The organism is Siminovitchia sp. FSL W7-1587 (assembly GCF_037963795.1).
Classification (GTDB): domain Bacteria; phylum Bacillota; class Bacilli; order Bacillales; family Bacillaceae_C; genus Siminovitchia; species Siminovitchia thermophila.
On the sequence record NZ_CP150169.1, the window covers coordinates 807,401 to 1,038,086 of the forward strand.

199 protein-coding genes, 3 tRNA genes, 4 pseudogenes and 1 riboswitch (1 of these 207 only partly in view) are annotated in these 230,686 nt (G+C 42.6%); of the genes and pseudogenes, 55 read left to right on the plus strand and 151 right to left on the minus strand.

Translation table 11 applies throughout. The features are described from left to right. The first annotated feature begins 327 nt into the window (after window positions 1–327). Window positions 328–1,335: a rod-share determining protein MreBH gene (gene mreBH, locus NST31_RS03945; RefSeq protein ID WP_077109519.1), complete on the plus strand. Its 1,008-nt coding sequence runs from the start codon at window positions 328–330 to the stop codon at window positions 1,333–1,335. Window positions 1,336–1,430: 95 nt separating this feature from the next. Here the strand turns inward: mreBH and NST31_RS03950 are convergent, their stop codons facing one another. The 4 genes from NST31_RS03950 to queF form a co-directional block, all read right to left on the minus strand. Beyond that, on the minus strand, window positions 1,431–2,969 hold the full coding sequence (locus NST31_RS03950) for a flotillin family protein (protein WP_077109518.1): 1,539 nt from the start codon (window positions 2,967–2,969) through the stop codon (window positions 1,431–1,433). A 15-nt stretch (window positions 2,970–2,984) separates the two neighbouring features. Next, the gene (locus NST31_RS03955; protein ID WP_339163989.1) at window positions 2,985–3,518 is read right to left on the minus strand and encodes an NfeD family protein; all 534 of its coding nucleotides are present in this window, start codon (window positions 3,516–3,518) and stop codon (window positions 2,985–2,987) included. 125 nt (window positions 3,519–3,643) lie between these two features. Then, window positions 3,644–4,279, minus strand: coding sequence for a queuosine precursor transporter (locus NST31_RS03960; protein ID WP_077109516.1), 636 nt, complete (start codon window positions 4,277–4,279; stop codon window positions 3,644–3,646). A gap of 1 nt (window position 4,280) precedes the next feature. Further along, window positions 4,281–4,778 carry a preQ(1) synthase gene (gene queF, locus NST31_RS03965; RefSeq protein ID WP_077109515.1) on the minus strand — a complete coding sequence of 166 codons (498 nt, stop codon included), beginning with the start codon at window positions 4,776–4,778 and terminating at the stop codon, window positions 4,281–4,283. 253 nt (window positions 4,779–5,031) lie between these two features. Between queF and NST31_RS03970 the strand changes: the two genes are divergently transcribed. Beyond that, entirely contained in the window at window positions 5,032–5,616 is a 585-nt protein-coding gene (locus tag NST31_RS03970) for a carbonic anhydrase (protein ID WP_077109514.1), read from the plus strand. 4 nt (window positions 5,617–5,620) lie between these two features. Here the strand turns inward: NST31_RS03970 and NST31_RS03975 are convergent, their stop codons facing one another. The 4 genes from NST31_RS03975 to NST31_RS03990 all read right to left on the minus strand — a co-directional run bounded on the left by NST31_RS03975 (window position 5,621) and on the right by NST31_RS03990 (window position 8,624). Further along, window positions 5,621–6,826 (minus strand): iron-containing alcohol dehydrogenase, encoded by a 1,206-nt coding sequence (locus NST31_RS03975; protein WP_077109513.1) that lies wholly within the window; start codon window positions 6,824–6,826, stop codon window positions 5,621–5,623. A gap of 205 nt (window positions 6,827–7,031) precedes the next feature. Beyond that, window positions 7,032–7,322 carry a hypothetical protein gene (locus NST31_RS03980; RefSeq protein ID WP_139345525.1) on the minus strand — a complete coding sequence of 97 codons (291 nt, stop codon included), beginning with the start codon at window positions 7,320–7,322 and terminating at the stop codon, window positions 7,032–7,034. Beyond that, window positions 7,306–7,746 (minus strand): Hsp20/alpha crystallin family protein, encoded by a 441-nt coding sequence (locus tag NST31_RS03985; RefSeq protein WP_077109512.1) that lies wholly within the window; start codon window positions 7,744–7,746, stop codon window positions 7,306–7,308. The genes NST31_RS03980 and NST31_RS03985 overlap by 17 nt, the downstream gene beginning before the upstream one ends. 107 nt (window positions 7,747–7,853) lie before the next feature. Next, window positions 7,854–8,624: a VOC family protein gene (locus tag NST31_RS03990; RefSeq protein WP_077109511.1), complete on the minus strand. Its 771-nt coding sequence runs from the start codon at window positions 8,622–8,624 to the stop codon at window positions 7,854–7,856. Window positions 8,625–10,445: 1,821 nt separating this feature from the next. Between NST31_RS03990 and NST31_RS03995 the strand changes: the two genes are divergently transcribed. Beyond that, window positions 10,446–11,207 (plus strand): N-acetyltransferase, encoded by a 762-nt coding sequence (locus NST31_RS03995; RefSeq protein ID WP_077109508.1) that lies wholly within the window; start codon window positions 10,446–10,448, stop codon window positions 11,205–11,207. Window positions 11,208–11,289: 82 nt separating this feature from the next. Here the strand turns inward: NST31_RS03995 and NST31_RS04000 are convergent, their stop codons facing one another. Next, on the minus strand, window positions 11,290–11,433 hold the full coding sequence (locus NST31_RS04000; protein WP_171973774.1) for a hypothetical protein: 144 nt from the start codon (window positions 11,431–11,433) through the stop codon (window positions 11,290–11,292). Window positions 11,434–11,600: 167 nt separating this feature from the next. Between NST31_RS04000 and NST31_RS04005 the strand changes: the two genes are divergently transcribed. Further along, window positions 11,601–11,673, plus strand: a tRNA-Arg gene (locus NST31_RS04005). A 323-nt stretch (window positions 11,674–11,996) separates the two neighbouring features. Here NST31_RS04005 and NST31_RS04010 read toward each other — a convergent pair. Then, on the minus strand, window positions 11,997–14,093 hold the full coding sequence (locus tag NST31_RS04010) for a CocE/NonD family hydrolase (RefSeq protein WP_339163995.1): 2,097 nt from the start codon (window positions 14,091–14,093) through the stop codon (window positions 11,997–11,999). 532 nt (window positions 14,094–14,625) lie between these two features. Here NST31_RS04010 and NST31_RS04015 point away from each other — a divergent pair. Beyond that, window positions 14,626–14,949 (plus strand): DUF3784 domain-containing protein, encoded by a 324-nt coding sequence (locus NST31_RS04015; RefSeq protein ID WP_339163996.1) that lies wholly within the window; start codon window positions 14,626–14,628, stop codon window positions 14,947–14,949. Window positions 14,950–15,068: 119 nt separating this feature from the next. Here the strand turns inward: NST31_RS04015 and NST31_RS04020 are convergent, their stop codons facing one another. The 4 genes from NST31_RS04020 to NST31_RS04035 form a co-directional block, all read right to left on the minus strand. Beyond that, on the minus strand, window positions 15,069–15,830 hold the full coding sequence (locus NST31_RS04020) for a hypothetical protein (protein WP_339163997.1): 762 nt from the start codon (window positions 15,828–15,830) through the stop codon (window positions 15,069–15,071). Window positions 15,831–15,907: 77 nt separating this feature from the next. Beyond that, entirely contained in the window at window positions 15,908–18,871 is a 2,964-nt protein-coding gene (locus tag NST31_RS04025) for a DEAD/DEAH box helicase family protein (protein WP_339164000.1), read from the minus strand. 16 nt (window positions 18,872–18,887) lie between these two features. Beyond that, a complete protein-coding gene (locus NST31_RS04030; RefSeq protein WP_339164002.1) occupies window positions 18,888–20,897 on the minus strand; it encodes a site-specific DNA-methyltransferase in 2,010 nt (669 codons plus the stop codon). Between the two features lie 207 nt (window positions 20,898–21,104). Further along, window positions 21,105–21,623, minus strand: coding sequence for a hypothetical protein (locus tag NST31_RS04035; protein ID WP_339164005.1), 519 nt, complete (start codon window positions 21,621–21,623; stop codon window positions 21,105–21,107). A 373-nt stretch (window positions 21,624–21,996) separates the two neighbouring features. Between NST31_RS04035 and NST31_RS04040 the strand changes: the two genes are divergently transcribed. Then, window positions 21,997–22,143: a hypothetical protein gene (locus NST31_RS04040; RefSeq protein WP_171973773.1), complete on the plus strand. Its 147-nt coding sequence runs from the start codon at window positions 21,997–21,999 to the stop codon at window positions 22,141–22,143. Window positions 22,144–22,268: 125 nt separating this feature from the next. Next, entirely contained in the window at window positions 22,269–22,415 is a 147-nt protein-coding gene (locus NST31_RS04045) for a hypothetical protein (protein WP_171973772.1), read from the plus strand. Window positions 22,416–22,456: 41 nt separating this feature from the next. On the opposite strand, the gene pabC is transcribed toward NST31_RS04045, so the two are convergent. From pabC to NST31_RS04065, 4 genes are all read right to left on the minus strand, one after another. After that, window positions 22,457–23,302: an aminodeoxychorismate lyase gene (pabC, locus tag NST31_RS04050; RefSeq protein WP_339164008.1), complete on the minus strand. Its 846-nt coding sequence runs from the start codon at window positions 23,300–23,302 to the stop codon at window positions 22,457–22,459. 1 nt (window position 23,303) lies between these two features. Beyond that, window positions 23,304–23,882, minus strand: coding sequence for an aminodeoxychorismate/anthranilate synthase component II (locus NST31_RS04055; protein WP_339164011.1), 579 nt, complete (start codon window positions 23,880–23,882; stop codon window positions 23,304–23,306). Continuing rightward, complete coding sequence (locus tag NST31_RS04060) at window positions 23,866–25,287, minus strand: anthranilate synthase component I family protein (RefSeq protein ID WP_339164014.1); 1,422 nt, start codon at window positions 25,285–25,287, stop codon at window positions 23,866–23,868. Before NST31_RS04060 ends, NST31_RS04055 begins: the two co-directional genes overlap by 17 nt. A 283-nt stretch (window positions 25,288–25,570) precedes the next feature. Then, a complete protein-coding gene (locus NST31_RS04065; RefSeq protein ID WP_339164017.1) occupies window positions 25,571–26,818 on the minus strand; it encodes a GTPase in 1,248 nt (415 codons plus the stop codon). A gap of 267 nt (window positions 26,819–27,085) precedes the next feature. Between NST31_RS04065 and NST31_RS04070 the strand changes: the two genes are divergently transcribed. Then, on the plus strand, window positions 27,086–27,331 hold the full coding sequence (locus NST31_RS04070; RefSeq protein WP_236016915.1) for a hypothetical protein: 246 nt from the start codon (window positions 27,086–27,088) through the stop codon (window positions 27,329–27,331). 21 nt (window positions 27,332–27,352) lie between these two features. Beyond that, entirely contained in the window at window positions 27,353–28,207 is an 855-nt protein-coding gene (locus NST31_RS04075) for an endonuclease (RefSeq protein ID WP_236016916.1), read from the plus strand. Here NST31_RS04075 and NST31_RS04080 read toward each other — a convergent pair. Then, window positions 28,186–29,328: a DEAD/DEAH box helicase gene (locus NST31_RS04080; protein WP_339164022.1), complete on the minus strand. Its 1,143-nt coding sequence runs from the start codon at window positions 29,326–29,328 to the stop codon at window positions 28,186–28,188. The two genes, NST31_RS04075 and NST31_RS04080, sit on opposite strands and share 22 nt — an antisense overlap. 224 nt (window positions 29,329–29,552) lie before the next feature. Here NST31_RS04080 and NST31_RS04085 point away from each other — a divergent pair, with 224 nt between their 5' ends. The 4 genes from NST31_RS04085 (at window position 29,553) to NST31_RS04100 (ending at window position 34,428) form a co-directional block, all read left to right on the plus strand. After that, the gene (locus tag NST31_RS04085; protein ID WP_339164024.1) at window positions 29,553–30,320 is read left to right on the plus strand and encodes a 3-hydroxyacyl-CoA dehydrogenase; all 768 of its coding nucleotides are present in this window, start codon (window positions 29,553–29,555) and stop codon (window positions 30,318–30,320) included. A gap of 33 nt (window positions 30,321–30,353) precedes the next feature. Beyond that, entirely contained in the window at window positions 30,354–31,499 is a 1,146-nt protein-coding gene (locus tag NST31_RS04090) for an acyl-CoA dehydrogenase family protein (protein ID WP_077109957.1), read from the plus strand. 21 nt (window positions 31,500–31,520) lie between these two features. Beyond that, window positions 31,521–32,648, plus strand: coding sequence for a CaiB/BaiF CoA-transferase family protein (locus tag NST31_RS04095; RefSeq protein WP_339164025.1), 1,128 nt, complete (start codon window positions 31,521–31,523; stop codon window positions 32,646–32,648). 169 nt (window positions 32,649–32,817) lie between these two features. Further along, window positions 32,818–34,428, plus strand: a complete 1,611-nt coding sequence (locus NST31_RS04100; protein ID WP_339164028.1) for a long-chain fatty acid--CoA ligase — start codon at window positions 32,818–32,820, stop codon at window positions 34,426–34,428. A 586-nt stretch (window positions 34,429–35,014) separates the two neighbouring features. On the opposite strand, the gene NST31_RS04105 is transcribed toward NST31_RS04100, so the two are convergent. Beyond that, complete coding sequence (locus NST31_RS04105; protein WP_077109876.1) at window positions 35,015–36,403, minus strand: sodium:alanine symporter family protein; 1,389 nt, start codon at window positions 36,401–36,403, stop codon at window positions 35,015–35,017. A 210-nt stretch (window positions 36,404–36,613) separates the two neighbouring features. Between NST31_RS04105 and NST31_RS04110 the strand changes: the two genes are divergently transcribed. Both NST31_RS04110 and NST31_RS04115 read left to right on the plus strand, forming a co-directional pair. Further along, window positions 36,614–37,507, plus strand: a complete 894-nt coding sequence (locus NST31_RS04110; protein WP_171973799.1) for a YitT family protein — start codon at window positions 36,614–36,616, stop codon at window positions 37,505–37,507. Between the two features lie 77 nt (window positions 37,508–37,584). Continuing rightward, window positions 37,585–38,718: a zinc-dependent alcohol dehydrogenase gene (locus tag NST31_RS04115; RefSeq protein WP_077109874.1), complete on the plus strand. Its 1,134-nt coding sequence runs from the start codon at window positions 37,585–37,587 to the stop codon at window positions 38,716–38,718. Between the two features lie 654 nt (window positions 38,719–39,372). Here the strand turns inward: NST31_RS04115 and hisIE are convergent. From hisIE to NST31_RS04240, 25 genes and pseudogenes are all read right to left on the minus strand, one after another. Then, the gene (hisIE, locus tag NST31_RS04120) at window positions 39,373–40,017 is read right to left on the minus strand and encodes a bifunctional phosphoribosyl-AMP cyclohydrolase/phosphoribosyl-ATP diphosphatase HisIE (protein ID WP_077109873.1); all 645 of its coding nucleotides are present in this window, start codon (window positions 40,015–40,017) and stop codon (window positions 39,373–39,375) included. Continuing rightward, window positions 40,007–40,762: an imidazole glycerol phosphate synthase subunit HisF gene (gene hisF, locus NST31_RS04125; RefSeq protein WP_339164033.1), complete on the minus strand. Its 756-nt coding sequence runs from the start codon at window positions 40,760–40,762 to the stop codon at window positions 40,007–40,009. Before hisF ends, hisIE begins: the two co-directional genes overlap by 11 nt. Before the next feature lie 3 nt (window positions 40,763–40,765). Further along, on the minus strand, window positions 40,766–41,464 hold the full coding sequence (gene hisA, locus NST31_RS04130) for a 1-(5-phosphoribosyl)-5-[(5-phosphoribosylamino)methylideneamino]imidazole-4-carboxamide isomerase (protein WP_077109871.1): 699 nt from the start codon (window positions 41,462–41,464) through the stop codon (window positions 40,766–40,768). A 44-nt stretch (window positions 41,465–41,508) separates the two neighbouring features. Further along, complete coding sequence (hisB, locus tag NST31_RS04135) at window positions 41,509–42,096, minus strand: imidazoleglycerol-phosphate dehydratase HisB (RefSeq protein ID WP_077109870.1); 588 nt, start codon at window positions 42,094–42,096, stop codon at window positions 41,509–41,511. Continuing rightward, entirely contained in the window at window positions 42,077–43,153 is a 1,077-nt protein-coding gene (locus NST31_RS04140) for a histidinol-phosphate transaminase (protein ID WP_077109869.1), read from the minus strand. Before NST31_RS04140 ends, hisB begins: the two co-directional genes overlap by 20 nt. Beyond that, window positions 43,150–44,433 carry a histidinol dehydrogenase gene (hisD, locus tag NST31_RS04145; RefSeq protein WP_077109868.1) on the minus strand — a complete coding sequence of 428 codons (1,284 nt, stop codon included), beginning with the start codon at window positions 44,431–44,433 and terminating at the stop codon, window positions 43,150–43,152. The genes NST31_RS04140 and hisD overlap by 4 nt, the downstream gene beginning before the upstream one ends. Beyond that, complete coding sequence (gene hisG / locus NST31_RS04150; RefSeq protein WP_077109867.1) at window positions 44,430–45,050, minus strand: ATP phosphoribosyltransferase; 621 nt, start codon at window positions 45,048–45,050, stop codon at window positions 44,430–44,432. Before hisG ends, hisD begins: the two co-directional genes overlap by 4 nt. After that, a complete protein-coding gene (locus NST31_RS04155; RefSeq protein WP_077109866.1) occupies window positions 45,047–46,171 on the minus strand; it encodes an ATP phosphoribosyltransferase regulatory subunit in 1,125 nt (374 codons plus the stop codon). The genes hisG and NST31_RS04155 overlap by 4 nt, the downstream gene beginning before the upstream one ends. Before the next feature lie 305 nt (window positions 46,172–46,476). Then, entirely contained in the window at window positions 46,477–47,469 is a 993-nt protein-coding gene (locus tag NST31_RS04160) for an oligopeptide/dipeptide ABC transporter ATP-binding protein (protein WP_077109865.1), read from the minus strand. A 15-nt stretch (window positions 47,470–47,484) separates the two neighbouring features. Further along, complete coding sequence (locus NST31_RS04165; RefSeq protein WP_077109864.1) at window positions 47,485–48,480, minus strand: ABC transporter ATP-binding protein; 996 nt, start codon at window positions 48,478–48,480, stop codon at window positions 47,485–47,487. Between the two features lie 17 nt (window positions 48,481–48,497). Continuing rightward, window positions 48,498–49,430 carry an ABC transporter permease gene (locus NST31_RS04170; protein WP_083717264.1) on the minus strand — a complete coding sequence of 311 codons (933 nt, stop codon included), beginning with the start codon at window positions 49,428–49,430 and terminating at the stop codon, window positions 48,498–48,500. Next, window positions 49,430–50,359 carry an ABC transporter permease gene (locus NST31_RS04175; protein WP_077109862.1) on the minus strand — a complete coding sequence of 310 codons (930 nt, stop codon included), beginning with the start codon at window positions 50,357–50,359 and terminating at the stop codon, window positions 49,430–49,432. The genes NST31_RS04170 and NST31_RS04175 overlap by 1 nt, the downstream gene beginning before the upstream one ends. A 253-nt stretch (window positions 50,360–50,612) precedes the next feature. Then, window positions 50,613–52,280: a peptide ABC transporter substrate-binding protein gene (locus NST31_RS04180; RefSeq protein ID WP_077109886.1), complete on the minus strand. Its 1,668-nt coding sequence runs from the start codon at window positions 52,278–52,280 to the stop codon at window positions 50,613–50,615. Window positions 52,281–52,506: 226 nt separating this feature from the next. Continuing rightward, on the minus strand, window positions 52,507–53,457 hold the full coding sequence (locus NST31_RS04185; protein ID WP_077109861.1) for an ABC transporter permease: 951 nt from the start codon (window positions 53,455–53,457) through the stop codon (window positions 52,507–52,509). Beyond that, entirely contained in the window at window positions 53,450–54,373 is a 924-nt protein-coding gene (locus NST31_RS04190) for an ABC transporter ATP-binding protein (protein ID WP_077109860.1), read from the minus strand. Before NST31_RS04190 ends, NST31_RS04185 begins: the two co-directional genes overlap by 8 nt. Window positions 54,374–54,376: 3 nt before the next feature. Beyond that, window positions 54,377–55,087, minus strand: a complete 711-nt coding sequence (locus tag NST31_RS04195; RefSeq protein WP_339164040.1) for an ABC transporter ATP-binding protein — start codon at window positions 55,085–55,087, stop codon at window positions 54,377–54,379. After that, complete coding sequence (locus NST31_RS04200) at window positions 55,077–55,457, minus strand: GntR family transcriptional regulator (RefSeq protein ID WP_077109858.1); 381 nt, start codon at window positions 55,455–55,457, stop codon at window positions 55,077–55,079. Before NST31_RS04200 ends, NST31_RS04195 begins: the two co-directional genes overlap by 11 nt. A gap of 2 nt (window positions 55,458–55,459) precedes the next feature. Continuing rightward, a complete protein-coding gene (locus NST31_RS04205) occupies window positions 55,460–56,128 on the minus strand; it encodes a hypothetical protein (RefSeq protein ID WP_077109857.1) in 669 nt (222 codons plus the stop codon). Window positions 56,129–57,157: 1,029 nt separating this feature from the next. Continuing rightward, window positions 57,158–57,787: an NDxxF motif lipoprotein gene (locus NST31_RS04210; RefSeq protein ID WP_339164043.1), complete on the minus strand. Its 630-nt coding sequence runs from the start codon at window positions 57,785–57,787 to the stop codon at window positions 57,158–57,160. 372 nt (window positions 57,788–58,159) lie between these two features. After that, window positions 58,160–58,357, minus strand: a pseudogene (locus NST31_RS04215) (ATP-binding cassette domain-containing protein); the annotation flags it as partial. Further along, window positions 58,315–59,025, minus strand: a complete 711-nt coding sequence (locus NST31_RS04220; protein WP_077109854.1) for an ABC transporter ATP-binding protein — start codon at window positions 59,023–59,025, stop codon at window positions 58,315–58,317. The pseudogene NST31_RS04215 and the gene NST31_RS04220, both read right to left, overlap by 43 nt. Next, the gene (locus NST31_RS04225) at window positions 59,015–59,395 is read right to left on the minus strand and encodes a GntR family transcriptional regulator (RefSeq protein WP_077109853.1); all 381 of its coding nucleotides are present in this window, start codon (window positions 59,393–59,395) and stop codon (window positions 59,015–59,017) included. Before NST31_RS04225 ends, NST31_RS04220 begins: the two co-directional genes overlap by 11 nt. A gap of 2 nt (window positions 59,396–59,397) precedes the next feature. Beyond that, window positions 59,398–60,177, minus strand: a complete 780-nt coding sequence (locus tag NST31_RS04230) for a hypothetical protein (protein WP_077109852.1) — start codon at window positions 60,175–60,177, stop codon at window positions 59,398–59,400. A 592-nt stretch (window positions 60,178–60,769) separates the two neighbouring features. Next, window positions 60,770–61,366 (minus strand): DNA-3-methyladenine glycosylase, encoded by a 597-nt coding sequence (locus NST31_RS04235; protein ID WP_077109885.1) that lies wholly within the window; start codon window positions 61,364–61,366, stop codon window positions 60,770–60,772. A 187-nt stretch (window positions 61,367–61,553) separates the two neighbouring features. Further along, the gene (locus NST31_RS04240) at window positions 61,554–62,525 is read right to left on the minus strand and encodes an alpha/beta hydrolase (protein ID WP_077109851.1); all 972 of its coding nucleotides are present in this window, start codon (window positions 62,523–62,525) and stop codon (window positions 61,554–61,556) included. 196 nt (window positions 62,526–62,721) lie between these two features. Between NST31_RS04240 and NST31_RS04245 the strand changes: the two genes are divergently transcribed. Genes NST31_RS04245 through thrB form a run of 3 tightly spaced genes read left to right on the plus strand, consistent with a single transcriptional unit; the run spans window position 62,722 to window position 65,995 of the window. Next, window positions 62,722–64,023 carry a homoserine dehydrogenase gene (locus NST31_RS04245; RefSeq protein ID WP_077109850.1) on the plus strand — a complete coding sequence of 434 codons (1,302 nt, stop codon included), beginning with the start codon at window positions 62,722–62,724 and terminating at the stop codon, window positions 64,021–64,023. Then, window positions 64,020–65,081, plus strand: a complete 1,062-nt coding sequence (gene thrC / locus NST31_RS04250; RefSeq protein ID WP_077109849.1) for a threonine synthase — start codon at window positions 64,020–64,022, stop codon at window positions 65,079–65,081. Before NST31_RS04245 ends, thrC begins: the two co-directional genes overlap by 4 nt. Beyond that, window positions 65,078–65,995, plus strand: coding sequence for a homoserine kinase (thrB, locus tag NST31_RS04255; RefSeq protein WP_077109848.1), 918 nt, complete (start codon window positions 65,078–65,080; stop codon window positions 65,993–65,995). Before thrC ends, thrB begins: the two co-directional genes overlap by 4 nt. A gap of 192 nt (window positions 65,996–66,187) precedes the next feature. Here thrB and NST31_RS04260 read toward each other — a convergent pair whose 3' ends face one another. From NST31_RS04260 to NST31_RS04330, 15 genes are all read right to left on the minus strand, one after another. Then, entirely contained in the window at window positions 66,188–66,655 is a 468-nt protein-coding gene (locus NST31_RS04260; RefSeq protein WP_236016918.1) for a FixH family protein, read from the minus strand. A 99-nt stretch (window positions 66,656–66,754) separates the two neighbouring features. Continuing rightward, on the minus strand, window positions 66,755–68,137 hold the full coding sequence (locus NST31_RS04265; protein WP_339164047.1) for a HAMP domain-containing sensor histidine kinase: 1,383 nt from the start codon (window positions 68,135–68,137) through the stop codon (window positions 66,755–66,757). Next, complete coding sequence (locus NST31_RS04270) at window positions 68,134–68,811, minus strand: response regulator transcription factor (RefSeq protein ID WP_077109845.1); 678 nt, start codon at window positions 68,809–68,811, stop codon at window positions 68,134–68,136. Before NST31_RS04270 ends, NST31_RS04265 begins: the two co-directional genes overlap by 4 nt. Beyond that, window positions 68,811–69,779, minus strand: a complete 969-nt coding sequence (locus tag NST31_RS04275; protein WP_339164049.1) for a WD40 repeat domain-containing protein — start codon at window positions 69,777–69,779, stop codon at window positions 68,811–68,813. The genes NST31_RS04270 and NST31_RS04275 overlap by 1 nt, the downstream gene beginning before the upstream one ends. Window positions 69,780–70,039: 260 nt before the next feature. Beyond that, window positions 70,040–71,491, minus strand: coding sequence for an alanine/glycine:cation symporter family protein (locus NST31_RS04280; RefSeq protein WP_077109844.1), 1,452 nt, complete (start codon window positions 71,489–71,491; stop codon window positions 70,040–70,042). A gap of 284 nt (window positions 71,492–71,775) precedes the next feature. After that, window positions 71,776–73,959: a malate synthase G gene (locus NST31_RS04285; protein WP_077109843.1), complete on the minus strand. Its 2,184-nt coding sequence runs from the start codon at window positions 73,957–73,959 to the stop codon at window positions 71,776–71,778. Between the two features lie 76 nt (window positions 73,960–74,035). Next, window positions 74,036–75,208, minus strand: a complete 1,173-nt coding sequence (locus tag NST31_RS04290) for an alanine--glyoxylate aminotransferase family protein (protein ID WP_077109842.1) — start codon at window positions 75,206–75,208, stop codon at window positions 74,036–74,038. Between the two features lie 616 nt (window positions 75,209–75,824). Further along, a complete protein-coding gene (locus tag NST31_RS04295) occupies window positions 75,825–77,222 on the minus strand; it encodes an NCS1 family transporter (protein ID WP_077109841.1) in 1,398 nt (465 codons plus the stop codon). Window positions 77,223–77,324: 102 nt separating this feature from the next. After that, the gene (locus NST31_RS04300; protein WP_339164052.1) at window positions 77,325–77,756 is read right to left on the minus strand and encodes a purine/pyrimidine permease; all 432 of its coding nucleotides are present in this window, start codon (window positions 77,754–77,756) and stop codon (window positions 77,325–77,327) included. Then, entirely contained in the window at window positions 77,699–78,625 is a 927-nt protein-coding gene (locus tag NST31_RS04305) for a purine/pyrimidine permease (protein ID WP_339164054.1), read from the minus strand. Before NST31_RS04305 ends, NST31_RS04300 begins: the two co-directional genes overlap by 58 nt. 51 nt (window positions 78,626–78,676) lie before the next feature. Further along, window positions 78,677–79,060, minus strand: a complete 384-nt coding sequence (locus NST31_RS04310) for a cupin domain-containing protein (RefSeq protein ID WP_205177860.1) — start codon at window positions 79,058–79,060, stop codon at window positions 78,677–78,679. 18 nt (window positions 79,061–79,078) lie between these two features. Further along, window positions 79,079–79,870, minus strand: coding sequence for a (S)-ureidoglycine aminohydrolase (gene allE, locus NST31_RS04315; RefSeq protein WP_077109839.1), 792 nt, complete (start codon window positions 79,868–79,870; stop codon window positions 79,079–79,081). A gap of 34 nt (window positions 79,871–79,904) precedes the next feature. After that, window positions 79,905–81,164 (minus strand): allantoate deiminase, encoded by a 1,260-nt coding sequence (allC, locus tag NST31_RS04320; protein ID WP_077109838.1) that lies wholly within the window; start codon window positions 81,162–81,164, stop codon window positions 79,905–79,907. Between the two features lie 298 nt (window positions 81,165–81,462). Then, a complete protein-coding gene (gene allB / locus NST31_RS04325) occupies window positions 81,463–82,848 on the minus strand; it encodes an allantoinase AllB (protein WP_205177867.1) in 1,386 nt (461 codons plus the stop codon). A 182-nt stretch (window positions 82,849–83,030) separates the two neighbouring features. After that, the gene (locus tag NST31_RS04330) at window positions 83,031–84,263 is read right to left on the minus strand and encodes an alanine--glyoxylate aminotransferase family protein (protein ID WP_339165473.1); all 1,233 of its coding nucleotides are present in this window, start codon (window positions 84,261–84,263) and stop codon (window positions 83,031–83,033) included. Between the two features lie 171 nt (window positions 84,264–84,434). Between NST31_RS04330 and NST31_RS04335 the strand changes: the two genes are divergently transcribed. Next, the gene (locus NST31_RS04335; RefSeq protein ID WP_077109837.1) at window positions 84,435–86,093 is read left to right on the plus strand and encodes a PucR family transcriptional regulator; all 1,659 of its coding nucleotides are present in this window, start codon (window positions 84,435–84,437) and stop codon (window positions 86,091–86,093) included. Window positions 86,094–87,239: 1,146 nt separating this feature from the next. Here the strand turns inward: NST31_RS04335 and NST31_RS04340 are convergent. The 3 genes from NST31_RS04340 to NST31_RS04350 form a co-directional block, all read right to left on the minus strand. Next, entirely contained in the window at window positions 87,240–88,976 is a 1,737-nt protein-coding gene (locus tag NST31_RS04340) for an AAA family ATPase (RefSeq protein ID WP_077109835.1), read from the minus strand. Window positions 88,977–89,061: 85 nt separating this feature from the next. Beyond that, window positions 89,062–89,469 (minus strand): methylglyoxal synthase, encoded by a 408-nt coding sequence (gene mgsA, locus NST31_RS04345; protein WP_077109834.1) that lies wholly within the window; start codon window positions 89,467–89,469, stop codon window positions 89,062–89,064. Window positions 89,470–89,503: 34 nt separating this feature from the next. After that, window positions 89,504–92,248 (minus strand): GTP-binding protein, encoded by a 2,745-nt coding sequence (locus NST31_RS04350; protein WP_339164061.1) that lies wholly within the window; start codon window positions 92,246–92,248, stop codon window positions 89,504–89,506. Between the two features lie 461 nt (window positions 92,249–92,709). On the opposite strand from NST31_RS04350, the gene NST31_RS04355 reads away from it, so the two are divergent. Continuing rightward, window positions 92,710–93,867: an alanine--glyoxylate aminotransferase family protein gene (locus NST31_RS04355; RefSeq protein WP_339164064.1), complete on the plus strand. Its 1,158-nt coding sequence runs from the start codon at window positions 92,710–92,712 to the stop codon at window positions 93,865–93,867. Next, entirely contained in the window at window positions 93,860–95,470 is a 1,611-nt protein-coding gene (serA, locus tag NST31_RS04360) for a phosphoglycerate dehydrogenase (RefSeq protein ID WP_339164067.1), read from the plus strand. The genes NST31_RS04355 and serA overlap by 8 nt, the downstream gene beginning before the upstream one ends. A gap of 294 nt (window positions 95,471–95,764) precedes the next feature. On the opposite strand, the pseudogene NST31_RS04365 reads toward serA, so the two are convergent. From NST31_RS04365 to NST31_RS04375, 3 genes and pseudogenes are all read right to left on the minus strand, one after another. Further along, window positions 95,765–95,935, minus strand: a pseudogene (locus tag NST31_RS04365) (IS110 family transposase); the annotation flags it as partial. Window positions 95,936–95,946: 11 nt separating this feature from the next. Continuing rightward, window positions 95,947–96,240, minus strand: coding sequence for a hypothetical protein (locus tag NST31_RS04370; RefSeq protein ID WP_339164069.1), 294 nt, complete (start codon window positions 96,238–96,240; stop codon window positions 95,947–95,949). 250 nt (window positions 96,241–96,490) lie between these two features. Next, complete coding sequence (locus NST31_RS04375; RefSeq protein ID WP_339164072.1) at window positions 96,491–97,633, minus strand: HAD family hydrolase; 1,143 nt, start codon at window positions 97,631–97,633, stop codon at window positions 96,491–96,493. A 139-nt stretch (window positions 97,634–97,772) separates the two neighbouring features. On the opposite strand from NST31_RS04375, the gene NST31_RS04380 reads away from it, so the two are divergent. Both NST31_RS04380 and NST31_RS04385 read left to right on the plus strand, forming a co-directional pair. Then, complete coding sequence (locus tag NST31_RS04380) at window positions 97,773–97,988, plus strand: hypothetical protein (protein ID WP_077109827.1); 216 nt, start codon at window positions 97,773–97,775, stop codon at window positions 97,986–97,988. Between the two features lie 145 nt (window positions 97,989–98,133). Next, complete coding sequence (locus tag NST31_RS04385) at window positions 98,134–98,622, plus strand: QueT transporter family protein (RefSeq protein WP_339164075.1); 489 nt, start codon at window positions 98,134–98,136, stop codon at window positions 98,620–98,622. On the opposite strand, the gene NST31_RS04390 is transcribed toward NST31_RS04385, so the two are convergent. From NST31_RS04390 to NST31_RS04400, 3 genes are read right to left on the minus strand one after another with little or no spacing between them, the layout of a single operon-like run. Further along, the gene (locus NST31_RS04390; protein WP_339164078.1) at window positions 98,617–98,898 is read right to left on the minus strand and encodes a hypothetical protein; all 282 of its coding nucleotides are present in this window, start codon (window positions 98,896–98,898) and stop codon (window positions 98,617–98,619) included. The two genes, NST31_RS04385 and NST31_RS04390, sit on opposite strands and share 6 nt — an antisense overlap. A 10-nt stretch (window positions 98,899–98,908) precedes the next feature. After that, on the minus strand, window positions 98,909–100,195 hold the full coding sequence (locus NST31_RS04395) for an MFS transporter (protein ID WP_339164080.1): 1,287 nt from the start codon (window positions 100,193–100,195) through the stop codon (window positions 98,909–98,911). Window positions 100,196–100,235: 40 nt separating this feature from the next. Further along, entirely contained in the window at window positions 100,236–101,063 is an 828-nt protein-coding gene (locus NST31_RS04400) for an STAS domain-containing protein (RefSeq protein ID WP_339164082.1), read from the minus strand. A gap of 196 nt (window positions 101,064–101,259) precedes the next feature. Between NST31_RS04400 and dpaL the strand changes: the two genes are divergently transcribed. The 6 genes from dpaL (at window position 101,260) to NST31_RS04430 (ending at window position 107,253) form a co-directional block, all read left to right on the plus strand. Then, entirely contained in the window at window positions 101,260–102,480 is a 1,221-nt protein-coding gene (gene dpaL, locus NST31_RS04405; protein ID WP_339164084.1) for a diaminopropionate ammonia-lyase, read from the plus strand. A gap of 206 nt (window positions 102,481–102,686) precedes the next feature. Next, window positions 102,687–103,400 (plus strand): 5-oxoprolinase subunit PxpB, encoded by a 714-nt coding sequence (gene pxpB, locus NST31_RS04410; protein WP_339164087.1) that lies wholly within the window; start codon window positions 102,687–102,689, stop codon window positions 103,398–103,400. Then, window positions 103,397–104,410 carry a biotin-dependent carboxyltransferase family protein gene (locus tag NST31_RS04415; protein WP_339164089.1) on the plus strand — a complete coding sequence of 338 codons (1,014 nt, stop codon included), beginning with the start codon at window positions 103,397–103,399 and terminating at the stop codon, window positions 104,408–104,410. The genes pxpB and NST31_RS04415 overlap by 4 nt, the downstream gene beginning before the upstream one ends. Then, complete coding sequence (locus tag NST31_RS04420) at window positions 104,411–105,184, plus strand: 5-oxoprolinase subunit PxpA (RefSeq protein ID WP_077109820.1); 774 nt, start codon at window positions 104,411–104,413, stop codon at window positions 105,182–105,184. It abuts the gene before it with no gap. Between the two features lie 63 nt (window positions 105,185–105,247). Beyond that, the gene (locus NST31_RS04425; RefSeq protein WP_339165475.1) at window positions 105,248–106,390 is read left to right on the plus strand and encodes an NRAMP family divalent metal transporter; all 1,143 of its coding nucleotides are present in this window, start codon (window positions 105,248–105,250) and stop codon (window positions 106,388–106,390) included. 71 nt (window positions 106,391–106,461) lie between these two features. Further along, a complete protein-coding gene (locus NST31_RS04430) occupies window positions 106,462–107,253 on the plus strand; it encodes a putative hydro-lyase (RefSeq protein ID WP_077109818.1) in 792 nt (263 codons plus the stop codon). Between the two features lie 567 nt (window positions 107,254–107,820). Here the strand turns inward: NST31_RS04430 and NST31_RS04435 are convergent. The 13 genes from NST31_RS04435 to NST31_RS04495 form a co-directional block, all read right to left on the minus strand. Further along, a complete protein-coding gene (locus NST31_RS04435; protein WP_236016920.1) occupies window positions 107,821–108,786 on the minus strand; it encodes a D-glycerate dehydrogenase in 966 nt (321 codons plus the stop codon). Between the two features lie 301 nt (window positions 108,787–109,087). Continuing rightward, entirely contained in the window at window positions 109,088–110,008 is a 921-nt protein-coding gene (locus NST31_RS04440; RefSeq protein WP_339164094.1) for a DMT family transporter, read from the minus strand. A 112-nt stretch (window positions 110,009–110,120) separates the two neighbouring features. Next, window positions 110,121–110,546 (minus strand): DUF2935 domain-containing protein, encoded by a 426-nt coding sequence (locus NST31_RS04445; RefSeq protein WP_339164097.1) that lies wholly within the window; start codon window positions 110,544–110,546, stop codon window positions 110,121–110,123. Window positions 110,547–110,775: 229 nt separating this feature from the next. After that, window positions 110,776–111,147 carry a DsrE family protein gene (locus NST31_RS04450; RefSeq protein WP_339164099.1) on the minus strand — a complete coding sequence of 124 codons (372 nt, stop codon included), beginning with the start codon at window positions 111,145–111,147 and terminating at the stop codon, window positions 110,776–110,778. Between the two features lie 552 nt (window positions 111,148–111,699). Beyond that, window positions 111,700–112,152, minus strand: coding sequence for an OsmC family protein (locus tag NST31_RS04455; protein ID WP_339164103.1), 453 nt, complete (start codon window positions 112,150–112,152; stop codon window positions 111,700–111,702). A 136-nt stretch (window positions 112,153–112,288) separates the two neighbouring features. Beyond that, the gene (locus NST31_RS04460; RefSeq protein WP_077109813.1) at window positions 112,289–113,020 is read right to left on the minus strand and encodes a CoA-transferase; all 732 of its coding nucleotides are present in this window, start codon (window positions 113,018–113,020) and stop codon (window positions 112,289–112,291) included. Next, entirely contained in the window at window positions 113,013–113,798 is a 786-nt protein-coding gene (locus NST31_RS04465; RefSeq protein WP_077109812.1) for a CoA-transferase, read from the minus strand. The genes NST31_RS04460 and NST31_RS04465 overlap by 8 nt, the downstream gene beginning before the upstream one ends. 17 nt (window positions 113,799–113,815) lie before the next feature. Further along, on the minus strand, window positions 113,816–114,574 hold the full coding sequence (locus NST31_RS04470) for a CoA-transferase (RefSeq protein ID WP_077109811.1): 759 nt from the start codon (window positions 114,572–114,574) through the stop codon (window positions 113,816–113,818). A gap of 2 nt (window positions 114,575–114,576) precedes the next feature. After that, window positions 114,577–115,602 (minus strand): CoA-transferase, encoded by a 1,026-nt coding sequence (locus tag NST31_RS04475; protein ID WP_077109810.1) that lies wholly within the window; start codon window positions 115,600–115,602, stop codon window positions 114,577–114,579. A gap of 24 nt (window positions 115,603–115,626) precedes the next feature. Next, window positions 115,627–116,280 carry a methionine ABC transporter permease gene (locus NST31_RS04480; protein WP_077109809.1) on the minus strand — a complete coding sequence of 218 codons (654 nt, stop codon included), beginning with the start codon at window positions 116,278–116,280 and terminating at the stop codon, window positions 115,627–115,629. Further along, window positions 116,270–117,271 carry a methionine ABC transporter ATP-binding protein gene (locus tag NST31_RS04485; RefSeq protein ID WP_077109808.1) on the minus strand — a complete coding sequence of 334 codons (1,002 nt, stop codon included), beginning with the start codon at window positions 117,269–117,271 and terminating at the stop codon, window positions 116,270–116,272. Before NST31_RS04485 ends, NST31_RS04480 begins: the two co-directional genes overlap by 11 nt. After that, on the minus strand, window positions 117,268–118,098 hold the full coding sequence (locus tag NST31_RS04490; RefSeq protein WP_077109807.1) for a MetQ/NlpA family ABC transporter substrate-binding protein: 831 nt from the start codon (window positions 118,096–118,098) through the stop codon (window positions 117,268–117,270). The genes NST31_RS04485 and NST31_RS04490 overlap by 4 nt, the downstream gene beginning before the upstream one ends. A gap of 487 nt (window positions 118,099–118,585) precedes the next feature. Beyond that, a riboswitch (SAM riboswitch) is annotated at window positions 118,586–118,704 on the minus strand. 84 nt (window positions 118,705–118,788) lie between these two features. Beyond that, window positions 118,789–119,175 carry a DUF4870 domain-containing protein gene (locus NST31_RS04495; protein ID WP_339164106.1) on the minus strand — a complete coding sequence of 129 codons (387 nt, stop codon included), beginning with the start codon at window positions 119,173–119,175 and terminating at the stop codon, window positions 118,789–118,791. Window positions 119,176–119,513: 338 nt separating this feature from the next. Here NST31_RS04495 and NST31_RS04500 point away from each other — a divergent pair, with 338 nt between their 5' ends. Next, a complete protein-coding gene (locus NST31_RS04500; protein WP_236016921.1) occupies window positions 119,514–119,732 on the plus strand; it encodes a hypothetical protein in 219 nt (72 codons plus the stop codon). 120 nt (window positions 119,733–119,852) lie between these two features. Here NST31_RS04500 and NST31_RS04505 read toward each other — a convergent pair. From NST31_RS04505 to NST31_RS04520, 4 genes and pseudogenes are all read right to left on the minus strand, one after another. Continuing rightward, window positions 119,853–120,425, minus strand: a pseudogene (locus NST31_RS04505) (cation:dicarboxylase symporter family transporter); the annotation flags it as partial. Window positions 120,426–120,524: 99 nt separating this feature from the next. After that, window positions 120,525–120,782 (minus strand): transposase, encoded by a 258-nt coding sequence (locus tag NST31_RS04510; protein WP_077109805.1) that lies wholly within the window; start codon window positions 120,780–120,782, stop codon window positions 120,525–120,527. Window positions 120,783–121,270: 488 nt separating this feature from the next. Continuing rightward, the gene (locus NST31_RS04515; RefSeq protein WP_077109804.1) at window positions 121,271–122,602 is read right to left on the minus strand and encodes a hypothetical protein; all 1,332 of its coding nucleotides are present in this window, start codon (window positions 122,600–122,602) and stop codon (window positions 121,271–121,273) included. A 451-nt stretch (window positions 122,603–123,053) separates the two neighbouring features. Then, a complete protein-coding gene (locus tag NST31_RS04520; RefSeq protein ID WP_077109803.1) occupies window positions 123,054–123,482 on the minus strand; it encodes a hypothetical protein in 429 nt (142 codons plus the stop codon). Between the two features lie 1,033 nt (window positions 123,483–124,515). On the opposite strand from NST31_RS04520, the gene NST31_RS04525 reads away from it, so the two are divergent. After that, entirely contained in the window at window positions 124,516–126,570 is a 2,055-nt protein-coding gene (locus tag NST31_RS04525; protein WP_077109802.1) for a molybdopterin oxidoreductase family protein, read from the plus strand. A 173-nt stretch (window positions 126,571–126,743) separates the two neighbouring features. Here the strand turns inward: NST31_RS04525 and NST31_RS04530 are convergent, their stop codons facing one another. The 3 genes from NST31_RS04530 to NST31_RS04540 form a co-directional block, all read right to left on the minus strand. Then, window positions 126,744–127,223: a hypothetical protein gene (locus tag NST31_RS04530; RefSeq protein WP_077109801.1), complete on the minus strand. Its 480-nt coding sequence runs from the start codon at window positions 127,221–127,223 to the stop codon at window positions 126,744–126,746. Continuing rightward, entirely contained in the window at window positions 127,199–127,666 is a 468-nt protein-coding gene (locus NST31_RS04535; RefSeq protein WP_077109800.1) for a hypothetical protein, read from the minus strand. The genes NST31_RS04530 and NST31_RS04535 overlap by 25 nt, the downstream gene beginning before the upstream one ends. Window positions 127,667–128,194: 528 nt before the next feature. Continuing rightward, window positions 128,195–129,775 (minus strand): glycerol-3-phosphate dehydrogenase/oxidase, encoded by a 1,581-nt coding sequence (locus NST31_RS04540; protein WP_339164110.1) that lies wholly within the window; start codon window positions 129,773–129,775, stop codon window positions 128,195–128,197. 165 nt (window positions 129,776–129,940) lie between these two features. Between NST31_RS04540 and NST31_RS04545 the strand changes: the two genes are divergently transcribed. Next, the gene (locus tag NST31_RS04545) at window positions 129,941–130,504 is read left to right on the plus strand and encodes a glycerol-3-phosphate responsive antiterminator (protein ID WP_077109797.1); all 564 of its coding nucleotides are present in this window, start codon (window positions 129,941–129,943) and stop codon (window positions 130,502–130,504) included. A 27-nt stretch (window positions 130,505–130,531) separates the two neighbouring features. On the opposite strand, the gene NST31_RS04550 is transcribed toward NST31_RS04545, so the two are convergent. From NST31_RS04550 to NST31_RS04600, 11 genes are all read right to left on the minus strand, one after another. Beyond that, entirely contained in the window at window positions 130,532–131,308 is a 777-nt protein-coding gene (locus NST31_RS04550) for an HAD-IIA family hydrolase (RefSeq protein ID WP_077109796.1), read from the minus strand. Between the two features lie 21 nt (window positions 131,309–131,329). Continuing rightward, window positions 131,330–133,030 (minus strand): iron ABC transporter permease, encoded by a 1,701-nt coding sequence (locus tag NST31_RS04555; protein ID WP_077109795.1) that lies wholly within the window; start codon window positions 133,028–133,030, stop codon window positions 131,330–131,332. After that, entirely contained in the window at window positions 133,027–134,157 is a 1,131-nt protein-coding gene (locus NST31_RS04560) for an ABC transporter ATP-binding protein (protein ID WP_077109794.1), read from the minus strand. The genes NST31_RS04555 and NST31_RS04560 overlap by 4 nt, the downstream gene beginning before the upstream one ends. Window positions 134,158–134,173: 16 nt before the next feature. Next, on the minus strand, window positions 134,174–135,211 hold the full coding sequence (locus NST31_RS04565) for an extracellular solute-binding protein (protein WP_077109793.1): 1,038 nt from the start codon (window positions 135,209–135,211) through the stop codon (window positions 134,174–134,176). Window positions 135,212–136,313: 1,102 nt separating this feature from the next. Continuing rightward, entirely contained in the window at window positions 136,314–138,272 is a 1,959-nt protein-coding gene (locus tag NST31_RS04570; protein WP_339164113.1) for a hydantoinase B/oxoprolinase family protein, read from the minus strand. Window positions 138,273–138,308: 36 nt separating this feature from the next. Continuing rightward, a complete protein-coding gene (locus NST31_RS04575; RefSeq protein WP_077109791.1) occupies window positions 138,309–140,354 on the minus strand; it encodes a hydantoinase/oxoprolinase family protein in 2,046 nt (681 codons plus the stop codon). 560 nt (window positions 140,355–140,914) lie between these two features. Beyond that, window positions 140,915–141,892 carry a biotin-dependent carboxyltransferase family protein gene (locus tag NST31_RS04580; RefSeq protein WP_339164116.1) on the minus strand — a complete coding sequence of 326 codons (978 nt, stop codon included), beginning with the start codon at window positions 141,890–141,892 and terminating at the stop codon, window positions 140,915–140,917. After that, complete coding sequence (locus tag NST31_RS04585; protein WP_339164119.1) at window positions 141,889–142,779, minus strand: allophanate hydrolase subunit 1; 891 nt, start codon at window positions 142,777–142,779, stop codon at window positions 141,889–141,891. Before NST31_RS04585 ends, NST31_RS04580 begins: the two co-directional genes overlap by 4 nt. After that, the gene (locus NST31_RS04590) at window positions 142,757–144,814 is read right to left on the minus strand and encodes a sigma 54-interacting transcriptional regulator (RefSeq protein WP_339164121.1); all 2,058 of its coding nucleotides are present in this window, start codon (window positions 144,812–144,814) and stop codon (window positions 142,757–142,759) included. Before NST31_RS04590 ends, NST31_RS04585 begins: the two co-directional genes overlap by 23 nt. A 300-nt stretch (window positions 144,815–145,114) precedes the next feature. After that, window positions 145,115–145,339, minus strand: a complete 225-nt coding sequence (locus NST31_RS04595) for a sulfurtransferase TusA family protein (protein WP_077109786.1) — start codon at window positions 145,337–145,339, stop codon at window positions 145,115–145,117. Between the two features lie 12 nt (window positions 145,340–145,351). Continuing rightward, window positions 145,352–146,413 (minus strand): YeeE/YedE family protein, encoded by a 1,062-nt coding sequence (locus NST31_RS04600; protein ID WP_077109879.1) that lies wholly within the window; start codon window positions 146,411–146,413, stop codon window positions 145,352–145,354. A 363-nt stretch (window positions 146,414–146,776) separates the two neighbouring features. Here NST31_RS04600 and NST31_RS04605 point away from each other — a divergent pair, with 363 nt between their 5' ends. Continuing rightward, on the plus strand, window positions 146,777–148,168 hold the full coding sequence (locus tag NST31_RS04605) for an NAD-dependent succinate-semialdehyde dehydrogenase (RefSeq protein ID WP_339164123.1): 1,392 nt from the start codon (window positions 146,777–146,779) through the stop codon (window positions 148,166–148,168). Window positions 148,169–148,190: 22 nt separating this feature from the next. On the opposite strand, the gene NST31_RS04610 is transcribed toward NST31_RS04605, so the two are convergent. Continuing rightward, entirely contained in the window at window positions 148,191–150,188 is a 1,998-nt protein-coding gene (locus NST31_RS04610) for a glycosyltransferase (RefSeq protein ID WP_339164126.1), read from the minus strand. 167 nt (window positions 150,189–150,355) lie between these two features. Between NST31_RS04610 and NST31_RS04615 the strand changes: the two genes are divergently transcribed. After that, window positions 150,356–151,321 carry an MBL fold metallo-hydrolase gene (locus NST31_RS04615; protein WP_339164129.1) on the plus strand — a complete coding sequence of 322 codons (966 nt, stop codon included), beginning with the start codon at window positions 150,356–150,358 and terminating at the stop codon, window positions 151,319–151,321. Here the strand turns inward: NST31_RS04615 and NST31_RS04620 are convergent. The 11 genes from NST31_RS04620 to NST31_RS04670 all read right to left on the minus strand — a co-directional run bounded on the left by NST31_RS04620 (window position 151,306) and on the right by NST31_RS04670 (window position 163,230). Next, window positions 151,306–151,533, minus strand: coding sequence for a hypothetical protein (locus NST31_RS04620; protein WP_077109783.1), 228 nt, complete (start codon window positions 151,531–151,533; stop codon window positions 151,306–151,308). The two genes, NST31_RS04615 and NST31_RS04620, sit on opposite strands and share 16 nt — an antisense overlap. 83 nt (window positions 151,534–151,616) lie before the next feature. Beyond that, window positions 151,617–152,546, minus strand: coding sequence for a glutaminase A (gene glsA / locus NST31_RS04625; protein ID WP_077109782.1), 930 nt, complete (start codon window positions 152,544–152,546; stop codon window positions 151,617–151,619). 68 nt (window positions 152,547–152,614) lie between these two features. Next, window positions 152,615–153,805 (minus strand): cytochrome P450, encoded by a 1,191-nt coding sequence (locus tag NST31_RS04630; protein ID WP_339164132.1) that lies wholly within the window; start codon window positions 153,803–153,805, stop codon window positions 152,615–152,617. Further along, window positions 153,802–154,530: a dethiobiotin synthase gene (gene bioD / locus NST31_RS04635; RefSeq protein ID WP_339164135.1), complete on the minus strand. Its 729-nt coding sequence runs from the start codon at window positions 154,528–154,530 to the stop codon at window positions 153,802–153,804. Before bioD ends, NST31_RS04630 begins: the two co-directional genes overlap by 4 nt. Continuing rightward, a complete protein-coding gene (bioF, locus tag NST31_RS04640; RefSeq protein ID WP_339165476.1) occupies window positions 154,527–155,699 on the minus strand; it encodes an 8-amino-7-oxononanoate synthase in 1,173 nt (390 codons plus the stop codon). The genes bioD and bioF overlap by 4 nt, the downstream gene beginning before the upstream one ends. Next, the gene (bioA, locus tag NST31_RS04645) at window positions 155,689–157,035 is read right to left on the minus strand and encodes an adenosylmethionine--8-amino-7-oxononanoate transaminase (protein WP_339164138.1); all 1,347 of its coding nucleotides are present in this window, start codon (window positions 157,033–157,035) and stop codon (window positions 155,689–155,691) included. The genes bioF and bioA overlap by 11 nt, the downstream gene beginning before the upstream one ends. Continuing rightward, the gene (gene bioW, locus NST31_RS04650) at window positions 157,032–157,802 is read right to left on the minus strand and encodes a 6-carboxyhexanoate--CoA ligase (protein ID WP_339164141.1); all 771 of its coding nucleotides are present in this window, start codon (window positions 157,800–157,802) and stop codon (window positions 157,032–157,034) included. The genes bioA and bioW overlap by 4 nt, the downstream gene beginning before the upstream one ends. A gap of 1,489 nt (window positions 157,803–159,291) precedes the next feature. After that, entirely contained in the window at window positions 159,292–160,143 is an 852-nt protein-coding gene (locus NST31_RS04655) for an STAS domain-containing protein (protein WP_339164143.1), read from the minus strand. A gap of 193 nt (window positions 160,144–160,336) precedes the next feature. Further along, window positions 160,337–160,948, minus strand: coding sequence for a response regulator transcription factor (locus NST31_RS04660; protein WP_077109775.1), 612 nt, complete (start codon window positions 160,946–160,948; stop codon window positions 160,337–160,339). Window position 160,949: 1 nt separating this feature from the next. Next, window positions 160,950–162,086: a sensor histidine kinase gene (locus tag NST31_RS04665; RefSeq protein ID WP_339164146.1), complete on the minus strand. Its 1,137-nt coding sequence runs from the start codon at window positions 162,084–162,086 to the stop codon at window positions 160,950–160,952. 94 nt (window positions 162,087–162,180) lie between these two features. Then, on the minus strand, window positions 162,181–163,230 hold the full coding sequence (locus tag NST31_RS04670) for a fatty acid desaturase (RefSeq protein WP_339164149.1): 1,050 nt from the start codon (window positions 163,228–163,230) through the stop codon (window positions 162,181–162,183). A 207-nt stretch (window positions 163,231–163,437) separates the two neighbouring features. Between NST31_RS04670 and NST31_RS04675 the strand changes: the two genes are divergently transcribed. The 6 genes from NST31_RS04675 (at window position 163,438) to adhP (ending at window position 167,184) form a co-directional block, all read left to right on the plus strand. Beyond that, window positions 163,438–163,629 (plus strand): YbxH family protein, encoded by a 192-nt coding sequence (locus tag NST31_RS04675; RefSeq protein WP_077109772.1) that lies wholly within the window; start codon window positions 163,438–163,440, stop codon window positions 163,627–163,629. A 573-nt stretch (window positions 163,630–164,202) separates the two neighbouring features. Continuing rightward, window positions 164,203–164,526 carry a PadR family transcriptional regulator gene (locus NST31_RS04680; protein WP_077109771.1) on the plus strand — a complete coding sequence of 108 codons (324 nt, stop codon included), beginning with the start codon at window positions 164,203–164,205 and terminating at the stop codon, window positions 164,524–164,526. 5 nt (window positions 164,527–164,531) lie between these two features. Continuing rightward, on the plus strand, window positions 164,532–165,197 hold the full coding sequence (locus tag NST31_RS04685; protein WP_339164153.1) for a DUF1129 family protein: 666 nt from the start codon (window positions 164,532–164,534) through the stop codon (window positions 165,195–165,197). Between the two features lie 21 nt (window positions 165,198–165,218). Next, window positions 165,219–165,434, plus strand: coding sequence for a hypothetical protein (locus NST31_RS04690; RefSeq protein WP_339164155.1), 216 nt, complete (start codon window positions 165,219–165,221; stop codon window positions 165,432–165,434). After that, the gene (locus tag NST31_RS04695; protein WP_339164157.1) at window positions 165,418–165,969 is read left to right on the plus strand and encodes a hypothetical protein; all 552 of its coding nucleotides are present in this window, start codon (window positions 165,418–165,420) and stop codon (window positions 165,967–165,969) included. Before NST31_RS04690 ends, NST31_RS04695 begins: the two co-directional genes overlap by 17 nt. Before the next feature lie 204 nt (window positions 165,970–166,173). Continuing rightward, window positions 166,174–167,184, plus strand: a complete 1,011-nt coding sequence (adhP, locus tag NST31_RS04700) for an alcohol dehydrogenase AdhP (RefSeq protein ID WP_339164160.1) — start codon at window positions 166,174–166,176, stop codon at window positions 167,182–167,184. A 176-nt stretch (window positions 167,185–167,360) separates the two neighbouring features. Here adhP and NST31_RS04705 read toward each other — a convergent pair whose 3' ends face one another. From NST31_RS04705 to NST31_RS04725, 5 genes are all read right to left on the minus strand, one after another. Next, window positions 167,361–168,794, minus strand: coding sequence for a sigma-54 dependent transcriptional regulator (locus tag NST31_RS04705; RefSeq protein ID WP_339164164.1), 1,434 nt, complete (start codon window positions 168,792–168,794; stop codon window positions 167,361–167,363). 16 nt (window positions 168,795–168,810) lie between these two features. Next, complete coding sequence (locus NST31_RS04710; protein ID WP_077109767.1) at window positions 168,811–170,472, minus strand: ATP-binding protein; 1,662 nt, start codon at window positions 170,470–170,472, stop codon at window positions 168,811–168,813. Between the two features lie 11 nt (window positions 170,473–170,483). Further along, on the minus strand, window positions 170,484–171,617 hold the full coding sequence (locus tag NST31_RS04715) for an iron-containing alcohol dehydrogenase (protein WP_077109766.1): 1,134 nt from the start codon (window positions 171,615–171,617) through the stop codon (window positions 170,484–170,486). 555 nt (window positions 171,618–172,172) lie between these two features. Next, on the minus strand, window positions 172,173–173,054 hold the full coding sequence (locus tag NST31_RS04720; protein ID WP_077109765.1) for an AraC family transcriptional regulator: 882 nt from the start codon (window positions 173,052–173,054) through the stop codon (window positions 172,173–172,175). Between the two features lie 190 nt (window positions 173,055–173,244). Further along, on the minus strand, window positions 173,245–174,906 hold the full coding sequence (locus NST31_RS04725) for an AarF/ABC1/UbiB kinase family protein (RefSeq protein ID WP_339164169.1): 1,662 nt from the start codon (window positions 174,904–174,906) through the stop codon (window positions 173,245–173,247). A 327-nt stretch (window positions 174,907–175,233) separates the two neighbouring features. Between NST31_RS04725 and NST31_RS04730 the strand changes: the two genes are divergently transcribed. Continuing rightward, window positions 175,234–175,926, plus strand: a complete 693-nt coding sequence (locus NST31_RS04730) for a hypothetical protein (RefSeq protein ID WP_339164171.1) — start codon at window positions 175,234–175,236, stop codon at window positions 175,924–175,926. Between the two features lie 349 nt (window positions 175,927–176,275). On the opposite strand, the gene NST31_RS04735 is transcribed toward NST31_RS04730, so the two are convergent. Further along, window positions 176,276–177,085, minus strand: coding sequence for a serine protease (locus tag NST31_RS04735; RefSeq protein WP_339164172.1), 810 nt, complete (start codon window positions 177,083–177,085; stop codon window positions 176,276–176,278). Window positions 177,086–177,181: 96 nt separating this feature from the next. Then, entirely contained in the window at window positions 177,182–178,675 is a 1,494-nt protein-coding gene (locus NST31_RS04740; RefSeq protein WP_339164175.1) for an MDR family MFS transporter, read from the minus strand. A gap of 187 nt (window positions 178,676–178,862) precedes the next feature. Here NST31_RS04740 and NST31_RS04745 point away from each other — a divergent pair, with 187 nt between their 5' ends. The 3 genes from NST31_RS04745 to NST31_RS04755 all read left to right on the plus strand — a co-directional run bounded on the left by NST31_RS04745 (window position 178,863) and on the right by NST31_RS04755 (window position 181,972). Then, window positions 178,863–179,768, plus strand: coding sequence for a TetR/AcrR family transcriptional regulator (locus tag NST31_RS04745; RefSeq protein ID WP_339164179.1), 906 nt, complete (start codon window positions 178,863–178,865; stop codon window positions 179,766–179,768). A gap of 325 nt (window positions 179,769–180,093) precedes the next feature. Then, a complete protein-coding gene (locus tag NST31_RS04750) occupies window positions 180,094–180,885 on the plus strand; it encodes a polysaccharide deacetylase family protein (protein WP_339164181.1) in 792 nt (263 codons plus the stop codon). A 544-nt stretch (window positions 180,886–181,429) separates the two neighbouring features. Then, a complete protein-coding gene (locus tag NST31_RS04755; protein WP_339164182.1) occupies window positions 181,430–181,972 on the plus strand; it encodes an integrase in 543 nt (180 codons plus the stop codon). A gap of 857 nt (window positions 181,973–182,829) precedes the next feature. On the opposite strand, the gene NST31_RS04760 is transcribed toward NST31_RS04755, so the two are convergent. After that, window positions 182,830–184,047, minus strand: a complete 1,218-nt coding sequence (locus NST31_RS04760; RefSeq protein ID WP_077110328.1) for a dicarboxylate/amino acid:cation symporter — start codon at window positions 184,045–184,047, stop codon at window positions 182,830–182,832. 98 nt (window positions 184,048–184,145) lie between these two features. Then, window positions 184,146–185,549, minus strand: a complete 1,404-nt coding sequence (locus NST31_RS04765) for a M14 family zinc carboxypeptidase (RefSeq protein WP_077110329.1) — start codon at window positions 185,547–185,549, stop codon at window positions 184,146–184,148. 240 nt (window positions 185,550–185,789) lie between these two features. Here NST31_RS04765 and NST31_RS04770 point away from each other — a divergent pair, with 240 nt between their 5' ends. Continuing rightward, window positions 185,790–187,043 carry an ATP-binding protein gene (locus NST31_RS04770; protein ID WP_339164184.1) on the plus strand — a complete coding sequence of 418 codons (1,254 nt, stop codon included), beginning with the start codon at window positions 185,790–185,792 and terminating at the stop codon, window positions 187,041–187,043. Window positions 187,044–187,047: 4 nt separating this feature from the next. Further along, entirely contained in the window at window positions 187,048–187,980 is a 933-nt protein-coding gene (locus NST31_RS04775; RefSeq protein WP_339164186.1) for a response regulator, read from the plus strand. Window positions 187,981–188,072: 92 nt separating this feature from the next. Here NST31_RS04775 and NST31_RS04780 read toward each other — a convergent pair whose 3' ends face one another. After that, window positions 188,073–189,293: an MFS transporter gene (locus NST31_RS04780; RefSeq protein WP_339164188.1), complete on the minus strand. Its 1,221-nt coding sequence runs from the start codon at window positions 189,291–189,293 to the stop codon at window positions 188,073–188,075. A gap of 656 nt (window positions 189,294–189,949) precedes the next feature. Here NST31_RS04780 and NST31_RS04785 point away from each other — a divergent pair. The 4 genes from NST31_RS04785 to NST31_RS04800 all read left to right on the plus strand — a co-directional run bounded on the left by NST31_RS04785 (window position 189,950) and on the right by NST31_RS04800 (window position 195,300). Further along, window positions 189,950–191,545: a sigma 54-interacting transcriptional regulator gene (locus NST31_RS04785; protein WP_077113500.1), complete on the plus strand. Its 1,596-nt coding sequence runs from the start codon at window positions 189,950–189,952 to the stop codon at window positions 191,543–191,545. Between the two features lie 163 nt (window positions 191,546–191,708). Then, window positions 191,709–192,857, plus strand: coding sequence for an iron-containing alcohol dehydrogenase (locus NST31_RS04790; RefSeq protein ID WP_077113501.1), 1,149 nt, complete (start codon window positions 191,709–191,711; stop codon window positions 192,855–192,857). A gap of 20 nt (window positions 192,858–192,877) precedes the next feature. Beyond that, window positions 192,878–194,287, plus strand: a complete 1,410-nt coding sequence (locus tag NST31_RS04795) for a hypothetical protein (protein WP_339164190.1) — start codon at window positions 192,878–192,880, stop codon at window positions 194,285–194,287. A gap of 221 nt (window positions 194,288–194,508) precedes the next feature. Next, complete coding sequence (locus tag NST31_RS04800) at window positions 194,509–195,300, plus strand: arylamine N-acetyltransferase (protein ID WP_339164192.1); 792 nt, start codon at window positions 194,509–194,511, stop codon at window positions 195,298–195,300. Window positions 195,301–196,903: 1,603 nt separating this feature from the next. Here the strand turns inward: NST31_RS04800 and NST31_RS04805 are convergent. The 12 genes from NST31_RS04805 to NST31_RS04860 form a co-directional block, all read right to left on the minus strand. Then, window positions 196,904–197,695, minus strand: coding sequence for a fumarylacetoacetate hydrolase family protein (locus tag NST31_RS04805; RefSeq protein ID WP_205177925.1), 792 nt, complete (start codon window positions 197,693–197,695; stop codon window positions 196,904–196,906). After that, window positions 197,692–198,726 (minus strand): 4-hydroxy-2-oxovalerate aldolase, encoded by a 1,035-nt coding sequence (dmpG, locus tag NST31_RS04810; protein ID WP_339164194.1) that lies wholly within the window; start codon window positions 198,724–198,726, stop codon window positions 197,692–197,694. The genes NST31_RS04805 and dmpG overlap by 4 nt, the downstream gene beginning before the upstream one ends. Before the next feature lie 56 nt (window positions 198,727–198,782). Further along, complete coding sequence (locus NST31_RS04815; protein ID WP_339164196.1) at window positions 198,783–199,658, minus strand: acetaldehyde dehydrogenase (acetylating); 876 nt, start codon at window positions 199,656–199,658, stop codon at window positions 198,783–198,785. Window positions 199,659–199,671: 13 nt separating this feature from the next. Further along, window positions 199,672–200,460, minus strand: coding sequence for a fumarylacetoacetate hydrolase family protein (locus NST31_RS04820; RefSeq protein ID WP_339164199.1), 789 nt, complete (start codon window positions 200,458–200,460; stop codon window positions 199,672–199,674). A gap of 67 nt (window positions 200,461–200,527) precedes the next feature. After that, window positions 200,528–201,994: an aldehyde dehydrogenase gene (locus NST31_RS04825; RefSeq protein WP_339164202.1), complete on the minus strand. Its 1,467-nt coding sequence runs from the start codon at window positions 201,992–201,994 to the stop codon at window positions 200,528–200,530. Between the two features lie 3 nt (window positions 201,995–201,997). Further along, entirely contained in the window at window positions 201,998–202,495 is a 498-nt protein-coding gene (locus NST31_RS04830; RefSeq protein ID WP_339164203.1) for a RidA family protein, read from the minus strand. After that, window positions 202,492–203,502 (minus strand): amidohydrolase family protein, encoded by a 1,011-nt coding sequence (locus NST31_RS04835; RefSeq protein WP_339165477.1) that lies wholly within the window; start codon window positions 203,500–203,502, stop codon window positions 202,492–202,494. Before NST31_RS04835 ends, NST31_RS04830 begins: the two co-directional genes overlap by 4 nt. Continuing rightward, window positions 203,499–204,047: a 3-hydroxyanthranilate 3,4-dioxygenase gene (locus NST31_RS04840; RefSeq protein ID WP_205177944.1), complete on the minus strand. Its 549-nt coding sequence runs from the start codon at window positions 204,045–204,047 to the stop codon at window positions 203,499–203,501. The genes NST31_RS04835 and NST31_RS04840 overlap by 4 nt, the downstream gene beginning before the upstream one ends. A 524-nt stretch (window positions 204,048–204,571) precedes the next feature. Then, the gene (locus tag NST31_RS04845) at window positions 204,572–205,099 is read right to left on the minus strand and encodes an FAD synthetase family protein (protein ID WP_205177946.1); all 528 of its coding nucleotides are present in this window, start codon (window positions 205,097–205,099) and stop codon (window positions 204,572–204,574) included. A gap of 34 nt (window positions 205,100–205,133) precedes the next feature. Then, window positions 205,134–206,636, minus strand: a complete 1,503-nt coding sequence (locus NST31_RS04850) for a 4-hydroxyphenylacetate 3-hydroxylase N-terminal domain-containing protein (RefSeq protein ID WP_339164206.1) — start codon at window positions 206,634–206,636, stop codon at window positions 205,134–205,136. 15 nt (window positions 206,637–206,651) lie between these two features. Continuing rightward, window positions 206,652–207,140: a flavin reductase family protein gene (locus tag NST31_RS04855; protein ID WP_205177950.1), complete on the minus strand. Its 489-nt coding sequence runs from the start codon at window positions 207,138–207,140 to the stop codon at window positions 206,652–206,654. 316 nt (window positions 207,141–207,456) lie between these two features. Beyond that, window positions 207,457–208,851, minus strand: a complete 1,395-nt coding sequence (locus tag NST31_RS04860) for a cation:dicarboxylase symporter family transporter (RefSeq protein WP_339164208.1) — start codon at window positions 208,849–208,851, stop codon at window positions 207,457–207,459. Between the two features lie 1,007 nt (window positions 208,852–209,858). Here NST31_RS04860 and NST31_RS04865 point away from each other — a divergent pair. Further along, on the plus strand, window positions 209,859–211,763 hold the full coding sequence (locus tag NST31_RS04865) for an endonuclease MutS2 (protein ID WP_339164211.1): 1,905 nt from the start codon (window positions 209,859–209,861) through the stop codon (window positions 211,761–211,763). Between the two features lie 95 nt (window positions 211,764–211,858). Here NST31_RS04865 and NST31_RS04870 read toward each other — a convergent pair. The 7 genes and pseudogenes from NST31_RS04870 to NST31_RS04900 all read right to left on the minus strand — a co-directional run bounded on the left by NST31_RS04870 (window position 211,859) and on the right by NST31_RS04900 (window position 216,968). Further along, a pseudogene (locus NST31_RS04870) lies at window positions 211,859–213,144 on the minus strand (TRAP transporter large permease). Beyond that, window positions 213,141–213,626, minus strand: coding sequence for a TRAP transporter small permease (locus NST31_RS04875; protein WP_339164214.1), 486 nt, complete (start codon window positions 213,624–213,626; stop codon window positions 213,141–213,143). Before NST31_RS04875 ends, NST31_RS04870 begins: the two are co-directional and overlap by 4 nt. An 11-nt stretch (window positions 213,627–213,637) precedes the next feature. After that, window positions 213,638–214,657 (minus strand): TRAP transporter substrate-binding protein, encoded by a 1,020-nt coding sequence (locus NST31_RS04880; protein ID WP_339164217.1) that lies wholly within the window; start codon window positions 214,655–214,657, stop codon window positions 213,638–213,640. Window positions 214,658–214,774: 117 nt separating this feature from the next. Beyond that, complete coding sequence (locus NST31_RS04885; protein WP_339164218.1) at window positions 214,775–215,521, minus strand: IclR family transcriptional regulator; 747 nt, start codon at window positions 215,519–215,521, stop codon at window positions 214,775–214,777. A gap of 198 nt (window positions 215,522–215,719) precedes the next feature. Further along, the gene (locus NST31_RS04890; RefSeq protein WP_339164220.1) at window positions 215,720–215,956 is read right to left on the minus strand and encodes a hypothetical protein; all 237 of its coding nucleotides are present in this window, start codon (window positions 215,954–215,956) and stop codon (window positions 215,720–215,722) included. A 14-nt stretch (window positions 215,957–215,970) separates the two neighbouring features. Beyond that, a complete protein-coding gene (locus NST31_RS04895) occupies window positions 215,971–216,543 on the minus strand; it encodes an MFS transporter (RefSeq protein WP_339164223.1) in 573 nt (190 codons plus the stop codon). 278 nt (window positions 216,544–216,821) lie between these two features. Beyond that, window positions 216,822–216,968: a hypothetical protein gene (locus NST31_RS04900; RefSeq protein ID WP_339164225.1), complete on the minus strand. Its 147-nt coding sequence runs from the start codon at window positions 216,966–216,968 to the stop codon at window positions 216,822–216,824. A gap of 335 nt (window positions 216,969–217,303) precedes the next feature. Between NST31_RS04900 and NST31_RS04905 the strand changes: the two genes are divergently transcribed. After that, the gene (locus NST31_RS04905) at window positions 217,304–218,179 is read left to right on the plus strand and encodes a M23 family metallopeptidase (protein ID WP_339164226.1); all 876 of its coding nucleotides are present in this window, start codon (window positions 217,304–217,306) and stop codon (window positions 218,177–218,179) included. A gap of 435 nt (window positions 218,180–218,614) precedes the next feature. Here NST31_RS04905 and NST31_RS04910 read toward each other — a convergent pair whose 3' ends face one another. After that, window positions 218,615–220,195 (minus strand): alkaline phosphatase family protein, encoded by a 1,581-nt coding sequence (locus tag NST31_RS04910; protein ID WP_339164228.1) that lies wholly within the window; start codon window positions 220,193–220,195, stop codon window positions 218,615–218,617. 22 nt (window positions 220,196–220,217) lie between these two features. Beyond that, window positions 220,218–220,787: a hypothetical protein gene (locus NST31_RS04915; protein ID WP_339164230.1), complete on the minus strand. Its 570-nt coding sequence runs from the start codon at window positions 220,785–220,787 to the stop codon at window positions 220,218–220,220. A 159-nt stretch (window positions 220,788–220,946) separates the two neighbouring features. Here NST31_RS04915 and NST31_RS04920 point away from each other — a divergent pair, with 159 nt between their 5' ends. Further along, entirely contained in the window at window positions 220,947–221,660 is a 714-nt protein-coding gene (locus NST31_RS04920; protein WP_339164232.1) for an endonuclease/exonuclease/phosphatase family protein, read from the plus strand. A 259-nt stretch (window positions 221,661–221,919) separates the two neighbouring features. Here NST31_RS04920 and wrbA read toward each other — a convergent pair whose 3' ends face one another. From wrbA to NST31_RS04935, 3 genes are all read right to left on the minus strand, one after another. Continuing rightward, entirely contained in the window at window positions 221,920–222,531 is a 612-nt protein-coding gene (gene wrbA, locus NST31_RS04925; protein ID WP_077109435.1) for an NAD(P)H:quinone oxidoreductase type IV, read from the minus strand. Window positions 222,532–222,785: 254 nt separating this feature from the next. Then, window positions 222,786–225,188 (minus strand): PBP1A family penicillin-binding protein, encoded by a 2,403-nt coding sequence (locus NST31_RS04930; protein ID WP_339164233.1) that lies wholly within the window; start codon window positions 225,186–225,188, stop codon window positions 222,786–222,788. A gap of 687 nt (window positions 225,189–225,875) precedes the next feature. Then, on the minus strand, window positions 225,876–226,643 hold the full coding sequence (locus NST31_RS04935) for a MerR family transcriptional regulator (RefSeq protein ID WP_339164235.1): 768 nt from the start codon (window positions 226,641–226,643) through the stop codon (window positions 225,876–225,878). Window positions 226,644–226,795: 152 nt separating this feature from the next. Between NST31_RS04935 and NST31_RS04940 the strand changes: the two genes are divergently transcribed. Together NST31_RS04940 and NST31_RS04945 are read left to right on the plus strand one after the other, a co-directional pair. Continuing rightward, a tRNA-Leu gene (locus NST31_RS04940) sits at window positions 226,796–226,878 on the plus strand. A gap of 4 nt (window positions 226,879–226,882) precedes the next feature. Further along, a tRNA-Pro gene (locus NST31_RS04945) sits at window positions 226,883–226,956 on the plus strand. Window positions 226,957–227,513: 557 nt separating this feature from the next. Here the strand turns inward: NST31_RS04945 and NST31_RS04950 are convergent. The 5 genes from NST31_RS04950 to NST31_RS04970 form a co-directional block, all read right to left on the minus strand. Next, on the minus strand, window positions 227,514–228,026 hold the full coding sequence (locus tag NST31_RS04950; RefSeq protein WP_339165478.1) for a GNAT family protein: 513 nt from the start codon (window positions 228,024–228,026) through the stop codon (window positions 227,514–227,516). A 165-nt stretch (window positions 228,027–228,191) separates the two neighbouring features. After that, complete coding sequence (locus NST31_RS04955) at window positions 228,192–229,457, minus strand: erythromycin esterase family protein (protein WP_339164237.1); 1,266 nt, start codon at window positions 229,455–229,457, stop codon at window positions 228,192–228,194. 633 nt (window positions 229,458–230,090) lie between these two features. After that, on the minus strand, window positions 230,091–230,243 hold the full coding sequence (locus NST31_RS04960) for an ATP-binding cassette domain-containing protein (RefSeq protein WP_339164240.1): 153 nt from the start codon (window positions 230,241–230,243) through the stop codon (window positions 230,091–230,093). A gap of 47 nt (window positions 230,244–230,290) precedes the next feature. Continuing rightward, the gene (locus NST31_RS04965; protein WP_077109444.1) at window positions 230,291–230,641 is read right to left on the minus strand and encodes a DUF2178 domain-containing protein; all 351 of its coding nucleotides are present in this window, start codon (window positions 230,639–230,641) and stop codon (window positions 230,291–230,293) included. Beyond that, on the minus strand, window positions 230,631–230,686 hold the 3' portion of the coding sequence (locus NST31_RS04970) for a helix-turn-helix transcriptional regulator (RefSeq protein WP_077109445.1). 190 nt of this gene lie beyond the right edge of the window; only the last 56 of its 246 coding nucleotides appear in the window; the start codon falls outside the window, past its right edge — the gene reads right to left on this strand; it ends in the stop codon at window positions 230,631–230,633. Before NST31_RS04970 ends, NST31_RS04965 begins: the two co-directional genes overlap by 11 nt.

The window sequence follows — 230,686 nt, forward strand, 5'->3', positions numbered from 1 at the left end:
AACCTACGATAAAAACAACATTCTATTTACCTCATGCCGCTGCCATATACACACTGACAAACATCTGAAAACCTATGATCAAAACAACAATTCTACTTATCTTCTCTTTCCACCAGTGCTTATTACAAATTAGTTAAATTTGTATAACAAGCGCCGGGAAGATCTTCCATAAACCGCTACATTTCAATGCTTTTTAATCTGCATAAGCTGTTTTTCTGTAACAAAGCCGTTCTGCCATAATATGTAAGAAGAATTCTTGTACCAAATTGATTATACTTTTATATATGCAAAGCATGGACTTTATAATAAAAAGGCAAGGTGGTACATATGTTTTCAAATCTTGAAATCGGAATCGATCTTGGCACGGCGAACGTACTCGTGCATACAAAAAATAAGGGTATAGTTTTAAATGAACCTTCCGTCGTTGCAGTTAATGCGGATACGAAGCAAGTAATAGCGGTGGGGTCAGAAGCAAAGGATATGATCGGAAAAACACCTGCTAACATCATTGCTGTGCGGCCATTACGTGATGGCGTTATTGCAGACTTTGATATTACAAGTCAAATGCTGAAGCATGTGATGAAAAAAGCCGCAAAGACGGTGGGTGTTGCGATCAGGAAGCCCGATGTCGTCGTTTGTACTCCTTCAGGCGCCACCTCTGTTGAAAGACGGGCCATCCATGATGCGGTCAAATCTTGCGGAGCGAAAAATGTCCATTTGATCGAAGAGCCTGTTGCCGCTGCTATCGGAGCGGATCTTCCAGTTGAAGAACCTGTCGCAAACGTCATTGTCGATATCGGCGGGGGCACCACGGAAGTCGCCATTATTTCGTACGGCGGAGTCGTTAATTGCAACACGGTCCGCATAGGCGGAGACCTCTTGAATGAAAATATTATCCAGCATGTGCGGAAAGGATATAATTTACTGATTGGTGAAAGAACAGCGGAAAATATTAAAATAGAAATTGGTTACGCCTTGATTGAACATCCAGAACAAACAATGGCCGTTCGCGGTCGCGACCTCGTTACAGGTTTGCCAAAAACCATTACGCTTAGGTCAACCGAAATTCAGGAAGCCATAAAAGAATCATTGCTTCATATTTTAGAAGCAATCCGGGCCACACTGGAAAATTGTCCGGCTGAATTGAGCGGTGACATTGTTGACCATGGGGTCGTTTTATCCGGTGGCGGAGCCCTGTTAAACGGCATGAAAGAATGGCTTAGCGATGAAATCATCGTTCCCGTCCATATTGCCCCGAATCCGCTCGAATCAGTGGCTGTCGGGACTGGCCGGGCCTTGCGATTTATTAATAAATTGCAAACAACTGGAAAATAAGAGTAACACTACGAAAATAGGAAACAACCATGGACGGAAATCAACTTTCCGTACCATGGTTTCGTTCCATAGTTCCGTAACATGGTTTCTATGCGTTATACAGTCTCCCCTTGAGTGGTTTCTGTTTCTTCTTTCGCGCCTCTCAAATCATATGTCCCTCCGACCAGGCTGTCATACGTATTTTTGCCGGAAAGGTTTTCCAAAAGTTCCTTCACATCGATTCCCGAAGATGCTTTCAGTGTCTCCTGCATCGTGGCCATCAGATTTGTGGCGTACCCACTCACTTTGTTCGCTCCGCCATCACCGCCTGCGCCTGTATCAACAACGGTAATTTTATCAATATTTCCAAGAGGGGCGGCGACTTGTTTGGCATATTCAGGAAGCATTTTCAAAACCATATCGAGAACTGCCGCCTGTCCGTATTGTTCGAAAGCTTCCGCCACTTTGCGTTTTGCTTCCGCTTCGGAAATCCCTTTCAGGCGGATCACTTCGGCTTCGGTCTCCCCTTTCGCTCGCTCGGCATCCGCTTTGGCGATTCCATCTAGCCGAACGCGCTCAGCATCTGCTTTAGCGGTAGCTTCCACCCGATATTTATGGGCATCCGCTTCAGCAATTTGTCTCATTTTTTCGGCCGTCGCTCCTTGCTCAACCGCATAACGATCGGCATCTGCTTTTTTCTTCACTTCAGAATCATACTGACGTTCGCGTCTTAAAATTTCTTTTTCTTCCAATTCTATTTGCTTTTGACGTTCAATAATTTTGATTTGCATTTCTTGTTCGGTTACTTCCTGCTTGGAGCGGGCAGATTCAAGATCATACGCTTGGTCCGCGCTCGCCTTGGCAATCTCTTGCTCGCGCCGAAACTCGGCCATTTTCAATTGATTGATTTTTTCCGCTTCAGCAATCTCCGTCGCCCTTTCAAGCTCCGCTTTCTTTGCTTCTTTTGCCGCTTCCGCCCGCTTAATCCGCGTTTCTTTTTCCGCGTCGGCCGTTGCGATATCCGCGTCCCGTTTTACTTGGGCGATTCGGGGTTTTCCAAGTGAATCCAAGTATCCATTTTTATCGCGAACTTCTTTGATAGTGAATGAGACGATGATCAATCCCATTTTGGCCAAATCTTGTGAAGCTACCCGCTGTACTTCCTGGGAAAATTTGTCGCGGTTTTTATAAATTTCTTCGACTGTCATGGAACCGAGGATGGAGCGGAGATGTCCCTCCAATACTTCTTTCGCTTCATTTTCGCGCTCTTCTTTCGTTTTTCCCAAAAATTGTTCAGCGGCGGTTGCGATCTCGCTTATGGAGCCGCCGATTTTAATGATCGCCGTTCCATCTGCCATGACCGGCACGCCTTGCTCTGTATAAACTTCAGGTGTTGTTACTTCAAGTTTGCTCGATAAAAGGCTTAATGGTTGGGCCTGTTGAAAAACAGGAAGGATAAAAGCTCCTCCGCCACGAATGATTTTAATTTTATTACCCGCATCATCGACGTGAACATTTTTCCCTCCCAAATAGCTTCCTGTTACAATTAAAGCTTCATCCGGACCCGCCGTACGGTATTTCGTGATGATGATAGCAAGCAAGGCAACCAGTATGAAAATAACAATGCCGACAACAATCCAAACGCCAACTCCCATTACTTTATTCCCCCTTTATGTAAAATTTTTCTTGTAAGGAACAACATATAAAACACCATTCTTTACTTCAACGACAAGCACTTCAGTTCCTTCTGGAATTGCAGCAGCTTCCTCAAAGCTGGCTGCAGGCTTGGAAATACTTCCGCTGTAACTGTCGATAATGACTTCCCCGTATCCTTCTTTCGGTATAGGAATGATTGTTTTCCCGATTCTTCCCTCTAATGATTGTTCCGTATAACTTAACGATTGTTCAGCAGAAGATAGTGGAATCAGTACAAATACGTTAAGAAGGGTATCCAAAAGCAGAGCGGCAAAAGCGGCAATTCCCACAATCAGCATGCTGTTTAGAGGCGTGGTCGTTTCGAGAATATATCCTCCGGCTGAGAAAAAAGTGATAAAAGCAAAGATGAGAACAGGGTGGAGAAAAGGGGAAACTTCGCCAATTCCTTCCAGCACATCTCCAAATAATAAATATAAAATGCTTAGACTTCCTGAAACGATTAATAATATTAAATAAACCGTCTCGATCGGCATACCAAAAAGAGTCATCGACACTCATTCCTTTTATCATATTTTATTTTTTTGAACATCCCACCTTTTCTATCATTCCGATAATCTATATACGTAATTGATTAGTCATTCGTTTCATTTTTTGCAAAAGTTTTTATTTTTCCTCATGAAAATTTGTGGAGTGACGATTTTCTTTGAAACTCTCGTCTGCACAAGCGGACGAGCAAATAAACGAATGGCGTATCAAAAATGGCCATTACAAATTTAAAGGAATACTGGGTCAAAATAAGCCCGGCGAGTGCCCCGACAGGCATCGTTCCGTAAAAGGCAATTGTAATAAAAATAGTTGTGTCTACCAGCTGACTCGTCATCGTTGATGCATTGTTCCGAATCCAAAGACCTTTATCCCCGTGCCGTTCTTTCAACTTGTGAAACAATGCCACATCCAAATTTTGGCTGATGAGAAAGGAAACCAAGCTGGCAATCGTAACGCGGAATCCAGAAGTAAAAATGGCTTCAAACTCAGCTTGATTTTGATAAAAAGGTGCCGCGGGCAGCTTGATCGCGACATATATAAAAATAACCGCCAATATTTGCGTAATAAGACCCGCCATCACTGTTTGCTTTGCAGCTTCCTTTCCATATACTTCCGTAATCGTATCGGTAATCGGATAAGTAAAGATATAAATGATCACAGCGGCCGGCAGGACGACCCAATTTCCAATGCTAATCAGTTTTACCGCCAATATATTGGACAAAACCAACAGGCCGACAAACGCTCCGTTTAAATAAAAAAGCATTTTAGCGGTTATCCACTTTTTCAGGATACATATCGTGATTCATCAAGCGATATTCGGCCATTTGTTCGTATTTCGTGTCCGGCCTTCCATAATTGCAATAAGGGTCGATCGAAAGCCCGCCCCTTGGCGTAAACTTCCCCCACACCTCAATATATCGAGGATCAAGCAATTGAATCAAATCGTTCATGATAATGTTGACACAGTCCTCATGAAAATCTCCATGATTCCGGAAGCTGAACAGATACAATTTTAACGACTTGCTCTCCACAATTTTTGTATCCGGAATATAACTGATATACAACGTGGCAAAATCCGGCTGGTGTGTCTGAGGGCACAGTGATGTAAATTCCGGACAGTTAAATTTAATAAAATAGTCGCGGTTTACATGCAAATTATCAATCGCCTCCAACACTTCCGGTGAGTAATGAAATAAGTATTTCGTTTCCTTGTTTCCCAAGAGCTTCAAATCTTTTAAACGATCTTCCTGTCTTTCAGTCATAAAAAAAGCCTCCCTAAATAGTTTTTGGGAGGAGGTTCAACTTATGGGCAAAAAATAAAGCCATATCTAACTGATATGGCGATTCTTATTAGCCATAGTTTTTTATAGAGGGTTGACGCTATGAACCTCTCCCAACATATCTTCCAACATCATACAAAATGCAAAACAGAACGTCAAACTTTTTTTTCACCATCATTTTCTGTAAAATGAATTTATATTTCAATCCAATATTGCCTTAGGAGGGAAGATCATCATGTCCTTATTAAATGAAATCCTTAAATACAACCAAACATTTATTGAAGAAAAAATGTACGAAGCTTATGCAACAACAAAATTCCCAGATAAGAAACTTGTTATTTTAACATGCATGGACACGCGCCTCGTTGAATTGCTCCATAAGGCAATGAATATGAAAAACGGTGACGTAAAAGTGGTAAAAAATGCGGGAGCTATTCTCACCCATCCATTTGGAAGTATTATGCGGAGCCTGCTTATTGCCGTTTATGAATTAAAGGCGGATGAAGTTTATGTCATTGGTCATCACGATTGCGGCATGAGCGCTATCGAAAGTGATCAAGTTCTAGAGAAAATGAAACTTCGCGGCATTAAACAGGACACATTGGATATTATCCAAAACGCCGGCATCAACCTGGATGAATGGCTGACAGGGTTTGACAGCGTGGAACAAAGCGTTGAACACAGTGTCAATATGATTCGAAATCACCCATTAATGGCGGGTGAAATTCCGGTTCACGGGCTCGTGATTGATCCCGTTACAGGCAAGCTTGATTTGGTCGTCAATGGTTATGAGAATGTAAAAGCCAATGACCAAACATAATGGATTAATGAAGCGGTTTGCCACTGATTTCCTGCACTGCAAACGGATAATCGTAACAAACCATATAAAGCTCCATTAACTCTTCAACACTCGGCACCTTTGGATGATTGGCCGGACTGCCGCTGTCAATCGCATCCTTCGCCATCTTGGCCAAGGATTGTCTGAAGGTCCCCTCTTCTATTCCCCAACTTTTCAGGTTGGGAATGTCCAGCCGGGCACAAAGCTTTTTCACCGAGGCAATAGCCACTTCAGCCGCCTCTTCATTGGTGAAGGCTTTGTCCCTTTCAAAGATTCTTCCCAAATCTGCGAGCCTGTCAACGCAGGCATCTTTACTGTACTCCAATACGGCCGGGAGAAGCATGGCATTGGAAATGCCGTGCGGAACATGAAACAAGGCCCCAATCGGCCGGGACATGCCATGAACCAAACAAACCGAAGCATTGGAAAAAGCAATCCCAGCCTGCAAAGAACCCAAGGACACCTTTTCACGTGCAGCGATATTGTCCCCTTCGCGATAAGCGCTTTCAATATATTCCACTATCAGTTTCATCGCCGACAACGAATACATATCTGTCATGGGATGCGCTTTTTTTGATAAGTATGCTTCAATGGCGTGACTTAAAGCATCTATTCCTGTAGCGGCTGTCACATTTTTCGGTGATGACACCGTTAAAATAGGATCGACAATGGCACACGCAGGCATAAAAGCCGGCTGTTTTATCATCATTTTGACGTGGTTGGAAGTATTCGTAATCACTGTCGCATCTGTTGCTTCCGAGCCTGTACCGGCTGTCGTTGGAATGGCGATATGGGGCACGGGCGCATTTTTTGCAAGCTTCTTTCCACCCATGTAATCCCCAATATTGCCCCCGTTTGTTGCCAAAACGCCGACCGCTTTCGCTGTATCAATGCAGCTGCCTCCTCCAAGGGAGACAATAACGTCACAATCGTGAGCGATGTACAGTTTGAGCGCCTCGGTCACGTAGCGATCAGTCGGCTCAGAATCGATATCGAGATATAAAACACTGGATATTTCGGAGGATGTCAAATAATGCCGGCATTTTTCCACATTTCCGAGCTTTTCCATGATCCTATCACTTACAATAAGTGCTTTCTTTCCTCTCTCTGCTGTTAGTTCACCCACTTTTTCAAAAGCATGGCTTCCGTAAATAATAACAGGCGGCATGGAAAAGCTTGCGTATGTATACATCTACCTTCCTCCCTGAATTTGAATATATACTGAATATTTTAACCTTTCTCACAAGAAAAGCGCAAGTGGCCGTTTAGCGAAGTACCGGGAACATAGGCAATGACATCAAACGGGTGGGTTAGGCCCATAAGATTTGGAGCATGCCGACGGGGCATTCTTAGTTTGGGAGCCTTTAAACTTCACTGATAAGAAACGAAAACAGAGCTCAAGATCGAAAGCGGTCTGTTGGCAAGGCCCAGCAGCAACGTCCACAAACAGCTTGCGCTTTTTCTCGTACGATGATGATGTTGTTCCTAGCTTTCTTTGACAAGTCGAGTCGCTTGCACTCCTGCACTAGTACGTCAAAACGACTTTGTGATCGACACCCTTGAAAAATATGCTGAAGCTGGGAAACACCAGGCTGTTGTTGTACGAATAAAATCCAGACTTTCCCATTGTAAATAAAGAAAAAGCCGGAGGCTGCTCCTCCGGCTTCTATTTTAATGAAAATCAACATCGATTTTGTTTCTGTTTTGACCGTCATCTTGCATTTTCGGCATTCGAATTTCGAGTACCCCATTTTTATAGGTGGCTTTTGCATTGCCCTCCAACGATACCGGTGACGGCAAAGGGATCGTCCGCTGAAAGCGACCTGTAAAACGCTCCTGCTTGTGCATTCTGTCTTCCTTAATCTCATTGGAGCGTTGGATGATTCCGCTGATCGTCAGCGTGTTCTGATCATTGATATGAATCTGGACATCATCTTTCTTTTCCAGCCCGGGAAGATCACATGTGGCTACCACTTCGTTTTCCGTTTCATACACATCCACTTTCGGTATGCCGAACTCCCTGTCCATCCCAAAGTCCGTCGAAAATAACCGATTTAAATCTCTCCTCATATTGTCCAGTTGGCGAAAAGGGTCAAATGGTACTAAAGACATTTTTCCATCTCCTCCCATGTTAGTTATTCATGGAAAAAGGCAGAGAGCCTTTCAATTCTCTTTTACCCGATGTCAACACAAATGAAACATAAGAAATGATCGTTCAGTTAGTAAAATACATAAAGGCCGTTAAACAGTTCGATTGATTTTTTAATGTTAAAATGATTTACATGAATAGCGATCGGACGCTTTGCTTTGCCTTGTATAAACTTCAATTCCACGTTTCCTACCTGAAGCAAAATGGCCTCTTTCTTGTAAAACTCATCTAAAACAACAGATGGTTCCGGCGATTGCAGCAATTTTCCCCAATGAGCAGCGTACTCTTCAGGTGATGGGACAGCATAATCAATTTTGTTTACGTGTAAATGTTGCTGTTTTTCCGGGATCATTCCCCGCTCAGAAAATTCTTTGAACCTGTCCGAATCATCCTGTTCCCATTGGATGAAGAAGGGATAGCGGACCGTGAAAGATGGAGTTTCCACAAACATCATTTTCCACCGCAACATCGTTCCGTCTTCTCTTATCCGTTCCGCGTTTACTATTTCTCCGGGTGTAAAACCTGAAGCAACGAGCCGTTCACGAAGCGATAGTAAGTTATGCGTTCTAAAACAGATCGTTCCGAATCCTTCCCCTTTCTGTAAATCTTCGTTCATTTGTTGTATTAAAGGATTGCTGGAAGTTCGAGCAATCGCATCATGTTCTATCGCCAAGTATTCCACATATGAAAGCCCGAAGTAGAGCAAACTGTTCCAGCTTCCCCATTGAAGATGCGATCCCCCTTTCACAGCATGAAGACCGTGTTTCTTCCATTCAAAAATGGCCGCTGACGGATCGCGGTCAATAAAATGAACGATATGGTCAAAAACCAATGCAGCCATTGAATCACCATTCCTTTACTTTTTTATCATTGTATCAGAGTTTATAAGGACAGATTGACGACGAGAGAAAGCTTAAAAGAGATACAATTACGAATTGCTGGCTCCTCAAAATCCACAAATCCTTGATGTAGCGCCGTTTTTTGATGCGTCCCTTTCCCAATCTTGTACCGCCACCTGCTATCTATACCGGAACAATGTGCTTAGGCTCTGTATCATATCTCAAAACGGACTCATTACCGCAGGCCAGAGTATATTCGCAACCAAATAGGCCATTATACATAATCTCCTTAAATAGGCTTGATCATTTTATAGCAACCTCGCTGGCAATAAGCCTACCGTACACAATTTTTGAAATGGCCTATATATCCTCTTCAGTAATATCATTGGATTGTTAAGGGTATCGTTTCTGATTGATGATCCCATTTTATGGTTGCTTTAATATCCGAATTCTTGCTTACGTCAGTACACCCACTATACGGTAACGTAAAAACGCCATTTTTCTCTAATGGAACTGTTCCTGTTGAACGATAAATAGAGTACTCCAACACCTCTGGAATAGATCCGTTCCCAACATATTTAATGTATCCACTGCTTACTCGACAGCCATTTTTTTCATTCACTTCATAGTGTATACTCCAATTGTCACTTGCCCCCACAAAAGTAAGTGGTTTCTGTTTATAAGCAAACAAAAATATGTAAGCAAATAAAGTGAAACTTCATTCAGTAGGAGTTTTCTTCTATCTCCTACTGAATGTTAGTTGAACCAATCGGGCATTTAGGTGCCGTTTTCTCTTGTATTCACTTAAGATTTTGAAGTGGGAGGCTTACGGCACCTTACATGCGGGATAAAGTGAAACTTCATTCAGTAGGTGTTTTCTTCCATCTCCTACTGAATGTTAGTTGAACCAATCGGGCATTTAGGTGCCGTTTTCTCTTGTATTCACTCAAGATTTTGAAGTGGGAGGCTTACGGCACCTTACATGCGGGATAAAACGGAAACAACGAGAAAAATGATCAAAAATGTAACCTTGATTTTCATTTACAACATCCTTTTTTATTCGCGAAATAATTTGACTAATCCCTTAAGATTTATATTGCATTAATAGTACGATTATTTCCAATAATTAGTTTACAAGAATGTTTTTAAAGAAAGGAGTAGACAAAAATTATAGATAGTTGTCGATAAGTTACCCCTTTAAGTGATTCAACCAAAAGGAGTGTGATTCATTATGAAATTCCGCTGAATATAATCATCTTCTCATACATTTCTTAAACAATGGCCCGTTTGTTGGGTAATGCCGCCCTCTTCATTTTATCTAGTCTCTTTTTTCTTCGAGAAAACCACGCAAAGAATCTCCTGCTTTTTTCTCTCCGGCAGCCACGCTCGTTCCCTGACTTCCAACAACAATTTTTTGTTTCCAATCATTTTCTTTCAATGATGGTGCGAGCTTCAAATCATGTTGCTTTAGGTTGCTTTCAATCAGGGTTTCGTTGCTCTGGCATTTGTTGAAGCTGAAGAGCATGTTGTTTTTGCCTGCTCTTTCTGCCGGTTGTCACCACATTTTTATCAAAGTCTTAACGTCATTACTTTGTTTAGGGGCATGACTGGGATCCGTTATGGCATCATGAACCAGTGTCCCTTTTGCTCCGCTCTTCCGATCATCTTTGCGGCAAATTCAAGCTTCATGATCATTACAGTTGTCCATTTCACAGCGTGACTCCATATGATGTTTGCTTCCATTATCGGGCAAAGTTATAATAGGAGTAACATACGTCTTAGAGAAAATCACAATCTATAATAATGAATTTGGAGATGGAACAATGGGATTTGTTCAAATAACAAAAAGGAATATCGAATCCGAACATATATGCTGCGCATTAGGGGCAAAACAGTACGAACACGCAGTAAGTGAGAAAAAGAAGTGGCTGACAGAACGAATGGAAGAAGGATTAGTTTTTTACCGTTTAGATGAGCGTGCAAAAGTATTTATAGAATACTTGCCTGCTGAAATGGCATGGGTTCCTATTGGTGCACCAAATTATATGTATATCAACTGCTTGTGGGTTTCAGGCCGCCATAAAAATAACGGATATGCCAAGCAATTGCTAGCACATTGCAAAGAAGATGCGATTAATCGTGGCATGGATGGGATTGTGCACATTGTGGGAAAGAAAAAATATCCATATTTAAGCGATAAACGTTTCTTTGAACATATGGGTTTTGAGTTGGCGGACCAAACAGAACCTTATTTCCAGTTAGTGGCATTGAGATGGAATGAACAAGCTGTTTTACCTTCTTTTAAAAAACAACTAAAGACTTTCTTCGATGACGAAGGCATATCCATTTATTACACCGCTCAGTGTCCATTTGCTGTTGGCATATTGGACGAGCTGGGAAAAATAGCAGAAAACAAAGGAATCCCTTTTAAAACTGTTAGGATAACCACTAAAGAGGAAGCACAAAATGCACCGACAATCTGGACAACATTTGGTTTGTTCTATAATGGAAAATACATTACACACGAAATCATCAGTCCAAACAAATTTGACAAATTATTAACAAAACTATTAGCAGCCGGCTAGTCCATAACCGACCAATAGAAGATTTGAAGATCATATTATATAAAAAAACCGCCTGCAATATTATACCGCAGGCGGTTTTTGATCAGCCACTTTTTTGTTGATCAGAAGGTAGCTCATCTATTTTTTTGGAATCTTCCGAATCTAGCGCACCGCCAAGGAAGTATATTAAAAATACGGCGATAACACCAAGAAGGATAGACAAGCCAATGAGTACGCCCAGTTGCATAAACATCTCCTCCACCCATACATTGTCCGCTTTTCATCTGCGCACAACTGAAAAGCAAGGATGTACATCCTTTTCCGTTTGTCTATTTTATAGTATATATCATTTTGGACTTTTCAACAAAGATAATGTGTATTATAATAGAAAAGGTCATTTATGAATAACAACTTGGCTCCGTAGCTCAGAGGATAGAGCGTCGGTTTCCTAAACCGTGCGTCGCAGGTTCGATTCCTGCCGGGGCCGTACCTAAAAAGCCAGTAACAGCAAGGGGTTCAGCGTTTATGCTCCCTTGCTTTTTTTGTTACCATTGACAAAGTGGCACGTATTGGTCACCTTTCGTCTAAAAACGGTCAAAACCAACATTTGTGTTTTAAGCCAATAATGCTAGAAACAAAGTTGAACTCACTCACATTTTGATATTCATTCAGGATCGTGAACAAGTGGATCAAAAAATCGTCTCATCAGGCTAATTGATAACATACAGGAGATTTCATAAAAAACCTCTCTTTTATGAGGAATACTCGAAGCTGACGATTAAATCGCATTTAATGAAATCCTTGTCGTTTTTATTTAATGATAGGCAATTGCACATATGACAGATGGTTCCCTTGATGATAAACTCGTTGTTTGGCCTTTAGGAAATCAATATCTGTTGCAGGATCTTTTCCGGTATTGGAGTTTGGAAAAATATAGTTATCCGCACTGGAAGTTATCGTTAAACGAATCCGGTGTCCTTTCTTAAAGGTATTGGCTATTTTCGATGTGCGAATAACATATTCTTCCACTTTATTTGGTTCAAGCAAAATCTCTCGTTCAAAACCTTTTCTGAATCGGGCACAAAACACACCATCCACTAGTTGAATAGAATTGCCTTTCGGGTCAACATCTGTTAGGCGAACAATCCAATCCGTATCTTTGGCAGAGCTGGAGGCGAATATTTTCACATAAATGTCCCCGGCAATCGTTATTGGTTTATCCAAAGGTGCGGAAGTGTAAACTAGTACGTCCTCTCTTTCTTCCACTTCTTTATAATTGGCCGGGACGCCAATTTCATTTTCCGATAGATCAATCAAGTGCGGAGCCGGGTTTTCCGGATCATATACAAATTCATCATACCCCTCCTGGACAGATGAATCGAACAATAGAGTACCATCCCCATAGGAAGATTTGGCACTGCTTTTGCTGCTTATATACATATTAGTCCATTCAACATTTTCAGGAGGCCATTGTTTGGCTGTCACCCATCTGTTTTCACCGGTAACATAATATTCGACGATTGAGCCGCCATCAATTCCATTATTTATTCCTTTTAGTTTCCGATCAAACCATTGCAAATAGTAAAAATCGATATCATAACGAAGCGCATTATTACCGAAAGCAACGCCTTGGATATCACGAGTCGTATTTGCATCATGCATCCACGGCCCGAGAATAATCTTCTTATCATTGTCGGCATAGTCTTGTACTACTTCCAGCGCTTCCGTCGTTCCCATCCCGTTATCATCATACCATCCTGATACGATCATGGCTGGCACCTTAATATTTGCTTTATATTGATACCAATCCGACTTTGTCCAAAAATCATCTTTCGCAAGGTGTGCCATCCATTCGTTCCAAAAAGGGACTTCTTTTCCCAATGCCTTTTTCGGGATATCTCGTAATGGCCGAATGTTCAAAACTTTACCCCAATCTGTACGATGCATATTTTCCGGCTTAAATTCTTTTTCCACCATTGCAAAGACCCAAGCGAGCGTGCCGGATACGAAGGTGCCCCCTTTTCTGGGAATATCGATAAAAGGACTTCCGGCGGTAACAATACTGACTATGGCCTTTAAATGAGGATTGCCACTGGCTGCGGCAGCCCATTGAACATACCCGCCATAAGAAGCACCGATCATCCCGATGTTTCCGTTACACCAAGATTGCTCGGCAATCCAATTTAACGTATCATCGCCATCTTCTATCTCTGAATACATCGGTAGCCATTCACCTTCTGAATCTTGTCTTCCTCGCGTATCTTGGATAACGACGACATAACCACGTTGAATGAAATCCACATACGATCGTTTGTATATCATTCGTCCATAAGGCGTCCTCACTAAAATAACCGGCTTTGGTCCCTCAAGTTTACTTGGAACCCATACATCTGTAGCCAATCTAATTTCATCTCTCATAGCCACCATAAAGCTCCCGAGATGTTCAATACCGTATGTTGCTTTCGATACTTTTGGGTGATCCCAAAGTTTTATAGGTGTATTTGCTTCATATCCTTCCTTAACCAAAACACTGCAATTGATCCTCGAAGGGCATATAAAGGCAACTGGTTCTCCATCTGCCAGCACTATATCGAGCGGAAACTTTTTCTTTCTTTCAACCCATACGATTTTATCTTCCTCAAGTCTTTGATAAACAGCCCCCCAGGACGTGACTACCTGCTGTTTTTCTGTTTGAAAAATATTCCTGTATTCATCCAGACGCTCCCAAATCTCTCGCGGATTTATATGGTAGTAATCTTCCAGTGCCTTTGTTTGTGTGTCCGTTACGCTTACCTGATCATCCCATTCGTTTGTCATAACGTTTCTTTCTCGAAATAAGATCCCGTCACTATGAAATGTCAATGTCGCATCATGAATTCCTGACCGATATAACAGATAGGTCGCCATTTAATCTCCTCCTATTTTTAGGCATCGATGATACATTTAATGAAGTATGTACGCCAATCCATAAATAATTCCCAAGCACCGAACCGATGACCCTACAATGGCAAGGCTAACGAGCGATCGCCACTTAGCTGAAGCCATATTGTCAAAACAAAAAACCTTCTTCTTGAAAGAGGTCGTCCTTTTGTGGCATTAGAAAAAGGATTACCTTCAAGCTTCTGTATAAGTTGTTTGATGAAATATTTTAAAAAGATGATTTTCACACCTTTCCACAACTTGCTATTTTGCGTTATGATGAAATCAATGCATGGTTGTAGAGCTGTTAGATTGAAGAAATGGCCCAAAGACTTTGCTTCGTACCGAAACCAGCCAGGTTCTCGCTACTTCCACTTGTTGCGAAAAGCGAATGGTCGATTTCATGATCAAATTGCTAGTTGGAGGTTAAGGGATAGAACCCGTTTATAGCATTTCTGGTACTCTTATTCAAATCAATCATGAGTATTGCATTCAATATGAAGCAAAGGAAGGTGCCGTTATGTTTGAAGCTATCATTCTCATCATTATTTTCATTTCGTTTTTCATTTTCGCTATCATATTGTCAAGAGGAAAAGGAGCATTTTTGATTGCGGGTTATAATACAATGTCTGACAGTGAAAAAGCTCAATACGATGAAGTGGCTTTGTGCAAATTTATGGGGAAAATCATGTTTGGCGTTTGCTTAAGCATCTTATTGTTGACATTAAGTGAGGTGTTAGGGAAACAAGTGTTGTTGATTATAGGTCTTATTTTACTTCTTACTCTTATTATTTTTGCCTTGGTGTACTTAAATACAGGCAACAGATTCAAAAAGAAAGCTTAACCTTCGATTTATTTCATTTTTGAATCAGGTGGAATGAAATAAACTCGGAGTTATCGTGTATTTTCTACTCTCTTATTTAAAGCTTTTACATAATAAAAATCTCCATACATGAGATGTCTCTAATCATTCATGAAATCATGTATTGTCATGCATCTGCCATCTGATATGACAATGTCTTGATCATAATGAACATGAAACACTCTCACTTGACTGGGATCGTCAAAACAAGGGTTTTTTGTTTTTCTATTATATACAATATCGAATTGTATATCGCTCATTTGCGCAAGTTTACTTACTACCCTGAAATTATTGTAATCTGCTAAAAATGGCCGCCATTGATTTAGGGTAAAATAAGATCGTTTTAATTCGTAAAAGCGCTCAATAACGTCCTGACGCGAGATTTTAAACATGTCTATATCAACCGCAATCATTCGATTTCCGAGATTTCCTCTCTGCCAATTCATGTATGCGCTGGATGATTCGCTATTAATCGCTTTTTTTGTAGGATTACGATTCATTTCCAAATGAAACGATTGCAGTTTCTTGGCTAACTCAGGCAACGGTATGTTGGCAAAGTTGCCATCTCTTTTTGCCATAGCGACTTCTGTTATTTGTGTAACATCTGTTCTAAAAAGAATTGTGACAAACGGAACCCCTGATCGGTGGCTGATCTGGTTTAAAAGCGCATACATTTCGTAATAGCTGTTCGACAATGGTTCATCGGCTTTCACTCCAGCCGCCAAAATCAATACTTTGGGATGAAACGTATCCTTATCTCCATATATGAGCGCCCAAATATTGCCTTTTGGAAACTTGAATAAAGGATGAGGATTCTCGTCCAAATAACGATAAATCGCATTTGTATGATAATAATTTCCCATTGAATACCCCCCTTTAAAATAGAAACACCCTTAGACATGATTCGTCACTAAGGGTGAATTTTCCTGCTCTTCCTATTTTATTCTATACGTGATTTTTCCCACCAATCACGAACTGTTTGATCAACAACCCCATAATTGATACCCAGCTTGCCAAAATATTTTTGAGCACATTTGACTTGGGAAATATTCAGACCGCCTTTCAAATCTATAATGAATTCAAGCTTTACTTCTCCCTCTTTTTCTAATCTGACCATTCCCCAGCCGGGTTTATAATTGCCAATCACTTTTGGGAATTTTATTTTGAAATGGGGCGGGAATTTAAAATAAAGCTTCGTGTTGTCAGCATCAGGGATGACTCGTTTCAACATAAAGTCACGTTCAACATCTGAATCAACTTGCACTTTATCATATAAGCTGTTTATCCCGCCCGCGATCAACTGCTTCTGCGGACACTTGCCAGTGACAGGAAATATTGCATTTACATCATACAATGGCTCCGCCATTACCGTAAATTCAATGTTTTCGGCGATGTGATTACGGGAAACTTCCTGAATCCGGGATAGAAACTCACGAATCCAGCCCTCGGGGTTTATCCATATAAGCTTTCTTTTTTCAAGATCCATTTTTTTAAATATCGTTATGATCGTTTTTTTTGTTAAATTTGTTTCTTTTGCCGCCCTCTCTATAAAATTGGGTATGGGGTATTTTTCACTAAAAACACTTGTTTGGCTTTTTTCAATATGACTGGTTTTTTCAGTGTGAAATATGAATGGACTTTCTTTTGTGAGGATCTCCCCATTGGCAAATGTAAGAGATTGTTCCTCACTTTTGCTGCTATAATTGATTTTCTTAACGATGTAATGTTTCAATCGGATATCATTTACTAGTTTATAAAGACTGTCCCCTTCCTGAACTGCTTCATTTCTCTTATAACGATTGCCGGTGGAATCTTGAACCACAATGGTGATATGTGCTTTTTCACCCCGGGTTTCCCTTAACGCTATCTTATATTGATGCATGATAAACTTGGCGCGGGAAATTTCCATTTTAGGCTCAGGGAACTTGGTGGCATTTAACCTTTTCACACATTGATTGATGAGCTTTTCCGTATCAATGTTTATTTCGTACTTTACTTTCTGATTTAATTTCGCCCAAAAATGTTGAAACTCTGAAGAAAGAAATAGACTGTCATTGCGTTTAACAATGGCTTGCCGCGGCTTTTTTGGCTTCTGAGGAGGTTTATTTCCATCTTCTTCATATTCATGTTGCAAACTTGCCACGTAGTTCTCATAACTTTCATTGGCGATGACCGTGAGGATATTCATTTCATATTCCGCAGGCCTCTCCCCTTTTTGGTCTACAGCCAATCGTAATCCTCTTCCTATTTCCTGCCTTTTTTTGATGTTAGAAACAGTTTGATTTAATGTGCAGATTTGAAACACATTCGGATTATCCCAACCTTCTCTGAGTGCAGAGTGGGCAAAGATAAAAGAGACCGGTTCTTCAAAAGAAAGTAATTGTTCCTTTTTCTTCATAATTAATTCAAAAGCGGCTTTTTCCATTTTTCTTTCGGTTTGATTGCGGCCATTCGTGTCAACCGCTTCATCATCACTCGCCGTCTTGCCGGGCTTTGCAAAATAACCTTCTCTGACTTCACTCGGCTCCATATTGGAAAAAGAAGGAAATTTCGTCTTTAATCTGTTAAAACACTCATCAAACAACCTTCTAATAAGAGCCTCTTTACCGGTATAATTTTTCACTTTGTCGATAAAAAACAATGATAACACTTTAATTCCTTTTTCTTTCAATTCCTCTTGTTTAGCCATATGCACTTCAATCGTTTTTTCAATTTGTGCTCGAAAAATACTTTCTTTAGATGCAAGTGCATGATGAAAACTTAATTCAAACCCATTTTCAAACGAAACTTTTTTATGTTCGTCTTTTTTGCCATACTGGATTTCCGTCACTTTCAATCCGGCATAATCTTGTAATCCGGTGATCTTTTCTAGATCAGAACCTTGTCTTAACAAGATGTCTCTTTCCTTTTTTATTCCCTTATCCAATACATTCACTTTTACTTTTGCCGCTATTGGCTGGCGAACTATATCCATTAACCGGATTAAAGGAACATTGAAGTTTTCCAAATCAGATATGCCGATCACTTCAATTTGTTTCACAAGATTATTTCTAAAAGCATCTATTGGCGTAAGACGATAACATAAGTTGGGCGTCTCTTTATGGGTCGCCGAATATCTTAAGACAAATAAAGGTTTTAGTGTGCGGATGGCTTCCTTGGCTATTTTTGTATGAAAATTTTGCGGTTCATCCAATACAACGATAGGTCTCGTTTCTTGGACAAAATGAATGGGCTTTTTATCACCTTGTAATTGTTCGGTCATTTTATAAAAGTTATTGGAAGGTTTATTAAACGAATCCATTGTCATGATCATGACAGATAGATAGGGGGTTTCGGCATACTCGCGCAATCTGCCCAATTTAGCGCCATCATATTGAATCAAAGATATTTCTTCATTATCGTACAATGACGCAAAATGGGATTTTGTCATTTCAATTGTTTTTACCACACCTTCATAAATGGCTATGCTCGGCACAACGATCATGAACTTTTTATACCCATAGATTTTATGTAATTCATGGATGGTTCTTACATAAACATATGTTTTTCCGGTGCCGGTTTCCATTTCGATTGTAAAATGCGGAATAGCAATATGTTGGTCATGGTGAATGCCATTCAGAAGAGGTCCTTCATCGAGTTCTATTTTGGAAGAAAGCGAGATTTCGCTCCCTCTCTTTTCAAGATTGTTTTTCTGTTGGACTTGTTGCAGGTTGTGCAACAGAAGATGATGATCCAATTGTTCATCCAAGCCCGCATTACTAACGATTTTATCATCTATATGGGTTGGCCAAAAATCAACGTTATCAAGTGTCGGTACTCCCTCAAAAAGCTTTACAACACTATTGATCGCATCAAGTTGATATTGTTGTTCAGAATCAAACTTTATTTTCAAATGTTGTCCCAATGATACTCTTCCTTTTTTAGAGTGTTTTTACATTTAACGTTTCAGATAAGATCATTTTTAATGTGTCGGTTACGGCATCGTCCAATACAATCAAAACATCCCCCTTGAATGGGATAAGATCATTGGCTGTATGTTCTTCCAGCTTCTTGTCCAGGCATATATATAAACTGTAGTCGACGCGGTCATGTGTAATCTTCCACACTTTGTTGTACCGCACATTTTTTAAAACTTCCCTATTGCTATCAAGGGGAAAACCTTGAACTAACAAAAGTTCGGTTATGACATTTTCTTCATTCCAGCCTGGAACGAGCGGTGAATAATCAAACTGTTCTTCCAATTCTTCAATACGATCCCCGTCAAAATCAGACCATTGTCTAATATTTGTTTTCCCTAAACCAAAAACCTTAAATCCGCAATCAGAAACGGCTCCCCTTTGCTTTATACATGTCGCGGCTTCCATTAACCTTTTCTTTGTTATTTGGGAAATAGTGTTAAATCCGGATTTTCTAGCTGCCGAATTTTTGGCTGTTTCTTCGGGAACCTGAACCAAAATAAATCTTCTTCGGGTATGATATTTTTCATTTAATTCATAGACTGCATGACCCGTTGTGCCTGATCCCGCAAAAAAATCTAATATGATATCATCTTCCTCAGTAAAAAAGTGTATCATGTCCATAGCGAATCTATAAGGCTTTGGATTTTCAAAAGGCAGCCCCAGCTTGTTAAACAAATCAACGTCGCTTCCGCCATACCTGAGGATGGATGGGATATTTTCATATAAATATTCTTTTAAAAGATATTTTCTATTTGGTATTGTTTTTTCATCTTTCCCAAAGAGGATTTTATTTTCTTCCAATAATTTTCTCATTGTAGAGGGAGGATTTCTCCAGCCTCTTTGAGGAATCGCACAAGTTTTTTTAGTTTGGGGATGAATCAATGGAATAAAATAATGGTCAGGAGCCTGCTTTTTATTTGGCCAAGCCATTGAAACTGGACGATATACATCCCCATTTTCATCAATACATTTATAAGCGGCTTCTCCGCCCGATAGATCATCTTGGGTTTGTAACCATTTTTTATATTCTTCATTCACAGCGTCCAAATCATATTCTTTGATATGTTCTTCCAGAATCGATTTGGGTAATGTATATTTTTGGGCCACTTCTTGAAGGTCATCCGGCAAACTTGTCTTGCCAAGCTTGCTGAATAGCTCCTTCGCTTTTCGAATCATTTTTTCAGCGTTTCGTTTGGGTCTTTTTATTTCATGTTTTGCCAGCAAATAATCCTTATTTCTGGCGTAGACTAATATGGATTCATGTTGATAAGCGATGCCCGTAGCATCCCCCTTGGGATTTCGCTTATCCCAAATGATATGTCCAAGTCTATTTTCTTCTCCAAATATTTCATTCATCAGCAATTCCAGATTGCTCTGTTCGTGTTCATCTATATGTATGGCGATAACTCCTTCTTTTTTAAGCAAAAACTTTGCCAACCGTAAACGCGGATACATCATATTTAACCAATTAGTATGAAATCTGCCGCTCGACTTGGGATTGCTCGTTAACACTCCTTCTTCGTCCGCTTGTCCGGTTTTCAATAAATATGATTGTACAGACTCTTTGTATTCATCTTCGTAAATAAAATCATTCCCGGTATTATAGGGGGGGTCAATGTATATGAACTTCACTTGTTCTCTATAGCTTTTTTGCAGTATGCGGAGAACTTCCAAGTTTTCTCCTTCAATCAAGATATTTCTGGTATTTTCAACGTTTATCCCTTCATGTTTCATAGGATAAAGTGAACCTGTAAATGGTTTTGCAGCCAGTTTTTTAGCTTCCACTTTTCCGGGCCATTTTAACTCATAAAAGCCGTCTTTTTCCGAAGAAAGATCCAGGATATGTAATTCTTCTTTTAATATTTCCAGGTTAAAAGTTCCATCAGTAAAAGCTTCTGGAAATAATTCTTTTAATACATCTATTCTTTCTTGATCAGACCTTTCGGGTTTATTGAGTTTTTCTATAGACATTAGCGTATTCGCCCCTATTAATTGATGTTCTTATTGTAAAATATATCATCAGTGAGAATGTCCGTTCGCATTTCATTATAACAATAATTTGCTTTAAACAACAAATGCGTATTATTTTTATTATACAACCATAAACGGCTGTCAATATAAGTTTGCGGTAGCGGACCGAAGGGAGCGTACAAAAGAATGTAGCCAAGGTAACCAAATTTACCGGGCTTCGTAAATGGGTCCGTGCCTCTGAGACCAGCTTTCGGTTATGACTAAATGGAATTCGGAATTATCTTTCATCTTTCGGTCCAGAATAGGTTTTTTCACTGCGATTGCTAAACGATTGTCATCGTTTAACAAAACCACTAGACAAATACCCATTTTACGAAAAATAGGTTTCATGTTTTTTCCTGGGTCATATGGTGTATAAACACAAAGCAAGGAAGGTGATCTACATGCATCATTATGGCTACCATGGTTATCCAATGCATCATTACGGATATCCAATGCACCATCACGGGCATCATCATCATGGCCACCACCATGGGCACCACCATTGGCATCATCATGGATATGAATTGGATCAAATGCAATTTCAACATCAGGGGATACATCCCTATTCCATGCACCATGCCCACCCTCACCACCACCATCATATGTATTAAAGAGCATCATGAAATCAATAAAGAGAAGAACTATTTTTTGAGCGCTTTTACAAGGCGCTCTTTTATTTATCATGATCGCCAGGACTCCCGCTTTAACAAACATTGCGTTGCTTTTTAATCATGGCTCACTATCTATAAACGGTTATCGTCTCGAGGACGGTTAGGAGGTTGAGCAATTGAATGAACATTTCCGCCATTTTATTCAGCCCTGTCGTGTTCCTTTTCTTTATTTTCCCGCGAACGGCTTGTTGATGTTGCTAGCTTGACAGCCGAGTGTGTCGTTTTAGATGGAGCGGCAGATTGTGATAGAATCCCTCTGTCTTGTACCTTGGTCGATCATCATCATCGCAAAGGCCCACGGCAAACGATACAAAACTGAAACGCATTTTTTTATGATGAATGTAATTCGGCGGCAAGCATACATATTGTACCAAGGAGGAATGCTCATGGAATTATGGATTACAATTGGATTAACAGGTGTGTTGGCGGCTATAGCGGGATTTCTTATTTATTACATTCGTACTGTGTTGGATTTTGATGACACACGTACAATTGATTCCTCCCCTTCAGATGAACAGAAAGAGAATGAGTAATACCTCCCGCATAATTGTCCTAATATTTTTAAGAATAAGTTGACAATTAGGAATATGATGTTTATTCTATTAGCAAACGGGGTAATGATTGTACTAAACGATCACAAAACTGGGAGGGAACAACGTTGGACTTATCGGTTTTGATTGGACTGGTCGTTTTTTTAGCCGTAGTTGCCGGAGGACTCGTATTTTTTATCGGTTCTGCCCTTGATTTTGAAGATGCCAGGAAAGTCGATCGGCCCCCTTCTAAAGATTTACATCATGAAAATTAGAAATCAAAATCTCCTGCAGCCCGCAGGAGATTTTTTCTCTTCTATTTATCCATCTTTGATATAGCGTCCTTATATTTTTCATAAAGCCGCCCGACTATGACTCCCTTGTTCCCCGGCAGTTTGCATTTCATGAACTTGTGAACAGGGACGATTTCCTGGATGGAGTTGGTAAAAAATATTTCATCCGCCTCTTGCAGGACATTTTCTTTAAACAAGCCTTCTATAACGGGAATGTCTGCGGATCTAGCCAGCTTTAATATCAATTGCCGTGTAATTCCGTTTAAAATCCCTGTTTCCAGGGAGGGTGTGTACAACACACCCGCTTTTACCCAAAATAGATTGGAAGTAATGCCCTCTGCCAAATATCCTTCTCTTGTCAGAAAAATTCCTTCCCTATCGCGGTCAGGCCCCAGCTCCCTTTTCGCTGCAGCATTGTTGAAAAAGTGATGGGACTTCATCCGGATTTCCGTTTCCGGTGTATTGCGCCGCAGTTTTAAAATGACCGCTTCTTTTTCCTGAAGGGGAATGAGCGGGGGAAGCGATTTTTGAAAAATAATAACAGTTGGATCGATGTATGGCGCGGTTTGCAGCCCGATGTCACCTTCTCCCGCAGATACATTCATTCGGATGTAGGAATCGGGGAGGCCGTTTATCAGGCATAATTCCTGGATAATCGGCTTTACTTCTCCTGATGTAAATGATCTGTCTATCTCCAGCTCTTCTAATCCATGATTCAGCCTTTCTATATGCTCCTCCAATAAAAACGGCTTCCCGCCATAAGTACGAATCGTTTCAAAGACGCCCAATCCGTATAAATAACCGTGATCAAAGGGGGAAATAACGGCGTTTTCCCTTTTGATAAACTTCCCATTTAAAAATAAAACCATGTTATTTCACAACCAATTCTATTGATTTCAGAAAGTTTAAAATAATCCATTTTCCTTCCCGGGTCATGATCGATTCTGGATGAAACTGGACACTTTCGACTGGCCATTCTTTATGACGGATAGCCATGATTTCTTCATTTTCGCTTTGTGCACTCACTTCCAAACAAGCTGGGAAGTCTGTCTTCTGGATAAGAAGTGAGTGGTAGCATGTTGCTTGGAACGGATGATCCAGTCCGGCAAAAACGGATTTCCCGTCATGATGAATTTCTAATGTTTTCCCATGCAGCACATATTGTGAACCTCCAATTTCACCTCCAAAAGCTACGGCAACCGCCAAATGTCCAAATCCAATGCCAAGGATGGGAACTTTCCCTAAAAAATGGCGGATGATATTTACCGTTGTGCCCTCTTTGTCGGGAATACCCGCTCCTGATGAAAGAATGATAGAGTCAGGAGCCAGTTTGTCCATTTCTTCGATGGACGCATGAGCTGATATGACCGCCACTTCTCTTCCCGTAGCGCCAATCATCTGGACAATGTTATATGTGAATGAATCATCATGATCAATAATCAGTATCAACGCTAATCCCTCTTTTCTCTGCCGCTTCCTTTGCTTTCCAAAGGGCTTCCGCTTTTTTCAATGATTCCCTATACTCCGCCGCCGGATCTGAATCAATGACAATTCCCGCCCCGGCTTGTACATGGCACATTTGTTCTTTGATTACCATCGTGCGGATCGTAATATTGAGATGGAGATCGCCGTTAAAGCCAATCCAGCCAAGTGATCCTGTATAGACCCCGCGTTTTATTGGTTCTAATTCTTCGATGATTTTCATTGTGCGAATTTTAGGCGCGCCTGTAATCGATCCGCCGGGAAATATGGCCTCGATGACATCATTTACAGTTTTGTCTGCGGACAGCTCGCCGCCTACATGTGAAACAAGATGCATGACATGGGAATACTTTTCGATGGCCAACAGTTCATCTACTTGAACAGTTCCGTATTCGCATATTTTCCCAAGATCATTCCGTTCCACATCGACAAGCATAATATGTTCCGCCCGCTCCTTTTCATTGAAAAGCAGTTCCTCTTGCAGGGCTTGATCCTCCGTTTCATTTGCACCCCGGGGCCTCGTTCCCCCAATCGGTCTTGTTCCCACATGCTTGCCATGTTTTTTGATTAACAGTTCCGGCGAGCCTGACACAATTTGAAATCCGGGTGTGTGAAAATACCCCATATAGGGTGAGGGATTCAGCTTTCGCAATTCTTTGTATACCTGTATAGGAGGAACGGCTATTTTTTGGGATTGGCGCACCGTAAGGTTCACCTGCGAAACTTCGCCAGCTTGAATGTATTGTTGCACCTTTTGAACGGCCGCCTTAAACTCCTCTTCCGTGAAGGAAACTTGCATATCTTGCTCATCCGCTACGGGTTTGTCAAAGACGGATTCCTCAATGGCCGGCTTGGAAGCTTCCATCCACTCATGTTTCATTCGGGTAATCGTTTCCTCTGCCTGTCCGTGCTTCAATGCCATTAACCAGAGAGTCTGCTCCTCGTGGTCAAAAACAGCCCACTCGTCAAACACCAAAACATATAATAATGGAAGCCGCAAGTCGTCTTTGGCGATTTGCGGCATACTCGCCACATGTTCTATGTAATCATAGCTAATAAAACCAATGGCTCCGCCTTGAAAATCGGGGATTTCCGGCAAAGGGGCAAAAGAAAAGGGCTTCATCCACTTTTCAAGCTCCTCTAATGGCTTCCCTGCCATGATCTTTTTTTCACCATGATGAAAAATCTCCAAACCGTTTTCATTCGCTCTTGCCTCGGCAAATGGTCGAATGCCTGCAATACTGAACCGCCCGGTCCTGCCGCTTTCCAATAATACGTGCCGATCCTCGTTCCGGGTCAAATGAACATATGCGCGAAAAAAGCTTTCTTGATCAAAAGGGATTTTTTCAAACAACACATTTCTGTTTGCCATCTGTCAGTCATCACTTCCTGCCTTGTCAGTATAAATGTCTTCTTCAAATTTTATAGTACATCGTTAATAGAGTACAAGTATTATCCCGCATGTAAGGTGCCGTAAGACTCCCACTTCAAAATCTTGAGTGAATACAAAAGGGCTAAGTGGGAGAAAACGGCACCTAAATGCCCGATTGGTTCAACTAACATTCAGTAGGAATGGAAGAAAACGCCTACTGAATGAAGTTTCACTTTATGTAAAGCAAAATAAAACTCCGCAACATAAGCGGAGATTTGATAGTTTATGATTCTTTTTTTTGTTCTTTTCGAAATTGCTTTTTTCCCTTCTCAAATGCTTGCTTTGCTTTTTTCAAATCTTTTCCTTCAATGTAGTATGAAATGCCGGCCTGACCAATCCCATACGTTACCCCACCTGCCACTGCGCCGGAAATGACGTTGCCGGCAGCGGGAATTAGTTTGGCCGCTGAACGGGCTCCTTCTCTTACGAGAAAAGCCACTCCAAGATTGACTCCAAGCGCTCCGATAAACTCGCCGGCAGTGGCCTTGCTGATTTCCCTGCCCGAAATATAGGCAATCGCCATAATCATAAACGCCTGAAGTGCCGTCAACAGCGGCATATCCGCAAACGGTATCGGCTCAATTCCGATGATCGTCGCCATACCGGACATCGTGACGACGATCTTCTGTGCCGCTTTTTTTTTAGCCGGGATCGCCTTTGCCGCTTTTGCCGTTTTTAATTTGGCGTCGTTTGGAAGGACGTCGACTAAATATGCGGCCAGCTCATCTACGTTCCAGCGCATATCGTATACGATATTTCCATCTTTGTCAAAATCGGCATATGTGCAAATTGGAATCGTCGTGATCAGAGGAATTTTATGTTCCTTAAAGCGTTTTTCCATCAAATTGACGGCCGCTTTGATATTTTTTGCTTTTTCCGGATGCCCATCGAGCGGCAGTTCTTTATAGTAAGGCGGATCAAGCTCATCCACTTGGCTCACGATGCAAATGACTGGAACATCATAGGCGTGAACCTGGCGGATGAACTCCCTGATGTCGTTTAGCTCCCGCAAATCCTCCTCCACCCGTGCATCGATTTCCTTTGCCTTGATTAAAAACAGGAATACATCCGGCTGCTCCGCTTTTACTTCTTTTTTTAATTGATCTATCGCACGATCTTCGTCGGCTGCTTCAAGCGGCTTCTCGCTTTCACCAAGCCCCCTGGAATCAAGCAGCCTGATCTTCGGGTCTTCATCTGAAGGGTACCATAGCCATTTTCCCCTTCCAGTTCCCGCCTGGACCGGGCTGACTACTTGCCGCCTTTCTCCAAATAATGCATTGATGAGAGATGATTTCCCGGCTCCTCTTCTTCCCACAAGCGCAATTCTTGGTTCCCGCGCTTCGATTGTAAGCTCCTTTAATTCAAAGATCTTGGATTTCATTTTTTGTTTTGCGTTGCCGGAAATTGGCAGTCGATCTACTTGATCCTTTAAGTTTTTAAATACAGAAAAAAAATTTTTGTCATTGCCCATCTCGATCCCTCACGATCTGTAATATGTAAATTTATCCCGCATGTAAGGTGCCATTTACATCACTTCAAAACCTGGGTTGATACAAAAGGTCTGAGTGGGAGAAAACGGCACCTAAATGCCCGATTCGTTCATCTAACATTCAGTAGGAGATGGAAGAAAACGCCTACTGAATGAAGTTGCAATTTATATTTTCCCTCTTTTTCCGTAATTGAACCATTTCTATTTCTGTTTCTTCATCAAAAGATTATAATGAACAGGAAGGGAACGATGATTATGGAGCTTTTACATTGGTCATACTCAAAAAAATACAATATTGTGGCAAGGTTTCATCCATTTTCCCACTCAAAAGTCATTTTCAGACAGATCAAGGACTATTATTTCATTTATACCATTTATTGGTCTTCCGAAGATCCTGTCGTTGTCCGCAAGGATTTGGAAACAATGGAAATTCTGCTGAACCGCGAGCTTGGAACAGAACAAGCCTACTTTAATAGGCTTGCCTACAATCATTAATTCGGCAGAAACGGAGTGATCATGATGACCGTCCATCTTGTCCCAACGATCAAAACTTTGGAGAAGAATCTTTATAGATTAAGAGAGAATCAGCTAGTTTATTACGATGCGCAAGCAGACAGGAATGAAATCATCCAATATTATCGACGTGTCGACGTGTGGGAAACGAAATCCATATACCGGCAATTGCACGCCCTCGTCAAACAAACCCATAAAAACCGCGTTCCCTATGGGGTAAGCAAAGACCAATATTTATATACGTGGGTGGATCTGCAGCCCGACGGAGGAATTAAAAGCATATACTCCGGAAAGGATGAAGATCCGGCTATGTTGATTGCAAAAGATGATGAAGTTCGAAAAAAGCATGAACAGTTATTGGCGGAAAACGGCCTCCCAAAATATATGCCGATGGAGCTCAAGTTTAATGCCGAGCACATTGTCCCGCAATCATGGTTTTCCGGTCGCGAACCGATGAAGGGGGATTTACATCATCTTTTTGCCTGTGAACCAAGCTGTAATGCCATTCGGTCCAATTTTCCATACTACGACTTTCCGGAATACAACCCGGAATTGCCTACTGAAAAAATACGGAACCATTGCGGAGTCGCTTCGTCCGGTTTATTTGAACCAGAGTTTGGAAAAGGAACGGTCGCCCGTGCGCTGCTTTATTTTGTCCTCCGTTATCCGAAAGGGATTAAAAAAGCATTTCGCAAAAAAGTGGACTTCCCGCTCTTGCGGAAATGGAACAAGACCTTCCCACCCGAGCTTTACGAAAAGCACCGGAATCAAGCCATTTTTCATATTCAGGGAAACCGCAACCCATTTATCGATTTTCCCGAGCTTGCGGATAGCATTTATTTTCCTCTGCGTTGGTAATTTTTTGCCGGATGAAAGCCGCCTTTATAAAGGCGCTTTTTGCTGAGTGGAATCCCTAAAAGTTTGCCATATTTTTGCAGCTCGCGTTCATCCCTTGGAGAAACGAGCGAAACAACTGTTCCGAATTTCCCCATTCGCCCTGTTCTTCCTGAACGGTGGATATATTGTTCCACGTCCTTCGCCAGGTCAAAATGAATGACGTGGGATATCCCTTTTATATCCAACCCTCTGGCTGCTATATCTGTGGCGAGCAAGATGCTTACATCCCCGGAGTCAAGCCTTTGTAACGCCTTTTTCCGTTCATCTTTGCGCATATCACTGTGAAGGATTTCCAAATCAACACCTTCATAGGATAACTTGTCGGCAATGACATGCAAGTTGCCAATAGACCGAATGAAAGCGAGGCCTTTCATCCCGTCCATTTTCGCGATTTTTCCAAGCAGGTTGATTTTTTCACGCGGTTCACACAACAAATAAATATGTTCGATCTCAGATGGTACAGCTAGTTCCCCATCGACCACAATCCTTTCGGGCTCCCTTCCAAGCATGGCTGTTACTTGGTCGGGATCTTGCAATGCGGTTGCTGAAAACAGCAGCAACTGGCGGTCATTGAGCGCCGATTTCACGACACGCCGGACATCGTCAAGATGTTCCTTGCCGAGCAGTTCGTCCCCTTCGTCCAGCACAATGGTTTTCACTTCATGCATCTTCAGTTTTTTCATTTGAATCAGTTCCCAAATGCGCCCTGGTGTTCCCACAATCAGTTGTGGGCGCTTTTTCAACTTTTCCATTTGCCGCTTTATATTGGCCCCGCCAACAAGGGAAACGCTTGTCAGCCCGGTTCCTATAGACCATGCTTTTATCTCTTCAAAAATTTGCATGACAAGCTCTCGGGATGGAGCCAAAATGACTGCCTGTGTCGCTTCCTTTTCTTCATCCACCCTGTTTAAAATCGGCAGTAAATAGGCAACTGTTTTGCCAGTGCCCGTTGGAGATTGAGCGACCACATCTTTACCTTCCAAAATAGAAGGTATAGCTCGTTGTTGAACAGGCGTCGGCTCTGTAAACGACTTTTTCCAATTTTCCTGCAGGGCAGGTTTTAAGCTATGTAAAAAATTCATATTACTTCCTCATTTCAACTTGTTGATTGCTGGATTATCATAATGGACAAAATGCCCTCTTCCAGATTATATCCTAAGTTTAAATCGTGAATAAGAAGAAAAGCAAATGTTATCGCAAACCAAGGCTGTTTAGCACATATGCCTGATATTGCTTGACTTCATATATTTGAATTATTAGAATATATTTAATTAACTTCTCTATTTGTCGAGAAAGGATGATTGTCATGAACATAGATGAGGTTACCTCAATCGTTACGGGAGGAGCCTCCGGTCTTGGGGAAGCCACCGTAAGAGACATTGTTTCACATGGTGGCCGGGCTTTTATTCTCGACCTTGAGGAAGAAAAAGCAAGGAAGCTTGCGGATGAGCTCGGAAGCAATGCCGCTTTTTTTCATGCTGATGTTACAGATGAAGACAGTGTTCAAGACGCAGTGGGAAAGGCATGTGACACTTTTGGGCACATCAATGTGCTTGTAAACTGTGCCGGGATTGCTATCGCTAAGAAAACGCTCGGCAAGCAAGGGCCGCATGATTTGCCGTCCTTTTCAAAAGTCATCGCCGTCAATCTGACAGGCACTTTCAATGCGATCCGCTTGGTATCTGAAAAAATGGCGACCAACGAACCGAACCTGCACGGTGAACGGGGTGTCATTATTAATACAGCTTCTGTCGCTGCTTTTGACGGACAAATCGGACAGGCTGCCTACAGCGCATCAAAGGGCGGTATTGTAGGAATGACATTGCCACTCGCAAGGGATTTGGCTCACCTTGGCATTCGGGTCATGACCATTGCTCCCGGATTGTTTCATACCCCCCTATTTGCCCAACTGCCTGAAAAAGCCCGAAAAGCCTTGGGTGAAATGACTCCTTTTCCTTCCCGCCTCGGCCAGCCAAGCGAGTATGCGCATTTAGTGTTGTCAATTATAGAAAACGCGATGCTGAACGGAGAAACAATCCGTCTGGATGGTGCCATTAGAATGCAGCCAAAGTAATGGCAAAACCCTCAAAAGCACGAGGTGAACATAGTGAAAAGAACGTTTTTAAAAGAAGAACATGACATTTTCCGCCGGTCACTAAGAACCTTTCTTGAACAGGAAGCTGCCCCCTTTATTAAGCGATGGGAAGAAGAAAAAGAAGTTCCGCGTAGTTTTTGGAAAAAGATGGGGAAGCATGGATTTCTCTCCCCGCAAGTCAGTGAGAAATACGGAGGGTATGATGCCGACTTCGGTTTTGCCGTTGTCGTTTCCGAAGAGTTGGACCGTGTGAATGTTGGACTTGTTGGAATCAGTTTACATAATGACATTGTCATTCCCTATATTGAAACATACGGCACCGAAGAGCAGAAGAAGCGGTGGCTGCCGGGGACTATTAGCGGAGACTTGATCTCGGCGATTGCCATGACAGAGCCGGGAGCCGGTTCCGATTTGGCCGCGATTAAGACGAAGGCCATTAAAGATGGAAACCATTATGTTTTAAATGGAGAAAAAACATTTATTACAAATGGAAAAACCGCTGATATCGTTGTAGTGGTATGCAAAACGGATCCTCAGGCCAGTCCGCCGCACAAAGGAATCAGCCTGCTCGTCGTTGAAGCGGGAACACCCGGCTTTATAAAAGGGAAAAAATTAAACAAGCTTGGCCAACATCTCAATGACACTTGCGAGTTAATTTTTGAAGATGCGAGAATTCCTGCGCAAAACTTGTTGGGAGAAGAAGGAAAAGGATTCTATTATTTAATGGAAAAATTACAGCAGGAACGGCTTTTGGTTGCTATTCAGAGCATGGCCTCAGCAGAACTCATGCTGGAGAAGACCGTTGAATTTGTAGAACAGCGGGAAGCCTTTGGCAAACGCATCAGCCAGTTTCAAAATACGCAGTTTAAGCTGGCAGAAATGAAGTCGGAAATTGAAATTGGCAGGACATTTGTGGACAGGCTCATTGAAGCGCATATAAACAATACAAAAATCACGACAGAAGTAGCCATGGCCAAATGGTGGACAACAGATTTGGTGAAGAAAGTGTCTGCAAACTGTTTACAGCTTCACGGGGGGTACGGATATATGGAAGAATACGAGATTGCGAGAAGGTACCGCGATGTGGCCGTTTCATCCATATATGCAGGTTCCAATGAAATTATGAAAATGATCATTGCAAAAAATATGGGTCTATGACATTTGAAAGGAGGAGCCTTTTTGCCGTTAACATCTATTATGGTCTTGGATTTAACCCGCCTCCTGCCGGGACCTTATTGCACGATGATTCTGGCTGACTTTGGGGCGGAGGTCATAAAAGTAGAAGATCCCCAGCTTGGCGATTATGCAAGACATTTCGAACCGAAAACGAATGGAAGCAGTGCCCTGTTTCAATCACTGAATCGTAACAAAAAGAGTATTTGTCTGAATTTGAAAGATGAAAGCGATAAAAAAACCTTTACGCAACTGGTTAAACAAGCGGATGTCCTTGTTGAATCTTTTCGGCCAAATGTCATGAAACGGCTTGGACTTGACTATCAAACGTTAAAAGAGCTGAATCCCGGTTTAATCTTTTGCTCCATAACAGGGTATGGACAAACTGGTCCTTATGCAAACCGCCCCGGCCATGACATCAATTATCTTAGCTATGCCGGGCTTTTGGATATTATGGGAGCAAAGGATGGCATCCCGATCGTTCCCGCTGTCCAAATTGCCGATATTGGGGGCGGGGCTTTTCCGGCTGCTGTCGGTATTTTGCTCGCACTACTGGAAAGAAACCGGTCAGGAAAAGGACAATTGATTGATATATCCATGCTCGATGGAGTGATTTCCTGGCTGCAAACATCGCTTCCAAATTTTTTGGCAGGCGGCACTGTCCCAAAACGCGGTGAAGAAATGCTGACCGGCGGACGGGCATGCTACTCCGTTTATGAAACAAAGGACGGAAGGTTTTTATCAGTCGGGGCCATTGAGCCGAAGTTTTGGAAAGCTTTTTGCCATACAATTGAACAGCCTGATTTTATTCCTTTATTGGAAGCGTCTTTACATGAACAGCACCGGCTGAAATATGAGATTCAACAGATTATATTGCAAAAAACTCTTTCCGAATGGATAAAAGCGTTTTCTGAAGTGGAAGCATGCGTCTCTCCTGTTTTAACTTTTAAAGAAATGACAAGAGATCCGCAAGTTGTCGCAAGAGGCATCCTGCGAACCATTTTTCAGCAAATGGCAGGTGAAATAACATATATTGATAATCCGATCAAACTATCAGATACGCCCGCAACATTCAGATATCCGGCTCCCAAACACGGTGAACATAATAACCAAGTAGTTAGCCATATAAAGTGAAACTTCATTCAGTAGGCGTTTCTCCTACTGAATGTTAGTTGAACCAATCGGGCATTTAGGTGCCGTTCTCTCCCATTTAGACCTTTTGTATTCACTCAGGTCTTGATGTGGTGTATATATGGCACCTTACATGCGGGATAAAATAAAGCAGAGTAAAGGAGAGTTCCCTATGATGGACATCCCATTAACCCTCACTGCGCTGATAGAGCGTGCTGAAAAATATTTTTCCAAAAAAGAGGTCATTTCTAGGACCCATGGCGGATTGCATCGTCTCAATTACGGGAAAATCGGCCGCCGTACTCGGGCTTTAGCAAGCGCATTGGAAAAGTTGGGCGTAAAAAAAGGAGATCGTGTCGGGACATTCGCCTGGAACCACCACCGCCATTTGGAAGCGTATTTTGCCATCCCATGCATGGGCGCAGTGTTGCACACCATTAACATCCGTTTGTCAGTAGAGCATTTAATATATATTATCAATCATGCTGAGAACAAAATATTGCTGATCGACCCTGACCTTTTGCCCATTATTGAAAAAATTCGAGAACAGATCCCCACGGTGCAAGCTTTTATTGTCATGGCTGATGAAAATGCATCCATAGAGTCCAGTTTAGAATCATTATATTCTTATGAAAAGCTGGTCGGTGATGGCGATGAATCTTATGAGTTCACATCTGATATCGAGGAAAACGACCCTGCGGGCATGTGTTTTACTTCTGCAACAACAGGAAAACCGAAAGGCGTTGTTTATTCCCACAGAGGTATCGTTCTGCACAGCATGGCATTAAGTATGGCCGATACCGCGGGCATTTCCGAATCAGATATAGCAATGCCTGTTGTCCCAATGTTTCACGTAAATGCCTGGGGATTGCCGTTTGTGGCCACCTGGCTTGGAACTACGCAAGTCCTTCCCGGTCCCATGGTGACACCCAAGCTTCTTGCCGAACTCATTGAAACTCATAAGATAACGATTGCAGCCGGTGTGCCGACCATTTGGATCGGACTGTTACATGAACTTGAAAACGGAGAATACGACACGTCCAGCTTAAGGTATGTCCTTTGCGGAGGAGCTGCCGCGCCTAAAAGCGTGATTCATGCGTTTGAATCAAAGTTCGGCATACCTTTTATTCACGCATACGGCATGACGGAAACGACACCCCTGGCTACGCTGTCGCGCCTCAAAAGTTATCAGCGTGATCTTCCAGAAGAAGAGAAGCTGGCGATCAAGGCTAAACAAGGGATCGTTGCTCCCGGTCTTGAAATCAAAGTAATCAACGAAAATGGCGAAGTGAAGCCTGATGGAAAGGAAATGGGAGAGCTTCTCATTCGTGGCCCCTGGATCGCCAATGAGTATTACAAAGACGAGCGGACGGAAGACGCCTTCCAAGACGGCTGGCTTCATACCGGAGATGTGGTAACAATTGATGAGGAAGGCTTTATCCATATTATCGACCGGACAAAGGATCTAATCAAAAGTGGCGGTGAATGGATCTCTTCTGTCGAACTGGAAAATGCGCTCATGGCCCATGAAGCTGTTTTTGAAGCGGCAGTTGTTTCGGTTCCCCATCCAAAATGGCAGGAACGCCCTGTTGCGTGCGTCGTTCTTAAAGAAGGAAAAAGCTTGACAAAAGAGGAAATCATCGCCTTTTTGAAACCGCAATTTGTCAGCTGGTGGCTTCCTGATGATGTGATCTTTCTCAAGGAAATACCCAAAACATCCGTTGGAAAGTTTTTAAAACGCCAACTGCAGGAACAATTGAAAGAACATCTTACCACCCAGTAAATAAAGGAAATGGCGCTGACGCCTTATGGCTCTAATACTTCGTGCTCGGCTTCTGAACGCAAAAAATAATAAAAAACCTAATGAAATCATGTGGAAGAAGAACTTTTTCCTCCACATGATTTTCATTTGTTCGATCTCCACAAGCCAAAACAGCAGAAATAAGCGACAAACGGGCAGCTGGACGGACACGTCCGCACAATAATAGCGGACAGCTGGACGGTGGAATTTTGCCCGTAAGCACGAATGGCTCAAAACCCGTTCGATTGTCCTTGAAAAAGGAGAGAGATCACTCAGTCAAGTTTTCGGCCTTGGACGTCATGCAATATGATATTAATAATCGGTCCCTGAATCTGTGTAAATTGCACTTATCTTAATCATGAGTATGAGCAATATATTTTTCTCATGGAAGTTGCTTTTCCAATGGGCAGCTCACCGTTTTACTAAAAAGGTCCTTGCCGTGCGTCCCTCCCCCTGCCTCTTCCATCATCGCTTTTTCAATTTGCGGGAAAATGCGCAACTCGTCCGTCCATCAAGCGTCAGGCCAAATTTATTTTAGGAGTGGGAGCTTTACGACCACGACCGTCACCTAACTCACATTTGCTTTTTCCTCTTCCAAATCCTTTAAATAATATTTTTCCGAAGTGAAAAACTCATCTTTTAGCTCCTTCACTTGTTTACGGAGCAAAAGGATCGCTATGACATTTGGAATCAGTATTGCCGCAAGGGCGATATCAAGAAAGCTCCACAGCACTTCGGCGGCGCCAATAGCGCCAAGAATAATGCACGCGACATATACTACTTGCATTCCTCTTCCTGCCGTTAATCCAAATAAAAACTCAGCCTGCTTTACTCCGTAATAAATCAGAACAAGCATCGTAGAAAGCACAAAGAACACGAGGGAAATCGCCACGACGGCACTTCCAATCCCGCCAAAATACTCTCCAAATGCGACCGCTGTCAAGCCGGAGGGGTTTTCACTGGCTGCTTCTCGTGTCCAGGCATCTGAGGATAGGACAACAAACGCTGTTGCGGTACAAATGATGAGCGTGTCCACCACGATTCCGATGATAGACCAAAATCCCTGTCTTACCGGATGGTCAGTTGTCGCTGTGGCGTGCGCAATTGGTGTTGTTCCGAGTCCTGCTTCATTAGAATATAGACCGCGGGCAAATCCCCAGCGGATTGTTTCCGCAATGGCGGCCCCGGCAAATCCCCCGATTGCCGACATTGGCTGAAAAGCAGAAGTGACGATCAATTTAATTATGGAGGGAAACTCTCCGATATTCATGGCAACAATGATGAGAGCTGATGCCACATAAAATATAGCCATAAATGGCACTACAAATTCGGTGACGCGGCCGATTCTTTTAATACCGCCAAATACAATGATGGAAATCAAAGCGGCGGCGCCAATACCTGTATATAAAGGAGAGATTTGGGTTGTTTCATAAATGGTAGAGGCAATTGAATTTCCTTGCACCATCATGCTGGGGACAAGTTCAAGCATGAGGGCGAAAGAAAACCAGATGCCAAGCCATTTCATGTTAAGCCCTTTTGTCATGTAATACATTGGTCCGCCTACGTATTCTCCCGTTTCGTTTTTCTCCCGGTAACGTACAGCGAGAACACTTTCAGAAAACTTAATAGACATGCCGATTAACGCGATGACCCACATCCAAAAAATGGAACCAGGCCCTCCAAACATAATGGCAGCCGGTACCCCCACAATATTTGCGGCGCCAATCGTACAGGACAACTCGGAGGTCAGAGCCTGAAAAGGAGTAAGTGTCCCCTTCCCTTTCGGCCTTTTGAAAACGCTTCCTAATGTTTGTTTTATGATATAAATAGGATAGCGAAATTGAAAAAAACCGAGCAGAACAGTTAAATATATACCCGTGACAAGAAGCAACAAAATAATGGGCAAACCCCATAACCAATTGGAAAAAGCCTCTACTTTCGCAAGAAATTCATCCATCTTAATTCAAACAACCCCTTTCCCTATTAGGTACGAATTACCCCGTTCCAGAGGCTATAAACACACTTTTTAAAAAATAGGAAAAATGTCATAGTTCTGAAATTTTATTATCGGAACAATTCATTTTTTCGAGTTCATATTTTGGGACTTTTTCAATAGCGTCTGGAAAGTTTATAATATAAATAAGCCATTAAAGAGAGGAATTATCCAATGAGACAGAAAGACAAAACATTACCTTCCCAGGCGCAGCACAGAAAGTTGACGAAAAAGGCTCTTTTCTGGCGATTCGTTTTTGTCACTTTAGGGGCTGTTCTGATGGCTGTCGCTTTAGAGTTTTTCTTAATACCGAACAACATTTTGGACGGAGGCATTACCGGCATTTCCATCATTGTCGGATATCTCACCGGTTGGAGAGTTGGATTTATCATCTTTCTATTAAACCTGCCTTTTATTTATATTGGGTATAAACAGATGGGAAAAACCTTCGCGCTGACCACATTGTATGGTATTTTTATTTTATCCATCACCTCTATTCTCCTTCATAATGTCTATATCGTGACAGATGATTTATTGCTGGATACGGTTTTTGGCGGGATCATTTTGGGAGTCGGTGTCGGCATGGTGATCAGAGCCGGCGGTTCACTTGACGGGACAGAGGTTCTCTCCATCCTTTTAAGTAATAAACTGCCTTTTTCAGTTGGCGAAATCATTATGTTTTTTAACTTTTTTATTTTTACCGCCGCCGGATTTATCTTTAGCTGGGAACGGGCGATGTATTCGATCATCACTTATTTCATCGCCTATAAAGCGATTGATTTAGTCGTCGAAGGCTTAAATCAATCTAAATCGGTCTGGATTATTAGCGAGGAAGCGGAACATATCGGAGATGCCATCATTGCCAGGCTTGGCCGGGGTGTGACGTATTTGAAAGGCGAAGGCGCTTTTACAGGGGACAAAAAAAGAGTCATTTTTTGTGTCGTTACCCGCCTGGAAGAATCCAAGTTAAAGACGATCGTAAATGACTTTGACCCCAATGCTTTCATTGCTTTTGGAAATATATCCGAGGTCAAAGGCGGCAGGTTCAAGAAAAAGCATATTCACTAAAACCGGCGGAACTGCCGGTTTTTTTTATGGGAAAAGGACATCCTATCATTAGTAAATATGAAAAGGAGGACGAACAAATGAAAGCCGTGACATACCAAGGTCCCCAAAAGGTGGAAGTAAAAAATGTCCCTGACCCCGTGATCGAGAAGAAAGATGACATCATCATCCGTATTACCTCTACTGCGATTTGCGGATCGGATCTTCATTTATACCTCGGAAACATCAAACTTCGCGAAGGCTATATCATTGGGCATGAACCGATGGGAATCGTGGAAGAAACAGGCCCGGACGTTACGAAAGTCAAAAAGGGAGACCGGGTCGTCATCCCTTTTACCGTTGCGTGCGGAACTTGCTTTTATTGTAAAAATGACATGGAAAGTCAATGTGACCATGCCAATGAAGTTGAAGATACCGGGGGATATTTTGGATACTCCGAATGGTTTGGTGATTATCCGGGAGGCCAGGCCGAGCTTTTGAGAGTCCCTTTTGGAAATTTCCTTCCGTTTGCCATACCGGAGACGTGTGAACTGGAAGACGAGGCCTTATTGTTTTTATCCGATGTCCTGCCCACATCTTATTGGAGTGTGAAAAATGCGGGGGTAAAGCCGGGAGATACCGTTGTTGTTCTCGGCTGTGGCCCCATTGGCCTGATGACGCAAAAATTTGCATGGAAGGCCGGGGCCAAGCGGGTTATCGGTGTGGACTATATTCCATACCGTTTAGATCATGCTCAAAAAATAAACAATGTCGAAGTCTTTGATTTTACAAAGCATGATGATATGGGGTTGGAATTAAAAGAGTTAACGAGCGGAGGCGCGGACGTTGTCATTGACTGTGTCGGGATGGACGGAAAAAAATCCCCGCTAGAAAAAGTCGGACAAAAGCTGATGATCCAAGGCGGAACGTTAAGCGCCATTCAAATAGCAACAAAGGCCGTTCGAAAGTTCGGCACCATCCAGCTGACAGGTGTATATGGATTAAACTATAACATGTTTCCGCTCGGCGATCTTTTCGCCCGAAACATATCACTAAAAATGGGCCAGGCCCCTGCCCCTCATTTCATGCAGGAACTTTATGAACAAATCGTTTCCAACGAGATTGATCCGACTGATATTATCACCCACCGAATTCCATTAGAAGAAGCGGCCCGAGGCTATGAAATGTTTAACGAACGCGAGGAAGGCTGCATCAAGGTTGTCATGAAGCCGTAAGAAAAGTGCAGCGCCTGTTTAGTCACATACAAACTGAAGCACTCCACAATGAGATAAAACGAAATAGCGGCCAGCGGAAAGCTTTTGTCCGCCGCTTGTTCGTGACGGTCACTTCCGCAGTTGCCCCCAATGTTTTTGAAATGGGGGTAATGCCAGTTCATGCGAAAGAAAGCCAAATAACCACAATACGATAAAGGCAAAATGACAAGGAGGTTGGGACACAACTAAATCAGCTGATGAAAAAAAGAACAATAAAGTGAAACTTCATTCAGTAGGCGTTTTCTTCCATCTCCTACTGAATGTTCGTTGAACGAATGGGCATTTAGGTGCCGTTTTCCCCTACTTAGACCTTTTGTATTCACTCAAGGTTTTCAAATGGTGTATATGGCATCTTACATGCGGGAAAAATTTAGCTAGTGTATAATACGCAAGCTTTTAGCGTAGTCAACATATGTGGACTCCTGCGGGAATAGCTCGATCTGAAGATCCCCCGATCCCGCAGGAAAGCGACCTTTGCTTTCCGAGGAAGCTGAAGAGACCTGCGGAAAACGAAATATGTTGACGTAGCGATGATAGGGATTTTTTTAATACAAATAAACCGAACAATTTTAAATGAATTGTTCGGTTCGTATTTGCTTATGTCCAGTCTCTTTTTTACCAGTTTTCAATTTCCGGGCGTTCCGGCTTCGCATTTCCTTTTTTGGATGAACGTTTTTCCAATTCCGCGTATACTTCTTCAAGGGAAACCCCTTGCTCTGCCAATAACACGAGACTGTGGTAGAGCAGGTCTCCACATTCGCTGATAACCTCATTTTTATCTTTGTTTTTCGCAGCAATCACAATTTCTCCCGCTTCTTCAATCAGCTTTTTGGAAATTTTATCGATTCCCTTTTGAAATAAGTACGTTGTATAGGAACCTTCAACCGGGTTCGTCTGGCGTTCATTGATTTCCGCCATCAATGAAGCAAAAATCGATGAGTCGGCCTTTTTTTCACCAACAATAGTATTATAAAAACATGACTGTTCTCCCGTATGACACGCGGGACCAAGCGGCTCCACATAAATGAGCAAAGAGTCGTTGTCGCAGTCCAAATGTACCGATTTAACGATTTGCTTGTTTCCGGATGTGGCCCCTTTGTTCCAATATTCTTGGCGCGACCTTGAATAAAACCACGTTTCTTTTGTCTCCAAAGTTTTCCGGTAGGCTGTTTCATCCATATAACCGAGCATCAGCACCTCTTTGCTCACGTCATCCACAATCACCGCCGGAAGCAGTCCTTTTGAAAAATCAGGCTCCACTAACGTCAACTCCCCGCTCGCGGCATAACGTTTTCACTTCGGGAATGCCCACTTCGTTTTGATGGAAAATAGATGCCGCCAATGCTGCGGCCACATTCGTTTTTTCAAATACCTCTACGATATCCTCCGCACTGCCACATCCACCTGAAGCAATTACAGGTATATCAACAGCATCGACAATCGCTTTCGTTAATTCCAAGTCGTAACCGTCCTTAACACCATCACGGTCAACACTTGTCAGCAAAATTTCGCCGGCGCCAAGTTCTTCAAGCATTTTCGCCCATTGTACCGCGTCAAGGCCGGAATCTTTCATACCGCCATGTGTCATCACATGCCATGTCCCATCCGACATTTGCTTGGCATCAACTGCTGCGACAATAGTGGCCGAACCAAATTTTTCCGCCGCTTCTTTAATAAGTTCCGGCCGATCTACGGCAGCTGTATTGATCCCGACTTTGTCCGCCCCGGCTTCTAAAATCCTTCCGATATCGTCGGCTGTCTTGATTCCCCCGCCAACTGTAAAGGGGATCGATACTTTTTTCGCCACTTTTTTGACGACATCCACCATCGTTTTGCGCCCTTCGGTAGTAGCTGAAATGTCAAGAAAAACAAGTTCATCAGCGCCATTATTTGAATAGTCGGAGGCCATTTCTACTGGGTCGCCTATTTCACGCATTCCCTCAAAATGAATTCCTTTCACTACTTTTCCATCTTTTACATCCAAGCAAGGAATAATTTTTTTCAACTTTTATGACCTCCTTAATTTGACTGTTCCCTCATACATGGCTTTTCCCACGATGGCTTCTTCAATCCCCAGCGCGGCAACTGCATCTAAATCTTCTTGATTGCGAATACCGCCTGATGCGACAATTTTACAGCTCACCGCATCATTGATTTTCTTCAGTTGCTCCAGGTTGGGCCCTTGCATCGTGCCGTCTTTTGAAATGTCCGTAAAGACAATTGTTTGGACGCCCAGCTGCTCCATTTGCTTCGCAAATTCAATATAATCCATTTCGGTTTCCTGCTCCCAGCCCGAAACCGCCACTTTTTCATTTCGGGCATCAATGCCGATTACGATATGTTTTCTATGTTTTTCCAAAGCAGCTTGTAGAAATTCCCTATCTTGAATGGCAGCCGTTCCAATAACGATTCTGTCCACCCCTGAGTTGACATATGCCTCGACTGTTTCAAGGTTCCGAATACCACCACCAACCTGAATCGGCACAGTCGACTTGGCGCATAATTCTGAGATCAATTCAAATTGCTCAGGCTTTCCTGAACGGGCGCCGTCTAAATCAACAATATGAATGATTTCCGCCCCATCATTCATAAACGTTTGTAATTGTGAAGCGGGGTCGCTTCCTACTTGCGTTGTCTTATTAAAATCCCCCTGATACAGCCTGACACACTTTCCATCAATTAAATCCATTGCTGGTAAAATCTTCATTTGCCCCTCCCGCATTGTTTGCTCAATGATTTTAAAAAGGCTCCTTACTCAAGCAAGCCTTTTGTTGACAAAACACCTTCCAACGAAGGATCTATTTTCACCGCTTCCGCCAGCGCCCGTCCCAGCGCCTTAAAAAGAGCTTCAATTTTGTGATGTGTATTTTCTCCGTATAGTACCCTCGCATGGAGAGTAATCCCTGCGTTAAATGCAAATGCCTGGAAAAACTCCCGTACAAGCTCAGTATCAAAATTCCCGAGGGAGGTTAAATGGAATTCACCCTCAAAATGTAAGAATGGACGGCCGCTTATGTCCAGTGACACAAAGGCAAGCGCATCATCCATCGGTACGTACGATGTTCCAAAGCGAACGATGCCGCGTTTGTCCCCCAGCGCTTCCCGGACTGCTTTTCCAAGAACAATGCCTGTATCCTCAACAGTATGATGACTGTCGATATGCAGATCGCCTTCGACATTCAACGTTAGCCCAATCCGGCCATGACGTGCAAACGCATGAAGCATATGGTCAAAAAATCCGACTCCCGTCTTAATACTGATTTCCGACGCATCATCAAGCCGGACAGCCAAGTCGATTTTCGTTTCGGCCGTCTCCCGTTTACTGGATGCTTGGCGCATACGACTCACTCCATTCTTTCAAGGCTGACCGTAATTTCTCATGTTCTTCCTTCGTGCCGGCCGATATCCGGACTGCTTCCGGCTCACTACCGAAATAACGTATTTTTATCTTTTTTTCATATAAAAAGTCTGTCAGGCTTTTCGCCCCGCTTAATGTCATGAAAAAGAAATTGGTGTTTGAAGGATATAATTTGGCATCTTTCCTGCTTGCCGCAAATTCCTTCATAATGTCTTCCAATTCAGCAATTTGCGCCAGTTGCATGATCAAAAACTGATCAAGAAGCTCCGGTTTTTTTAACAGCTGCGTCCCGATTTGAGCGGAGACGGTATTCACATTATAAGGTGGCTTTATAGAGCCGATCCCTTCAATCAGACGATCATTTGCCGCCAAAAATCCGAGTCTGAGCGCCGCCATGCCAAGCGCTTTGGAAGCTGTTCGTAAAATAATAAGATTGTCATAATCAAGCAATTTTGACACGAAAGGAGATTCACCGGCAAAGTCTATGTAGGCTTCATCCAACACAAGAATGCCCCCGCCATTTGTCTCCAATGCCATCATGATTTGCTCTATTTCTGTCTGTTCATATAGTCTGCCAGTCGGATTGTTTGGATTTGATAACAAGAAGAGTTTTGGCTTTAAATGCTCAATCTTTTGCAAAACGATTTCAAGCGGCAGAGCAAAATCATCTTGTAAAGCAACTTTCTCAACGTTCGCCCCCATAATTCGGGCATTTTTTTCATACATTGAAAAGTCTGGTTCCAATACTATGACCGTATCTTTCGGATCAAGAGCATATTGGCATATAAGTGTAATGCATTCGTCCGATCCGTTCCCTGCCAATAAATTGTTTTGGGGAAAACCGGAAAATTTGCTGTACGCCTCGATGAGCGCTTCCGTACTTTCTGCCGGATAGCGGTGAATCAGCGTTTTTTCCAGCTCGGAAAAATCTACGTATGATAATAGACTCGTATATGCTTCATTGTTGTCCAGCCTGATCATGTCGCCAGGCTCTGGTTTCACTTTATAAGGGCTTATGCCCGAAAGCGTCTTTCTCACTGTTCCAGCCTCACTTTCACCGCGCGTGCATGGCCGTCAAGCTCCTCTTCCTGCGCAAGAGTTTCCACATAAGGAGCGGCCTGCCGCAATGCGTTTTCTGAATAATAAACATAAGTTGTTTTCTTGATAAAATCATCGACTGACAATCCCGAAGAAAAACGGGCTGTCCCAACCGTCGGCAATACATGGTTCGGCCCGGCAAAATAGTCGCCGACAGCTTCCGGTGTATGATGGCCGATAAAAACAGAACCGGCATTTTTCACTTTACTCAAATGATGAAGTGCATTCTTTGTCTGAATTTCCAAATGTTCAGGAGCAAGAGCGTTCACTAGGGAGAATGCTTCATCAATTGTGTCTACCAAAACGGCAGCACCTTCGTTGGCAAGCGAGATTTCCGCAATGTCTTTACGTGGAAGCTCTTCACATTGCCGTTTTACTTCTTCCAGCGTTTTGGCAAGGAGGGCTTTGGACGTGCAGAAAAGAAAAGAGCGCGCCTTTTCATCATGTTCGGCTTGCGCGATCAAATCTGCAGCCACATACGGGGGATGGGCCGATTCATCCACGATAATCGCCACTTCCGAAGGCCCCGCAATCATGTCGATTCCGACATCACCAAAAACGAGTGATTTTGCCGCGGCCACATATGCGTTCCCGGGGCCGACAATTTTATCAACGGCTTCAATTTGTTCTGTCCCGTATGCAAGTGCGCCGATCGCTTGGCTTCCGCCAATTTTATAAATAGTGTCCACACCGGCAATGTCTGCGGCAACTGACAGAACAGGCGGAATATTTTTGCCGTCTCTTGCCGGGGTTGTCATGACAATCTTCTTGACGCCGGCAAGCTTTGCTGGTATAGCATTCATGAGAACCGTTGAAGGGTAGGAAGCCTTCCCTCCCGGAACATAAATGCCAACTCGTTCGAGCGGCCGGAAAAGCTGGCCGGAAACAATGTCATCCGTCATTTCCATCACACGTGATGTTTGAAGTTGTTTTGAGTGAAAGCTTCGAATATTGTCCGCCGCTTTTTTAAGAGCGGTGATCACTTCCGGCGCTACGTCATTCCAGGCGTTCTCCCGCTCTTTCTTGGAAACTAGCAAAGAAGCGGCGGCCAAACCGTCAAATTTCTTCGTATATTCCTTTACAGCTTCATCACCGCGATTCCGAATATCATCCAATATGTGTTTCACCGTCTGTAATACGTCACTGTCAAATGGCTGCTTTTTTGTTTTCGCGGCAATAAAAGCTTCCTTAAATTCCTTTTGGGAATATTGGCGTATCATATGGCGACCTCCTCAATCCGGAAGGAATCAATAAGGGGGGCCAAGATGGCTTTTTTCAACTTCAAGGAGTTTCGGTTGGCGATACACCGGGCACTGATCGAAAGCATTTCTTCCTTTACAACAAGCCCGTTCTCCCTTAAAGTATTTCCCGTTTCGACAATATCAACAATATCGTCTGCCAACCCCAATAATGGAGCCAGTTCAACAGAGCCTTCCAATTTTACAATATCAACCGACTTTCCTCTTTCCCGAAAATATTTCGTCGTGATATTGGGAAATTTCGTCGCGATACGCTGTTTTGCAAACTTGTTTTCCGCCTTCTGTTCGCCCGCGACAGCCAAACGGCATTTTCCAAAAGGCAGCGGCAGCAAATCATACACATCAGGCTCAAACTCTAACAATATATCTTCACCGACAATCCCTATATCGGCTATCCCATGTTCAACATAAGTAGCCACATCAACTCCTTTGGCAAATACGGCATAAAAATGCTCAGTTTCCACTTGGAGTTTTCTGCCTTTCTCTTTTAAAGGCTGAATATCATAATTGAGCGATTCCAGAAAGGCAAGAAATTGCTTTTCCAACCTTCCCTTTGTTAAAGCGATCACCGGTTTCACTTTTCCAACACCTCATATTTTCCATCATTAAATTGTATTTCCACTACTTTATCATAATTTCCGGTATTTGCGGCGTCCAACTGCACATCAACAATGCAATTTTCATATGATTTTCTCAATTTTTCCGCATAAACGATCGTATCCATATTGGCAATGATGCAAATACGCTGTTTTGTATTTTCTTCTTCATATTGTTCGGCCAATAAATCCAGATCAAATGCCAAACCCGCCGCAGATACATTTCGTCCATATCTGTCATAAAGCTTGTCGTAGCGCCCTCCGGAAAAACAAACGCCACCATTTTTTTTCAAAAAGCCCCGATACATCATTCCGGAATAATAAGGGAGGTTTTTAACTCTTCCCAAATCGACGAGAATGTCCCCGCTTCCGGATGCTTTCAATATATGGGCTACTTTTTTCATTTGTTCAAGGATTTGAAGCAAGTGCTCCTGATCTTTCCAGCGCTTCTCATATTCGTCAATGACACCAATATCACCATATGCATCAACAAGCGCCGCGAGTTCTGCCGCTGCTTTTTTTCCTCCGATATTGAGTACGATGTGGTATACCTCATCCTTTTTCTTGTCATGCATGGCTTGGTGGAGTTTTTCCGCATCATCTTTGGCAAATGGCAGATTTGAAACGAGGCTTTCATATATATTTGCATGCCCCAGCTCAATTACATAATCCTCCATGCCCATTTCCTTCAAGAAAGAATGGGCCATGAGCAGACTCTCACTTTCCCCCATCAATAGCGGCATATGAAGTATTTCAATTCCGGCCTGGTTGCATTCCATGCCAGGACGGTCCGTCCTAAATATAGAACCTTGATAAGCCCATTTTTGCGGTGTGGCTTCCCGGGAAGATAAAGCTCTTGCAATGGCCGTCGTCCAATCGGGACGCAACACTTCAATTTCTCCTTCAGAGTTGAACCATTTTAACATGTTTTGTAATTTCATATTGACGTAATCATTCGTAAAAGTGGACGCATACTCCACAACTGGTGTTGAAATCATTTCATATCCGCGTAATGTCACGACCTTCCGGAACTTTTCCATTACCGAAAACCGATTGCTGACGGCGGGTCCCATTTCATCTCTGCTCCCTGCAGGCAAAAACATAATACTCACTTCCCGAATCAATTATTCTTTAACTCTCTATCGAACTAAAGGATTTTCATAAATTGGTATTACTTTACCATAAAACAAAGGATTGAGTCAATCTGATCGTAAACTATTAAAATAATGAAAAAAAAAACATTTTTCCATTGAAAGTCATGTAAACGAAGAATGGTTTGAGGATTAGACCATAAGAATCGAGGATTGCCCCGGAAAGAAGGACATGAATATGTTCGCTATTCCAGTAAAACTTCCAGCCACATGTATGCATTTTTCGCAACATGTAAAAAGGGGCTCGCGGCCCCCTGTTACTGATATAAATGACATGCGGTGAAATGTCCCGGTTTTACTTCTTTCCAGTCTGGATCAACTTTGGCACACACGTCCATAGCAACCGGACAGCGCGTTCGGAATACACATCCGCTCGGGGGATCTATGGGACTTGGCACATCGCCTTTTAAAATAATCCGTTCCCGCTTCACTTCGGGATCGGGGATCGGAACCGATGACAATAAAGCTTTTGTATATGGATGCAATGGGTCCTCATACAGCTTTTCACTATCCGCAAGCTCAAACATTTTCCCCAGATACATGACGAGAATTCGATCGGAAATATATTTGACCATTGATAAATCATGCGCAATAAATAAATAGGTCAAACCCATTTTTCGTTGCAAGTCTTTTAGAAGATTCACAACTTGAGCCTGTATCGATACGTCCAGGGCCGAAATCGGTTCATCACAAACAATGAATGTCGGATCAAGGGCAAGCGCCCGCGCAATGCCGATCCGCTGGCGTTGGCCGCCGCTGAACTCATGGGGAAAACGGCTAATATGATCGGCATCCAACCCGACAAGCCGCAGCAATTCTTTGACCCGCTCACGCCTCTTTTTTCCGCTCAACACACCGTGAATCGCAAATGGCTCTCCAATGACTTCCTCAACTGTCATTCGCGGATTCAACGATGCGTAGGGATCCTGAAAAATCATTTGCATTTCCCGCCGCATTTGGGACATTTCACGATCATTGCTTTGAAAAATATTTTTTCCGTTAAATAAAACTGCACCCGAAGTCGGCTCGTATAATCTGATGATCGTTCTGCCCGCGGTTGATTTCCCGCAGCCGCTTTCACCAACAAGGCCGACCGTTTCTCCCTGGTATATATCCAAATATAACCCGTCAACCGCCTTCAATTTTTTATTACCTACGGTAAAATATTTCTTTACATTCTTCACTTGGATTAATGGTATGGAAGAATATCCCTGTTCAAAAGATTTTTTTTCTTTCAATTCCGGTGTCATGTGCTTCCTCCTTTGTTACACACTTGCTCTCTTTTGAGCCATTGGGTGGTGAAGCCAGCAAGCGGTAAACTGGTTTGAACCTACTTCTTCAAACTCCGGGTTGTGACCTTTGCATATGCGCATGGCATATTTGCATCTGGCATAAAATGGACACCCTTCCGGAGGATCTATCAAGTCTGGCGGAGTACCGATGATGGGAGCAAGCGGCTGGTTTTTATCCATATCCAAGCGCGGAATGGAATTTAATAATCCCATTGTGTAGGGATGTTGAGGGTTGTTAAAGATCTCTTTCACTGTGCCGCTTTCGATCACCTGGCCGGCATACATGACGACTACGCGCTCGGCCATTTCTGCTACTACGCCCAAATCATGTGTAATTAAAATAATGGAAGTTCCGGTTTCTTGCTGGATTTTTTTCATCAATTCCAATATTTGAGCCTGTATCGTCACATCCAAAGCTGTCGTCGGTTCGTCGGCGATCAACAGCCGCGGATTGCATGCCAGCGCCATGGCAATCATGGCCCTTTGGCGCATCCCGCCCGAAAATTCATGCGGATATTGATTCACCCGGTGGCCTGGCTGCGGAATTCCAACAAGTTCCAGCATTTCAATGGCTTTTTCAACAGCTGCCTTTTTATTCATGTCATTATGTTTCAAAATAGCCTCTATAATCTGGTTGCCTATTTTGCTTGTTGGATTTAAAGATGTCATTGGGTCCTGGAAGATCATGCTGATTTTATTGCCTCTGATGCGCTGCATTTCTTTTTCAGTTATATCGAAAAGATTGTTCCCCTGAAATTGTATCGATCCCTGCTTATATTGCGCGGGAGGGGAAGGCAACAGCCGCATGATTGATTTGGCTGTTACACTTTTACCGCAGCCCGATTCTCCAACAATGGCGATCGTTTCTCCTTCTCTTACGTTAAAATTGACGCCTCTGACCGCCTTTACCTCTCCGGCATATGTTTGAAAAGATACGTGCAAGTTTTTGACTTCCAGTATATTATTCATATCGATCCCCACCTCTCTCATTCTCTTAATCTGGGATCGAGCGCATCCCTAAGTCCATCCCCGAATACGTTAAATGCCAACATCGTTAAAGAAATTAAAATAGCAGGTATAAACAATTGATAGAAATTCCCCACATGAATACTGCCCAAGGAATCACTTACGAGCGTCCCCCAGCTTGCTTGGGGCGCTTGAACACCCAATCCCAGGAAACTCAAGGTCGCTTCAGCAAAAATGGCCGTCGGAACAGTAAGGGTAATATTGACAAGGATAGGCCCTAATGTATTCGGTATCATATGTTTTCTTAAAACCCAGCCCATTTTGGCCCCAAGAGCGTTCGATGCGTGAACAAATTCCTGCTCCTTTAATTGCAGCACCTGGCCCCTGACGAGCCTTGCCATTTGAATCCAGCCCGTAATAGACAAAGCAATGATGATCGGCCAAATACCTCTTTCCATGACGATCATGACTAAAATCACAACAAGCAAATAAGGAATCGAGTATAGTATTTCAGCAATCCTCATCATGACGTTATCAGTGCGGCCGCCTTTGATGGCCGAAATACCGCCGTATACGACACCAATTAAAAAGTCGATCAACGCGGCCATCGATCCGATAAACAGTGAAATTCTCGCCCCATACCAACTGCGGGTAAATAAATCTCTTCCGGCCGAGTCGGTTCCAAACCAATGCTCAGCATTGGGGTGCAAATTCTTTTTGGTAAAATCCTGTTCATAATACGTATATCCGTTTAAATGTGGACCGATAACGGCCATGATTGTCAATAGAAAAATAACAGTTAATCCGAGCATCGCAAGCTTGTTTTCAACAAGTCTGCGCCATACATCACTCCAATAGGAAACAGAAGGCCTCGCAATTTTTTCAGCTTCCTGGTAATTGTCTTCCGCCGGCAAAAACATATCTTCCGTCATATTCAGTTCGTGCTTGCTCATCAGCCGCTCTCCTTTCCGATCTTGATTCTGGGGTCAATCCAAGTGTAGGCAACATCCACAATAAAGATCAATGCGATGAGAATGATGCTGTAAAAGATGGTCGCCCCTAAAATGACCGGATAGTCACGGTTGAAAATGCTATTTACAAACATTTCACCCATGCCGGGTATTCCAAATATATACTCGATAATGAAACTCCCGGTTACCAGATTGGCCGTCAGGATACCGAGTACTGTCACGACAGGCAGGATAGCATTCCGTACCGCATGCTTCATGATGATGGCACCGCCGGCCAGACCCTTGGCTTTGGCAGTTAATATATAATCCTGGCTCATCACTTCCAGCATGCTCGATCTCATTAATCGGGCAATATAAGCCATGGGCATCATCGCCAACGCAATCGAAGGGAGAATGGTATGAGACCAAGACTTCCACGTTGCAACGGGCAGAAGTTCCCACTTAACAGCAACATAATGGATCAAAAAGGTGGCAAGGACAAAACTTGGAACGGACAGGCCGATGATGGCAAGGACCATCGCTGAGTAGTCTGGCCACCGGTTTCTGTTCAAAGCAGCAATGACCCCAAGGAACAAACCGAATGTAATGGCTATCAACAATGCTTGAAGCCCTAAATGGAGAGAAACGGGAAATCCATTTTTAATATAATCATTGACTGTGATAGCTTTTGTTTTCATGGATGGCCCGAAATCCAGTTGGAGGACAGACTTTAAATATAGGGCATATTGGACCATTTCCGGTTTATCAAGATTATAGTGGCGCTGTAAGTTTTCATATACAGCCGGGGGCATCGGCCCTTCTTTGGCGAACGGATTCCCCGGAATGGTTTTCATAATGATAAAGGTGAGTGTAATGATGACCCACACAGTGATGATTGCCCAAAATAAACGATTTAGCGTATATTTCCACATCATTTACACCTCTTTCTAAGCAAAACTTCAATCTGCGAAAGCTTTATTTCGCATATGGTTAGTTGTACCAATCGGGCTTTTACTAGCAGTTGATTCCCGGTGAACCTATTTCCCCGCGAATTTTTGAAAATGGGAAGCTTGCTTGCTGCCTGTTAATCCGGGATATAGCCATGCCATACATACAGTAAGATGAAAAAATAAAGACTAAAACCAGGTATGCCAAAAGTGGCATACCCAATTTTGAAATGCATGATTATTTTTCAATGTCCGCATAAATGAACTGTGGATATCGGTTAATTGGTGTAAAAATCCCTTTCACATGCGGCTTCACAGTGAACGGTTTTGTGTAGAAATATAGCGGTATAATCGGCATTTCTTCGATTAAAATTTCTTCCGCTTTGTGCATGGCTTCCATCCGTTCTTTTTGATCCATGGACGTCTTGCCGATTTTAACGTTTTTATCATATTCCGGATTGCTCCAATTCGCATCATTGAACGAACCGTCTGTTACCCAAAGATCAACGAATGTCATCGGGTCAACATAGTCCCCTACCCAACCGCCACGGGAAATTTGATAGTCCCCAGCTTTTTCCCGGTCAAGCTTGACTTGGAATTCTACGTTTTCCAATGTGACGTTTACATCCAAGTTTTTGCGCCACATTTCCTGTATCGCCTCAGCAACCTTTTTATGCCCTTCATCCGTATTATACGTTAGGGTAAACTCTGGCATTTGATCCATGTCTTCTTCAGCAAGTCCTTCCTGCAGGAGCTTCTTCGCTTCTTCCGCATCTTCTTTAAACAGGTCGCCGGAGTTTTCCTGGAAATCTCCTTCCACATCGGGAATTCCTGGCGGGATGATGCCATACGCGGGCTGCTGGCCGCCCTGCGTCACATGTTCAACAAGAGACTTTCGGTCAATCGCCATCGATAAAGCCTTTCTAACCTTTACATTGTTAAATGGCTTTACCTCATTATTTAAATTATAGTAATATATTGCCAAATCCGGAGCAATCTCGAATTCTGGATCGTCTGTTCCACTCAGTTCGCCTGTCACATCCGGAGGCAGCGGGTAGACGAGGTCAAGCTCATTGGACTGATACATTTGCCACGCGGTATCAGCATTGTCAATAATGACAAATTGAACCTCATCCAGTTTGATTTTATCCTTATCGTAATAGTTTTCGTTTTTCTCCAATTTCATGCTTTCTTTATGTTTCCACTCCGTCAGTTTAAAAGCTCCGTTTGATACATATGTTTCAGCTTCCAGTGCCCAGTCGGGGTTTGCTTCCTGTACCTTTTTGTTCACAGGATAAAACGTATAAAAAGATGTCAAATCAAGGAAGTAAGGTGTTGGTTCCGCAAGTTTAACTTCAAGCGTAAGGTCGTCCAAAGCCTTTACACCGACTTTTTCTTCCAACGCGGCATATTCGTCCTTGTTTTGCGAGCTGTTGTACGCTTCTCCTCCTTCAAGATAATAGAGTTGATAAGCATACTCGGAAGCGCTTTCAGGATTGAGCGCGTATTTCCAGGCAAATTCAAAGTCGTGAGCTGTTACAGGGTCGCCATTGGACCATTTCGCGTCATCCCTTAAGTTGAAAGTCCACGTTAATCCGTCATCACTCACATTCCAATCTTTAGCGATTCCCTCGACTATTTCACCTTCAGGCGTTTTCTTCGTCAATCCTTCAAAGGCATGCTCCAGGATCCATGAATCATGGGTTCCCTGTGCTGTTCCAGGGTGTAGTGAACCCGGCTCTTCATTGTTATTGAGACGTAAAATTTTCTTCTCGCCCGACTTTTGCTCGCCACCAGATTTTTTCTCGTCAGCCGGTTCCGGCGAAGTCTCCGTTTGACCGCTAAAACAGCCGGAAAGTACCAGTAAGATTGATAGTACGAAAACCATGAAAGCAGACCGTGACATCTTCAAGCAAATTCCCCCTTCTTCATGATAATGGACGTGGCAACGATTACATAAACCAACAACTAAAACCCGTTAACAAACATTGGGTCCATATTAGTCTATGATTCGTTACACATTTACTATACCAAAAAAACAATCTGAATACCAAACTTTTATTTGCAAGATTCGGAATTGTGTTTTGGGGATGGACAAAAAAACCCCACAGAGAGAAAGAGATGTTACAGGCTTAAGCCGTAACATCCCTTTTCAAAAAGAATAGAAAAGCCAGTATTTGAAAGATTGTAAAATACAGTATCATCATCCATATGGAAAAAGAGAGCGTCATGCCATCCACCAATGGCATCCCATCAATATATTGCATTAAGTTAGTGTTGGCAAACAAACTATATTTGGCCCATTCAAATTTGCTGGCCAGCAATTTGGTGGCCGTTTCGCCTGTGAAAAGCAGAAATACCGACAGGCCGATCGCCAGCGCGCTGTTCTTGAAAACAGCCGAAATCATGAATGCCATAGCGGCAAGCAAAAAGACGCTTAAGGAATTGAGGGCATACGATTTGACCAAGTATAAAAACAGACTTTGTTCCTTCACCTGTCCATTCACATAAGCCAGATGGACATTGCTTGACGAATCTCCCGTCCCGAACAGAACCGCTCCAATGATACTGGCGCAAACGAATAGGATGGCAAGCATAAGCAGCAGGAACAAATTGACGGTAAAGTATTTTGCCAACAATATCTTCCAACGTTTATAGGGCTTCACCAACAATATTTTGATCGTTCCCCATGAAAATTCATTGGCGACAATACCAGCAGCAACAATGAGTACGAACAAGCCGGCAAATGGTATGAGAGAAATCGAGTCGTTGATAAATGTCCAAACCGTGCGCTCCTCAACAGGCGGCAAGTCATTTTTTATCCGATATTCATTAATAGCTATCTCCTGTTCAATAAGATCCTTAGGGCCTATAATTTGCATATCTTCATGCTGTTGTTTTAAATTCTCGTTTTCCGCCATCAACTCTTGCTTCCAATCTTGATTTTCCGCTTTTTCTTTGCTGTCAAGATATTTCATCATGCCAGCCGTTACGATCAGAATGAGAATGAGCAGTCCCATCATGATATATGTACTGATCTGCCTAAAAATCTTCTCCCATTCATTGCGTACCAAATTAAACATTGGCTGCCACCCCCGGGTCGTTTGTCATTTCAAGGAACCTTTCTTCCAAAGATTTTTTCACTGGGCTTATTTCAAACACGAGGAGATCGTGTTCAAGCAATAAGCGCAACACATCCGGTATTTGAGAAGGTTCCACTAAAATATGAATGCCATTTTCTCTCTTCATTCCTTGAATTCCACGACTTGCCAATAATTTTAAGGCTTCATTTCTATTATCCACATCGCAATAATACGTTTTGGTATCAGACTCCACCTCTTCACTGGCGATACTTTGGACATTGACGAGCGTCCCCTTTTGAATAATAGCGAACCGGTCACACATCATTTCCATTTCCGACAACAAATGACTGGAGACGATAATGGAAAGGTTTTTCTCTTTGGCCAATCGCCTTAAATAGCCCCTGATTTCCCTGATGCCCGCGGGATCAAGCCCATTTGTCGGTTCATCCAAAATAAGAACTTTTGGATCATGCAGGAGGCTTTGGGCAATTCCCAATCTCTGTCTCATCCCCAAAGAGTAAGTCTTGACTTTGTCGTGGATTCGCTCTGTCAATCCGACAAGACTTACGACCGCATCTATTTTTTCTTTCGTGATTCCCTTAAACAGGCGGGCAGACTGCTGTAAATTTTGATAACCAGTCAAGAATTTATACAACTCCGGGTTTTCGACGATGGCTCCTACATGGCTAATCGCGTCTTCATAATTTTTGCGGACGCTTTTTCCGCAAATTTTAATCTCCCCGGCCGTTATGCCAATCAAACCGACAATCATTCTGATCGTTGTCGTCTTCCCGGCTCCGTTCGGCCCCAAAAATCCAAACACTTCCCCGGCTTCGACTTCAAAGCTTAAGTCATCAATAATTTTTCTTCCGCGAATTATTTTCGTGACATTTTTCAACTCAACAACAGCTTTCATTTCTCACACTTCCTTCCCTTTGTTCCGCATGATTGATTTGAACCATTCTAAGACAGATAAGCCTTGTTCTTCGCGTATGGCTTCCACATTTTGGCGGCCGATAATGTCACCGTTATAAATGGCGATCACTTCATCCATTATCTGCTCAATCTCATCAATCTCGTGCGTGGCGATAATGACGGTCTGTTTTTCAAAATTAATATAGGTGAGCAAGCTTGTAACAATGGAATCCCGCACCATTGGATCGAGTCCGGAAAATGGTTCGTCCAGCAGGACCACCGGAACGTCCCTTGCCAAGGTTAATACGAGTTTCAATCTTCCCCGGTTCCCTTTGGAAAGCTGTTTGATTTTTTTATTTTCCGGCAACTCCATTTCTTTAAGAAGGTGAAACGCTTTGTCCCGGTCAAAATCGGGAAATTGAGAATCATAGAACTCGATCATTTTCCCGGTGGTAAAAGAATCATAAAACATATCAAGTTCCGTCAAGTATGCCACTTTTTTGCTGATCCTTCTTGTGACCTTCTCTTGTAAAACGGTCACTGTTCCGCTGTTCGGATAAACAAGGCCGGTGATCAATTTCAATGTGGTGGATTTTCCACTCCCATTGGGACCGAGCAGACCGTAAATTTTCCCCGGTTCAAAATATAGAGTGACATTGTCCAGAGCCTTTTCTGCTCCGTATTTTTTCACGACGCCCTTTAATTCAATGTTCATCCTGCCCACCATCCTCCAAATAATGTGTCAATCCACTCACCATTTGCTGGTTCGTATATCCCAATTCTTTCATGCTTTTGACAAACTGGCCGATGATTTCCGTCTGCATCGACTGCTTCAATTTATTCACAATGCTTTCCTTTTCAATCACGAACGTCCCCTGTCCACGTCTTGTCTCCACAATACCCATCCTTTCCATTTCCGCATATGACCTTTGTATCGTATTTGGGTTGACACCCGATTGGACAGCCATGCCCCTTACAGACGGAAGTTTTTCCCCGGGATTGATTTTTCCCCGGATGATCCTTTGAAAAATCTTTTCAGTAATTTGTATATAAATGGGCTTTGACGCTTCAAATTCTTTGGACATGTTTACACCTCGACTTTCCGGTCCAGCAGCCTACTGGCAAGGAGAAAGAAGATGATGGATAAAATAGCGTACATCAAGGTAAACAAGGATAGACTATTTTGGAAAATAGGTAGTTTCCAGAGTTGCCTTTCCACCAGTACGTGATAGGAAAGCCAAACGAGAACCACCGCCAGCCAGCGAAAATGTCTAATAGCGGGGTATTTTCCTAGTGAATGGTAAACCGTCCAAAGAAACATGAACAAAACTGATACATGCATCGCTGTGCCAAAGATATGTAACTGTAAAGAAATGATCCCTTGATCGATAGGCAGAGCACTGCTGAAAAAAGCGATCGCCCTTCGCATAAAAAACAAAGCATAAAAGGATATGAAAAGTTGCGCAATCAACTGAATAATAGCCGCGGCACCGAGCTTTGCTAACAGCAATTTCAAACTGCTTTGCGGATTATACAGCCATAACTGTGTTTTCCCCTCGACCCTTAAAGTATAAAGCAGTAAGAGCGGCGCCAATATCAGAACAGCAGCCATCATGAAGGGAAACATTAACTCCGGCTCCGATATATAACCTGAGAAGATATGCATACCTGCCATACCGAAAAATAGAAGCCCCATCCAAGACCAAAATTTCATTAAACCTAAATCCTTTTTAACCAACCCAATAAATGCCTTCATGACTTTACCTCCGCCACCTTGTATTAGTGTGTTAATTAGATAGTACACTAACACAAGTATACATGCAACCATTTTTACAAAAAAACATAAGATGTATTTTTTACCTGATAGAAAATTTCAAGAGATGGGCTATGGTCACCGGATGCAGCTACTTTCAGAGAATTATGCCATTCTCTTCCCCTCGATCAAAAGGCGGAACAAAGGCTAAAGAATGAAAGCGTCCTGTTGGCTTAACCGAGGAAATAGCGTCATCCAAGCTCGCGCTTTCCCTGCCTTGTTTGTTTCTTCTCTTACACTCGTACAAGCGTATACGTTGCGGCGCTTCCATGACCGATATCTTTGAAAACCATGAGTTGTGTATCACCGCCCCGGACGAATCGGACTTTTGGCGCGATTTTTTGAAATGGGGACCTTCCTGCAGTTCATACCGAAAAAACTACTAACATCAGTAGTGCGACCAAGGCCATGGTTTGTGCTAGTATTTTTTTGCCGAACAGCTTCAAGATCTAGAATCCATATAAAAGACCGGCCAACTTCACAAGTTTAGTATGTTGGGGGTCCAAAAAGATCATGTCAATAAGGCAGTGTGAAGGCTTCTATGATTGGCTAAGAGGGAGCAGAAATCATGAAACATAAACATGTTGTAGCTTTTGATGTGAGTATGGGGGAAAATGGGATGACAGTCTGACCGTTATAAACGATGTGAGTATGGAGATGAAGTGGAACATACACGTCCTAGCTTTTACGATGACAAATTAAAAATGCAACCTCGGCGAAATCCTTATGAGGTTGCAGTAATGGCATGTATAAATAAGCTTCCGAAATACATCTTCACCATTAAGGAACTGGAAACAAAATGGGATGGCGGGCATATCCAAAATTGGGCCATGGTCAGAAACCAACTGCTCTTTCACGACAAACTGAAAGATAGGGTTTTAAGATACCTTGAGTAAAGTGTACTTACACACTTAACTTGACAAACCCGATAGTTCCTTTTCATTGTCCACCTTTCCAATTCAATGGTTAACTTTATTTTTTAACATCCCTTCCAAAGGCCTTTGTGTCAATATTCTTCTCATCAAGGAAGTCTTCAATTTTTTTCTGTTCTCTTCCACTCACTTTAGGAGTTTTATTAATGATGGATCCAATGTCTTTTTCAGAAATTTTCCCTTCGCTTGCGTTGTCGAGCACTTCACTTAATTCACGAATATACTCATTTGAAGTTGTAATATAACGACTAATCCTTTCCGACTCTTCTTGATAACCTTTAGGTAAGGTATTATTGGAGATATAACGAGAGAAATTCTCATCATTTTCTTTTATAAGTTTGTTAATTTTTTTAAATTTCTCTAATTCACTTTTATTTAATGTCTGATCGTCCCATATGAACTCCTCAAATGATTCTAAAGCATTATTTAACTCTTCGTCACTGTCTAAATATATTTTGATACTTTGTTTCATTTCTTCTTCGTCAATGACACTATTGTTTTTTTCAGAGGTGAAGATAGTACTAGGGATTTTTATGTCCTTTAGAGAAATTTCCTCTTCTGTAGCACTTTCTTCCTGAGCATCCATATTTTCTTCCTCGGAACATCCGCTCAACACAAAGATGATGATCATGAAGCAACTATAAAATATTTTTCTCATAATTAGAACCATTCCTTTCGCTCTCGCTAAGGGCACAAAACTGTATAAAATGTACTTATTCCGAGCGCGTTTTTAGTATTACTGAAACGATAGGGATTTACAGAACTACAAATCAAGTGAAGGTGAGAGGCCGATGGATAAAAAGCAGAAATGACATTCACACCTTAACAAGTTGTTGAACGGATCCATTTTATCATTCGTTTCCAATGGATTTTACAGACATGCTGGCTTGGCTTTAGCCTCCTCATCGCTTTGCACCTGCGGGGTCTTCAGCTCAAGCTATTCCCGCAGGAGTCGTCGCCTTCCGTTCTGAATATATATTGTGAACTAAAAAAAGCAATGATGAAATTTCTAAACTCCTTCCATTCACATTTTAAAGCGTTAACCGACAATCATTCTGATCGTTGCCGTCTTCCCGGCTCCGTTCGGCCCCAAAAATCCAAACACTTCCCCGACTTCGACTTCAAAGCTTAAGTCATCAATCATTTTTCTTCCGCGAATCATTTTCGTGACATTTTTCAACTCAACGACAGCTTTTTTCACACTTCCTTCCCTTTGTTCCGCATGATTAATTTGAACCATTCTAAGACAGATAAGCCTTGTTCTTCGCGTATGGCTTCCACATTTTCACGGCCGATAATGTCACCGTTATAAATGGCGATCACTTCATCCATTATCTGCTCAATCTCATCAATCTCGTGCGTGGCGATAATGACGGTCTGTTTTTCAAAATTAATATAGGTGAGCAAGCTTGTAACAATGGAATCCCGCACCATTGGATCGAGTCCGGAAAATGGTTCGTCCAGCAGGACCACCGGAACGTCCCTTGCCAAGGTTAATACGAGTTTCAACCTTCCGCGGTTCCCTTTGGAAAGCTGTTTAATTTTTTTATTTTCCGGCAGTTCCATTTCTTTAAGAAGGTGAAACGCTTTGTCCCGGTCAAAATCGGGAAATTGAGAATCATAGAACTCGATCATTTTCCCGGTGGTAAAAGAATCATAAAACATATCGAGTTCCGTCAAGTATGCCACTTTTTTGCTGATCCTTCTTGTGACCTTCTCTTGTAAAACGGTCACTGTTCCGCTGTTCGGATAAACAAGGCCGGTGATCAATTTCAATGTGGTGGATTTTCCACTCCCATTGGGGCCGAGCAGACCGTAAATTTTCCCCGGTTCAAAATATAGAGTGACATTGTCCAGAGCCTTTTCTGCTCCGTATTTTTTCACGACGCCCTTTAATTCAATGTTCATCCTGCCCACCATCCTCCAAATAATGTGTCAATCCACTCACCATTTGCTGGTTCGTATATCCCAATTCTTTCATGCTTTTGACAAACTGGCCGATGATTTCCGTCTGCATCGACTGCTTCAATTCATCGACAATGCTTTCCTTTTCAATCACGAACGTCCCCTGTCCACGTCTTGTCTCCACAATACCCATCCTTTCCATTTCCGCATATGACCTTTGTATCGTATTTGGGTTGACACCCGATTGGACAGCCATGTCCCTTACTGACGGAAGCTTTTCCCCGGGATTGATTTCTCCCCGGATAATCCTTTGAAAAATCTTTTCAGTAATTTGTATATAAATGGGCTTTGACGCTTCAAATTCTTTGGACATGTTTACACCTCGACTTTCCGGTCCAGCAACCTACTGGCAAGGAGGAAAAGGATGATAGCCAAAGCGGCATACAACAGAATGGGTATGATAGGTAGCGATACATCCGTATAGATGATGTTCCAGCCATCTTCATATTTCAAGTTGGGCTCAATATGGACGTTTAGGTCCAAAGAGAACCACTCATTTGTTAAAATCTTCGTTTTTACAAGAAGCTCTTCCAGTAAGCTCCATGCAAACCAAACGAGAACCACCGCCAGCCAGCGAAAATGTCTAATGGCGGGGTATTTTCCTAGAGAATGGTAAACCGTCCAAAGGAAAATGAACCAGATCGATATATACATTGCTGTGCTGAAAATGCCCAACTGCATAAAAATCCCTTGTTTGATAGGCAGGAAGTTGCCGAAAGAAGCGATTTTCCCTGCTTTCACCAATGCTTGCATGATAAACAAGGCATACAAGGAAATGATGAGTTGCGCAATCAACTGAATAATGGCTGCCGTACTGAGCTTTGATAACAGCAATTTCAAACTGCTTTGCGGATTATACAGCCATAACTGTGTTTTCCCCTCGAGATTTAAAGTATAAAGTAGGGAGATCGGTGCCAAAAACATGTGAAACCCGGCAGCCATCATCAGAAAAGGAACGGGTATTAGCGGCTCTGATAAATAAACAGAGAGGATATACACACCCGCCATCCCGATAATAAAAACCGCAAGCCAAACGATGTACCAAAATTTCATTAAACTTAAATCCTTTTTAACTAATCCAATAAATGCTTTCATGAGTTTGACCTCCGTCATCAACTGTTATTGTACTAACCAAATAGTACACTAACACAAATATACATGCAACCATTTTTACAAAAAAATATGAGATGCATTTTTACCTGATAGCGAAATCTATTGGCGGCATGATCAGGGTGACAGGGTGCGGGTCCATGCAAGAAGCTCATGCCGCGCTCTCTTTCCCCTTATAAGAAACGGAGCGACAGCGTCCTGTTGGCAAGCTCTGGGGAGGAGCGCCTTACTTTATCTTCGTGCGATCATGATGCTGTCGCACTTTCCCTGTCTTGTGGCTTCGCTGCACCCGTACATCATGGTTATGACGCTTCCAGAAAACCATGAGATGTGTGTCGCCGCCCCGGACGAATCGGGCTTTAACTGACTGTTGCTCCCCCGCACTTACCGTGATTTTTTGAAGTGGGGATCTTCCTGCCAGTTCATACCGAAAAAAAGCTGTCCGGAAAGGAATATGACAGCTTGAAAAATAATAAAACAAAACCCAAGAATGCTATAAAATCAACATTCTTGGGTTTTAGATTGTAGTGTGTTGACTCTAAATCGGACTTTTTAAACAGCCCCCTCCATATATATTTTATCGTGATACATATGGATTTCCCTTAACCCAGAAACGCCACGGGTAATCTCGCGCCTCACCCGAATTTTGAATCCCGATCCTGGTTCCTTGCTCTATTTCTGTCGGGGAATAGCCATCACTGATATATAACGGCCGCTCATAAAATGTTCGGCCGTAGTCCTCCATGGTAATCCCCATTGCCTTTGTTAATTTTCCGGGGCCATTCGTCAAGTTTTTCATTTGATCGACTGGGCGCCTCTTTTTCATAAGGCCAATTCCTGTAACAGGCTCCAACGCTCGAATCAATACGGCTTCGGGCTCATCAATGCCTGCGCTGACGACATTGATCAGACAATGCGTGTGCATCGAGTATGTATACACGAGCCCTGCCTGGCCATACATGATTTCAGTCCGCTTCGTCCTTCTATTGCCGTAACTGTGGGCGGCGCGATCATGCGGGCCTATATAGGCTTCCGTTTCCACTATATATCCGGCGGAAAGCCCTTCTTCCGTTTCGTTGACAAGGAGGCAGCCTAAAAGCGACTTGGCTAGTTCAAGCGTTGGCTGTTGAAAAAATTGTTTGTTTAACGGTTTTTTCGGCATTTTGTCATTCATTTCCATTACATCTATTCACCATCATCCATTTTATGAATTTATTTTTTTGCTTGATCGAGTCATACTCATTTATATTCGCAGATGTCCGCCAAAGCGCCATTCGCAACCTCAGCATCGTTTTCTTGCGTTCCGGGCGGACATGGCTTATTCCCGCCAGCATCATGTACGTTTTTTCATGTTGAGCCTGTCACTCATCTTCCTTTATTCCTTGTAATACCCCGTCAAAAAAAGCAATCACCTTTTCAACATATTCCTCAGAGTTTTGCTCAAAAGATTTCACATGCCCGTCTCCCTCGGTAAGCCAAAACGAAAAAACATCGGGGTGCTTTTTGTACATTTTTTCACTTTCTGTGTAAGGGATGGAACGATCGCCTTTATTGTGGATAAATAACACTGGACGCGGAGCCACATCATCCAGCACAGTGATCGGGCTTGCGCCGGACAAATCGATGTCAGCCATTAGTGGAATGATATTGAGGATCAACGGTGTAAAAGGAAAATTCGGCAGATCGGTCCAGACCGGCATATTTTCTTCCAAATAATCATGCAAATCGCTGAACGGGCTGTCGGCTACGACTGCATGCACATTCTTTGATTCAGCCGCCGCTAAAATGGAAGTGGACGCCCCCATGGATATTCCCAGCAATCCAATCGGCTCCTCATATTGGTCGGCTGTCCAATCAATGGCCCCCAGGAGGTCCCATTTTTCTTTGACTCCAACAGTGGTCATGTCTCCTTCTGATTCCCCCGCATAACGAAAATCAAACGTAATGACCCGATATCCTTTTACAAGTAAATTGTTGGCCAGCGGCATAAACGGAATGTTTTCCTCGTAACGGTTCCCTTTATAACCGTGGGCAAAAATAATGTTCATTTTTGCCGGAACGGGAGGTTCAAGCACCCAGCCCGCCAACTTCGTTTTGGCATCATGGCTGAAAAAGTCGATATCTTGATAATTCATGTCATAATCGCCAGGGGTAATGACGATCGGTTTTTTCTCCGGTTTTGTCAAATTTGTTCCCACATATACAGAAATCGCGACGCAAGTTGCAGCAGCCAGGAAAAACAAGGCAGCCAGAGAACCGATCACAATGAATTTGGTGTTCCGTTTCTTTGGCCCTCTGTTGACCGTTGTTTCCCTGTTGATTTCCGGCCCCATAATGCCGTATTCCTCCTTTTGCTTTATTCTTTTATTCATATTTCTAGAAAAACGGTTGGATTCCTCTTTTCAAAATGTCACAATATGTTCATTTTACAGCAAAAACAGGTAAAAAAACCCCTTGACTTTTGAAGTTTAAATGTCTACTATATAAAAACAAATGTATTTTACAGACATACAGAAAGGTGAGGAAGAAATGAAAAGCTATGTATCTATCGGACTATTGGGTTTGGGAACGGTTGGCTCCGGAGTTGTCCAGCTCATTCAAAATCACCAAGAGGAGTTGCAACATCAAGTAGGATGCGAAGTGAGAGTCAAAAGCATTCTCGTCAGAAACACTGATAAGGAACGTGATATTCAAATCGGCCAAACATTCCTCACCTCTAATCCGGATGATATACTGCAAGACCCCGATATTGATCTTGTCGTGGAAGTAATCGGTGGTATCGAAGAGGCACGGGAACACATGATAAAAGCGATCCAGTCGGGGAAACATGTTGTTACCGCCAATAAGGATTTAATTGCCCTTCATGGTCCGGAATTGCTTGAAGCGGCTGCTCAAAATCAGGTGGATTTGTTTTATGAAGCGAGTGTCGGTGGCGGAATTCCGATTTTAAGAGGATTATCGGAAGGTCTTGTATCAGACCGGTTGAAAAAAGTGATGGGTATTGTCAATGGTACGACGAATTATATATTGACAAAAATGGATGAAGAAGGCCAGTCCTATGAAGCGGCTCTGAAAAAAGCGCAAGAACTCGGGTTTGCAGAAGCAGATCCAACAGCAGATGTGGAAGGGTTGGACGCGGCAAGGAAAATGGCCATTTTAGCCAGGCTGGCGTTCTCAACCAATGTATCGCTCGATGATGTGGAAGTGGAAGGCATAAGCAATCTTTCGCTGCAAGACTTGCATTACGGGCAAAAACTGGGATATACGATGAAGCTCATCGGTATAGCCCAATTGGATGACCAAAAAGTGGAAGTCAGTGTACAGCCTACTTTCCTTGCGACTAGTCATCCGCTTGCCTCTGTTAAAAATGAATATAATGCCATTTATGTTAAGGGAGAAGCCGTTGGAGAAACAATGTTCTACGGTCCTGGTGCAGGAAGCTTGCCTACGGCAACCGCGGTGATGGCGGATGTCGTAGCGGTGATCAGAAACATGCGGCTTGGCGTAAATGGAAAAACCGTTGTAGCGCCTAGGTTTAAAAGTGTGTTAAAATCACCTCAGGAGCGGTATGGACAGTTTTATTTCCGTCTCCACTTAGCAGATGAAGTCGGGGCATTTTCCAAAATCACAGGCTTATTCAACGAATTAGGCATTAGCTTTGAGAAAATTTTGCAAACCCCGCTCAATAAAGGAGAATTGGCAGAAATTATTATTGTTACCCATACCGTATCATTGGAAAACTTCCAAGAAGCACTGATGAAATTAAGGGATCTCCCCGTTGTAAAAGACGTCATCAGTTATTATCGAGTAGAGGGGAATGGAGCAAAATGAATTGGCCGGGCCTGATTAAACAATATCAATCCTACTTGCCTGTTACAGATCAAACACCAGCGCTTACGCTTCAAGAAGGGAATACACCTTTGGTGCATCTGGCCCATTTATCTGAGCAATTGGGAATCGAATTATATGCGAAAATGGAAGGTGCCAATCCGACTGGATCTTTTAAAGACCGCGGAATGGTGATGGCCGTCGCCAAAGCAGTGGAAGCTGGCAGCGAGTCCGTCATTTGTGCATCTACGGGGAATACGTCCGCTGCCGCTGCGGCTTATGCGGCAAAAGCCGGGATCAGGGCGATCATCGTCATCCCAAATGGAAAAGTGGCACTCGGTAAGCTTGCCCAAGCAATGATGTACGGTGCCGAAATTGTTGAAATTGAAGGCAATTTCGACGAAGCATTGCAAATTGTCCGCACTGTAAGTGATACAGCGCCGGTTACACTTGTCAACTCTGTCAATCCATACCGGATTGAAGGGCAAAAAACAGCGGCATTTGAAATTTGTGATCAACTTGGAGCCGCTCCAGATATTTTGGCCATCCCGGTGGGGAATGCCGGTAATATAAGCGCCTATTGGAAAGGATTTAAAGAGTACAACGACGCAAAACAAACAGGACTTCCAAAAATGTTCGGCTTTGAAGCGGAAGGTGCGGCGGCCATTGTAAAAGGAGAGCCGATCGCCCAGCCGGAAACGGTGGCAACGGCCATCCGCATTGGAAATCCGGCAAGTTGGAATCTTGCTGTCGCCGCTCGTGATGAGTCTGAAGGTAAAATTGAATCCGTTTCTGACCAAGAAATTTTAGAGGCATTCCAGCTACTTCCGAAATCGGAAGGTCTGTTTGCCGAACCGGGTTCATGCGCCTCGATTGCCGGAGTAATCCAACAAGTGAAAAATGGCCAAATTGAAAAAGGAAGCAAGGTAGTGGCCGTATTAACCGGAAACGGATTAAAAGATCCGCAAACGGCTGTTTCTCAAATCAAATATGATCCCGTAGTCTTGCCAAATGATGAAGAAGTCATTATTGACTATATTAAAGGCGTGGTTAAGGCATGAACTGTTTGACCATTACGGTTCCCGCCAGCTCAGCCAATATCGGACCCGGGTTTGATTCCGCCGGTATGGCTTTGAACCGCTATTTAACATTACATGTTACACCGAATGAAGAGTGGATATTTGAACACCGCTCTTTGCATCTTCCGCAGGCCCCTCCTGCGGAAGATCATTTTATTTTTAACATTGCCAAACAGATGGCGGAACAATTCAACGCCAACCTTCCTCCGTGCAACATTATGGTGGAAAGCGACATTCCTTTGGCACGCGGCATGGGAAGCAGCGCATCTGCGGTAGTGGCAGGCATCGAACTGGCCAACCAGGTTTGCCAACTTGAATTAAGCGCGTCAGAAAAGTTGCGGTGGGCCACCAAGTTTGAGGGGCATCCCGACAATGTGGCGCCTGCATTGCTGGGTGGGCTCGTCATTACAGCAATGCTTTCTGAAGACCGTATCGAATTTTTTCAAACTACAAATATTGATTTGGATCTCGTACTTTATATCCCGGATTTTGAATTAAAAACGGAAGCAGCAAGAAAAGTGCTCCCAGAACAGTTTTCCAGAAATAACGCGACTGCCGCAAGTAGTATTGGGAACATGATGGTAGCCGCTCTCGTCGCCGGGGATTATCAGCTGGCAGGACGCATGATGGAAGCAGACTTATTTCATGAGCCATACCGTGCTTCCCTCATTCCCAACTACGCTGAAATCCGCCGCGAAGCAAAAAACCTCGGAGCATACGGAACAGTCATCAGCGGTGCCGGACCAACCTTAATCTCCTTTGCTCCCAAAGGCGGCGGACAAACCATTGTGGATCATTTACAAACAATGTTTTCCGACCACTCCGTTCAATTGGTAAAATTGGATAACGAGGGACTTCGTGTCAATCATCAAAGTGAAAATGCGATTTGCCAATAAACCGCTGGATAGGCAAATTTGTATTTTGAAACGAACATGCGAAAACCCGGGCGCCAGTTAACAACGTCCGGGTTTTTTACAATATAACAGCACATAGGTGTAAAGCGCATCGAAGTCAACCTATTTTTTTTATTGAAAAAGCGCACACCTGCTTTTCTCTATAAGCAGGCGGTTCCTTTTCTCTTACGAAGCTTAATGGTGCATGCCATTATCAGTGGACTCGGCTTGTTCATCTTGTCCGCCTTTACCCTGAGTCCCCTCACCAATGGTGATCGACTTTTTCGGCATATTGTGCATGCCGCGTGCGGTCACGTGGACTTGAACAGTAAATGCTCCTTCGCGATCAAACGCTTTTTCCATCTCATAAGTGCCGTCTTCATTGTTTTTCGCTTCAATCTTTTCTCCCTCTTCTTTTTTTCCTTCTTCCCAAATTTCAAACTCCACCTCATCGGCGTCTTTCACTTTTTCATCGCCTTGTGTCACCAAGGCTGTAAAAACGACTTTTTCATTTACATCGGCAGTATCAGGACCTTCAAGCTCTACCTCAAGTACCTCGGGAACCTTATCGCTAACTCCGTTGTTTTGATCTTGGGTACTTCCACATGCTCCCAATAAACCAATGGCGAAAGCCAAAATTAAAAACGAACGTATCCTGTTCAATTTATTTACCCCCAACACTATGATTCTTGTCATCAACTCAGTGTAACATGATTATGTGTGAAAGATGTGAAATCCGCGTTACCAATTAACGAAACAACGTTACATAAGCGGCAGCTTGATCGAGACGGAAGTGCCCTTGCCAACTTGGCTCGAAATTGTCATCGTTCCTCCATGCAGCTTCGCCAGCCTGTCTACAATCGCGAGCCCAAGCCCTGTACCGCCTTGCTTGCGTGTCCTTGCTTTATCAACCCGGTAAAAGCGTTCCGTTATTTGGGCCAAATCCGCTTCGGGAATTCCCTGCCCGGTATCCGCGATCGTAATAACTCCAAAGCGTTCGTCCTCCAAAGTAAGGGAAACGAATATGCTCCCTCCCGGATTTGTATAGTTAATCGCATTATCCAATATATTCATCAACATTTGAATAAGCCGTTCCTCATCTGCTTCCGCAATTAATTCGTAATCAAAACAGCTTTCCAAATGGATCCCTTTTTCATCCATTCGGTGTTTTACCTTGTTGATGGATTCCTCAATCGTTTGTGCAAGCGGAATCGGCGCCATCTTTAACGAAAATTCCCTGGATTCAAACCTGGCAAGATCAAGTAAATCATCAACAAGCCGTTCCATCCGGTTCGCTTCCCGCAAAATAATGTGCTCATATTTTTCTTTGTCTTCCGTTTTGGCGACACCCGTTTGGATGGCTTCCATATAACCAATAATGTAGCTGAGCGGTGTTCGAAGTTCATGCGAGACATTGGCCAAAAATTCCTTTCTCCGATCATCTTCCTTTTGGACAGATTCCGCCATTTCATTGAACGTTTTGGCAAGCTGTCCAATCTCGTCATCATGATAATCGGCTACCCTTACAGACAAATTTCCCGATGAAAGCTCGCGAGCGGCATTTTTCATGTCGGTGATCGGTTTAAGTGTTCGCTTCAGCCACTTATTCCCGATCGTAAGCGCAACGAGTAAAAAAAGAAATGCCCCGGCAAGCCAATACACAGAATACCGAAAAATCATTTCACTTAAATTTTCGAGCGGATAGTATAAATAGATAATGCCCTCCAGCCTTTTGCCGTCAAGCAGCGGGACAACAACCGAAATGACATCCCGATCCAGCCGCTCCACATGCCCTTTTCGATAAACGGGAGCGCCTGTTAACAGCTTTTCCCGGTCCTCTCCGCTAATCAAAGCGTGATAATCTATTTCAAAAGGCAAACACATGCTCAATTCCCTGGGATTTTTCACAGCAAACACTTCAAACTGCGATTTTTCCCCGAACGCGTTAATGTCCTCTATCAAGGAGTTTTCCACAGCTCCCCCTTCATATGAAAGAGCCAGCCGCTTTCCGGTTTCAAGCATATCCTTTTCCAATTTTTTGACGTACAAACTTTCATATAGCATATACGAAAAAAAAGAAGCGTACACAATTGAGACAAGAAAAGCGACTAATAAGGCCAAAGACAATTTTCGAGACAGCCTCATTTTGGCACCTCAAATTTATATCCGCAGCCCCAAACAGTTTGAATATATCTCCCCGCGCTTTCTCCAACTTTCATCCGCAAGGTTTTAATATGGGTATCCACCGTCCTTGGCCCTCCCTGGTAAGACATATCCCACACCTGATCCAGCAGGGCCTCTCTGGAAAACACTTTTCCCGGCTCGCTCATCATGACTTTCAACAGTTCGAATTCCTTAAATGTCAGCTCCGTTTCGATACCGAATATCTCAAGCCTTCTCCTTTCCAAGTCCATGAAATAGCTCCCTATCTCAATCGTCGCCTTCGTATTTCGCTTATAAGCGGATCTTCTTAAAACAGCTTCTATTCTGGCAACAAGTTCACCGGGAGAAAATGGCTTTACGATATAATCATCTCCGCCAAGCTTCAACCCCTTAACCTTGTCCCATTCCTCTCCTTTTGCTGATAAAAAAATAATCGGAATTTCGCTTTTTTCCCGGATTTCTTGACAGATATCAAAGCCATCCTTGCCGGGAAGCATAATATCGAGCAAAACAAGATCTATTTTTTCCTTCGTTAAAAAATGATAAAGCTCTTCGTGTCCCTTTGCTTCCGAAGTTTTATAACCGGAATTTTGCAAGTACATCGAGATTAAATGCCTCATATCCTCTTCATCATCGACAATTAAAACATGTACCATTATTCCACCTTCTCGCGTGTAAAAATTCCGAATGGACCTTTGCCCACCTTGGTTTTCCCTTCAATTTCCAATGTCTCCGGATCAATCCAATACACTTCATTACTGTCAAACCCGGCTACAATCATTTTTCCCGAAAAAGAACTGACGGCAAAAGGATTCGCCCCTACTTCGACTTGCGCTTTCAGCTTTTTGTCAAAATCAAAACGATACAACATGTTCGTTCCGTGGCTTAGGGCATACAAACCGTAATTATTTTCATAAAAATCAACAGGCATCAGCGGCGCGGGAATCTGTTCCTTCAATGCTTGTGTTTTTAATGAATAGACTGCGATGAAGGACTGGGGCTTCGTCCCTTCTCCATGTCCCCCTATCCATAATTCGCTTTCTTTGCTGCGCAACAGCATGCCGGTGCTTGATGCCGGAATCGAAAGCTCGCTTTCAATTGAATAATCGTCTAAATTGATAAAAGCCAACGCTTTTCCTTTGAAAGAAGCAACATATATATACTGCCCGTCTGTTTCCATTTCAAGCGGATATGGCTTCGTCTTCACACTTTTGATTTCTTCTCCGTTTTTATTGAAAAATCGGACTGCATTGCTTTCCTTATCGGCAAAAGCAAATCCTGAATTGTTTTTAAGATAGACACCGTTGACAATGCCCTTCCCGGTCTTGAACGACCGCTTTAGCTTTCCCGTTTTCAATGAATAAAAGTCGACTTCTTCAAGCTCTGGCCCGAATAACAACAATGTATCCCCATCAGGAAGCAGCCTTGCGCCTGTATAGGCTTTGTGCAGTTCCCAGTGGCCAAATACTTCTCCTTTTTTGTTCAAAAAATCAATGCTGAACTCCCCCAAGTTTAACGTAGCGGCAAACTCTTGGCCTTCCTTTACAGGTTGATAGCTTTTATCTTGGCAGCCCGCCAGCAAAATGATGAACAATATAAAAAGAAGATGGGTTTTTTTCTTCACTTTCTCACCTTCCGCCAAAACAATTTCATCTTATTTTAGCATAACGGATATTTGTGATATTTAAATGAAATTCACATGAAAATTTCGGCGCCGGCCACCCTATTTCCAAATTTCTGTTGAGATGCTTCAGTCTGAAGATTTTACGTCTGAATCGATACGGAGCTATTTTGAGGTGGACGATGTATAGTGATATGCGGGGTTCCCATAAGCATTGTCGAGGCAAAAAAATGGCCGGACCGCTCAAGCAGTCCGGCAGTCTTTTAACTGACATCCCTTTTTTTAAAATCGTCACTTTCCCAAAAGTCGGCGTTTTTAATGCCCACTTTCTGAGGATCAAATACAGGATCCAGCCCTTGTTTCCTCTGTTCCTCGTAGTCTTTTAAGGCGATCATCGCTGGTTTAAACAGGATCAAAATGGCAATCAAATTAAGCCAGCACATGATCCCAAGCCCGACATCCCCGAGATCCCAAGCAGCCTTTGCCGTTCTGACACTTCCATAAAAAACGCCAGCCAACAAGACGATTTTTACAATGAACATGGGAATCTTTCCGTCTTTTCCCCGCGTCAAATAAGCGACATTCGTCTCGGCGATATAATAGTAAGCCATGATAGTCGTAAATGCGAAGAAAAAAAGCGCGATGGCCACAAAAGCCGAGCCAAATCCGGGTAAAGCGGATTCCACTGCCGCCTGGGTGTAAACTGGGCCCGGTTCCACATCGCCGAGGCGGTTGACGATAAAAGATTTGTCGGGACGAACCGTATTATACATGCCTGTAACGATGATCATGAAAGCGGTCGCCGAACATACGATCAAGGTATCCACATAAACCGAAAACGCCTGAACAATTCCTTGCTTTGCGGGATGCGACACTTCAGCTGCCCCCGCAGCATGCGCGCCTGACCCTTGGCCGGCTTCGTTTGAATAAATTCCCCGTTTAACCCCCCAGGAAATCGCCATTCCGAGAATTCCCCCGAAGGCAGAATCAAGCCCGAAAGCACTTTTAAAGATTAAAGCAATAACTGCCGGCAATTCCGTGATGTTAAACGCCATAACGATCAAGGCAACAAGAACATAGCCGATAGCCATGAACGGGACAACGAATTCAGCCGTTTTCGCAATTCTTTTAATACCACCGAAAATAATAAAGCCCAATAATAATACGATGACAATACCGGTAATAACAGTACTGATTCCAAAAGCATTTTCAAGTCCAGTCGCAATCGAGTTGGACTGCACCCCTGGCATCAGAAGAGCCATCGCAATACTCGTAGCCACTGCAAAAATGACCGCGTACCACTTTTTCCCCATCCCTTTTTCTATATAGTAGGCAGGACCGCCGCGGTATTGTCCGTCTTGCTTTACTTTATATATTTGGGCTAATGTCGATTCTACATACGCGGTGCTAGCACCCAAAAATGCAATCGCCCACATCCAAAAGACCGCGCCCGGACCCCCAAAGGCAATCGCTGTCGCTGTTCCTGCGATATTACCAGTTCCGACCCGTCCCGAAACCGCAACTGACAACGCTTGGAACGATGAAATTCCTGCACTTGAACTTTTTCCAGAGAATAATTGCTTAAGCATTTCCTTAATAAGACGAAGCTGCATAAAACGAGTCATGATCGAAAACAAGATGCCAATACCAAGCGACAAATAAATAAGGGGGGAACTCCATATTACGCCCGACAGCCATTCAATAAACGTTACCATCCGCATTCCTCCTAGCCATTATTATATTAATATATTTGTAAGCGCTTGCAAATAGAATTATATACCGCTTAAAAAAATAATACTACATCATAAATTCTTAACTATAAGAATGTTCAAATGGATAAAAAATCCCCCTTAACCTATACCTCGTCTAACACGGTATCCGGCTAAGGGGAGTTTATATAAAGAGGTTATTAGATTTTTGCGGCTTAAACATTTTCAAAATACGAGCAACTGTGTTTCACACCACATCATTTTCGAAGACTTCACTTAACCTGGTTCCCTTATGTGTGCTGAATAGATGTCTTTTCCTTGAATTCTAAACGGCGACGATGCAAAATGGGCTCGGTATAACCATTTGGCTGATCTCGTCCTTTAAATACAAGGTCACACGCAGCCTGAAATGCCACGGAACGATCAAAATCGCCTGACATCGGTCTATATGCCGGATCTCCCGCATTTTGCTGATCCACAACTTTTGCCATCCGTTTCATCGTTGTCATAACTTGCTCCTTCGTGCAAATGCCATGGCGGAGCCAATTGGCGATATGCTGGCTTGAAATTCGCAGGGTAGCCCGGTCTTCCATTAAACCGACATCGTGAATATCAGGCACCTTTGAACAGCCGACACCCTGTTCCACCCAGCGGACAACATATCCCAGTATCCCTTGAGCGTTATTATCAAGCTCTTTTTGAATTTCTTCTTTGCTGAAGTGGGGATTTTTTTCAAGCGGAATATCCAGCATGTCATTTTGCAAGTCTTTGATTGAACGGGATAGCTGTTGTTGTACATCCCAAACATTCACCTTGTGATAATGTAAGACATGCAATGTCGCAGCTGTCGGAGACGGTACCCAAGCTGTGCTGGCCCCCGCCTCGACATGGCCCATTTTTTGTTCGATCATGTCTTTCATTTTATCCGGCATTGCCCACATGCCTTTCCCTATCTGCGCCCGGCCGGGCAGCCCGGCCGCAAGGCCCGTGTACACATTGGATTGTTCATATGCACTGAGCCAATTGGCTTTTTTCATTTCATTTTTTCTTATTACGGGTCCAGCCTCCATAGAAGTATGGATTTCATCTCCTGTCCGATCAAGGAAACCCGTATTGATAAAGGCTATTCTTTCTTTTGCTTCGTAAATGCAATTTTTCAAATTTAACGACGTCCGCCGTTCCTCATCCATAATGCCCATTTTCAAAGTGTGCCGGGCAAGGCCGAGCAGATCTTCTACCCGATTAAACAGTTCATTGGCGAAAGCTACTTCTTCCGAACCATGCATTTTAGGTTTGACAATATATACAGAGCCTTTTTTAGAATTTTTCTTTGCGGTGTTGCCAAGCAGATCATGCTTAGCAATTAAACTGGTGACAACCGCATCCAAAATCCCTTCGGGAATCTCTTCCCCATTATGATCCAAAACCGCAGGCGTTGTCATTAAATGACCTACATTGCGGACGAGCTGCAGCGAGCGGCCGGGAAGCTGAAACGCTTCTCCATCCGGTGACATGTATTTCCGATCCTCATTCAGTACTCGATGAACGATTTTTCCATTTTTCTTAAATACAGCTGTTAATGTTCCTTTCATCAAACCAAGCCAGTTTCGGTACACATCGACTTTGTCTTCCGCGTCCACTGCTGTGACGGAATCTTCGCAATCCATGATCGTTGATAAAGCAGATTCTAGCAATATATCTTTTATCCCTGCCGGATCTGTTTTACCGACAGGATGTTGGGGGTCAAATTGAATTTCAACATGCAAACCATTGTTTTTCAACAGAACGGCAGTCGGATTTTCAACACTTCCACGGTAGCCAGCCAACTTTTTTTGATTGAGCAAACACACTCTATTTCCGTTATTTAATTGAACAGCAAGCTTTCTCCCGTCAATATAATAATTGACCGCTTCTTTATGAGATGCTCCGTGAAGGGGCGCGATTTGGTCCAGAAATTTTTTTCCGTACTGAATGACCTTTTGTCCGCGAACCGGGTTATATTCACTCATTCGGCGTGCTCCATTTTCCTCATCAATGGCATCTGTTCCGTACAGGGCATCATACAAACTTCCCCATCTGGCATTTGCCGCGTTAATAGCGTACCTGGCATTATTGACCGGAACAACCAATTGTGGTCCCGCCATATTTGCCATTTCTTGATCCACATTTTTGGTTGTGACTTTACAATGGTCTACAGGAGGCTCCAAGTACCCAATATCTTTTAAAAAAGATTTATACTCTGTCAAGTCAAAGTGATCTGTATGTTTGTGATGCCATTCATTTATTTTTCGTTGCAACATGTCACGCTTTTTTAAAAGTTTCCTGTTTTTGGGAGCAAGATCTTGAATAAGTCTGCTCAACCCCCTCCAAAACACCCCGCTCTCAACCCCGCTCCCGGGCAAGGCCTCTCTTTCAATAAATTTGTACAAAGCGGGAGCCACTTGAATTTCATTTACATTCAGATAGCTTTCCATCTCTTTCTCCTCCATTTCCGACGGCCAAATATATCATAAATTGATTTTTGCTTGCTTGATCATCACCCTGTTTTATTTACACCGGAACTTTGGAGAACTCCTCCTGAAATCTCGCTATCGCCCCATCAACATTTGCAGAATAACCCATTTCATTCAGCGTTTCACCAATGAAACGAACCGCCTTTTCAAGCATTTCTTTCGTTGTGTTGCCCATATGGCCAATGCGGAAGGCTTTGCCAGCCAAGTGAGCTAGCGCTCCTGCCACAATGAGCCCCTTCCCGGCTAATTGTTTACGGAAAGCAGCGTCATTGACTCCCTCTGGATAAAGAATGCAAGATAATGTCGGGGCCGCAACTTTTTCTTCTGCCAATGGTGTCATACCGTACGCTTTCAACGCTGCCCTGACGGCTCTTCCAAATTTTTCATGCCGTTCATATCTATTTTCCAAGCCCTCCTCCAACACGAGCCTCATCCCAAGTTCATACGCATAGACCAAATTGATGGCAGGCGTTGCAAAATATTTTTGCGGATCGTGCATAACAGGTAGCCAATTGTAAATATCGCAATAATAAGCAGGCACTTTTCCGAGTTTTTCACGGGCGGCCAATGCTGTTTGATTAAAGGCTACCACCGCTATGCCTGGTGGCACTCCAATAGCCTTTTGCGAACCTGTTAATACGACATCTATTTTATAAGCCGGGTTGCCCCCATACGCTTTTCCCATATTCTCTTCCATTGCGGCAGTAGCACAAACACCATCCAAAATGACAAGCGCATCATATTTTTTAATGACAGGAATGAGCGAATCCAAATCCGCTTTTACCCCTGTTGAAGTATCTGCATGCGTAATCGTAACTGCCTTGAAACCGCCTTTTTTCAACTTTTTTTCCACTTCGGCCGGTGAAACTTGTTTGCCCCATTCCGATTGGACTGTTTCAACCTCAATCCCAAATGCTGCTCCCAATTTGCTAAATCGATCTCCGAAAAATCCTTGGCTGATGACCAAAAGCTTCTCCCCCGGCGCAACTGTATTCACCAACGCCATTTCCATTGCAAGTGTTCCAGAACCGGAAATGACAAATGTCTCACCATCTGTTTGCAGCATTTCTTTTGTCTTGGAAATGGCACTTGTATACAGTTCGGCAAATCGGGGATCTGTATGACTCCGGGTTTCTTGGGCCAACGCCTTATAAATAGGATCAATGACCGGTGTTGGGCCGGGTATTAACAACATTTCTTTGTTTGGCATCATGCATCCTCCTCCAATATAGTTGTATTTTTTAAAAATATTCGGTGAAATTTGTCTTAATATATACATTAAGCGCTTTCAACTTCTGAATCATTATTGAAAATAACTAAAAAGGTTGGCCGGTTTTATTCATTTCAGATAAAACGAATACCAAAATGCTATTCTCGTTAAAGTATAAAGCCGCAGTAGAACCAGGCCTTCAAAATTGTGGGCCATGCAGACGCGTTGCCACACAACCTCTAAGCCCCCGTATCAGAAAGGGAACAAGATCGAAAGTGTCCTGTTGGCAAGCTCATGCAGCGATATCTTCGGAAAAAACTTATCCTTTTCCTCCGTGCGCTAACGATCATGTAGCTTATACTATAATAGCTTATACTATAACAACGAAGCTTTCCTTTGTCTGTCGCTTCGCTAGCGCTCATACACCCTGTACGTCGCGAAGCCTTTTGATCGACATTCTTGAAAAAACGATTGTTTCAAGTCGGCAGGACAAAGCAGCGGCATAGGCTTTTACAGGCTGTTGGTCCTCCACTCATCATTCTCGTTTTGCCCCGATTTCTTGAAGTCACGAGGCATACAGCCGGTTCATACCGGATAAATCCCTCATAGGGCCGGTTCATTGATCAAATATGGTTCCTTTTCTAAACTCAGACTGCTTATATGCATATTTCATTAACAGAATATAGACAATACCGGAAGTGATCGCTCCAACGACCCATGCCAGCTCCACCATGATAAAAGCCGCTGCCGCCCCGATAATCAGCGCCATGATGGCGGCCGGATTAAATCCGGCAAATGGGCCGTCTTCTTTATACAAATCCGGTATATGTACTTGTTGCGTTCTCAAAATATAATATTCTATCAGCAATATCGAAACAATCGGACCTAAAAATGCGGAATAGATCAGAATAAACATCCCAAGGCCTTTTGCGGATGAATCTTGCACAAGCACCCACGGGAATGAGCATAATGCCAGCAAACCCGTTATGATAACAGCTGGCTTGTAATGTAATTTTGTCAGTAACGTAATGACATAAGTTGGCGGAATAATATTTGCCATCATATTTACGCCAATGGCGCCAATCACTATAAAGGCGGATACAACGAATGTGATATATGAATTGTCAACTACGATGGCAAAAGCTTTTACGGGATTGGAAATCCCAGTGACAGAAGCAAGCATTGCGCCAATTGAAAGCGTCAGAACGAATGCCAGCATAATAGGGAAAAAATACAAAAATACGCGCGCTTTGTTGCTGATGCCTGTTTTCAATTCTCGTGAATAATCCGCCGCACTTAAAAAGAGTGCCGAATAATAACCGATCAACATCATAATAAACCCAAAAAACGGCAATCCCCAAGATCCCTTTGCAGCAACCCATTTTTCAACAATCAAAGCAGAGTGGTTCGTCAGAAGGACAAACAAGACATAGCCAAGGCCCAATGAAATCATAATGGATACAGCTGTTTCCACCCACTTCACAGCTTTAAATCCATGTAAGGAAAGCCCTATTTGCAAGACTTGAAGCAAGACAAAGCAAGCAGGGACACTGTCAAAAGCGCCTCCGGTCATGATCTTGGCGATTTCATTTAATGCCGTGCCGCCAATCCAACTCTGAAACCCAAACCAAATGATACCGGGAACCCCCCGAAGGAGCGCTGAAACAACAGATCCTTTTAAGCCGAATGACATTCTAAGCTGTATGACATAAGGAATCCCTGTTTGATATCCGACCCGATCATTTAAGGCAAATATGACCGATACGATACAGACCGCTATGATTGCTGCCATAAATGTTTGATAAACATTTAATGTCGCGATTCCGGCAACAATCAAACTTGCTCCCAGCGTCATATTTCCCAAATTGATACCTTCTCCGGTCCACATAAACATATAAGAAATTGGACCGACTGTTCTTCCCTCTTCTGTTTTTGGGCGTAATGATTCGTTTGATCCATATGGGTGTCCAGTATTATTTTTTTGCGTAGTAACATTTTTTATTTGTATCGGCATAGAGGTCAAACTCCTTATTTTCATCGCGTACCAAAAAAATTTGCCCATCGAAATGGCGGATAATTCCGCCGGCCAATACTTATGGTGGCAAGAGCAACATTATTATCCGGCTTTCAATTTGGAAGTCACTTTATTCCAATTCACAAATTTCTCCAAAAATATCGATATAAGAACTCCCATCATAAACCCATTTGATATAAGCGGCCGCATAAAAGGCGGTACGCTGCCAAATTGTTCTGGAGGTATATTCATTACACATACACCTATGATGACTGGAACCGCCAAACGATAGATTGTATGAGAATTAAAGAGCATGCCCTTTAAACTATTTAATGAAGTTCCAAATAATTGGAGGTAAGCAACAAATAAAACGGCGTTCCCCACGGTCAGCGGCATGGTTCCCAAAAAGGCGGCCAAGGGCGGTATAATTCCCAGCAACATAAACATCAGCCCGCCAATAAAGAAAGGATTCTTTTTTAATAGCTTTGTACTTTCCAAAAATCCGATCGTGGATGTAAAAGGCGTATAGGGCACCAGGCCGAAAACAGCCGATATGGACGTAAAAATACAATAATAAAAATCGACTTCCTATATTGGTGATGTTGGATCTTTTCCTTGTATATTTCAGCAGCAGCCCTAATTGAAACAAATGTATTCGTTAAGTTCATCAGGACTCCGAAAAAAGAGACAATGATGATGCCCAACTCCAAGTTTGGAACTCCAAAAGGAAAGATGATAAACTTCGCGGCCGCAACCCCTTCTTCAGGTGCATGAGAGGGAAAAAGAATCCGGTACAATAACCAGCCTCCGGTCATGCCGATCAAGATGGAAAAGTTGGCTATTCTTTTGCCGCCTTTTATCATCAGAAAGATAACGAAAATGACAACTCCGATTGAAAAAAAGCTGACAGGAAGGTCAAATGTTCCACTTTCGGTCATTTTAAACATGCCTTTAAAAAAAACAAAAGTAAGGTGAAAGGTAAGCAAAAATGTGTAGACGCTCATCACCATGGGTGTAATGATTTTTTGGATGATAGAAATAAGGTCAAACGCCGCCATAAAAATCAGTACAATGCCCGCCAACAGAACACCTGTTGCAATTCCCCCTCCGACTGTGGAGAAATCCATTCCAAGAGCGGAGGCAGAAATCCCCAAATTTAGGATAAGTCCCCACATTAAGCCTGAGTGGCTATCTAAAATGGGATAACGGTGCCCTGCCCAGGCCTGCAATATACAGGCGGCTCCTGTGATGATAAAAGAGTAGCGAATGGTCATTTCAACGACTTCTGATGGAAGCTGAAATGCAGCACCGACCGATATAGGAACCACGACTGTATTTACAAAGATAAATAAGAGCCATTGGAATGAGGAAAATAAAGTTATGACAGCTTCTTGCTTTGTCATTCAGACATCACTACTTCCAAATGGAGTTTACAGTTATAAACAGACGGCTGTTTAATATCTCGTAATATCCATCGGCAATGAGCCGGCTGCAAATCCAACAAACATAAAACGGCCTTTTCCAGTGTTTCGCATTCCGTGGATTTCGTTTGGTCTTGCCAATAAGACCATTCCCTCTCTGATTGGGATTTCATTTTCCAAGTCTGGAAAGTAGATGCCCTCTCCTTCTATGCAGACCCACATATCATCGACATTTGAATGAGAGTGGATGTATACTTCCTGCCCTGGTTCTAGACACCAAATAGCTCCAACTGTTTTGTCCGTTTCATAAAAATAGTTTTTCTGTGGTTCATCCGGGTCAAATTTGGCAATTTTATCAATCTCAAAGACTCTTTCTTTTAAAATCTGGGCAACGCTTAATGTTGTCTTATTTTCCACCTTTAGCTCCCCCTTTTTTTAAAGATCTTCATCACGATTGCAATCCTTGGAGTAAACATAAGTTAAATTTTCCTCTCCTACCGCGTACGCTGCTTGCTGTACATAGGGCCCCATGAAAATGTAATCGTCTTTTTGAACCGGAACCCACTGATTGTCCAAATTGTACATCCCTTGGCCGCTCAACAGATAGGCGCCATGTTCTTGAACATGTGTTTCTATAAAAGGATGGCTTGCGGCCGGATCAAAAGATAAAATATGAAAATTCATGTCAAAATCCAAATCCGCAGGAAGCAAATCCTTAATATGGACATTATGCAAGCCGTCATATATTTCATAATCGATATGGTCGGCATGATTGGAATAAACCCACGGCTTCCTGCCTTCAAGAGGCCGATATTTTTTCTTGTAAAGAAACAACTTTGATTGACCGTTCCGTAGATTTTCCAAATACATTTTTACTCCTGGAGGACAGTATAAATAGCCACTTTCCTCTAAAATGAATTCCTGTTCCCCCGCAGCGGCTTTTATATTTCCATCAATTACGTAAACAAACGTTTCTATATTAGCTTGGCCGCCAAAACCTTCCATGTTTTTCCCGCCGTCTTGCATCGTTACTATATAATCAACAAAGCTCGCCCCAAGCTTTGGAGAAGCCAAAATGGAAATGATACAATTCTCAAATCCCGGGATGATGTTGTTCACCAAACCTTCAGGTGTAATCAGTGCGTATTTTCCCGGTTCAATAATGGATCTGCTTGATAATAACTCTTTAACGGTACTGCTCGTTAATAGATCTTTCGGATAGCTCATCTTTATAAACTCCTTTTTATTCTTTTATTGAATCCTAATATGCCAATTCGTATAAAATACCAATCAAAGTCTTAACTCCTTTGCCCAAATCCCGGTAATCCGTGTATTCTGCGGGATTGTGGCTAATCCCCTTTCGGCTTGGAACAAATATCATTGCCGTCGGGATCGTTTCGGCCATCATTTGAGCATCATGCCCCGCCCCGCTATGCATCAATTTGTAGCTGAATTTATTTAACTTGCAACCGTTTTCAATCAGTTCTACTAATTGGGGAGCCATCGGGACCGGATCGGTATCGAGCTGCATGTTAATGGATATTTCTACTTCATGTTCTTTGGAGATCCCTCTTATTTTCTCCTTGAATAAATCGGAATACTGAACGATTGCCTGTTTATCCGGGTGGCGAACATCCAATGAAAAAACCACTTTTCCAGGCACAACATTTACATTATTGGGAATAAATGTGATTTTTCCGACGGTAGCTACCAACGGATCTCCATATTGCTCAGCCAGTTTAATCATTTCATAGATCATATGGCTGCTTGCATAGGCCGCATCTTTCCGGTATTTCATCGGCGTTGTTCCGGCATGGTTTGCTTCGCCAGTAACCTCTATAGAGAACCTTCTTTGGCCAACGATGCTGTATACAATACCGATACTCTTCTGTTCTGCTTCAAGCACCTGTCCCTGTTCCACATGCACTTCGATAAATGCCTTTAAGTCCTGCCGTGGAGGTTTTGATTCATCCCTGAAAGTAAATCCCGACGCTTTCATTGCTTCTATAAAAGAAATACCATCTGCATCTTGAATACGTTCTACTTCCTTCCGTGATGCTTTTCCAATGACATTTTTTGACCCCCAAAAAGTATAGGGAAACCGGCTCCCTTCTTCTTCCGCAAATGAGATGACTTCGATATTCCTTTTTGGCTTGCCGAAATGGTCTTTGAGATATTTAATAGCAATCATGCCTGCCACAATGCCATATTGGCCATCATAGAGCCCGCCATTTGTCACGGTGTCAATATGTGATCCGGTCAGAATGGTTTCATCTGCGTTGGCGCCCTCTAAAATGCCGCTTAAGTTCCCAACTTCATCGAAACGTGCTACAAACCCCTCGCTCTCCATCCATTGCTTTAAGGCCCTTTGAGCTTCCACCCATTCTCTTGAATAAAGCAGGCGGGTGACGCCCCCTGCCGGATCCTTTCCAAATCTTCCGAGCCAAACGAGCCTGTCAATAGCCTCTTTTCCCAACTTTTCTATGTCATGGTTTGTGGCATTTTGTAATTGGGCCGCCATACTCTTATCCCCCCTTTGTTTGCGAGTCATTTCCCAGTTTATGTTTCATTTTAAATATTTTTCTTTTATTTATCATTAACACTAACAGCTAAAAAACGTTCAGCAAATTAGCCATTATCAATAAAGAAATCTATTTTCCATACAAAAAGTGGGGATGTCCGCAAAGTATAATTCAAACTTGAAAACTAAAAAACAAAACCCAAGAATGCTGTAAATCAACATTCTCGGGTTTTAAATTTTAATGCGTTTACTCTGATTGGACTTTTTTAGACATCTCCACTATGCCTGCATGATTTTTTTAATTTGCCATGTGGGGCGTTTTTTTATGTGTGATAAATTGGCCGATCGGCTCTCCTATAAATCCACGATTAACATCATAAACGAGATTCCCCCGAACGATTGTCTTTGTGATGCGGCAATTTATTTTTCGGCCGATATAAGGACTGTGCTTATGTTTATAAAACAGATCGTCTTTCTGAACGATATAGGACTGTCCTGAATCAATCAATATGAAATCAGCATCCTTCGCTATGGCAATGGTTCCTTTATTCGGTATATTGAATCGTTTGGCAGGATTGGCGGCAATCATACGGGCAAATCTGGCAGGCGGAACCCCACGCTTTAAAACGGCCTCGTCAAACAGTAAGTCCACACTATTTTGACACCCCGAGATTCCCCCCCACGCTTCAAACATATTATTTGCAGGGTTTTGTTTTAGGTCTGTTGGACAAGGTGAATGATCCGAGGCCACTATATCAATCTTTCCTTCTATCAACTTTTTCCAAAGTTTTTTCTGCTCCTCTTCATTCCGCAATGGCGGCGAACATTTTGCCGCCGGCCCGATAGCCGCAAACTGGGCGGCGGTGATCGTAAAATAGTGGGGGCAAGATTCAATCGTTACGTCCTGCCCGCCGTTGCGGGCTTTGACAATTTCTTCTACCGCCTCTGCCGAGCTGATGTGCACAAAATGAAGCATACAGCCTGTTTCCTTGGCAAAGTACAAGGCTCTTTTGACCGCATCCACTTCTGTAAAAACGGGACGCGACGCGGTATAATCTTCAGCCGAAGTTCTTCCCTGCTTTTCCATTTCCTCACCGAGGCGGTCTGTAATGACCGCATTTTCAGCATGGATCGCTAATACTTGCCCCAGTTCAGCCAGCTTTTTCATTCCTTCGTATAAAGTGTGATCATCGACATTTTTAAAATCCCCTGGCAGATCAGATCCACAAGTGGCCATAAAACATTTAAAGGCAACGGCTCCTTCTTCAACGAGTTCCTCTAGTTGATCCAAATTCCCCGGAACAAGGCCGCCATAAAAAGCATAGTCAATATAGTTTTTTCCTTTTGCCGCTTCCCTTTTTAATCGGAAAGAAGCCCGGTCCACCGTTGCTGGAAGGACATTTAGCGGCATATCTATATAACAAGTTGTACCGCCCGCAGCCAAGGCTTGCGTCCCTGTCACAAACCCTTCCCATTCGGTTCGCCCGGGTTCGTTCATATGTACATGGGCATCCACCATGCCCGGCAGCACATATTGCCCGCCAGCATGTATTTCCCCATCTGCAGGATCGGTTATGGATTCGGCCATTGCCGCTATTTTTCCATTTCTGACCCCGATATCAACTTTCTTAACTTGGTCTGAAAACACAACATTGCCGCCCTTAATGATCAAGTCATATTTCATGTTCTTCCTCCCGCTTGATATGTCATTTCGATGAAGCAGTTGATTATAATGATATTGTAACCGTTACCACAACTGACTTCATTATATCTTTTATCCAAACAGAAATTCGACGTTTAGACAAAACATACAAAAAAAGGATGCCTCCAACTTTGTCAGCACCCCTTTCCAGAAATCTCTTGATATTACTGAATGACAGCAGATTGATTTTCATATACATCGAGGGCGGCTTGCGCTGCCGCGCCTAAATGAACTTTTCCCCCTTGGCGATAAACAGATGCTTCTAATGCTGTCAATACCTTTAAAATATTTTCTTTTCGGCAACTGTATCCCATTGAGCCAATACGCCAAATTTTTCCAGCCAGCGATCCGAAAGAACTCGCAATTTCGACACCAAACTCATAAAGCATCATATGACGAACTTGATCGCCGTCCACCCCTTCGGGAATGTTCACACAAGTGACCACGGGCAATTTATAGAACGGATCTCCAAACAGTGTGAGCCCCATCGCTTTCAATCCTTCCGTCAGTGCCTTCTCATGTAATTTATGTCTGGCAAAGCGCGGTTGCAGCCCTTCTTCATGAATAATGCGCAGCCCTTCCCGCAATGCATAAAGCATGGATGTGGCTTCAGTATGGTGATTCAGCCGCTGGGGGGCCCAATATTCCTGTATCTGGCTTAAGTCCAAATAATTACTTTGAATTCTTCGGTGGTTGACCGATGAAATATCCAGACCCTGTTCAATTTTCTGCCGTTCTAATAATATTTTCTCCACTTTTTCATTATAAGTGATCGGAGCCATCCCCGTTGGAACCCCTAAACATTTCTGTGTTCCGGATATAACGGCGTCAACATTCCATTCATCCGTTTTAAAATCGGTCCCGCCCAAGGTTGCGACCGCGTCCACAATCAATAAAATTTGATTGTCGCGGCAAAACTTCCCTACTTCTTCTATCGGCTGCATGATGCCAGTGGACGTTTCTCCATGAACTAAGGCGACCACTTTTGGCTTCACTTTTTTTATCTGAGTAATCATATCTTCTTGCTCAAAGGCTGTCCCCCATTCGCATTCAATCGTAGAAACTTCCGCTCCACTTCGATAAGCTATTTCCGCCAGCAAATGGCCAAACCTGCCGTAAATCGGAACTAACACTTGATCACCCGGTTCAATTACGGAACAAAGAACAGCTTCGATCCCGGAGCGCGCTGTGCCATCAATCGGATAGGCCCAGTGATTCTTCGTTTGAAACAGCTTTCTTAATAAAGCCATCGTCTCGTCCATTATTTGGAGGAACTCCGGATCAAATTGTCCAATGACCGGAATGGACATCGCGCGCAAAACCCGCGGCTCCGCCTCCACGGGTCCCGGAGTCATTAACGTACGTATTGAAGGATTCAATTCTTTTAACATGTTTATCCTTCCTTTCTATCATAAGAGATAAAAATTTTAAACTTTTAGTTGAAATATGGTGATTTCCGTTTAAAATTGATTTTATAGCAATAAAATTCAAAATTCATTATCCACTCTGAACAATTTGGCTTCCCAAGTTTGTATATTTCATATTTTTAAAGAAGGTGAGGTGCAAAAATGAAAAAAGTCGAGGATTTATTTTTAGTAGATGTTTTCCAAAACGTAAAAATTATAGCCGGACATGCGGGTGTAAAAAGAGTTGTTGAGTCGATCGAAATATCGGAAACACCCGATGTCATTCACTTTTTAGCGGAAAATGCCTTATTGCTGACAACCGGGTTCGCCTTTAAGGAAGACCCTTCTGCGTTATACAATCTTATTGCGGAGTTGAGTGAATACCCTTGTGCGGGAGTCGCGATCAAATTAAAAAGATTCATCGACGAAGTCCCCCAAAACGTGATCGACCTGGCTAACGCAAAAGACTTTCCCATTATGAAAATTCCAGAATCATTGACACTTGGTACGGTTGCCCATCAATTATTAAGTTTTATATGGAATCATCAAATCGAAGAGCTGACGTATGCGATTCATGTCCACAAGAGATTTACCAATATGATGATAAAGGGATATACACTGCAATCATTGATTGATAATATCGGCTTTTTAATCAAATGCCCTGTCCTTCTACTGGACCCTATTGGGGATATTGCCTCTTTTTCCAAGCATTTTCAAAAAGAGGATATGAAAAACATCATGAACAAAACGGAGGAAATCATTAAAAAAAAGAGAGAGCCATTTCAAGTTCAAAAGCGTTTTTCAATCCCCGATCCAAACAAAGAAGGTGACTACATTTCAGCCAGAATATTCCATGTCAAGACAATGCATCCGTACCCATACCTGCTCATCATATTTTATATGGACAAACTTTCCCATCCCTCTTCACCGTTGGCCATTGAACAGGCATCGACAGTCATTTCTTTTACACTGCTTAAAAATGAAGCCATTCGAGAAAACAGCCGTATGCTGGAAAATAATTTCTTTACTTCCCTTGTTGACGGGAACATCACGAATAGACAAGAGATCATTCATAGGGGAAAGCAGCACGGCTTGCTGGACAATCAGAAATACGCTTGCATCGTTTGTAAAATGGATGAGGAAAAGCAGGATCCCTTTTCGCAAAATACAGAAATGATGAACAGACTGTATGATTATTTAAACAGATTTTTGGATAAATCCATTTTAAAAGCTGATGCCAAAAATTTAGTGTTTATGAAAGATGAATTCTTTGTCATTTTGATGCAATGCCCCAAAGACTTGGATGATCCGCTGAAAAACAAAATCGAAGAATGGCTAAAAGAATTTCAACGTGAAGCATTCTCCAGTTTAAACATTTCACTTTCATTTGGGGTAGGCAATTTTTTTAACGACATTGCCTATATACCGATTACATATAAAGAAGCGGTAAACGCCTGGGAAGATGGAGCAGAGCTGTTCCGGTTTTCATTTATCAACTTTTACGAAACAAAGCAATTGCAAGAAATGATTCGCTTGATTCCAGAAGAAAACTTGCTCAAATTTTATGAAAATACTTTACGCTCACTTTCTTATCCACAAAATAAAGATGAAGAAAGTTTATTGAATACATTAATGGTGTATTTGGACCATAATTGTGAAATAGCGATCACGGCGAGAAAATTGTACGTACACAGAAATACTGTTAAGTATCGAATTGCCAAATGTGAGGAAATGTTGGGGTATCCGATCGAAGATTCACAAAACTCACTCAATTTACGCATGGCTTTGCTGATGCGGTCAATGTTTACGGAGGGAAAATAAACATATAAAGTGATCGGCGGTTACTACTTGTGAGGTACGGGGCACGCAGAGAGAGCGTTCCTTATCCTAGTAACAGAAAGTGAGATCCCTAAAAATCAAGCAACATGCAGAGGAATATCAAGGAGAGATAATACATCACTTAAATTTTACCTTTTTGTGTCTTGACAAAAGGAGGGCATTATACTTTTTGGGAACCCTGAAATGTGAACAGTATTATTTATATACAACGTTTGAGGAACTCCAAAAAGCCGTGAGTTATCCACTTCTATAATCACAAATGTCTATAAGAAAGACTAAATGGTCTCAACCCGTTTGAATACAGAGCGTAAGTCGTATAATCCTGTTCAACTGTCAACTTAACGAGGAGACAGTTCACAGTGATTTTCATTTTTGCAATTTGCGCATAATATACAGTAAAAACATATTTTTTTGACTTTAATTGCTTTCTAATGATCGTTTGTTTTATATTAAGGGGAGTATTCAGAATGCAAAAAATGCGAATTGGGGGATGGTTATAATCGGAGGTTTGCATGTTTTTTTAATCGCTGGTTTACTATCAATATTTATTTTCTATGTTGCTTCCTATTACTTAAAAAAGAAATATCCACACAGAATTTATTATTTATTGCCAGCCATTATCATAACAGTTTGCTTGTCTTTATTTGCAATCTTTTCAATTTTTACAGTAATAGATGGTTGGGTGGTTATGGGGAATTTCTTTTTCGCATTCGCCATTGTCACTGGAGCTTTTATAGGGACATTCCTTCCGTTTTTATTTCTAAAGTCTAGTAAATAAAGATAATAGTTAATTAGTTGTTATCACTGGGTCGCATACTGGCATAGTTATCCTGTATTGGCTACAGGAAAGCTTTTTAAGACGATCCAGCACGGCAGTCACCAATGCTATCCTTTCAATCGTCCCGGCAGTCTTACGATGACGAGTGAGACAAAGCAGATAGGAAGTGGGTGAAGAGGACGGGATTTGGCGCTTGAGCCACTACCTCACGATAACACCTTGTCTTCCGCTAACGGTTCCTACTGCCAAGCCTGTAGCGGACTTTAACCACCGAGTATTCACCCATGCCCCGTGTACAATAAAAAGGGGCGTCCAACATCGAAAAAATCGACTGATTGGACACCCCTTGTTTACACAAGAACCAGTTCTTCCGAACCCTCCACGGTTTGGCCCCCTACGATTTGCTGGACTTCATGTCCGTCCAGCGTTTCTTTGTGAAGCAGGGCTTCCACCAGGTTTTCGTACTCGGCTTTATGTGATTTGATCAAAGCTTCAGTTCGTTCGATCGCATCATCAAACAGCTCTTGCATTTTGGCTTCTTTTTCTTTCTTGTCAAACGTCAAGGTAAATCCATCCTGCAGCATGCCCGTATCGACCATTTGTTCCAAAATATGCTTGGCTTGCTGGACATCACCGCTTACTCCGATACTGTGTTCACCAAGGTAAAGGCGCTCTGCAACACCGCCGGCAAGAATCATACTCACTTGGTCAAGCAATTCGCTTGTCGTGGACAAGTGCAATTCCTTCTGAATTGGTGCCACATAGCCAAGCGCTTGGCCACGCGGAATGATGGTTGCTTTTCTGACGGTATTTGGTTTTGTGAGAGCTTGGACAAGCGCATGCCCCGCCTCATGTATCGCCACTCGACGTTTTGTTTTCGGATCTTTCAATGACCGGGATGTACTGCCAAGGATCGTTCTGTCGATCGCATAATCAAGGTCTTCCTTCCCGATTACGTCTCTTCCTTCCCGTACGGCTTTTCTGCTGGCTGATTCAAACAATGAACTAATTTCAGCACCGGAAAAACCCGAAGTACTTTCAGCCAGCATGTTTAAAGACGCAGCAACTTCCGGTGATAAACTTTTGCCTTTTACATGGATGTCAATGATTTCTTTTCTTCCTTGCGTATCGGGAAGCGGAACGTGGAATGAAAAATCAATCCGTCCCGGACGCAAGAAAGCATCATCCAACATGTCTTTCCGGTTTGTCGCCGCTATAAATAAAATTCGGTCGTTGGAATGGCCGCCATCAAGCTGAACGAGCAGTTCCGTCAGCGTTTTTTCGGTTTCTTCCCCGCCGTGGGCTTTCCGTTTCCCGGCAAGCGCATCTACCTCATCAATAAAGATTACGGCCGGCGCCTGCTTGCGGGCATTTTCAAACAGTGAACGCACCCGGGAAGCACCAACACCCACAAATAGTTCTGTAAAGGCGGAACCCGATGAAGAGAAGAAAGAAGCGCCAATCTCATGGGCAATGGCCTGTGCCAACAGTGTTTTTCCCGTACCGGGAGGCCCATATAATAAAATTCCTTTCGGAGCCTTGATTCCAAGCTTGTCTGAACGATCAGGATCTTTGATAATTTCCAGCGTCTGAAGAATCTCTTCTTTCATCTCTTTTGGCAATCCACCCACATCATCTAATGTAATAGATGGAAGAGGCGTTTCTTTAGCCGTGCTATTCTTCATGGCGGAAACGCCAATTTTTCCTTTTTTATGCAAAACGAACGCGGCACCAACCATGAGGACAATCAGGCCCCCAATGAGCCAATTCCCTGCTTGGTTGCCGTCCGTATATTTATAGCTTATATGGTAGTTTTGAACAAGCTTTTCTACCATCGGACTATCCGGTCTGACATGGGAGATGAACTTTCCTTCCGGTGTCTTCAGGTACAAAGTTCCATCAGAAGTTTCTTTAAGTGAAACCTGCTTGCCACTTTGGGCTGCTTGTATCGTTTTTTCCATTTGCGAAAATGGAATGACGGTTCCTCTATCGAAAGATTGAACCGCCCACACAATGCATGCCGCAATGACAATCACACCAATGGCTAGAGGAACAATCTTCGCTGTGATCTTGGAATTCGATTTCACTCTTCCATCTCCTTATAAATGTAAAAATCTATGTTCTAGTATAACATCTATAAAGAGATTAGGCTATAAGTCATATTATGGCATGTCAGTGGATTTCTTTATGAATAATAGAGCGCCATTCCAAGTCACCGCGTTCTAATCCGCGAATCAGTACCTCGGCTGTTCCCATATTTGTGGCCAGCGGTACACCGTAAACATCACTCAGCCTCATCAATGCAGAAACATCCGGTTCATGAGGCTGGGCTGTCAGTGGATCCCTCAGAAAAATAATCAAATCAATTTTGTTCTCCGCGACAAGAGCCCCAATTTGCTGGTCCCCTCCAAGCGGGCCGGATTGAAAGCGTTGAATATCGAGACCCGTAGCCTCCATGATTCTCGTTCCTGTCGTTCCTGTTGCAAACAACTGATGCTTTTTCAAAATATATTTATAAGCCATGGAAAATTCGACTATATCGTCCTTTTTCTTGTCATGCGCAATCAGAGCAATCCGCATAATCGTCCCCCTTTTTCGTCATGCGTCACATATGTTAGCCGTTCACGCTGTTATTTGTCCGAGAACCTGTTTTACTTTTTCCTTTCATCCATTCAAGCTGGCGGAGTCTGACGTCAAACAACATCAACGGGTTGTGGAATTTTTCCGGATTTGATTTCATGTCATCCAGCTTTGCTTTATTTTTGTCCACTGTCTCTTGGAGTTCATCCGCAGATTTCCGCAACACATGATACGGATTGCGGAAGAACAGTGATATATCCCTGGGAATTGCTTTTTCAAACAGTTCAAATTGCCGAAAAAACTTTTCAGCGATTGATTCTGCCGTATCATCATAATTTTCGTTTTCTATATATTGACGGTAACGTTTATACATGATGGATTGATTGGCCGGTATCACTCCAAACAGCTTCCCGGCGCTTTTTAATAGAACTTGCGCAGGCGTTCTTTTTAGTAATATGTTTTCTTTATCTATCTGAATGGTGCCTGTCATACGATCGGCGTCTCTTCGCCAGTCCCCAAGAATTTGAAAATCGCAAGCAAGTTCGAGTCGCTCTTCTCCGAACATAAGATTGAACCCTTCATTCCACTCGATTAATTGCTCTTGGGCCTTGTTCAGTTCCCCTTCGGAAAAACTGATCCAATCCTGAAGCGAGCTGATATATGTTGGATGGACCGTATACTGCAAATAATCGGAAATCCGCTTGTTCATTTCATCATTCAATTTTTTGTGGATCGTCCCAAAGTCGCTGTCCTCCTGAAGAATATCGGCAGATTCCTTAAGCAATTTCGGTACGGTTTTTAACAGATCAGATTTGATTTCATCCTTAAATGATCGGTAAGCATCGCTTAATACTTTTGTTTTTTCCTCTTCCAGATCATACAATTGATGGATGGCGCCCTGGATCTTAGTCAGCACCTCTTCATCAAACTCAATCGCTTCGGTAAGTTCCCTTTGGATTTTTTCGCGTTGTTTCAGCAGCCCCCCGATCATTTTTTTGATTAAAAAGATCAGGTGTCCTGTTAACAGCAGCCAATTTTTCTTTTCGTCGACCTCTTTTAATATGCTTTCCAATTGGCTGTCACTTATTGGATCGGAACCGGAAATGGCGAAGAAGTTTGCGTCAGGAAAAAATTGAGAAACATGTTGCTTCACGCTGTCAAGCTTTTCGTTCGTGATGGGTCCATTCGTCTGTAAAATAAAATGGACCGGATATTCCGGAATATGCTCTTTAATTTCATTTAACAGTTCTTGCTCATCAATAGTGAGTGAAGCATCTTCATTTAATATGAAAAACATACACGCGCTCATCCGGATACTTTCAATGACACTTTCCTTCCTTTTGGGAAAATGTAGCACCGGAAAATCAATGACAGATAACCTATGATCTGCCAAAAAGCGGTTTGGCCATATATATTCGATCAAGGCGTCGGGCTTGCGTTCGCCTTCCACCAATTCGTGGCTAGTAGTTACCGTTGCGATGTTTTCGTTCGTAATGAGACGAAATGCAGTCGTCTCTCCGTGCCCATAAAGTACTGGAACAGACGTGTCAAAAAAATCTGCTTCCGTACTGCCTAGCAGCATATTAACGAAGGAAGACTTGCTGCCTGCAGACGTACCGGCTATCAAGACCGTTTTATGATCCAACATGGACAGTTTTTGAAACATCCATTTTACTTTTGGATTCATGGCAGCATTCATAGCGGATGCCCATTGTTCAATCGACTTGAATAAATTTTGGCTGTCCATAAACAGGTTTGAGCGATCTGCAACTCCAGAAAGCCGTCCAAGAATATCTTGGGCTTCCTGTATTGAAGATTCCCCCACGCTGGCAGGGAATACGTCGTTCCAGGCAAGCACCCCGGCGGCGGCTGCAGGAGCCGTTGCGGAGTCAGCTACTTGAAGCCATGATGATAATAAAGATGGTACGACTTCTTTGAGCCGCTCTAAAGGAAAATCTTCTAAAAGCAGCTTCCTAAAGGAATCGGAGAATTTGGCAGGCAGTTTATTCCACCGATATGATGCTGTTATCTCCGATTTGGCGATCACCGCACTTAATTCTTTCAACCAGGACAAGTAATGATCCCGTTTCTGAAAATTGTCCCATAAAACAACCGTCATTTGTTCAAAAAGCGAAAAGTCTATTGCCTGCAATGCGGTTAGCGCCGGCACAAAAAAGCGCGGCTCCTGGGCACTGGCATGCCCGTTTTCTATATAATCGAGCAGCTTTCTGAACCACTGCCGGGATTTTGTCCTGACCGCCTCACTTATCGTCAGATCCAATGCGCTTTCCCAGTCCTGCTGTTCTTCAAAAAATGCGCAAGCAAGTTCCGTTACATTTTCATAGTCAGGATTTAATACAACGGCATTTTTAATCATTTGGTCTGCTTCTCCGGCTTTGCCCTGCTGCAAGTATAAAGAGAAAAGCTGTAATGAAATTTCCGTGTTTAAGATCAGAGAATCGGACGAAATGGATTTATAAATTTCCTCCGCAGTACTTAGCAAGTCCAACTCCATATAAGCATCCGCTATATTTTTTTTCGCCCACGGCTCCAGTTCATTATGTATATTCTCCCATTTGAAGATGGCCGCTTCATAGTCATTATTTAAAAAGTACACTTCTCCTTGGGCAAAACGAATGTAGGAGAGGTCCGCCATTTCTTTCTTTTGCTCGGATACATATAGTTCGCCCAGCACCCGAATCGGATGTTCAGACTCATCCCCCTTCAGAAAATGTTGTTCATGGTAAAGCTTTTTTACCAAATATTGTTCCTTTTCCACTTTCATCACCCGCCCAATTAGAATATAGCATATATTAATAATACTATATTTCATTTCTTGGTTTCTTGCATCGTTCAGCTAATGTAATATAAATGAAATAATGGGAGCGGTTACAAAGTTTTTTTATCATTTAAGTCTTTTTATTGCGAATGCGTTGTGTTAAAATGATCACAAACATAGGAAATAAATGATGAAAGTTATGATGAAGAAGGCATGGAGTAAAACCTTAAGAGAGTCGGTGGCTGGTGAAAACCGATGCTTTTGCTTCAATATTGCCCAGCACTTCTGAACTGGCTTTGCAGCCCGGCGCTTCGCCGTTATTCACTCGAGACCGCTCTTTGGAAAAAGTGGCGGTGAACGAGGGTGGCACCACGGAGATTACGTCCCTCATAACAAGGCAACCATGCCTGTTATGAGGGCTTTTCATTTAATTTTAACTTTTTGAAAGGGATGAACAACAAGTGTTTCTAGACAAAGAATATTTATTTACACCGGGGCCGACTCCCATACCGGATCGGGTAAAAATTGCCATGAACCAACCGATGATCGGGCATCGGGGCGCTGCTTTTCCCGTGTTGCTGGAAGATGTAGCCACAAGGCTCCAACCAGTCTTTGGGGCGGACAACCCTGTTCTCATCATTTCAGGCAGTGGAACAGGCGCCCTTGAAACAGCAGCTGTAAATGTAATAGATCCTGGAGATGACGTAGTTGTTATTGTCGGTGGTGCTTTTGGCGACCGTTTTGCAAAAATTTGTGAAGCTCACGGTGCCAACGTCCATAAGCTTGAAGTTGAATGGGGTACTGCTTGCCAGCCCGAACAGCTTGAAGATTTTATAAAGTCTCTTGATGTGAACGTAAAAGCCGTTTTTGCCACTTATTGTGAGACATCAACAAGCATTATCCATCCGATCAAACAACTCGGAGAAGTGACCAAGCGCCTGACAGACGGGCTGTTTATAGTTGATGGCGTCAGCTGCATTGGCGGTGTTCCTGCGGACATGGCAGGATGGAATATCGACATTTTAGTATCCGGATCGCAAAAAGCGCTTATGCTTCCTCCGGGCCTTGCATTCGTGGCTGTCAGCGACCATGCGAAAGAGGCGATTCAAAAAACAAAAAATACCCGGTTTTACTTTGACTTAAACCGCTATTTTGACAATTATGACCAAAAAAAATCAACTCCGTTCACTCCTGCCATCTCTTTAATATATGGGGCGCAGGAAGTATGCAACATGATTGATGAAGAGGGTTGGGAAAATGTCATTAAACGCCATGAATTGTTAAAAACAATGACGCGCGAGGGAGTGAAAGCTCTTGGCATCCCGCTTTTGACAAATGATAAAGAGGCTTCTCCGACAGTTACAGCTGTCATGCCTAAGGACGATCAAGCGAATGCTATCAGAAAAATCATGAAAGACAAATATCATATTTCCCTTGCCGGCGGACAACAAAAACTATTTGGAAAAATATTCCGGATCGGCCATATGGGCTATTGCAATCCGTATGATGTCCTCACCGTTTTGGCGGCATTGGAAATGACCATTAAAGAAATGGAAAACAAAGACGTACTTGGTCTAGCGACCAAAAGAGCACAGGAGGTTTGGGCAGAACATGTATAAAGTATTAGTAACGGATGCAATCAGCGACAGCGGATTAAAAGTATTGTATGATCATCCGAATTTTACCGTCGATAAAAAATCAAACTTGTCCCCTGCAGAATTGAAAGAAATCATGAAAGACTATGACGCTCTCATCGTCCGGAGCCAAACACAAGTAACGGAAGACTTGCTTGATGCCGCGGACCGACTTCGCGTCATTGCCCGTGCGGGTGTAGGTGTGGACAATATCGACGTCGCCACTGCGACAAAAAAAGGTATTATCGTCATCAACGCACCAGGCGCCAATACGATTGCAGCCGCAGAACATACGATGGCGATGATGTTATCGATGGCACGCAAAATACCGCAAGCACACATGTCCACTTCTGCTGGAAATTGGGACCGAAACGCGTTTAAAGGCGTTGAATTATACGAAAAAACACTCGGCATCATCGGCATGGGCAAAATTGGTGCGGAAGTATCAAAAAGAGCCAAAAAATTCGGCATGAGCATTTTAGGCTTTGATCCTTATTTGACAGAAGAACGCGCCAACCAACTCGGCATTACGAAAGCCTCTTTGGACGAAATTGCTGAACAAGCCGACTTTATTACGGTTCATACTCCGTTAACGAAAGATACAAAAGGCCTCATTAACGACGAATATTTGGCCAAAACGAAAAAAGGCGTTCGGATTGTTAACTGTGCACGCGGCGGCATCATCGACGAAGCCGCTTTGGTAAGGGCATTAAACTCCGGACAGGTAGCAGGTGCTGCCATTGACGTTTTTGAAACCGAACCGGCATCCAATATGGAGTTGCTTACGCATCCAAATGCCGTTGTAACACCACACTTGGGTGCTTCCACAGTAGAAGCACAAGAAAAAGTAGCACAAGAAGTCAGCCAAGAAATCATTAATATTTTTGAAACAGATTCAATCCGTCACGCGATCAATATGCCTCAAGTTTCCGGGGAAGCCCAGAAAAAACTTCAGCCGTATATTGATCTTGGCGAGCAGATTGGCATTTTGTCCATTCAACTTTTAAAACATGCTCCGGACAAAATTGAAATCAACTTTTACGGTGAATTGGCCAAACAAGATACTGACCTGTTGTCGAGAACGATGATTAAGGGAATCCTTTCCCATCATCTGAGCGACTCTGTTAATATGGTCAATGCCCTTCACCTATTAAATGACCAGGGAGTTGCCCTTAACGTGGTGAAAAATCCGACAAGCAAAGGTTTTGCCAACTATATGGAACTCACTTTATTTAAAGGTGATGAGCAGGCAAGCATCGGTGCAACGGTCCTGAACGGATACGGCGGCCGCATCGTAAAAATGAATGAATACAGGGTTGATGTGCGTCCCGAACAATACTTGCTGTACATTGAACACCACGACGTTCCAGGAATGATTGGCCGGGTTGGATCAATTCTCGGCAGCCACCAAATCAATATCGGAACGATGCAAGTCGGAAGAGCCGTAGCCGGCGGCGAAGCAATCATGGTTCTTACTTTGGACAAAAAAGTGGATGAAAGTGTCGCAAAAGATCTCGTCGCCATGGACGGATTAAGGGCTGTCCAGTTTTTGGAACTGCCCACTGCAAATGTGCCGGTTTATCATTAAGAAAAGAAACTGGGACATAAGCAAATACGAAATATCAAAGGGGCCGGGACCAAGTTAAAAGCTGATTGATTTTCGTAAAAATAATGAGGATAAAACCGCTTGAAATCAAGGCTTTTAAACTTGATTTCAAGCGGTTTATTCATTTTTACAGGGTTTTGTCCCGGCCCCTATTCTTACGATTAGTCAAGTGTATTTCATCAATTTCTTTTATTGTGACTAAATTTTCACATGACGAAAAGACCTAACGATTTTTATTTTTTTCAAGAGGTCTGTATGGTATAGTTGAGTTATGTTTTAATACGATTTCTGAGCTGGTAGTGCGGACTCATAATCGTATGGAATACCTTGCGTCACTAACTGAAATGTTACTTTTAGAAATGTATTGACGCAGGCGATGATCGCAACCTTATGAGGCTTTCTCTGAGGTTGCGTTTTTAATTTATAGTAGTAATCCACAAAATGATTTCGCTTCTCTTTTAAGGCTCTATACTAAATGTTGGGGTTTTCACACAATTTGCCCGTAAAAAAATACACGCAAACATCCAATTCTTTTTGAATTGACGAGAAACAAGAAAAGATTGGAGTTGCGTGCAAGTGAATTTTACCATAAAAATCCCGGTCTTGAAGATGTATGGATCACAAAAATGGAAGAAGCGGAAGATCGCATTGCGCTTATGGAGTTCGCCTTCAAATTCACATTGACAATTGCCATCATAAATGACCATCGAACTTTTCCCTTTACTTACATCTAGTGCAATGACATGTTTCATATCGTTTCTCCTTTTTCGCCAAATATAGAAGTCTTCACAGTACCTTCTCGATTCCACTTTCTTATACACGATCTCTTGGACCCGACAAACTAAACTGATTCGCATAAGGGTGTGAAGTTAGCCGGTTTTATATACGGACTCTCAAATGATCCCAGAGGCTGGTCGACTTTCCTTCGCTTCTATTATAAAAATAGTAGCACAAACCATGGCCTTAGTTTGTGCTACTAATCTTAGCATGTTTTTATTGTCTTTATTTCACAAGGGACAGCACAATCTCTTTTACGTCAAGAACACTGTCCAATATATAATCTGCCTGATGTTCCTCAAATTCCGGGCGCGCATCTTGCCCTGACAATCCCGTCAGTACTGCCGCAAACAAGCAGCCCATTTCCCTTGCCGCCAGTAAGTCAGCGAGCGAGTCCCCGACAATTAATGTTTCTTTCGAATGATCAATGGGGAGTTTTTCGGCAAGGCATTGTTCTACCGTTTTGGTTTTTCCGGAAAGTGCCAAAATATATGTAAACGGGTGGGGCTTAGCCAAGGCGGGGATATTATTGTTTTCTCGCTCCGCCTTTAATACATCATCTGCTGTCACGATATAATTACGATCAAAATGCTGTAGCCAGCCCAATATTCTAAACGGTTCAATCGTCTCTAGTTCCGGGCGCCCTGTTCCAACCCCGATTCTTACACCGTGATTGTTTAATGCCGCAAACAACCCGGCAATTTCTTCTTTGGGCGCAAGCACTTTTTCATCGGACATAAATCCGGCTTTTCCGGTTTGTACTGAAGGCTTGCCAGTCGATTGAAGGACGTATTTGTCTCCCACATACCATTCTTGGGAAGCATGTTCGCACGTCGACCATAACGCATCCGCTTTGCCAAAAATATCCGTATCCACACCGAGCTTTTCTTTCGACAATGTGTCCAAATGCCCCAGTAGCCCCTGTTTGGACGGTTCGGCCGTTTTAAAATCATCAAGAAATTTCGCGTAGTCAAGCTCAACCCGTTTTCCTTTCAAGTTCGCGCCTATTTCAAGCAAAATATCACGATTGATCTCATTTGTCAGCCACCCTTGTATTTGATCCGGAAAATCATCTTTTACCTGTTCCAACACATGAATCAACTGGTAACCGACTGCCAAATATATCATGTCCCAGTTCGCGTTTAATCCGCAGGCCTTCATAAATTTCAAGGCTTGGTCCTGAACAAACACTTGTGAGCGAATGTCATCAATCTCGCGATCTCCAAGATCTGTTTTAAATGTTTCGGGTTCGAGCCCCAAATATTTGCTACTGTTCAATACTTCCCACACCGTAAGTGCAGACATGTCAAAATATCGTTCTTCACTTAATAAAACGCCATCCACATCAAATAAAACCGTTTTTACCATGAGTATCTCCTTCGGCTGCTTTTTTCCTTTAGTGTAGCATAGGAAGAAAATAATGTCTTTAGGCGGGCCAACTTTCACACATTTCATATGCATATTCAAAGAGCTTTTTCCCATGCTAAAATAAAAGGAGTTGAACAAAATGCCGAGAAAAACCGAAAATGTCGGTAGCAAAACAACCGGCCATCATGATGGAACATATGAGGGCGTCATCAATGACCCCGGATTGCAAAGCCCCGGCATTGGGATTGCCGCAAACAACGAGAAAACGCCCAATCCTTTTCGCCTGTCCAAAACAAAAAACAAGGATATGACAGAATTCGAACAATATATGCGCGGCGATTCTCTTGATAAATAATCGTCATAAGTGAACAGGAAAGCCTTGTCAGCTTCCTGTTTTTTATTGACGAAGCAAGGCGTACGGCGCTATTATAAAGTCTCGGGCCTTCCGCCCGCGTGGTTCGAAACCATCCCACGTTATCAAAACTAAGGAGAGAGTTAGATTGAAGTTAAAAACGTTGGCCACAAACAGCATTTTGGCGGCACTTTACATGGCCGTATCCTTTTTTATCCAGCCTTTTGGATTTACGAACATCCAATTTCGTGTTTCCGAAATGTTTAACCATCTCGTTGTTTTTAACAAAAAATATATTTTTGGCATCGTAATGGGCGTCTTTTTAACGAATCTGCTGTTGTCGCCCCTTGGCGTATACGATCTTGTTTTCGGCGTCGGACAATCATTGATCGCCCTGCTCATTACAATATTTTCTTCTAAGTTTTTGAAAAATATTTGGATCCGGATGATATTTAATACGGTCGTCTTTACTTTCACCATGTTTATTATTGCACTTGAATTAAAGCTTGTCCTTGGTTATCCATTTTTCATTACTTGGTTTACGGTCGCGGCAGGGGAATTTGTCGTCATGTTCGCAGGAATGCCCATCGTTTATTACTTGAATAAGCGAATTGGCTTTGACAAGCTTTTATCATAAAAAACTGGAAGCTTCAGCTTGTGGGGAAAGCAAGTGTTTCTTTTCTCTGCAAGCTTTTTCCTGTTGCTTCATTCCTAGTTCGTTACGAAGTCCTCCCCATACTGACTGTTCGGGCACAATTTTATCATTGTTCTTATAAGTAAACAGATATGCGTGCCCCCTGTTCTTTATCAAAGAAGTACAAAGCTTCGGGAGCGTTGATGACCAAACCATAAAAAAGCGTGCAACGGTAAAAAGGCTGCCTAGAATTTTCTCAACAGCCTGGAAACGGATCATCCGCGGTTCCTTATCCTGCCTTTTCATCCAATTCCTCGTCTTTCCGGTCACGCACCGTGGCAATGGCAATCAGTGAAATGAGAGAAGTGAAAATGATGTACAAAGCAACAGGGACATACGAATTGTTATATGCATTCAGCAATGCTGTGGCAACTAACGGGGCGGTCCCTCCCGCGACAGCGGCACCAATCTGGTAACCGAGAGATATACCCGTATATCTTACGTTTGACTTAAAAATCTCCGAAAACATTGTTCCAAGGACAGCCGTGATCGGCGCCCAAATAATTCCCAAACCCACAATAGTAGCCACGATCAACAGAACTTTGGAATTTTGGTGCAACAGCCAAAAATAGGGGAATGCATATAAAATCATCAAAACGGTTCCACCAACATAAAGCGGCTTCCGGCCCACTTTATCCGAAAAACGTCCCATCACTGGAATCAGCAGTGTTGTAACAACAGTAGCAATTGTAACCGCATTCAACGTAACTGTTCTTGAAAATCCAAGATTGGCCGTCGCATAGGAAACGATGAAAGTCGAGAAAATGTAAAATGGCGCGGTTTCCACCACTTTTCCCCCGATGGCAATCAGCACCTCTTTCCAATGGGTACGCATCGTTTCAACAAAAGGCAATTTCGCAATTTCCCCTTTTTCCTGGGCTGCCTTAAAGGATGGTGTTTCATCAATTCCTTTACGAATCCATAAACCGAAAAAAACTAAAAATGCGCTTAAAATAAAAGGAACCCGCCATCCCCATGTCATAAAGGCATCTTCCGGGAGCAGTGACATGAGTGAAAGTGTCAGCGTACCGAGCAGCATGCCGATTGTTACGCCCATTTGCGGAATACTGCCAAAAAATCCGCGTTTTTCTTTCGGTGCGTATTCAACAGCAAGCAAAAGGGCTCCTCCCCATTCTCCCCCAAGACCCAAGCCTTGAATGAGGCGAAGCAAGATAAGCAATACAGGAGCCATTGTGCCAATAGAAGCATACGTCGGCAGCAATCCCATTAAAACAGTCGCTCCCCCCATTAGGGACAACGTTAACACAAGTGTTTTTTTGCGTCCGATTCGGTCTCCAATATGACTGAACACAATTCCCCCAATCGGGCGGATAAAGAAAGCCAACGCGAATGATGCATATGCCAACAATAAACCGACCGCGGGATCATCCGCGTGAAAAAACAACTCATTGAACACAAGAGCGGCAACCGTCCCATACAAGAAATAATCAAACCACTCGATGGAGCTTCCTACAAGACTGGCAATGAGTACCCTTTTTGTCACTTTATGTTCCAATCAGCTTGCCTCCCCTTTCAGCTCATCTTTTGTCAATCACTTATGGTAAAAGATAATCACGGATTGCCTGTTGCAATGTCCCTTTTAAAATGGCTTTATCCCCAAAAGAGACGCCCAGATCAATCACTTTCTTCACTACAACCGGGTGCAGTCCGGTAATGACCGCTTTGCAGCCCATCATTTCAATTCCGTCAATCATTTTTAAAAATTGGTCAATGACATATGGCTCCATTTCGCCCACGCCCGACAAGTCCATAATCAATGTTTGAATGCGTTTGCTTGAAATCTCCATCAGCACTTTTTCAGTAATGGAAGCTGAGCGCCTGTTGTCAATGCTTCCAATTAAAGGAAGCACGCTAATCGAGGCATCAATTGGGATAATCGGAGCAGATAAATTTTCGACCATTTTCCGCTGCGATTCAATCAGCTCATCTTTAAACTTGGAATAAGCAATAAAAAAGCGGTTGAGAAACTGGTCAATTCCTTGGTTGATCTCTTTTTCCACTGCATAAAATTGATCAATAGGCACTTGTTTCCCTTTCAAATAATCGTACTGATGGAGGAAAGCCCAAAGGGTTCTGCGAATCGCCTGCACCCACTCGAGTTTAAATGACAAAGTAAGAGAAAATCGCGCCCAGGCCTCCCCTTCCTGATTGGCAAAGGCGACCACTTCTTCTCCCCTGCCCTCCACAACGAATAAAACAAGCTTATGGGCATTTTCTAACAGATTAATATTTCCGATTTGGCGAATTTCTTCAATTTTATCACGGACATTGACTGCTTCTTCTAAAAGGCGCTTCTCAAACTGGTCTCTATTTTCTTTTAAGAAAGCTTTAATATCTTGGTCTTCATGATAAGTCAATTCCATGTGGCAGTCCCTCTTTCATCCTAAATGTAGAAAAAAAACTTATGAAAATAATTCATAATTTGTTCATATTTTAGCAGATACAAAGCTTTTTTTAAAATAATATGGAAACCACGGCTCAGTCCCTGGACTGGCAAAATATGTCCGTTTCCCCTATGGTAGAAGCAGAAGCCTATTTACAAAATGGAGGGATAAAGAATTGATAGATAAGTTGTCGGAACACGTCAAATGGGTATCTAATCATAAACACGCAAAGAAAGCCTCAGAGGACTTGATCAATTTTTCCCGTGAGAAGATAGAGTCAGTATTGCGTTTTCAAATGTCCCACAAAAACTATTCAAGCACTCCCCTTATTGCATTACATCACCTGGCCAAAAAATTGAATGTAAAAACAGTTCAAGTAAAAGATGAATCTTGGAGATTTGGCTTAAACGCCTTTAAAGTGCTGGGAGGCATTTATGCCATTGGAAAATACTTGGCAGAAAGGTTAAATAAACCGATTGAAGAACTGTCATTTGCAGAATTGACTTCCCCAGAAGCAAAGAAAAAGCTCGGTAATATCACGTTTATTACGGCTACTGACGGCAACCACGGCCGGGCAGTCGCCTGGGCAGCCCGTGAACTGGGACAACATTCCGTTGTATATATGCCGAAGGGGGCCTCCAAAGCCCGCTTGGATGCGATCCGGAATGAAGGCGCCCACGCCGGCATAACGGATGTAAACTATGATGAAACAGTAAAATTATGTGCCAAATTGGCGGAAGAAAACGGTTGGATTCTCATCCAGGATACCGCATGGGAAGGATATGAAGAGATCCCTCTTTGGATTATGCAAGGATATGCCGCCATTGCTCTGGAGATCATTGATGAAATAGAGCATAATGACGAACAGCCGCCGACACACATCTTTCTTCAGGCGGGCGTCGGCACGTTTGCCGCCGGAATTGCCGCTTATTTCGCACATCATTACAGAGCAAATCAGCCATCTATTATCGTCGTGGAACCGGATCAGGCCGACTGCTTTTACCGTTCATTTTTAACAGGAAATATGAAAACCGTTACAGGTCATTTAGATACGATCATGGCAGGGCTGGCCTGCGGCGTTCCTAATGAGACGGCGCTCCGAATTTTAGACAGCACAGCGGCTGCGGCTTTTTCATGTTCCGATCCCATCGCCGCCCTTGGTATGAGAATATTGGGAAATCCGCTTGGGGTTGACCGAAAACTAATCTCCGGGGAATCTGGCGCGGTCACAATGGGTTTGTTGTATTATCTTTTGACTGCCCATCCCTGTTTTGCGGAAGAACATTTACAGCTTAATAAGGAATCGAGAATCCTTTTGATCAACACCGAAGGAGATACAGATAAACAGCGCTACCGTGATATTGTGTGGAAGGGAACCCATTCAATAAGCTTTTGAACAAAGGCTCCATTGAAATATTTACATGTTGCATGATAAAATGCATGATAAAAGAATGCTATTTTTGGGCGAAAAAACTTCCAAAACATACATTTATTTTTTCAACATCAATGAAGGCGTTTACAGTAAGCGTCTCCAATTATGGGGAAATTCCCCCACTTAACTTACGCTTGTCCACTATATATAGAAAAAATGGGGTGAAAAAAATGAATTATCATCTAAAACCATTTGGTGACAACGCGATAGTAATTCATGGAGGCGATGAGATCAATCCGCAAACGCAAAATCTCGTTCAAAGTACTTGCGAAATTCTTGAAAGACAGCATGAAGAGTGGTTGATCGAATATGTCCCGGCTTATACAAGCGTGACACTGTTTTATGATATTTATATAGCTTCCAAACTAGCGAAAAAACATGAGCCGCCTTTTGAAACCGTTTCCCGAAGAATTCATGAACTGCTTTCTTCTTATACGACCGAACAAAAAATAAGGCAAAGAGTGATTGAAATCCCCGTGTGCTATGGCGGTGCATTCGGGCCCGACTTGTCATATGTTGCCGAACATAATGGACTCACCCCCGAAGAAGTCATCGACATTCATTCCACTGGGAATTACACCGTTTATATGATCGGGTTTGCACCCGGCTTTCCTTTTGTTGGCGGTATGCCGGAAAAAATCGCCACTCCAAGAAGGAAGACGCCCCGGCTGAAAATTCCACCAAGAACAGTTGGGATCGGGGGAAAGCAAACAGGAATCTATCCGATTGAAACACCCGGTGGCTGGCAACTTATCGGCAGAACTCCAATAGAGCTATTTTATCCTGGTCAGGAGCCTCCCACCTTGCTCCAAGCAGGAGATAAAATTCAATTCAAGCCGATCAGCTTGAAGGAATACAAGCAGTGGGAGGTACAGAGCCAATGATCAAAGTGCTACGTCCCGGTCTTATGACAACCATTCAAGATCTCGGAAGGACCGGCTACCAAAAATACGGAGTCATAACAAGCGGAGCAATGGATCCGTTGGCACATCGGATCGCCAATTTGCTTGTCGGGAATAGCGGCAATGAAGCCGCCCTTGAAATCACATTGGTCGGACCTGCCATTCAATTCGAAGAAGATACGCTCATCGCCATTACCGGCGCAGACCTCTCCCCCACTATAGATGGAGAACAAGTAAGGGCATGGCGGCCTGTTCTTGTCAAAAAGGGAGCCCGCCTCGATTTTAAGTATGCGCAAAAAGGATGCCGGGCCTATTTGGCCATCGCGGGCGGGATAGATATTCCCATTGTGATGGGAAGCCAATCCACTTATCTGCGCGCGAAAGTGGGAGGATACAAGGGACGTGCCTTGGAAACAGGGGATCGCCTATCAGTCGGTTCCTCTTCTGCACTTTCCAAACAGATTCTGAAGCAATTGGCGATTCAATGCGGAAATAAGCCGTTTGCAGAGAGTCGTTGGGCCGCTTCCGAAAACCTGTACCCGCCTCTTGAAAAACGCAGGTCTGTTCGGGCAATGAAAGGCCTTCAATTTCATTGGTTTCAGACAGCAAGTCAAACAGGCTTTTTTGAAAAGCCCTTTTATGTTACGTCCGAATCGGATCGGATGGGTTACCGATTAAAAGGCCCTTCCTTACAACTAAAACAAGCAAAAGACATGATATCAGAAGCCATCAATATCGGATCCATACAAGTGCCGCCAGACGGAAATCCGATTATTCTTTTGGCAGACCGCCAGTCTATCGGCGGATATCCGAAGATTGGACAAATTGCTTCCATAGACTTGCCGCTCGTTGCCCAGACGAAGCCCGGAGAACAGATCAGCTTTACAGAGATATCGTTGGAAGAGGCGCAAGAATTGTATGTAGAAATGGAAGTTTCCATCGAACAATTGACACAAGGCATTTATTTAAAAATGACTCAGGAGGGAGCTTAAATGTATACTGTCGATTTAAACTGTGATATGGGAGAGGGCTTTGGAGCCTACATAATCGGACATGACGATGAAATCTTGAATTATATTACCTCTGCAAACATTGCCTGCGGCTTTCACGCTGGTGATCCTTCCATCATGAAAAAAACAGTTAGAAATGCGCTGAGAAAGAATGTAGCCATCGGTGCCCACCCCGGCCTGCCCGACAAATTGGGATTTGGCCGGAGGGAAATAAATATTTCCCCCGAAGAAGCATATGACATCGTTGTTTATCAAATTGGGGCGCTCCATGCGTTTGTCGCGTCAGAAGGCGCAAAGTTACAACATGTAAAGCCGCACGGGGCGTTATTTAACATGGCCGTAAAAAATGCCGCTCTTTCAAAGGCAATCGCCGAAGCCGTATACAAAGTGGATCCGGAACTAATCCTATTTGGTCTTTCCGGGTCAGAACTCGTAAAAGCCGGAGAAAAAATCGGGCTAAAAACGGCAAATGAGGTGTTTTCGGACCGGACATACCAGGAAGATGGGACACTAACTTCCAGACAGGAAACCAATGCGCTCATTACCGATCACGGAAAAGCGGTGAACCAGGTGATCCGGATGGTAAAAGAAGGAAAAGCTCCCACCCTTCAAGGGAGGGATATTCCGATTAAAGCTGAAACTGTCTGCATCCATGGAGACGGTCAAACAGCCCTCGAATTTGCCAAATATATTCCGGAAGCATTAAAAAAGGAAGGCGTTACTGTTACCGCGATTGGAAACTTCATACATCAATAGTTGGAGGAATGATTAGTGGCTAAGAAAGGAAATGCGAGCCTCTTGCTTGGAGCTGCCTTCTTAATGGCAACTTCGTCAATCGGGCCAGGATTTTTGACACAAACAACTGTATTTACTGAAAAATTATTGGCAAGCTTCAGCTTCGTCATCCTCATGTCAATCATTATTGATATTGGTGCTCAACTGAATATTTGGCGTATTATTGCCGTTTCGGAAAAGCGTGCCCAAGATATCGCAAATGACGTATTGCCTGGCTTGGGCTATTTGCTTGCCGCTTTGATTGTGGCAGGAGGGCTGGCCTTTAATGTCGGCAACATTGCCGGAGCCGGTCTGGGCGGGAATGTTTTGCTTGGGTTGGATATCAAGGTAGGAGCGCTTTTAAGTGGTGCTGTCGCCATTGGCATCTTTCTCGTACGAGAGGCTGGCAAGGCGATGGACCACTTTGCCCAAATCATGGGCTTTGTCATGATCGGGCTAACCGTTTACGTGATGTTTACCGCACAGCCCCCGGTTGGAGAAGCGCTCATGAAAACATTTGCGCCAGACCAAATCGACATATTGGCCATTATTACCCTCGTCGGCGGCACTGTTGGGGGCTATATTACGTTTGCAGGCGGACATCGTTTAATCGACGCCGGATTAAAAGGGAAAGAGGCACTGCCTGAGGTGACGAGAAGCTCGGTGAGCGCCATCGGGATTGCGTCTATTATGCGTATTTTCCTTTTCTTAGCTGCGCTCGGGGTTGTCGCGCAGGGATTCACACTTGACCCAGGCAATCCGCCGGCATCTGTCTTCCGACTGGCAGCCGGCGATATCGGCTACAAAATATTTGGGATTGTTATGTGGGCGGCGGCCGTTACTTCTGTTGTGGGCTGTGCTTATACTTCCGTTTCTTTTATCCGCACCTTTCATCCGACTTTGGAAAAGTATCATAATTGGATCATTATCGGATTTATCACTGCTTCAACACTTGTCTTCATTTCCGTTGGACAACCAGTCAAAATTTTGGTGTTGGTCGGTTCCTTAAATGCGCTCATACTCCCGCTTGCGCTCGGAGTGATGCTTGTTGCTGCCCACCGCGCAAAAATTGTCGGTGATTATAAGCATCCCCTGTGGATGACCATTTTTGGCATCTTTATCGTCATCGCCATGTCATATATGGGTGTGTATTCGCTTGTCAACGGAATTCCGCAACTCTTTAAATAAGGAGCCAATGAAAATTTGAGAATGAGCGAGTCTTTTAGAGATCATTTAACTTTTTTGAAGGAGGACAAATCATGAGTTTAATGGCCGACATGAATCCGGCAGAGATCAGACAACTCATACGAAGGAAAAAGTGGGTAAAACCAACGTCGGGATTGGCATCTGGGTTTGTACAAGCAAATTTGGCCATACTGCCGAAAGAACTGGCTTTTGAATTCCTGCTGTTTTGCCAACGGAATCCAAAGCCTTGTCCGTTAATCGATGTGACAGAGCCGGGCTCTTTCATTCCAACATTATCTGCGCCAAATGCCGACATCAGAACCGACTTGCCCAAATACAGGGTATATCGCAATGGCGTATTAACAGAGGAACGGACAGACATCTTTGATTTTTGGAATAACGAAATGGTCGCTTTTCTTCTTGGCTGCAGCTTCACTTTTGAAGAAAAGCTGCTGGACAACGGCGTGCCGGTCCGCCATATGGAAGAAGACTGCAATGCTCCTATGTATATTACAAATATTCCTTGCCAAAAAGCAGGACGTTTTGAAGGCCCGACTGTCGTAAGCATGAGGCCGATGCCTCCCAAAGACGCCATTCGCGCTGTGCAAATTACGAGCCGCTTTCCAAGTGTCCACGGAGCCCCCATACATCTAGGAGACCCTGAACAAATTGGAATTCGAGATATCAATCAACCTGACTTTGGCGATAGCGTCACAATCAAAGAAGGAGAAATTCCTGTATTTTGGGCTTGCGGAGTCACCCCGCAAGCAGTCGCCATGCATGTAAAACCTGATATGATGATCACACATGCACCCGGGCACATGTTTTTGACCGATTTAACAAATGAAAGTCTGAGTATTATGTAAAGTAAAAAACGAGGCTCATCTAGCTTATAGAGAAAGTGGGTATTCATTTTTGTTACTAGTAAAAATGCATAAAAACCTGTCTCTCCTGTTTGTTACTGAAAAAGCGCATTGGCAGATGGAAAGCATTGCACCAATATTGTGGAAGAGGCGATCATCCGGTAATGATTTCGCCTTTATCATTACCGATAAGGCGGAAGTCACGCACGCTCCCCACTTTATCCCTTGCCGAAATAGGGGAAGTAACGATCATCCGGGCACGGATTTCTTTTTTATCTTACCGAGGAGTTTGGTATAATTCCTCTTTTATCGTTACTGAATTGCAAAACAGATATGGTTCGGGCGCGTTCTTAAGAAATCGCAATCATTCTGTCTTTTGCTAAAACGGCTGTTACTAAGAGCTGGAAGAAAGGGCTGTCCAAAAAGTAAAATTGCAGCTTGAAAATAAAAAAACAAAACCCAAGAATGCTGTAAAATTAACATTCTTTGGGTTTTAAATTGTAGTGCATTTACTCTAAATTGGACTTTTTAGAATGCCCCTGAATCAGCCTATTCAGGCTAAATTTTGCTTTACCACACGGGGTCGATTGGTTTTTGGCCAGTCAAGACGGCAACCATGTTCTGAGCCGCCCGCATGGCCATGGCATCGCTTGTTTTTTGGGTGGCGGATCCGATATGGGGAGTTGTTACAACATTTGGCATTTGGAGCAAAGGGTTGTCTTTTTCCACTGGCTCTTGATCAAACACATCCAGTGCGGCCCCATGAATCTCCTTATTTCGCAAGGCAGTGATCAAGGCCTGCTCATCGACCGTTTGGCCCCGGGACACATTGATGAAGATTGCCGTCTTTTTCATCAGCTTGAATTCTTTTTCCCCTATTAAATGGCGGGTTTCCGGAGTAAGCGGTGTCATTAACAAAACGAAATCAGATTCCTTTAATAAATCTTCGAAATGACTGTATGTAACGCCGACCTCTTTTTCAACCTCGGGCTTTTGGTTCCGGTTGTAATAAAGAACATCCATATTAAATCCGAATTTTGCCCTTCTGGCAATCGCTTCTCCAATTCTGCCCATTCCTATAATGCCGAGAGTCGCATGATGCACGTCTACACCCATAAACGGATCATCACCATTCTCTCGTTCCCATTTCCCCTCTTTCACAAAACGATCCAGCTCAGCGATGCGGCGGGCAGAAGCAAGAATGAGCCCAAAAGCCAAGTCGGCAACGGTTTCATCCAAAACATGCGGTGTATTAGTTCCGATCACGTTCCTTTTTTTCATCGCCTCTAAATCAAAGTTGTTATAGCCAACAGAAACATTGCTCACAACTTTCAACTTCGGTGCGTGATTTAGTAGATTCTCTGTGATTCTTCTTCCAGTAGTCATCAAGCCATCTATATCAGCAAGCTCTTTCAGAAGCATGTCCCTCGGGATCGCTTCCTTTCTTTCCCATTTGCGAACTTCACAATGTTTGGCAATATATTCTTCCACTTCTTTTGCCACCGGAAGCGTAATATACACTTTGGGTTTACTCATGGCACTTTCCCCCTGTTTCATCATTGTCCTCAAACTCATTTTAACATTGATCACCTGAAAATAAAGGGAAATGAGAATCCCTTAGTCTCCCAACACCCATACCGCACGGCAAACATTACTGATCCGATGCAGGAGACTTTTCCCGATGAGGAGCAAAAACAACCTTTTTTATATCCTTCAACTGTTGAAAAAAACAGTAGTGAAGGGAAACGCTTTTTTACAAAATCCGCATCTCATAAGTGTTAAGTTCCCTCTATCTTTAGCTTTCAAACACTGAACGCCTGTTTATGCGAATCCATTGTTATGCCTCACTTTTTGATTGTTTGTTATTTACTTGGACCGAGTTTCTTTTCCCTTTTACCCTGGTCGTCAATAATACCCCGCCAATAACGGCCAACGCACCGACGATTTGGGTTACAGTGACTGTTTCCCCAAGCCAAAAATAGGCGCCAATCATCGTGATGACTGGGAGAAAATTCAAGAAAATGGATGCTTGGGAGGGATTTAAAATTTCTACAGCGCGATTGTAAAATATAAGAGCAAGAACAGACGGAAAAATGCCCAAATATAAAAGCCCCCCTACGGTTGGAACAGTAAATGCCGGAATCCCCATAACGAACCATTCAATAAGAAGAAATGGCAGCAACATGATGAGGGATAAACCCGACATTACGAGCAATGCGCCATATAAAGGGAATAAAGGCATATATTGTTTAACAGCAATTGTATAAATAGCCCAAGTGATAACAGCCCCAACCATGATGACGTCCCCTACATTCCAATCAGACGTGGCCAGCTCCAGCACATTGCCATTCATGACGACCCAGACCGCTCCCGCCATTGAAAGGAGAATTCCTGACCATTGGCTGATATTCAAGCGCTCTTTTAGCATATACGCGCTCATGATAACCGTTACAACGGGAATGGCTCCCTCCATCACGGCCACTTTTGTGGAAGTCGTAAATTGCAACGCCCCGTAAAGCAAAATGTTGAATAGAGCAATCCCCGTCACCGTCATGATCAGCAGCGGCTTTTTATGCTTTCTAAATTCTTCACGATGGCGCAATGCGCCTGAAACACCGATAGGAAGCAACACAATAAAAGCAGTCAGCAGCCGAAAGAAAGTGATGGTAAAGGGCGGCAATTCATTTATTGCTTTTCCCACTAGGATATTTCCTGCATAAAAAATCACGGCAAACATCAATAATATGTAGGGATACATAAAAATGCCCCCCTTTGCATTTTGTTTTATGTAATCGCTTTCTAACGTATCCTATTTCATTGTATCAAAAAAAGAATAGTCCCGGGACTCTAACAAGCCCCGAGACTATTTTTTATCTGGAAGTCAGCAGCGCACGAGCTATACCGATAAAATATTCCGATTCACGTATAATATGGTCCAAGACGACAACAGCCGTTTGATTGTTCGCCACAACCGCGCTGTCATTTTTTATTTGCCGGCATAACTCGATAAAACGTTCACTCTCCTCAAGACAAAATGTCACGAGCTGAAGTACTTGCTGATACAATTGAACAGGAATATAGTAACCGGAACGGACGACAGACTCAATAAAACTGACGACTTGCTGATGGGTTTTTGACAGCGCTTTCTCCCATTCAAACAGCGCTTCGACATATTCCGGCTCTAATCCTGTCACTAATTCCCGGATAACGACTGTATGTTCTTCTTCTTGATGCTTCCAAAACTCCGCCTCATCCAATATGCGCAGCGGCATTTGCGGGCCGTAATAAAACTGCATGCCACTCCCCCTCCCATTTTCAATATATGGGAAGGAGGACAACTATATTCTTCTAACTTCCTATTCATCCATCTTTCAGTGGGTACTTGTTTAGATAGGCAGATGAACGAAGCCTTTACTTCCCAGAACGGGAAGATGTTTTTTTCGACTTCAACGTGTAAAATGACCAGTCGCCCTTGTTTCTTATGAACGTTTCCGTTTTTACGGCCGACCTGGCTTTCTATGCAATTCAATTAAGTTGTAGCGTTTTCTCAGAATTCATGATGGAATCTATTACATCGTCCGCCTGAATCACTTCACTGCCTTCAATGAGGTTTTCTTCTTTTACGCCGTTATGTTTCATGCATGCTGAACATACTTTTATTTTACCGCCTTGTCGCAAGAAGGCAGGCAATAATTCTTTGATGGGTTGAAAAGGTTCGCCAATATCAATCTTGTCAGCATAACCTGTTTCAGCCAGATAGACAGCATCTGACAGAAGCAGCAATTCAACGGTATGTCCTTTTTCCAACGCTTTGGTACCCATCGTAAAAGCAATCGTTACATTGTTTGGATTGTTTTCATATGCGGTCAGTGTAATGAGCAAGTCTGCGTGCGCCAAAACAAAACCCTCCTAAATTTTTCAATCATTGTAACATATTGGGCATCGATATCAAAATGTCAGTGGTCATCCCTTAATATGAAGAAAAATACATGTCTGTAGGTTCAACTAATGGCCTCATTGTCACCCTTCCGGCATGAACATGGCAAATATCCGCGCCACACTGGGACACCGATCTAACGATTGAGCAACGAACAGTAAATGGTTAATAGCTGCTCATAACAGAAGCTTTGACACAGCCCTTCCGGTTAATGGAATTCGGCTTTATACCCTTCTTACAATAAGCCATGAAATAACTATCTCGTGTAGTCTTTTGGTTTTGCATCCAGCGGCAATGAAAGGCTGTTCATACCATCAGGAAAGACTTTTCCATTATAAAAAGCCGCTACTCGAGCGGCTTTCCGTTTGTATGGATAGGGACGAAAGTAGATCGTACATCTGGCGAGTCAACCGGAATTCTCAAAAATTCGTCACGTAAAACCGGAAAATAGCAGAGTAAATCGAAAAGTGTGAATGGCTTGCTATCACCAGCCTCTCGAACAGCTTTTCCCCTTATACCTTTATCCATTCACCTTGAACATTTACACCCGCATCAACCAACAAATTAAAAACAGGGCATCTTTTTTCCACTTCACTTTTTAAAGCATTTATTTTTTCTTCGCTTTCATTCGTTTTAATGTGTACCTTATAATGAACCGTTTGAAAGTGGGGAGAAATTCCTTCAACTCCCTGCAATCCCCGTAAATCAAGCGCTCCTTCATTTTGAAATTCCACACCTTCATACGAGAATTGTTGTTCCTTGGCAATGAGCGCAATCATGACGGATGTACAACTGGATAACCCGCCCAATACAAGCTCAACCGGGTTTGGTCCTTTGTCCGTTCCCCCCAGACTGGCTGGTTCATCAACAATTATTTTTTCAAAATCCCTGATGAAAATGGAGGTTTGCAATCCTTTTTCCCATTTACCGCTTGTTTTTACTTTCATAAATTGTGCTGTTGCCATTTCAATACACCTCTTCTTTAATTATTTTTACTTGGCCGTCTTGCGTTGGGGAATCGACTAGACTGTTTACCCCTTTGATTCCCGAAAACTGTAAGTTTCAAAACATAAACCCACTCTTTAAATATACGAGCGAACATCACTTAAATTCACTAAATCTTGTTCCGTTGGGATCAATCGATTGCAGTATTGACAACTCTTCTTTCGTAACCGGAGGAAATTCAATGAACTCCTCGTGCTTTTCCACAACAAATCCCGTGTTCTCTTGAATTTCTTGCAAAGAGCTGTTTGGAAAAATAGCGTAAAGACGCAGACGCCCATCCTCCTTTGATTTTTTAAAAATGCCAAGTGGCGTGATGACAAATTCCGTATTGCCCGCAGCGGTCACAATATCCAATTTCTCCACTAGGCTCCTTTTATCATGATTCGTTTTCCAAAGGATGCCCCTCTTGACAGTTGGAAGCAAAGCCGCACTGCCCGCCCCGCCCGGCAATCGGACTTTCGGTTGGTCATACGTTCCGATTGCACTCAAGTTCATCCTACCATACCCATCAATTTGCGCTCCACTTAAAAAAGCTACATCAAGCCCGCCACGAGCCGATAAGTCGAAAATATCGGAAAGCGGAAAATCAGAAATGGACCCTTCCCGCAATACAGGATCTGCCGAAGAATAACTTGAAAAAGCTGCAGGTACAGCATCCACCCCTCCCGGGATGCTCAAGTACACCGCTGTTTGGGCATGCAACTTTTTCGCCAATTGAATCGCTACCGCGGGCATGGGAGAGGCTACTCCATGAAAGACGCGCTCACCGTCTTTGATTAGACGGGCCATCGCAATCGTGATGTTATCAGCCAATTGAACATTAGACATGGATTTCAGCCTCCTTTACTTTTTCCACGAACCCTTCGCAATTCTGCAAATATGCCACAACACCGGCTTTGTCGATAGAATACAAAGGTGCACAACTGCCTGGTGCCGCTCCGTTTTCAGCCAAGACGACATGCTCGACGAGGAAGCCGGGAACTTGCGGCCTGACAGTCCAGCTTTCGGAATCAATTACTTGTTCGGCTGTGACGATTACTTTTTTCGCCGCCCGTACCATAATCAGATCTTCAAACACTGCTCCTTCGATAAAAGCATTTCCTTTTTCATCGGCAATGTTAGTGTGAATCACCGTGTAATCTGGACGCAGTGCGGAAACTACGGCTGTTTTTTCACCTGTAAAAGGACAGGTAACATAGCGAACCTCTCCCGTAAGCTCCGGAAGCTCGCTTCCTTGAAATCCGTTGAGTGGCTGAAAAGGGATACCATAAATGCTTGCCCGCAAAGCCGCGATGACACTGGCACATGCATGTTCATACACTGTAATGTCTCCTTTTTGGACGCCTTTACGATAGCTTTGCGCCAATCCAAACATTTCAAAGCCAATGTAGCCGCCGTATACAGCCTTTAGCGATTGAGCCGCCGCTAACAGATCGACATCCAAGGCGCCGGCTGTTTTAATAACGGAAAGATTCTTCTTTTCTTGACGGATCAACTCTTTGACGAACGCCACCGGAGAGCGGTGCAGCGCATTTCCGCCAAGGGCGAGCAACGCTCCGTCTTCAACGGCTGCCACCGCTGTTTTTAAGCTTGTTTGTTTTGACATTTGTTTTCTCCTCCTTTTTATGCAATGACAATGCCATCAGGATCAAGCGTCCGCAATGTTTTCAAGTCAGCTTCTGTCGGAGGATCCACATAGGACCAGTCGTCGGCTACTTCAATTGGGAAGCTGCTGTTTGCCTGAACATCATCCAACGTATATCCCCTAAATAATTGAAGCAATGTCATTTTCTTTGTTTCTTCAGCAAATCCGTACACACCGATCTGTGTAATGACGCGATATGGTCCCGTATTGGCCGGCAATCCGGCTTCCTCCCGCCTGCCTGGCCCTTGCAAATACCCGGGACTTGTTAAAAAGTCGAGCCTGTTAACAAACTTTCTCTTATCCTGACCCATGATGATGATCGTACGTTCACACAAGGATGCGATATCGGCTCCGCCGCCGGAGCCGGGCAACCTTACTTTCGGCTTTTCCCAATCACCGATTACGGTTGTGTTCAAATTTCCGTACTGATCGATCTGGGCGCCACCCAAGAATCCGTAACGGATCCAGCCTGCTTGCGCCAAACTCATCACATAGTCCATAGAGCCGACTGTCACGCCGTTTTCATATGTCAACGACTCACTTACCTGAATCGGCAGCCTTCCGGTTGGCTTCCCTCCCACTCCACCGCCTTCATAGACAAGCAACAAATCGGGTGCATGAGTATTTAAAGCCAAAACAGAAGCGAGAAGCGGCATGCCCGTTCCTACATAAACAGCCGCATCTTTCGGTAAAAGACGCGATGCCGCAATAATCATTTTTTCTGTATCGTTTCCCATTTTTATCCTCTCCTTTTCGCCACTTTTGGATATGGCGCCAATTTCTTTTCAATTTTCTCCAACTGTTTCAACACACGGACACCACCAATTTGCTCCAAATATTCGTAGTGATCATGGCTGCCATACACATATTCCTGCAAATAGGTTTCAACGCCTTCATCACTGATAGATGCATCCAGCCAAATTTGCCAATGATCTTCATCGAATGAATAAAGGCTCGGCACTTGATTTGGATGAGAACCGTATGGTACTTCAACAACCGCATCCACAACGAAATAAGGAATTTTCGTCAAGTCCGGACGACTTGAAAATACTTCGTCATGTACGATTTCTTCCGCTGTCACTAAGACGAATTTTGCCGCGTGGGCCAGTTCAATGTCTTCCGCGACATTCCCATCAATTTGACAGTTTCCATATTGATCAGCACGGTGGACATGGATGACCGCGACATCCGGATAACAAGCGGGCAGAAGCTCCACTTTCTCGTTTGTAAAAGGGTCCGTGATTGTTTTCGATCCGCTGTAATGTAAAGTATCCGTGCCAAGCGAGGATCTCGTCGGGTAAAAAGATAAACCTTTCATCGCCGCGGTAAAGCGCCATTGAAAACCGGCATTTGTAATCTCGGATAACACTTTCAACCGGCCGGATTCAACCGCTCTTCTCGTTGGAAGTGACAGTCCCCGCACTTCATCGGCAAAACCGTAGGAGACTTCCGCTTTTGTGATGTTTCCCGCTGCCGCCAACAATTGCCAATCATGCTGTGATCCTTTCGTGCCAATTGTCAGATTCCCTGTTTTTTGGCGGATGATTTCATGCACCGCGGCAATCGGGTTGCGCACCGATCCCATTCCGCCAAAAACGATATAATCCCCTTCTTTCACCCCACGCGCCACCGCTTCTTGCAATGTGGCTCTCTTGTCTTTTTTCACGAGTGATTTATTGTTTTTTCGGAACTCCCTTATTTTGTCCGGATGCTCCCACCCGAAAAGCCTGGATGTGGTATCTTCCTTTATGAATGTTTGAGTCATTGTTTTTCCTCCTTTGATATACCATTATCTTTTATCTACTGCCCTGGCTGCCCGGTCGCCGACAAACTGGATCAATTGAACGAGAATAACCAATATGATCACCGTGGCAATCATGACATCGTTTTGGAAACGGTAATAGCCGAAGCGAATGGCCAAGTCGCCAATTCCTCCGCCGCCGACGATGCCAGCCATTGCCGAATAGCTTAATAGACTGATCACCGTCACAGTAAGTCCGGCTATCATGCCCGGCTTCGCTTCAGGAAGCAGGACATCTTTCATAATCAGCCACGGGGAAGCGCCGCATGATTCCGCCGCTTCGATCACCCCTTTATCAATTTCCCGTAATGATGTTTCCACAAGGCGGGCGTAAAAAGGGATGGCGGCGACGGTCAGTGAGACGCTTGCAGCCACCGGTCCCATCGTTGTTCCCAGGATCAATTTTGTAAACGGAATAAGAACAACGAGTAAAATGATAAATGGGATCGAGCGAATGATATTGATGATGCTTCCAGCCACGCTTTGTATATAGCGGTTTTGCCAAAACATGCCTTCACTTGTCACAAAAAGGGCTACCCCCATAGGGACGCCGATGATGACCGCAAACGCAACAGCAATGCCCATCATCCATGACGTTTCAACAAATGCTTTTCCAAACTCATTTACCATTTCAGGCAACATCGGCAAGCACCTCCAATTGATTCGTCCTTTTCGTTATATATCGAATCGCCTGCCGGACATCTGATTGACTGCCAATCATTTCGATGATGAGTGTTCCGAGCGGACGTTCCTGAATGTAAGAAATTTGACCATGCAGGATATTCACAGAAATATGAAATTGTCTTAATGTCTCCGAAATGACCGCCTCTTCGGCCGAATCTCCTTTGAAAGTGATTTGGACAATCGCCCCTTTTCTTCCCAAAAGAAGTCTTTCAGGCAATTCCAGGGAGTGGACCGTTTGAACAAATTGCTTGGACAAGGCCGTTTGCGGATTGGCAAACATATCATACACATCAGCCAGTTCAACAACCTGCCCATTTTCCATAACAGCCACCCGATGGCATACATTCTGAACCACTTCCATTTCATGTGTGATTAACACGATCGTGATCCCAAGCGTTTTGTTGATTTTTTTCAACAGTTGCAATATTGACTTTGTTGTTGTCGGATCAAGTGCCGAAGTCGCTTCGTCGCATAGAAGCACTTTCGGTTCATTGGCCAGCGCCCGGGCGATACCGACCCGCTGTTTTTGTCCTCCTGAGAGTTGAGCGGGATAATGAGCGCTACGATCGGACAGCCCTACCATCTCCAAAAGCTCCGGAACCCGCTTTTTAATTTCAGCTTTCGTCTTGCCTGCCGCTTTTAATGAAAAAGCGATATTGTCATAAACGGTTTTCGAACTAATCAGATGAAAATGTTGAAAAATCATGCCGATCTTTTGGCGCTCTTTCCGAACTTCCTGATCAGATAATGCCGTCAATTCTTTACCGTCAATAACAATGATGCCTTGTGTCGGCTTTTCCAGCAGATTCAAGCATCTGAGCAATGTGCTTTTCCCGGCCCCGCTGTAACCAATGATGCCAAAAATCTCACCTTGGCGAATGGACAAGTTGACATGGTCGACAGCCGTCAACTGTTTATACCGTTTCGTAACATTCACAATTTCGATCATTCATTTTCCTCCTTTTTCACTTGATAGGGCGGTTTCACATATCCCTTTGCATGCTTGTTTGTATAGTCTAAAAATTCATCTGAGTGATAGGCTTTTTCGAGAGCTTTTGCGAACGGCTTTTCAATATCTTCTTTTCTGAGCGTCACATAAATCAAATAACCTTCCGGTGTTTTTTCGATCTCCACTGCTTCATCTAGTTTTAATCCCGAAGCCAATGCAAAATTTCCGTTAATAAAAGCAAAATCAGTATCTCCCAATGAACGCGGTGTTTGGGCGGGATCAATTGGTTTGATGTGTAAATGAAGCTTATTTTCCACGATGTCTTTTTCAGAAACGACAGTTGGATCGGCCTTTTCATTCACAGTGATCAACCCGAAATCCGCAAGCATGTTCAACGATCTGGCCAAGTTGGTCGGATCATTGGGCATCGTTATCGTCATCCCTTCTTTCAGATCATCCAACGAATCATGTTTGTCGGAATAAAGTGCGATAGGGGCAGTCGGAACCGCGTAAGAAGCAACAAGATCCACGTCATGATTTTTATTGAACTGTTTTAAATAGATGCTGTTCTGAAATAGATTGGCGTCTATTTCTCCTTCGTTTAATGCGATGTTTGGCTGGATGTAATCATTGAACTCCACAATATTTACTCGATATCCCTCCTTTTCAAGAATCGGAATGATGCCTTCTTTCAATTGATCGCTGTACGGTCCTGCTGTGGCGCCAATGGTGATTTCTTTCTTTTCATCCCCTGCTGAAGTGCTTCCACACGCTCCCAAAGCAAGTAAAGTAAAAATCAGGCTAATGGTAAGTAATGTTTTTCTCATTTGATGATTCTCCCTCTTTAGCAAATTTATTTTTCCCATGTTATGCCAACAAATCGCAATATAATCGTTTTAAGATAGGAATACTATGTTTTTTTCCATGACAGTATCCATATTCTTTCCGGCCCTGGCTACGTATCAATGGAAAGCGTCGTGTCACTCAAAACAATTCGCAATCCACTTTTTTCATAAAAAAGACCCCTTGATTCGCACAACTATGCCGTACGTGGGCAAACTTGTGTAAATCAAGAGGCCTCCGGTTGTCCGGTCAGCTTCTTTATCATCTATAGATGTATCAGGCTGGAAATTTCGGTTGTTTTGGCGTCGTCATGGGCAACTATTGATTTTGTAATGACCTGCGACTTCAAGATTCATTTTTGCTTCAACACTCCCTTTTACGAAAGCATCTATCATTTCAATAAATGCCCAAATAAAAAGACCCCTTTACACATAAGAGGTCTCCGCTTTAAATCATATTTATCAGCTTCGCCCCTTATCTGTCAGACTTCGAACAAAAGTCTGCTGGAATTGGCACCGTTTGAATATAAAATATATTCAATGGTTGCCGAGGCTTCACAGGGCCAGTCCCTCCACCTCTCTTCATAAGAGTCATAAAAATCATTTGATTTTGTTTGGAATGTTGAAACCTATTCTATTCCGAATCTTCCCGGTTGTCAACTAAGTTTTAAAATTTTATTGGCTTCTGCCGTTAAAATGTTGAACAAGGTTTTCCGCGATGTCACCAACGACCGGCACTTTTATCCGCTCACGATGATATGTCTGGACCATGAGCAACACCCACAAAATGAAGCCAACCAATGAGATAAGCAACTTGAATAACCATCCGACAAAGGGTACATAACTAACGCCTGTCCCTACAATCCACAGAGTTGCATAAAGGACCATTGACTGCATTGCATGAAATTTTACAAAAGGGCTTTTCTTTTCCAAGATAAAGAAGATAATGCCCGTCACGAATGTTCCCAAATAGCATAATAAGCCCGCGACATTTTCTTCAAGGCCGGTGGATGATTTCCTGTCGTTCTCCTTTTGGGGGCCAATTTCATGATGATCGTCCATTCACTGCTCTCCCTTTCAAGTAATTTTTGCTGACACGAGTGTCACAAATCACACCATTTATTCAACCTTACATAAAAAAGTGAATCTAATCAATCATAATTTAGCCAAAAAAAGAACCCATAGCATGATAGCAGATTTTTCCCCACGTTCAACGGGCAAGGTCCAGAGCATGGTATAATCTATGAATAATGAGTCTGACAGATTTATGGAAATAGGAGAAGTTCGTTCCGCCGTACAGCCAACGACGGCTTTGAAAAGAATGGTGGAAGTACATGAAAGCGCTATAAGCTAAAAAAGATATAGAATGAAAACGACACATTTTAGGGGAGTTGTTTGTTTTGAATAACGAATTGAAACTTTTGATAGCTATGTTTTTAATTATCGTCCCTATTTTACTTTCAATTTTTTTCAGTTTTAAAAGTGAGCTCTTGTTGCCCAAAGGTTACGATTTAGCACTTGATGGATATGTAATATCTAAAACGATGGTGATGATTTTTACCTTTTATTTACTGACTAAAACAGGATTTTTTATTTTGCGACATATTAAAAAAGACTAGCTGTATACTAGTCTGAGGCTGGCGACAAAGCATTTGGGACTGTAACAGTTTTTCCAGGTTTATTCAAACTATACGATTATATTTCGTCCTCCTAGAAATTTTTGATGTTATTCCCCCTTATAAAATTATATAAATGGGGGTGGAATGATCACTTAAACCAATCATCTCATATATTTGAGCAATAAAAGGCGTTGCAAGAGCTTGATACAATGTAGAGTCATCCAAGTTAAAGGAATAACCGGTCGGAACTACAAAAGAAACAATATTTTTTGGACATCTGAACTTTTCCATTTTATGCATCACTTTTGGCAATACTGTTTCAGAGCTAGAAGTTGAATATGCCAAAAGCAGCTCATCTTTCAATAATTTCAATGTGGAAAATATTAGTAATAAGCCAGCTTCTCGATACCTCCAAGCACAACAACAATAAAAAAGAGCATAGTTGCAAAGACAAGAATCATTAGTTTTCCAAGTGGAATCAATGAATCTAAACCAAATTTTGACACCGATACACCAATTAAAGAAAATACACCGAATGGGGCAAAACTTCATAATAATATTTGTCACCCAAAACATAGCATCTGCTCCACCTTCAAAGAAGGCAAACACAGTTTTTCCTTTTTCGCCAACCACTGTAATCCCTAAACCGAATAAGACAGAAAAGAAGATAATGGGAAGCATATTCCCATGATTGGTAATACGTACTTCTTGGCACTTCAAGCACTTCGCACATTATTCGAACCGGGTGGTTTTCTTTCTCCTGCTTGATATGGTCGATGATCTCTTGGTTGGTCACTTTTTCGCGAATATGGTCATAGCCTTTTTTAGAATGTCGCCCTCTTGTTTAAGGCGAAGGTTTTCTTTTTGGATTTCCGCAATCTCTGCTGATGATAAGCCATCACTTCCTTCAGGAGAAAGTGCTTTGATCCATTTATAAATCGTTACTTCAGATACCCCATATTCGCGGTTGAGATCGCTCACAGATGTGCCAGATCTGTAAAGCTCGACAATTGTTTGCTTACATTCTTGATTATAACGTTTTTGTTTCATTCCGGACACGTCCTCTCTATTTTATAGGATAGAGACTTAACTAACATGTGTCCATACATCTATACTAGCTCCACACTTCATCCAGCAGGTGATATGATGAGAAAATTTATGATTGAAACTACTAGCGGACGGATTACAGCCCATACAGGTTTAGCCATTGCTTAATTCGGCCTTCTTCTTCGTTTCTGCTCTTCTTGTTACTTGCCTTCTTTTTCCGATAATGAGCCGAGGCGGAGCATCTTCTGTGCATTTCTAATCATATCCTTGCATGTTTTTAGCTGGTGCTTTTTGAAAGTAAGCTATATAGATTTCATAAGAATATACGTTCTTATTTGGTTTAAAAGAAAAGCCCGAAATTGGGCCATTTTGTTACATGTTTAAAATTTTTTCTTTTTGTGCTTGACATTCTTCTTGTGTAACGATGCCCTCATCAAGCAATTCTCTGAACTTTTTATCGAAAAATCCCAATTAATTTACCTCTGATTTTATTATTTCCTAAGTCCCGTCAGTTTTAAAAGGCTTGATAAAAATCCTTCTTTTTTACGTCTCGTCTCGGGTTGTTTATTGACATCTACTGTTATTGTTATGGAATTAACGTGAGCAAGATGATTTTTTGGCTCAACACCTTCATTCACCCTAACCCAATCCTTGTCTATTTCTGGATTAATAAAGTCTGGCAGATCATCTAACGCTTTTAGTATTCTTTCCATGGAAAATGCTGGACAGTGAATATAAGGAGTGGAATATTCTTTGATTCTATCTAAAATCTCGTTTTTATTTACATGCCATACTCCATTAGTATCAAATCTGCCAAATTTCCACCAAGGGTTATTAAACTGACTTATTTGTAGCCTATGGCAACCGAATGGATTTATAGTATACTCACTAGCGCCGTAACAAAAATCAGACTTACCAGACCTTAATTTATCTCCATAACAATAGTTAATTCCACCAACAATTTTTCTGTCTACAATTTCACCGTTTATTATAACAAAGCATGATTTCCAATTATTTATTAGCTCATATAAACTAATAAACGCGAGGTAATCACTGGTCTGCTCCGAAAATACAGCTTGATGAATAATGTTATTATCTTCATCAAAAGATTCAATATATTGCGGCGCTGATTTCGCTAATGTGACTGCCTTTTGATAATTCTTAGAAGTAGAATAACCAAAACTTATTGAAACATACCATTTTGGAAATAATGATACGTTAATGTTTTTTTTTGCTAAACTTAAAACGTCTTCATTCATTACTACATTGTTATTATCAACAATTTCCTGTATCGGTTCCTCTGGAATATCCTGACCTTCTAACCACAAAGAATATGTACTTTTGATTTTTCTCTTTATTAATGAGTTTGTGTTTGCTAAGTACCATTTCAATGCATTTCTATCCAACTCTGGAAGAATAACGTATAAGTCTTTTTGCAAAGTTCCTGGATATTCTCTTACTCTAGATTGGACAGAAATATATGCACTTTTAACATTGTTTATAAACTCTAATTCATCGTTTCCTCGTCTTTCATCCCAAGCTCGACATTCAACTGATCTATTAACTACACTTCTTGCTTTCTCAAAATCTGAAATAATCAAGTAGCATTTTAACAAAACATCTCTACAAGGAATAGAGGGAGGAATTATTACAGAGTGATCTTTGTATTCTATATGGCATTCTCTAATAAAAGCTGGGAGGTTATCCATTCCCATTTCGCAAACACTAATGCATTTTTCGATATCCCCGTCTCCATTTCGTTTTGGTCTATATTTTTCGATTTTCTCATGAAGACTAAAGTGAAAATCAATAGCATTCTTCACAGCGATCACCCCTTAAAGAAATATTTTTTTTACATATTGATCAGAATAAGGGGGCGACAAATATTACAAGTAAACATTCAAAAAAATTACACTTCTTGAGTTTAACAAACTCTTATGGGACTCCAAAAATACATAACATGCAATTTCATACATGGATAGTCTCATAATATTCCTTTAACTGATTGTCAGGCATGTAATTCAACAGCAAACTTGTGAGCTTCCGCCTCAATCCTGCTGACTGAATAAAAGGTGTTTTTACGCGCGCAAACGTACTTTTGAATTTCATAGCATAAGTCCTTATTAATCGCGATGAATTTATTTAAATATTTACGTGGTTAGTCGTTACTTGAATCATGAAATGAATGGCTTTTAAAAATATCAGTTAATAAGTAGGGATCATTCGTTTTGTGTTTTTTGATTAATTCATTAACTTTTTTACGAATCAACTTAACTACGCCCTATTCTTTATTTTGAATATCTCCCGTTCATGTTGAGAAATCTTTTTATCAAAATAATCAAGGTCATCCTTTGTGGCGAGCTGTTCAAGATGAGACATGGTTTCAGAATGGTATTCAGTTAGCTTTCCAGTTTGCTCATAAATAATTTGTTGCTTAGATTCTATGCTGGTTAAACGTTCGTTTGTTTTTTGTTGTTCTAGTTTAATTTCAAAAACTTCGGTCTTAATCCCGGCAATTTCTTCTTTGACGCCTTTTAATTCATCTAAAATCTGCTTCAACAGCTGCTCATTCATCGCTATTCTCCTTTCTGTATTTTTTGGTGTGTATTTTCTTATTAATTTTTTTAGTGTTCTCACGATATATTCCATGGATTTTGAAAATGATTTCTGCGCTTCTTTTGAAAATGGTTCATCATCAAACACTAACCCTTCTGCATGCTCAAGATCGTTTTTTATTTCCTAAAGTCTTTTGGCAATGTCCTCTTCGTCTTGGTCAGCAGGGCGGTGTAGAGAGTATCTGGTTTCATTTTATCAGTTCTGCCGAGGTGGGAACAGTTAAAACTTTATAATAATCAGCTATTTTTTGTAATGTTTCATAATAAGGTTCTCGATTACCCTGTTCATACATAAGGCAACATCAATTTTTTGAAAATTTTTATTGAGTAAGATTAGTAGTTGAATGAGCGGTCGCTTTCTTTTGCCACATAGCTTCGTTTCTCTATTTTCGCAGAAAGGCGTTTTCCTTTCTTGTTTTTGTAGTATTGCTATATTCTATTGCCATATATTGGCCGGCGATGATCTTTTCAAAGGAAATCATTGTAATTAACAGCCCATTATTAAAGGACAACTATGCTATTTCTCAAGATATAACTGATAGTGCTTCTCCTGAAAAAGTATTAATGAGCGTTGAATTATAAAAAGAGGTTTATCCTCTACTCTATAAAAATCATGGAACGAAAATGGAATTGGTTTCCCAGAAAGAGGATTCAACAAAAAGATGTATGTCATTAGTGATGATGGGAAAACCCTCTCTTATGGGAAACTAATCGTGCCCTAGAATAAGAACAAATTCCGCTGTTGTTTATTCATTTAAAACATCGGTTATATAGCCAAAACCCTTCCTTCCTCTTTTGTGTAATACGGTACTGGCAACTCTGGGCTCCTTAACATATCCCTTAACCACATGAGCAACTGAATTCAAATATACAATGGCATCGTCTTCCGCTCTTGCTTTACTTGATTTGAATTTCGTTTCGAAAAAGCGACTATATTAGTTCTCCAGTTATTGGCGTTTTCACAGACTTTTGTTAGAAAATGTCACTTTTTTCAGTGGTGGTATCATGCTACTTTCTTGTGCCTTTTTCTTTATCACCCATCTAGGCTCGCTTATTTTTTCAACGTCCGATTGTCCGTAATATGATATAATCTATGAAATTATGATGTTAGGGGATGCTATATGGAATCTTTTGCACATATAAAAGATGGACTATTTCCTGCGGTTTGCTCCCTTGATTGCCCGGATCAATGCGGATTGCTCATCCATAAACAAGATGGGAAAATCGTGAAAATTGACGGAGATCCGGCTCATCCCGTTACGAAAGGGAGTATTTGCAATAAAGTTCGGAATATGGGAGCGCGACTTTACGATGAAAAAAGATTGAAAACACCTTTAAAGCGGGTTGGACGAAAAGGCGAAGGTACTTTTGTTCCAATCAGTTGGCAAGAAGCGATTGAGAGTATTTGTAGTAACTGGAAAAAGCTGATTGCTAAACAAGGCCCTGAGTCCATTTTGCCGTATAGCTTTTATGGAAATATGGGCAAGATCCATTCGGAGGGAATGGACAGGCGATTCTTTTACCGGCTCGGGGCAAGCCAGTTAGAACGAACCATTTGTTCAGATGCCGGAAGTGAGGGCTACCGCTATACGATGGGCGGCAGTTTCGGTACGGATCCCGAGGAAATGACAGAAACAAAACTATTTATTTTTTGGGGAATCAACGCGGCGAGCACAAATATGCATCAGGTGATGATCGCGCAAAAAGCGAGAAAACGAGGGGCAAAACTCATCGTCATTGATGTCCATAAAAACCAGACCGGCCGGATGGCGGATTGGTTTATTCCAATCATCCCCGGAACCGATGCGGCATTGGCGCTCGGCATCATGCACATTTTATACAACGAGAACCTCGTTGACCGCGCTTTTTTAAAAAAGCATACCGTAGGATACGAAGAACTGGAACACCACGTAAAACAATATGAGCCGGATGTTGTCTCTGGCATTACCGGAATTCCGGTTGAAGATATTTATAAACTTGCCCGGCTGTACGGGGGTACTTCCCCTTCCATGATCCGGATCGGCAACGGATTGCAACACCATGACAACGGGGGGATGATAGTCAGAACCATTTCTTGCCTCCCGGCTTTAACGGGTCAATGGCTGTTGAATGGCGGCGGCGCAATTAAATCAAATTCCGCTTACTTGAACTACAACACAAGGGCATTACAGCGGCCGGATCTGCAAAGAAAACCAACCCGCTCCATTAATATGATCCAATTGGGCCAGGCGCTTATGGAGAAGGACAACCCGATATACTCCCTGTTTGTATATGGCAGCAACCCTGCCGTGGTTGCGCCTAATTCCAGTAAGGTAAGAGAAGGATTGATGCGTGAAGATCTGTTTGTAGTCGTCCATGACTTGTTCTTAACGGAAACGGCGGCATATGCCGATATCGTTTTGCCTGCAACGTCATCCTTTGAGAATAGAGATATTTATACATCGTATTGGCATCATTATTTGCATTTACAGGAGCCAGTAATCCCTCCTTACGGGGAAAGCAAGTCAAATGCGGATGTGTTTAGGTTGCTGGCGGAAGCGATGGGATTTGGTGAAGAAGCTTTTAAAGACAGTGATGAAGATATGATTCGCCAGGCGATATCAAATGTGTCCAACCCATATTTTCCCGATGTTACCTTGGAAGAACTGCAAGACAAACGCTTTGTCAAAGCACGTGATCCGCAAAGCCGCTTACAACGGTTGAACACACCAAGCGGGAAAATTGAATTGTATTCGCATAAAATGGCGTTGGACGGGCATCCGCCACTGCCAACGCATATACCGTTGAAAGAAGAGCATTCCGACTATCCGTTTCTATTTGTACCAGGTCCGAACCATAACTTTTTGAATTCCACTTTTTCACATAACGAAAAACATGTACGATTGGAAAAAGCGCCGCAACTGTTCATTCATGAGGAAGACGCGCTGCGGCTCGGTATTGAAAATGGTGATTGGGTCCGCATTTGGAATGATCGTGGAGAATGCGAGCTGCCGGCATCTGTCGGAGACCAAGTTCTCCCAGGCGTTCTGGTCACTCAAGGACTCTGGGCCGATGCCCCTGGAGCAAAGCGACTTGTAAATTCATTGACTCCAGACCGGGAAGCAGACATGGGCGGAGGCGCAGTGTTTTTCTCAGGCAAAGTAAATGCCGAGAAGCTGGTTGTGGTGAGCAAATAAAGATGGAGTAAAGATTAAATGAAAAATAAGCCCATGGTTTTAGGCTTGAAAGTGGCGGGCATACCCCGGCTACTTTCAAGAGGAAACCCCACAAATGCAAAATCAGTCGTGGAAAAATGGTTCGTTTTTTACGACTGATTTATTTTAGGGGCTTTTTAGACACGCCCTTTTCCTTAACTCTCGATAAGAGTATGTGAAATATATTTTATAAAATTCATTAATTTGATATCAAAGTATTCTTCTATATCTTTTCTTAGCTTTTGCTCTAAATCAACAAACTCAGTAACAATATAATTCAAATCAAATACATTATAAATATCTGATTCTGCCCATATTGATTTAACCCTTGCCTTATCAGAAAACGGTAGCAAAGAAATAATAGCCCCATCTTCATAATCATCATATTCAACAGTATAGTATTGGAATTTCGGTATATTATCTTTTGTAATTTTTTCCTTCCATCTAAACAAAGCTTTGTAAAACTCAAGTATAGCCAACTCTGATTGAAAATATATTTCGTCATTAATTTTAATTGTAAACATTGCCTCTACAGCTAAAATAGATGGTACGTCCTTATTATGTTTATTAGAAATAATCTCTTTATTACTAATAAATTCATATTCAAAACTTATTTTACTGGAAATGCTGACCATATCTTACCATCATATCCTATCACTATTCTAATTTTAGTTTCTCCTTTTGTTCCAACTTTTTTTCCTAAATTGACATCAACTCTAAATGATAATTTTTCATTTTTATTCATTTCAAATTTGGAGACTGATGCTTTCTGCAATGCTTCCTTAATACATTTCTTATCAGTAGTTTGACTATTTGCATTAAATTTACTAAACCTTTGTTTGCTACTCTTTAAGTGCTTACTTTTAACTGTTAGTTTTGCAACGTTTTTTATTGCGTTACTTAGAGCATATTTTCCAAATGCACTTATAAGAGCTCTTTTTCCGTATTTTTTGATAGCCCACGTTGCGCCTTGTCTTAAAACTAAAGCTAAAACTGGTATTGCAGATGCTTGTGCATCAATTGTATTTACATTATATATCTCTCCACTACTTCTAAAAACTGGACCTATCTGGCGCACGATGATCTGCTCAACTGTCCAAATGGCCGGAAAGTGATCTTTCAATCGTACAAAAATAAAAAGAATGCCTTAGGCCATGTCCAAAGCTGAATGCGAGGATTGTTCCGATTGCCCGCTAAAAGCTCGATGTATAAAAGCCAAAGGTAACAGGCAGGTCCATTTGAATATGATCTATGAAGAAATGAAAGCAAAGGCCAAGAGAGCCCTTGAAAGTGAAGAGAACGCAGAAATCTACGCCCAACGCAAAGTTGGGGTAGAAAGTGTGCTCGGTCACATCAAGGGCAATCGGTCGTTCCCCCGATTTTCCTGCGGGGCCTTGAAAAGGTCCACTTGGAATTCGGGATCGCGGCCCTTGCCCACAACTTCTTGAAAGTAGCGGGCATACCCCGGCTACTTTCAAGAGGAAACCCCACAAATGCAAAATCAGTCGTGGAAAAATGGTTCTTTTTTCTACGACTGATTTATTTTAGGGGCTTTTTAGACACGCCCTTTTTCTTTTGCAATCCTTCGTCCAAATGAGTCCGCCTTTCACTTATGCCTATCCGCCAGTTGTTTCATATAAACCGTTACCGCTTGTTCCCACTTCTTCTTCCAGTCCACGTTAAAAAGACTCGCCCCAGTTCTGCGTGTGAAAAAATCTTCCGGCGTTATGGCCATTTCATACATCATGGCGTAGTAAACAAGCAATTTAATGGCCAATGGCAGATCGCCATCCGGTAACACATCTTCTTTGAGCGAAGCGAGAATATCTGCGTTTGTTCCATAAGTTGCGGCCATTTTCCTCGCTTCTTGTTCATCTAAACCCAACGCTTGCAATTCTCGGCTTTTCTGGTCAACAAACAGATCATAATCCCTCGGACTCGTAAAGTCTCCTCCGGAAAGCCGCAGGTTTTTCGTTACGCATTGTCCGCTTTGAACCCCTTCTTCTTCAAGCTTTTGCGCCAGCATATCCGTAACGGTTTCAGCCATTTTTCGATAACCTGTTAATTTCCCGCCAGCAATAGTTATTAATCCGGTATCAGATATCCAAATTTCATCTTTACGAGATATCTCGGAAGGGCCTTTGCCTTTTTCCTGAATTAATGGACGAACTCCAGACCATCCCGATTCAATGTCATCTATAGTAAGATCAAGTTCAGGAAACATAAACTCAATGCATGACAACAAATATTCTTTATCCTCCTCCGTAATGGGCGGATTTTTCAAATCACCGTCGAAAAAGGTGTCTGTTGTCCCAACATAAGTTTTTCCGTCTCTCGGAATGGCAAAAACCATCCGGCCATCAGGCGTATCAAAATAAATAGCCTGTCTAAGTGGAAATACCCCTTGATCAATTACAATATGGACACCTTTCGTATGTGTCAGACCTTTTCCTTTTACCTCTATATCTTTTTCAATAAGACTCTCCACCCACGGACCTGTTGCATTGACAACCTTACGGCCCACTGCTTCATATCGTTGATCCGTCAAGACGTCCCGAACCTTAACCCCCGAAATGTTTCCATCTTCATATAAGAAGCCTTCCACCTTTGTATAATTGAGCAGGTCGGCTCCCTTTTCAAAGGCTTTCTTGGCCACTTCTATTGTCAGGCGGGCATCATCCGTCCGATATTCAACATAATAACCGCTTCCCAGGAGACCATCTTTTTTTAAAAGCGGTTCCTTTGCCAATGTTTCTTCCCTCGTCAACATTCGACGCCGTTCATCCCTTTTGACTCCGGCTAAAAAATCATATACCCGCAAGCCAGCAGAAGTCGAAAACTTGCCAAATGTTCCTTTCTTATAGATCGGCAGCAACATCCATTCCGGATGTGTCACGTGGGGCGCATTCTCGTAAACAATCGCCCGCTCCTTTCCAACCTCTGAAACCATACCGACTTCAAACTGCTTTAAGTATCGCAGCCCTCCGTGGACTAGCTTTGTCGACCTGCTGGAAGTTCCCGCGGCAAAATCCTGCATCTCGACGAGAAGTGTCTTCAATCCTCTTGTTACACAGTCAAGAGCGATCCCGGTTCCTGTAATTCCCCCTCCCACAATGATGACATCGTAGTTTGTATCACCTAAATGCTCCAATAATTGGTTTCGTTCCTTAAATGAAAATGTTCTCACTTTAAAATCCTCCGTATAATAAAAGCCACTCCAACCGCCCCGTTTAAAAACGGGGGATTGCAATGGCCTTTTCTCAGAATCTCTGACCCTATATCATATTTTTAACAAATCACTTATGTGATAAACTAAAACTATTAACAATAAAAAGGGTGTGATTTGTACTACATGAGAATTGAAGACATGGTTGAATCACAAATTATCGCTTCCGTTAAAAGTGAAGCCGATCTGGAAATGGCATTAAAGAGCAACGTCAATATCGTCTTCTTGCTTACTGGGAACCTGTTATCCGCTGAGCGCTACATTTTGCAGCTAAAAGAAGCCGGAAAACACGTCTTTCTCCACCTTGACTTTATTGAAGGTCTTTCCAATTCCCGCAGTGCCGTCAACTTCATTGCTGAGGCATGGAAGCCGACAGGAATCATTACGACGAAAGCAAACATGGTCAAATTCGCCAAAGAAATGAATCTCATGACCATTCAACGGATCTTCCTTTTAGATCGCAGCGCCTTGTACAAAGGAATTGAAATGGTAAAATCATGCAGTCCCGATGCTGTTGAAATCATGCCGGGTATCATGCCGAAAATAGTTGATCAGCTTACATCAGAGCTTCCTTATCCCATTATCGTTGGTGGACTAATTTCGGAACTTCAAGAAGTTCATGACGCATTGAGAGCCGGGGCACTCGCGGTTTCTTCCGGCAATCCGAATATGTGGCATTTCGACCTGTAATCTTTCCTCATCCATATGAATTGATTTTTACACAATCTGATCAATGTCCTTCACGCTGGAGAGTGTATATTTGGGTCGATCCACCGTCCTTTCAAGCATAGATGAATCCGTGATTCCTGTCAACACAAGAACAGAGTTCATCCCTGCTTCATTCCCCATACGAATATCTGTTTCAAGCCGGTCCCCAACCATATAAACGTTTTCTGCGGGAAGCCGAAGAACTTGATCCAATACATAGCTGGCCATAAGATGAGACGGTTTTCCTATAATCATTGTCACCGTTTCTCCTGTCGCACCTTCAATGGCGCCAATCATCGCACCGCAATCGGGTAATTCTCCTTCTTTAACCGGACAAGTCCTATCCGGATTCGTTGCGATGATTTTCGCACCATTTCTCCACGCTTGAAAAGCGATGTTTAACTTATTATAATCAAATTTTCGATCCCAACCGATAACAACATAAGAAGCTAGGTGGGGATCCTTCGCTATATGGATGTTTTCTTCCGCGAGCTCGTCAAATAACGGCTCCTCCCCTATAACGTAAGCCGCATCCCCTGGCTTCATGCTATTTTTTAAATATTTTGCCGTTATAAAGTTGGAACTAATCACTTCATCTAAAGTGGTATCTACTCCAAGCATGTTGAGTTTTTTAACATAATCGGTCCGGCGTGCGATCGACTTGTTTGTCAAAAAAATCACTCGATCCCCCCGGGATTTCAGCCTGTGAATGGCGTCGGCGGCTCCTTCAATCATTTCATCATCAACATAAATCGTTCCATCCAGATCAAATATAAACCCCTTCATCACTGTCACTCCTGTAGTCTGCTATAACTGCTTATTCCCCAGCCTGTTTGCAAGTGCCTGTAACACAAGTACAAGGACAACTAATACGATCGACATCGCTGCGGCTGTATAATATTCTCCCCGCAATATATTTTGAAAGATCGCCAAACTCATCGGTGCCCACTCAGCCGGAGCCAGAAGGATTGAAACACTGGCTTCCTTAATGACAGTAACGAAAACAAGAACCGATCCAGCCGCTATACCCGGAAGCATAAGTGGTCCAATAATCGTCATCGCCGCTGTAAGCTGTGTGGCTCCAAGATTAATGGCGGCCTCTTCAATATCCTGCTTGATGGCACGCATTGTTCCCATCGTCGACCTGATCATGTACGGAAGACGCCTGATCGTATAGGCGATGATGAGCAAGATAGCTGTTCCCGTTAATTGGAGCGGAGCGGTATTAAACGTTTGAATCAGCGCAATGCCAAAAGCAATACCTGGAACAACCAACGGGATTGATACCATAAAGTCCAGCGCAGAAGAGTTTTGCCGGACAACGAAATACGAAACGAAAGTTGAAATGATCACACTGACCACAAGCGCGCCCAGCGCCAGAATAATGCTGTTTTGAATATTTCCCAGCGAGGTTGAGAAAATTGTTTTATAATGCTGCAGTGTATATCCGTTCGGCAGCGGATCTTTTCCCCATGTTGTCGCAAAAGACTGAATGGCGATTGAAAACATCGCCAAGCATGGAATGAGCACAACGATTAAGGAGTAGATCGAAAGTGTCCAGTTTAATCCTTTATGATCACTAAGCTTTTGCTGCTTAGGCTTTCCGGAAACTGTTCCGTAATTCTTTCCTTTTGTAAACAAATGCTGCAGCCAAAAGAAGAAGCCGGCGACCAGCACCATGACGACCGTTAAGATGGCTGCACCTCCCCAATTAAAGAAACCGGCCATTTCGCGGTAAGCCTCCACAACAAGCAAATTTGTTTCTTTAGGCGCCAAGATGATCGGCGTGCCAAAGTCGGAGAAACTCACAGTAAAAATAAGAAGCGCGCTCGAAATAATACCTGGCAATGCAAGCGGAAACGTTATAAAAGCAAAGGTGAAGAGGTTTTTCGCCCCGAGATTTTGCGAGGCTTCTTCCAAACTTAAGTCACTTACTTTAAACGCGGCTACGAGCGGCCAAAGTGCATATGGAAAGAAGAAGAAAACTTGAACAAGCATGATCCCCGACATGGAATACGGGTTCATCAACATTCCTTCTCCTCCAAGCGCATTGTAAATCTGCGTAACCCAACCTGAGCGGCCAAGCATAATAATGAAAGCATAAGCAGAAATAAAGGTTGGTACGATGAGCGGAACCATACATAAAGCTGATATCGTTTTCTTAAATGGCATTTTGGTGCGGGCAATGCCGTATGCAAGTGGTATACAGACGAGAGTTACAACAATCGTAACGAGAAACGAAAGCAGCAAACTATTTTTCAAAGCGGCAAAGTAACTTCTTGTTGTAAAAATCTTTTTATAATAATCAAAAGACGCCCCTTTAAACTTCTCAACCGTGGAACTGAACGTAGCCGGATCGGTCAGCGAGCCAAGCAGATTGATCGGCTGTCCGGTAAAACTGACGAGAATAACCGAAATAAGCGGAAGAATCAGGAATAGTCCAAAAAATATATAAATGAGGACTTTCACGACCGTCAGACCATTAAATCTCCCTTTTATCTGCTTCATATCAATAGCACCCTCTCGTGTTCCACCGTAAGCTTTACCTTTTTCCCTTCTTCAAAAATGCCGGTTCCAGCAGAATACGTTGTGTCTACAATAAGCTGATAACTTCCGACTTGGACGTCATATCGGACGATTGAACCAAGATATGTTGCCATTATAACGATTCCTTGAATAACGTTTGTATCATCTTCGTTGACTGTTTGATTTGCATCAGCCACTTTCACATGCTCAGGCCGAATAATGACATCCACTTCATCTTTATCTGTCCCGTTTGAGGATCGCAATACAAAACCATCCCCTTTTACAACGGTCAATCCGTTCTCTTTTCCGTCAACAATGGCTTGGAGAATGTTGGATGTTCCAACAAAATCGGCAATGAATGGTGTCGCCGGATGACTATAAAGTTCGGTTGGTGTTCCCACTTGGACCACATTGCCATGATCCATAACCGCAATGCGGTCAGCCATGCTCATTGCTTCTTCTTGATCATGGGTAACAAAAATCGTTGTGATCCCAAGATCCTGTTGAATGGAACGAATTGTATTACGCATCGAATGGCGTAGCTTCTGGTCCAGATTAGAAAGCGGCTCATCCATCAGAAGCACTGCCGGTTCCATAAGAAGGGCCCGCGCCAATGCGACACGCTGCTGCTGGCCCCCAGAAAGCTCGCTCGTTAAACGATCCGCATACTGTTCGAGTTCAACATATCGGAGCATTTCTATGACTCTGTCTTTAATGTCCTTTGGAGTCCTCCCAAGCCGTTTCGATAAAAGCCGGGCATATATCGGTAATTTTGCAAGCCACTTCTTTGTATTTAGCTGTTTGATGTTCAAGCTGTACGCAACGTTATCAAACACATTCATATGTGGGAACAAAGCATAACTTTGAAATACCATCCCGCAATTCCGCCTGTTGGCAGGAATCCCCTTCATTTCGCGGTCACCTATGTAAATGGAGCCGCTTGTAGGACTCTCGAAACCCGCGATACATCTCATTGTCGTTGTCTTTCCACAACCCGACGGGCCGAGAAGGGCGAAAAATTCGCCTTCTCGAATGTCGAGGCTAATGTTGTCCAAAGCTGTCATCTCTCCAAATTTCTTTGTTACGTTTTCTATTCTCACTGACCCCATATTGTTTCATCCTTTTCTACTGAAATTTATCTTTCCACTCATTTCGAATGCGGTCATAATTTTCGTTGACCCAATCGATATCAAGATCTATCGCATGCGATTTCACGCTGTCCAAGGTGAGTGGTGTTTTAGATTCTACTTCAGGATTAATTGGAATATGGTACCAATTCGCCAACACTTCCTGTCCTTCTTTAGATAGAAGGAAATCAATAAACTTTTTGCCGCCCTCCTCGTTTGGTCCCCCTTCAACTAGTGATACAGGATTAACAAGAATGGGCGTTTTATCCGGAACAATAAAATCAACGCTTTCTCCCTTGGCTTTTAATTCATACGCCATGAAGTCGAAACCAACCCCAATATGAGCCTCCCCCATGGAAACCGCTTTTGTAGGAGCTGAACCTGAATCCGGCATAGAGTTTGCCTGCTCCGCCAGTTTCTCGAAATATGTCCAAGCTTCGTCTTCTCCCTTTTGCATCATCTTGCTCATAACCATTAAAGTGGCTGTGCCTGAAGCTGCCGGGTTGGAAAATTGGATTTTTCCTTTCCACTTCGGATCAAGTAAATCTTCCCACGTTTTCGGCGCTTCTTCTTCGGAAACAAGTTCAGTGTTATATGAAAATCCAAGGACAAAGATTTCCACACCGACATATTTGCCATCCTCATGTTTCACTTTTATGCCGTTTTCTACCACTTCCCAATCAGCTGCCAAGTCGGGAATATAAGAACCGATAATACCTTTTTCAACAGCAGCTTCAAATGGGAGAATGCCTCCACCTCCATACCAAACATCAGCTTTTGGATTGTCTTTCTCTGCCATCATTTGGTTGACAAGAACATTAGTCCCCGCATAGTGCACATCAACCGTTTCATCATTAAGCTCTTCATATTTTTGCTTCAATTCTTTCGTCATATCTGGTGTTTCCGGGGAATAGAGCGTTATCCGCCCCTCGCCCTTCTCGCCGCCTTCACCTGAGCCCGACGAATCACCTGCACATCCTGCCAACATGACAGCAACCAAAAAAACACTTGCCAAGAATCCTACTACCTTTTTCACTTCGTTCCCCCCTTAATAAATGTGGATAACCAAGACAAAAAAATGAGATAAACGTACTGAAAGAAACCCCGCACACTTTGTAAGGGTTTTCAATTCAGGCGTTCATCTCATCGTCTCTGCCTTATATTGGATTTACATACATTATACTCTATTTTTATAAAACATCAAGTGTAAATTCAGAATAAAAGAATATTTGTCAGTGTTAACAATTTTTTGTTTTATCCCGCGTGTAAGGTGCCGTAAGACTCCCACTTCAAAATCTTGAGTGAATACAAATGGTCTAAGTGGGAGAAAACGGCACCTACATGCCCGATTGGTTCAACTAATAACATTCAGTAGAAGCCCTACTGAATGAAGTTTCTCTTTATCTGCTTGTTTACAAAGCAATAGCAACACTTGCAAAGGAATGAATCCCAAATTTTTCGCGCGATCCGTCCTCCCCTTGGATGATAGGCAGGAACTGATGCATAACCAATGCCGACTACAATGCCATGAGTCAGAAACTTATAAAGCGTATGAAAATCTATTAGAACGGAAAGTGATGGCAAGCTTCTCGGGCGTTTTGGATGTACGTCAGACAGTAAAATAAGGCCAACCACTTTTTGTTTGAATCCATATTTGACCACAAAATACCCCAAAGGTTAGAATTGGTTTGTCTAACTTTTGGGGTGCATATCAGTGTGGATAGTCTAGTATTGCTTATTAGTTTTAAATTAAGGTAAGGTATAAATCAAATATAATAAAGTTTAAATATAAGAAATATCCCAACAGTGTATACTAGTTGAGTCAAAACAAATAAAATATATCCTTTATTGGGATTTTTTTCTTTATATTTTTGATCATAAATACTCGCTGGTGAAACAAATTTGGATGTCTTAAGGATTGGATTTTCGCTATTTGTAAAAGCCAATGAAAACAGTATGATTGAAATGGCTAAAAATATATACGAAAATCGGAAATTTTTGAAATGCCCCCTTTAAGTATCCAGGTTTTCATTTTTTACAAGTCTACTTAAAAGGGAGCATATCAGCTGACCCCTCTCATTCCGGCATTTTTTCTGGTTACATATTCTTATTGGGAAAAGAATGATCTCCTTTTTTCTCTATCCCCAATAAGCCAATGTGCGTTTTTTCATCGCTTCCCTGTATTGGGCGGTTGACTTCGGAAGCAGTTCATTTGTTTTTTGATCAATAATAATGCCGTAATGACGGATCAGATCCAATAGATCCAATTCACCATTATGATATTTTTCCATGACGCTTTCCGGATCTTGTTCCAGCCACTTTCTGCGGTTAAGCCGAATATACTCGCGAGCCGTTTTCGTTGCTTCTTCATCAATTTCAAAGAGGTCGATTTCTCTGTCAATTTCCTTTATGACGACACCATAATCTTTCTTCGCTCTTTCAATGGACACATAGTCGTCAATGACGTCTTCAAGCACATCTTGCGGATCTCTTTCAAGCGGATCGCCAAGACCGCCGCCGCCAGCAGATGGTCTTGTGAATTCATCTCCTTTGTTTACTTTAACATTGGAAAAAATCGTTCCCAGGAATTCGCTGTCTGCTTCACCCCGCATCAGTTGAACACCATGCGGATTGGAGGGTAAACCGCCGAAGATTCCCCACGTGACAGAACGGGAGCGGTCACAGCAGTAAGACATCACAGCATCGTCTGCTTCCGTCAGGATACCGCCTTTTTCCACGCCGCAGCCGCCGCGGAATTTTCCAGGGCCGCCGGAATCAGTGACAATTTCATGTTTGGTCGTAATGACGGGGGACAGACGTTCCTGCCCTTCACATGGCTGAATGCTCAATCCGACACCGAACACCGGGGACAATGCATTCGCCCCATCTTTTGTGCTGCGGCCGCCATGGCCTCCGGCCATCCAGTCATACCACATGAAATAGTTGTTATAGCCGTTCCGTTTATCGTCTCCGCCGATAAGAAGATACTCCAGGTTGAAAGAACAGGCAAGGGCGCGCTCAGGCATGATCTGCGACCATAATTCAAAGCACGCATTCATGATTTTTTCATACGCTCCCGAACAGAACCCAGTGACAGCCACCGGCCAGCAGGCATTGACGACTGTATTTTCCGGAAGATCCACATGGACAGCCCGGTAAAATCCGGAGTTAAGCGGTATATCCGGGAAGAACGTTTTCGTTCCGGCGTATGCCGCGGACATCGAAGCACCAAATGCCGAATTCAAGAAACAGCCGATCGATTCATGAGAACCGGAAAGATCGTAAAAAATTTCATCGTCTTTAATCGTCATTTTTACTTTTATCGGTATCAGGCTGTCCCCAATCTCAGGATCCATGTCGATATAATCAGTCGTTTCCCACACACCATTTGGAAGCTCTTTTACTTTTACGCGGGTTAAGCGTTCCACATAATTTTGGACTTCTTCAAATGCAGTCAAAATCGTATCAAGTCCATATTTTTCGATCAATTTGATCAACTGTCTTTCTCCCGTTTTGGTCGCTTCCGCCTGGGAACGGAGATCCCCGAGCCGTTCTTCGGGTACACGCATGTTGGCAACGAGCAAGTGAGCCACATCATGCAAGTACTCTCCTTTGCTCCAAATTCTGAGTGGAGGAATCCGGACTCCTTCCCCATAATGGTTTTTGGCGTTAATATCAAAGGAACCTGGCGTAGATCCGCCCATATCTGCCCAGTGCCCATTCACTTGCATAAAAGCGATGAGTTGGCCCTCATGAAAAACTGGACGGATAATCCGTGTATCATTAAAATGCGTTCCCCCTCTATAGGGGTCATTAATGATAAATACATCCCCCGGATGAATATCGTCACCAAAATCCTCAATCACCGCTTTCGCTGTTAAATGCAATGTCCCGACGTGGACGGAAATATCCTGAGTTCCCTGCATTACGGTGTTTCCTTGGGCATCACAAAGCGCCGAGCTGAAATCACGGTTGTATATCACAAAAGAATAACAAGTTCTCAATACTTGCTCTGACATTTGGTCAACCAAATTGACAAAGCCATTTTTTAAGACTTCAAACGTTACCGGATCTAATTTTGTATCCACTTTCAACATGATATCGCTCCTCTTCATTATAGAATTTGTCTGTTTTTAAACCCGATTCATAATAATATTGCGGTATTCGTCTATTTTGACGTTGTAATCCGCCGGCACAACGATCGTCGAATCAAGCTGTTCAATAATTGCCGGGCCTTGGAATTCCGACAGAACCGGGATTTTCGAACGGTCGTAAATCTTCGACTCTACCATACCGCCTTCTTCTTGGAAATAAACAGGGCGGATTTCTTTTAGGGCATCTTCCAAAGTTCCGGCCGGCTGCTCTTTTACGAATTGAGGCTTTTTGACAGTACCAATTGCTTCCACACGCAAGCCGTAAATTTCAATGTCTTTTTCACGGTCCGTAAAAGCGAATTCTCGCTCATGCTCAAGATGAAACTTTTCAATGGCATCTTCCAGATTGAAAATCGGTCGGTCAACTGTGACGGATAAAGTTCTCCACTGTCCGACATAGCGCATATCAATATAGCGAATCAAATTCATTTGATCGTCTTCAATTCCTTCTTCCGCCAAAAGTTCAGTTGCTTCTTTTTCCATTTCGATAAACTCATTTTCTAATTGTTCTTTTGTAACTCCTGCCGCTTTGGCAAAATACGTTTTTGAAATATCGTGGCGAACATCCACAAGCAGACAGCCCATAGCCGCAGCAACGCCCGGATGGGCGGGAACGATCACTGTGGGAATTTCCATTTCCCTTGCCAAATCTGCGCCATGAAGCGCACCTGCACCACCAAATGCCACAAGAGCAAAGTCACGGGGGTCATAGCCGCGACGGACGGAAATTAAGTTCAATGCATCGCACATATTGGCGTTGGCCACTTGGATCATGGCATTGGCAGCACCGAGAGTATCATAACCGAGAGGCTTCGCCACTTTTTCTTCAATTACTTTGGCGGAAATCCCTTTATCCAGTGACATCTCGCCATTAATCAATTTCGTATTCAATCTGCCAAGAACCAGGTTGGCATCTGTATTTGTCGGCTCCATGCCGCCATTTCCGTAACATGCAGGCCCTGGGTCCGCTCCGGCACTGTGCGGGCCATTCCGCAAGGACCCTCCTTCATCAATCCAAGAGATACTTCCGCCCCCTGCGCCAATCGTCAAGATTTCAATGCTCGGGAAACCGATCGGATAACCGTATTCAATGTACCAATCTTTCGTGATCCGGAGTTCATTGTCATACATCAATGAAATATCTGTACTTGTCCCACCCATATCAAGACCGATCGCATTTTTAAATCCGCACATATTGGCAATATGTTTGCTGGCGATCGCGCCTGCCGCGATACCGGAGCTTGCCAATCTTGCCGCATACTTTGGAACCGTTTGGGAGGTCATTACCCCTCCCCCTGAGTGAAGGACAATAATATCGCCTTCGTACCCGATATCTTTCATATTGCTTTCCAAAAGATGAATGTACTTGCTGACTGTCGGTCCAAGCACCGCGTTGACAATTGTCGTGCTCATCCGCTCATGCTCAAAAATTTCCGGTAAAGTATCGGAAGAAGTGCAAATATAAGCATCTGGCAATTCTTCTTGTAAAATTTCCTTCGTTTTCTGCTCATTTTTTCCGTTGACATAAGCATTCATAAAGCAAATGGCTACTGATTTAATTTCCTTTCTTCTTAAAATTCTGGCTAATTCACGGACTTCCGCTTCATTTACTTCCTTCATCATTTCCCCGTTAAAGTCGACACGCTCGTCCAATTCGAAGCGGTTTCTCCGCTTAATATAAGGCTCTGCCACATCATTATATGCATCCCATAGATCAAGCTTCGTCCCGCGCCGTATTTCAGGAACATCTCTAAATCCTTTTGTCGTAATAAGCGCTGCTGTTGGAAGCTTCCTTTCGATTAATGCGTTGGTCCCCACTGTCGTACCATGGGAAAACATTTTTATTTGATCGCCTGTCAACTCGGCTTTCATAACCCCATTAATAATCCCTTTTTCCGGATTGGAAGGCGTAGAAGAAGTTTTGGTGACAAACATCTCTCCGGTTATTTCATCAAAAACAAATACGTCCGTAAAAGTACCTCCTACGTCTACTGCCACATGATAGCCTGATTTTTTGCTCAACATAATCCCCTCCGTTTTAAATATATTTATTGATCCCGCATGTAAGGTGCCTTAATACTCCCACTTTCAAAATCTTGAGTGAATACAAGAGGTCCATGTGGGAGATAACGGCTCCTAAATGCCCGATTGGTTCAACTAACATTCAATAGGAGAGGGAAGAAAACTCCTACTGAATGAAGTTTCACTTTATCCCGCATGTAAGGTGCCGTAATTCTCCCACTTTCAAAGTCTTGAGTGAATACAAGAGGTCCATGTGGGAGATAACGGCTCCTAAATGCCCGATTGGTTCAACTAACATTCAATAGGAGAGGGAAGAAAACTCCTACTGAATGAAGTTTCACTTTATCCCGCATGTAAGGTGCCGTAATACTCCCACTTTCAAAGTCTTGAGTGAATACAAGAGGTCCATGTGGGAGATAACGGCTCCTAAATGCCCGATTGGTTCAACTAACATTCAGTAGGAGATGGAAGAAACGCCTACTGAATGAAGTTTCACTTTATCTAAATAATGCATTGCTTAATTTTTGCAGAGCTGTTTGACGAAGCATCACCACCTAACATGATTAAAATTGAACACTTTCCCGTACTCTTTCAATCAATCTTTCTTTTTCTCTCCTCATGGCAATCGCCTGATCGACAGTAATCGCTTTAAATTTCACCGTTGACAATGGTCTCATTTGAGATAATTCGTTGATATCCTGCCATATGACGGTTCCGATCGTGACGAATCCGCCTCCGCCCGTTCCATCTGTTAATAGCACAATGATTTCTCCTTCGTTGGGAACGATGACTGCTCCAATCGGATAAGGAATATCAACGATATTTCCCGGATTTCCCCCTGAGCCAAACGGTGGTTCGCTCTCTTTGTAGCGAACGTCCCCGCCGTTTAAGCGGCACGCTGTCCGGGTTGATTGCGGTTGTATCGTCCAGGGCGTATTTAAAAAGGAAACCAATCCTTCGTCACTCACCAAGTCACATGTGATCCCCAAAACAATATGGGCCGTTCCCGTTCTGGCAAATATCGGCTTTGCTTCTTCAATCGCTTGTTTTCCCACAAGCTGAATGGCCCCGGGAAGCGGTTCAGCCATTCTGATTTCATCACCTGCCAATAAAAGCCGGCCAGTGATGCCATGAAAGCCGCTGGCTAAACAACTGGATCTGCTTCCCAGCACCTCCGGCGCTTCCAATCCCCCTGAAACACACAGATAGCTGAACAAACCTTCTGAAATCTTCCCAATTTCCAGCACATCGCCTTTTTTGACTTCAAAAACTTCCCACAACGGCTGCATGTTCCCGTTTAACCTGACTTCGGCCGGGGCGCCTGTTATGACTACGGTCGTTCTTTTTTCAAATTCAACGCTGGCACCCTTTACCATCATCTCCAATCCCGCGACATCCGTTGGATTACCGATGAGTACATTGCCAAGCATAAAAGACAATTTGTCAGCAGCTCCGGATGGAGGAACCCCCAAATGAAAAAAACCTGTCCGTCCAAGATCTTGTATAGTTGTCCGTATTCCGGGATCAATTAGTTTCATCATGAACGGAGTCCCTCCATTAAATCTGCGATATACAAATCTCCTTTCTCCTCGTAGCGGGAGGCAGAGAAAGTGACATGCTTTATATTGAATTCGTAAGTGCCGCTGGACACTTGTTCACGGATATTTTGGTATTCCGCCTCTGATACGGGCCGATATTTCCATAAATCACCGGGCCTTGCCAGGAAAAAGCTTTCTTTAAACGGCTCCAGCTTTTGATTGACATCGTAAACGGGGACTGCCGCCATGCCGATCAATTGGTAGCTTCCCGGAGAATCGGAAGGGTAGACCACCGTAAAGGCGCCACCCAGCCCTACCGCTCTTTCCGGAGTGAATGGGCGCGGGCTTTTATACTTGGGAACTTCGATAATTCTTTCCCTTTCCTTTATTAATGGAAAGCACCACGCAGTTCCTGGTTTAAACCCGAGCGATGTGACAAAGTAAAGAGGGCGGGAATGGGCTTGAATAAAATCTTCCTTGCTGCTATATCCCGTGAGCTCCATGACATAATCAAAATTCGACTTTTCTTCTCCCCCATGTTGGGCTGAGTACTTTCCGGACACTTCTTTTGTCCACTCATCGTCATACAGAACGGGAATTTCAATGATCCTTGATTGAAAGTTCAAGCTTTCATGTTCATTCTTCATGGAATCCACGTCCCGCAAATATTCAAGCAGATGATGCGGAGAAATGGTATTTGGATCATAGCGAATTAAATAGGACGTATTATTCGGGTAAATCTCTATGATTCCCGGAATCTTTCTCTCTTGCAACTCGTTCGTAATGGAAAGCGCCTTTAACGTGCTCTCGATCCGCATCTCTCTGGAAATTTCGGCGTAAATATATTCATCGCCACAAAAGTCAAATTTAGTTTCGGAAAAAAAGATCAACTTCCGCACCCCCCGCACCGTTAAATCTTTTCATGCGCCGACTGACAGTAGATATACTAATATCAAGCGCCTTAGCCGCTTCAGTGGCTGTTCCAAATTTCGCCACTGCTTGCTCAATGAGCTGCCGCTCCACTTCATCAACCGCTTTTTTCAAAGGCATGATCCCTTTAACCGTCAAGAAGCTTTGTTCATCAGCATCATTGGCCCAAAGCACACGATAGACGTCAGTTTCGGTAATCAGTTCTTCTTTGGAAACGACTACAAGCCTTTCAATCATATTGCGCAATTCTCGAATATTTCCTGGCCATTGGTAGCTTTCCAATGCATTCAGGGCATCAGTTGAAATTTTTTTCCTCTTTCCAAACTGCTCGTTTAATTCTTCCAAAAAATGAATCGCCAGCGGCGCGATATCTTCTTTTCTTTTTCTTAACGGCGGAATAGAAACGGGAACAACGTGCAAACGGTAAAAAAGATCCTCCCGAAACTGATTTGCCTTAACCATTTTCTGTATGTTTTTATTGGATGCGGCAACCACCCTTACATTTACTTTTACAGGAATAACCGAACCGACTTTGGCAATCTCTCTTTCTTCCAAAACCCGCAACAGTTTCACTTGCATCAGGAGCGGCAATTCAGAAATTTCATCCAAAAATACCGTGCCGTTGTGAGCTTCCTCAAACAGGCCGATTCTTCTTGTATCTGCTCCCGTGAAGGCGCCTTTTTCATGGCCGAATAATACGCTTTCAATCAAGTTTTCAGGGATGGCGCCACAGTTCACCGCTATAAAAGCGTTGTCTGACCGACTGCTTAAATCATGAATTTTTCGGGCGATGACTTCCTTTCCGACACCCGACTCGCCGTGGATCAGAACTGTGGAATCCAAAGGAGCAACCGCTTTCACTTCGTCCATAAGCCGATGCATTTGACGAGAGCGGTAAATAATGGAAACCATACTCGCGGATTCATGTACCGGCTCTTCGTTTGTCCCCATCTCTTTGTCTGCCGATGTGATGTCTTTTGAAAAAACGATAACCTTCTTTAGTTTTCCTCCGACATATATCGGTGCCGCTGTTGATAAAACAGCCCCTTTTTTTCCTTCCTGCGTTAACGACACCCTGGACTTCTTTTCGATTGCTGCGGAAACAATATCCGGAATAAAAATGCCCTTATCCACAAACTCTTGAATACGCTTTCCCTTTAAAGCTCCCGCATCCTCTTCTCCCCAAAAATGCCGAAAAAAAGCCCCAGCTGCCCGCGTAATTGTTCCGGAAGCGCTCACAACCAAAATCTGCTCATTGGCCAGTGTATAAAATGCCTGAAGGTCTTCATTCATCTCCTGTACAAAATCCACTTCATGAACAGCTTCTTTAAGCTGTTCTTTCAAGTAAAAATTATGAATAATCCCGATGATGTTTCCGTTTTCATAAATAGGAGAAAATTGGCCTGTGATCACTTTAAAGTTGAACATATTTTCAATCCCAAACCACTTTTGCCCCTCGAGCACTTCATCAAAGGATTCTTCCATGCGGATGATCTTCCTGTAATCTCTCCCTTGCAAAATTGATCTTTTCATGCCAAGGATTTGTTCCGCCTTTTCGTTCATGAATTGAACGTGGAAGGAAGCATCCATCGTGACGATCCCCATCTCCGCACTATTCAGCGCATCATTAAAGCTCTTTAACTGCAATTGATTCATTTGATGTTGCAGGTCGTCCATCAGAATATAACCCGTTGGTTTTTCAGAGTGATCCACTCCAATCACCAGAAAACAGTTATGAATCCGTTTCGCTTGTGTATCTTCCCTCACGAACAGAAAATTGTTTTCAGGCTTGATCAAGCCGTTCTTATCATCCCCATTCACAAGTTGGTTTAATAAAGAAGAGGGGGTTACGTAGCCGATTATTTCTTCATTATCGGCAACAAAGCCAACCTCGAAGCCTTCTTCTTTTAACAGAACAATCGATTGTTCCACAGTCCAGTCAGGAGATAATATAACCGATAAGGGTTGCAATACATCTTTCCAATCCCAACTCATGGATCCCCCTCCAAACATCTATTTGTATCTTCTTGACGGTGCTGTTTTCGATTTTCTGTTTTGCAAAGTTATTTTGCAATTTGCGTGCCAACGAATGTTGAAAATGCGAAAACGTGCTATCGTTAGCGTTTTCAAACGGAAAATCTATAAGTACAGCTCCGATCTTTTTCATTTTTGAAAAACAATTTTGCAATTCTGCAAAATTATGTGGTTTCATCATATAGGAAAAAAAACGTTTGCGCAATAGCGCAAAAAAAAAAAAGCGGGAGTCATCAACTCCCCGCTTTCACCATTCTTCTTTTAATTTTTTTGTACAGTAATCGTCCAAGCCGCTTCATCAATTTGTTCAAAGTTGGTTACAGTGTGGCCAGCCTCGGCTGCCCAGCGCGGAATACTTTCCGTCGCCTGCGTACAATCAAATTCAATGACAAGCTCGTCTCCTGGCCCAATTTCTTCGATTGCTTTTTTTGCTTCAACGAGCGGGAAAGGACATACCTGCCCCATCACTTCCAATTTTTTTTGCATGTTGCTTCCTCCTTATGTTATCACTGTTTTTTCCGCCACAACAGCGTTTTTCTTCTTCGCATATGGACGGATAAATACAAAGTAAGATGACGTCCACGTTCCAAGAATAATAAACAATAGCGATATCCACCCTTGCCATGTCATCATCGCCGTCATAACCAAACCATTACCAATCGAGCATCCTCCGGCGAGACTTGCTCCAAAACCCATTAAATTTCCTCCAATAAAGCTTGTAATGCCTGTTTTGGCATCGGGCATTCTAAAGCGGAATTCTTTGCTTGCCTTGGCCGCAATAAATGAACCAAGAAAAATACCAAGGACAAGAAAAACACCCCAATTCACAAACTTCATGTCACTGGTGACCAAGTATTGAAGGATATTGGCTGATGGTGTCGTAATGCCCAACCCATACATTCTTCCAGTTGCTTCACTGAGCGGCCAGGCGAGAATCGCGATCAATCCCACCAACACCGCCGTAAAAAATGGATGCCAACGTTTCTCAAACAACAGATGGGAAAGTCCCGAACGCTTTGGTTTCATTGCAGGAATAGCAACTTTTGGTTTCTTGAGCTCTCTGATGATCACCCATAATACGATGCCGACAAAGACAATGATAAAAACCCACACGGAGATACCTGTTGTTTCCGCAATGGAATTCGTGGCAAACTGCACTGATTTCATCGACTGATCAATAGGGGCAAGTACTCCCGTTCGCATGACAGCGCTCATGAACATATAACCGAATAAAGCAATCCAACTGCCAAGCAATCCTTCACCCGCACGATACCACGTACCGGTTGCGCAACCGCCGGCAAACACGATGCCGATCCCGAAAATAAAAGACCCAATGATCGTGGCAACCCACGAAAAAGCCCCTGCTGAAAATTCGATCAATCCGAATTGAATCAATGCAAATACACCAATGCTTTGAACAGCAATAGCGATGAGCAAAGCATAAAACATTCGATTGTCTTTCGCAATATACATATCACGGAATCCGCCGGTAAGGCAAAAGCGGCCTCTTTGCATGACAAAGCCAAGCAAAGCCCCACATAACAGACCCGTAACAACCATTTGAAGCAATCTCATTCTCCTCCTTTACTACAAGCAAAAACATAAGTAAACCGCTATGATTTATAAACATAATTGTATATCCATTTTACCTCTTTCGTCAATAGGCTAAAATAGGGTAAAAACTCCATTTGCAAACAGGGACTTTTTCTTTTAAAATGATATTGTTTAACGCTACATAAATCGAAACAGTTGTTTCGGCAAAATGAGGTTTCCCCAGTGTACGGCTGAACTCCGAGTCACATCGTATACCGGTTATACGGATACTCTGTTACAATAAGGGAGAGGTAAAATGAGATTGCAAGTTATGTCTTTCCGGCATAGAACCTTGTAACCATTGACTACTATAAAGAAGGAGAGAAAAACATGGCACAAACTTTTGAAGTAAAAAACCCAGCAACGGGTGAAGTAGTCGATGAAGTGAAAATCGACACAGCCGAAGAAGTCAAAGCAAAACTGGAAAAAGGCCATAAAGCTTTTAAAGAGTGGTCTAAAATCAATGCTCACAAACGGGCCGAGCTTCTTTTCAAATGGGCCGATAAAATTAAAGAAAACAAAGAAAGCATTGCAGAAATCATGACAAAGGAAAACGGCAAACCTCTTCACGAATCACTAGGAGAAGTTGACTATGCAGCCAGCTATGTCATTTGGTATGCCGAAGAAGCAAAACGCATTTATGGAAGAACCGTTCCCGCTTCAACGGAGTCCAAACGGATAATCGTCACAAAACAGCCAATCGGCCTTGTTGCCGCCATCACTCCATGGAACTTTCCAGCAGCGATGATGACAAGAAAAGCGGCTCCCGCGCTTGCAGCCGGTTGCACTTTTATCGTCAAACCTGCGGTTGAAACACCGTTAACAACAATTCGTCTCATTGAACTGGCTCATGAAGCAGGGATTCCAGAAGACGCCGTTCAAGTAGTCAATGGGAGCGGACGGGAAATCGGCGGATTGTTCACTGACAGCACACTCGTCAGAAAAATTACATTTACAGGCTCTACGCCTGTTGGAAAAGCCCTGATCAAAGACAGCGCCAATACAATCAAGCACGTCACAATGGAGCTTGGCGGACATGCCCCGCTCATTGTTACCGAAGATGCCGACCTTGATTTTGCCGTTGAACAAACAATGATCACCAAATTTAGAAATGCGGGTCAAACTTGTGTTTGCGCGAATCGCCTCCTCGTTCACGAAAGTGTCGCCGATGAGTTTTCCAAAAAATTGGCTGAACGCGCACGCCAGCTAAAAGTCGGTAACGGCTTGGAAAAAGGCACAGATATCGGTCCGGTTATCAACAAAAAAGGCTACGAAAAAATTGCTTTCCAAATTAATGACGCCATTGAAAAAGGCGCAGAAGTGCTTGCCGGCAATAAATTTGATGTAGATGAAGAAAAAGGCAGCTATTTCATTTATCCTACAGTCCTTAAAAACGTAACGGACGACATGGATATCATGCAGGAAGAAACTTTCGGACCTGTCGCACCCATTACAACATTCAGCACATTGGAAGAAGCGGTTGAAATTGCCAACAGCACGCCATACGGGCTTGCCGCGTACTTCTTTACGAATGACTACAAGGCTGGCACTTACCTTTCCGAAAACCTCGAATTCGGTATTGTCGGCTGGAATGATGGAGCTCCATCTGCAGCCCACGTACCATTCGGCGGTATGAAAGAAAGCGGCCTTGGACGAGAAGGCGGTCCCGAAGGAATCGAACCTTACTTGGAAACAAAATATTTGTCCATTGGCGGACTATAAATTCGAAAAAATGCTCCCTGCCTCAGGGAGCGTTTTTCATCTGAATTTCCTGCAAAATATCCCGGAATTTTGCAATGGATCTGGTGTAAAAAAGTTTTGGCCGCCGCTTAAAGTCGATCTGTTCCTTACGTCCCGACCTATATATTTTTATGCGGGGGCCATCTTCGTGTTCCAGGAAGCGGAGCACCGCTCTCCCCATATTCTTTTTTACTTTCGGAATATCCGCCCCCTTTTTTATCACTGGCTGAATCATTCTATGATCGTTTAAACAAGATACACAAACAAAGACATCCCATTTTCCTTTAGGAAGATTCATACACGAAAGACGCCCCTTAAATTCGGCTGTCCCCTTATCCAGCCAACGCATCTCAAGTGGAACACATATGTCTTCCAGCCGCTTTTTCCGTCTTAATTGCAATGCCAAAGAGATATCCTGTTTGATGAACTTTTCCTTGACCTGAACGCGCCCCTGTAAAACAATCTCTTTTGCATTCGGATATGATACTTGTTCCAACTCGCAATCAATTTTTCCAAGTCTGATACGCCTGTCTTTTTGCTTTACCGCTTCTTCAAAAACAGTCAACCACTTTTCCGCGATCACTTCCCCGCAATGTGTTTTACTGGCCTTTTGCGCCGCGAGGCTGAGAGCGCGGCGCTTTTCCTTGTTCAAAAACAGTCCGGTCATGGCCTCCGCCAGTCCGTTGATGTGATCTGCTTCGACAAGAAGCCCGTTTTTTCCATGTTCAATCAAATCAGAGGGACCATACTTGCAGTCATAACAAATGACAGGCGTGCCCGCCGCCATACTTTCCACGATCGCCATGCCAAAAGCTTCGGATTTGGAAGTCATAATCGAGAAAGCCGCCCGCCTGAATACCTTAAAAGGCTGGTGTGTAAATCCCATTACAAATACATGGTTTTCCAGCTTTAACCTTTTGATTAACGCTTTGTACTTGGCTTCGTCCTTTCCAACCCCCCAAATTTCCAGTCTTGCTTTTGGTACTTGTTTCACCACTTTCTTGAACGCCTTAATGGCATGCGGGATTTGCTTGATTCTTTGAAATCGTGACAGCATCACCGCTGTATAAGGATCATATTCACCCTTTATGTCCTCATTCATGACCGCTGGATGACCAATGACATGAATGGTCGTCCTGTCTCCGAACCTTTTGCGAATATCTTCCGCCTGGCTTTCTGTCAGCACAATCAGCCCATCGAGATTGCTCAATTGGTATAACAGATTGCCGTTTCTTGGCACAAGACTACTGCCATATTCAAACGGAAACTGCAAATGATTGCTATGAAGAACGGCGAGTTTGGCAATTTTTGGATTTCGAATGGGAAAAAGCACCCTGTCGGAAAAGCGGCTGTCCGATACCAACACCGCCGCTTCATCTTGTTGAACGATCGCGTTGATAAAGAATTCCCGGTAATCTCTTACCGCCCGAAAGGCTTTCACTTGTTTTCCGTTGCGGTCGAACCAATAACACCCTGCCGACTTGCCGGTCACCGGATGAAAGAGCCGTTTAAAAAAAAGCCGTCCGTTCTTTGTAAAGAACATTTCTTTCGTTATCTCGGATGTTTTCGGGTCATAATGCGACACTTGCCGAACATTTCCATACTGATCAAAAAGAATTCTCTTTTCTTTTTTCCTTTTACCGGACAAACAATTGATCGCATGCAATCGATTTTCCTTAAACTCTTTCTCGAGCCGATAGTTTCCGTAACGAAGCGCTTGCTTTCGATAGCTCTGCCCTTTTTCAACAGGGATATCATCTTCACCGCTTTGCTTTTCAAAAAATTCATATACATTGAAATGGCGTATCTTCCTGTTCCAAAGCCCAATAGAACAGTAATGCTCGATCACATCTCCATAATCGGGATTAAAATCGAAAGTGATAATGCCTATTTCTTTTCCCTGCCCGGACAATAAAGAAGCTCTTTGGATCATTGCCCTCGTCATGCCCCCTCTTTGGGTTTCGATCGAGTGAGTCATAAAGTAGACGCCATAATTATTCACATGATTTCACCTATCATTCCATAGCATTGATATATTAACCTTTATAGTCAACAAAAGAACAAAATAAACGGATATCCACGTGATTGAGCTTGGCATCCACAAACGTTTACAATAACATCATAGGAAAGTGCTTCAAGATAATACGAGCCAATAAGGAGTGACAGTATTTGCCAATCGTACAACATATGGACATTTTTCCGATTCATGTACCAGTTTCATCATCTTTGCGATCCATTAACTTTTACCTCGTACAGAGCGGACAATCCCTTATACTGATCGACGCCGGATACAACAATGACGATTGTCGGAAGGCGCTTGTCGATACTTTAAAGCAAAATGAATTTGCTTTAAAAGATTTGACGCATATCATTTTGACCCATCACCATATAGACCACGCAGGCCTTGTCAATTGCCTAACCGCGGAACACCCAATTCCTGTATATGCGCACCCGCTTTCTTTTCCAAGATTAAAAAGAGCGTCCGTTTTTTTGCAAATGCGAATACAATTTTTTCAAGAGCTATATGAAACAATGGGGTGCGGCCAACGAGGGAAGAAACAGATTGAACATTTAAAAAAAACAATGAAGGAAAACGAATCTCAAAAAATAACGGCGGAACTGGTTGAAGTTGGAGAAAACTTTGGAGATCATTTCGAAGTGCTGGAGGTACCCGGGCATGCCCCAGATCAAATCGCTCTTTATGACCGTAAACAAGAGCGGCTTTTTGCCGGAGATTTATTAATCAGCCACATCTCCAGCAATGCCCTTGTCGAGCCTGATGAAAACGGAAAGAGAATTCCCTCCTTGTTGATCCATATCGATTCTTTGAAAAAATGCTTGTCGCTATCGCTTGAGCAAGTCTATTCAGGTCATGGGAAAGTCATCCAGCAACCAAAAGAATTGATACAAAAAAGACTGGATGGAATAGAGAAAAAAGCGGAGCGCTTTTTAACATTGATCAAGGGTGGGAAAAGAACGGCCAACGACATTGCCGAAACGTACTATAAAGATGTTTACGACCAGCAGTTTCCGCTTGTCATGTCAGAGGTGATTGGACATTTGGATTATTTGGAACAGCGGGAAAAGATACAAAAAGAGAAAGTGCATGGCATTTGGCGTTATACTTCCTCATAAATCTGCTTTCTTTGGCCAAACGGCGCCACCGAAAGGATATTTTCTCTTTTAAAAGTCCGACATTGTTTTTTAAAGTAACAGTACGCCTTAACAGTCGTTTCAGACACAAATAGGACTTTAATGACACGCTGGGAAAGCTGATTATTTTCCGACAAATAGATGATTTCCAGCCTTTCTCCTGACAACGCAGCACGCATGAGCAGCCTTTTCATTTGCATCACCCCGAACTTTTGTTTGTGTATATTATATGCAAACAAACGTTCTTTATTCAAGTGGAAAATGTTGTTATCAAAGTTTAAAACATGCTTAAACGGTAAGCTTTTGCTAACAGCTCCAACAGCTTGATACCTGCCGCACTGTTCCCCTTTTCATTCAATGCGGGACCAAAAATGCCGATCCCGCAAACCCCCGGAACAGCGCCCATGATCCCGCCGGATACGCCGCTTTTTGCCGGAATTCCGACTTTAATCGCAAACTCTCCGGAAGCATTATACATCCCGCATGTCACCATAAATGTTTTACAGATACGGGCAACTTTGGGCGGCATAATCTGTTTTCCACTCACCGGATCCAGGCCGTTCATCGCGAACACCATTCCGATTCTGGCCAGTTCAAGACAATTCATTTCTATCGCGCACTGCTTCGTGTACAGATCAATCAGTTCTTCCACATCTTCCTGAATGACACGATGCTGTTTTAAAAAATAAGCAAGGGCACGATTTAAAAAAGATGATTGATATTCAGACAAAGCAACTTCTTCACTGAAATCAACCTGGCTGTTATCCGCCATTTCCCGTGTAAAGGAAAGCAATGATTGTAACCGGCCTTCAACACCGTTTCCTTTTAGCAAGTGCGTAACGACTAACGCGCCGGCGTTGATCATTGGGTTTAAAGGCTTGGCTGGCGACATTGTTTCCAGTTTGGCGATCGAATGAAACGGATCCCCAGTCGGCTCCATGCCCACACGCGAAAACACCTCTTTTTCTTCCCTGTCCATGAGGACGAGCGCCAGGCTTACGACCTTGGAAATACTTTGCAGTGTTATCTTTTTTTCAATATCACCTGCCGATACGCATGTTCCATCGGGATAAAAAATAGCAATCGATAAGCTATGGGGATCCGCTTTTGCCAGTGCCGGAATATATTCCGCAACTTTTCCATGTTTGGCAGCTTCCCTTGCTTCTTTTACAAATTCTATTAATTCTTCGTTCGAGCGACACAACATATTCATCACCAATAGCAGTATGATCAAAAAGCGCGTGATCCAACCGCTCATTTAAAAAATCGAGATCGCTACGAGCGTAAAATAACAGGTAGTTCCGACAATGACCGAAATCCGATCAACTTCCTCCACCGCGGCTTGGAATCGGATAATCGAAGACCCGGCATGCGCTGTAATAGTATTTGAATTGCGATTTGAGCTTCCATTCGCGCCAGTGACGCACCTATACAAAAGTGAACACCATGTCCAAATGCCAGATGAGGGTTGGGTTTCCTCGTCATATCAAATACATCGGCCTTGGCAAATTTCTCTGGATCCCGGTTTGCCGCCCCTAAAAGAACATATACATGGTCACCTTTTTGAACGATAGATTCCCCCATTTTTATATCTTCTGATGCCACTCGGGCTGTCATCTGTGTAGGGCTTTCATAGCGAAGAACTTCCTCTATCGCCGTTTCGATCAGTGCTGGATTTTCTTGTAATGCCTTATACTGCACCGGATGATTCAATAAAACGAGGACAGTATTACTAATCAAGTTTACCGTCGTTTCATGTCCGGCTATCATCAGCAAAATGCATGTTGCCAGCAATTCTTTTTCAGATAATTCGCTGTCCTGCTTTACGAACATGCTAATCAGATCATCTTTGGGAGCTCTTTTCTTCTTGTTGATTAATCTCTGAAAATAATCCAACAACACACCAATGGTTTCGTCGCCACTTGCCAATATATGTCTGGTGCGGGTAAAATCAATCGTTCGGATTAAACTGGCCGACCATTCTCTAAATAATGGCCGCTCTTCTACCGGAACACCAATCATCTTTGCGATCACCAGACTTGCCAGAGGAAAAGCATAATCAGATACGACATCCATTTTGTTCTTTTGCTCTGCCTGATTAAGCAAATCATGAGCAGTTTCTTCTATATAATAGCGAATATGTTTCAGCTTGGAAGGTACAAAAGCCGCGCTGGCAAGTCCGCGCAAGCGCCTGTGGTCAAGCTCATTTTTAAACAACATCATATGATTTTGAACTTCTTTCAGGCGCTCATATTTTTTCGATGTGAGTGGAAGCGGTATCCGATTTTTAAACCTTGTGTCCAAAAGGACTTTTTTGACTTCCTCATAACCGGTCACATACCAACCCGGATATGGAAACGAATCCAGCTTGTATAACGGCCCCATGGAACGCATCTCGTCATAAAACGGATAAGGATTGTCTATAAACTCCGCGGAAGTAAGTGAAATTGACTGCTTTGTCGTCATGTCAAACGCACTTCCTGATCAGAAGCCCCGTCTACTTTCAAGCGGCTTAGCAATAATGGCATATCCAAGTAAACTTGAATCATGCTTTGAACCTTTTCCTTCGTGACTTTTTCAAGCTTCGGCAGCATGCCTAAAATGGGCACGCCACACATATCCTCCATCAATTTCGGGCTCGTTACCTCGGCAATATCCGGGTGCTCACTTCTACCATTAATGACGATGCCGGCAATGGGAAGACCCATGCTTTTGGCGTATTGAACCGTTAAAAAAGTATGATTGATTGTCCCAAGATTGGGCCGGGCTACAATTAACAACGGCAACTGTAAAGCTTTTATCAAATCACTCACCAAAAAGTCTTCGCCGAGCGGTACAGAAATGCCGCCCGCGCCTTCCACGATAAAAAATTCATGCTTTTCTTTCACTCTCTCCCAATGAGCGAGCACATCTTCAAGAAACATCTTTCTCTCTTCCAGGCGTGCCGCCACGAGCGGGGCGAGAGGTTCCGCAAATTCAAATGGGGTAATCTCCTCATGGGATAGCGTTGTTTGCGACATTTGTTTCAACAAGCTCGTATCACTCTCGGCATGTTCACGCGAAATACCGCTTAACAGCGGTTTATATACGCCAACATCCAGCATTCGTTCTTTTAACACTGCCGCAATCCCGCAAGAAACAATTGTTTTTCCAACTCCGGTATCTGTCCCCGTTACAAATATTCCTTTCATTTGATAATCCTCAACTCTCTTCCTATAAAATCAAACACCTTTAACAAGTATGTTATTTCTTTTACATCATGGTCGGCGGTCACTGTCAGCCGGATACGGCTTTCCCCTGCCGGTACGGTTGGCGGACGGATGGCTGGCGCGTATATTCCTTTTTCCTGCAATTTTTTGGAAAATGTAACTGCCGTTCTGTCATCACCAATGATCACGGGAATAATCGCAGTATTTTCCCCTTTGACTTGGTACCCCAAACTACATAATCCCGTTTTCAACTTCTTGATGTTGTAATAGAGATGTTGACGCTTTTCCCCCTCCTGTTCGATGATCCCCAAAGCAGTATACGAAGCCGCACAGCTTGCCGGAGGAATGCCCGTTTGAAAGATAAATGTTCTGGCGTGATTGATTAAAAATTTAATGAAGACATGAGAACCGGCGGCAAAGCCACCTTCCGTACCGACAGCTTTGCTTAAAGTGCCAATCACTATGTCAGGTAATACGCCAAAATATTCACTCGTCCCTCTGCCATTTTTCCCCACAACACCAGTGGCATGAGCATCATCGACAATCACATAGGCATCATAGCGGTTGGCAAGCTCGCTGATCCGGTCAAGAGGCGCTATCGTGCCATCCATGCTAAAGACACCGTCTGTCACGATAAACCGCCGTTGATAACAAGCCGTATCAATCAGTTTTTTTTCCAGATCCTCCATGTCGACATGTTGGTAAATAAGTGTTTCCGCCCTGGATAGCCTGCAGCCGTCGATAATGCTGGCGTGATTATATTGATCACTTAAAATGACGTCTCCTTTTCCCGGCAATGATGACAAGACACCGATATTCGCTAAATATCCGCTTGAAAAAAGCAGAGCGGCTTCCGTTTGCTTAAAGTCCGCAATTCTTTTTTCCAATTTTTGATGCCAATCAGAATTTCCTGTCGTTAACCGTGAACCGCTACTTCCAACCCCATATTGATTCAATGTGTTCAGCGCGGCGGCAATTACCCGTTTATCATTCGCAAGCCCCAAATAGTTATTGGATGAAAAGACGATTTGCTTTTGTCCATCTACCATCATTTCGGGCTGGGGAGCCGTCTCCATTGTTCGGAGCTCCCGGTACAACCCGGCGGCTTTTACCTCGTTTAAGCGGCCATGCAGCCAGCCATCAAACGGCAACACTTGTCACCTCATGAATGGCTTTTTTCATAATGGCGATCATTTCCTCAAGCTCCTCGACGGTACTGGCAAGTGGCGGCATGAAGACGATCGTATTACCGAGCGGCCGTGTCAACATACCGAGTTCCCTCATTTTTAGAGAAACACGATAGCCGACTCTTTTTTCATTAGGAAAAGGTTCCTTCGTTTCTTTGGATGCGACAAGCTCGACACCGCACATAAAACCGAGCTGTCTAATATCTCCAACGTGTGGAAGTGTATACAACGTATCGAGAAGCCGTTCCAGCACCTTGGCCTTCTTGGCCACCTCGTCAACAATATTTTCGGTTTTCAATAACCGCAAATTTTCAAGGGCGACTGCGCACCCGAGCTGATTTCCTGTATACGAATGACCATGGAAAAAAGTCTTCATTTGATCATAATCATCGTAAAAAGCTTCGTAGATTTTTTCGGTGGTGAATGTTGCGGCAATCGGCAAATACCCTCCCGTTATACCTTTGCCGACAGCCATAAGATCCGGCTGGACATGTTCATGTTCACAAGCAAACATTTTTCCTGTTCGTCCAAATCCGGTCGCCACCTCGTCGACAATCAGCAAAACATCATATTTCGTGCACAACTCACGCACACCTGACAAAAATCCTTCAGGCATCACAATCATCCCGGCGGCCCCCTGAATCATCGATTCTATGGAAAGTGCCGCAATCTCCTCATGCTTTTCAATCAGAAGCTGTTCAAGCTCATACAGGCATTCATCGCGACACTGATTTGGATCGCCGCTTTCAGAACGATAAACGTATGGAATGGACGACTTGTAACTGTCAAACATCAACGGCCCGTAGACTTGATGAAAAAGCTCAATGGAACCGACGCTTACAGCACCAATCGTATCTCCGTGATAGCCGTTTTGCATGGCGATAAATTTCTGCTTCTCCGGCCTGCCGATATTGATCCAATATTGAAAGGCCATTTTCAGGGCAATTTCCATGGCTGTTGCCCCGCTGTCTGAATAAAAAACACGCGTCAAATTCTCGGGGCTGATTTCAATCAGCTTTTCGGCCAGTTCCGTTGCAGGAACATTTGTCATACCGAGCAGCGTGGAGTGGGCAATTTTTTCAAGCTGGTTCTTGATCGCTTCGTCCAGCTCTTTTTTACGGTGCCCATGCACATTTAGCCAAACAGAAGAAAAGCCGTCATAATACTCCTTCCCAAATATGTCTTTTACTTTTACTCCATTGCCGCTCTCGATGATGAGGGGATCATGATCATAATCTTTCATTTGCGTAAAAGGCAGCCATAAATATTTCTTGCTTTTTTCAATGATTGCTTTTGTCATTTTTCTACCTCCCATTGAATCATTACAGGCTGATGTTCCAAATAATGTATGTAAGAATCCACATCTTCCTTGCCGTCAATAAAAAAGATCCGGCACCCCTGTTCATCCCCATATTCTTTTAGTTGGGTGATGCGCTGATAGCCAAGCGTTTTACTTGCCACATAACCAGTTATATAATCCGGATCATCTGACCAGCACAACTCCGCCACCGCGACTCGATGTTCACATACCTTTGTGGCAAGAGCAAGCGCTTCTTTTATCCTTGAATGGAGGGGCATATGATGACAGCCAGCCCATTTTTCATAATGTCCGTTCTGCCAATCCATTCTGGAAGCCCGCACCCCTTTTTCTCCCCTGTCATCCAGCCGTTTTCCTGAATGAACATCAATCAACATGGCCCCTCTCATGCTTGAATATTGCGAAACAAGCCTATCGGCTTCATCAATGATGTTTCTTGGAATTCCTGATTGTTCCAGCAAACTCCATGCCAGCGCTCGTCCTTCCTTTGCACTTTTCACCTTATTCGTCGTCACGCTCAAAGGTTCCACGCGCTTTGCCGGTTCCTCAATGCATTCAAATTGAATTTGCATAAAGTCCGGTTTGCCTTTTGAATGAACCAATCCTTTTTCAAGCAAATACATAACCGCCTGTTGTATATCACTGTAAGCTGCCAGCATCTCTCCACCAGAAACATGAGTGCCGCCTCGTTCATGTGCCCCACCCTTGGCCGCCCTCATTCTAACACTGAACAGCTCTTCCCTTTTCATCGCATTCTCCCCCTTTCCACACTCTATTGTTAACCATTATGGAAATATAGTTAACAATAAGGATTGTATGTCTCAAATGGCTATCTGTCAATACGGCAAAACAAAATGAGGAAGAAAAGCAGTAAAGGAAAAGAGGGAGATAATACGGAAGGAAAGGTTTTTTCTTGTGGTACGAAATAAAAAATAATTGTTAACATTTTTTGTTTATCGTAAACATTCAACCGGTTATAGTCTAGTAAATTGAAAAAGTTATAAAATTCTTTTTTTCATGCAACCAATTGGACTCTCTCCTAAAATCGCCAAGGGGGTAGTGGAGTGGGATCATGAAAAGCCTTGGTCATAAGGGCAAAAAAGGAGACGACGAGGAGGATATTTCACTTATAAAGCAGGGCCGAACAGCATTGTTAAGCAATGAAGACGGTGTGTTTGATCTGATGTAAGAAACTATTATCGGAAAGAGCTGTTCCGAGTAACCAAACGTAACGGCGACATATGGAAAATGCAGGATTAAACATCGGGTATTCATGCTTCCGAAGCTTATGCTAATCCAACATCATTCAACCTGGCTTTTTCATGGGAAGGGATATATATGAGGCTGAAGATACCTTTGCATATCGAATGAAAGTCAGCGATGAAACGGACAATGAGTATCAAGCAAAAGGATCTCAGATGAGTCCATAAAACATGATTTTTTTACTTATCTACTTCAAAAACTTAAGCTAGTATTAGAAATATAGGATAAGGGGAATTGTTGAAACAATAGCCAGCCCGAAAAAAAACCCCTAAATTTGTGTTAAGACAGCGTTCGGAATTTTTTATAAATCCGACTGTAGTACACTTTGAAACGTAATACCCCTACGCAAACAAATCAAATTCCCTGATCACAAAACTTGGAACATCGCCTTATGGTAAAAGGAAAAATGGCATGATTTAAACGTGGAAAATTCAGTCTTATTTTATGATGAATTGGAATGAATTTGGGAAGTTATATCATCTAGTGAAATTCGGAGTACACATGCGCCAATACTTTGGGGATCGGAAACGAAAGTTCTTTAAAATACGCCTCGCGAAAAATTTCACTGTAAAAAAACTATTTTACGAAAGTCAGAATATTAGGTTAGTCCATGGTGCGGGGAGCTTCTCATTCAGTTACCATGGTTTATTAGGTAAAAAGAGATCATGATATATTTGCCCAAAAATGTACGGAGGCTTTGCCATTGTATGTTGAAAGAGCTTGATAGACTTCCTCGGTAGAGCCAGATTCGCGGGGGTATCTGGCTCCCCTTCATACTGGATGAGGCTCCCTATCATGAGAATGTTAGTTGCGCATTCACCGGTGGAATATCTTACATCTGCACCGAAAGGAACCGCTATAAAGTCACAACGGTTGCAAATCCATTCGTGAATGAGGGAAAGTATCCACTTGCTGATTGAAGTTTTAACAGCTCCCTTATTGCGAACGGTGGACAATGAAGAGCAGTACACCTTATTATTCCGCGACGATTAAAAACTCTTCCGCCAGCACTTGCTGGAGTGACCCATATGTATCGATTGAACTGAAATCCAATCCAAGTTGTATGGCCGTTTGGGCAATTTCGGGACGGATTCCTGTAATTCTCGCTTGAATCCCCAATAAATCCAAAATTTGAGCCATATCATATAATTGGTGAGCAACCATCGTATCAATAATCGACACGCCCGACAAGTCAATGTATAAACGCGTAATCCCAATATCAACACTTTTTTTAGGAACATATTCAAGAATCTTCTTTGCCCGATATGTATCAATATCGCCAATAAGAGGGAGCACTCCGGATTCTGAAGTTATTTTTATGACGGGAGTACTTAGCTCATCAATCAAATTGAGCTGTGCAGTAAGCCGATTCGTCATTAATTTAAAATACATTTCGGAGAATTCGACATACAATTCATCAAACGCCAGATGAATAACTCCCCCCCATCTTTGCAAATCTTCCTTCGTCACCACTTCTCCCTTTAAAGAAGAAAATTGCTTTACAAATGACCAATAAATTTTCCTGACTTTACTAAGTGCCCCTAACACTTCGTAAATCGGCGTATTGCTTTGGATTCTGCTCTTTGCAACGATTTGGGCCCATTTTTCCTTGCTTTCTTGAAATTGCTTTTCATCAGCCAACAAACTGCTGGCAATGGTTACATTCGTTAAACGATTTTGTTCTCTCAAAGTATGTTCCACTTCTTCGCCCGCATCGACAGAGTAGATGGAACCCTTCTCCTTTTTTCTAAGAGCGAGCCATTGATCGGAAATCGCATCCAGATGATCGATCAAATATCCGTAAAGCTCAATATCGATGTCGCTCATATAGGTAACCTCCCCATAACTAAGAAGTCTCGTTATCCATTATTATAACATAACAGAAATTGTAAACTCTTTAGGGAAATGCACGCAGTCCATAATTTTATGCAGAAACAACCATTCATTTAAACGTATACAATACGATCCTTCAGTATCATGAACTAAAAATTCACCAATTGGATCCAAAGCTGTTCCTATACTATTTAAACCATCCTTTTTCCTTAAACCTGGAAATCGCCTCAATCCGATTACCAACGCCCAGCTTTTCAAGAATCGAAGATATATAATTTCGGATGGTCCCCGGAGTCAAATATAGTTCTTTTGCAATCTCTTTCGTTGTTTTTCCTTCGGCGACAAGGGCAAGGACTTCACTTTCTCGCTCCGTCAGCGGATTTTCCATCTCCTCCCCATCACCATAAGCGATATCTATGAGCTCAGGTGCATACATGCGCCTACCATCCATAATCAAGCGAATGGCAGATACCAGTTCTTCAATTGGACTATCTTTCAATAAATACCCGCGTACTCCCGCTTTTCTGGCGCGCTCAAAATAACCCGCCCGTGCAAAAGTGGTTAAAATAATGACTTTACAAGTACTGCCTTTCAGCTCTTGGGCGGCTTCCAACCCTGTTTTTACCGGCATCTCGATATCCATAATACAGACATCCGGCTCCTGTTCTCTTACTAATCTGACCGCTTCTTCTCCATTTTTTGCCTGCCCAACGACTTCCATATCTTCTTCTATGTTCAGTAAAGAAGCAAGCGCACCCAGCATCATCCCTTGGTCTTCGGCGATCACAATACGAATCATATTAATCAGCCTCCTTCATTATATGCTTTAAGACAACTGGCACCCGAATAGTCAGCTTTGTTCCTTTTTCCCCTTCAATTTGCAGACTCCCATTTACAAACTCCAGCCTTTCACGGATTCCTCTTAAACCGCTCCCGTTTTGCATCTCTCCCCCACCTGCTAAACCAACTCCATTATCCTCAATACTAATGACAAATTCATTTGGCTGTTGTTCAAATGTAATGCGGCACGAAGTTGCTTGGCTATGTTTGACTACATTTGTCACCGCTTCTTTTAGGCACATGCTTACAACACTTTCGACAATCGGAGGAATGTGGTGGAAAGAAGGATCACCGGCAATGGTCAATTCCATTTCAGCCGCTTGAAACATCTGTTTCGTCCTAAGCAACTCTTCCTTCAACTTTGTTGCCCGAATGTCGGCGACCAGCTCTCTTACTTCCCGGAGTGCCGCACTGGCAGTCTGGCGAATATCTTTCAGCTCTTTTTCAGCAGCATGAGGGTCGCGATAAATCAATTTCCCAGCCAAATCACTTTTCAAGCCGATCAGCGATAACTTTTGTCCTAAAATATCATGTAAATCCCGGGAAATACGCTCCCTTTCCTCTATAATCACAAGTTCCGAAATCCGCTCGTTGGCGTCCTCCAGCTGGCCTTCCAAGTTCATGTTTTTATTTCTGTAATATAAATTAAACGGCAACAGCACGGTCCCCAGGACAGAAATAACAATGAAATGAATCTGAGGAAGAAACAAATCCATATCGATAAAAAAGCCCGCAACAATCGCGCCGACCGTCAAGGCAATATGAAGTCCATACATAATGAAAAAGCCGACTGGATTGCGGATATTGCCGATGAAAAAAGCCGTAAATATGGCTAAATATACATATCCAAACAACAGTGTCATCACAATGTTGATGACAACTTCAAAACTTATCCACATATAAACGAGACCGCTTTTCGACTTATAGGAAAACCGGTAAGATAAAAAATACAATAGTAACAATGATATCCCAATGGAAATTTCTATGGGCGACGAGGATCTGAAGATAAAAAAGAACGGCAAAAAACAAAAAATAACCCACGCGTATATACTGATCCAGGGATTTTTCGGAAAAATGCTTAACCAACTGCTCTGCATTTGAAGTCACCGCCTCGTCTGATTGCCTTATTATTATATCATGAATCATGAAAAAGCCATTCCCAAGAAGCAGAATGGCTCATGAACACCCTCTTTATTTCGTATCAAAACTGACATGTTTTGTTTTTAAAGGAACGCGGTTCTTTTCAGCCTGAAGCTGACGATGCGCTTCTTTGAAAGTGACAAACATTTTCTTTTCAGGGTCATACAATCGGAACTTTAAAGACTCCAAGCTCGATTTTATCGTGATGGTCGTGGCATGATGAAGCGGAGGATTCTCGTTATGCGCCTTTTCCAGATGGTAATTCGGAACGCGGGGCGCCAAATGGTGCACATGGTGAAAACCGATATTTCCCGTCACCCACTGCAATACTCGCGGCAATTTATAATAGGAACTGCCCTCAACCGCCGCTTTTACATAATGCCAATCTGATTCTTCTTCAAAGTAAGAGTCTTCGAACGTATGCTGGATATAGAACAGCCAAATCCCTAATGCCGTTGCAACGAACATGATGGTCCCCTGGATGAGTGCAAAAGCCTGCCAACCAACGAAAATCGCCATGAAAGTATACATCACCAACACACAGGCATTCGTCAAATACGTATTGAACCGCTCTTTCCTTCTTGCGTCTTTCCTGTTTTTCCTGTTTATAATCAGCATTAAATACAAAGGACCCAACCCGAACATGACGAGCGGATTTCGATAAAAACGATACCATAGACGCTCCCATTTAGATGCTTCTTTATATTCATCAATCGTCATCACCCAAATATCGCCGACCCCCCTTTTATCAAGGTTGGAACTGGATGCATGATGAATAGCGTGTTCCCGTTTCCACTTTTCATATGGAAAAAGTGTCAATATTCCTGTAATCGTTCCGACGATATCGTTTGCTTTTTTACTTTTAAAAAAAGATCCGTGGGTGCAATCATGAAAAATGATAAATGTCCGTACCAAAAAACCCGCCGCAACGACAGCTAGTCCCAACGTCAGCCAAACCGATATGGATAAGCTTTGGTAGGCCAAAAACCATAAAATAATAAAAGGTAAAACTGTATTGATTATTTGCAAGATACTTTTCTTTTTATCAGATTTGGCAAAAACAGCAACTTCTTTGAATAATTTCCTTGTTTTTTCTTTCATCGAATCCTCCTCATGCTGATGAATTCATTTGTTATATTTAATGATAAGATTCTTCTTGCTTCTCGAAAAGACATAAACGTCATTACTTTGAGATGATAAACGTCATATATTGTGAATCACTTCACAATTTTTCCTGCATGACAGGTATTTTTGCCCGTTGTTCGTGAAATAATAACCAAAAAATATAACCTTCGGAGTTGATTAACATTGGGTGCCATCGAAAGGAACGGATTTATATTTGAACCTGAATATAGTGTCATTGAGCAAAATGGAGCCATTCATGTATACCATGAAGGAGAATTTATTGAAGAAATAAAGTTTACTTTTTCTGGAAAGTCCCCCGATCTTGACGGAATTGAGCGGCTCGTTGACGATTATTGCGATCAAAAAGGCATTTGATGTTTTTTAGCGTTAAGTATTGACAGCTATAGCGAAACATTTTACAATAAAAATAGCTACATTGTATAACAAAGTAGTTATTTTTTTATGACACTATCTTGCTTTGACAAGTACCGGTCATGACATCTTTTTATGATCAACTATCTTGTATGGCAATATAGCATCGAAGGAAGGTGCGTATATGTCTGTACGTGTCAATGATAGTAGCTATTTTTTTATGACACTATCTTGCTTTGGCAAGTACCAATCATGACATCTTTTTTATGATCAACTATCTTGTATGGCAATATAGCAACGAAGGAAGGTGCGTATATGTCTGTACGTGTCAATGATAGTAGCTATTTTTTTATGACACTATCTTGCTTTGTCAAGTACCAATCATGACATCTTTTTTATGATCAACTATCTTGTATGGCAATATAGCATCGAAGGAAGGTGCGTATATGTCTGTACGTGTCAATGATAGTAGTTATTTTTTTATGACACTATCTTGCTTTGACAAGTACCGGTCATGACATCTTTTTATGATCAACTATCTTGTATGGCAATATAGCGGCGAAGGAAGGTGCGTATATGTCTGTACGTAGTCAATTGCTGAAAGGAATTTTAGATGGCTGTGTATTGGCAGTGATTGAAAAAGAAGCCGTATACGGCTATGAGCTGTCCAAAAAGCTGCAAGACATTGGCTTGCAAGATGTGAGTGAAGGCACTATTTATCCGGTATTATTAAGACTGCAAAAAAACGGCTTAATAAGAGGCGAAATGCGGCCATCCGATTCCGGGCCGAATCGGAAATATTATTTTTTAACGGATACAGGGCAGGAAACACTAACAACAATTATTGAGGAATGGCACCGCCTCTCTGGTCCTGTCAATACATTACTAAAAAGAAGGTGAAAGATATGAATGTTGACATGCTGATTGAAGAAAACAACAGAAAAAGAGAGTTGCTGACACCGGAAAATGAGAAATACTACGACGACATGTTGATATATATCCGCCTTCAATGGCGCCTTTCTGAACAGCAATCCGAAGAAGTGTTAATGGAAATCCTGGACCACCTCCTTCATGGCCAGGAGGAAGGAAAAACGGCAAAAGACATGTTCGGCCATAACCCGAAGGCTTTTGCGGATGAAATAATAGAACAGCTTCCAAACGAGAAGAAGCGGGAAATCATCCCTTTTTATGCCAGGATCATTGGTAATATTGTCAGTTGGTCGTTAATAATTAGAGGGATTCTGCATTTGATTTTATCGCAATTTATTGAAGTCAATTCAGAAATCAATTTGTTTCAAATGGCTATGAGTTTCTTGGCTATCACATGCTTTGTCAGTTTTAGCATTTGGTTTATTTTGAGACTTGTCCACAACTCTTTATTTAAAGAAAACCGAAACATAAAGCTGCTTACGATAAAAGCCGGATTCGTTGGTGCGGCTGGTATGGCAGTCGTATTGCTTGTTGCCAAGTTCACCCCTGAGATCGGACCATCTTACAACTTGCCTTGGCAAGTATCATTAATCGCGGGGGCTATTCTGTGGCTCATTTTATTTGTGGAAAAGAAACGGTAAAGAACTGGGGGGGAATCAACATTGTTATCAGACAAAAGCAAAGCATTTATTGAGAATCTGCGGCTTTATTTAGTGACATCCGGAAAAAAGCAAAAAGAAATAAATGAACTAATCGATGAATTAAAAGTTCATTTAATAGAGGCGGAAAAACAAGGGAAAAGTATCGACGAGATGATTGACTGTACGCCGGAACAGTATATGAACTCATTAAAAATGAGAAATGGATACAGACTATAAAAACCTTATCAAAAATGTGACAATTATTTTTGCAGGTGTTATTGCTTACTTAATCATGGGATCTGCCATCAAGGGAGAGTTCTCGCTCAATATCGTGCAAGTCATAGTTTTCCCTCTCATCATCATCGCCGGCCTGCTTATTTATGTATTCTTTTTGCAACAGGCGGGAAAAAAGCAATTCTCAACCAAAAAATTATTTGTCATGGGCATGCTTGCCACCACAAGTGTCAATACACTCTTTATACTAGTATTGCTGGGAAGCACTCTTATTGTTGAACCTTTTTATATAGGAACCACTCTTGTCAATTGGATTGTTGTTGGTGTTTGTGCCAGTATTCTTATCATCCTTGCCATTTGGAGCAAGACTTGGTTCTCCATTTTGATCCCCGTCCTGCTGTTTATACCGGATATGCTTTTCCGCTTTTCAAATTTGAGTGATACAACTATTTTCATCATTGGTTTAGCATCTTTCGTGCTTATTTTTATCTTCATGATCATCAACCTCCTTATTATGGATAAAAGAAAGAAGAGATGATCTTGAAGTTGATCACCGATTGGACTATATCATTTTTGATTCAAATGCCAACATTTCGTCCTATTAAGCCGAAATGTTGGCAAAAAAAAACAATATAGCGGCGGCGGCTGTAAGTCATCGTATATTGCCGGGGAAATAATGTTGGCATTATTTTTGCAATATTAAGTAATTAGTTAGCCGATTAAATCTAAGGAGGAATCAGAATTGAAAGCAGCAGTCGTTAATGAATTCCAACAAGAACTGGAAATAAAAGAGGTGGAGATTCCAAAGCCGGAGCATGGCGAAGTGTTGATCAAAATGGAAGCGTGCGGTGTTTGCCATACCGACTTGCATGCGGCCCATGGAGATTGGCCCATTAAACCAAAGCTTCCGGTTATTCCTGGCCATGAAGGCGTGGGAATTGTTGAGCAGGTAGGACAAGGCGTAACATCCTTGAAAAAAGGAGACCGTGTCGGGGTTCCGTGGCTTTTTAAAGCATGCGGAGAATGCGAATACTGCCTATCCGGCAATGAAACCCTCTGTCCCAACCAATTAAATGGCGGCTATTCTGCTGACGGCGCCTTTGCCGAATATTGTGTGGCACCCGCCGATTATGTGGCAAGAATTCCCGATGGTGTGGATTCCGTTGAAATTGCCCCCATTTTATGTGCCGGGGTGACCACTTATAAGGCATTAAAAGTCTCCGGGGCAAAAGCGGGAGATTGGGTGGCCATTTATGGCATCGGCGGACTGGGCCATATCGCCTTGCAATATGCCAAAGCGATGGGGTTTCATGTGGTGGCGGTTGATATTAACGATGATAAACTTCAGCTTGCAAAGGAGCTTGGGGCTGATTTGACCGTTAATGGAAAAACTTCAGACCCTGCGCAAACAATCAAAGATAAAGTCGGCGGCGTGCAGACCGCCATCAGTGTCGCAGTGAACAAAGCCGCGTTTGAGCAGGCTTATCACTCTGTCAAACGCGGCGGATCAGTTGTCTTAGTAGGATTGCCTAATGATGAAATCCCAGTGCCCATTTTTGATACCGTGTTAAATGGCGTAACTGTCAAAGGCTCCATTGTCGGTACAAGAAAAGATATGCAAGAAGCCTTGCAATTTGCTGCGGATGGAAAAGTTCGGGCTATCGTTTCCACCGCCAAGCTTGAAGACATTAATCAGGTGTTTGACAAAATGGAAAAAGGGCAAATCAATGGACGGATTGTGCTAACTTTTTAATGTATCCGTTACTTGATAAACAAGAAAAAGCGTAGCCAATGACATACTAAGGCTTTGCCATTGATAACTATAAAAAGCGGGGAGACAATGACAGCAATCCCCGGGAACCGCTTCCAACGATTGATTCGGGTAGGCAATTCCAAGGTGCATTACCCAACATCAGGCATCCGCTCATTTCATGGACGGGTGCTTTTTTCATTCAATAAGTACCTGAGCTTACGCATGCTTATATTCAAACGCTTGGCTGCATCCTGTCTGTTTCCGATCGTTGCCCTCAGCATTTTCATGACGAATGCACGGCCGATTTCACGTTCCAACTCTTTTACGTTGTGCAGAATCATTTCCATTTCGACTTTGTCTTCATTTTTCCAAACGGCAATCATGTTATCTGTCCATTGTTGCATATATTCCTCAAAATTCTCTTCTTCAGGCTGCTTTTTTTCAACAAGACGCGGCTTGCCGATCCGCATTTTTTCCGGCAAGTGTTTAGGGGTGATGATGTGACTGTCTTCATCCATCACCGTTAATGCCCGCTTAATAACATTGGATAATTCCCTTACATTCCCCGGCCAATCGTATTGCTCGAATATGGCGGCCGTTTCTGTACTTAACTGAAATACAGTTCCCGCCTGTTCCAACAAATGATTTGCAATCAGCTGAATGTCTTCCTTCCTTTCCCGCAAAGGAGGGATGACCAACTTCACAACATCCAACCGATACAGGAGATCTTCCCGAAATGTTTTGCTTTTGACCGCTTCTGCGAGAGCGACATGCGTGGCCGAAATAATCCGGGTGTTTGTTTTTTGTATTTTTTCACCGCCAACCCGCATAAATTCACCTGTCTCCAATATACGCAGCAGCTTCACCTGTGTGGCAAGCGAAGCCTCACCAATTTCATCCAAGAACAATGTCCCTTTTCCCGCCAGTTCAAACACGCCTTTTCTTTCTTTCACCGCACCTGTAAAAGCGCCCTTATCGTGGCCAAACAGTTCGCTTTCCAGCAGTGTGTCAGATAAAGCGCCGCAGTTAATGCCGATAAAAGGCTGTTCATTCCGCTTACTCGCTTGGTGAATGAAATGAGCCAACAGTTCCTTTCCCGTCCCTGTCTCACCCTCAATGAGAACATTGATATGTTTGGGGGCGATTTTATAGGCAAGAGCGAGAAGACGATTCATCGTTTCACTATTCCCCGTCACAATGCCGCTCTTTTTAGCCAGTACTTGAATATCACTTTCCGCCAAGGTTGTTTTGTTTTTCAACAGATGGTCAATGGTTTTTTCCAATACATCTAAATCGGCAAACGGCTTTTCAATAAAGTCGTTGGCACCAAGCTTAATTGCTTCTACAGCCACTTTTATCGTACTATATCCGGTCATAACGATCGTTTTGCACACAGGCATTTGTTCCGTTATCTCTTTTAAAATATCCAATCCACTCGCATCGGGCAACTTCACATCGATCAACGCCAAGTGGTAGGACTGCTGCCGAAATAACCGTTGAAAATCTTTCCCGTTATATGCTTTGTATACTTCTAAGTTTTTTTCTTTTAAAAAATAACTTAAAAAATTGGCGACTTCTCGATCGTCATCCACTATCAATATATTGGCCACAATCCTACACCACCTTTTATGCAGGGTCCTTTTTGACCGGCAAACGAAGAGTGAAAACACTCCCAATCCCCGGTTCGCTTTTGACATCAATCGTCCCGCCATGAGCTTCCGCAATACCAAGGCTGACTGATAGACCAAGTCCTGTTCCTTTCAAAGCTTCTTTCGTCGTATAAAACGGATGGAATATTTCCTTCATTCTTTTTGAATCAATTCCCGGCCCATTATCACTGACCGATAGGGCAACCCCTTCCGGGCTGCTTACCGTTCGAATGACGATTTTTTTGTCATTCTGCCTCGCTGTCTCATCCAGCGCATCCCTGGCATTTAAAAGCAAGTTGATGATAATCTGCTCAAGCTGTTGGATGCTGCCATCGACAAGGGGAATATCGGGATCGAGTCTCACTTTTACATCAATATGGCTCTGGCGAATTTGATACCCGACGAGGCTAAGTACTTGTTCAACCGCCTCGTTGAGGGAACAAGTTTGGAATAAGTATTCGTCCTGCCTGGAAAAAGTGAGCAAATTCCGAATAATATCTTGACATCTTTTGCTGCATTTCAAAACATCTGCCAGCAATTCATGCGAAGGATGACCTTTATCCGCTTTCCGCAGCAATAACTGAGTGTTTCCTAAAATCGCCGTCAAGGGATTGTTCAACTCATGGGCCACTCCCGCAGCCATTTCACCAAGAGCCGCAAGCTTGCCGGATTGCATCATCCGCGCCTCAAAATGGCGTTTTTCGGTCACATCTTTTATATAGGCGATCACTCCGTACATGTCATCTTTTTCGTTTATGATCGGGTATGTATGCACTTCACAAATCGTCTGGCCAAACATTGTTATTTCCCGATAGGCAGTCCTTTTCGTCTTCAAAGTTTCATAAAGCGGACTTTCCTCTTTCATCTGCTCTCCATACAACAAATTGTCCAATGTGTAATCGGCGACCTCCACCCCATCCAAACGGAAAAAAGAAGATGCCGCTCCGTTGCACCGCAAAATGCTTCCGTTTACATCGACCAACATAATCGGATCTGCCACCGCAAGAAATGTCTGCTCCCATTCTTTCTTGCTATTCAATACTTCGTTATATAAACGGACATTCTCAATGCATACTGCCAATTGGTCCGAAAACTGCTGTAAAAACACAAGATCTTCTTTGTCATATGCTGATTGCCGCTCACTCCCCAGACTTAAAACACCGATAATCCGCCCTTTGCCATAAAGGGGAAAAACAAGCACTTCGCGCAAACTTAATTTTTCAAAAGCCACTATTTCCGTGTACGTTTCCCGATCATCCGCATTCACAAAATACACCTGCGAAATACCAGACTCCGCCACCTTCCAATAAAGGGACTTTTCCTTAGGTATCGCACTCCCGATATCAACATGGGCGTAATCACGCGGATATACATTTGTCAGTATCAGTTTGCCGCTTTTAAAAATGGACAAACTCAATCTCTTAAGAGGAAATATTTTCCGCAATTTTTCCAGTATGTTTTTCAGCATGGCGTCCATTGACATATCAATATTAAAGCTTCGCATCACTTCATTGATGATCTCAAGCTGTGTATTTTTCTTCTTCATTTCATCAATCGTTTTTTTGAGTTCCGTATAATAATTGATTTTCGATGAGGAAACCCCGACAAGCCGTTCAATCAACTGCTGTCTGTCTGACATTAGATGCCCTCCTATAATGCGAGTTTAAACAACCTTTCCACATCTGCCGCTGTGATGTCACGGGGGTTGGTAATCATGCAAGCATCTTCTATTGCGACTTGCCCGATAATGGCCGCATCCGAATTTTGCAACCCCATGTCCGATAACCGCTGAGACGCCCCGATATCCAGCGACAGTTGCTTGACATATTCGATCGCTTTTTTCCCTGAATGGCGGCCGTCTTCGCCAAACAGCTCCGCAATCTGATAAAACTTTTCCGGACAAGCCAAATAATTAAATTCCATGACGTAGGGCAGTAAAATGGCATTTACATCACCATGCGGCAGAAGAAATCGTCCCCCGATCGCATGACTCATGGCGTGGACTGCCCCAAGAATCGCGTTCGAGAAAGCCAAACCGGCCTGTACGCTTGCCATGGCCATTTTTTCTTTCGCTTCTTTATTCATTTTGGAAGCGACAGACGGCCGTAAATATTGCGCTACGAGCGAAATCGCACTTTTTGCCTGTACGTCCGTCAAGGGAGTTGCCGCAATGCTGACGAATGATTCGATTGCATGCGTCAACACATCCAATCCTGTTGTCGCCGTTAAGTGGGGACTTTTCGTCATCAATGTCTGGGGATCCACTATGGCAATATCAGGGACAAGGGATTTGGAAATGATCGTCAATTTTTTCTTTTTCTCCGAATCCGTTATAATTGAAAATTGGGATACCTCGGAACCTGATCCGGCAGTCGTCGCGACCATCACTTGGGGAGGAAGAGGAAATACGATTTTGTCCACTCCTTCATAATCATGAATGCTTCCGCCATTTGTGGCAACGATGGCAATGGCCTTCGCCACATCAATGGGACTGCCGCCGCCAACCCCGACAATGGCATCACACTCCTCTTCCAAATATATTTGTACACCCCTATCCACCTCGTCATCTTTGGGATTCGTTGTGATATCCGAAAAAATGACATAGGGAAGCCCGGCATTTTTACAACTGTCTAGTACCTGCTCGAACCAGTTCAAAGCCAGAACCCCCGGATCCGTCGTAATAAACACTTTCCTGGCACCAAGCCTTGCGCAGCTCTCGCCCACCCGCTTAATGGAATCGCTTCCAATAATAAGTTCCGGCATGACGAATTTATTAATCTTCATAAGCGGGCGATCCTCTCCCTCAACTCTTTTATACTATTATAACAGGTATTTTTCTTGACCACCGCATAAAAATTCCAGACAAGTTGCTCTCCATGAATCAAAATGTAAATCGCGACGTTTTCAACTTGAAGCATACTTATATACGTTGAGTTGATCTTATACCTGTCGACCCGGTTGCTGTTTGTAAAAAATACACCGACTCATGTCATGGCTTATTAAGACGAAGTTAAAAGCAAAGCCGCAACTTCGGAGGAAGCCTCAAAAGCTGCGGCCTTTGCTTGCGGCTATTATATTTCTGTACCTAAAAAGAATATACCATCTTTTGGCCCTCTGAAAAAAGTTCTATTTGGCATGCTCAAGGGGGAGCTCCCCCCAATAGGTCATCCGATAAGTGAAAAGCGACATGTTGGACAGCCTCTATGTGAATCTACAGAATCCATTCTTTTACATAGGAAAAAATAACATTTCCTATGAGAAATTTTAAAGCGATGATGATGAAGAGTCCCATTAACAAAACCATTCCTGCTTTCTTGTTATTAGCCATGCGAATCCTCCTTATTCTTCAAACGATAAATTGATAGGTTCATCCAATAACTCGCTGGTGAACTCTAAGTTTGTTGTAGGTGTATTGTGGTCAACTTCTTCAAATGTTATTTCATCCACCCAAACATGGCCTTTCCCTGAAAGCAATACGCCGAAAGCAATGACCGCACTATTTTCCGGCACATCCAAAACAATGGCGTAATGGTTCCATTCATTGTCTCCCTTTATCGGACGATCACTCATATTATCAAATTGCAAGACATCTTGGAGATGGTCATCAACCCGCATCCATAATCCGCAAAATCCATCCACTCCTTTTGATTTGATAAAACCGGAGAGCTTTAATCTTTTCCCCAAATATTTATCCGCTTTGAATTCCTGCATCATCGTTGCAAACTCCCCAACTTCTTCTACAGTGACAGATTTTAAATACCCCGATGCTTGCCCTTTATGGAATATCTCTCTGTCAATCCCCATTTCATAATGAAATGGATGACTACCGCTTAATTGCCATCCTTTTAATAATTGGTCATTTTTCAACTTCATTTCCTCCTTTTGAAATAGCAATTTACTCATGATTTTCCGATATTGGCCCGGTGGCAAATGATAATACTTTTTAAAAGAGCGAGTGAAAGACTCTTGTGATTCAAAGCGATAAAAAAGAGCAATGTCGATGATTTTTTCATCCGTATACAGCAATAATGTAGCAGAATTGGCAATGCGCCGATAGCGCACATACTCGGAAATAGATACACCCACTTCACGGAGAAAAATCCGGTGATAATGATATTTGGAAAAACCAGCCTGCCGGGCGATCCTGTCTAACGATAAATCTGTCTGTAAATGATTCTCGATATAATGAATCGTTTTTTGAATAATCGGGTTGTAGCTCATCACCGTGCCTCCTTGACTATAAGATAACAAAAAGAACGAAAGACTTTTTGACATAAATTGCTCTCTTTTGAAAAGGAAAGCTGGGAATTGCTATTCATACAAATCGTGAAAATAAAACCGCGTGAAATCAAGATTATTACATTTGATTTCATGCGGCATGTTCATCTTATGGATATTGTCCAGCCTCTTCCTACATTCTTCCGGACTTGAAAATCGAGTAGATCATAAATAAAAACATAAGTGTAGCTACGACCGAACCTATTTCAATTGCAGGAAGCCTGAATAAAAAGGCCGTTTTGTCAGCAATAGCGGTCCCGATGATTAAACCGACCATTAAAATACTAAAAGAAAGCAAAATGATACTAAAAGAAAGCCGATTGCTGATTTTATCCAATCTTTGCAGAAAAGTTTGCAACTCTTTTATATTGATATCAAATCGGAGTCTGCCTTTTTTGACGGTTGTCGAGATTTCTTTTAAGTCCTTCGGCAGATCCCTGATGACTTCAATATTCTCAATCATATCCTCCAAAGACCTGCTCAGAATATGTTTTGGGCTGAACCTTTGTTTCATCAATTTTTTGCCGAACGGCTCAACCGCCCTCATGACACTGAATTCCGGATCCAATGTTGAGATAATCTCCTCCATCGTCAAGATCGCCTTGCCGAGAATCGCAATTTCGGTCGGAATCCTCACCCGATGCCTATAAGCGATGGCGAACACATCGGTAAGCGCTGCCCCCATGCTGATTTCCTTAAAAGCAGTATCATAATATTTGCTGATCAAGCGCTCCAAATCATACTGAAGTTCGTGTGCATCCGTATCCCCGTCAAGCAAATCCATCGCAGCAAATGTCTTGATCATCCCCTTGGCGCTTCCTTGCTGGAGATTCATTAGAAGAGAGGCAAAGTGATACTTCAAATCCTCCTTCAACTGCCCCACCATCCCAAAATCCAAATAGGCAACAACATTATCGGGTAAAACATAAATATTTCCGGGATGCGGGTCCCCATGGAAAAAACCGTGCTCCAACACTTGGCTGAACATCGAATCGGCCAGCCGTCCTGCAATCAGTTTCCGGTCATATCCTGCTTCATCCAACTTTTCCACGTGCGTCACTTTAATCCCTTTGATTAATTCCATCGTAAGAACTTTCTTAGATGAAAAGTCCCAGTAAATTCGTGGAATATGGATAGACGACTCATTTACAAATTGCCTCGCAATACGTTCTCCATTACGACCCTCCACTTCGTAATCCAGCTCATCGCGCAAAGAAGCGGAGAACTCTTCGATCATTTCACGAATCCGGTACCGCCTGGCCAGCTCCATCCTTTTTTCGACTCCTCTGGCCAAATCATGCAAAATATCCAAATCGGTTTCAATGATCGACTGGATGTCAGGCCGCTGAATTTTCACAGCCACTTTTTCACCCGTGAAAAGCTGCGCAACGTGTACCTGTCCGATCGAAGCAGTCGCAAGGGGCGTTTGCTGAAATTCTTGAAAAAGATTTTCAAGAGTATCCCCGAGCTCCAACTCTACGATTTCAACCACTTTTTCATAAGAAAAAGGAACGACATCATCCTGAAGCCTCTCCAGTTCGACAGTAATCTCTTCCGGAATCAAATCCCGGCGTGAACTCGCGATCTGCCCCAGCTTGATAAAAGTCGGTCCCAATCCCTGCAAAGTCGTACGAAGTCTGATCCCCAAATCCTTCATATTTTCTTTTGCATCCCGTGACTTTCCAGTACGATCAATCAAACCAATACGAAACAACAAATGACCGAGTCCATTTTTTAAAAAAGCGTTGATAATTTCTTGATAACGCTGGGTGTGTTTTATTCTTCTCCCAAACATCTTCTTCCCCTCCAGCAGCAAATATTAAAAATAAGGTTGCTTTCATTATAAAGTGAATCTTCATTCAGTAGGGCTCCTACTGACTGTTAGTTGAACCAAGCGGGCATTTAGGAGCCGTTATCTCCCACATGGACCTTTTGTATTCACTCAAGATTTTGAAGTGGTGTATATGGCACCTTACACGCGGGATAAAAAACCGAAATGTGATTGCAAAACTTCCATTTTAGCGCATAAATGCGCTTCAAAATTACATTTTGCCTGATTGACTATGCCCAAAGCAATTGTATAATAAAGGCATACGAACATAAATAGAGAGGGGGTAATAATGTGGAACAAAAACTCGATTTGATTATCAATGAGCTGCAAGTTTTGAATAAGAGGGTTTCGACCGTAGAAGAAAGAATGGCCACAAAGCAAGACCTGAAAGCCGTTGAAGAAAGAATGGCCACGAAACAAGACCTGAAAGCCGTTGAAGAAAGAATGGCCACAAAACAAGACTTGAAAGCCGTTGAAGAAAGAATGGCCACAAAACAAGACCTGAAAAACGTTGAAGAAAGAATGGCCACAAAGCAAGACTTGAAAGCCGTTGAAGAAAGAATGGCCACAAAACAAGACTTGAAAAACGTTGAAGAAAGAATGGCCACAAAGCAAGACTTGAAAGCCGTTGAAGAAAGAATGGCCACAAAACAAGACTTGAAAGCCGTTGAAGAAAGAATGGCCACAAAACAAGACCTGAAAGCCGTTGAAGAAAGAATGGCCACAAAACAAGACCTGAAAAACGTTGAGGTAAGAATCAATTCCGTTGAGGACAAACTGTCAGCAAAAATCAATCATGTCGAGCAGAAGCTCGATCGACTGTCAGAAAAAGTCGATGATCACCATATAGAAAGCATTAATGCTGATAATATTTTATTAAATGAAATTAGGACTTTGCGGGAAAATGTTGTCTTTGTAAATCGCAGGATCGCTGATGCCGAATTGGAGGTTAATGCTCTAAAGCATCGTGACTCCACCGGTTGATTGTTGCAGGCTTAAAAAGAAAGCATAGCCATTTTCAAAAACATAGAAACATGAAAAATCCGGATTAAATACCTTTAAAAACAGTCAATACATCAAGAATCCGGATTGTATTCTTCCAAAATGAGCATATTGGCCCAAAAATAGACAGAAACACCCGAAAACCGCATAGCCCTATTTTACGAAAACAGATCAGAGGCTGTATGATTGTAGGAGTTTAGTTGGTTTATTTTTAAGTGCAAATATCTTTCTTTTCTGAATATACAACCATCATTTCCAAGTCATGTTTTGTCCCTTCTATTTTGCAGATTCTCGCTGACAGACGGAAAAACAACTTTGATCCGCGTGAGATTTATTGCTTTGCCTCTTGATACAATTCAATCGGCACTGCCAATCCAACCTTCCCGTAAACATCATGTTTCATCGTCGCAAATACCACTCCTATCACTTGGCCATTGTCATCAATGACCGGGCTGCCACTGTTTCCCCGGTAAACTGGAGCTTTTATTACGATGACTTCCTCCTCCCAATCATTTAACAAAATCGAATCGACGATAGTTCCTTCATTCACAATGCCGTGAAAACGGAGAGGATTCCCGATAAATGTAATCATATCATTCTTACTCATGTAAGCTGGCTGTTCCGCCAATTTAAGAAAAGGCAAGTTTTCACCTTTGACTTTTAACAAAGCTAAATCTATCTCTTCGTAAGTGTCCACCACATCCGCCATATATACGCCCTCCTCGGGAAAATCAACTTGTACCTGTTCATTTCCTTCGATCACGTGATAGTTGGTTAACATGAATCCATTGCTCGAAATAGAAAAGCCCGTTCCCTTGCTATCCCCCGCTGCAATAGTGACGACTGATTTTTTATATGATTGAATGTTTTCATTCGCCGACAGCCTGGCGGACGCTGTCAAAAATTCAATGGCGGGTATGGAGTAAGTTTGAAAAATGAAAGAAAAAGTGCTGAAAAGGAAAATAACCGATATCATCCAAAATAGCCACCTTGGAAAACGGCGGACCGGCTTTTCCGCTTCTTTTTCGAGTGCAGCTTTACGAATTGCTTCCTCTTGGGCATCGTGAACCAGCTTGCTCATTTCCTCTTCGTCCAACTGCTCGAACAAATCGCTGTCAACTGTATTTTTTCTTTCCTCCATGCACTCCCACACTCCTCCGTTTCATTGTAGCATACGGGCTTTTCTGAAACTAAAAAAGAAACGAATCCATATAAAATGAACTCGTTTCTATCCCTATTATTCGGTCTGACATTTTTTCATAAGAGCTTTATCCGTTTGGGGCGGTTTTGCCCGTTTCATAAATAACGCCAAAAGCAACGCGACAGCAGCAATGAAAGTTGAGACTAAAAATGAGAATGTGATTCCGTCCAATGTTGCTTGCTGTGTCAACTCCTTCATTACCTCGGGATTATTTAATGACTTTCCGGATGCTGCAGCGGCGTCTGCAAGCTCATGACCCTTTGTTTCCATTCTGTTGTTCATCACTGTAACAAGAACTGCCGTTCCAATAGCTCCTGAAATTTGCTGCAATGTATTGTTCATCGCGGTACCATGGGGGTTGGCTGACATCGGCAGCTGATTTAATCCATTCGTCATTACCGGCATCATCACTAGAGACATCCCCAGCATGCGAATCGTATAGAGAAGCATAATAAGGTAAAATCCGGTGTCCACAGTAAGTTTATGGAATAAATATGTTGTAATCACTGTAATAGCAAGACCGATTGATGCTATAATCCGTGCCCCGTATTTATCAAAAAGCCTTCCTGTAATCGGAGACATGATTGCCATTAAAATCGCTCCTGGAAGCATTAATAACCCTGCATGGAATGGCGAAATCCCCCTCACTGTCTGCACATAAATCGGAGTTAAAATCATTCCCGAGAACATGGACGCGGAAACAACAACCATGATAACTGAAGATAAGGCAAACACAGGGTATTTATAGATCCTGAATTCCAGCATCGGATCTTCCATGCGAAGCTGACGAAAGATAAAAGCTATAATCGCGGCCGCTCCGACAATAATGGTTCCATACACTTCCAAAGCACCCCATCCTTTATCGCCGGCCGTACTGAATCCATACAGAAGACTGCCAAAACCAATGCTTGATAAAATGAGTGACAAAACATCGACTTTCATATCGCGGTTTGGGGTAATATTTTTTAATTTAAAGAAACCAATCGTTAGAGCCAGTACAGCAAAAGGAAGGATAATTTCAAAAAGTGTCCGCCAACTGTAATGTTCCACTACCCAGCCTGATAGTGTCGGCCCAATGGCGGGAGCGGCCATAATCACAAGACCAAACATTCCCATTGCGGCCCCCCGCCTTTCCACCGGGAAAGAGGCAAGCATGACGTTCATAAGAAGCGGCATCATCATTGCGGAACCTGAAGCCTGAATCATCCTTCCCGCTATGAGTACGCCAAAAAAAGGTGCAAAAGCGGCAAGTGCCGTTCCCAATGTAAACAAAGACATAGCTGTCAAAAACAATTTGCGGTTCGTAAATTTTTGAATAAAAAATGCACTTGCCGGAATGAGAATGCCATTCACGAGCATATATCCATTCGTAAGCCATTGCGCGATGGCTGGTTTTACATTGAATTCCTCCATAATGGTCGGAAGCGCCACATTCAATAATGTATTATTCAAAAAAGCCACAAACGCGCCGAAAAAAAGTATGGCAATCATGCCATATGGGGGTTTTTTATGTAATTCTTGTATATCCATTCCATTTCCCATCCTTTATCATGCAACCCTGTTCATTTATCTTTCAAATTTTATACTCTATGTTTCACATTTTATACTCCATGTTCAATTTATTCAACAGAAAATTGTCACACAAGAAAACCCTTGATAACTAAAGGGATGATAGCTATTATAAAAATTATACTACTAGTCTAAAGGTGATAAATAAATGAATGCTCGTAAGCACCGTGTCTTATTAACAGCACAGCGGCTTTTTATAGAAAAAGGCTTTGCCGCCACTTCTGTCCAAGATATATTGGACGAATCAGGCATATCAAAAGGAACGTTTTATAACTATTTCTCTTCTAAAAACGAATGTCTGATGGCTATACTTATTCATGCATATGAAGTTGCCACCGCTCGAAGACATGAACTTATGATTGGAAAAGACCGCTCCGATAAAGATGTCTTTATCCAACAGATTGCCATCAGGTTCGAGGTGAATCGCGAGTACCAATTGGTGCCCCTTTTCGAAATCATTTTCCATTCCAAGGACCCTGAATTAAGAAACTTTATCCAAAAACATCACTTAACTGAACTTTCTTGGCTTTCACAAAGATTGGTTGACATCTATGGACAGGAATCAGCACCATACTCCTTGGATTGTGCTATTATGATCGTTGGAATGTTACAGCATTTTATTAACATGTGGGTGACGGGTTTAAAAGAAGAGTTGGATACCCATAAACTCATCCGCTTCATCATGCGCAGAACGGATGCCATTATGGATAATATGATTCATGCCGATGATCAACTGCTCGGGGAACGTCTATTTTTACCACGCAGAAAAAATCTGACTGAAGATACGCTTACTAAGGAACGAATACTTGAAAGACTTTCAAATTTCGCCAAATCGCTTGGTAATAATCATAAAAGTAAACAATATATCGAATTTCTTATGGAGGAAATAAATTCAGGACACCCGAGAGAATTTCTGCTAGAAACCATCCTACGCGCCTTAAGAGAAACGTTTACAGGCACCCCTATGGAATTAGAAGCCAAAGAAATGGCGTACATTATATACAATTACGCAAGCTCTTTGCCCAGCGACAATATAGGGGGGAAAACGCGCTAAAGAAAACACGTTCAACCAAAGGAAAATGGATACTTGGTTTTTGGGGGGGAAAATTCATTTTTTGCTGGCTTCAAGGGTGAAGCTTCTTCTTTTGCCAAGTTATTGGAAATGAAATGAATGAGTAACCGCTTTGATAACCTTACACTTTGGAAATACGGAATCCGGATTGAAAAATAGTCCCCTCTTGCTTAATGAAGAAATCGATCATGATTGTGGACAATCACAATCATTCGTGAAAAACTTAGTATTTCATTCCCTGTATATTTCGTCTGTTTTTACAAACGATATTTTCAACAGATTGTAAAAGCAAAGGGTGAAATAACTCATGAAACGTTTTTTGCTGTTGTCTTTCCTGTTCTTACTATGTGCCAGCACTGGTCCATTTAACAAGCCAGTACAATCACACGTTCACCAGGTAAAAGCGCAGCCCGTGTCTGCGCCTGACCAGCCTGTTGTTTGGCCAAGCTCTAAAAGTTTTAAAAATAAATACCAAAATACATTTCTAATGAGAGGACCGGGAACAAAACGTGAAGTCGCTTTAACTTTCGATGATGCACCCGATGATATTTTCACACCTACAATATTGGATATTTTAAAAGAAAAAGATGCCAAAGCCACCTTTTTCCTTGTAGGGTTTCGAATTGAAAAGTATCCGGAAGTTGTAAAGCGTATTGTGCAGGAAGGGCATGCCATTGGTAATCATTCGTACAACCACCCGAACTTTTTGAAACTAACTGATGCGGATTTCCGGAATCAAATCATCAGAACAGACCAACTGATCATTCCGTTTACAGGATTTGCACCAACCCTTATTAGACCGCCTTATGGAAACATAAGTGAAAGACAAATTGAGTGGCTGGCAGCAAAAAACAAGATCGTTGTGAACTGGGATGTAGACTCTCTCGATTGGAAAGGAATAAACGCAGAACAAGTGGCAGGAAATATTCTCCCAAACGTTAGTCCCGGATCGATTGTGTTACAGCATTCCGGGACAGGAGAAGGCGGGGATTTGTCCGGAACAGTCCATGCACTGCCAAATATTATTGATGAACTCAGAAAAAAAGGGTATAAACTTGTTACAGTTCAAGAAATGCTTAATATGAATCACAAACAATGAAATTCCCCCGGAAAAAGTCAAGAATGGTATGCTCCCCCTTTAAGTAAACAGGTAAAAAAACCGGATACTTTAAAGGGGGCATTTTTATCCCGCATGTAAGGTGCCGTAAAACTCCCGCTTCAAAATCTTGAGTGAATACAAAAGGTCCAAGTGGGAGAAAAACGGCACCTAAATGCCCGATTCGTTCAACTAACATTCAGTAGGAGATGGAAGAAAGCTGCTACTGAATGAAGTTTCACTTTATGTCATCACGTAGCTTGACTCTAATCCCTCCACTTCTTCTCTTTTGGAGAGGTTCTCAAAAGAAAACTTTTCCTCTCCATAAAGCAAATGAAATACAGAACCAAAGCCTCACCACCTTGTAAATTTGACATGACACAGCTCAGATGTGCACTACTTACGGGCGTTTTTTCGTCTGCTCCCTAGCTTCGTCAAATTCTGAAACGATCTTCAAGTTTTACAACAGTCGTGATAAAATAATAGGCATCATAAAATAAATAGTTCCGTATACACTGAAAATAAAAGAAAAGGACATCGGGGAAAAATGATGATTGGTACAATAAAAAAGTTGATTGAGGACACTCTCTTTGCTGTCGGCATGGACGTGGAAATCAAGCACGAGCAATGTGGAATCAATATGAGCTATAATTTCATCCTCCATTACATCGGATTTGACGCAAACCGAATCCAGGTCGCCCTGAGAGATACCAAGCCCGCCGTCACACTCGAACAATATGTAAAAGCATTTACTTTGCATGAACTGGGGCATGCGCTGGATCGCGACGCTTTGTTTGGATCGTTAACGAGAACCATGGAGATTTACGAAATGAAGCGCGGTTATTTAAAAGAAGAAAGATATTCAAATCCTGAATTGCTGGCTCTGTTACTTGAAGAACATGCGATGAATTTGGAATTTGAGGAAACAGCATGGAACAACGCCAAAAAACTCAATAGAATGTATAGAATCGTCGAATGGAACGTTTTTGAACAGATTAAGCGACATGGGCTCATGACTTATCAACAAGCTTACCAAAAAGATGTAAACATATACGAACAGCTTTTGTCCGCCCAATCTGACATTGCCTAATTGCAGGCTGCTCCCATTTTGCCGCTTATAGCAATGGTGAGCAGCTTTCTTTTATGAATCCCCCTCCCTCATTCCCTTGTTAGCGCAGACTCGCCAATTCACTGCATCTTCTTCGCCTCACTTCGCATGTTCAAGAATGAGACTACAAACCTGCTGACCATTTATCCCGCATGTAAGGTGCCGTAAAACTCCCACTTCAAGATCTTGAGCGAATACAAAAGGTCCAAGTGGGAGAAAACGGCACCTATATGCCCGATTGGTTCAACTAACATTCAGTAGGAGAAACGCCTACTGAATGAAGTTTCACTTTATCCCGCATGTAAGGTGCCGTAAAACTCCCACTTCAAGATCTTGAGTGAATACAAAAGGTCCAAGTGGGAATAAACGGCACCTAAATGCCCGATTGGTTCAACTAACATTCAGTAGGAGCCCTACTGAATGAAGTTTCACTTTATCCCGCATGTAAGGTGCCGTAAAACTCCCACTTCAAGATCTTGAGCGAATACAAAAGGTCCAAGTGGGAGAAAACGGCACCTAAATGCCCGATTGGTTCAACTAACATTCAGTAGGAGCCCTACTGAATGAAGTTTCACTTTATCCCGCATGTAAGGTGCCATATACACCACTTCAAAATCTTGAGTGAATACAAAAGGTCCAAGTGGGAATAAACGGCACCTAAATGCCCAATTGGTTCAACTAACATTCAGTAGGAGAAACGCCTACTGAATGAAGTTTCACTTTATATGGAAGTTCCATGAATAAGAATGACTAGCAAGAGTTTCCCTGCGCAATGCTTTACGAAGAAAAAACCAAAAGCAGAAAAGAAGAAAGCTTCTTCCTGCTTTGGCTACCATATTTTATTTTTCAAAAGCTTTCCGATCGATTTCTCCTTCAGTACCCGCTACAACAACGGCTGCTGAAGCATCTCCCACTATATTGACCGTTGTGCGGAACATATCGAGGATCCGATCAATCCCAGCTATTACAGCAATGCCTTCCAACGGCAAGCCAATAGCGCCCAATACCATTGCAAGCATGATCATGCCTGCCCCGGGAACGCCGGCGGTTCCAATGGAAGCCAATACAGTTGTGATAACTACCGTAACAATTTGCATGAAGGTTAATTCCAAATTGTAAAACTGCGCGATAAAGAGAACGGCAACCCCTTGATAAATAGCGGTCCCATCCATATTAATAGTAGCACCGAGCGGAAGGACAAAACTGCTTATTTTATTGGATACCCCCAAGTTTTCTTGCGTATTTTTGATCGTGACCGGCAGTGTTCCGGCACTGCTTGCAGTACTAAAGGCGACAATCGCCGCGGGTGAAATGCCTTTAAAGAAAGCCAAAGGACTCATCTTTGCAAACATTTTTACAGAAACAGAATATACCGCAATGGCATGTAATAGACAGGCGATCCCGACTGCGATAATAATTTTCAGCAACGGCAATAATACTTGGGCTCCATATTCTCCAATGATGGGGGCGACCAGCCCCAATATTCCAATCGGCGCAAAACGCATCACAATACCCGTTATCCGAAACATGACTTCAGCAAACCCATCAAAAAATCGGTAAACAGGCTCCGCTTTATCCCCGACAAGCGTGATCGCCAAACCAATGAAAATGGCAAAGAAAATAATTTGTAAAATATTTCCTTCTGTTAAAGCCATAAATGGATTTTCCGGAACAATGTTCAGAAAGGTTTGGATGACGCCCTCTGTTTCATTGACTTCCACTTCTTTTTTCGGAACCTCAATAGACAGCCCTTTTCCGGGAGAAACAATAAATGCCGTACCCAGGCCGATCACAATAGCGACAGCAGTTGTAATTAAATAATAGCCGATTGTTTTTGTTCCCACCCGTCCCAATGATTTAGGGTCACCAATGCTGGCAACTCCAATGACGAGTGTAGACAATACCAATGGTGCAATAATAAATTTAATCAGCCTTAAAAATAAATCTCCCAAAGGTTTTATCACTTCAATGGATTGTCCAAAAATGAGACCAAGTATTATAGCGGTTACAAAAGCGATTAAAATTTGTGTGAGAAGATTCATTTTAAATAATTTCATATGTATCCCCTATTCCTATGTAAGCTCTACATAAATTATTATGAAGTATTCTTGCGGCAAAGAGACATCTCTGCCGCAATCGATCATTGCATTGTCATTCATTGTTGCCATTTTTCAATCAAATAGTTGGAATCACTCATGAGCCGATTATAAACCGCATCTGATATAAATCCGCTTTCTTTCTGTTGAGCAAGCAGTAATTTAAAGCTCTTCAAATGGTTCACAACCTTGTTCGCCTGCTCCTTTTCCTCATAATGGTTTACAGCGATCAAATGCGTTTTTAAGGAGCGTGCCGCCTCATCGCCCGTAATCTCACCTTCTTTAGCATAATGCTCAACAAGAGCCAACATATCGGATACATGTGACGTCCAATATTTTGGCAGTTTGAGAAAATCATCGCCATTCAAGCGATTAATAGAATGATCGGCCATACGACTTGCAATGCCCCACAGCCCATTCTCGACACGGTCTATTAACTCTTGATCATAACCAAATCTTGGTTGTTGGCCGGGCATCTCGAACAACACGGTCGAGGTCCCATTAAGGGCAAAGGATGATCTGGCCTGACCGGGTAAATCCCGCTCCTCTGGATGGATATAGCGGGCGACACCAGATTCCTCTTTATCCGAAAATTCTTTTACCCCTAAAGCAGCAGCCAGCGCATACTTTCGAGATCTATCTTGATTCAATTTCGGCCAAGCAGCATACTTTGGATTGTGTTCCGGACCCAGCGGCGGATAGTCGATCGCCATCGTCACATCTTCACCTGTTTCAATCATCTGCGGAGTCCCCATATGATGAATGTCTACAAAAGCTTCCACCTCGCCAAACTCGGCTTTCAAATCAAGGTACACATCCCTGAGAATGCGGGACTCGTTTGTCAAGAAAAATCCAAAATCAGCGCCAGTTCCCGGCAGATTTTCTGGAACTGGTTCGTAGCTTACATTCGGATGAAAGTCTCGATTGATATCAAAGCCGCCATTTCTCTCATGATAGTACCAGGGAGGCATAACGCCAACTAGTTGAGGAAACGCTTCCATCACAACCGTCCAAGGGAATATATTCTGCCGTTGGGTTATCTCTGCGCCATCAACATTAAGCCGCGGGATCGCAACGATTGTAACTCCCTCCCGTACTGATTGCGCCAAGGAACTATCGCTTGTTCCAAGCGTCCTGAACATCTGGATCAATGCTTCGGGACCGCTCTTCTCGTTGCCATGTATGTTCCCATTGATCAACAGCACTTGATCACCTGTTCCCACACGAGCTGCATAGATTTCTCGCCCTTGGTAAGAGTGCCCAACCACATCGACCTGAACTTTTCCGGAACTGTCCTTTTCAATTTGATCTAAATTCTCCCTCAGTTTCTCATGGCTCATCCAGCGATCATCCATATCGACGCTATCCATTTTGTCCTGGCTTGCCAATCCGGTAAGCGGTCCCATCAGCACGAGAAGCGACATAACGACAACAATAGTCAGCTTTTTCCCAATGGTCTTCATGAGAACCTCCTCCTCGTTTCATGTAACAATCCTGGAAGTGGACATGTTTTCCCCCTGCTAAAGCTACAATCTCCCTTCTTTCAAGGCTTTCCCAAACACTTTACAAACCGTAAAGAGTATTATAAAATTCAAACTACATAAAATTACAGAAAACTACAAAAATCAAAGAGGGATCGTGTTAAAAAGGGGGGCCTAGCCATTTTAAACTTCCCTTTACGAAATAAAGAGATTTTTATACTCATGATGATGATCGTACCGCTGGCAGGCGAAATCAGCTTTTACCCTTTTAATGAATCTTTTCGGATTAGTTTTGGCACGCCGACGTTCTTCTTTTTTTTATTGCTGTTACGTAACATTCCCGCTTTTTTATCAGGTGTCATCATCGGTATTCTTGTTGTCGCGTTTCGAATGACATTGGGTCTGCTTTTTTTCGGTGACGATGTTTCCGATTTGTTTCAATTTCATTACCCTACTTTTTTTTACTATTTTACTTTCGGATGCTTTTTTCAATTGTTAAGAGTAAACCACAATCATCACTCCTTACTCTTGGGCTTTCTTGGAATCATCCTTGAAATGTTGGCAAGCACTGCTGAATTAGCCTTTCAATATATTGCTTTCAGTTCAACATTTACTCTTGCGGACATGTGGAAGGTGAGCTTTATCGCCATTTTCCGCAGCTACTTTACGGTCGGATTTTTTAATTTGATGAGACTTTACCAATCCCGGTTAAGGGAAGAGGAAATGAGAAAACAAAACGAACAACTGATCACACTCATAGCGACCTTATATGAAGAATCTATCCATCTCAGTAAAACCTTAATCAACAGCGAAAATATCACAAAGGAATCCTACCGTTTATACCAATCTTTGAAAAATCTCAAAAACAATAATAACCAACCCCAAATTGATCCATTATGTGAAAAGGCATTGAAAATTGCCGGTGAAACCCATGAAATAAAAAAAGATAACCAAAGAATATACATAGGTCTTTCAAAACTGATCTCGAATAAAAGCTTTTCGGAATATATGGACATAAAAGAGTTGCTCAATATCGCCGTTAAAACGAATAAAAAATATGCTCATTCACTGGGGAAAAACATTGAGTTTTTGCTTGATATACAAGGGTCACACCCCCATTATCACATATACAAAGTGCTATCCATTATAAATAATTTGATTATGAATTCCATTGAAATCATGACAGAAGCGGGGATCATAACGATATGTGTATACAGACTCTCCGATTGTGTAGAAATCAAAATCGGTGATAATGGTCCGGGCATTTCTCCAAAACGAAGGGATATCATCTTTAAACCGGGGTTTACGTCCAAGTATGACAAAAACGGCATCCCTTCTACAGGTATAGGCCTCACTTATGTCCAGGAACTGGTTGAAAGACTCGAAGGGAAAATAATGCTGCAAAGCAAACCGGAAATCAATGGCGCCATTTTTACGGTACGGCTGCCCATCCAACATTTGATACAGAAAGGATGATTGTATGCTCTTTTATATTGTCGATGATGACGAGGCAACTCGTTCCATGTTGACGGAAATGATAGAAGATGAAGAGCTTGGCGAAATAGTCGGCGAAGCAGAAAATGGAGCATTATTAGATGAAGATTACGCGACTTTGAAAAGGACAAATATATTGTTAATTGATTTATTAATGCCTGTAAGAGATGGCATTGAAACAATCCGTCATATAAAACCTTCATTTCCAGGAAAAATCATCATGATTTCCCAAGTGGAAGCAAAAGAATTGGTGGGGCGCGCCTATTCACATGGCGCAGAGTATTATATAACCAAGCCAATCAACATGTTTGAAGTTATAGCGGTAATCAAAAGGGTCACCGAGCGGATTTATTTGGAACAAACGTTACAAAATATACATCAATCAGTCAGCAATGTGTTTGAACCGCAACCGACTGAATATCAAAAGGACAAATCCTTGGAACATCAATTCATGCTTTCGGGCCAATACCACTTATCAAAACTGGGCATAGTCGGCGAAAATGGTTATCAAGATTTGCTGGATATTTTACACTATTTATTGACAGATAGCACCAGGAAAACAACGGAATATGATTTCCCCCACCTGAAAGATATATTTTTGGCAGTTTGCCGAAAAAAACAAGGAGTTTCCTCCGAACCAGACTTAAAACGAGAAATAAAAGCGGCTGAACAACGTGTCCGCAGGGCCATTTACCAATCATTAAATCACTTGTCGGCTTTGGGATTAACCGATTTTGCCAATCCAATATTCGAACATTATGCTCCCAAATTTTTTGATTTTACATTAGTACGGAAAAGAATGGCAGAAATAAAAAACGGACAAACCACCCCTTCTTCCAATATTCGGATAAATACGAAGAAATTCATTCAGGTTCTTTATTTTGAAACGAAATATGTCACTTTTGAGAAATCACGGTAACCAATGATTGTTGATTTTTTCGCTCAGGCTTCAGCTGCTGCACGATGAGCAACTGAAGCCTTCACTTTTGATCGAGATGAATCCAAAGACGTCTACTTATGAATGTGGCGAGACTCTTTTTTAAAATGTTCCGCAAAATGAACGGTCATGTACAGCGCGGCAATTGCCAACAAGAACCCGGCGCCCATAAACACCATTTTCACATTCACATACTCGGCAATCGCTCCAAACATAAGCACAAACAATCCGAAGGTTAAAGCTATCAATGCATGTTGGGCGCTATATATTTTCGGCAATTCCTCTAAAGACGTTTCTGTTTGTATATAAGTATTGATGATGATTCCCTTTACTTGCTCAAAGAAACCGCTGAATGCGGCCAGAATAAGCGCCATCCAAGTAATGGAATTAAAACCGAACCACATTGTCACGATAGATATTCCAATAGATGCGCATATGAATATGTTTCTCATATGCCGCCCCAACCAGACGGCAAATTTCAAACAAAACAGACCTCCAGCCATGAATCCCGTAAAAAAAGCGGCATTGATATATCCCCAAAACGCTTCTGTAACATGCAACACCTCAAATACGAACACATAGAGAATGGCGGCAACCCACACGACACTCGCTGCTGTTTCCAGGACAATAACAATGTGAACCCTTCTCAGGAATCGATTGTTCCATATTAACAACCAGCCTTCTTTTAATTCCTCCCTTTTCCCGGGTTTATGTCGTTTGGATTTCAACGGTGCTTCATCCTTCATTGCTGTCATCATAATGGCGGACATCATAAACAATACAAAAGTCAACCATATGATATTTTCCCCATGAAAAATGATCGTAAGCAGCCCACCAAACGCCCACCCTCCAAGTTGAGTCGTTTCGTATATGACCGCGACAAAACTGTTTGCCTTTACTAGTTCTTCCCGTTTGACCAATCTTGGAACTAACGCATTCATTGCGGGTGCTGCCCAGCCATCCAGAAAAGCAATGATCCATATGCAAATAAAAATGGGCCAAACAATTGGGGGTGGCTGAAAAGTGATCCACAAGATGAATATGAACAACACAACCGTTTTATAACATTGGGAGCCTGCCAAAAGACTCGTTAAACGATACCTGTTTACTAATAGGGGAAATAGCATTCCTCCTGCAAATCGGCCGAACGTGTTAAGGAAAGGCAGTACAGTCAAATAAAAAACGGACTCTTTTGCAGCATATAAAATGGAAATCAACCCGACAATATACAATACATCGCCCAAATTGGCGAATAACTGACCCAGCCACAACAATCTAAAATGTTTACTTTTCATCTTACCGCCCCTTTATCGTTTTTTCATTGATAAAAAAGGCAGTTATTCACACCGGAAACGTTCTCCTCCCTTCTCGCATTTACCATGGCAATCGTCAACGGCGGTAACAGTTCATAAAGTGAAACTTCATTTAGTAGGAGCTTTCTTCCATCTCCTACTGAATGTTAGTTGAACCAATCTGGCATTTAGGTGCCGTTTTCTACCACTTAGACCTTTTGTATTCACTCAAAATATTGAAGTGGGAGTTTTACGGCACCTTACATGAGGGATAAAGTGAAACTTCATTCAGTAGGGGTTTTCCCTACTGAATGTTAGTTGAACCAATCGGGCATTTAGGTGCCGTTTTCTACCACTTAGACCTTTTGTATTCACTCAAATATTGAAGTGGGAGTTTTACGGCACCTTACATGCGGGATAAAAAATGCGGGCAGCAAGATGAAAAGTATTGATGTAAAAGATCAAACATCAAGCCTGTTACAAAGTCGATAACAGCATAAATCTTTATTGTATTATATGATATGAACGACGATCAATGCGACCATCTTCTCGTGATAAAAATCCTCGGCATCATAGAAACATGTCCACATTCGATATAATAATCTTTATGACTTTATGATATCTAAAGACTTCCATAGCTGAAAGTTGAGGAGAAAAAGATGTATTTATTTGAAGATGATTCTTGGAACGATGTCATTTCAACATTTCTTTCCAATAGCACTGAAGAAATTGAAATTAAAAATAAGAGCGGAGAAACAGTTGGCATTTTAACGACACAGGAATTAATAAAAACAATACTGCATGGTGGAGATCAAGTAAAATTAAAAGATAAAATGTCTTCCCTCGATAAGAAAAAGCCACTGCCCATCCAACTCCATCATGAAGATTTTATCAACATGATTGATAGTCCCATTTTTACTAAAATCATTGACTCGCTGTACGATGGCGTGTACATCACTGACGGCAATGGCGTTACCGTAAAAGTCAATCAAGCATACGAACGGATTACCGGGCTGCGCAGAGCAGAACTGATCGGCCATCATATGAATGATATTGTAACTTCCGGCTTCATCAATAAATCAGTTTCGTTAAGGGTCATTTCGGAAAAACGTCCGATCACGATTATGCAGACGATTAAACAAGAGAGAAAAATCATCGTTTCAGGGATGCCTGTTTTTAATGAACACGGAGAGATCCTATTTGTTGTCACAAATGTCCGGGATATCACGGAGCTTCTTCATTTAAAACTGGAATTGGAAGAGCTGCAAAAAATGAAAGAACTAAAAGATGTATCAAAAGAACTTTCAGGTATCAGTACCGATTCTCTTATCATTAGTGAAGACTCAAAAGATATGTTTTTTATAGCTGAAAAAGTAGCGAAAACGGATGCGACAGTTCTTCTTCAAGGGGAAACAGGTGTGGGAAAGAGTGTTGTAGCCAAATTCATCCATCAGAACTCCAAGCGAAAAGGCGCGCCTTTTATGGAGTTAAACTGTGGCGCCTTGCCTCCCAGTTTAATCGAAGCGGAACTTTTTGGCTATGAGCCCGGGGCTTTTACCGGCGCTCTTGCAAAAGGCAAAAAGGGATTATTGGAAATCGCTCATAACGGAACCTTATTCTTGGATGAGATCGGAGATTTGCCGTTGGAAGTACAGGTAAAGCTGTTAAAAGTTCTTGAGGATCAGGCATTTATTCCCGTCGGTTCAACAAATGTAAAGAAAATAAATGTTCGAATCATTTCTGCTTCCTTGAAAAATTTGCGGGAGTTGATACGACAAGGAACATTTCGCGAAGATTTGTTTTACCGCCTGCATGTCATTCCCATCGAAGTTCCTCCTCTTAGAAAAAGGAAAAAGGAATTAATTTTACTAATACAGCATTATATTGATTTCTTTAATCAAATATACGAATTGAATAGAACCGTTTCACTGGAAGCATTGGAATTACTGCAACATTACCAATGGCCGGGAAATATTCGGGAGTTAAAAAACGTAATGGAACGCATTGTCATCATGGCTGCCACCGATACGATCGAACCAAGTGATTTGCCGGCGGAAATCAGACATACGAGTAAAGATCCCGGGTTATTGGGAGAAACGATTATTCCCTTAAAAGAGGCTGTTGAGCGCGTAGAAAAACATTATATTTTAAAAGCCATAAAGGAATTCAAAACAACACGAAAAGCAGCAGAAGCTCTTAAAATCAGCCAGCCAACGATTGTGCAAAAAATGAAAAGATGGGATCAGATTGATTAATTGTATAATCAAATGACTGATAACTGATCAAAAAATAAATCGTTTTTGTCCATAAAATGACAAGGAATTGACATTCCTCGTCATTTTTTGTTGTCATAGCTATATTCTCGTTATTTGGCACGATTATTGCATACTATTTTCCGTTGAAAGGAGAATGAACATCATGTCTATATCATCATTCAAAATTGCCAACAAACTAATTACCGGGGAAGGAGCAACTTCCCGCATTCCAAGTGAATTGGCAAGACTCAAGATCAATAATCCCTTAATCATTACTGATAAAATATTGATAGAAGTCGGGACTGTCAAAAAAATCACCAATTTACTGAAAGGGATACCATATGGTATTTTCGACGGAGTCTTGCCTGAGCCTGAGTTCTCACTGGCCAAAGAGTGTACCGAAACCTTTATCAACGGCGGTTATGATGGATTGATCGCTATTGGCGGAGGAAGCGCTATCGACATCGCGAAAGCGGTATCAGCTTTTTCGAAATACGAAGGAAACGTTGAAAACCTTGTCGGAACCGATCTTGTTCCCGCCAAAGGGGCGCCGATTATAGCCGTTCCTACAACTGCCGGAACTGGATCAGAAGTAACGAACATCTCCATCCTCTCAGATTCGAAAACCCAGTTGAAAAAAGGAGTTGTAAGTGATTTCATATTACCGGATACAGCGATTGTTTCACCGGAAATGACGATGTCCATGCCTCCTTCCGTTACGGCGGCCAGCGGCATTGACGCACTTGTGCACGCCATTGAAGCGTATATTTCTGTCAATCGCTCTCCGATTACAGATGCTTTGGCTTTACATGCGATGAAACTGATCTCGGTCAATTTGCCGAAAGCTTATTGCAACCCCAACCATATAAAAGCAAGGGAAAATATGGCAACAGCTAGTTTAATGGCAGGCATGGCTTTTGGAAATGCCGGAGTAGGAGCCGTTCATGCACTCGCATACCCATTGGGTGGCCGCTATCATATCCCTCACGGTGTCAGCAACGCCCTTCTCCTTCCCTATGTAATGGAATGGAACAAAGCAAGCTGTGTTGAAAGATTTAGAGATATTGCCGAGGCCTTGGGTCATGACACTCGACAGTTATCTGATATGGAGGCGGCTGATATCGCCGTGAAAGGAATGAAAAAGTTGTGCGAAATCGTTCGAATTCCCGACGGTTTGCGCTCATTCCAAATTCCTGAAGAGGACTTGGAAGAGATGGCAGAAGACGCCAGCCAAATTGATCGTTTATTAAAAAATAATCCCCGTGTCCTAACGAAACAAGACATATTTGCCATTTATAAGGAAGCGTATTAAACGAGGAGGAAGGAACGAACATGCTCTGGAAAAATCGGCAATACGGTGAAGAATCACCATTCATTCCATTAGGGCCTTTTAAACTGAGGCTGCCCTTTGTTCATTATAAGTTTGAATGGCCCGACTATGTTCAGGGGCTGCTCATGTGTGCGGTTGACTTGGCGGCAATCCCGCTTTTGATTGAACTTTTGGGAATGCCTTTTGAAGTCGCGCTGGCCGTGGTCATGCTAAATGGACTTTTCTATTTAACCCATCATTTACTGGGAGATCCAGTCATTCCCGGATGGATTACACCAGCCATCCCTTTAATTATGGCATACGTTTCAACGTTCCCGGAAGGACAGGAGCGGGTATATGCATTAATCTCTTTTCAATTAATGCTCGGGATCCTGTCGCTCTTTTTAGGAATTACAGGCTTAGCAAGCAAGGTTGTAAACCTCATACCTCCTGCCATGAAGTCAGGGATTATTCTTGGTGCAGGTTTTGCGGCAGTGATTTCTGTCTTCCAAGTCGGTGGAAGGTTTGAGTCATTTCCTTGGACGATTACCATTGCAGTAGGCATTTCTTTTTATTTACTGTTTTCAAAGCATTTTAATTCCATCAAAAATCGCAATAAATATTTACAGCTTTTAGCCAAATTAGGGATCTTTCCTATTATCGTGATAACAGTATTTATCGCCCCGATATTTAAGGAAGCGCCATGGCCCACAATTGAATGGGGTTTCAGTAAACCTGACTTTGCTGCTTTGTGGAGTGAATATACCGTCTTTGGACTCGGATTCCCTCCGCTTGAGATGTTTATAACCGCCTTGCCAACCGTTTTAGCCACTTATATTGTTCTTTTTGGAGACGTTTTGCAAAGCAAGGCATTAATTGATGAAGCAGATGAAATCCGGCAAGATGAGAAAATCGATTACAACCCCAACCGCGCCCACCTTGTGTTTGGAGGCCGGAATTCAATTATGAGTATTTTGGGACCGGATGTCACAATGTGCGGACCGCTATGGGCAGCCATGCAAGTCGTTGTGATTGAACGCTATAAAGAAGGCAAGAAAGTAATGAACTCTCTCTTTGGAGGATCGGGATCGTTTCGCTGGGGGACGAATACAGGGCTGCTATTATTGCCCATTGTGAGTCTTCTTGAACCGATTTTAGGGATTGCTCTTGCCTTAACCTTACTTATTCAAGGCTATGTCAGCGTCAGGGTTGGAGTTTTGGAGGCAAAAAGCCAACGCGACCTTGGAATAGCAGGTATTATCGGCGCCATATTGGCGACAAAAGGAGCGACGTGGGCTTTTGCCGCAGGCATCATTCTTTGTCTTTTAATTTATGGCAAACAGTTCTTTAAAGGGGAAAACGACGAAACCTTCACAAAGGATATGAAAAAAAGGACGAACGAGCTTCCCAGGTCAGTTAAAGTTGGAAGCTGAAAACGTAGAAAGCGTGTATCGGGGCTCCGTCTGCTCCGGTACACGCTTTTTTTGACCAACATATCTTCCTCGTACAACATGACCATTCAATGTAAATACCTTCTTGTGAACAGCTCGCTTACAAAGCATGAAGACATTTCATATAATCAAAGGAAATGCTTTAGAAAAGTTCCCCTTGTTGATAAACTGAATATACCTTTTTATGAAAGGAAGATGCCCGCATGAAATTGTTCATAAGAAAAATATATGAGTCCGGCTACCCTGAGGATAAGCCACCAAAAGACCGGGTAACTTTTATTTTACAGAAATTTGCCGAATGGTTCCCGTTTGAAAACACCGATGTCATGAATCACAATATCGATCCCGTCACCCCGGCGTTTTTAATAAAAAAGATGGTCACGGCCAGCCGCGGCGGTCTTTGTTATGAAATAAACCCTTTGTTGTATCTTGTCTTGAAGGAGCTTGGATTTCGGCCAACGCTCGCGGCAGCAACCGTCAAGAATAAGGATGAGTGGGTGTTGGATGGGACACATGCTCTTGTTCTTTTGGAGATCGATCATGAAAAATATATTGCTGACAGCGGATTTGGCAACCGGCTGGCACTCGCTCCCCTTCAGCTTGATGGACCTGAAGTCATCTCCCCGGCAGGCGCATTCCGATTGCGTTCGGTTTCAACAGAGAAAGGCGCCGTTGTCATGGAGCATTCGGCGGACCATGAAGAATGGAGCATTTGCTATGCCTTTGATTGGGCTCCTGTTACATGGGAGAGCCTGAACCGCATGAAAAAAACGATCCACGAACATCCCCGTTCTCCATTTAATAAGGAACTGCTCATTGCGTCTGTTCTTGAAGATGGAACAATATCCATCAATGAAAAACGTCAGCATAAAAAATGGATGGATGGCACTGAAGAAACCGTTTATTTCAAAAATGAACAATGCTTATTAGACAAAATAGGAGCGCAATTTCATCCGTCTCTTGTAAAAGAAGTTGAGAAATACAAATTGAAATAACCGGGGAGAGAAACATTGGATCGGGTCATCATAGAAAAAATATCGTATTCATGGAAACAGAAAATGACTATTTGACGGCGGATACTGATAGGTCGGACCGGATATCGAAAGAGAAAAGATACGGCAATCATAGTTGCATTACAAACTAGCTCGGATACTTTTTCGTCTTACCTTTACAAGCCGATCCTAAATGCCGGGCTAGCTGCGCCCGGCTTTCGATCGCTATAACGGACCAAAGTCCCCTTTAACGAAACTTCCCTTCCCTTTCTCCTCCAGTGTTATTCCGCCGGCTCCCCAATGGGTATCGTTAATGTCCGACACCAACACCTAACCCACTCAAAGACGGAATTCGTAAAGTAACAATAAAAAATAACAAAGGGGATAAACAGATAATGTGAAACTTCATTCAGTAGGAATTTCCTTCCATCTCCTGCTGAATGTTAGTTGAACCAATCGGGCATTTGGGTGCCGTTTCTCCCACTTGGACCTTTTGTATTCACGCAAGTTTTTGAAGTGGGAGTCTTATGGCACCTTACATGCGGGATAAAGTGAAACTTCATTCAGTAGGAGTTTCCTTCCATCTCCTACTGAATGTTAGTTGAACCAATCGGGCATTTAGGTGCCGTTTCTCCCACTTGGACCTTTTGTATTCACCCAAGATTTTGAAGTGGGAGGCTTACGGCACCTTACATGCGGGATAAAGTGAAACTTCATTCAGTAGGCGTTTTCTTCCATCTCCTACTGAATGTTAGTTGAACCAATCGGGCATTTAGGTGCCGTTTTCTCACACTTAGACCTTTTGTATCAACTCATCAAGTCTTGAAGTGGGAGGCTTACGGCACCTTACATGCGGGATAAAGTGAAACTTCATTCAGTAGGAGTTTTCTTCCATCTCCTACTGAATGTTAGTTGAACCAATCGGGCATTTAGGTGCCGTTTTCTCACACTTAGACCTTTTGTATCAACTCATCAAGTCTTGAAGTGGGAGTCTTACGGCACCTTACATGCGGGATAAAGTGAAACTTCATTCAGTAGGCGTTTTCTTCCATCTCCTACTGAATGTTAGTTGAACCAATCGGGCATTTAGGTGCCGTTTTCTCACACTTAGACCTTTTGTATCAACTCATCAAGTCTTGAAGTGGGAGTCTTACGGCACCTTACATGCGGGATAAAGTGAAACTTCATTCAGTAGGAGTTTTCTTCCATCTCCTACTGAATGTTAGTTGAACCAATCGGGCATTTAGGTGCCGTTTTCTCACACCTAGACCTTTTGTATCAACTCATCAAGTCTTGAAGTGGGAGTCTTACGGCACCTTACATGCGGGATAAAGTGAAACTTCATTCAGTAGGAATTTCCTTCCATCTCCTGCTGAATGTTAGTTGAACCAATCGGGCATTTAGGTGCCGTTTTCTCACACCTAGACCTTTTGTATCAACTCATCAAGTCTTGAAGTGGGAGTCTTACGGCACCTTACATGCGGGATACATTTTTTGCACATGCATTTGTAATGTCTGTAATGAGACTTTTGATTTGCCCTTGCTTCTGCCCTTTAAAATCTGAACTTGAATAATCGGCAATCGTGAAACCTCCAGACGTTGTGAGTTACTCGCAAGATAAGAGGACACTTCCCAATTCGGCAAATTGGGCGATAATGGTATCCCCGGATTCGAAGGAAATGGCCTCAGACATGGCGCCGCTCAATACAACATCGCCTTTTGTAAACCCTCTTCCACGAGCCGCCAATTGTTTTGCTGCCCAGGCAATAGCCGTGGCCGGATGGCCCAGTACGGCAGCACTTGATCCAGTTTGTTCCACCCTCCCGTTTTTGGTCATCACCATGCCGACATTTCCTAAGTCAAGATCTTTAGGACTTGCCCATTGACTGCCAATGATAAACTTTGACGATGAACAGTTATCAGCGACGACATCAACAAGTGTAAAGCGAAAATCCTTATATCTGCTGTCAATGATTTCAAGTGCGGGAGCAACATATTTGGTCGCATTCAGCACGTCTTCTTCCGTAACGTTTTCCCCTTGAAGATCCTGATCCAAAAAGAACGCGATCTCCGGCTCAGCCTTGGGATGAATCAGCTCTGATCTTTTAACCGGTTCCCATTCATAGGCAAGCATATCGGCATGCAAATAACCGTATATAGCTTCTTTAACCCCCATCATTTCCTGTTTGGCCTTGCTTGTTAATCCAAGTTTCAGACCAATTTGTTTCGTGTGATTCTTTTTGGCTCGGTGTGCCAGCAGGCCATCTTGCAGTTCGTACGCTTGTTCAATCGTCAACTCCGGATACTGATCAGTGATTTTGACAACCTCTCGTACATCCCGCTCCGCACAATATAAGTACTCGATTATCTCTTGATCACTACTCGTTTTAAGAATCATCGTGTTGCCTCCACTTTTCTTTTTTTAGACAAATCGGCAGCCACATGCAGTATCATATCCTCTTGTCCACCAACAACTTTCATCTTGCCCAATTCTATTAAAATATCACGGGGATCCACATCATACATTCTTCCCGCGCGTTCAGCATGAAGCAAGAAGCTGGAATAAACACCCGCATAACCAAGGACAAGGCTGCCTTTTTTAATTTCTTGTGAACCACGAATAAGTGGTCCGACTACGTCTTCAGCGAGATCCATCATTTTATACAAATCGATTCCGACATCGTAGCCTAGACGATTCATCACCGCCAACAATACTTCCGTTTGCGTATTTCCGGCCCCCGCCCCCAAACAGCGAACGCTTCCATCAATTCTTGTAGCCCCTTCTTCCATGGCCGCCAAGGTATTTGCCACCGCCACTGACAGGTTATTATGTCCATGGAATCCTACTTCAACATCAAGGCTCTCCCGAAGCGCCTTCACTCTTTCCCGCACTTCATGCGGAAGCAAAGCGCCGGCAGAGTCGGTAACATAGACAGCCTCTGCCCCATAACTTTCCATCAACTTTGCTTGTTCCACCAGCTTTTCCGTCGATACAGAATGAGCCATCATCAGAAATCCCAACGCTTCCATGCCAAGTTCGCGGGCCTTGTGTATATGTTGAGCCGAAACATCGGCTTCCGTTGCATGGGTAGCCACCCTGACAAGCTTGGCTCCGAGCTTGCTTGCTTCTCGCAAATCATGAACAGTACCGATCCCGGGAAGCAACAATACAGCTATTTTTGCTTGTCTACATTCTTCAACGGCGGCCGCGATCAGTCGCATTTCATCTACAAGAGATTTTCCATACTGGATCGTTGAACCTCCCAAACCATCTCCATGGCTCACTTCGATATAATGCATGCCGGCATCGTCCAAAGCACGTGCAACAGCCCGCACCTGTTCTTCCGTAAATTGGTGTGCGACAGCATGGCTCCCGTCCCGCAAACTTACTTCCGTTATTTTAATATCTTTACAAGCAGGTTGTTTCATCTCATGAACTCCTTTCGTTTCCCGTCACCACTTCCAACCGTCCAATAGATACACCTTTAGGATATTACATGCAATTTGCGGGCAATATCTTCTCCTGCACGCGCGGCAGCAGCCGTCATAATATCAAGGTTTCCTGCATAAGGAGGAAAATAGTCTCCAGCCCCTTCCACTTCAATGAAAACCGTGACAATATTTCCGGAAAATAACGGTTCCTGCTTCAAACGGTACCCCGGGACATATTCCTGAACAGTGCCGACGATGGAATCAATCGCTTCACCGATGGCCTGTTCATCCATGTTCTTCACTTCGCAATAGACCGTATTCCTCATTAAAATAGGCGGTTCCGCAGGGTTTAGGATGATGAGCGCTTTTCCTTTGTCCGCTCCTCCGACTCTTTCAATTCCCCGCCTTGTCGTGATCGTAAATTCATCAATGTTGGCCCGGGTTCCCGGTCCCGCACTTTTGCTGGATATCGTGGCAACAATTTCAGCATAAGCAACATCTGCTTTCTCATTCACCGCACTAACAATAGGAATGGTAGCCTGCCCGCCGCATGTAATCATATTGACATTATCAACCGCAGCATTTTCAAGCTGGCGATTGACCGCGGGGCTAAAGAAAGGACCTACAGCCGCAGGCGTTAAATCAACCACTTTCTTGCCCAATTCTTTTAATATTTTTGCGTGGCGGACATGAGCTTTTGCGGAAGTAGCATCAAAAATGATGTCCGCAATATCCGGGTTATCCACCAATCCTTGGATGCCATTGTAAAAAACGGCATACCCTTTTTCTTGTGCCATCTTCAGCCCTTCAGAATTCTGATCAATCCCGATCATGGCAGTCAATTGAACCCATTCACTGCGTTCCAGCTTAAACATTAAGTCGGTTCCGATATTACCCGATCCAATAATGGCCGCTTTTATTTTCCCCATAAAAATTCCCCTTTCAGTCGTCCGATTGGAATGTCACAGTAACAGTGCCCAGTCTGCCAAAATTCGCTTTCACCTCATCACCTGCTGACACCGCGATCGCTCCCGATAACGCTCCCGGTAAAATCAACTCATCTTTTTTGAGAGTGATACCGTATTCAAATAGCTTATTAGCCAACCAGGCAATCGCTTCGGCCGGATGCCCCAAAGCCGCCGCTCCCGCCCCGGTGGCAATCAATTCATTGTTTTGAAATAAAGCCATTCCATTCGTGCGTAAATCACTTCCGGACAATCCAGTCTTTTTATCGCCTATGACAACTTTGGATGAAGATCCGTTATCTGCTACTGTATCAATTAATTTGATCTTCCAATCCGCAATTCGGCTATCAATGATTTCCAACGTAGGGACTACGTATTTTGTAGCCATTAGGACATCTATATAAGTGATGTTGGGTCCTGTCAGCTCCTCTTCCAATACAAAACCGATTTCCGCTTCTACTTTTGGTGAAATCAACGTTTTTATATGAACTGTTCCGCCATTTTCAACACACATGTCATCAAATAAATGTCCATAATCAGGTTCATTGACATTCAACATTTTTTGCATGGCCGCGCTTGTCAAACCAATCTTTTTTCCAATGACCTTCTTCCCTTGCCCCCTTTTCAAGCTGACCGTCTCCAACTGTATTTGATAAGCATCCTTTACTGTCAACGACCTATCCCGTTCAGTTAAAGGTTGAACTTCCTTTACAGATTGTTCCGCATCCAACAGCTCTTTTGCAAAATCGATCAGTTTTGGTGACACGTCTTTCGCCCTCCCGCATGTAAAACAAATGAAAGGTGAACATAGATCACCTTTCGCTTTGTTTCATTTACTTTTTCATTGTGATTGTTTTCGCCTCGGTATAAAATTCAAAGCTGTGTCTTCCGCCTTCTCTTCCAATCCCACTCGCTTTTGCTCCGCCAAATGGTGTTCTCAAATCGCGTACATACCAGCAATTAATCCATAACAGTCCGGAGTGAATGGACGCAGAAACCCGCTGTGCCCTTCGCAAGTCATTTGTCCAGACTACTCCAGCCAAACCATAAATCGAGTCATTGGCTATTTGAATCGCTTCTTCCTCCGTTTTAAACGGGATGATGACCGGAACAGGTCCAAAAATCTCTTCCTGCGCCACCCGCATTTTGTTGTTTACATCATATAAAACAGTAGGCATGTAGAAATTTCCTTCTTCCAGGCCTTCCACTCTTTTTCCTCCGTAAGCAAGTTTTGCTCCTTCGCTCATACCGATTTGAACGTAATGGTCTACGGTCTCGAGATGGCTCTTCGAAACAAGCGCGCCCATATCCGTCGACTCATCCGTCGGGTCTCCGACTTTGATTTTCTTAACAACTTCAACAAACTTGTCCAAAAATTGATCATAAACGCTCTCTTGGACCAAAATTCTTGAGCCGGCTAAGCAAATCTCCCCCTGATTTCGGAAAATGGCTTCTTTTGACCCTTCGACAGCTTCATCCAAGTCCGCATCTTCAAATACAATATTGGCAGATTTCCCTCCAAGTTCGAGTGAAACGGGGATCAGACTTTTTGAAGCATTCTCCATTACTGTTTTACCCGTCTCGGTTTCCCCGACAAAAGCGAGGCGCCGGACAAAAGGATGGGTGGACATTGTTGTGCCGACCGTGCTTCCGGGACCGGTGATAATATTTAAAACGCCTGGGGGCAAGCCGGCTTCATTGGCAATTTCACCAAGCATGACGGCACTTAGCGGTGTATAGGAGGCTGGTTTAATGACAATTGTGTTGCCGCCCGCGAGTGCAGCCGATGCTTTCCACGTCATCTGCATAAAGGGAAGATTCCATGGAATAATCAAGCTTGTCACACCTGCTGGTGCGTACTGTGTATACGACATATGTTTGCTCATATCGTAATGCTCATGAACCATATACTTGGCCATTTCTGCAAAAAAACGAAAATTGGCGGCGGCCCGGGGAATGTCAAAATCCCTGCTCTCTTTTATCGGCTTGCCTACATCCAACGTTTCCACATAAGCAAGCTCGTCCACCTTTTTCATAATGAGATCAGACATATTGCAAAGGATTCGGGATCTCTCTTCCACGGGCATATTGCTCCAAACTCCGCTTTGAAAGGTACGTCCGGCCACTTCGATTGCGCGTTTGGCATCATGTTCCGTACCGTTTGCGACCGTGGCCAGTTTTTGATTCGTTGCCGGGTTAATAGAATCAAACGTTTTCCTTGATTCTGATTCAACATATTCGCCATTTATAAAGAGCTTCGCATTTTTAACCATTGGTTTTTCTACTATATTCTGATACATGTTTTAGTCCTCCCCGCCCTCCACTTCAAGAATCATTTCAATTTCAATCGCAGTATTATTCGGTAATTGAGCCATGCCGACGGCAGACCGCCCGTGCTTACCCTTATCTCCAAAAACTTGTCCCAGCAAGTCGGAAGCACCGTTCATGACGGCAGGCTGATCTGTAAAATCTTCGGTACTGTTGACCATTCCGAGTACCTTTACAATTCGTTTTACCTTGCTTAATTCACCGAGCTCGGCTTTCACAACACTTAATAAATTGAGCATCGATTGTCTGGCGGCAAGATAACCTTCCTCTGTTGTAAGATCCCTCCCCAGTTTTCCATGGAATTCATCCACTCCCTGCCCGGCTGTAAATAATAAATTTCCAGTTCTGACACAGCTCACATAGCTTCCTACAGGAGATCTTAAAGCGGGCAACTTCAAGCCCAAATGTTCCAGCTTTTTTTCCGGTGTATCCGCCATTTCTGCAATACTTCCTATATCTGGTGTATCCATCATTTTTGCAACGCTTCCTTTATATTCATATTTAAAAATGACAAGGCATTCCCGCCCAACATGGCAGCTTTTTGTTCCTCTGTGAGACCGAGCGTATCGTCTATGACTTTTCCGGGCGGTATCTCCCTCAAGAGGAAGGGATAGTCAGATCCCATGACAATTTTTTCATATCCAAAACGCTCTGCTAAATATGATAGATTTACAGGGTCATAGTTAAGCGAATCAAAATAAAACTTTTGCGCATAAAAGCTTGGAGGCTTTTGAATCTTCCGGATGTGGGGCCATACGTTCCACCCTTGATCCAGACGCGGCAATATATAAGGGAAAGAACCTCCCCCATGGGCAAAACAAACCTTCAAGGTCGGATATTTTTCCATGACCGCCCCATTAATCAAACTGGCGGCGGCCAAAGCGGTTTCACTCGGCATGCCTACTGTATACATAAAGTGATGGCGGGGCATTCTTTCTCTTCCAAGCGTCTCCCATGGATGCACGAATAACGGCACATTCCATTTTTCCGCCATTTCGAAAAAGCCAGAAAATGAGGGATCGTCCAAGTTTTTGCCATTCACATTCGTTCCGATTTCAATCCCTTTTAAGCCGAGTTGAAACATACACCGTTCCATTTCGCGAATGGAAACATCCACATCCTGAAGCGGGACAGTCCCAAGGCCAATAAATCTTGAAGGATACTGCTTCACCGTTTCAGCAATAAAGTCATTTTGAATATGTGCCATTTCTTCAGCGGCATTTGGCTCTGCCCAATAAGAGAACGTCACCGGAATGGGGGACAGGACTTGAAGATCGACACCTTCTTTGTCCATATCTTCTATTCTTTTTTCAGGGCTCCAAACTTGATCAGTCACTTCCCGGAAAACTTTCCCGGAAACCATTATATTAGCACCGCATGAGCAGGTCTTTTCTAAAACTGGCCAACGGCCGCCACCGTATCTTTTTGTAAAGTCAGGTATGTCTTCAGGAATAATATGTGTGTGAAAGTCCACTCTCATTTCCATATCCCTGCTTCCGCCGGCATCACATATCCACATTTATCACATGTTCTAAGTTCTTCACTGCTATCAAACTGTTCAATTCCGGCTTTTAACTGAGTTTCAATATTGGTAAGCTGCATCGTCATTCGATGAAGTTCATGATCACATTGATCACAGAACCAAACCATGGATTCCAATTCGCCCGGACCGCGTTTTTTCTCAATCACCAAGCCATATGTGTCTGCCACACGATGCGGGGAATGAGGGACATTTGCCGGAAGCAGGAAAACTTCCCCTTCTTGGACAGTAACGACCTCTCTTTTTCCCTCGTCATTGATTACTTCGATATAACAGGCGCCTTTGATTTGATAAAAGAACTCTTCGGCAGGGCTGACATGAAAATCACGGCGCTTGTTCGGCCCCCCGACCATCATGTAAATGAAGTCCGACTCTTCCCAAAGCATTTTATTATTCACTGGCGGCTTTAATTGACCCTTGTTTTCTTCAATCCATCCGAGCAAACTGAACGCTTTAAAATTTCTTGATTTCAACTTTGACATCATGATTCCTCCATCATTTTGTTTATAAGATACCCACTTGTCATTTTCCCGAGACTGTAGCTTGAAAAAGCAGGACTGCTTTCCGTTTCTTCTTCCTTTATCTTTTTGCAGGTGTCGCACGTTCTAAGTTCTTCACTGCTGTCAACTTAACTTTGTTTTCTATTGGTAAGCCGCATTGTCGTTCGATGAAGCCCACACTCACATGTATCACCGAATTAAACCATGGGCCCACCGCGCTTTTTTTCAATCACCAAGCCTATGTGTTTGCCACACGATGCGGGAAATAAGGGCTATCTTTCGGAAGAAAAAAACATTTTTTTAACTAAAATCAACCTCTTGTTTTCCATGATTACCGCAACTTTGATTTTGCCAAATGATCGCTTCTCTTCGAGAGCCGATATGAAGATCACGGCGCTTGTTCGGGCTTCCGACTACCGATTCTTTTATTGTTTATAAGCGGCTTTACTTGCTCTCAATCAAACTCACTTTATAAAGCCCCATTTCATCCATTTCTTTTAACCATATCCTCACATCCATCCGAGCAGAGGCAGCACTTGTTCTTGTTTCCCTTTTACAATAAGCTCTCTAATTCTAGTTGAAGAGATTCGCTCTCCCCGCGCACAACAAATCGGATTGATTGATTGGACGTTAAAATATGATTTTAATAGCGAAACATCACCGGCTCGATTGTTTCCAAAGCGAAAATCATCTCCGACAATCATGCATTTCGGATTGATACGTGACAGCTCTTCAACAAACTCCAGCGCTGTCCGCTTTACATACTCTTCATCAAACTTTGCGAGTATCGTGTGGGTAACACCTAAACGCTCCAACAATGTAAGCTTTTGTTCAGGGCTTGTCAGAGTACGGGCTCCTTGAAAATAGACCCGGGGAGGAGGGCTGAATGTATAAACGACAGTGGGCACTCCTTCCAAGTTTCCTTTTCTCACCATCTCGCGGATCACTGATTGATGTCCGCGGTGAACGCCGTCAAAAGCGCCAATGGCAACCACCGATCTCGATAATGTAAGGCTTTCGGCTTGAAAAAGTTTCAACTGAATCCCTCACTTCCGCAATACCACTTTCCATTCATGAATGTAATTGCTTTGTTTGCTCCTGATGTTCCTCCGATAATAAGAGAGACTCTTCCAGCACCCGCTCCACCAGCGGGTAAGAAAGATTGTTTCTTTTATGGACATTGTAGAACATTCCCATTTTTCGTACCGGATCACCGGAATAATAACGCTCATACTGCACCAACCTTTGGCCGAACGCTTCCCCGCACAGATCCCATGCCAGTTTAAATAATCTGACCCGTTTTTCCGAGGAGACTCCAGAACGGCCGGCATAATATTTATTCATATCGTCACTTATTTCCGGACGCGCGAAGTCCGCGCCCGTTGGTGACATCAACAGACCTCCGGCACCGATAGTCTGTAAGACTTCAATGGCCCTCGGATACATTTTCGGCAATAGCCCCCGGATCGTTTCAAGCGGCACAATATTGGGAAGGGCTTCCCCTTGATCAGTGATTGAGTACTCCCGCTCGGCGGTACGCACTAAAGCCCGGATTGTCTCGACAGCTTGGATCAGTTCCGACAGGAGATTTTGAACATTCAAGTATCCATCAACTCCAATGGAATCCGCAAGGGAGCACGCCACATCAGTTACAAACGAAAGTTTGCATAATCCTCTGACCGCCGATTGATGTGACGGTTGGAGATTGATCCCTGTTTTCGGATAGAGTAAGTTGCCCGCTTCAACGTTTTGGTTAATAAAGACCCGCTCCCACGGTACGAATACATCGTCAAAGACAAGCAATGCGTCCATTTCTTCAAATCTGGAAGCCAACGGATGATCCCATGTCGAACGGGTTCCACTTTGTGTCTCTTCTCTGCAATAAATGCGCAGGCCCGGCGCATCGATTGGAAGAGCAAACGAAATGGCAAACTTTTCGTCTCCCGGCTTAAAGCTCGGATATGAGTAGATGATGACTTCATCAGTGATCGGCGCAAGCGTTGCTAACATTTTCGCCCCTCGTACAATCAAACCATCTTCCGTTTCTTTGCAAACTCCCAAGTGGGCATACTCCACTTCTTGCTCATGGGAAGCTTTGCTTCTATCATTTTGCGGATTAACAATCGCATGGGTAAGAAACAGGTCGTTGTCTCTTATATATCTGTAATAGTTGATGATATTGTCACCGTAACGTTCACCATACTGCCGGAAAAACCAATCGTTTGTAGCCATCGATGTGACTACAACATTTAGGAAGTCCGGTGTTCTGCCCATTAAACCGTAAGTGGCTTCTGCCCAGACTTCAAACAATCTCCTCCTTGCTTCAAGATCCTCCGCATTCCTTGGAATCAGGAAACCATTATTTACCCGCTTTCCAGTTTCTTCGCAAATATGGGTGATATCGGCCTGATACTTAGGGTCGTGCTGCATATCAAATAATCTCGCCATCTCCTTAATCGGCTGTTTAAACACCGGATGATTCACCAAATCTGTCACCCGTTCACCACCAAGCCAGACCTCCGGCTGCCGCGACTTCAACCCTTGAATATATTGCTCTCCCGTTCTGATGCTCATCGTTTTTTCCCTCCATTATGAATTTGCAGCAAGAATGGAACGATCTGCTGTTTCGAAAAATTTTCCCCTGTAAAATAATAAACTCTCTTTTTGATTGTAGGAAAAATCCTCCACCTTCCCCACAAACAAAAGATGATCTCCGCCTTCATACTCCTTCCAGGGCGAACACTTAAAATGAGCTACTGTTCCTTTTAGTGCAGGCAGCGGGCCAAGCGTTTCTTCCCACTCCACCTCCAGATCCGCCTGTGGCCGTCCCGCGAATTGCAGTGCATAGGCAGCCTGATCAGCAGATAATATATTGATAACAAAGGACTTGTTTTTCAATTCTTCAAAAGCCTTTGTCTTCTTATCTATCGAAATAAGTACAAGCGGCGGGTCCAATGAAACAGAAGTAAAGGAGTTGACGGTTATCCCTCTTCTTTGGCCATCGTCATTCATCCAAGTGATCACCGTGACACCGGTTGCAAAACAGCCAAAACAATTCCGTAATTCTCTCGTATCCATAGACTCCATCCTCCAATCTTCAGATTTGTATTTACTATATTGAAAACGCTGACACCCTACAACGCATAGATTTCAGATGATGAAATCTATTAAAAATTTTCATAGAACCATTAATAAAGTAGGAAAGGGGTTTGGATATATGTTGAAAGCTGATGGATATTCGTAAAAATTGCGAGAATAGGGGCTGGGACATAAACAAGTACGAAATAAAAGAGGGACCGGAATCATTTCGAATATCAGATACAACTCCGAATACTCACTATTTTTCTGCAAAAAAAAAAACGAACCACCAAGAGGATGGTGATTCATTTCTTCCTTAAAATGACGAATTATCTTCAATTGCTGTTTTATCATTGAATGTTTTCAAATTCAGTTTCCCCAAGATTCGTGCTGTCAATGTGCCGGAAACCATGCTGTCATTTACATTGACAGCCGTACGTCCCATATCAATTAGTGCCTCGATTGATATGAGTAAACCAGCCAAAGCTACAGGGAGCCCCATAGAAGACAAAACAATCAATGCGGCAAAGGTAGCACCCCCACCAACACCGGCAACACCAAATGAACTGATACCGATAATTAACACCAATTTGATGATAAATGCTGGTGCAAGTGGATCAATCCCGACTGTAGGCGCGATCATGAATGCCAGCATGGCGGGATACATTCCGGCACAGCCGTTTTGCCCGATGGTCGCTCCAAACGAAGCCGACATGTTAGCGATTCCTGAATCAACACCAAGGGAGTTTTTCTGTGCTTGAATGTTCAGTGGAATCGTACCCGCACTCGAGCGGGATGTAAAAGCAAAACCTAGCACTGGCATGGCCTTTCTTAAGTATGTCAGCGGATTTAAACCAAAGAGCCCCACTAATAAAAGATGGAAGATCATGATGACAAATAAACCGACATAAGAGGCAATCACAAATTTACCAAGCTGAACAATACCAGCAACATCTGTTTTAGCCACCGTATTAGCCATCAAAGCTAGAATTCCAAATGGTGTCAGGCGCAAAATCAATGTTACAATTCGCATAACAACTGCATAAACCGCATTCACGATTTTTTTAAACATTTCCGCTTGTTCCGGATTTTTTCTCCGTAACCCAAGGACAGCAATCCCAACGATGATGGAGAAAATGACCACCGCAATGACCGAAGTCGCCCGCTCTCCTGTCATATCCAGAAAGATATTGGATGGAATAAAACTGAGGATTTTCTGCGGCGTTGTTAGATCCTCCACTTCTCCAAGTTTTTCTAAAAGCATATCCCCTCGATCTATTTCCGCTTGTCCCGCATCAATTTGATCTGCATTCAAATCAAATAATGCAGCAGATCCAATTCCAATCAAAGCGGCCACCATAGCCGTCGAAACTAAGAAACCAATAATCCAGGCAGACATTTTTCCAAGGTCTGCTGATTTTTCCAGGTTAATAATGGATTGAATGATAGACACCATGACAAGTGGCACGACAATCATCATCAACAGTTTGATATATCCGCTTCCGACAATACTATACCAATCTGCTGTAGTCGTTAAAACTTCCGAATCTACTCCATAGATGGCTTGTAAAATTGCGCCAAGCACAATCCCTGTACCTAAGCCCGTAAATACACGTTTTGTAAACGATACATGTTTCTTTTGCATAAAAATAAGAAGACCAATAAACGCAAGTAAAGCCACTATATTCAAGCTAATGAACCATATATCCATAATATGTTCCCCCCTTTGTTTTGGGCTTCAGTTGGTTTTTCATCATATGCGCCACCGATTTACTGTGCCACCACAAAAACCAATAATCCCTATGAAATTAGTATCCTTAATAAGTGTATAATATACATATCGCCAACGGTTCTGTCAATGTTTTGGTTTAAGGATCAACTTCATGAGTCACTGCTGTTAAAAGCTGTGGGTGATCTGTTCAAACTACATATATAGTACGGCGCAGTCACAAGCACCAATGTTCCTGGTCCTCATCATTTAAAGAGGAACAACATCCTTTCTGTAATGAAAAACCCCAGAAGGTTCAAGGGTGTAAGTGTAAAATCCCGTATGATCCTTAATTAAATGTCTTCCTTTATATAAAGGTTTGATCCGGCATTCTCTTTTTTCGGTTATCCAGACTATTGACCGGGTCCTTTCTTTGTCAAACTCCATGCTTTTCCCCTGGCCTTCCTCAACACCTTTATCCTCACAATCATAAACAAAACCTAATTGTAATGAAATAACCAATTTTATGATTCAACACAACCTGATGGACCTTTTAAGTCTAAAAAGTACTTTGGAGTTAAACAGATAAAAGCCATGATTTACTTTTTCAACATCACCGAGTATAATGAGTTTTATAAAGTGGATTTCAATGAGATGAACAATCCGATTAATAAGAGGTGCTTTTTGTGAGTGCGGTAGTATCTAAATAGGAAAATGTAAAAGGAAATAAGGAAATTGTAACAACAGGGGATTTTAGCTCATTTCATACCCCTTGTTTTACTATGGACTTATTTCCACCTATGAAGATACCTACCCTACTTTATAAACAAGCGCGCCATTTCGTAAATAGAACGAACTTTACGGATGGTTTTATTCTCTTTTGCCTTGTAAACGTAAAAAAGCTGCGGTAGATACCGCGGCTTTTTTTATTGAACAACTCATTGAAATCCTGCCAGTAGGTTTCTTCATTGCTGATCAATTCAATTCATCACTTTGAGGAGAATCAAAACATGAATAAAAATACTTTTGAAAAATTACAATACAACGAACTTAAAGAGATCGTAAAATCATATTGCGTGAGCGGACTAGGCAAACAACTGATCGACCAATTAACACCAAGTTCTAACCTAAAAGTGGTAAAACATCGCTTAACCGAAACATCTGAAGCACGAGCCATTCTGGATGCAGGTGGAAACATGCCTTTTATTGGTGTTTCCCAAATTGAACATATCATCACTAAATTAGATAAAGGGATTATTTTAGACCCTGGGGAACTTTTAAGTATTGCCGATTTTTTAAGGGGTTGCCGGAAAATAAAAATGTTCATGTCCAACAAAGAGTTTGTCGCGCCTACATTGGCTTCCTATGCTCAATCCATGACAGAATTCCTGGATGTGGAAGAGGAAATCCATTTTTCCATAAAAAATAATGAAGTTGACTCGGCAGCCAGCAAAGAACTTAAACGTGTTCGTTCCCATATTCAATCCACCGAACAAAAAATAAAAGAACGATTAAATAAATTCATAAACAGCAGTGCCCATAAACATTACATTCAGGAGTTCATTATTACGATCAAAGATGACCGCTATACAATCCCTATTAAAGCTTCCTACAAAAATAAAATACAAGGAACGGTCATTGAAATATCTTCTAAAGGTTCGACAGTCTTTATAGAGCCTAGCGCGGTAGGAAAATTAAGTGCTGAATTAGCGGCTTTAAAATCCGAAGAGGCCATGTTGGAATATCAAATACGAGCTACTTTAACAGGGCTCGTAGCAGAAAATCTCCGGCCTCTTAACATCAATATCGAGCTTATATCCCAGTACGATATGATTTTTGCCAAAGCGAAATATAGCAGACATGTCGATGGAATTGAGCCAAACATTAATGAACATGGATATATTTCATTCGTTCATTGCAAGCATCCATTATTATCAGGACATGTTGTTCCACTTCACTTTCAGATTGGAAACAGTTATCGCAGCTTGATCATAACCGGTCCAAATGCCGGGGGAAAAACAATTGTGCTGAAAACAATAGGCCTTGTTACTTTGGCAACGATGTCCGGGTTTCATATTACAGCTTCAAAAGAAACTGAAATTGCGATATTTGACCATATTTTTGTGGATATTGGTGATAATCAGAGCATAGAAAATGCACTTAGCACGTTCTCTTCTCATATGCAGAACTTATCGGAAATCCTTCGTTCCGTAAACAACAATACGCTGTTACTATTCGACGAGATTGGCAGCGGGACAGAACCAAATGAAGGGGCGGCTTTAGCCATCTCCCTGTTAGAAGAATTTTATCTGAAAGGATGTATAACCGTTGCGACAACCCACTATGGCGAAATAAAACGCTTTTCCGAACTGCATAGTGATTTCATGAACGCTGCCATGCAATTTAATCATGAAACACTTGAGCCATTATATAAGCTTCTGATCGGGCAATCGGGAGACAGTAACGCCTTATGGATCTCTAGAAAAATGAATGTACCGGAACATGTATTACAAAGAGCAGAAGATTATATGAAAAATAAAGAATACCGCTTAGAACGAGTACATGAAAGTAAAATACGAAAACCTAAGCAAGCTGCTGTAAAAGCAGAACATCGTATCCACTATCAAAAAGGAGACCGCGTAAAACTGCTGGATCACGACGATTTTGGAATTGTATATAAAGAAAAAGACCACTATCAAAACGTCACCGTTTTTTATCAAAATCAATTGATTGAAGTACATGAAAAACGGTTGGCCATAGAAGGAAAAGCCGCGGACTTATACCCGGAGGGATATGACTTAGACTCTTTATTCATTGACCATAAAACGAGAAAGCTCCAGCATGACATTGAACGCGGCTCAAAAAAAGCGCTTCGTAAAGTTGAAAAAGAAATACGAAAAAAGAACAGATCATAATGGTGAAAAAGCTCTCAGGCTGGGCCGAGAGCTTTTCACTGCTGTGATTCTATATACTTGGCGAACCCCTCCCAGACTCACAACCATGTACAATTTTATGGCTCATAAAGGCTTGGAATCCAAAGCACTGCATCTTTCCAATAAGTGATGACCAGCAGTAAAACAATCGCTGTCAGTAAAAAAGGAATGATGGCCTTGACAAGATCTTCTATTTTAACTTTTGCCACGGAAGAAACAATAAACAGACCTGTTCCAACAGGCGGAGTCAAAAGGCCGATGGTGAGATTAATTGTCACGATAACCCCAAAATGAACCGGATCTATTTGATAAGTTGTCAAAAGCGGAGCAAATACCGGCACTAAAATAATCAATGCCGCAATTCCATCCAAAACGGTTCCTAACAACAACAATAAAATATTGACCAGTAAAAGGAATACAAGTGGATTGTCCGATAAACTCAACATTGAGTTTGCAATAAGCTGTGGAATTTGTTCGTAGGCGATAATATATCCGAATAAATTGGCTGTCACAATAAGGAACGTGATGGTGGCAGTATTCACCACTGTGTTTAATAATATTTCCGGAAGATGTCCAACCTTTAACTCCTTATAGGCAAAGCCAATGATAACGGCGATTATACAGGCTACGGCTGCCGACTCAGTAGGCGTAAACACGCCGCTTAATATGCCATAAATAATTATAAAAGGAATCAGCAAGGCAGGAAGCACGCTCAAAAAACTTTTCAGCATCGACCTCAATGTTCCCCGCTCGCTTTTTGGAAATTGTTCCTTCACACTCATGAAACCGATTACAGCGATAAATCCAATTCCCAGTAAAATTCCCGGTATGATACCGGCCATAAATAAATCTCCTATGGAAGCACCCGTCAATGTCCCATAAATGATAAATAACATACTCGGTGGAATGACCGGAGCCACAATCGATGAAGCCAATGTTAATGCGGCGGAAAAGCTTCGGGAATATCCTTCCTTTTCCATCTCGGGAACCATGACCTTACTCATCATGGCAGCTTGCGCATTGGCAGAGCCCAAAATGGATGCGAGAAACATGTTGGCGATAATGGAGACATACGCTAATCCTCCTCGGAAATGTCCGATCAGCACCTTGGCAAAAGTGATTAATCTCGTGGTGATGCCCCCAAATTCATTAATTCACCGGCCAACATAAAGAGGGGAATGGCCAGTAATCCAAAGTTATCCAGCCCGGAAAACATTTTCTGTGGAACCGATCCCAAGACGGCGACGGAATCAGTCAAAATGAGATAAGCCAATGAAGTAATTGCTAAAACAAGCGAAATCGGGATGCCGATTATCAAGAGCAAAATAAATATGATGATCGTTGCTAATAAGTGGATGGTCATGATGCTTCACTACTTTGTGGTGTATTTTTACATAAATCGATAAAATAATCCAATAGATGGATAAACGCAAATGTCAATCCCACTGGTACAGAAAGATAAGGGATCCACATCGGCAAGCGCATAGAACTCGACTTTTGCGGAGACAAGGTAAATACCCATTGATAGCTCAAATACAGTAAGAACGCCAACGCTATTAAAATAATGATATGTGTCATGATAAAAAGAATTTTCCTTCCTTTTTCTGAAAAACGGTCAACCAAAAAAGTGATGGAAGCCTGGGACTTATACTTAAGCCCCAAACTTCCTCCGATAAAGGTAAGCCAGGCCATCATAAAGATACTGGCTTCATTCGCCCAAAAAAGCGGGGCGTTTAAAAAGTACCTGAATATGACAGAGATAAACAGGACCACTGTCATGGCAGCAATTAACAGGATGGACGCCAGCTTTTCAAAAGCTTCAATCCAGTTGCTTAATGTCTTCATGTTAACACCTCCTATTTACGAAACGTTTCAATAAATTCTTTTATAAGAGGATCCATCTCCTTATATTTCTTATCAAATTCTTTCATGTGAGGCTTAAATAAAGCGGTATCTATGTCGTAAAGCTCCATCCCTCTATCTTCAAGTGTTTTTTTGAATTCTTCTTCCTGCGAAGCACGCTGCATTGTGGCATACTCGGATGCAACAGCCATAGATTCTTCAATTATTTTTTGATCATCTTCAGACATGTCTTCAAAACGTTTTTTATTAATGATCATCACTGCCGGCCAAACCATATGATTTGTCAACGCCCCGTAACCTGTCACTTCATTAAAGTTCGAAGTGATAGCGGCATCCAAATCCATTTCCATCCCGTCGATAACCCCTGTTTGTGCCGATTGGTAAACATCCGGCAATGAGATGGACTCCGGGTTTACCCCGAGTGAACGGTACCAATCTTCCAAGGCCGGGCTTGGTGTCACGCGCATTGTTAGCCCTTTCATTTCATCAGGTGTTTCAATTTTTTCCCTAAACATCATTGTCCGATGACCCGAAAAGAAATAATCCATTGCTTTTAGTCCTTGATCATCCAGCGTCGCCAAAATCTTTTTGGCCACATCCGAATTGCTGGCTTCAAAGGCTTCTTCATAAGAGCCAAATAAATAAGGTGCAAACCATGCGCTGAAAGCATCCGACTTTGATGTCAAGAAAGCATTTGTAATGAAAGCTATGTCCAATGACCCTGTTTCAAGCTGCTGTACCATGTCAGAATCACTCCCAAGCTGACCACCGGGATACAGATCTACTTTCATACGACCATTGGAACGTTTTTCCAATTCTTCACCCAGCTTTTCTGCCGATTTATTCCAAATATGGTCAGGAGGCGCAATATGTCCCAACTTTAGTTCGTAAGTCTGCTCTGCTCCGCCGCCGCTTGCCTTTGTTGATTCTTTGTCTCCGCCGCTGCCGCATGCGGCTAATAACAGAGCAGCCATCACCATTACAATAAAAATGCGACTTTTGTAAATGTTCATTTGTTCATGCCCCCTAAAGCTTGTTTGTATAGAAAAAAGGAAGTCTTTTTTTGGAACCTTTAAAATAGTTTGTTTATTTTTCTGAATATTCTCTTTATTCCAAGGCGTTGAAAACCATTAAATTTCGATGTAGCCCAATTCACGCGAAATTGATTTCGCTGTATTGATAACACACTGGATAATGTGGCCCTTATGAAGCCCTTTCATATAACTAATCGGCCCCACCAAATTGACAGATGCGATCGTTTCCCCCGAATACGATTGAATCGGTGCTGCTATCGCATAAGTACGTGTGTCATTTTCATTATTGCTAATAGAGTATCCCTGCTCACGAACCGCTTTCAATTCCTGTTTTAAAGTTTCGATATTCGTAATGGTATTGGGACCCTGCCTCGATAATCCCTTGGCAATCGTTTCTTTCAAGTAAACATCGTTATAGGCGATGAGAGCTTTTCCGGCGCTTGTACAATAGGCGGGTTTTCTTCCTCCAAGATAAGTTGGTACATCATTCGCCTCCATGGAAGAAATCCGGAGGACAAAAACGACGTCTCCTCGATCAAACATGCCAATATGGGCTGTTCCCCTGAATCTGTCCGTCAATTCTTTTACCAAAGGCATTGCCTTATTATAAAAATCATGTTGAAACATGACTCTGTTATTCCATTCCAAAAGCTTCCAACCAAGGCGGTATTTTCTACTGGCATCCCTTATTAAGACACCTTCATTGCATAGTGTAGTGATTAAATGATGTGTCGTACTTCTGCTTAATCCCAGTTTTTCAGCAATTTCTGCATTGCCCAATACAGGCTCCTCCTGAGTAAAACAGCTTAAAATATCAATAGCTCTGCTAACAGAAGCAATCATACTTTCCCCTCTCCTCCTATTTATTTGTATGATTTTTCTTGGAAAACAGCGGACAATTAGCTGATGCTGAAATTTGTCATTTCACCTCCTTCTACCGGGAAAGCGTTGTCATTTTCTGAAAAACTCAAAAGATTAAACATTACTATAGTCACTAATGAACCGCTCCTCAACCACTCAATTTAAGATAGTGAAACTTTGTCATTTTTTTAGGAAAAATGTTTTATTTTCTTGGATTCTTCTTGTTTCACAGACATCACATTCAACAGCAACATCAATGAATGAAATAAACAGCCAGCCTGATATAAAAGAACCGCTCATATCCACAATGAATCCAAAAAAAGGAGGACCTGCCACAACACCCCAAGACCCGACAGTAATGCTAAAGCCCGTTGCAATGCCCAATTGCTCCTCTGGAACTAATTTCGGTTGTGGCATTCATCCAAATGCCATTAAACCCGGAAACACCAAACCCGAATAAAAAGGCGACGGGCACCATCACAATGTAAGATGTCCCCGCCGGAAGCAGGGCGACAATCATTGAAATGGCGGCAGCCATCACGGCAATGATGAAATAACACCATCAAGCGCTTACTGTTGAAAAAGCGGTCACTGATCACACCCCAATAGATCCTTCCCACAGAACCGCCTGCTTCGGACAAAACAAGCAATGTTCCGGATAAAAAAAGACTGATGCCCAGCCTTTCATAGGAAAACAAAACAAGATATGTATTTACGATCATTTGAGTACTGCTTAAAATCAAAGCACTCAAACTGACATACACAAGCGCTTTATGTCGTAACAGCGTCCAACATGTCATTGGATTTCTTTTCACTGTCGCTGCCGTCGGATTTGTTTTTTGGCGTGGTTCATCATACATGATATAAGTAAACATACCGGTCAATAATAAAATCGAATTTCCCGCCAATATGGCCGGACGCCACCCCCAAACACTTGCCAACGGCAGCAGGAGCAGGGCTGCAAGGGCAGATCGGAGAGTGACGCCCATTTGTTTGATTCCCATAGCGATCCCCCGTCTTTCTGCCGGAAACCACTGAGAATACCCCGGTTAGTTGCAGGATGAGAGGCGCCATAGCCAAGTCCCCTGATAACAATTGCACATAACAATAGAAAAAGTGATGACGTAAAAGTCATTATCAAAAACCCTGTCCCCAGACAAACTGAGAGAAGTAGCAGTACTTTTCTAGATCCCATTTGATCGGTCAGTAGCCCTGCCGGTATCGACACAGTCGACTACCCTAAAAATAACGCGGCAGGCAGCATTCCGATCTGTGCTTTCGTCTATGAAAGCTCTTCCCCGATTAAAATCCCCAAAGGAGCGATACTTCTCCCGACAAAAGCGACAAGCACCTGAATGACAAGCAGCCACCCGAGCATCATCCAAGGCATGTGATTTTTATTCAATTTGTAATTGATACGCATCATCATTCCATCAGCTCTTTTCAATGAACCCTATCATTCATTTAGTAAGAACCTTATCAATTTATTGAGCAAAACCACCATGTTAAACGTTGAGTTTATCCCGCTTATTGGACAAAGGCGCAAAAGCCCATTCGCGACAGCACACTTTTCCTTCCCTATATGATTTTAAATGGATGGCTACCTTATTTAATAGAGATGTTGTAATAATTTCCATTAAAAATCTTAACAAGAATATCCGAGTTCATAACAGGAAACAAATGAAGGTTTAGCGGAACTTTTTAACGAGCATTTCGTATGAGTGTATAAGTACACTTTTTAGAAATAATTTGGAGGTTTTATTTTTGATTGCTGGTTCTATTAACCCAGAAGAGTTTGGAAGAATATTTCAATGTGAAGATTTTGAAAAAATATACCGTTGCACCTCTGAAGATTTTCAGCAACTAATATCTTTAAAGCAATTTGTTGAGCTAGCAAAAACCTTTAATGCGGGCGTTACACATTACCAATTAAAATGGAAAGCAACTTTACAAGGTTTGTATTACTATACTTGGTTAGATGACCGAAATGAAAAGGCCATTCACGTTTCTTTCGATAGGCACCATCAGATACAAAGCCTCTATATAAAGCCATTTAGAATTTTTCCAGAGAGTGATAATCGCTTTACGCAAATGACTTATAGTATGCCAATAAAAGGTGAATCGTTTGTCTTTTGGGGCGGGACAAATGAATTCATCAATTATCATTATCCATATGAAAATCAGCGTTATGCTTATGATTTAGTAAAAGTACAAAATGGTTCATCTTATAAGGATACACGAACTCGAAATGAAAACTTCTATGTTTATGATAAAGAAATCATAGCCCCGGCAGATGGAAAAGTGACAAAAGTGGTTGATGGTATGAAAGACAATATTCCTGGCGAAGTGGATATGGATGCCGAAAAACCGGCCGGAAATTATGTCATCATAAAACATGCGGAAAAAGAATATAGCCTGTTAGCTCATTTAAAAAAGAACTCAATACGAGTTAAAGTAGGTGATTTTGTAAAAGAAGGACAATACATTGGAAAATGCGGCAATTCCGGAAACTCTTCAGAACCACATTTGCATTTCCAAGTAATGGATACGTCAGATTTGGAAAGTGGAATATCAATTCGGATTAAGTTTAAAAATGGAATAGAGCCAATTCAAGGAGATACCATTTCGAATGTCCAATAGTTCGCCAAACGAAATCTTTTGAATAATGGCCCATTCAAGGAAGAGATTGCAAACCATTTGCTCTAACATCGAATAGGAGGCGGACATTAACCGCCGTCCATTCCCGCCACCAAGCATACACTTTTTGTACTTGGTGGTTTTTGTTAACGACGATGTTAATCCATTTTCTATAAAATAGCCAGCCTAACTTTTCGGTAATAATAACGTGGCCGATTGATCGCACCGTCCCCTTTTGCGAAAACGATTAAAAGTAAGCGTGACGAAGATTCGCGCCTGTCCCCCTTTTACACTGGCAATGTAACCTCATTCATCTTTCCATCAAAACGATTAAAAGATAATCTTGACCGAAATTCGCACCTCCCCCCTTTTACAGGCAATGAAAAGACGGTCGTGACCGCTGGAGCAGCTTCCAATATGAAAACCATGCAAATACCGTTATCGATTTTTCGTCAAGTCTATCATCCACGCATATAAATCAACGATCCGCATATGGCGCGGTTTTGTGTTCGTGCCCGTTACGATCACGGGAACCATTGTATCCTGCTGATGCAACGCGCCATGCGCAGCTCCACCAGGGTGAATCGGGGTTCCTTCGCCTTGAAACTCAAACCCGGGCTTGGCATCCGCAATGATGTAAGTGCCCGAATGTGAATGAAGCGAACTATGAAGCCGCGCAAGCGCATCAGGGTACGTTTTATATTCAATCACATCACCATGAACCGTCATATCCAGCACAGAAGGATCTCCTTTGATTGTCCACGTTTGCCCGTATGAATCCCTGTACGGGCCGTCGGGGCGAAAAGTAAAAATTTCTTTGTGGCCATTTGCAGCCACATGAACACCAGACCCGTCTTTCCAGGCGAGAAACCCAATTCTTTCATCCTTTTGCAGTTTTTTTACAACTTCCTCCTGTCTGATCGCCTCATCCAAAATATATATGAACGCCATCCTTTCATTGTGCCCGAGGACAATTTGATCATCTTTTTTAACCTGCTCTGTCACTTTGTATATGTTATAATCATCCAGCATGTCTTTTAAGCGAATAAGGGATTGATTTTTGTCATTTCCCACTTCCGCCTGGCCGCTGTCTCCCATCACAATCCAAATGGCGTTATTCAGCGCTTCGTCCCACGATTCATACGTATTCAACACTTCTTGAACCTGCTTGTCTGTTTTCGCAATGGCATCAATATGTTCTTTAGGGCCATTTTTGTGGACTTCTTGGTCAAGCTCCGGAAAATAGGCAATTGTAAAAGCGGGAAGCTTATCATTTTGAATGAGATGCTTCAATTCTTGGGCGGAAAAGGCATCATTAAAACCAAACTTTTCAAACGGGCCGATATGTTGATCGTTTTTTGGGCTGAATTGCGACAGCATGCCATAGGAAAAAAGCGCAGGCGTTTTTATGTGTAATGTTTCCGGCGCCAATTTCAATTTTGCTGCGACTTCGGGAATATGCAGCGTCTTTTTTTCGTTTCCACGGTAAACGAGCGCATTGATCGACGCGCTTTGCTGCCCCGCATCCGCTAATGTTTCATGAATCGTCTTGACATCACGATTTAAATGCTTATGGTTCAACTTATAAAGATTGTCCTCCGCCACTTGCTTGACGCCAAGCTTAAACACTTCTTCTCTGGCGCTTCCATAATTGACGAGCCGTTTTTCATTTTCATCATACCAAACGAGACCCGGAACACGATGCTTATCCGAATACGTTCCCGTTAATAATGTGCTGTCAATCGTCACAGACATTGTGGGATAACTGCTGACAACATCAGGATATAGCCGGCCATGTTCCATCAGAAATTGAAGCGCCGGCGCACGGTCTTTTTTTACTGCCTGCTGCAGCGGTTCATTCATCAGGGAGTCGACGATCAGTAAAATGACAGGTTTCCCTGTTTGCGTCATTTCTGTTTGATCCAAAGATTGTCGATTAGGCTTAACAGCCGTTTTTATCAAAATGATGATCATGACAACGACAATGATAACGATCATTAAATAGACCATTCTCTTCATCCTTTTTCATTTCCTTTTCGTATCAATTATTGTGTCCATAACGGCTCATTAATGTATCCCTTGACATAAATAAATACATGGGAGACGGAATTTCTTTATTGAATGCTCTTGCGGAGGAGAGAAAATAGATCGGAAGAAGAGAAAACTTTTTGAAATGTTTATAAAACGGGTGAATAATTGGATACGGTTCAAACCCTAATTTCTTACATCCTTTATAAAGCATCGTAATGCCGATCAGCCCTTTTATCTGCTCATGATTCTTCTGAGTCTGGATATAACGGATAACGAATGGAAGCGACTCTTTAACCGCTTGGTAAATATATAAAGCTCTTCTAATTTCGCTATGACACGACTCCATTTGCTGCAAAAGCTTGCTATTATGCAAATGAATTTTCACAAGTACGTCATTCTTCTTGATAGGAGTCCCGTCTGATAAAACGATATCCCTTCCTTTGTATTTCGTTAACCGGACACGTAATATGGATTGATTACCGCATGCTTTTTGAATATATTGCAACCGCGTACATTGAAAATAAACCGGATCGATGAAATTCCATGCCGAAAGGCAATATTGTCTCATCCTAATGTCCATTGGCAATTCCCCTTACAATAAATTGTTCTGATTTATTTTGTATAAGAAATAAGTAAATATGAGTGGAAAAATAAGACTAGTGTATGAAATAAAGCGAACTTCAAACACTATTTTGTAAAGTTGCAGAGGGAATGGGTGAACGCTTTGGAGATCAAGGCAATGACCTTTAATATTCATCATGGCAGGGGATCGGATAAAAAAGTCGACCTTGGCAGAATTGCTGATGTCATTGCGTTTTGCAAGCCGGATATTATCGGTCTCAACGAAGTTGACAGTCATTTTTCAAAACGAAGTCTTTATGAAGATCAGGCGGATTGGTTGGCGAAACAATGTGGGATGGACTATGCATTTTGTCCATCTATTTGGAAAAAAACCAAATATTTGGCGAAAGAACGGCAATTTGGAAACGCCCTTTTATCGAGATATCCCATTGTCGACAAAGCAACCCATTCATTTACGATGCCGGGACTCAGCGAGGGAAGGTCTCTGTTGGAGGCAAAAGTTCAAATCGAAACATTATCCTTGCAAATAATCGTCACCCACTTAAGCCTTAACCCATTGCTCCACAAAAAACAAACAGATTATATATTGAAGTTACAGCAAAATAAAGCCAAACCGGTTGTGATAATGGGCGATTGGAACATGAAGCCGAGATCGAAACGATGGCAAAATTTGACGAAAGAATTTCAGGATGCGTGGGAAATAGTTGGAAAAGGAACAGGCTTTACATATCCTGCACATCGGCCAAGAACGCGACTAGATTATATCTTTGCCAGTCATCATTTTGACATATTGGATGCTGGGGTTGTTAACATAATGCCAGAAGCTTCTGACCACTTGCCTGTAGTGGCCATGTTGTTCTTTGGGGGGTAAAATCACCATTAAATACGATTAGTGGACCGGCTTCTTTGAAAAAAGATACTGAGATGATCTCCTTTTATCGAGACATTAACCAATCAAATTCGGCAAAATACACTCGTCACAAACCGCCATGCACCATTTAGTTCAATTGAATCGGCGGGTGCGCAAATCTTTTTATTTCCGGAACATTTTTTTGGAAATCCAAGCAAGTGATGAAAAAGTTCAATGAAAAAAGCTAACCGGACATTTGCCGATTAGCTCCCGATTACCGTTATTGATTCGCTTTTTTCACCCATTCCGCGACGGTTACGGTGCGCTTTGCCTGATGCTTAACCGCTGCTTGGACATCGTCAACCATGTTGCCATCTTGATCAACGGTTACACTTGTGCCGTATGGATTTCCACCGGCCCCGAAGACCGATTGATCTGTATAACCAGGAGGTACAATGATCGCCCCCCAGTGCATCATCGTTGTATACAAAGATAAAAGCGTTGCTTCTTGGCCGCCATGCGGGTTTTGCGCTGAAGTCATGGCACTGACCACTTTGTTCACTGTTTTGCCCGAAGACCACAGCCCTCCTTGAATATCGAGAAATTGTTTCATTTGTGAAGGCATGTTGCCAAATCGGGTAGGGACACTGAAGATTATCGCATCCGCCCATTGAATGTCGTCGCCAGTAGCAATGGGAACATCTTTTGTTGTCTCTACTGTTGATTTCCATGCTTCATTTCTTTCAATAATGGATTCCGGGGCTAACTCCTCCACTTTCAGCACTTTAACTTGAGCTCCTGCTTCTTTTCCCCCTTCTTCAGCCCATTTTGCCAATTGATAATTCGTTCCGCCCATGCTGTAAAAGATGACTGCTAATTTGACATTGGACATGTTCGTTCTCCTTTGTTGATTTATTGACTAAGTCTTATTATTTCTTTTATTCCGTTATCCATGCACCATTAAACCTCTTTCAGGAAAAAATGCCAGAAAATCCGGAAGCTTATACGGCTTTTGTTCAGGCGCATATCCTACGTAAAAAAACCGCTCAAGAAGAGTCTTCTCTTCCTGAAACGGCTTCGTTTTAAAATGAAGAGTCTTCTCTTCCTGAAACGGTTCGTTTTAAAAGAGGATAACGTTGCTCCATCCTAACCGTCATCTTTTCTGGGCGGCGGACTTTGAGTAGCCGGCTCCTCTTTTTTCTCGCCGGAGCCGTCCGTTCCGCCAGTGTCCCCCGCGGGCGGGGTATCCTTATTTCCCGGCGGATTATTTCCTGGATTGCCTTTATCATTGTTCCCGGTATCCTGCTGATCATCGTTTTGCTGGTTATTATCTTCTCCAGGCTGCTGATTGTCTTGAGCAGGCTTTTCTCCACCAGGATTTTCTGGTTTATTCGTGTCGGGTGTTTCGTTTTCTTGTTTTTCTTCGTTCGGATTAGGCACTTTCTCTTTCTCCTGCTCCGGTTCTTTCTCTTCTTCTTGCACTTCATCCTGTTTCTTCTCTGTCTCTTCCACTTCCTGTTGCTTGTTTTCCTCTTTATCTTCGACTTTCTTTGGCTTATCGATATTCAACTGTTTCCTCTTCGGCGCGGTGCCTTTGACAAACAACTCAACCCGATTGCCAATCGTCACCTTTTCAACCGAGGGCGGCATCGTAAAATCAGGTGTTTCGATTCCTTTCGAAACTTCGGACATGATGTGTTTAAAGATCAATTTGGCATTGTGGGAGTCCTTTGTTCGAACATAGCTTTCCTGGGTAATCTCATCGTATCCCGTCCATACCGCAGCGGTATAGCGGGTTGTATATCCGGCAAACCAGGCATCCGTTACCCCGGAACCCCTAATCGTATCCGGCAGTTCGTTCGTTCCGGTTTTTCCGGCCAAAGGAAGTCCTGGAATATGGGCCATCTGTCCCGTTCCTTCTTCGACCACTGTTTTTAGCATATCGGTGATCATGTAGGCTGTATAATCGCTCATTGCCTGAACAGGTTTTGGCTGAAGACTCTTTTCCTTTCCACTTGGATAGACGATCTTTCTCACTGTATGTGGTTCGTTAAAAACACCGTTGTTACCGAAGGCAGAATAAGCTCCTGCCAACTGCAGAGGCGATATTCCGTCACCAAACCCTCCGATAGCATAAGATGGAAAAACTTCCTTTAAGGGAATCCCCAGTTTTCCGGCAAACTGCTTGGCCTCTTCAGTGCCCACTTCCATCATCGCCTTGATAGCCGGGATATTATATGACCATTGCATCGCCTTACGCATGGAGACATTTCCGTGAAAACGATTATTCCAGTTTTTAAATACCTTGCCATTCAATTCAATGGGTTCATCTTTAATTTGCTCATAAGTAGACCATTTCAACTTTTCAATCGCCGGTCCATAAGCCATAACCGGCTTAGCCGTTGAACCGGGTTGGCGCTTTAATTGAGTGGCATAGTTGAATCCCCTTTGGACTTCTTCCGAATGCCGGCTACCGCCGATTGCCCGTACTTCTCCTGTTTTTGTATCTAACAGCACAACACCCGCTTTGAATTGATCATCGGGAAATTCGATATATTCATTTGTCTTTAGCACTTTTTCCGTTATTGACTGTGCTTTTGGATCAAGCGTTGTATAGATTTTCAGTCCCTGTGTAAAAAGTTCCTTCTCATCAATCCCTTTTTCTTTCAGCTCTTCAATAACCCGATCCGTAAAGCTGTTATAAAAAGTTTTATTCTCCCGTTTTTTAAGAAGCTTCTCTACAGGGATCGACTGGGCTTCTTTTTTTTCTTTTTCCGAAATATATCCATGCTCTTCCATTAAAGAAAGGACAATATTTCTCCGGTTCTCGGCAAGGTCAGGGTGATTGTATGGATTATACCCACTCGGCCTTTGCGGCAACCCCGCCAGTAGCGCAGCCTCGCTGATATTCAGATCCTCAACCGATTTACCAAAATACACTTCTGCGGCTGTCGCTACACCATAAGTTTTTTCGCCAAGATACACTTTGTTCAAATACTTTTCCAATATTTCTTTTTTTGTATACTTATTTTCCACTTTTAAGGCAAGATACGCTTCCTGTACTTTCCGCTCAATCGTTTTTTCCGAGGATAAAAAGGACATCTTGACAAGCTGCTGTGTGATTGTGCTGCCCCCTTCTGCCCCAAAACCTTCCTTCACATTGGCCACCGCCGCGCCGGCAACCCGCTTGACATCAATGCCGGGATGGTTCCAAAACCTCGCATCTTCAACGGACAAAAACGCATTTTGCACTTTTTTTGGTATCTGATCCAAAGGAACGACCTTGCGATATTCCTCTCCGGCGATATCTGTCACTTTTTTGCTATTCATATCATAGATCGTGGATGACTGCGGGGAATTCAGCAACTCGGGATTTAATTGTGGAGCATCCCTTACATAAGCCACTGCGGCAAACGCAAGCACCCCCATCAATAAAACACCGCAGATAAAAAATGCCATCACGGTGTGAATGGCTAACTTTTTTAATATTCTTTTTCCCTGCTGTCTTTTCTTTTGATACTGCCTGCGACTAGGATAACCTTCCTCCATGACCACATTCCCCCTAATATGTAATCATATCAATGAAGGAATACCCAATTTTTCATTTTCGCAAACCACTGAGCAGCTCCTATATGTGAAAAAAGAAATACAAATGATTGACTTTTTCAGTTTCTTCCACACTCTTTCCTGATTGAATCTCTGCGATGTCGTTTGCAAATATTGGGTTGGCGAACATTCCTTCTTTTTGTGACTACTCTCTTGACCCGTAAACCATACTGATTGCGATCCTTTTCACTATATATAATGAATACGATGAAGTTGCATGTCTTCCTGTAAAAAACTTTCGTCATAATCATTCATTAAACTTCATTGTAGGGAATACAGTGTCAAATCGCGCGCCATATTTCAAACATCTTCAAGGGGGAACAGCCGACATGAAAGGGAAAAACATCGAGAATATATACTATCGTTGGGCTTTGGCTAGGTTAAGCCCCATATGTTGTTTTTTCACCCGCTTACTTGCGAAAGGTTTTCACGCTGCATCTTCATATAAGCTTCCTCAAGCGTCTTGGAGCTCGTATCACTTACAATATACCTTACCAATTGAGAAAATCCCTTCCAATCATGATATTAATCGGAAGGGATTTCATTATTTTTACATATGGCTGGGACTGGCTTTAAAAATCTGCCGGAAACTGATCAGATGGGATGGAACGCTTTTACAAAAAAACACATCTATTCCTGTTCTGCTTCCTTCACATAATATTCCATCGCCTCGTTAAGCCATTTCTGCTCTTCTTCCGTAAATGGAAAAGGCGACATATTCTCCAGTTCTTGAATATCCGTTTCTTCGACATTTGCGTCCGCCAGTTGGTGAATCAAGTCTTCTCCCAGAAAGGAAAAAGTATTATGAAGATAAGATTCAAGCATTTCTGTTACTTTGGGGTCGTCTACCGGACTGCCATATAATTGTTTGACTTCCTTATAAAATGTAATAAACATTTGATCCAAGGCGATTTTTTCTTCTTCGGATCTCCCGGACAACACTTCCATTACCTCTGTCAGCTCATGCTGATCCATCCATTCTTTTTGCTTTTTCGCCGTTTGCATATTATGAATGATGCTGAATAATGCAGAACTTTCCACTTCTCCTTCTTCCTTAAGCAATCTGACGACTCTCTTTATCGCATTCATTGATATCTCAATTCGCTTTTTATCTTCTTCCAAAGCCTTAATATGAAGAGTCAATGTGTCAGCTAAATCAACCGTAAAGCTCGATTTATGCAGCAAGGAAGCGATTTGCTCCAGACTGAAACCGAGAAATTTAAGACTTAAGATTTTCTGCAAGGTTACAATATCTGAATGACTGTAAATGCGGTGACCTGTTTCCGAATCCTTTTCAGGTTGAAGCAACCCAATTTCATCATAGTAATGCAGCGTACGAACAGACAAACCTGTTTTTTTGGAAAACTCTCCAACGGCGTACTTCGTATTCTCTTTCATCAAAATCCCTCCTACGAAAAGTATATATTCATCATAAGGCCTCACGTAGCTGGAGGCGCAAGAGGGAACATGAAAAAGACGCTGGATTTTTCAAAAAAACGTCAAAACATTTTATGTTCATATTATGTTATAATAATGGAGCTATCATTTTTGCCGCGGTGGCAGAAAGGCAGACGCGCTAGATTCAGGTTCTAGTGTCCGCAAGGGCGTGTGGGTTCGACTCCCACTCGCGGCATTCGCGGAATGTGGCTCAGCTTGGTAGAGCGCTTGGTTCGGGACCAAGAGGTCGCAGGTTCAAATCCTGTCATTCCGACTTTCGGCTAAGCGTAAAGGAAGGTCCAGAACCTTCCACCACATCTAAAAATAATTGATCTTCGTACAAGTCGTGAACATAAAGTGAAACTTCATTCAGTAGGGCTCCTACTGAATGTTAGATGAACGAATCGGGCATTTAGTGCCGTTTTCTCCCACTTACCAACTCAGGTCTTGATGTGGGGTATATGGCACCTTACATGCCGGATAAAATGCGGCCTTAACCGGTACCGCAAACCGAAACAACCTGGCCCCACAAGTAAATCCGGCATCCTGATTCGCAGAATTTTCGCTTTATATCATAGTGGATATTAAAAGGACCACACATTTTAGAGTTGTCTAAATGGTGGTCCCAATTTATTTCAATACCGCCCGATTGCGTAATTTAACTTTCCTTCAAAAATTTCTCATGCGTTCTTGAAGTATTTGCAAAGTCAAGATGAGACTTGCAAATAAAACAATTCCACTGTCATTACCAGAAAACCCTCTTTACATTTTCACAATCTGGTCCAATTTTTTCACTTATTGACGAAGAAAACCTTGTGAACTCTTTATCGTTCATTTGAACTCCTCTTCTAAAATGGCGTAATAGTATTCATCCCACCATTCATTACCATTAGGAATACATTTTTTAAAAAAGCCTTCCCTTCTCATTCCAATCTTCTCCATCACTCGGTATGAAGGAATATTCTCAGGCTGACATGTTGCTATAATCCTGTGTAAGTTCATTTCTTGAAAGCCATATTCCAAGATGGCTTTTGCCGCTTCAGAGGCGTATCCTCTGTTTTGGTATTTTGGATTAAACACCCAGCCAATCTCATAAGTATGCTCACCAAAATACTTATGAAAAACAATATGCCCTATAACAATATCTTCTGCTATTAATACTACAGGAAATTTTTCGGCATCATCACCTGTGTTTTTACTTACAAATTCTTTGGCATCTTTTTCAGTGAAAACGCCTTCAGGTATATACTTCATAACATGACTGTCCGACGTATACGCGTATACAGCTTGCCAATCCTTGGATTCAAATTCTCGTATCAATAACCTTTTCGTTTTTATGTGCATTACCCAAACCCCCATCAAAAATACTTCCCTACTATTAAGTCAACAATAACCACTGCAAATACGAATGAAACGTTCTACAATCTGGCCCTATTTGTGGAAAAAAGAAAAGCAAGTTGGACACTTATAGAATTGGATTATTTTATGCTGTGTTATCATTAAATAGCGCTATTCTATGACATTTGTTGGTGTTGCTGCCTTTACAATAATAACACTGTCATATGCTTTGCTGGGTGTCATTTCAATCGTGTAAAACTTCTTTAAAGTCTTGTACCACCAGCGGAAATCATCCCCAATATTCGCCATTTTTTGTTCCCTCGAGATGATATCCGATAACTCATCCGACTTCCTTGCTTTTGCAAAATCAACATAGAAAACATTTGATTCCACTTCACTGAATGCATCAACTAAATCATTGTGATTCTCCAGTGTATGAATTTGTCGTTCACCAGAGCCGCCATTTTTCGCCTGAAACTCGCTGCTGATAAAATCAGTACCAATTGCAAAGTATTCTTCACCATACAAATCATCCAAATAATTTCCCATCGATTTGTAACCAGCTAACGATGCAGACGTTTTTTCAATATGCCCGTTATGTCCGGTCATAAATACTTTATCGTGACCTCGCTCTGCTTCAAATTCAACAATCCATTGTAAATTATCCGCCAAATATTGATCACGAAGTTTTGTATAATCTCCTTCGTTTAAAAATAACTGTGTACGCTGTTTCATGATTTGCGCATATTGTAAAGCAAAGAGATAAGCTTCAGTAGATGATTGTTCCACGTAATTCCCTTCATTTGTTTGCAGGTCTGAAAGGATGTTTTCTATTGTTTCATCGATTTCCTTCAATTGCTCTGTCGTTAACTCATGCATTTTATCATTTGAAACAGGTTCCAGCTGTAATGCATATTTTTTGAATGCATCTTCATTTACAACTTTATAATAGTCTAGCACGCCTTTTTTACTGTAGTCATAGCGTTGCATATCATTTCCATAAAAATAAATTTTCCTGTCCTCGCTCACCGTCGCGTTGTAATCATGCATCCATTGAACAAGCTCAATCATTTGTTCCGTTTTATAAATACCATAATCAAGGGCGTTCACTGCCTCTTTTGCAGTACCAGCTCCATTTAAAATGAATTGATTTATTTGCTGTCCGCCCCCAAAATCACCTTCTAAGACAAAAACACGGACATTTTCATTTTTTACCAATACTTCAAAAACGTCTTTTTTCAACTCTTGAAATTCAATATTTCCATGTGTTGCCTCACCCAGTCCGATAACCTTTATATCATCTGGAATATCGATTTGTTCAATAGTTGTTATGTATTGATCTGCTCCTTCAACTGCTTTACCTGCCCCGCATCCAGACAATAAAACAAATAAAGATATTGCTAGAGCCAATAAAGAATACTTTTTAAAAAATTGCATGTTATACTCGCCCCATATTCTCTAAAATTTTATAATACACATATAGAAATATTGACTAAATAGTGGGGCTTACAAATAGATGGCTTTGTCCAGCCACTTGTCGCAAGATTTAGCGGACAGCCCCCGCCCAGTCAAATTCAGCTAATTCACCAAGCGTCCGTTTGGCGGGCATTGTCAGTTTATTCTTGAGAACATCGTCTTTATACCCTCGCCAAAAATTAATTTTTTAAATAATGGGAATTATACATATATTTTGGTGTAAAAGCTAACTTCGTCCATTCTTTATGAATGTACTCCCATTATCAGAATAATACCCTTTTTCAAAGGTTTATCTTTTTCGGATAAAGCAGTCCGAACAGCTACTTTCCTCAGTAAGTTCGTGCCTGAATCGTTTATTGTATATCTTTAATGCCCAAGTGATGATTAAATCGTACGTTAGCATGAACATCTTTGGAGAATTTTTTGAAATTGCAGGTTCCGTAAGAGCCCCGCGTATTCATTGAGTTTGAAGGTGTTTCCGTAAATTCCCGAAAAATAAGTTAGGTGGAATAATCCCGTCTTATGACTGAATCGCTTTGGTTCTTCGATCAAGTACCCCACTTGATCATTGTCTGTTACTGATCCACCATAGGTTTAGATAAGTTCCGTGATAATCTTCATCAAGGTACTTTTGCCAGCACCATTTCTTCCAATCAGACCAACGATTTCTCCTTGGTTAAATTCTAAAGAGAGATCTTTTAAAACGATTGAATTTCCATATCGCTTCGTTAGCTTATTTACCAGCATTGTCTAATCCTCCATCCATGGCTAGCCTCGCTTCTCAGCCTTTTTTCTTATGAAAAATCCTTTTTATATTGAACGGCCAAGTAAATTCCACCAGCTAAAAATGCCAGCGCATATTTGAACGTGAAAAAGATGTTCCACATATAGTCTTTTGGAAAAATGATGTCACACAGCACAATTGTCAATAGCATAAAGTAAGCACTCTTCAATGAGATCTTACTTGTCCGTTCATCGGCAGGTCCCATCTTCCTATGAAAGATATAGACAAAAATCGCACTGCCCATCACCAGTAAAAAACCAACTACAACGAGAATATTCCAATTTCCTTGAGATTGTTCAGCCCAGGACCTTAAAGGGGAAAAAATGGCGTCGTGGATATTTGAGAAAAATTCATGGATCATTTTGATCATTTCCTTTCACATAAGTAAAAATATCATTTACATCGA

Excerpts from the sequence above, each read along its gene's own strand:
- mreBH (WP_077109519.1), top strand. The coding sequence starts at position 328 with ATGTTTTCAAATCTTGAAATCGGAATCGATCTTGGCACGGCGAACGTA.
- NST31_RS03950 (WP_077109518.1), bottom strand. The coding sequence starts at position 2,969 with ATGGGAGTTGGCGTTTGGATTGTTGTCGGCATTGTTATTTTCATACTG.
- NST31_RS03955 (WP_339163989.1), bottom strand. The coding sequence starts at position 3,518 with ATGACTCTTTTTGGTATGCCGATCGAGACGGTTTATTTAATATTATTA.
- NST31_RS03960 (WP_077109516.1), bottom strand. The coding sequence starts at position 4,279 with ATGCTTTTTTATTTAAACGGAGCGTTTGTCGGCCTGTTGGTTTTGTCC.
- queF (WP_077109515.1), bottom strand. The coding sequence starts at position 4,778 with ATGACTGAAAGACAGGAAGATCGTTTAAAAGATTTGAAGCTCTTGGGA.
- NST31_RS03970 (WP_077109514.1), top strand. The coding sequence starts at position 5,032 with ATGTCCTTATTAAATGAAATCCTTAAATACAACCAAACATTTATTGAA.
- NST31_RS03975 (WP_077109513.1), bottom strand. The coding sequence starts at position 6,826 with ATGTATACATACGCAAGCTTTTCCATGCCGCCTGTTATTATTTACGGA.
- NST31_RS03980 (WP_139345525.1), bottom strand. The coding sequence starts at position 7,322 with ATGTTGATTTTCATTAAAATAGAAGCCGGAGGAGCAGCCTCCGGCTTT.
- NST31_RS03985 (WP_077109512.1), bottom strand. The coding sequence starts at position 7,746 with ATGTCTTTAGTACCATTTGACCCTTTTCGCCAACTGGACAATATGAGG.
- NST31_RS03990 (WP_077109511.1), bottom strand. The coding sequence starts at position 8,624 with ATGGCTGCATTGGTTTTTGACCATATCGTTCATTTTATTGACCGCGAT.
- NST31_RS03995 (WP_077109508.1), top strand. The coding sequence starts at position 10,446 with ATGGGATTTGTTCAAATAACAAAAAGGAATATCGAATCCGAACATATA.
- NST31_RS04000 (WP_171973774.1), bottom strand. The coding sequence starts at position 11,433 with ATGCAACTGGGCGTACTCATTGGCTTGTCTATCCTTCTTGGTGTTATC.
- NST31_RS04010 (WP_339163995.1), bottom strand. The coding sequence starts at position 14,093 with ATGGCGACCTATCTGTTATATCGGTCAGGAATTCATGATGCGACATTG.
- NST31_RS04015 (WP_339163996.1), top strand. The coding sequence starts at position 14,626 with ATGTTTGAAGCTATCATTCTCATCATTATTTTCATTTCGTTTTTCATT.
- NST31_RS04020 (WP_339163997.1), bottom strand. The coding sequence starts at position 15,830 with ATGGGAAATTATTATCATACAAATGCGATTTATCGTTATTTGGACGAG.
- NST31_RS04030 (WP_339164002.1), bottom strand. The coding sequence starts at position 20,897 with ATGTCTATAGAAAAACTCAATAAACCCGAAAGGTCTGATCAAGAAAGA.
- NST31_RS04035 (WP_339164005.1), bottom strand. The coding sequence starts at position 21,623 with ATGATAAATAAAAGAGCGCCTTGTAAAAGCGCTCAAAAAATAGTTCTT.
- NST31_RS04040 (WP_171973773.1), top strand. The coding sequence starts at position 21,997 with ATGGAATTATGGATTACAATTGGATTAACAGGTGTGTTGGCGGCTATA.
- pabC (WP_339164008.1), bottom strand. The coding sequence starts at position 23,302 with ATGGTTTTATTTTTAAATGGGAAGTTTATCAAAAGGGAAAACGCCGTT.
- NST31_RS04060 (WP_339164014.1), bottom strand. The coding sequence starts at position 25,287 with ATGGCAAACAGAAATGTGTTGTTTGAAAAAATCCCTTTTGATCAAGAA.
- NST31_RS04065 (WP_339164017.1), bottom strand. The coding sequence starts at position 26,818 with ATGGGCAATGACAAAAATTTTTTTTCTGTATTTAAAAACTTAAAGGAT.
- NST31_RS04070 (WP_236016915.1), top strand. The coding sequence starts at position 27,086 with ATGATTATGGAGCTTTTACATTGGTCATACTCAAAAAAATACAATATT.
- NST31_RS04075 (WP_236016916.1), top strand. The coding sequence starts at position 27,353 with ATGATGACCGTCCATCTTGTCCCAACGATCAAAACTTTGGAGAAGAAT.
- NST31_RS04080 (WP_339164022.1), bottom strand. The coding sequence starts at position 29,328 with ATGAATTTTTTACATAGCTTAAAACCTGCCCTGCAGGAAAATTGGAAA.
- NST31_RS04085 (WP_339164024.1), top strand. The coding sequence starts at position 29,553 with ATGAACATAGATGAGGTTACCTCAATCGTTACGGGAGGAGCCTCCGGT.
- NST31_RS04100 (WP_339164028.1), top strand. The coding sequence starts at position 32,818 with ATGATGGACATCCCATTAACCCTCACTGCGCTGATAGAGCGTGCTGAA.
- NST31_RS04105 (WP_077109876.1), bottom strand. The coding sequence starts at position 36,403 with ATGGATGAATTTCTTGCGAAAGTAGAGGCTTTTTCCAATTGGTTATGG.
- NST31_RS04110 (WP_171973799.1), top strand. The coding sequence starts at position 36,614 with ATGAGACAGAAAGACAAAACATTACCTTCCCAGGCGCAGCACAGAAAG.
- NST31_RS04115 (WP_077109874.1), top strand. The coding sequence starts at position 37,585 with ATGAAAGCCGTGACATACCAAGGTCCCCAAAAGGTGGAAGTAAAAAAT.
- hisA (WP_077109871.1), bottom strand. The coding sequence starts at position 41,464 with ATGAAGATTTTACCAGCAATGGATTTAATTGATGGAAAGTGTGTCAGG.
- hisB (WP_077109870.1), bottom strand. The coding sequence starts at position 42,096 with ATGCGCCAAGCATCCAGTAAACGGGAGACGGCCGAAACGAAAATCGAC.
- hisD (WP_077109868.1), bottom strand. The coding sequence starts at position 44,433 with ATGATACGCCAATATTCCCAAAAGGAATTTAAGGAAGCTTTTATTGCC.
- NST31_RS04155 (WP_077109866.1), bottom strand. The coding sequence starts at position 46,171 with ATGTTTTTGCCTGCAGGGAGCAGAGATGAAATGGGACCCGCCGTCAGC.
- NST31_RS04160 (WP_077109865.1), bottom strand. The coding sequence starts at position 47,469 with ATGACACCGGAATTGAAAGAAAAAAAATCTTTTGAACAGGGATATTCT.
- NST31_RS04165 (WP_077109864.1), bottom strand. The coding sequence starts at position 48,480 with ATGAATAATATACTGGAAGTCAAAAACTTGCACGTATCTTTTCAAACA.
- NST31_RS04170 (WP_083717264.1), bottom strand. The coding sequence starts at position 49,430 with ATGAGCAAGCACGAACTGAATATGACGGAAGATATGTTTTTGCCGGCG.
- NST31_RS04175 (WP_077109862.1), bottom strand. The coding sequence starts at position 50,359 with ATGTGGAAATATACGCTAAATCGTTTATTTTGGGCAATCATCACTGTG.
- NST31_RS04180 (WP_077109886.1), bottom strand. The coding sequence starts at position 52,280 with ATGTCACGGTCTGCTTTCATGGTTTTCGTACTATCAATCTTACTGGTA.
- NST31_RS04185 (WP_077109861.1), bottom strand. The coding sequence starts at position 53,457 with ATGTTTAATTTGGTACGCAATGAATGGGAGAAGATTTTTAGGCAGATC.
- NST31_RS04190 (WP_077109860.1), bottom strand. The coding sequence starts at position 54,373 with ATGAAAGCTGTTGTTGAGTTGAAAAATGTCACGAAAATAATTCGCGGA.
- NST31_RS04195 (WP_339164040.1), bottom strand. The coding sequence starts at position 55,087 with ATGAACATTGAATTAAAGGGCGTCGTGAAAAAATACGGAGCAGAAAAG.
- NST31_RS04200 (WP_077109858.1), bottom strand. The coding sequence starts at position 55,457 with ATGTCCAAAGAATTTGAAGCGTCAAAGCCCATTTATATACAAATTACT.
- NST31_RS04205 (WP_077109857.1), bottom strand. The coding sequence starts at position 56,128 with ATGAAGGCATTTATTGGGTTGGTTAAAAAGGATTTAGGTTTAATGAAA.
- NST31_RS04210 (WP_339164043.1), bottom strand. The coding sequence starts at position 57,787 with ATGGTTCTAATTATGAGAAAAATATTTTATAGTTGCTTCATGATCATC.
- NST31_RS04220 (WP_077109854.1), bottom strand. The coding sequence starts at position 59,025 with ATGAACATTGAATTAAAGGGCGTCGTGAAAAAATACGGAGCAGAAAAG.
- NST31_RS04225 (WP_077109853.1), bottom strand. The coding sequence starts at position 59,395 with ATGTCCAAAGAATTTGAAGCGTCAAAGCCCATTTATATACAAATTACT.
- NST31_RS04230 (WP_077109852.1), bottom strand. The coding sequence starts at position 60,177 with ATGAAAGCATTTATTGGATTAGTTAAAAAGGATTTAAGTTTAATGAAA.
- NST31_RS04235 (WP_077109885.1), bottom strand. The coding sequence starts at position 61,366 with ATGAATGACAAAATGCCGAAAAAACCGTTAAACAAACAATTTTTTCAA.
- NST31_RS04240 (WP_077109851.1), bottom strand. The coding sequence starts at position 62,525 with ATGGGGCCGGAAATCAACAGGGAAACAACGGTCAACAGAGGGCCAAAG.
- NST31_RS04245 (WP_077109850.1), top strand. The coding sequence starts at position 62,722 with ATGAAAAGCTATGTATCTATCGGACTATTGGGTTTGGGAACGGTTGGC.
- thrC (WP_077109849.1), top strand. The coding sequence starts at position 64,020 with ATGAATTGGCCGGGCCTGATTAAACAATATCAATCCTACTTGCCTGTT.
- thrB (WP_077109848.1), top strand. The coding sequence starts at position 65,078 with ATGAACTGTTTGACCATTACGGTTCCCGCCAGCTCAGCCAATATCGGA.
- NST31_RS04265 (WP_339164047.1), bottom strand. The coding sequence starts at position 68,137 with ATGAGGCTGTCTCGAAAATTGTCTTTGGCCTTATTAGTCGCTTTTCTT.
- NST31_RS04270 (WP_077109845.1), bottom strand. The coding sequence starts at position 68,811 with ATGGTACATGTTTTAATTGTCGATGATGAAGAGGATATGAGGCATTTA.
- NST31_RS04280 (WP_077109844.1), bottom strand. The coding sequence starts at position 71,491 with ATGGTAACGTTTATTGAATGGCTGTCGGGCGTAATATGGAGTTCCCCC.
- NST31_RS04285 (WP_077109843.1), bottom strand. The coding sequence starts at position 73,959 with ATGGAAAGCTATCTGAATGTAAATGAAATTCAAGTGGCTCCCGCTTTG.
- NST31_RS04290 (WP_077109842.1), bottom strand. The coding sequence starts at position 75,208 with ATGCCAAACAAAGAAATGTTGTTAATACCCGGCCCAACACCGGTCATT.
- NST31_RS04295 (WP_077109841.1), bottom strand. The coding sequence starts at position 77,222 with ATGCCGATACAAATAAAAAATGTTACTACGCAAAAAAATAATACTGGA.
- NST31_RS04305 (WP_339164054.1), bottom strand. The coding sequence starts at position 78,625 with ATGACAAAGCAAGAAGCTGTCATAACTTTATTTTCCTCATTCCAATGG.
- allE (WP_077109839.1), bottom strand. The coding sequence starts at position 79,870 with ATGAGCTATCCGAAAGATCTATTAACGAGCAGTACCGTTAAAGAGTTA.
- allC (WP_077109838.1), bottom strand. The coding sequence starts at position 81,164 with ATGGCGGCCCAATTACAAAATGCCACAAACCATGACATAGAAAAGTTG.
- allB (WP_205177867.1), bottom strand. The coding sequence starts at position 82,848 with ATGAAATATGACTTGATCATTAAGGGCGGCAATGTTGTGTTTTCAGAC.
- NST31_RS04335 (WP_077109837.1), top strand. The coding sequence starts at position 84,435 with ATGAAAAAAGTCGAGGATTTATTTTTAGTAGATGTTTTCCAAAACGTA.
- mgsA (WP_077109834.1), bottom strand. The coding sequence starts at position 89,469 with ATGCGGATTGCTCTGATTGCGCATGACAAGAAAAAGGACGATATAGTC.
- serA (WP_339164067.1), top strand. The coding sequence starts at position 93,860 with ATGTATAAAGTATTAGTAACGGATGCAATCAGCGACAGCGGATTAAAA.
- NST31_RS04370 (WP_339164069.1), bottom strand. The coding sequence starts at position 96,240 with ATGAAACATGTCATTGCACTAGATGTAAGTAAAGGGAAAAGTTCGATG.
- NST31_RS04375 (WP_339164072.1), bottom strand. The coding sequence starts at position 97,633 with ATGGTAAAAACGGTTTTATTTGATGTGGATGGCGTTTTATTAAGTGAA.
- NST31_RS04380 (WP_077109827.1), top strand. The coding sequence starts at position 97,773 with ATGCCGAGAAAAACCGAAAATGTCGGTAGCAAAACAACCGGCCATCAT.
- NST31_RS04390 (WP_339164078.1), bottom strand. The coding sequence starts at position 98,898 with ATGATCCGTTTCCAGGCTGTTGAGAAAATTCTAGGCAGCCTTTTTACC.
- NST31_RS04400 (WP_339164082.1), bottom strand. The coding sequence starts at position 101,063 with ATGGAATTGACTTATCATGAAGACCAAGATATTAAAGCTTTCTTAAAA.
- pxpB (WP_339164087.1), top strand. The coding sequence starts at position 102,687 with ATGAATTATCATCTAAAACCATTTGGTGACAACGCGATAGTAATTCAT.
- NST31_RS04415 (WP_339164089.1), top strand. The coding sequence starts at position 103,397 with ATGATCAAAGTGCTACGTCCCGGTCTTATGACAACCATTCAAGATCTC.
- NST31_RS04420 (WP_077109820.1), top strand. The coding sequence starts at position 104,411 with ATGTATACTGTCGATTTAAACTGTGATATGGGAGAGGGCTTTGGAGCC.
- NST31_RS04425 (WP_339165475.1), top strand. The coding sequence starts at position 105,248 with ATGGCAACTTCGTCAATCGGGCCAGGATTTTTGACACAAACAACTGTA.
- NST31_RS04430 (WP_077109818.1), top strand. The coding sequence starts at position 106,462 with ATGAGTTTAATGGCCGACATGAATCCGGCAGAGATCAGACAACTCATA.
- NST31_RS04435 (WP_236016920.1), bottom strand. The coding sequence starts at position 108,786 with ATGAGTAAACCCAAAGTGTATATTACGCTTCCGGTGGCAAAAGAAGTG.
- NST31_RS04440 (WP_339164094.1), bottom strand. The coding sequence starts at position 110,008 with ATGTATCCCTACATATTATTGATGTTTGCCGTGATTTTTTATGCAGGA.
- NST31_RS04445 (WP_339164097.1), bottom strand. The coding sequence starts at position 110,546 with ATGCAGTTTTATTACGGCCCGCAAATGCCGCTGCGCATATTGGATGAG.
- NST31_RS04455 (WP_339164103.1), bottom strand. The coding sequence starts at position 112,152 with ATGGCAACAGCACAATTTATGAAAGTAAAAACAAGCGGTAAATGGGAA.
- NST31_RS04460 (WP_077109813.1), bottom strand. The coding sequence starts at position 113,020 with ATGTCTAATGTTCAATTGGCTGATAACATCACGATTGCGATGGCCCGT.
- NST31_RS04465 (WP_077109812.1), bottom strand. The coding sequence starts at position 113,798 with ATGTCAAAACAAACAAGCTTAAAAACAGCGGTGGCAGCCGTTGAAGAC.
- NST31_RS04470 (WP_077109811.1), bottom strand. The coding sequence starts at position 114,574 with ATGGGAAACGATACAGAAAAAATGATTATTGCGGCATCGCGTCTTTTA.
- NST31_RS04475 (WP_077109810.1), bottom strand. The coding sequence starts at position 115,602 with ATGACTCAAACATTCATAAAGGAAGATACCACATCCAGGCTTTTCGGG.
- NST31_RS04480 (WP_077109809.1), bottom strand. The coding sequence starts at position 116,280 with ATGTTGCCTGAAATGGTAAATGAGTTTGGAAAAGCATTTGTTGAAACG.
- NST31_RS04485 (WP_077109808.1), bottom strand. The coding sequence starts at position 117,271 with ATGATCGAAATTGTGAATGTTACGAAACGGTATAAACAGTTGACGGCT.
- NST31_RS04490 (WP_077109807.1), bottom strand. The coding sequence starts at position 118,098 with ATGAGAAAAACATTACTTACCATTAGCCTGATTTTTACTTTACTTGCT.
- NST31_RS04495 (WP_339164106.1), bottom strand. The coding sequence starts at position 119,175 with ATGGACGATCATCATGAAATTGGCCCCCAAAAGGAGAACGACAGGAAA.
- NST31_RS04510 (WP_077109805.1), bottom strand. The coding sequence starts at position 120,782 with ATGAAACAAAAACGTTATAATCAAGAATGTAAGCAAACAATTGTCGAG.
- NST31_RS04525 (WP_077109802.1), top strand. The coding sequence starts at position 124,516 with ATGGAATCTTTTGCACATATAAAAGATGGACTATTTCCTGCGGTTTGC.
- NST31_RS04530 (WP_077109801.1), bottom strand. The coding sequence starts at position 127,223 with ATGGTCAGCATTTCCAGTAAAATAAGTTTTGAATATGAATTTATTAGT.
- NST31_RS04545 (WP_077109797.1), top strand. The coding sequence starts at position 129,941 with ATGAGAATTGAAGACATGGTTGAATCACAAATTATCGCTTCCGTTAAA.
- NST31_RS04550 (WP_077109796.1), bottom strand. The coding sequence starts at position 131,308 with ATGAAGGGGTTTATATTTGATCTGGATGGAACGATTTATGTTGATGAT.
- NST31_RS04555 (WP_077109795.1), bottom strand. The coding sequence starts at position 133,030 with ATGAAGCAGATAAAAGGGAGATTTAATGGTCTGACGGTCGTGAAAGTC.
- NST31_RS04560 (WP_077109794.1), bottom strand. The coding sequence starts at position 134,157 with ATGGGGTCAGTGAGAATAGAAAACGTAACAAAGAAATTTGGAGAGATG.
- NST31_RS04570 (WP_339164113.1), bottom strand. The coding sequence starts at position 138,272 with ATGTTGAAAGTGGATACAAAATTAGATCCGGTAACGTTTGAAGTCTTA.
- NST31_RS04575 (WP_077109791.1), bottom strand. The coding sequence starts at position 140,354 with ATGTTGAGCAAAAAATCAGGCTATCATGTGGCAGTAGACGTAGGAGGT.
- NST31_RS04580 (WP_339164116.1), bottom strand. The coding sequence starts at position 141,892 with ATGATGAAACTAATTGATCCCGGAATACGGACAACTATACAAGATCTT.
- NST31_RS04590 (WP_339164121.1), bottom strand. The coding sequence starts at position 144,814 with ATGAGTTGGGATTGGAAAGATGTATTGCAACCCTTATCGGTTATATTA.
- NST31_RS04595 (WP_077109786.1), bottom strand. The coding sequence starts at position 145,339 with ATGCAAAAAAAATTGGAAGTGATGGGGCAGGTATGTCCTTTCCCGCTC.
- NST31_RS04600 (WP_077109879.1), bottom strand. The coding sequence starts at position 146,413 with ATGGTTGTTACGGGTCTGTTATGTGGGGCTTTGCTTGGCTTTGTCATG.
- NST31_RS04605 (WP_339164123.1), top strand. The coding sequence starts at position 146,777 with ATGGCACAAACTTTTGAAGTAAAAAACCCAGCAACGGGTGAAGTAGTC.
- NST31_RS04620 (WP_077109783.1), bottom strand. The coding sequence starts at position 151,533 with ATGAAAAGGCTGCTCATGCGTGCTGCGTTGTCAGGAGAAAGGCTGGAA.
- glsA (WP_077109782.1), bottom strand. The coding sequence starts at position 152,546 with ATGTTGTGTCGCTCGAACGAAGAATTAATAGAATTTGTAAAAGAAGCA.
- NST31_RS04630 (WP_339164132.1), bottom strand. The coding sequence starts at position 153,805 with ATGACGACAAAGCAGTCAATTTCACTTACTTCCGCGGAGTTTATAGAC.
- bioD (WP_339164135.1), bottom strand. The coding sequence starts at position 154,530 with ATGAAAGGAATATTTGTAACGGGGACAGATACCGGAGTTGGAAAAACA.
- bioA (WP_339164138.1), bottom strand. The coding sequence starts at position 157,035 with ATGACAAAAGCAATCATTGAAAAAAGCAAGAAATATTTATGGCTGCCT.
- bioW (WP_339164141.1), bottom strand. The coding sequence starts at position 157,802 with ATGAAAAGGGAAGAGCTGTTCAGTGTTAGAATGAGGGCGGCCAAGGGT.
- NST31_RS04655 (WP_339164143.1), bottom strand. The coding sequence starts at position 160,143 with ATGAGCGACATCGATATTGAGCTTTACGGATATTTGATCGATCATCTG.
- NST31_RS04660 (WP_077109775.1), bottom strand. The coding sequence starts at position 160,948 with ATGATTCGTATTGTGATCGCCGAAGACCAAGGGATGATGCTGGGTGCG.
- NST31_RS04665 (WP_339164146.1), bottom strand. The coding sequence starts at position 162,086 with ATGCAGAGCAGTTGGTTAAGCATTTTTCCGAAAAATCCCTGGATCAGT.
- NST31_RS04670 (WP_339164149.1), bottom strand. The coding sequence starts at position 163,230 with ATGAAAGAAAAAACAAGGAAATTATTCAAAGAAGTTGCTGTTTTTGCC.
- NST31_RS04680 (WP_077109771.1), top strand. The coding sequence starts at position 164,203 with ATGTCTGTACGTAGTCAATTGCTGAAAGGAATTTTAGATGGCTGTGTA.
- NST31_RS04685 (WP_339164153.1), top strand. The coding sequence starts at position 164,532 with ATGAATGTTGACATGCTGATTGAAGAAAACAACAGAAAAAGAGAGTTG.
- NST31_RS04695 (WP_339164157.1), top strand. The coding sequence starts at position 165,418 with ATGGATACAGACTATAAAAACCTTATCAAAAATGTGACAATTATTTTT.
- NST31_RS04710 (WP_077109767.1), bottom strand. The coding sequence starts at position 170,472 with ATGTCAGACAGACAGCAGTTGATTGAACGGCTTGTCGGGGTTTCCTCA.
- NST31_RS04715 (WP_077109766.1), bottom strand. The coding sequence starts at position 171,617 with ATGAAGATTAATAAATTCGTCATGCCGGAACTTATTATTGGAAGCGAT.
- NST31_RS04720 (WP_077109765.1), bottom strand. The coding sequence starts at position 173,054 with ATGAGCTACAACCCGATTATTCAAAAAACGATTCATTATATCGAGAAT.
- NST31_RS04725 (WP_339164169.1), bottom strand. The coding sequence starts at position 174,906 with ATGTTTGGGAGAAGAATAAAACACACCCAGCGTTATCAAGAAATTATC.
- NST31_RS04735 (WP_339164172.1), bottom strand. The coding sequence starts at position 177,085 with ATGGAGGAAAGAAAAAATACAGTTGACAGCGATTTGTTCGAGCAGTTG.
- NST31_RS04740 (WP_339164175.1), bottom strand. The coding sequence starts at position 178,675 with ATGGATATACAAGAATTACATAAAAAACCCCCATATGGCATGATTGCC.
- NST31_RS04745 (WP_339164179.1), top strand. The coding sequence starts at position 178,863 with ATGAATGCTCGTAAGCACCGTGTCTTATTAACAGCACAGCGGCTTTTT.
- NST31_RS04750 (WP_339164181.1), top strand. The coding sequence starts at position 180,094 with ATGAAACGTTTTTTGCTGTTGTCTTTCCTGTTCTTACTATGTGCCAGC.
- NST31_RS04755 (WP_339164182.1), top strand. The coding sequence starts at position 181,430 with ATGATGATTGGTACAATAAAAAAGTTGATTGAGGACACTCTCTTTGCT.
- NST31_RS04760 (WP_077110328.1), bottom strand. The coding sequence starts at position 184,047 with ATGAAATTATTTAAAATGAATCTTCTCACACAAATTTTAATCGCTTTT.
- NST31_RS04765 (WP_077110329.1), bottom strand. The coding sequence starts at position 185,549 with ATGAAGACCATTGGGAAAAAGCTGACTATTGTTGTCGTTATGTCGCTT.
- NST31_RS04770 (WP_339164184.1), top strand. The coding sequence starts at position 185,790 with ATGATGATGATCGTACCGCTGGCAGGCGAAATCAGCTTTTACCCTTTT.
- NST31_RS04775 (WP_339164186.1), top strand. The coding sequence starts at position 187,048 with ATGCTCTTTTATATTGTCGATGATGACGAGGCAACTCGTTCCATGTTG.
- NST31_RS04780 (WP_339164188.1), bottom strand. The coding sequence starts at position 189,293 with ATGAAAAGTAAACATTTTAGATTGTTGTGGCTGGGTCAGTTATTCGCC.
- NST31_RS04785 (WP_077113500.1), top strand. The coding sequence starts at position 189,950 with ATGTATTTATTTGAAGATGATTCTTGGAACGATGTCATTTCAACATTT.
- NST31_RS04790 (WP_077113501.1), top strand. The coding sequence starts at position 191,709 with ATGTCTATATCATCATTCAAAATTGCCAACAAACTAATTACCGGGGAA.
- NST31_RS04795 (WP_339164190.1), top strand. The coding sequence starts at position 192,878 with ATGCTCTGGAAAAATCGGCAATACGGTGAAGAATCACCATTCATTCCA.
- NST31_RS04800 (WP_339164192.1), top strand. The coding sequence starts at position 194,509 with ATGAAATTGTTCATAAGAAAAATATATGAGTCCGGCTACCCTGAGGAT.
- NST31_RS04805 (WP_205177925.1), bottom strand. The coding sequence starts at position 197,695 with ATGATTCTTAAAACGAGTAGTGATCAAGAGATAATCGAGTACTTATAT.
- dmpG (WP_339164194.1), bottom strand. The coding sequence starts at position 198,726 with ATGAAACAACCTGCTTGTAAAGATATTAAAATAACGGAAGTAAGTTTG.
- NST31_RS04815 (WP_339164196.1), bottom strand. The coding sequence starts at position 199,658 with ATGGGGAAAATAAAAGCGGCCATTATTGGATCGGGTAATATCGGAACC.
- NST31_RS04825 (WP_339164202.1), bottom strand. The coding sequence starts at position 201,994 with ATGTATCAGAATATAGTAGAAAAACCAATGGTTAAAAATGCGAAGCTC.
- NST31_RS04830 (WP_339164203.1), bottom strand. The coding sequence starts at position 202,495 with ATGATGGATACACCAGATATAGGAAGTATTGCAGAAATGGCGGATACA.
- NST31_RS04835 (WP_339165477.1), bottom strand. The coding sequence starts at position 203,502 with ATGAGAGTGGACTTTCACACACATATTATTCCTGAAGACATACCTGAC.
- NST31_RS04840 (WP_205177944.1), bottom strand. The coding sequence starts at position 204,047 with ATGATGTCAAAGTTGAAATCAAGAAATTTTAAAGCGTTCAGTTTGCTC.
- NST31_RS04850 (WP_339164206.1), bottom strand. The coding sequence starts at position 206,636 with ATGAGCATCAGAACGGGAGAGCAATATATTCAAGGGTTGAAGTCGCGG.
- NST31_RS04855 (WP_205177950.1), bottom strand. The coding sequence starts at position 207,140 with ATGGATACGAGAGAATTACGGAATTGTTTTGGCTGTTTTGCAACCGGT.
- NST31_RS04860 (WP_339164208.1), bottom strand. The coding sequence starts at position 208,851 with ATGGATATATGGTTCATTAGCTTGAATATAGTGGCTTTACTTGCGTTT.
- NST31_RS04865 (WP_339164211.1), top strand. The coding sequence starts at position 209,859 with ATGAATAAAAATACTTTTGAAAAATTACAATACAACGAACTTAAAGAG.
- NST31_RS04875 (WP_339164214.1), bottom strand. The coding sequence starts at position 213,626 with ATGAAGACATTAAGCAACTGGATTGAAGCTTTTGAAAAGCTGGCGTCC.
- NST31_RS04880 (WP_339164217.1), bottom strand. The coding sequence starts at position 214,657 with ATGAACATTTACAAAAGTCGCATTTTTATTGTAATGGTGATGGCTGCT.
- NST31_RS04885 (WP_339164218.1), bottom strand. The coding sequence starts at position 215,521 with ATGATTGCTTCTGTTAGCAGAGCTATTGATATTTTAAGCTGTTTTACT.
- NST31_RS04890 (WP_339164220.1), bottom strand. The coding sequence starts at position 215,956 with ATGCCACAACCGAAATTAGTTCCAGAGGAGCAATTGGGCATTGCAACG.
- NST31_RS04895 (WP_339164223.1), bottom strand. The coding sequence starts at position 216,543 with ATGGGAATCAAACAAATGGGCGTCACTCTCCGATCTGCCCTTGCAGCC.
- NST31_RS04900 (WP_339164225.1), bottom strand. The coding sequence starts at position 216,968 with ATGATGATGCGTATCAATTACAAATTGAATAAAAATCACATGCCTTGG.
- NST31_RS04910 (WP_339164228.1), bottom strand. The coding sequence starts at position 220,195 with ATGAAGAGAATGGTCTATTTAATGATCGTTATCATTGTCGTTGTCATG.
- NST31_RS04915 (WP_339164230.1), bottom strand. The coding sequence starts at position 220,787 with ATGGACATTAGGATGAGACAATATTGCCTTTCGGCATGGAATTTCATC.
- NST31_RS04920 (WP_339164232.1), top strand. The coding sequence starts at position 220,947 with ATGACCTTTAATATTCATCATGGCAGGGGATCGGATAAAAAAGTCGAC.
- wrbA (WP_077109435.1), bottom strand. The coding sequence starts at position 222,531 with ATGTCCAATGTCAAATTAGCAGTCATCTTTTACAGCATGGGCGGAACG.
- NST31_RS04930 (WP_339164233.1), bottom strand. The coding sequence starts at position 225,188 with ATGGAGGAAGGTTATCCTAGTCGCAGGCAGTATCAAAAGAAAAGACAG.
- NST31_RS04935 (WP_339164235.1), bottom strand. The coding sequence starts at position 226,643 with ATGAAAGAGAATACGAAGTACGCCGTTGGAGAGTTTTCCAAAAAAACA.
- NST31_RS04950 (WP_339165478.1), bottom strand. The coding sequence starts at position 228,026 with ATGCACATAAAAACGAAAAGGTTATTGATACGAGAATTTGAATCCAAG.
- NST31_RS04955 (WP_339164237.1), bottom strand. The coding sequence starts at position 229,457 with ATGCAATTTTTTAAAAAGTATTCTTTATTGGCTCTAGCAATATCTTTA.
- NST31_RS04960 (WP_339164240.1), bottom strand. The coding sequence starts at position 230,243 with ATGCTGGTAAATAAGCTAACGAAGCGATATGGAAATTCAATCGTTTTA.
- NST31_RS04965 (WP_077109444.1), bottom strand. The coding sequence starts at position 230,641 with ATGATCCATGAATTTTTCTCAAATATCCACGACGCCATTTTTTCCCCT.